Below are 228,499 nucleotides of genomic sequence, written 5' to 3'. Positions count from 1 at the left end.
CGCGCGACCGGCGCCCGCGTGGCGCAACGTGTTGGTGAGCGCCTCCTGAACGATCCGGTAGGCGGAGAGGTCGACCCCTGACGGCAGCGCGCCATCGGCACCGATGTCCTCCATGCGCACCGCGACCTCCAGACCGGCGGCGCGGAACGGCTCCACGAGCTCCACGAGCCGATCGAGTCCCGGCTGGGGAGGCTGTGGCACGTCCTCCGCGCCCGGCCGTACCACGGCCAGCAACCGGCGCAGCTCCCCGAGCGCGTCACGCCCCGCCGCCTCGATCGAACGCAGCGCGGCGCGTGCCTGGTCTGGGCGTTCTTCGAAGACGTCGTCGGCGGCGGCCGCCTGCACGACGATGACCGAGACACTGTGCGCGATCACGTCGTGCAGCTCGCGGGCGATCCGCGCCTGCTCCTCGCTGACCGCCCTGCGCGACTCCTGGTCGATCGCCACACGCCGGTTGCGTACGACCTCGCCGAGCGCCCAGGCGAGGATGGGGAACGCCATCGCGAACTGCGCGTCCTGGCTGGGAGCGGTGAGAAAGTTCAGCGCGGTGAGAACGAGCAGCGCCGCGAGCGCGGGCAGCGACACGCGGGGCGGGCGGAGCGCGGCCAGCGAGCCGATCGCGAAGAGGCCCGCGAACGGGAAGAGCCCCTGCGGCGCGAGGTAGTGGACGAGAAGCCCTCCGGCGAGCGCGATCACCATCACCGTCACCGGATGGGATCGCCGCCACCACAGCGCCACGCCCTGCGCCGCGCCCGCGATCATCCCGAGGACCACCAGCGGTCCCGGACGCGCCACCGCCTCGTCCATCACCAGGGCGACGAGATACAGCCCGACGGCGAGCGAGACGGCGATATCGGCGATCAACCGGAGAGTGCTGCGGGACGAACGTCGCACTTCCGGAGTATCCCAGATCGGCTACCGCGTTTCTGTTGTCTCCGATCCGCCCACCGGTCTCCTGAACAGGAGCGAACACGTCCGACAGGAGATCCGTGATCCGGCCCGACCGGCGCGCCTCCGACAAACCTCCGATGCACCGACAGCGTCCGATCCCCACTCCTCCGTACGAAGGACCTCATCCACATGAGTGAGACTGTTCCGCGCGGTACCGCAACAGGTCGTCAGGTACGCCGCGCCGTACTCGCGGGCGCCCTCGTCGCCGTCCTGGGCGCCTCCGTGGTGAACGCCCTCCCCACGAGCGCGGGCGCGGCCGAGACCCCTGTGTCGCAGGGCCGGGCCGCCGTCGCCTCCTCGGTCGAGCGCGGCGACCTGTCCGCCGCCGCCGCGGTCGACGGCAGGAGCGACACCCGCTGGTCCAGCGCGTTCAGCGACCCCCAGTGGCTGCGGGTGGACCTGGGCAGGTCCACCGCGATCAACAAGATCGTGCTGAACTGGGAACACGCCTACGCCACCGCGTTCCGGATCCAGACCTCCAACGGCGACGGCCGGTGGAAGACGATCCACCGCACGACCGCGGGCAGGGGCGGCGTGCAGACCATCAACGTGTCGGCCACCGGCAGGTACGTACGGCTTTACACCACCCAACGATCCAGCAGGTACGGCGTCTCGCTCTGGGAGTTCCAGGTCTTCGGCAAGGGCTCGGCCACCCCCCTACCCGGTGTCACCCCGACCGCGCCGACGCCGAGTTCGAGCCCGAGCCGCACCCCGACCGCCGGCCCCAGCGCCTCCCCGACTCCCACCCCCAGCAGGACCCCGACCACACCGGCCCCGGAGGTCCCCGTGGAAACCTCCGCCGAGAAGGGCGTGGGCGTGTGGCAGGCGCCCGGTGTCAGCGCGGCCCTCGCGGCCTCCGGTGCGAGCTGGTATTACACCTGGTCCACGAACCACAACGGCGTCACGACTCCGAAGTCGGCCGAGTTCGTCCCGATGATCTGGGGAGCCGACAGCGTCACCGACCAGAATCTCGCCCAGGCGAAGAACGCCGGTCCCTACCTGCTCGGGTTCAACGAGCCGGACATGGCCGAACAGTCCAACATGACCGTGGAGAAGGCGCTGTCGCTGTGGCCGAGGCTCACCGCGACGGGCCAGAAGATCGGCAGTCCCGCCGTCGCCTACGGCGGTGACAGGGCGGGCGGCTGGCTGGACCGCTTCATGTCCGGGGCGGCCCAGAGGAACTACCGCGTCGACTTCGTCACGCTGCACTGGTACGGCGGGGACTTCCGCACCGAGGCGGCGGTCGGCCAGCTCAGGTCGTACATCCAGGCCGTGTACGAGCGCTATCGCAAGCCGATCTGGCTCACCGAGTACGCCCTGATCGACTTCTCGAACGGTGTCCGCTTCCCCACCGACGCCCAGCAGGCCGCCTTCGTCACCGCGTCCACCACGATGCTGGCCTCCCTGCCGTACGTGCAGCGCTACGCCTGGTTCGGCCTGCCCTCCTCGGACACCGAGCCGAACAGCGGCCTGTTCCTGAGCAACGGCGTCGCCACCCCCGCGGGCCGCGCCTTCCAGGCGGCCAAGTGAGCTGAGCAGCCCGTTTGGCTATGATGCGCAGGATCAGGCGACTCGATGACCGCACGTGTCACCGCCTGCCTAGAAGATCACCCCCGCCTTCCCCTTCACGCCGGAAGGCGAGGGTCTCCTGCGCAGAAAGGACTCCTCGGATGAACACCCCCTCCCGGACCACGCGGCCGGTCTTCCGCGCGGCCACCGTCGCGGACGTGCCCGCCCTGGTGCGCCTGGTCCACTCCGCGTACCGGGGGGAGTCGAGCCGGGCCGGGTGGACGACCGAGGCGGACCTGCTGGACGGGCGGCGGACGGACGTCGAGAGCGTGACCGCCGAGTTGGAGAAGCCGGAAAACCACATGATCCTCATGGAGGTGGACGGCGAACTCGTCGCCTGCTGCCAGGTGGAGCACCGCGGCGAATACGCCTATTTCGGGATGTTCGCCGTACGTCCCACCCTGCAGAACGGCGGCTTCGGCAAGGCGCTCCTCGCCGAGGCCGAGCGCTTCGCCCGTGAGACCTGGGACGTGCGCGAGATGCACATGACGGTGATCTCGGTCCGCGAGGAGCTCCTGGCCTGGTACGTACGCCGCGGCTACTCCCGCACCGGCGAGACGGCCCCGTTCCCCTACGGCGACGAGAGCTTCGGCCTGCCGACCAGGGACGACCTGGAATTCGAGATCTTGGTCAAGAAACTCGGCTGAGCGGGAAGCGGCACCGACGGCCGGAACACCCTGCCCGTTCGGCGGCAGGCCGTCGAACGGACGACCGCCGCGCGTCGGCGGGTCCCGGCCACGCCCGGCCGCCGGCGAAGGTAGCGTGACACGAATGAGCGAGTCCTATCTCGACCCCGCCGAGTGGTACGCGACCCTGCCCACCGTGTTCGTCTCGGCCTGCATGCTGATCACCGACGCGGAGGACCGTGTCCTGCTGGTCAAGCCCAACTACCGGCCCGGCTGGAACTTCCCCGGCGGGGTCGTCGAGGAGGGGGAGGCGCCCCACGACGGCGCGACGCGCGAGGTGGCCGAGGAGCTCGGGGTGTCCGTCAAGGCGGGCGACCTGCTCGTGGTCCAGTGGACACCGCCGGCGAAGGACCGTCCCCGCCCGGTGATCCACTTCATGTTCGACGGCGGCGTCCTGGACGACACCGCCCACATCCGGTTGCAGGCCGAGGAGCTCGACGAGGCGGCGTTCCTCCCCTGGGACATCGCGATGTCCCTCCTGCCGGGGGACATCGCCCCACGCCTCGCCGCGGGGCGCCTGGCCCGCGAGAGCCAGCGTCCCGTCTACCTGCCGAGCGGCCTCTCGGACACCGGCGGCTGAGCCACCCGGTCACGGGCCCCGCTGAGGTACGGGGACGAACACCTGGCCTGGGATTCAAGGCGATAAAACGGGTAGGGCCGCGGTATGAGTGAAATGCCCCCAGACCGCGAGGGTCTGAGTGACGAGCAGGCGGTCGAGGTCGAGGAGTGGACCGACGACCTCGGCCTCAACCACGAGATCGTCGAACACGACGACGAGCACCGTGACACCCTCGACGAGCGTCTCCGGCGCGAGGCACCGGACCGCGAGCGGGCCCCGCGCGACGATACCCGCCTGGTGGCGCCGGACGAGGGGCTGAGCCCCGACGAGACGTCCGAGGAGTACGCCTCGGATGTGGGCCCCGACGACGGCGACCTGTCGGCCGAGGAGCGCGCCGTCCACATCGAGCCCGACATCGAGTACCGCGACACCTGAGCACCGGGAGCACGCCACCCGCTCGGGCACCGCGACACATGAGGACCCTGGGGCCCCGCGAACCCGCGACTCGGCGATGCGGTCAGGCCCCGGGGTCGGCTTGGTCTCGTCCCCGGGGCGGTCAGCGGGCGAGGGCGGCGGCCAGGGCGTGCAGGTCGTCGACCACGTGGTCCGCCTCGGCGGCGCGGGGGCGCTCGGCGTGGAGATGCCCCCAGGGCCCCCGGCGGATCAGCGCGGTCCGCATGCCCGCCGCTCGGGCGGGCAGGACGTCGTTGTCCAGCCGGTCGCCCACGTAAAGGATCTCGCCGGGCTCGCGGCCCGACACCGCGACGACCCTGGCGAAGAACTCCGGGGCGGGCTTGGAGACACCCCAGCCGTCTGAGGTGTGGATCGCGTCGACGGGCAGGTCCATCGCGGCGAGCGCGTCGCGCGCCTGCGGAGGCTGGTTGCCCGCGATGATCAGCTCGTATCCGAGGTCGCGCAGCGCCGCGAGAGCGGGCCGTACGTCCGGATAGAGGTCGTCGGCGTCGAAGTTCACCCGAAGCCCGGTGGGGTCGTCGCGCTTCCACGCCTCCTGCTCGGCCTCGACCTCGAACCCGGGCCGCAGCAGCCGGAAGGCGTCCTCGAACGAGCGGTCGAGCGCGGCCATGCCACCGAGCACGCCGAGCATGGTGAACCGGGTGACCCCCAGCCGGTCGGCCCAGCGCGACCAGATGCGCGTCTCGTCGATCAGCGTCTCACCTACGTCGAACACCAGCGCCCGGACCACGGTGCCCCCCTTTCCTTTTCAGGCCCACGATCGTAGTCCGGCCGCTCGGGACGACACCGAGCGGGACCGCGTCAACCCGCCTCCTCCCACCAAACGGGTGTGTCCTGCTTTTCTCACATGACCCGCCCATGCTCCCGGCCTCGCCTCTACGCCCGCGCCATGTCGCCGCCAGGCCGAACCGCGACCACGGACCATACGCGTCGCGCCCCACCGCACAGCCATACGAGACTTAGAGTCATCGCTCGGACACGGAGGGAGAGACTTATGGTGACAACGGCACGTGGCCGTCCCGCCCGCCATATTCCCCGAAAGGATCCGGCACTGGCTCGCACGGCGCGGGATCTTCTCGAAACCCTGCCCCCCACCCCCGGCTTTCGCGCCGAAGTCATCGACGGGAACCTGATCGTGAGCCCCGTGGGCACCCCCGAACACAGCTGGAGCGCGACACTCCTCTCCTACGCGCTGCAGCCGGTCGTCATAGAGCGGAAGTGGCACGCCCACCTGGGCGGAGTGAACGTCTGCGTCGACGGCCCCCGAGACAGCCTCGTCCCCGACTTCGTGCTCGCCCCCGCCGACTGCCCACGCTGGGGCACACTGGAGCTGCGCTCCTCCGGGTTGATCATGGTTACCGAGATCGTCTCCTCGGGGAGCACGCGGGTCGACAGTGACGACAAGCCCCGCGTCTACGCCACGGGCGGGGTGCCCGTCATGCTGCTCGTCGACCCGATCGCCGCCCCTCCCACGGTCACGGTCCTGAGCGACCCCGAGGACGGGACCTACCAGACCGTCACACGCGTCCAGATGGGCAAGCCGCTCCGCATCCCCTCCCCCGTCGACTTCGACCTCGACACCTCGATCTTCCTGTGACTCCCGCCCCCCTGACGGAGCCTCGGCCTGCGGCGACGGTTCCGCGGGAATCACTCCGGAGCCGAACGGCTCCCCTTGGGGCAGCCCTCAGAGCTTCTCCATCGCCTTGCGGATGCGCTTGTCGGAGATCGAGTACGGAGTCCCGAGGGTCTGCGCGAAGTAGCTCACCCTGAGCTCCTCGATCATCCAGCGGATCTGGCGGACGTCGTCGTCCGAGCGACGGGCCGGTGGAAGCTTCTCGACCAGCTCGTGATACTCGTCCTCGATGTCGTGCACCCTGTCCATCCGCTCCCCGTCACGGAACGCGTCCTCGTGCACCTTCTCCAGCCGCCGTTCGGCCCCCTTGAGATAGCGGAGCAGGTCGGGCAGTCGCCGGTAACCGGTATCGGTGACGAAACCCGGATAGACGAGGTTGGCCACCTGGTCGCGGATGTCCTCGATCGCGCGGGTGGAGCGAGACTCGGGCAGCAGGGTCGAGACGGTGTGCCAGACCTTGAGGATGCTCTCGACCCGGGCGACCACCTCGGCGGTGGTGTCGAACAGCTCGGCCCTGACCCTGTCGTGCAGTGCGGTGAAGGCCGTCTCGTCCCAGACCGGGCCGCCGTGCTCGGCCATGAGGTGGTCGGCGGCGCAGGCGATGCAGTCGTCGAACAGCGCGGTGGCGCCGGCGTGCGGGCTGCGGCTCAGGGCGAGCTTGGACTGGTTGCCGAGGCGGCCGAGCACCCATTTGGCCGGTGACGGGGTGTTGAGCAGCAGCAACCTGCGGGTGCCCTCCCACATCGCCCGGCGCTGCTCGGTCTCGGTCTCGTACATCCGTACGGCCACGGTGGCGCCCTCGTCGGCGAGCGCAGGGTAGGCCTTCATCCTGCGCTGCTCGAACGTCCTGGGCAGCGCGCCCACGGTCCATCCCGTCAGGCCGGTCTTCTCCAGGCCGGCGGCCTTGGAGAGGGTCTGGCGGAGCTTGGGGGCGAGCCGCCGTTTCAGCTCGGCCAGGTCCTTGCTCTCCGCCAGCTTCTGCCTGCGCCCGTCGATCACCCGGAAGGTGATCTTGAGGTGGTCGGGGACGAGGTCGGGCTGCCATGCCTCGCGCGGCACCTGGACGCCGGTCAGGTTCAGCAGCTCGCGCTCCAGCACGGCGAGCAGCGGCTCCTGGGTGGGCTCGGCCCGTTCCAGCGCCTTCTTGGCGTAGTTGGGGGCGGGGACGAAGTTGCGTCGGATGTGCTTGGGCAGGCTCCGGATGAGCGCGGTGAGCAGTTCCTCACGCAGCCCGGGGATCTGCCAGTCAAAACCCTCGACGTTGACCTGGTTGAGCAGCGCGAGCGGGATGTGCGCGGTGACGCCGTCGGCGTCGGTGCCGGGCTCGAACTGGTAGGTGAGCGGGAAGCGCAGGCCGCCCTGGCGCCACACGTCGGGGTAGTCGCGTCTGCTGACGTCGCCCGCCGTCTCGCTGATCAGCATCGACTTCTCGAAGTTGAGCAGGTCGGGCTGGTCGGTCCTCGTCTTCTTCCACCAGGAGTCGAAGTGGCGTCCGGAGACAACGTCGGCGGGGACGCGCTGGTCGTAGAAGTCGAACAGCGTCTCGTCGTCGACGAGGATGTCGCGGCGCCGTGCCCGCTCCTCCAGCTCCTCGACCTCTTCGAGAAGCTTGCGGTTCTCTGCGAAGAAGGCGTGGTGGGTCTCCCAGTCGCCCTCGACCAGGGCGTGCCGGATGAACAGCTCCCGGCTCAGCTCGGGGTCGATGCGGCCGTAGTTGACCTTGCGCTGGACCACGATCGGGACGCCGTACAGCGTCACCTTCTCGTAGGCCATCACCGAGCCCTGCTTCTTCTCCCAGTGCGGCTCGGAATAGGTGCGCTTGATCAGGTGCTGGGCGAGCGGCTCGACCCACTCGGGCTCGATCTTGGCGTTCACCCGGGCCCAGAGCCTGGAGGTCTCCACCAGCTCGGCCGACATCACCCAGAGCGGCTGCTTCTTGGCGAGCGCGGAGCCGGGGAAGATCGCGAACCGGGCGTTGCGCGCGCCGACGTACTCGGTCATGGGCCTGCGCGGCTCGTTCGGGGGGCGGCGACCGCCGCCGGCGTCGGCGGTCTTCTTGTCGATGTCCTTGACGCCGACGTGCGACAGCAGGCCCGACAGCAGGGAGATGTGGATCTTCTGCTCGTCGCCGGGGGTGCTGTTGAGGGTGACGCCCAGGGTCTTCGACATCTGGCGGAGCTGGCCGTAGACGTCCTGCCACTCGCGGACGCGCAGGTAGTTGAGGAACTCGGCCTTGCACAGTCGCCGGAACGCGCTGGAGGAGAGCTCCTTCTGCTGCTCCTGCAGGTATTCCCACAGGTTCAGGTACGAGACGAAGTCGGACTCCTTGTCCGCGAAGCGGCGGTGTTTCTCGTCGGCGGCCTGCTGCTTGTCGGCCGGTCGCTCGCGCGGGTCCTGGATCGACAGCGCGGAGGCGATGACCATCACCTCGCGGACACAGCCGTTGTGGTCGGCCTCCAGCACCATGCGGGCCAGTCGCGGGTCGACCGGCAGGCCCGCCAGCTTGCGGCCGAGCGGGGTCATCCGACGCCCCTGGTCGAAGGCGCCCAGCTCGAGCAGCAGGTCGTAGCCGTCCTTGACCTGGCGCTGGTCGGGCGGCTCGACGAACGGGAAGGCGCCGATGTCGCCCAGGCCGATCGAGGTCATCTGCAGGATGACCGAGGCGAGGTTGGTGCGCAGGATCTCCGGGTCGGTGAACTCCGGCCGGGTGACGAAGTCGTCCTCCTCGTACAGCCGGATGCAGACGCCCTCGGAGACGCGGCCGCAGCGGCCCTTGCGCTGGTTGGCCGAGGCCTGGGAGATCGCCTCGATGGGCAGGCGCTGGACCTTGGTGCGGTGGCTGTATCGGGAGATCCTGGCGAAGCCGGGGTCGACCACGTACTTGATGCCCGGCACGGTAAGCGAGGTCTCGGCCACGTTGGTGGCGAGCACGACCCGGCGGTTGGTGTGCGACTGGAAGACCCGGTGCTGCTCGGCGGCGGACAGCCTGGCGTACAGCGGCAGGATCTCCGCGTCCTTGCGCTTCGACAGCGCCTCGGCGGTGTCGCGGATCTCGCGCTCGCCGCTGAGGAAGACAAGGATGTCGCCGGGTCCCTCCGCGCACAGCTCGTCGACCGCCTTGCCGATCGCCTGGATCTGGTCGTCGTCCTCGGCGATCGGCCGGTAGCGCACCTCGACGGGGTAGGTCCGGCCGGAGACCTCCACGATCGGCGCGTCGCCGAAGTGCCGGGAGAATCGCTCGGGGTCGATCGTCGCCGAGGTGATGATCACCTTCAGGTCGGGGCGGCGCGGGAGCAGCTGCTTGAGGTAGCCCAGGATGAAGTCGATGTTGAGGCTGCGCTCGTGCGCCTCGTCGACGATGAGCGTGTCGTACTGGTCGAGGTCGCGGTCGTTCTGCAGCTCGGCGAGCAGGATGCCGTCCGTCATGACCTTGACGAGGGTGCCGTCGCCCACCTGGTCGGTGAAGCGCACCTTGTAGCCCACGGCGTCGCCGAGCGGGGTGTCGAGCTCCTCGGCGACGCGCTCGGCCACGGTGCGGGCCGCGATGCGGCGGGGCTGGGTGTGCCCGATCAGGCCCCTCACGCCCCTGCCCAGCTCAAGGCAGATCTTCGGCAGCTGGGTGGTCTTGCCGGAACCGGTCTCTCCGGCGACGATCACGACCTGGTTGTCGCGGATCGCCTCCAGGATGTCGTCCCTGCGCCGGCTGACCGGCAGCGCCTCGGGATAGGTGATCACGGGGACACCGGCGCGGCGCTGGGCGACGCGCCGTTCGGCCCGCTCGATGTCGGAGGTGATCTCCGCGGCGATCTTCTGCTGCGCGGCGCGGTTTCTGACCCTGCGTGCCCCGTCGAGCCTGCGGCGAAGCCGCCGCTGGTCACGCAGCGTGAGCTCGGGCAGGCGCGCGTGCAGGTCGGAGAGAGACGATGTCAAAGGAGGCGTTCCCATACTGAAGCCAGGATACTTTCGGCCCACGTGTGAAGGCTCACCCGCGGTCGTGAGGCGCGTGTGGGGCTCCACACCTGAAGGCCCCTGTGCGAAGGCCCAACCGCCCATGCTGCCCGAGACACCGCGCCACCGCATCCCAATATCGGACCCGTACGCCGTCCCCTTCTCCGGAAGGGGACGGCCCCGCCTCCCCCTGTAGGGGGTGACGGGGCCGTCGCGTCGGGCCTCACCCGGATTCCGCCGGGGCGGGAGCCGGGGTCAGCGGGTTACGGGAGGGGAGGGTAGGCGTTCTGGAGCAGCTGGCGGAACTGGGCGGAGAACCACTGGCCGGCGATCGGCGCGTCGGCCAGGGCACCGCTGGGGTTGTTGCCGTTGCGCTCGTTACCGCCGTAGGTCGGGTCGCACATCCGGTCGAAGCCCTTGCCCTCGTTGTTCGGGATCTCCTTGCTGGCGCCGTCGGACTCGCCCGGAGGCTTGACCCAGACGTAGGCGTCCAGGCCGGTCGCGGGGCTGGCCTGCGGGCGCTCGCCCAGTCCGGCACCGCTCTGGTTGCACCAGTTGCCGGCGTGGATCCTGCGGTCGATGCGCGACTGGTTGACGAAGGTGTCCACGTTCGTCGAGGTGCTGGGAGCGGCCGGGCGGGCCGAGCCTCCCCAGCCGTTGCGGGAGGTGTCGATCAGCATGCCGATGTTGGACTTGAAGCCCTTCTGGATCAGCGTGTTCCTGAACCCCTGGGCGAAGGAGAGCTCGTCGACGTAGTAGTTCCAGTCGACCCACTTGGACTGGCGGACGCTCTGGCCGTTGACGTTGGTGTTGATGGTGAAGTGCGGCTCACGCAGCGCCGAGTAGTTGGAGGTGTTGGTGATGAAGCCGTCCACGCTGTCGAAGCCCGCGACGGTGCCGGCGACGGTGCTCGCGAACAGGTCGGCGGACGGCCCCGAGTTGGAGTCCCAGCCAAGCCAGCCGTGGTGCCCGGCGTCGACGTAGGTGTAGACGTTCTTGATCGCGTGCAGCTTGTCCAGGGCGTAGCGGACGCCGTTGACGTAGGCGCCGCTGTCCTTGGCCTCCTGGCACGCCGCCAGGTTGAGGTTGGTCACCAGGTTCGGCAGCGAGTCGATCTCGACGATCGTCGAGATCCGCAGGCCCGCGTACTTCGGCTCGGCCATGATCGCGGCGATCGGGTCGATGTACTCGGTCTTGTAGCGGTTCATACCGTTCTCGGAGACGCGCAGCTCACCGTTGGAGGCGAGCGCCGAGCAGTCACGGTTGGGCAGGTTGTAGATGACGAACTGGATCGTCAGCGGCTTGCTGCCGTTGGCCGCGTCCTGCAGCAGGGCCTCGTCCAGGTGGGCGCGCACGCCCCTGTTCGAGGAGGTGCCCTCGATGGCGGCGATCCGGTCCAGCCACACGGCGGTGGAGATGTTGGCGATCGCGCTGCCGCCCGGCTCGGCGGCGGCCTTGGCCGACCAGTCGGGGTTCACGTAGCCGTCAGCGCCGGCGTAGGGGTTGTCGACGTGCACCGGCGTCGGGTCGGTGCCGTCGTCGTCGGCCTCGGTCACGGCGACGGTGGCGGCGGTGTGTCCGGCGGCGGTGGCCGTGATGGTGGCGGTGCCGTTGGTCTGGTCGGCGTCCTGGGCCGCCGAGACCGTCACGTTCTGCGCCGTGTTCCAGTTGGCGGTGGTGAAGGTCAGCGTGCTGGGCGCGATGGTGATGTCGCTGTCACCCGTCTTGGCCAGGCTGACCGTGACGTTGCCACTCGGCGCCTGGCTGAGCCGGAAGGCGGCCGTCCTCGACGAGCCCTCGGGGACGCTGAGGGAGGTCGGGGAGGCGACGATCGACGGCGTCGTGTTGCCGCCGCCCACGGTGAAGGGCACCGCGGCGGTCTGGGTGGAGAGCGCCGGGGAGGCGTTGTCGTACGCCTTGGCACTCGCGGTGTGCGAGCCGCTCGCCAGACCGGTGGCGGAGTAGGAGTAGGGAGCGCTGGTGTCGGTGTTGACCAGCGCGCCGTCGACGTAGAACTCCACCTTGCTGATGGAGCCGTCGTCGCTCGCGGTCGCGGCGAGCGGCACGGCGGCACCGGCCTGGTGGGTGGAGCCGGAGGCGGGGCTGGTCAGGCTGACCGTGGGGGGCTGGTTGACCGGGCCCTGCCCGCCGCAGGTGACGCCGTTGACCGTGAAGGAGGTGGGCTTGGGGTTGCTCCCGTTCCACGATCCGTTGAAGCCGATGTTGGTGGAGGCGCCGGTGGCGAGGGAGCCGTTGTAGGAGAGGCTCTTCGCGGTGACCTGGGCGCCCGACTGTGCCCAGGTGGCCGACCAGCCCTGCTGGACCGTCTGCCCGGCGCCGAAGGTGAAGCCCAGGGTCCAGCTCGTGAGCGGGTCACCGAGGTTCTTCAGGATAATGTTGGCGGTGAATCCGCCCTGCCAGTCATTGGTGGTGTAGGCGACGTCGCAGGCGACCGCGGCGTGTGCCGTGGCGGCCTGCCCGGTGGCAAGACCGGCGGCGGCCACGAACATGGCCGCCATGGTCGCCACCCGGTTGCGCCAGGTATGGCGGCGCGGATTGACTGTCATTCGTAATCATCTCCAGGACGATGGTGGGAGCGCTCCCATAGTCCGGATGTTTCGAGGATGTGTACAGCTTGTTGCACGTCGGAGGCCCTCGAATGAACCCCTCCCACCCTCTGACCTCACCGAACAGTTTTCTGGAGAAATGAAAGTTTCAGACTCCTCTCGGAAACCGCTCCCGGACCGTGCGTGATAGCCGCCGGTGAGCACCGCCGGGAGCCTTTCCTGAGGCACCGAACGCCTTCGGGGTCTCGTGAGAAACGCATGGTTCGACGTGAGCGGTCTCGCGAGCCGCCCGCGCGAAGTGTGTACCTCGGGCGGGCGACTTGAGGGAAGGTCGCCGCTACGCCAGGGCCGCCATGGCGGCGCCCACGATGCCCGCCTCGTTCTGGAGGCCCGCCGGGACGATCGGGGTGCGCAACTTGATCAGGGGCAGGAACCTGTCCGCCTTCTTGCTGACCCCTCCCCCGATGATGAACAGCGAAGGGGAGAACAGCGCCTCGACGTGCTCCAGATACTCCTGCACCCTCTCGGCCCACTCGGCCCAGTCGAGGTCGTGCGCCTCGCGCGCGTGGTCGGAGGCGCGCTTCTCGGCCTCCTTGCCCCTGATCTCCAGATGCCCGAGCTCGGTGTTGGGCACCAGGCGGCCGTCGATGAGCAGGGCGCTGCCGATCCCCGTACCGAAGGTCAGCATCATCACCACCCCCGGCCTGCCCCTCGCGGCCCCCGCCGCCACCTCGGCCAGACCGGCCGCGTCCGCGTCGTTGAGCACGGTGACGGGCAGCCCCGTCACCTGGGAGAACAGCCTCCGCGCGTCCGTGCCGATCCAGTCCTTGTCCACGTTGGCGGCCGACCTGGCGACCCCGTCGAGCACGATCCCGGGGAAGGTGACCCCCACCGGCCCCTCCCAGGCGAAGTGCCTGACGATCTCCGCCACCACCTCGGCCACGGCCTCGGGCTTGGCAGGGCTCGGTGTGGGGATGCGCCGCCTCTCCCGCGTCAGCCGCCCTCTCGCGACGTCCACCGGCGCACCCTTGATCCCCGACCCACCGATGTCTATTCCCAGCGCTTCCATGCACTTACCTCCTGTTGACTCCACATTCCCCCTTATAAGTGGCTGATACTCGTTTGCAGTGAGCGGTCAACCCGGCTGAAAGCGGCCCATCACACACTGTGGTCACAACAGCCGGAAAGGAATCCCTCCCATGACGATCAGCCGCCTTCTCACCGGACTCGCCCTCGCCACCGCACTCGTCTCCATCGCCCCGGCGACCGCCCAGGCGGCGACCGCGCCGGCACGGAGCGGCCCGGCGACCGCCGACACGACGGCGGAGCAGGGCGCCGGCCCGTGGGGCACCTACTACGCCCCCGGCAGGAGGGCCAAGACGCACGGCTCGCTCACGGTCTACGGTGAGGACCACGCCGTCATCCCCGCCGCCGAGAGAGGCAGGATCTCCGGCAAGGTCTACGACCTGACCAGGGGCTCCTCCTGCGGCTGGGCGGTCTTCCGTCTCACCTACCGCACCCCCGACGGCAAGAACCTGCCGTTCAAGCACCGCAGCATCGTCGACTGCTCCTACGGCACCCCGAAGTCGTTCTCGTTCACCCAGCACGACCTCTACCAGGTCGAGCTCAAGGTCTGCTCCGAGCCCAAGGCTTCCAAGCCCTCCCTGAACTGCCTGTACGCGGGCACCTGGAAGATCCTCTACGTCTCGAAGTGAGCGACGGGCGGGGTCTCCCCGCCCGTCCGCCCGCCCGGCACGGCCACCGGGCCGCCACCTCGACGGGAGCGTCAGCTCACCGAGGCGACGGCCCGGCGCCTGCGGCGCACCACGATGCCGAGGGCGGTGGCGGGAAGGAGCAGCCCGGCCACCAGCCCCACCAGGGGCAGGTAGTTCTCGTCAGGTTCGACGGAGAGGCCCGCGCCCGCCTCCGGGAAGGTGAGGGTGGCGGTGCCCATCCGTTTCACCATGCCGCTCATCAGGGTCAGCCTGGCCTTCCATGGACCGTCGGGCACGTGCCGGTCCATGGTCACCGTCACCGGGGCGGCGGTGTCCGGAAGCAGCGTGACCCCCAGGTCGGCGGGGAAAGGCCCGGCCTGCAGACCTCCGGGGCCATCCGTGAGCGACAACGACCCGTTCATGTCCAGGGTCCGCTTCCCGGTGTTACGGACCAGTGCCACCAGTTGCGGGCTGCCGTCCGGGGCGCGTGCGGGTGTCAGCGTCTCGATCCGGAAGTCCGACGGCGGTTCGCCGCCCGGCCCGACATCGAGGTAGACGCGGATCCCGACCCGGTTGACGACGCGCACGGGGTGGGAGTCGTCGGGTTCGGCGACGACCTCCGCCCAGACGACACCGAACCGCTCGCCGCGCGAGGCCACGGGCGGCACCTTGATCGCTACCTGGGCGGTCGACGTGCCGCCCGGCGGCACATCGACAGAGTCTCGGTCGAGCGACATCCAGCTCACCAGCTCGTTCCTGGGGCGGCCCGCCGGCGCGTTGAAGCTGTTGCGCGCGACGTCGGCGGCGGCCGGATACAGGCTGACGCGCTGCGGTCTCCTGGATGTGTTGGAGATCTCCACCTTCCGCTGGATGGTGGTGCCCGGATTGAGATGGTCGACGATGTAGGAGAGCGCGCGAGGATCGCCGCGGTAGCTGACCGGCGCTTCGAGAAGGCGGATGCCGATCGTGCCCCGGGGGTCCGCGGCGACCCGACTCCCGTCGGCTGACGCGCCGACCACACCGGAACACAGCGCGGCCAGCAGCGTCAGCGTGAACGGTCCAGCTATCCGGCTATGCCACCTGATGTGTCACCGTCCCGCTGTAGTCGCCGATCTGAGCCGTGATGGGAATGTTGACGATCAGCGTGGGGTTCCACGTCGCCGTGCTGCCACCCGTGCCTCCTGTGTGGGCCATGGCCGGGATGGCGTCCGCCGTCGTGCCCGTCAGCGGGACCGCGTCGGCCGCCGTGGGCTGTCCGGGGATGAAGGTGCCGCCACCGGTGCTGGCGGTCCTCGGCCCGGACCAGTACTCCACGGAAGCGAAGGGGATCGTCAGGGCGGCGGCGGTGAAATCCGTCGCGAACACCGTCGCGGTCCAGACCGAGGTGGCCCCGCCTCGGGTGTCCGAGACCGACACCGGGCCGATCTGCCCGGTGAGCGTGCCACCGGGGGGAGCGGAGCCGAGATCGATTGGGCCGGCCGGCGCGGTGATGTCCAGGCTTCCTGCTTCCACGGAGAATGTGACGATTGTGTCGGCGCTGGGAGCGGCGACCGCCGGTGCCGCCAGGATGACCATGAAAGCGCCTACGCCCGCCGAGGCGAGCACGGCAAATCTCTTACGCAAGATCTTTTCCTTCCGAATGACGAAGCATGTCTTCGGGGGGCGGCAAGCGATGGATCCTCCACACTCGCCACGACAACTGTAAGAGATCGATAACTACACAGAGTGACGAAAACGGCAAACGGTAGGCCCAGAGGTGTCCCGGTGGCGACCAAAACCCCCGAAGGGGATGGAGGCGGGCATGCTGCGCTATTCCGGCGGGTTCACGGAAGGTCCGGACCCGTCACACGAACTCGCCCGGAACCGCCGCCACGAACACAGGTCCGTCCCCGTCCGTCACACGAACCGGCGAAGGACACCTGTTGCGCGAACCGGCCCGGATCCTCTCGGCACCCGAGTCGGCCCGGGTACGCGGAGCCGCCGTCGGACATGTTTCCTAGGAAGCCAGAGACATTTCAACTTATTTTTTACGACATAGACTCGTAACAAAGAAAGGAAAGCTCGGAATATAGCGACGGCACACTGCCAGTTCGTCCGTGGCGTGACCGGAGCGGGTCCCTCGGCGCGGCGACCGTCACTCGGACGCCCGGAACACCCGGAGCTCCAGCGAGGCGACCGGCGAGAGCCCCGGGGATCGGGCGCCGGGGCGCGGGGCGGCATCCCGCGCCTCGCGACCGGCGCCCCTCAGCGCTTGACCGGGCCTGTCGAGGCCCTGACCACCAGTTCGGGCTCGAAGAGCAACTCGTCGGCCGGGACGAGGGCCTTGTCGATCTGGGCCGCGAGCAGGTCGACGACCGCGCGGCCCATCGCGTCGATCGGCTGACGCAGCGTCGTCAGCGGCGGGTCGGTGCAGTTCATCAGCGCGGAGTCGTCGTAGCCGATCACCGAGACGTCATCGGGCACGGAGAGCCCGGCCCTGCGGGCCGCCCTGATCGCGCCCAGGGCCATCACGTCGCTCGCGCAGATGACGCCGGTCACGCCCTTTCGCATCAGCCGCGCGGCCGCCGCGTGCCCCCCTTCCAGGGAGAACATGGTGTGCTCCACGAACTCGGGGTCGAGGTCCGCCGCGTCCAGCTTGCGCCGCGAGGGCACGTGGTCGGGAGGGCCGAGCACCATGCCGATCCGCTCGTGGCCCAGCGACCGCAGGTGGCCGAGCGCCATCTCGGCGGCGGCCGCGTCGTCGCAGGAGACCTGCGGGAAGGCGAGGTGCGCGACCGCGGCGTTCACCAGCACGGTCGGCAGGCGTCGCTCCCGCAGCAGCTCGTAATGGTCGTGGGGGGCGTCGGCCTGGGCGAACAGCCCCCCGGCGAAGACGACCCCGGACACCTGCTGCTGGAGCAGCAGATCGACGTACTCCGCCTCGGAGACGCCGCCCAGGGTCCGGGTGCACAGCACGGAGGTGAAGCCCTGCTGGGCCAGCGCGCCCCCGACCACCTCGGCGAAGGCGGGGAAGATGGGGTTCTGCAGCTCGGGGAGGACCAGCCCGACCAGCCGCGCCCTGTCACCTCGCAGCTGGGTCGGCCGCTCGTAGCCGAGCACGTCGAGCGCCGTGAGGACGGCCTCACGGGTCGCCTCGGACACGCCGGGCTTCCCGTTGAGCACGCGACTGACCGTCGCCTCGCTCATCCCGACCTTCTTGGCCACTTCTGCAAGCCGTCGCGTCATGATGAAACTATAAGGCAAAAAAAGCAATTACTTGCAGAGACTTGCGAAAATTACGTCATCAGTCAGGTCCCGCAGGCGTCTCGGTCACCTTTCGGTGATCCGGCCTTCGTCGACGTGGACCCGCCGGGTGGTGTGCACCGCCTCCAGCATCCGGCGGTCGTGGGTGACCAGCAGCAGCGTACCGGGATAGGAGGCGAGCGCGGACTCCAGCTGCTCGATCGCGGCCAGGTCCAGATGGTTGGTCGGCTCGTCCAGGACGAGCAGGTTCACCCCGCGCGCCTGGAGCAGCGCGAGCGCGGCCCGGGTCCGCTCCCCCGGCGAGAGGGTGGCGGCCGGGCGCGGCACGTGCGCGGCGCGCAGGCCGAACTTGGCGAGCAGCGTGCGGACGTCGCCGGGGACCATGTCGGGCACGGCCGCGCCGAAGGCGTCCACCAGGGGTTCGTCGCCGAGGAAGAGCCCGCGCGCCTGGTCCACCTCCCCGACGACCACGCCGGGACCGAGCGAGGCGTTGCCCTCCTCCAGCGGGAGCCGGCCCAGAAGCGCCGCGAGCAGGGTGGACTTTCCCGAGCCGTTCGCGCCGGTGATCGCCACCCGCTCCGCCCAGCCGACCTGCAGGTTCACCGGGCCGAGGGTGAACGTGCCGCGGCGGACCACGGCGTCGCGCAGCGTCGCGACGACGGCGCCCGACCTCGGCGCCACCGCGATCTCCATGCGCAGCTCCCACTCCTTGCGGGGCTCCTCGACCTCTTCCAGCCGCTCGATCATCCGCTCGGTCTGGCGGGCCTTCGCCGCCTGCTTCTCCGTCGTCTCGGTACGGAGGTTGCGGCCGATCTTGTCGTTGTCGGGCGCCTTTCGCCGCGCGTTCTTGACGCCCTTCTCCATCCAGGCGCGCTGCATCCCCGCGCGCTGCTTGAGGGAGGCGACGGTGCCCGCGTACTCCTCGTACTCCTCGCGGGCATGCCTGCGGGCGACCTCGCGCTCGGCGAGGTAGGCCTCGTAGCCGCCGCCGTGCACCCTGACCAGCTGCTGGGCGAGATCGAGCTCGACGACCCTGTTCACGGTCCTGGCCAGGAACTCGCGGTCGTGGCTGACCAGGACGGTCCCGGCGCGCAGGCCGGTGACGAAGCGTTCGAGCCGCTCCAGCCCCTCCAGGTCGAGGTCGTTGGTGGGTTCGTCCAGCAGGAAGACGTCGTATCGGCTGAGCAGCAGGGAGGCCATGCCCGCCCGCGCGGCCTGGCCGCCGGAGAGCGCCGTCATCGGCCGGTCGAGCTCCACGGCGAGGCCGAGTTCGTCGACGACCTCGGCGGCCCGGTCCTCCAGGTCGGCGCCGCCCAGGGCGAGCCAGCGCTCCAGCCCGGTGGCGTAGTCGTCGTCGGCGCCCGGGGTGCCCTCCACCAGCCCCTGGGTGGCGGTGTCCAGCGCGCGCTGCGCGGCGGCCACCCCGGTGCGGCGGGCCAGGAACTCCGCGATCGTCTCGCCCGCGCGGCGCTCACGCTCCTGGGGCAGGTAGCCGACCGACGCCGAGGGTGGGCTGAGGCGCACGGAGCCGTGCTCGGCGGGCAGCAGCCCCGCGAGGATCCGCAGCAGGGTGGACTTGCCCGCGCCGTTCACCCCGACCAGGCCGACGATGTCACCGGGGGCGACCACCAGGTCGAGCCCGGTGAAAAGCGCGCGGTCGCCGTGTCCGGCGGCCAGATCCTTGGTGACGATGGTGGCACTCATACGCAAACGCTATCCGTCCGGCGACACCGCGACACCACACCCCAATTGTCCGTTATGTCCGATTGGCGATGCTAAACCCACTCGCAGCCCCTTCGTTCCACAGAGAGAATTTCCGACAAATCGGACATAAGAGACTTACTTCAAATAAATTTTCGGTACCCGGCGACCGATGCCTGACCTGGCCATTCCTACCCAGAAACGTTACCTTACGGAGACTTAAACTCCCTTTTTTGGAGATTTTTGGCAACATCACCCGCTTCTGTGTCGTCTTATGGATGCGGGAGCGGTCAACCCTGACCGTCTCCTGAAACGGGGAGAAGAGGAAAGCGTCTTGATGAAACGAATCGCCATCGGCCTGCTGTCGACCGCGGTGGGCAGCTCTCTGCTCCTGTCCGCGGGAACGGCCTCCGCGGAGCGAGTCGCTCTCAGTGTGCGCATCGACAACATCGACCCGAACCCGGTCGTCGTGAAGGGAGACGACGACACAAGGGTCACCATCGAGGTCCGTACCACCGAGGCCACCCGCGTCGAGCTTCGCCTCAGGCCGGTCTCCGACCGGGCCCGTACCCTGGCCGCCCAGGAGCCCAGGCTCCTGCACAAGGGCGACCTGTGGCGCTTCACGACCAGCTTCGACGAGAGCGACTTCGAGGGTCGCTGGGTCGCGATCGCCGACGCGTACGACAAGGACGGCAAGAAGGTGACCGACGAGGTCAACTTCTCCGTCGCGCACGAGAAGGCCGAGAAGGCCGAGACCCGCGTCTACCGGTTCTCCGCGAACCCCGAGCGCGTCCGCAAGGGCCGCTCGGTCTACTTCACCGGCCGTCTCCAGGTCGACGACAGGCGCTGGAAGGGCGTACGCGGCGAGGAGGTGGAGATCTACTTCCGCAAGCGCGGCTCCAGCGCCTGGAAGTACGTGACCTCCGCCGACACGAACTGGCAGGGTACGTTCCGCGCCAAGGCCCGCGCGAGCAAGAGCGGTGACTACCGCGCGATCTTCGACGGCACCGACAAGCTCGAGGAGAGCCGCAGCCGGACCGACGGGGTGCGTGTTTACACCCGCCGCTGGTAGTCCCGCCTGAGACCGCATCGCGGCCGGGCGACACCTGACGGCGACCAACATGAAGGCCCGGGGACATCCCGGGCCTTCATCGTCTCCGGCGTGTTCCGCTTGATGCCCCGGCTTTCGGGCATTCGGCCAAGACAGGGACACGACTACCGGAGGGAAGCCGCGCCGATGACGACCGGTGATTTCTATGACTACTTCGACCTGCTGGAGGAGCACGAGAAGGAGATCGTGCTCCGGGTGCGGGAGTTCATGGCGCGCGAGGTCGCGCCCATCGCGAACGAGGCGTGGACCAACTCCCGCTTTCCCCACGAGCTGGTTCCCGGGTTCGCCAAGCTTGACATCGCGGGCCTGTCCTATCGGGGCGCGCGGAGCCTGCTGACCGGGTTCGTGGTCCTGGAGATGAACCGGGTGGATCCGTCGATGGGCACGTTCTTCGGCGTCCACAACGGTCTCGCGATGGGCAGCGTCGACCGGCTGGGCTCAGAGGAGCAGCGGGAGCGGTGGCTGGCACCGATGGCGGCGATGGAGAAGATCGGCGCGTTCGCGCTGACGGAACCCGAGGGGGGTTCCGACGTCGCGGCCGGACTGCGCACGACGGCCCGCCGCGAGGGCGACATGTGGGTGCTCAACGGGGCCAAGCGCTGGATCGGCAACGCGACCTTCGCCGACCTGATCGTGGTGTGGGCGAAGGACGAGACCGACGGCGCCGACGGCGCAGTCAAGGGATTCGTGGTCGAGAAGGGTACGCCCGGCTTCGCCGCGACGAAGATCGAGAACAAGATAGCCCTGCGGACGGTCCAGAACGCCGACATCACCCTCACCAACTGCCTGGTGCCGGAGATCAACCGGCTGCAGAAGGCCAACGGCTTCCGCGACACCGGCGCCATCCTGCGGCAGACCCGGGGAGGCGTGGCGTGGCAGGCGGTGGGGTGCATGATGGGCGCCTACGAGCTGGCGCTGGAGTACGCCGGGACGCGCGAGCAGTTCGGGCGGCCGATCGCGGGGTTCCAGCTCGTGCAGGACCTGCTCGTGCGGATGCTGGGCAACATCACCTGCTCGCTGGGCATGGTGGTGCGGCTGGCGCAACTTCAGGACGCGGGCGTCTACCGGGACGAGCACTCGGCGATGGCCAAGGCCTTCTGCACGGCGCGGATGCGCGAGGCCGTGGGGTGGGCGAGGGAGATCCTGGGCGGTAACGGCATCGACCTCGACTACGACGTCGGCCGCTTCGTCGCCGACTCCGAGGCGATCTACTCCTACGAGGGGACGCGGGAGATCAACACCCTGATCGTGGGACGGGCGATCACCGGTATCGGCGCCTTCGTCTGAGGGCTCCACCGAGGAGGCGAACGCGGAGGTGCCCGCCCACCTCCGCACCGTCTAGTGGTCGCGGCGGGTGACGAGACGGGCGAGGGTGGTCAGCTCCGCGGCGGGCCGGGGCAGCGCCCCCACCGCCTCCAGGTGGCGCAGTGCCCGCGCGAGCAGCTCGTCGGCCTCCACTCGCGTCCAGTCGCGCCCGCCCGCGGCCTCGACGAGCGTGGCCGCGTGGACCAGCTCGTCGTCGGAGAGCGACTGCTCCCGGTGGTAGAGCTCCGACAGCTCCCGTCCGGCCGGGGTGCCCGAGGTGAGGGCCGCGACGACCGGGACGGACTTCTTGCGGCTGCGCAGATCCGAGTGGACGGGCTTGCCGGTCGTCGCGGGATCTCCCCAGATGCCGAGCAGGTCGTCGACGAGCTGGAACGCGAGTCCCAGGTCCCTGCCGAAGGCGACGAGGTGCTCGACCTGCTCGGGAGTGCCACCGCCGAACAGGGCGCCGAGCCCGCACGCGCACCCCAGCAGGGCCCCGGTCTTACCGGTCGCCATGCTCAGGCAGTCGGCCGGCCCGACATCCCGGCGATCCTCGAAGGCGACGTCCGCGCTCTGGCCGTCCAGGAGCTCCTGCACGGCGGTGCTGAAGATCCGGGTCGCCTCGGCGGTGGCCGGGTGCCCTCCGGTCGCGAGCACGTCGAAGGCGAGCGTCAGCAGCGCGTCACCGGCCAGGATGGCCGGGCTGACGCCGAAGACCGCCCAGGCCGTGGGGCGGTGGCGGCGGGTCCGGTCACCGTCCATCACGTCGTCGTGCAGCAGGGAGAAGTCGTGCACCAGCTCGACGGCCGCCGCCGGCCGAAGAGCCGAGACGGCGGCCCCCCCGACGGCTTCGGCCGAGAGCAGGGCGAGCGCGGGACGGAGCGCCTTGCCCCCGCCGATCGTGGACGGCCTGCCCTGCTCGTCCCACCAGCCGAACTGGTATCCGGCGATTCGCCGCATCGAGGCGGGCAGCGTGTCGGCCGCCGGGCGCAGGGTCGCCTCGACCATGTCCCGGCTCCAGGCGAGCACCTCACCCGCGGACCGCCCGTTCGTCGACATCTCGATGGTCGTCATCCTTGCTCTCCCTCGCTCAGCGGCCGGTCCGAAGGTGGTGGGTCGCCCGGCCCGTCCTCAGTGGCCGATCTCGACGTCTTCCAGGATGCCGAGCGCGTCGGGCACCAGGACGGCGGCGGAGTAGTAGGCGCTGACCAGGTAGGAGATGATCGCCTTCTCGCTGATGCCCATGAAGCGGACCGAGAGGCTCGGCTGGTATTCGTCGGGGATGCCGGTCTGGTGCAGGCCGATGACCCCCTGGTTGTCCTCGCCGACGCGCATCGCCAGGATCGAGGTGGTGCGGGTGGAGGTGATGGGGATCTTGCTGCAGGAGAAGATGGGGACGCCGCGCCAGGCGGGCACCCCGCTGCCGCCGACGTCGACGCCCTGCGGGTAGAGTCCGCGCGCGTTGCACTCGCGGCCGAAGGCGGCGATGGCGTGCGGGTGGGCGAGGAAGAAGCTCGTGCTCCTGCGACGGCTGAGCAGCTCGTCGAGGTCGTCGGGGGTGGGCGGGCCGCTGCGGGTGTGGATCCGCTGCTTGAGGTCGGCGTTGTGCAGCAGCCCGAACTCGCGGTTGTTGATCAGCTCGTGCTCCTGGCGCTCGCGCAGCACCTCGATCGTGAGCCGGAGCTGCTGCTCGATCTGGTCCATCGGGTCGTTGTAGAGGTCGGCCACCCGGGTGTGCACCCGCAGGACCGTCTGCGCGACGCTCAGCTGGTACTCGCGCGGGGTGAGCTCGTAGTCGACGAACGTGCCCGGCAGGTCGGCCTCTCCCGCGTGCCCGGCGGCCACCTCGACGGCGGCCTCGCCGTACTTGTTCTGTGGCCCGCGCTCGGCCGTCTCCCGCTGCCGTAGGTGGGCCTGGAGCGGCTCCGCCTGCCCGGCCAGCTCAAGGAACGCGTGCCGGGGCAGGACCATCGCCGTGCCGCTGGTGACCGCCTTGGCGGTGAACGGCCACTCGCCCTCGTCACCGACGAGCGCGTCGTCACCGAAGTGGTCGCCCGCCGCGAGCACGGTCAGCACGATCTCGTCGCCGTACGGACCCGTGCCGAGCTTGTTGACCTTGCCGTGCGCGATGAGCACGACCTCGTCGGCCGGCTGTCCCGCCTCCACGAGCACGTCGCCGGCCTGGAACTCGCGCTGGACGAACCTGCCCGCCAGCGCGTCGAGGACGTCGGAGTCGTCGAACCCGCGCAGCAGGGGCAGCTCGCACAGCTCGGCCGGGATGACCGCCACCTGCGACCCCGAGCTGGTGAAGCTCACCCGCCCGTCGCCGATCGTGTAGCTCAGCCGCCGGTTGACGCGGTAGGTGCCGCCCGAGACCTGCGTCCAGGGGAGCATCCGCAGCAGCCACCGTGAGGTGATCTCCTGCATCTGGGGAGTCGACTTGGTCGTCGTCGCCAGGTTACGCGCGGCGTCCGTACTCAAACTCAGCTGCGACCGGCCAGCCTCGAACTCCGTCACAACACACCACCGATCCGTACTCGTACTGACAGGGGAGAAAAAAGACATGAAACAGCCAGGGGGAACGCCAATTACCCGCGACAGAAACGGCAGAATCGTTGACCCCCCGATGCGCGGAGCCGGATACGGACCGCCATCGTGGACGCCTCAATATTGGGAGGTCCTTAAATAACCTGTCAAGCATTGAATAGGATCCGGCCAACAATTAACAAAGTCGCCATCGCCAAATGCCCGAAAAACATTGAATGTCTTATTCATCTCGGCGCCACACATACGACGGGCTCCGCGGGCCGGGATGTCCGTCACGGCAGACATGGCATCACGCATCCCCGGCGACCGGCGCCGCGACGCGGAAACCCCCTCGCGTGAAACGGGCCCCGGTCACGTCCTCGCCCCCGGGCGCACCTCGGACAGGCCGACGGCCGATCCCGGACGCCCCTCGGTCGTCCCGGGCACACCGGCGGCCATATCCCGGGCGCCCGAACATGCCGTCGACCTCACACGAAAACGCGACGGCACAGCAAAAAAGGCGGAATATGACTCAGAACGACATTTCCCTTAAAAGCGGAAAGTCGGGCGAAGCCGGTCAGCGTTACCGTTCCGGCGCGCGGTCCAGAAGCTCGGCGAACAGGTTCTCCCAAAGCGGCATGACCACCTCGGGCGTGTAGTCGCGCGCGGTGACGATCGCGGCTGCCCCTATCCGCTCCCGCAGCTCCCGGTCCTCGACGAGCCGGACCATCGCCGCCGCCAGCGCGTCGACGTCCTTGGGAGGGACGAGCAGCCCGTCGACGCCGGGAGTGAGCACGTCGGCCGGGCCGGTCGGGCAGTCGAAGGCGACAACGGGCAGCGCCTGGGCCATCGCCTCGATCATCACCATCGGCAGCCCCTCGAACCGCGAGCTGAGCACGTAGAAGGACGCCTTGGCCAGCTCCTCGTCGAGGCGCTCGGTCCGTCCCATCAAAGTGACGTTGTCACCCAGCGCGTGCTCCTTCAGGAGCTCGCGCAGCTTGTCCTTCTTCGGGCCGGTGCCGTAGATGCGCAACCGCCAGTCGGGGTGGCGGTCGACGACCTGCCGGAACGCGGGGATCAGCAGGTCGAACCCCTTCTGCCCGACGAGCCGCCCGGCCGCGACCACGAGCCTTCCCTCCCGGCCGGCGGGCGGCTGCCGCACCGGGCCGACCGCGTTGGGTATCCGCACGACGGGGGTGTCCGGCAGAAGCTCCTGGTATTCCTTTCTGTCGGTCCCGGTGAGCACGGCCACCGCGTTCAGGCCGCCGTAGTGGCGGGCGATCGCCGACCGGACCGCCTCGGGGTGGGTGGCCAGGTTCATGTGTTCCTGGGCGATCCTGACGACACTCGTGGGAGTGCGCCGGGCGGAGATGAGGTTCAGCGCGGGACGGGTGGTGACCAGGATGCCGTCCTGGAGCGCGGAGACGTACTCGATGACGGCCCGTTCCACGCGCTCGGTGAAGTAGGAGGCCGCGAACTCCCCTGCGGGCACGATCTTGCCGCGGATCCGCCGCCAGGCCTTGCGCCCCACCGAGTCGACGGGCCTGGCCTCCCGCTGGTCCGACAGCGCCAGGAGGCGGACACGCTCGTCGATCGGGAACTGCGGGCTCTCCCTACGGCGCACCACGCTGACGATCTCGACCTCGTGTCCGGCAGCGGCCATCGCGTTCGCCTGGTTGATCACCGTGCGGATCGTTCCACCCATGCCGTACGCGTGCAGAAGCATGTAGCGGATCTTCATCGCACCGGGAGATCCGGGCGCCCCCGGGGCCGTCACGCGGGCTCCGCGGCGCGCGGCAGGTATCCCCAGCTCTCACACATCGGTCTGAGCGGCTCGGGGATCTCCTCCGTCGTCGGCAGCTCGCGCGCGGGCTGCACGCTCCCGGAGCGGATCTTGTCCTTCCAGTCGCCGAGCCCCTTCTCCAGCACGGACTGCTCTCCGTACGTCAGCATCTCCGGTTCCCAGGGAACACCGAGGAAGTCGCAGAGACGGCGCCCCTCGGTCTCGGGGTCGGCGGTCAGGTCCTCGTAGCGCACGGTGCACCCGTTGAGCGCCCCTCGGGCCCGCTGCACGGCCTTCATGTAACGAAGGGCGTCGAGCGCCGCCTCCTCGGGCGTCCTCTTGCCCGCGCCGGCCTCGTACCACGAACTCGCGATGGACGCCGGGTGGCGCAGCAGGAAGACGAACCGGGCGTCCGGCCAGCACGCGGCGATGCGCCGGTACGCGAAGGCGTTGGCCGGAGTCTTGTCCACGACGAACGTCTTGCCGCTTCTGACCAGCTCGCGGTGGAGCACGCGATCCCACAGCAGGTGTTCCAGGTCGGCCCGGTCGTGCCCGAGTGCCCCCATCGCCTTCTCCGCCAGCGAGGTGCCGAACTCCACCCGCAGCCTTCGGACGTGCAGCTCGTGCGGGGCGTGCAGCATGGAGTGGGCGTTGAGCAGGACCCTCAGGAGCGTGGAGCCGGACCGCACCGGCGAGAGGATGAAGATCGGAGCGATCAGCAGCCGGTCGACCTTCGGGTCCGAGGGCGGCCTGAACGACTCCTCCGCCACCGCGGGTGTCCTCACCGCCGCCGGTGGACCAACTTTTCCTACTCGGTTAAGCTGGAATCCGGTTAGCTTGACAAGTGCGTTGTTTGCCTTGCGCTGCCAGTCCATGCCCACGGAGGGTAGCCACCTTTCCTGGCATTTAACTGTGTGTTCACCGAACCTCCCCAGAAGGCCCGGCCTTCAGGCCGGGGAGGAATCGGGAGCAGGAGGGCCACCAAGGCCCGAGCGTGCCCTGACCAGTCAGTCATGAACGAGGCACCAGCATGCATTGAGTGATGTCACTCAATGCATGCTGGTGACGGAGATGCTGAAACTCGCCCCGAGCGCTGAGCAGCGCGAGGCGCTGCTGGCGACGATGTGGGCCTGCAACGCCGCCGCCAACCGCGCCGCCGAGGTGGCGTTCACCCACCACACCGCCAACAAGATCGCCTTACAAAAGCTGGTGTACACCGACCTGTGGCACGAGTTCGGCCTGTCGGCGCAGATGGCCATCCGGTCGATCGCCAAGGCGCGCGAGGCGTACAAGCGCGACAAGAAGATCAAGCCGACCTTCCGGGATCTGGGTGCGGTCGCCTACGACCAGCGCATCCTGTCGTGGAAAGGCCGCGGCGCGGTCAGCATCCTCACCCTCGCAGGCCGCATCGTCGTCCCCGTCGTTTACCAGGGCCGGTGGCTGAAAACCAGCGGGGCCACCGCGCGGGGACAGGCCGATCTCGTCTACCGCGACGGCATGTCCTACCTCGCGGTCGTGATCGACGTGCCCGAACCAGCGCGGGGTGGCGAGCCCAACGAGTGGCTGGGCGTGGATCTCGGTATCGTCAACCTGGCCACCGACTCCACCGGTCAGGCACACACCGGCAAGGGGGTGCGGGCTGTGCGGCGGCGCAACGCCCGCCTGCGCGCCCGCCTCCAGGCCAAGGGCACCAAGTCCGCCAAGCGCCTCCTCAAGGCGCGCCGCCGTAAAGAGTCCCGGTTCGCCCGGAACACCAACCATGTGATCAGCAAGCATCTGGTCGGCAAAGCCAAAGGCACCCGCTCGGGCATCGCCCTCGAAGACCTCGAAGGCATCCGGGATCGGGTAACGGTTCGTAAGGCTCAGCGTGCCGACCTGCACTCGTGGGCGTTTCACCAGCTCCGTACCTTCGTGACCTACAAGGCCGCCCTCGCCGGCGTGCCCGTGCGTCTGGTCGATCCCTGCAACACCTCCCGCACCTGCCACCGGTGCGGGCACTGCGACAAACGCAACCGTCCCAACCGGGACGACTTCAAGTGCCTCGGCTGCGGGTTCGCCGGCCCCGCCGACCACAACGCTGCGATCAACATCGGTCGCAGGGCAGTGAGTCACGCTGCCGACGACGCGGCCTGACCCGTGCACCCCATGCACGGCGAGGAGCTGCAAGCTCGAACCCTTCAGGGCCGAGAAGTTGACTCAAGACCACCTCTTTGCCCACGGCGCGAAGCCGGTGATTCACGCTCTCCACGCGGGGTAGGGACACGTTCCCACGGCTCATAGGGCATGCAGCCGACAGCGACCGAGCTCCGGCGCACCGCCCCGAGCCCGCCGCCGCCCCGCGAGGAGGAGATCGGGTGACCCACGACGTACGGCCGAAGACGGCCTCCTCCCGAACCTCGCCCGACGCCTCGCCCCGCGTCGAGGCCGACACCGACACCGGGACCGACACCGAGGTCGACGACGCGACCGCCGAGGCCCTGGGCAAGCTCTCCGAGGCCCTGGAGACGACCGAGAGGGCTCGCGGGCACCTCTACTCCTTCCACCAGCTGACCGGCCACGCCGACCTGCAGCTCGACGAGGCCGTGGAACTGCTGCGCGCCGCGGGCCACCCCGAGATGGCCGACATGGTGACCCGCGAGCTGATCGGCCTCGACGTCATCCCCGACAGGTGGACCTTCCAGATCGTGGAGGAGTACGAGGACGGCTACCACGCCGCCTTCACCGGCGTGGAGAGACGGATCAGGGAGCGGCTCGCCGGCGGGCGCCGCCACCTCCACGAGGCGCGGATGAAGAAACGGCGCCAGGGCTGAGGCTCTCCGCCTCCGCCACGCCCGGAAGCCCACTCCTCGCCGCCGGACCCTTACCTGTGCCCGCAGTCGCCGCAGGACCTGCCGCTCAGGCTCCCGCCCGCACTCGCGCTCTCGCCCGCTCCTCGCCGCCGGATCCCGCTCTCGCGAAGCCCCGGGATTTCCGGCGTACGGATCCGATGGCGGCTCCCCGTACAGTGTGAGGCATGGGGATGGTCAAGACCGTGGGACTGGTTCTGCACCCACAGCGCGATTCGAAGGTGGCCATCGACACGATCGTGGAGTGGGCCCGCGCCCGCGACGTCACGGTGCTCGGGCTGCCCGACGAGGTCGGGCGCATCGACTGCAGCGCCGTCGCGGTCGACGCCCCCACCCTGGTCGACCGCGCCGACCTGCTGGTCAGCCTCGGCGGCGACGGCACGATGCTGCGCACCATGCGGCTCGTCTCGGAGCGCAAGATCCCCGTCCTGGGCGTCAACCTCGGCAGGCTGGGGTTCCTCGCGGAGATCGACGTCGACGAGCTGCCTCCCGCGCTGTCGGCCATCGACAATCACGACTACCGGGTCGAGCCGCGCATGGCGGTGCGGGCGACCCTGCCCGACGGCACGACGATGACCGCGTTCAACGACATCGCCCTGGTGCGGATACCGGGTGACGGGCTCTCCGCGGTGTCGATCACCGTGGAGGGCCACCCCTTCGTGCGCTACGCGGCCGACGCGGTGATCGTGGCCACCCCCACCGGGTCGACCGCCTACAGCTTCTCCGCGGGCGGTCCCATCGTGTCGCCGACGGTCGAGGGGTTCCTGGTGGTTCCCGCCGCCGCGCACTCGTCGTTCAACCGGGCCATCGTGCTGTCGGCCGACGAGCGGGTCGTGCTCGACCTGCTGCCGACGAGCGGGCGGCTCGCCGTGGAGGTGGACGGCGCGGTGGCCGCGCACCTGACACCCGGGGACGCGCTCGGCATCACCGCGATCCGCGCCGCCGCCTGGGTGGTCAGGCTCGGCCCCAAGAGCTTCTACGACCGCGCCCGCCGCAAGCTCCGCGTCAACGGCAGTGCCGAGGTCGACCAGTAGCCGAATCCTGTCGTGGCGGATCCGACGCCTCGGATGGCGATCGTCCCGTCACATGGATCTCACCCGTGCCGGATTGAGGGCCGGATCACCCGTCCGCCGTCTTTCCCGGCGTGATCCCCTCAAGGCATGCGGCCCGCGATGTCTTGTCGCGGCGCTAACGGCGGCTGCGCTCGATGTGCTGGAGCATCACCTCGTGGTGGTGACGGATCGCGGCGCGGGTGGCGTCGTCGTCACCGGCGGTCATCCCGTCCAGGATGGGCTTGTGAATGGCCATCTGAGCGTCGGCGCTGTCCGGTAACAGCCAGTCGGGGATCAGGTCCCTGTTGACCCAGTCGTCGTACTCGTAAGAGATGATCGCGGTGTGGACCGCCTCGTAGATCGAGGTCAGGAACGGGTTGCCGGAGGTCCGGACGACCGCCGCGTGGAAGACCGTGTCGGCGGCGATCCACGCCGACGTGCCGTGGGCCATGCTCTCCTCGAGGCGTTGCAGCGCCGACCTCACCTCGGCGAGGTCGGTTTCGGGGTTTCGCAACCCTTCGGTCGCCCCCAGCGTCTCCAGCCAGAGCCTCAGGTCGACCAGGCGTGACAGGGACTGCCTGTCGAGGTCGAGCATCAGGTTGACGGAGGCGGCCAGGCCCGACTCCGGGCGACGCATCACGTACGCCCCCGAGCCCTGTTTGATCTCGACAAGCCCCATGAGCGACAACGTGCGCAGGGCCTGGCTGACGATCGGCCGACTGGCGCCGAACATCTCCGCGAGGTGGCGTTCCGACGGCAGGCGCGCACCTTCGGCGATGTCCTGGGTGATGATGAGCTGTCGAATCTGCTCGGCGACGTCGTCTGCGAGCCGGCTGGTCGACACGGTTCGGACAGCCCCGAACTCCACAACCTTGCGTGGGCGTGAACCGTTTTCGTGGTCCGCCAGCGCCATGGATTCCTCCAGTTTGACCAAGACGAGGGAGAGCGTACGCCCGCCACGGAACCGCCAGGAAGAGGGCTTGACACGGCATAAGCTCTGTGGTTGTACTAAAGCGGCATAGCCACTTTACCACTAGAGAGCAGACATGGACCAAAAAACCGAGTCACTCGCCGCGTTGGCCGACCGCATCCGGCTTCACGCCGTGCGGATGGTGGCGACGCATGGGCTTGGCTATCTGGGACAGGCGCTGTCGTCGGCCGAGATCCTGGCGACCGTCTACGGCAGGGTGTACCGACCCGAGATGGACCGCATCGTGATCTCACCGGGCCACTATGTGATCGGAGCGTTCGCGGCGGCGGCCGAGTGCGGCCTGCTCGATCCGGCCGCGCTCGCGACCTACGGTCACGACGGCTCGCGTTTGGAAGCGATCGGCACGGAACGCTCCCCCTCGATCGACCTCACCTGCGGATCGCTGGGGCAGGGCCTGTCCGCCGCGGTCGGCTTCGCGCTCTCCGACCGGCTGCTGGGCCGCACCGACGCCAGGACCGTGGTGCTCGTCAGTGACGGCGAGTTGGAGGAGGGCCAGGTCTGGGAGGCGGCGATGTTCGCCGCCCACCACGGGCTCGGCGGCGTCATCGCGCTCGTCGACGCGAACAACTCCCAGGTGGACGGCCCGGTCGCGGAGATCACCACGATCGAGCCCGTCGCCGACAAGTGGCGCGCGTTCGGGTGGCACGCCCAGGACGTGGACGGCCACGACATCGAGGCGCTGGAGTCCGCGCTCGAGAAGGCCGTCCGGTCCGACCGCCCCGCGGTCGTCATCGCCAGGACCGCCACGACCACCGGCCTGGACTGTCTGCCCAGCACCATCGACGGACACTTCGTCAAGCTCCCCCCGAAGTTGGCCGAGCAGGCCGTCGCCGAACTGGAGGCCCGCCTTGCGTAGACCGCCGTACCCCACAGTCCTGAAACCGTACGGCAGGGCACTGCTGGATCTGGCCCGCATCGACGAGCGGATCGTCTGCCTGTCCGGAGACCTGACCCGTCAGTGCGAGATCGACCTGTTCCGCGACGAGCTGCCGGAACGTTTCATCAACGTCGGCATGGCCGAGGCCAACATGATCGGCATCGCCGGGGCGCTGGCCCGGTCCGGCCACATACCGTTCGTGCACACCTTCGGTGTCTTCGCCACCCGGCGCCCGCTCGACCAGATCGTCAACGCCGTCGCATACCCGAACCTGCCGGTGCGCATCGTCGGCTTCATGCCGGGCATCTCCAGCCCCGGTGGTCCGAGCCACCAGGCCATCGAGGACGTGGCGCTGATGCGTGCGCTGCCCAACCTGACGGTGATCGACGCCGCCGACGCCACGGAGATCCAACAAGTCGTGCCCACGATCCTCGACCATCCGGGCCCGGTCTACCTGCGCCTCAAGCGCGGCGAGATCCCGGTGATCTTCGAGGAGGGGTACGAGTTCTCGATGCACCGCGCCCAGCGGCTGCGGACGGGCTGCGATGCGGTGATCGTCACCAACGGCATGATGCTTCCCGCCGCCATCGTCGCCACCGACATACTCGGCGCCGCCGGGATCGACTGCGGCCTCGTGCACGCCCCCGTGATCAAGCCGCTGGACACCGCCACGGTGGTGGACGCCGCGGCCGGGGTACGCGTGGTCGTGACCGCGGAGAACCACACGATCGTCGGCGGCCTGGGGTCGGCCGTCGCCGAGGCCCTGGCCGAGGCCGGGTCCGGCGCCAGGCTACGCCGGGTCGGCCTGCGGGACACCTTCGCCGAGGGTGCTCTGACCGCCCATCACCTTTTCCAGACCTACGACCTCACCACCCAGTCGATCGTCGACGCGGTGTGGGGTGTGCTCAAACCGGGCGGCCCCGCGCCGGTCGCCCCGACAAGTCCCGCCGCCGTCGGCGAGTACTCACCAGTCTGATACAGGAGGCCCTGTGACCAATTTCTATGCTCCACCGGCGGAGACCGGCTCGATCGCCTCGCTCGGCGCGACCATGGGCGTCGACTGGGAGGAGCGAGTCAATTTCGACCGGCTCCGCAGGGAGCGCTTCGCCAAGGTGCAGAACGCGTTCGCCCGGTCCGACCTGGGCGCGCTTGTTCTGTTCGACATGAACAACATCCGCTACACGACCGGCACGCACATCGGGAACTGGGCGCGCGACAAGCTTTTCCGGTGCGCGCTGGTGATGCGGGACCAGGAGCCGATCCTGTGGGACATCGGTTCGGCCGCGCGCACACACCAGCGGTTCGCGACCTGGTTCGGCAAGGAGAGCTGGCAGGCGGGCCTGTCCAGCTGGCGTGGCTCGATTCCCGAGGAGGTGGGTGTCGAGCGGGGCAACGCGGCCAGGATCGCCCAACTGCTCCGCGACCACGGCCTGGCCGGCGAGCCGATCGGTGTCGACGTGGTCGAGTTGCCGGTGCTGCGCGCCCTGGAGGGCGCCGGTCTCACCATCGTTGACGGGCACTCGTTCATGCAGGACGTCCGCGCGGTCAAGACCCCCGACGAGATCGCCCTGCTGGACCATTCGGCCGGCCTGGTGGACGGGGCCTACGAGGAACTGTTCCGCACCCTGCGGCCGGGCATCCGCGAGAACGACTGCGTGGCGCTGGTCAACCGTTACCTCTACGAACACGGCTCAGAGGAGGTCGAGGCGGTCAACTCCATCTCGGGCGGCCGCTGCAGCCCACACCCGCACGTGTTCTCCGACCGCCTGATCCGGCCCGGCGACACCGCGTACTTCGACATCATCCACTCTTTCAACGGCTACCGGACCTGCTACTACCGGACGTTCAACGTCGGAGGGGCCAGCCTGGCCCAGGTGGAGGCGTACCGGCGGGCCCGGGAGTTCATGGACAACGCGATCGCCGAGATCCGTCCCGGCGCGACCTCGGCCGACGTGGTCCGGCACTTCCCGGCCGCTCAGGAGTTCGGGTACGCCAACGAGGAGGAGGCGTTCGGGCTCCAGTACTGCCACGGGCTCGGCCTGTCCAACTGGGAGCGGCCGCTGATGAGCCGATACCACTCCTTCGAGCATCCGGTGACGTTGCAGGAAGGCATGGTCTTCGCGATCGAGACCTACTGGCCGACGCCGGACGGCAGCGCCGCCGCGCGCATCGAGGAGGAGGTCGTGGTGACCGCGGACGGCTGCCAGTTGCTCACCCGATTCCCGGCCGACCAACTGTACGTGACGGGCATCCGGTATACGCGAGGCGCCGACCTACTGTGAGCGGAGAAGAAAAGATGACAGAGATCGGCTGGATCGGCGCTGGACGGATGGGCACGGCGATGGCCGGCCGCCTGCTGGACGCCCACCTCCCGGTGCGGGTCTGGAACCGTACGCGGGCCAAGGCGGAGGCGCTGGTGCCACGCGGCGCGACGGTCGCCGACGAGGTGTCCGACCTGGGCGGTTGTGATGTCGTGTTCATCATGGTCTCGACCTCGGACGACCTGCACGAGGTATTGCGCCGCCTCTACGCGGGAACAGCCCTGCCGGGCACGGTGGTCGACTGCTCGACCGTCTCCGCGGAGGCGTCGGCCGAAGCGCGCGCCGAGTCGGTCGCGCGCGGCGTGCGTTTCGTGGCCTCCCCGGTGAGCGGGAACCCGCATGTGGTCGCCGCCGGGGACGCGCGCCTGGTGGCGTCGGGCGACCGGGAGAGCTTCGACCTGGTCCGGCCATTGCTGGAGACGATCGGCCAGAGCGCGGTCTACGCCGGTCCGGGAGAGGTGAGCCGGCTGGTCAAGGTCTGCCACAACCTCTACCTGGGGATGATGGTCGAGTCCCTGGTGGAGGTGGTGACGCTGGCCGAGAAGGGCGGCGTGGACAGGGCCGCGTTCCTGGAGTTCCTCGGCGGCACCGTGCTCGGCTCCGAGTGGGTCCGTCACCGCACACCCGACCTGCTGGAACGGGACTGGCGTCCGACCTTCACGACCGCGCTGCTGCGCAAGGACTTCGATCTCGGCCTCGGCGCCGCCCGGGCCCACGAGGTGCCGATGCCGGTGGCGAGCCTGGTGCACCAGATCATCCAGGCCGCGATCGGGCAGGGCCACCGCGACGACGACTTCCTGTCCATGTACGACGTGCAGGCGGCCAACGCCGGTCTGCGGCCCGACTCCACGTGAGCGCTGCGATTCCGGTGGACGTGTCGACCGGAACATTCGTCGCGGGCTAGCGGGTCGAGGCGGCCGATCACGTCCCGGTGACCACCCCGGCGACGGCCGAGGCCATCGCCGGGGTCGCCGGCGGCACGGTCGGGGACATGCTCGCGGCAGTCGTCGCGGCGCACGCGACGGGTGGCCCCGGGCCGGCGTCGAGGCGTTCCTCGAACCCGGATACGTGGCCGTCGACGGTAGCTACGGCTTGGTAACGAGCCGTTGGCGACCTTGACACCAGGGGCGGACCATCCGCTTAAATTGGCTAAGCCACATGGCCACTAGGGCACTTTGAAGCGACATAATTACCCAAACCGGTATTTACCCGAAGATAAATAGGCACCAAAGTCAGGCATCGTTACGGGCGTGGCCACCGGCTCCGACCGTAGGAGGGAACCGGCCGTGCCACAGCACAGGGAGCTAACGACATGACAGGCAGAGGGGCCGCATCGGGGATCGCCGCGCTCGCGCTCGCGCTCGCCCTGACCGGTTGCGGCGGCAGCACCGTCGCGGGCGGCGAGAGTGCCGAATCAACCGGCACGAGCGACTCGATCAAGATCGGGTTCATGGTGCCGAAGTCCGGCATCTACGCCTCGATCGGCACCGACCTCGATCGAGCGATGCAGATCTACCTCGACAAGAACAACGGCGAACTGGGTGGCCGCAAGGTCGACCTGGTCACGGTCGACGAGGGCAGCACCCCGCAGACCGGCACGGCCGCCGCCCGGCGGCTCGTGCAGCAGGAGCAGGTGAGCGTCGTCACCGGCATCGTCAACAGCGCCACGGCCGTCGGCGTGGCCACGGTCTTCTCCGACGCGAAGATCCCGGTCGTCTCCACCGGCCAGGTCGCCGACAACCCGTTCTGGTGGCGGGTCGGCTGGACCAATCCGATGATGAACAAATCCATCGTGGACTACCTCGTGGCCCAGGCGAAGGACAAGCCCGCCTACCTGATCGGCGCGGACTACAAGCAGGGCCGCGACATCATCGACGACGTCAAGGCCGGCCTGGAGGCCGGCGGAGTCGAGGTCGTCGGCACCACGTTCACCCCGTTCGGCAACACCCAGGACTACCAGCCATATCTGTCGGAGATCAAGAAGAGCAAGGCCGGCACGGTGTACGCGTTCTACGCCGGCGCCGAGGCCGCCAAGTTCGTGACCCAGTACGGCCAGTTCGGTCTCAAGGACCAGGCGACGCTCTACGGTAACCAGGCGCTGACCGAGGGCAACCTCGCCGCGCAGGGCTCGGCCGCCGCCGGCGTGCTGACGAACTCGATCTACAGCCCGGGCATCGACACCCCGGTCAACAAGGAGTTCGTCGACGCGTACGTGGCCAAGTTCAACGCGCGGCCGTCCGTCTACTCCGAGGCCCAGTACGCCTCGGCCGCGGTGCTGGACAAGGCGATCGCGTCGATCGGCGACGGCGCGATCACCGGAGACGCCGTCAACGCGGCGCTGGGCAAGGTGGGTGATGTCGAAACGCCGCGCGGGACCTGGCGCTTCGACACCTTCCAGGCACCCAGCCAGACCATCTACCTGCGGCGGGCCACCGACACCGACGGTGTCATGAGCGACGAGGTGCTCGAGGTCCTGGGCGTCTACTCCAGCGACGGCAAGAAGTCCTGAAAAGCCCGCGGGCGGCGCGTCCCGACAGGACGCGCCGCCCGCCACAGGCATCAATGAGGCATCCATTGAAGGGAGGAACGTGTCCGTAGTAACGCAATGGTTCGACGCCAACCTCATCACGGTGATCAACGGACTGGCGTACGGGCTACTGCTCTACACGCTGGCCGTCGGTCTGTCGCTCGTGTTCGGCATGCTCAACCTGTTGAACCTGGCGCACGGCACGCTTTTCCTCGCCGGCGCCTATGTCGCCGCCGTGGTGGTGGCACCGAGCGGCGCGTGGCTGTCGTGGGTGCTGGCGCTCAGCATCGCGCTGGTCGTCGGCGCACTGGCCGGGGTCGGGCTCACCACGATGACCCGGCTGCTGACCCGCCGCGGCCACATGGCGGAGGCACTGCTCACACTCGGCATCTCGCTGGCCGGGTCCAGCCTGCTGTTGTGGATCTTCGGCGCGGATGTGCGCTCGGTTCCGGCACCGGCAGGCCTGGACGGCAGCGTCACGATCCTCGGCAACCCCTACCCGGTCTACCGGCTGGTGCTGATCGGCTTCGGGCTGCTCATCGCCCTGCTGGCCGAGGTGATCCTGGAGCGCACGATGATGGGCGCCGTCGTGCGGGCCATCGTCGCCGACGCCGACATCGTCAGCACGCTCGGCATCGACACCCGGAAGATCCTTTACGGCGTGCTGGCCGCCGGCTCCGCACTCGCCGTGGTGGCCGGTGTCCTCGGCGGCCCGATGCTCGGCGCCGCTCCCGGACTCGACGGCCATGTCCTGTTGATCGCCTTGGTCGTGGTGGTCATCGGCGGGATGGGCTCGGCTCGCGGCGCGCTGATCGGCGGCCTGCTGATCGGTCAGGTGCAGACCCTCGGCACGGCCCTCGCGCCGGAGGTCGCCCCGTTTCTCATATTCGGCGCGATGGCGCTGGTCCTGGTCGTGCGGCCGCACGGCCTCCTTGGCCGAGCGGAGGCGACCACATGAACATCCTCGAACGTCCGGCCACGGGCGCGCTCGTCCCACCGATGCTCGTCCCGCCACTGCTCGTGCTGGCCGCCGCCGCGCCACCGTTCCTGCTCGGCCCGTACGCGGTGTCCACCCTCACCCAGATCCTGGCCTTCTCCCTCATGGTGATGAGCATCGTCCTGCTCATGGGCATCGCCGGAGTGCCGACCATCGGGCAGGCCGGCTTCTTCGGCGTCGGCGGCTACGTGACCGCCCTGCTGGCCGGCCACCTGACCACCAGCGCACCCACGCTGCTGGTGATCTCGGCGGTGGCCGGGGCGCTGGTCGCCGCCGCCACCGGCTGGCTGCTCGTCCGGGTGAGGGGCACGTACGTGCTGATGCTGACGCTGGCCATCGGCGAGTTGCTCGCGCTGGTGGCCATCGCGCGGGTCAGCCTCACCGGCGGCTCCGACGGCCTCGCGAACATCCCGGCACTGACACTGCTGCCCGGCGTCGTGCTGCGGCACATCGCCGTCGTCTACTGGTACATCGCCGGAGCCGTGCTCATCATGGCGGCCCTCATCGCGCTGCTGATCCGCTCGCCGTTCGGCCGGGCGCTACGCGGCGTGCGCGACAACGAACCGCGGATGCGCGCGCTCGGCTACAGCACCGCCCTCTACAAGTACGCCGCGTTCACCGTGAGCGGCGCGTTCGCCGGCGTGGCCGGGTCGTTGTGGGTGACCCAGATGTTGTTCATCTCCCCGTCCGACATGAGCTTCCACACCTCGGCGCTGGCACTGCTCGCGCTGATCGTCGGCGGGTCGCAAAGCCTCTGGGGCGCGGTGGCCGGCTCCGCATTGATCATCGTCGCGCAGAACATGCTGCCGATCTCCATGCAGGGCCTCGGCCCCGTCGTCCTCGGCGTGGTGCTCGTGGTGGTGGTCTACACGCTGCCGGACGGCTTCGCCGGGATCCGCAACCCGCTGCGCCGTCGCCCGCCCGCGACCGCGACCGCCGAGCCGCCACGGAAGGAGCGGGTATGACCGCCGCACTACGGCTGGATGGCCTGACCCGGGCGTACGGCGCGCTGCGCGCGGTCGACGACGTGACGCTGACGGTCCGCGCCGGGGCCCGGCACGCGCTGATCGGACCCAACGGCGCCGGGAAGTCCACGATGTTCAAGCTGCTCTCCGGCGAGGTCCGCCCGACCGACGGCCGGATCCGCTACTTCGACGACGACGTCACCCGCTACTCCCAGCCGCGCCGGGTCCGGATGGGGATCGCCCAGACCTACCAGCACTCCAGCGTCTTCATGTCGCTCACGGTCGCCGAGAACGTCGCGCTCGCCGCCCAGCGGGTGCAGGGCATCGGCACCGTGTGGTGGCGCGGCGCCGTCCGGTACGCGGACCGGACCGCCGCCACCGGGGAATGTCTCACCGCGGTGGGCCTGGCCGAGCGGAGCGATGACCTCGTGTCATCGTTGTCCCACGGCGAGCGCCGTCAGCTGGAGCTGGCCCTGGCGCTCGCCTCCAAGCCCCGCCTGCTGCTGCTCGACGAGCCCACGGCCGGTATGTCGGCGACCGAGTCGGACGCCTTCGTCCAGCTGGTCAAGACGCTTCCCGGCGACCTGACGGTGATCGTGGTCGAGCACGACCTCGACGTCGTGTTCAGCCTGGCGACCGACATCTCCGTACTGCACCACGGCAAGCTCCTGGCCACCGGCACACCGGCCGAGGTGTCGGCGGACCCGGCCGTCCAGGAGGCGTATCTGTCCTGGTCGGCGACCGACGACGACCTGAAGGAGACCCCGTGAGCCCGCTACTGGAGGTACGCGATCTGCGCGCCGGATACGACGGGAGCGTGGTGCTGCAGGGCGTCGACGTGACCATCGAAGAAGGCACCGTGCTGGCGGTGCTCGGCAGAAACGGGGTCGGCAAGTCGACGCTGGTCATGTCGGTGATCGGGCTCGTACGGGCGTACTCGGGCAGTGTCGTGTTCGCCGGGCGGGAGCTGACCCGCGAGCGGACCGACAGGATCGCCTCGACCGGCATCGCGCTGGTGCCCCAGGGGCGGCGGGTGTTCAGCCCGCTGACGGTCGAGGAGAACCTGCGCATCGCCATACGCCGCAACCGGCCGGGGCCCTGGACGCTGGAGCGGCTCTACGAACTGCTGCCACGGCTGCGGGAACGGCGGGGCAACCGCGGCGACCAGCTCTCCGGCGGCGAGCAGCAGATGCTCGCGATCGGCCGGGCACTGCTGACCAACCCGCGCCTGCTGTTGCTCGACGAGCCGTCCGACGGGCTCTCCCCGATGGTGGTGCGGCAGGTCGCCGACGTCGTCCGCGCGTTGCGCGAGGACGGCATCACCGTCCTGCTCGTCGAACAGAACGTGCGATTGGCACTCGAACTCGCCGACAACGTCGCGGTGATGGTCAAGGGCGAGATCGCCTGGCACACCGACCCCGCCGGCTTCCACGGCGACCGCGAACGCGTCCGCGCGCTGATGAGCGTGGCCGGTCCACAGTAGAGGGGATGAACGTTGACCACGAAGGACTATGGGTGGGACGAACAGCGCCGGCTCTTCGTCCATCCGCAGAGCACACCGTACGTGAGCGGACCGCGGCCCCTGCCGCAGAGCCTGGATCACCTGGAGGACCGCGAGTACACCTCCAACATGACCGTCGAGGCCCGCTGGCCCACGGTCGTCAGGCTTACCCACACCTGGCAGAACGTCGTCGACATGGGCGGCCGACGCTACATGTTCCACTACTACCGACAGGCTCTCAACGTCTACGACATCACCGACCCGACGGCCCGCGACCTGGTGCTCGAAAAGCGGTACGGCCCCGGGGACGGCGAGTTCGGGGCGGCGGCCATCGCCTACAACAAGGAGCGGGACGCCTGGATCCTGGTGCAGTGCTTCGAGGTGCCGCGCACCTACGGGCCCGACTCCGACAAGTACGCCGACCCCGCCGTGCTGCCCCGGCTGATGGCGGCGCCCGGATTCCGCGGCTTCCGGGTCTACGAGCTGACCAGCCCCACCGACTGGAAGCTGCTCGCCGAGGTGCCGACCGGCCCGGTCGACCCGGCCACCGGGATCCATCAGGGTTCCGGCGGAGTGGACACGCCCGCCTACGACGGCGGCCGTTACATGTTCATCGCCGCCGCCCCCGACGACACGTTCATCAACCAGGAGTTCGCCACCTACCCGTACACACCCGCACAGCTCGTGTACGACATGGAGGATCCGGCGCACCCGAAGCTCCTGTCCACCTGGTGGGTGCCCGGCCAGCGGGCGGGTGAGACCGGCGCCTACGAGTCGTGGAGCAGGCACGGCAACCGGACCTCGTGGATCGGCGCGCGGGTGCCCATGTCGGTGCCGGTGCCCCTGGAGCAGGGCGGCCGGTACGGCTACGCGGTCATGGGCGGCCTCGGGCTGTACGTGCTCGACCTCGCGGACCCGCGCCGCCCACTGGTCAGCGGCCATCTCGACCTGCCGCACAGCTGGGCCGGCATCGAAGGCGACGTGGTGGACACGAGCCGGGTGACCAGCCACGGCGTCGTGTTCGTCAACGGCGGCCCGATGAACGAGGACGGGTACGAGCCGTACAAGGACATCTACGTGATCGACGTCAAAGACCCGGCGAATCCGCACATCGTGGCGACGTTCCCCCGGCCGGTTCCGCCGGCCGGAGCGCCCTACCAGGACTTCGTGTTCCGGCGGGGCAAGTTCGGTCCCAAACGCTTCGGCTCCAACGCCCACCCCGGGACGGCCGACCCCAACCTCACGCTGTACTCCTTCGGCAACGCGGGTGTTCAGATGTTCGACCTCACAGACGTCCGCCGACCGGCCCTGGCAGGGTACTTCGTGCCGAAGATGACCGACGAGCTGGGCGACCCGCGCTCCTATCTCGTGCCGACCGAGAGCATCTTCGTGGAGTGGGACCGCCGCCTGGTCTGGGCCTTCACGAACTCCGGCATGTACCTGCTGACCAGCCCGCTGCTGGGCGAGCCGAGGATCGCCCGATGACGGCCGATCTCATCCTGGTCGACGGCGACATCACCACCAGCGCGGGCGGGCGGCGGGTGAGTGGCCTCGCCGTACGCGCCGGGCGGGTGCTCGCGGCCGGGAGCACCGACGAGATCCGCCGGTACGCCGACTCCGACACCCGGGTCGTGGACCTGGGAGGCCGCTGCGTGATCCCCGGCCTGGTCGACAACCACATCCACTTCGTGCGGGCCGGGCTCACCTGGAACTCGGAGCTGCGCTGGGAACGCTGCCCCAGCCTCGCCGCCGGTCTGCGGACCATCGCCGAGGCGGCTGGCACCCGGACGCCGGGCGAGTGGGTGCTGGTGATCGGCGGCTGGCACGAACGCCAGTTCCCGGAAGGACGCGGACCGAATCTCGCCGAACTGGACGAGGTCTCGCCGGATCGCCCCGTCTTCGTGCAGATGATGTACGACTGGGCCCAGGTCAACACCGCGGGAATGCGCGCCGCCGGTCTCACCGCCGAGACCGCCCGCGCGGCCGGAGCGCACCTGTTCGAGTGGGACGGCCAAGGCCGGCCGACCGGCCGGGTGCTGGGCATGGAGGGCTGCAAATGGCTCTACGCCCGGCTGCCCAAGGAGACACTGGAAGCCCAGATCGCCTCGACCGCCCGGCTCTCCCGCGACCTCAACCGCTTCGCGGTGACCGCGCTGATCGACGGCGGCGGCGTGAACACCGGCCCGGACGTCTACGAGGCCGTGTACGAGGTGGACCGGCGCGGTGACCTGACCGTGCGGACGTTCCTGACCGTGCACGCGTCGGCGCGTGGGCGCGAGGCCGAGGAGATCGCCGGATACCTGCGCTACGGTCGCCCCCGGCACGGCAGCGGAACGCTCCGGCTGCTCGGCTTCGGCGAGGTCGTGCTGTACGGCCTGCACGACCGGGTGCACACCCGGGTCGACGTGACCGACGCCGACCGGGCCGAACTGATCCGCGTCTTCACCGACCTGGCGGCCGGTGGCTGGCCGGTACAGATGCACGCGCACCGGCCGGAGGTGATCGAGACCGTCATCGCGGCCTGCGAGGAGGTGAACGCCCGCCATCCGCTGGCACCGCTGCGGTGGGGCATCGTGCACGGCGAGATGATCAATTCGGCGCAGGTGGGACGCATCCGCGCACTCGGACTCGGCGTCCTCACCCAGAGCCTGCTGCGTTTCCTCGGCGACCAGGTGGTGGGCGCGTTCGGCGCCGACCGGGTCCGCGACGCGCCCCCGCTGCGCGCCCTGCTCGACGCCGGGGTTCCGGTCAGCGCAGGCACCGACGCGATGCGCGGCGCCTCCTACGACCCGTTCACCTCGCTGCACTTCTACCTGACCGGCCGCACCATCGGTGGCGACCGGATCGTCGCCGACGAGAACCTGCTCGACCGCGACGAGGCACTGCGCCTCTATACGCGCGGCAGCGCCTGGAACTGCTTCGCCGAGCACGAGATCGGCGCGCTGGAACCGGGCTTCCGCGCCGACCTCGCGGTGCTCTCCGACGACTACTTCACCGTCGACCTGAACAAGATCCTTACACTGGAGTCGGAGCTGACCCTGCTCGGCGGCCGGCCCGTGCACGCGAGCGGCGAACTGGCCGCAGTCCTGGAGGAGGGCCGATGAGCCGACTGCTGATCCGCGGTGGCCACGTGGTGACCATGGACCCGGCGCTGGGCGACGTCGACGGCGATGTCCTCGTGGTCGACGGGCGGATCGCCGAGATCGGTCCCGACCTGTCCGCCGCGGACGCGGAGATCCTCGACGCGACCGGCACCGTCGTGCTTCCCGGCTTCGTCGACACCCACCGTCACACCTACCAGTCGCTGGTCCGCGGCCTGCTGCCGAGCTGCACGCTCGGGGAGTTCATGGGGACCATCTTCAACAGCGTGGCCCCGGCCTACACCCCCGAGCTGATGCGGCTGGGCAACTACGTCGGCGCCCTCGACGCGCTCGACGCCGGCATCACGACCATGGTCGACTGGTCGCCGAGCGAGACCCCGGACCACGCCGACGGAGCGATCGAGGGCCTGCGGCAGGCCGGCATCCGGGCGATGTACGCACACGGCATGCCGGCCGGCGGCCAGTGGTGGTACCGCAGCGAGCTCAACCACCCGGCCGACGCCCGCCGGATCAGAGCCGAGCACTTCCCCTCCGACGACGGCCTGCTCACGATGGCGCTCGCGCTCCGCCAGCCCGGCAACGTCGTCGACGAGGTCGCCGTAAACGACTGGAACCTCTCGCGTGACCTCGGCGTCCGCGTCTCGGTGCACACCGCGATGCGCTCAGGCGGCGCGACCGGCCACCCGATCCGCTCCCTGCACCGGCTCGGCCTGCTCGGCGAGAACACCACGTTCATCCACTGCACGACCAGCACCGACGACGAAATCGCGATGATCGCCGACTCCGGAGGCACGGTCTCGATCGCGCCGTACGTCGAACTGGTGATGGGCCACGGCCTGCCGCGGATCACCGCGATGCTCGCGCACGGCGTGGCCCCCACGCTCAGCATCGACACGGTCACCACCTCGCCCGGCGACATGTTCACCCAGCTGCGGATGGCACTCGCCCTTGGCCGCGCCGAGGCGTTGCCCGAGAACCCGGAGGATCCTTTCACCCCGACGCTCACCCACCGCGATGTCCTGCGGCTGGCCACCCTCGACGGTGCCCGAGCCTGCGGCCTCGGCGACCGAACCGGCACCCTCACCCCGGGCAAGGCGGCTGACGTCCTCCTCGTCCGAGCCGACTCGATCCGTACCCTCCCCCTGCGGGACCCGGCGGCCACGGTGGTCTCCTCGGCCGACCGGGCCGACGTCGACACGGTGCTCGTCGCCGGCGTGATCCGCAAGCGCGGCGGCGTCCTGGTCGGCGTCGACCTGCCCCGCCTCCGCGCCGAGGCGATCGCCGCCCACGAGGACATCCTGACCCGAGCCGGACTCGAGACAGGAGATCGAGCCGCAGGGGCGTAGCCGCGGTGAGGCACCGGCCGCGGCCCTGACGTGCGATGACATCTCACGGCGGCACGCCGGAAAGGTCTCGGACGTGCCGCCGTGAGGGTCACTGGTGGGCGAACTGGGTGAGCGCGGGCAGCGCCCTGTCGGCGAAGTCGAACAGTGCCTGGTTCTCCCAGCCGTTACCCGACGACGGGTCGGCCGGGTCCCAGCCGTTCCCGGTCACCGCGGTCCAGGTGGGTTCCCAGTACACCGCGCCGAGCCCGCGCCCGCCCGGCACGGCCTGCACGATGCTCATCACGTCGCGCAGCATCGCCGACTGGCCCGCCGGTGAGGCCGGGTATCCGGGGTACGGGGTCGCCGCGGTGATGATGTTGGCGAGGCCGTCGTCGTTGCCCGTGGTGAAGGGGTAGGCGGTCTCGGCGAGCAGGACGGGCCTGCCGTAGCGGGACGCGATGTCGTTGATGTTGGACTGGAAGGCGCCGAGCGTGCCGTGCCAGTAGGGGTAGTAGGAGACGCCGATCACGTCGTAGTTCACGCCGTGCGCCGCGGCGCTGTCGAACCACCAGCGAAACAGCCCGTTGTCGCCGCCCTCGGCCAGATGCAGCACCACCTTGGTCGAGGACGAGACGGCCTTGACCGCGCTGTAGCCCGAGTTGAGCAGCTGGGCGAGGTTGCCGAAGTTGGAGCTGCGGCCGTCCTCCCAGAGGATGCCGTCGTTGATCTCGTTTCCGACCTGGACCATGTCCGCGGTGGTGCCCTGCGCCTTCAGCGCGTTCAGCACGTCGTAGGTGTGGTTGTAGACGGCCGTCTTGAGCTGCGCGAACGTGTATCCGTTCCATGCGGCCGGCTTGTACTGCTTGCCGGGGTCGGCCCAGGTGTCGGAGTAGTGGAAGTCGACGAGCAGGCGCATCCCCCTGGCCTTGACCCGCTGCGCCATGGCCAGCACCCGCGCCTTGTTGTTGTAGCCGTCGGCCGGGTTCACCCACACCTTCAGCCGGACGTAGTTGGCTCCGGCCGCCGCCAGGATCGCGAGGGCGTCGCCCCGCGCGCCCCCGGCGTCGTGGTACCTGCCCCCGTACGCCTCCGACTTGGGCAGGCTTGAGGTGTCGGCGCCCTTCACCGCCAGCGTCGCCGACCCCGCCGCGAAGGTGACGTCGTCGAAGTTGGCCCAGCCGCCCGCCGCCGCCGCGGAGCCGAGGGAGATCGTGCACTGCCCGCCCGTCACGTTCTGGGTGACGGCGATCTGGATCCACTCCGAGGAGCTGACCGGCGTGTGGGTCCGCCTCTCGGCGGAGCCGCAGTTGCGCAACGCGATCCAGCTCTGGCTCATCGCCCCCGACCTCACCCAGACGCGGAGGGTGTAGGTGCCCGAGGCCAGGCCGGTCAGCGTCTGGTTGGTCTCGACGGTGTACGCGGCGGTGGACCAGTGCGACAGGCGGTAGGAGCCCGTGCGACCGCCGGCCTCGGTGAAGTCGGCGGAGGCGTTGCCCGCGGTGCTCCACGAGACCGGCGCGGCGACGCCGCCCCCGGTCTCGAAGCCGCCGTTGGCGACCGTGGGCGCGGCTCGGGCCGGTAACGGCACCAGGACGGCGGCGGCACATGCCAGCAGTGCCACCAGGATCTTCTTCATGGGTCCTCACTTGGTCAGGAGTGATGTGGACGATCCCCGAAGACCCCGGGTGCCGCGCTCAGGTGGCGGGCGCGACCCCGGGGACGATCACGCGTCTGCGGTCGGCTCGACGACCGTGACGCCGCCGGCGGGCACGGTCGCCGACCCGGTGTACGCGGCGCCGTCGAGCATCCCGGTCCCGCTCACCTCCGGGACGGTGACCGGCTCCTCGCCGTGGTTGATGAGGAAGAGGTAGCGCCCCCGGCGTACGAGTTCCAGGGTGTCGGGCAGGCCGCGCGGGCGGGACACGCCCGCCAGGTCGAGGACCGTGCGGAGGAGCGCGCGCAGATCCCGCCCGGCACCCGTTCCCGTGCCGCCCGCCGGGTCGCCGGGGTCGCCGGGGTCGCCGGGGTCGCGGCGGCCTTCGGGACCGCCGGGGCCGGAGGTGTGGTCGGGGGACGGGTCGAGCGCGGTGGCGACGTACCAGGCGGTGCCCGCGCCCAGCTCGTGGCGGGTCACCGCGGGGTGGCCCGCGTCCGGCCCGCCGGTGAAGGCGTGGACGGCGCGCGCCCCGGCGAGGCGGATCCGCTCGGACCAGATCCGGCCGGTCAGGCCGTCGTCGCCGACGGGCACCGTGCCGTTCTCCGGCAGCGGGTGGAACTCCTCCACCGACAGGCCGAGCACGTCGCGCAGCGCGCCGGGAGGGGCGCCGGGATGGACGGCGTCGTTCTCGTCGACGATTCCCGAGAAGTAGGAGACGACCAGGTGCCCGCCCGCCTCCACGTAGCGGCGCAGGTTCTTGCCCGCCGCCTCCGTGAGCAGGTAGGAGCTGGGGACGACGACCATCCGGTACGCCGAGAGGTCGGCGCCGGGGTGGGCGAAGTCGACGGTGACGTGCTCGCGCCAGAGCGCCTCGTAGTAGGACTCCATCCGCTCGCGAAAGCGCAGGTCGACCGAGGGGCGCCACTCCAGCTCCAGCGCCCAGAACGACTCCCAGTCCCACACGAGCGCGACCTCGGCCTCGACGCGGGAGCCGCGCAGGTCGGCCAGCCCGCGCAGGTCGGCGCCGAGGGCGACCACGTCGCGCCAGAGGCCGGAGTCCGTCCCGGCGTGCGGCAGCATCGCCGAGTGGAACTTCTCCGCGCCGTGCCGGGAGGCGCGCCACTGGAAGAACAGCACCGAGTCCGATCCCCGGGCGACGTGGGCGAGGCTGTTGCGCCGCATCTCCCCCGGCCGCTTGGCGAGGTTGCGCGGCTGCCAGTTGACGGCGCCGGTCGAGTGCTCCATGAGCATCCACGCCTGTCCGCCCGCCACCGAGCGGGTGAGGTCGGCGGCCATGGCCAGCTCGATGTGGTTCTCGGCCCGCCCGGCGTCGAGGTAGTGGTCGTTGGAGACGACGTCCACCTCGCCCGCCCACCGCCAGTAGTCCATCGGCTCACAGTTGGCGATCATGAAGTTGGTGGTGACCGGCTGGTCCCCGAAGCGGCGGATGGCGTCGCGCTCGCGGCGGAAGTTGGCGATGTGCGCGTCGACGGAGAAGCGCGCGTAGTCGAGCTGCAGGGCCGTCAGCTGGCCGGGCGGTGCGAGCCTCGGTGGCTCCACCTCCTCGAACGAGCCGTAGGTCAGCCCCCAGAACGTGGTCCCCCAGGCGGCGTTGAGCGCCGCCACGTCCCCGTGCCGCTCGCGCAGCCAGTCGCGGAACGCCTCGGCCGAGGTCTCGCAGTAGCAGCGGGCGTTGGCCCAGCCGTACTCGTTGTGGACGTGCCACATCGCGACCGCCGGATGCCCGGCGTAGCGCTCGGCGAGCCGCTCGGCGATTCGCTCGGAGGCGGCGGCGTACTCGGGGGAACTCGGGCAGAAGCTGTGCCGGGAGCCTCCGGCGACGACGCGGCCCTCGCGGTCGACCAGGCGGGCGCCGGGGTGGGCCGTCCTGAACCAGGTGGGCGGGGACGAGGTCGGCGTCGCGAGGTCGATCATGATGCCCCAGGAGTGCAGCAGGTCGACGATCCTGTCCAGCCTGCCGAAGTCGTGGACCCCCTCGGCGGGCTCCAGCATGCTCCAGTTGAACACCCCGAGGCTGACCAGGTTCACCCCGGCCTCGCGCATCAGCCGGACGTCCTCGCGCCAGACCTCCTCCGGCCACTGCTCGGGGTTGTAGTCCCCGCCGTACGCGATGCCCTCTGGCAGGGCGGGATATCCGGGCAACGACTCCCCCTCGAACGATTTCTGTGAACGTGCACAGTAATGTACGACCGATGCCCCCGGAAGGCCAGTGCCGAGATTCCCGGTACATCAGCGGGTTAACAAGAACGTAACGGGCATTGACAGCGCCTCCCGGCTGATTTCAGTCTGTGAACGTTCCCAGAGAGGTGCCAGCGGCCTCGGCCTCTCTCGCCGACTTCACCGGCGGCCCCGCCCTGCGGCCTCCCAGCGGCCGACGCCCCTGTCATAAACCCGTCATGAACCTGTCATGAACTCCCACACGGACCCCCCACGGAGGAACACATGCAGATGAACCGGCTCATAGCGGTGGCGACCGCGCTCCTCGCCGCCGCCCTGGCCGCCGGGTGCTCGGGCACCCCCCAGGAGGCGGCCGCCCCGGACGCGCGGAGTTCGGCCCCCGCCGGGCCGGTGAAGCTCACCTACTGGACCTGGGTCCCCAACATGGACAAGATCGTGACGGTCTGGAACCAGACCAACCCCGACATCCAGGTCACCGTCAGCAAGCAGGCCGGCGGCGACGACGCGGCCGCCAAGTTCCTCACCGCCGCCAAGGCGAGAAACCCTCCCGACCTCGTCCAGGCCGAGTACCAGATGCTGCCCTCCTTCGTCGCCGCCGACGCGGTGGCCGACCTCTCGGGCGAGGCCGGCGCGGCGAAGGGCGAGTTCGGCGAGGGCGTCTGGGGACTGGTCACGCTCGGCACCGACGCCGTCTACGCGCTCCCCCAGGACAGCGGCCCGATGATGCTCTACTACCGCCAGGACCTGTTCGACAGGTACGGCATCGAGGTGCCGAAGACCTGGGACGAGTACGCCGAGGCCGCCCGCACCGTGCGGAAGAAGGACCCCAAGGTCTTCCTGGGGACCTTCTCCAGCAAGGACCCCGGCTCCTTCGTCGGCCTCGCCCAGCAGGCGGGCGCCCAGTGGTGGTCGATCAGCGGCGAGTCCTGGAAGGTCGCCGTCGACGACGAGGCCACCAGGAAGGTCGCCGACTACTGGGGCGGTCTCGTCTCCGAGGGCGCCATCGACGACCAGCCCTATTTCACCCCCGAGTGGAACAAGGCGCTGAACGACGGCAGGCTGCTCACCTGGCCCTCGGCGGTCTGGGCGCCTGGCGTGCTGTCCAGCAACGCCCCCAAGGCGAAGGGGAAGTGGGCGATCGCCCCGCTGCCGCAGTGGAACGCCGGTGAGAACGCGAGCGGCTTCTGGGGCGGTTCCTCCACCGCGGTCTCCGCCAAGTCCCCCCACCTGGCCGCCGCCGCGAAGTTCGCGACCTGGCTCAACACCGCCCCCGAGGCGCTCGGCCTGCTCGTCTCCGAGGGCGCGCTCTATCCCGCGGCCACCAAGGGCGGCACCATGCTCGGTGGGGCCCCCGAATACTTCTCCAACCAGCCCGACTTCTGGCAGCAGACCGCCACGATCGCGGGCGGCGCCCGCGGCTTCACCTTCGGCCCGAACGTCAACGTGACCTACAACGCCTTCAAGGACGCCTTCGACAAGGCCCTGCAGGACAGGTCGGCGTTCTCCGACGCCCTCGTGAAGATGCAGGACGCGACGGTCGCCGACATGCAGAAGTCCGGATTCCAGCTCACCCGATGACACGACGCCCCGGCGGCGGCGTTCGCACCGCGAGCGCCGTCCCCTACCTCCTCCTCGCACCGGCCATGGCGCTGTTCACGCTCTTCATGGCCCTCCCCATCGCCTACACGGCCTACCTCAGCCTGCGGCGCACGAAGGTCTCGGGGCTGGGCCTGGGCAAGGGGTCCCGCCGCGAGGTCTTCGCAGGCCTCGACAACTACGCGGCGACGCTCGCCGACGGCGAGCTGTGGGCCGGCTGGCTGCGCGTCCTGGCCTACGGCCTGCTGGTGCTCGTCGTCATGCTCGGGCTCGCCCTGCTGTTCGCGCTGCTGCTGGACTCGGCGCACGTGCGGCTCGCCCGCTTCTCCAGGATCTCCCTCTTCCTGCCGTACGCGGTGCCGGGCGTGGCCGCGACCCTGCTGTGGGGCTTCCTCTACCTGCCCAGCCTCAGCCCGATCCGCCAGGTGCTCGACATCGACCTGCTCGGCGCGGGCACGGTGGTGCTGTCCATGGCGAACGTGGCCGTCTGGGGCGGCGTCGGCTTCAACACCCTGGTCCTCTACACCGCGCTGCGGGCCGTACCCAGGACCTACTACGAGGCCGCCAGGATCGACGGGGCGAGCGAGATCCAGACAGCGCTGCGGGTCAAGGTCCCGATCCTGCTGCCCGCGATCATCCTGACCACGGTCTTCTCCATCATCGCCACGATCCAGGTGTTCACCGAGCCGACCACCCTGCGGCCGCTCACCAACACGATCAGCTCGACCTGGAGCCCGCTCATGAAGGTCTACCGCGACGCCTTCGTCACCGGCGACCTCTACTCGGCCGCCGCCACCTCGATCGTCATCGCGGCGATCTCCCTCGTCCTGTCGTTCGGTTTCCTGCGCGTCGTCCGCGACCGCGCCTTCGGGGAGGGCTGATGGCCACCACACCCCTCACCGGGACCCGCCGCCGACGCCGACGCCCGGCCGGGATCGCGCCGACCGCGATCCTGCTGCTGGGCGCGCTCTACTGCCTGCTGCCGGTCAGCTGGGTGCTGGTGGCGTCCAGCAAGTCGAAGGCCGAGCTGTTCTCCACCTCGACCTTTGCCCCCGGCACCGGGCTGCTGTCCAACCTCGCCGACCTCGCCGCCTACCGTGACGGCGTGTTCTGGCTGTGGATGCTCAACACGCTGCTGTACGCGGGCGGCGGCGCCCTGCTGTCCACGGCCGTCTCCGCCGTCTCCGGCTACACCCTGGCCAAGTACCGCTTCCCGGGGCGCAACCTGATCTTCAACCTGCTGCTCGGCGGCGTCCTGGTGCCCGCCGTGGTGCTCGCCATCCCGCAGTATCTGCTGTTCTCCCGGATCGGGCTCGCCGACACCTACTGGTCGGTCCTGCTCCCGCAGATCCTGAGTCCGTACGGCATCTATCTCGCCCGCGTCTACGCCACCGCCGCCGTCCCCGACGCGCTGCTGGAGGCCGGGCGCATCGACGGTGCCGGGCACCGGCTGCTGCTGGGCCGGATAGCCCTGCCCCTCATGTTGCCCGGCATGGTGACCATCTTCCTGTTCCAGTTCGTCGCGATCTGGAACAACTTCCTGCTGCCGTTCATCATGCTGGGCGACGACCAGAGGTTTCCGCTCACCGTCGGGCTCTACACCCTGCTCGCCGCGGGGGCCAACCAGCCCTCGCTCTACAACCTGATCCTCACCGGCACACTGCTCTCGATCATCCCGTTGATCGCGCTCTTCCTCACGATGCAGCGCCACTGGAGGACCGACCTGGCCGGCGGGGCCGTGAAAAGCTGACGGCCCGGCCGATCGGCGGCCGGTCGAGGGGAAAATGGGGAGCATGGCGAAGCGTCCGACCATTCACGACGTCGCGGCGGTGGCGGGGGTGTCCCGGGGAACGGTGTCCCGGGTCCTCAACGACGACCGGTACGTCAGCCCCGCCGCGCACGCCGCCGTCAAGCGGGCCATCGCCGAGACGGGCTACGTGCTCAACCGGGCCGCCCGCAGCCTGGTCACCCAGCGGACCGGCTCGGTGGTGATGGTCCTGTCGGAGCCGCAGGAGCGGCTGTTCGAGGATCCCACCTTCAGTGTGCTGCTGCGCACCGCCACCCGGCGGCTCGCCGAGCGGGACGTGTCGCTCGTGATGATGATCGCCGGGAACGACGGCGACCGCGACCGGGTGATCCGCTACCTGCGCGGCGGCCACGCCGACGGGGTCTTCCTGGTCTCCACCCACGCCGGTGACAAACTGGTGGACGCGCTGCTGGACATTCCGGTGGCCGCCGTCGCCCAGGGGGCGGTCATCGGCAGGGAGAACGTGATCCCGTACGCCGCCGCCGACGACCGCGAGGGCGCCCGGCAGATGACGCGCTACCTGGTGGAGCGCGGCCACCGGCGGATCGCCACCATCACCGGCCCGCTCGACACCCCCGGCGGCGCGCTACGGCTGGAGGGCTTCGCCGACATCCTCGGCAGGAAGGCCGGCAGGAGGCTCATCGAGCACGGCGACTACACCCAACTGGGCGGGGAGAGCGCGATGGCCAGACTGTTGGAGCGCTCCCCCGACATCGACGCGGTGTTCGTCGCCTCCGACCTGATGGCCGCGGGCGCGCTCTCGGCCCTGCGCGCCGCGGGGCGGCGGGTGCCGGAGGACGTCGCGGTGGGCGGCTTCGACGACTCGGCGGTGGCGCTCACCACCCACCCGCCGCTCACCACCGTCCGCCAGCCCCTGGAACGGGTCGCGGAGGAGACCGTCCGCCTGCTGCTCGCCCTGATCGACGGCGCGGAGCGCCTGGAGCCGGTCATACTGCCCACGACCCTCATCGTGCGCGAGTCGGCCTGACCTGCCGGTTACCTAAAGCGGGCCCACCTGACCGGTCGGCCACCGTACGCGGGGCCGCCTCACCGCTCGCCCGGTCGGCCTGATCTCAGGCCGGCCGGGCGAGCGGCGGAATCGAACGGGATCAAACGGGCTCGACGGCGGGGTCAACGACCGGGCGAGGACCCGTTCACGGTGAGGACCTGCTCGGTCTCGATCGCCGGGAAGGTGCCGGTGTCGATGATCCCGTGCTCGTGGAAGGCGGCCTCCAGTAGCGCGTGAGCCTTGGGCTCCAGCTTCCACAGGGCGCGGTACTCACGGGCGGTGGCCAGGGAGACCCCGGTCTCGTGGGCGATGTCGGACGCGCGGGGCACGAACTTCCGCTCGATCTGCTTGTCCCAGTATTCCCGCGCGGCGCGCATCAGGGCCGCGCGCTGCGCCGTGTCGACGACCGGCGGCGGGGCGTCCAGCACCTGGAGCTCGTCGTCGTCATCGTCGTCCCCGAGCCGCGAGGACGAGCCCGCGGCCACCGCGGGACGCGCGGGCGGCTCCTCGGGCGCGGGGGCCCACGGCACGGGCGGGGTCAGGTCGATCAGGGCGGAGGTGTTGTAGAGGGCGCCGATCTGGGAGAGCAGGGCCTCCTGCCTGGCGGAGTCGACCGCCAGGCCGCTGTGCTCCACCGCCCGGTCCATGGCACGGTCCAGCTTGGTGAGGGCCACGCGCATCTTCCTGTCGGACGCGCCCGAGGCGCGGAGCGCGCGGGCACGCTTGGCCGCCAGCGCGACCCGGGTCAGCCTGCGGTGGGCGTCCACCTCGCTCGCCGTGCGGTCGCTCACCTCGGCCAGCCCGACGCGGACCAGCGCCCGCTCCGGGGTGATCCGCCAGTTGATGCGGGAACGCCCCGTGATGCGGTGGCGTTCGATCGCCATGCCGCGCTCCCACAGCCACGCCGCCACCAGGGGTGCGGCGAGCCGGAAGACGGCCTCGGCGACGCTGCGGGCGTCCATGCTCGACAGCACGGCCGTCAGACCGGTGAGCGCCCACACGGCGACGCCGTCGATGCCCGCGGAGAAGTTCTCCCGCATGTTGCGGCGCGCCCGGACGGCGCTGGTGATGACGGCGACCTCGATGAAGGCGAAGAGCAGCAGCCGCAGGGGGCCGTCGAAGCCGAGCACGTCACCGGAGAAACGCCACATGCCCTGCGCGGAGACACCCGTCGCGATGCTCGCGGCGACGATGGTGAGGATGTCCTCGGCCGGACGGGGTGCGATGTGACGATGGTAGAAGCGGACCGCCACGCGCTGGGTGGCACGGAGCGCGAAATACGCCGCGACCAGCAGGACGAGGGCGAACACGCCGATGATGACCGTCAGGATCGGCTGGTCCGATGCGAAGGCGGTGATTTGATCGATGGGGGGCATCAGTCACTGTCCGTCAGTCTCGAATGTCCGACAGGATATTCAGCGATCATTCCAGAATGTTCGGTGGCTTGTTCGCGAAACGGGCGCTCACGCGCGTGACAGAAGTGCACACAGTTGCGCCGGAGGCCAGTAAAGATCGCGCCCCTCGCCCGGCCGACATCCACCTGATCGGACAGGGTGAGTACGTGTGATCACCGAAAGCCCGCCCCACGCCCACCAGGGGGCCGTTGTCGAGACTGCCGACCGGCGTCGTAGCGTCGAGGGATGGATGCCAGAGACGAAGTGGTCACACCTCACGCTCCCGGACCGTCGCCCACCGGCGGCCCCCCGCCCCACGCCCCGCGGGCGACCGGGACCGGCCGCGAACGCGGGTCGCTCGGCATCGACCGTGACCACCTCCCCGAGCTGCTTGAGGCCACCCGTGCCTACGCCGCACGCCTCCTCGCCGGGCTCGGCGACCGGGCGGCGGCGCGGACGCCGACCAGGCCGGCGCCCGCGTCACTGCCCGAGGCGGGGATCGGCCTGCGAGGGGCGTTGGAGGAGTTCGCACGCAGGTGGGAGCCCGGCTTCGCGGCCGGTGCGGGCCCCCGCTACCTGGGTTTCGTCACGGGCGGCGTGACGCCCGCCGCGCTCGCGGGCGACTGGCTGACCGGCACCCTCGACCAGAATCCCACCTCGGGCCTGGACTCGCTCGCCCCCGACCTGGAACGGGAGGCAGTCACGTGGCTGCGCGACCTCTTCGGCCTGCCCTCCGAGCACGAGGGGGCGTTCGTCAGCGGCGCGACCCTGTCCAACTTCACCGGCCTCGCGATCGCCAGGGAGTGGCTGGGCGAGCGGCGCGGCGTCTCGGTGGCCGAGGAGGGCACGGCGGCGCTCGGGCCGGTGACCGTGCTGTCGGGAAGCCCGCACTCCAGCACCGTCAAGTCGCTGTCCATGCTCGGCCTGGGACGGTCGGCGATCCGGCGGGTCGGCCTGCTGCCCGGCCGGGAGGCGGTGGACGTGGCCAGGCTCGCCGAGGAACTCGACCGGCTGGACGGGGCTCCGGCGATCGTCGTCGCCAACTCCGGCACGGTGAACACCGTCGACTTCGACGACCTGCGCGCCATCGCGGCCCTGCGCGAGCACCACCCGTTCTGGCTGCACGTGGACGCCGCGTTCGGGGCCTTCGCCGCGCTGTCGGCCGAGCACGCCCACCTCGTCGCGGGCCTCGGCGAGGCCGACTCGGTCTGCGTGGACCTGCACAAGTGGCTGAACGTGCCCTACGACAGCGCGGTCCAGTTCACCCGCCGCCGTGACCTGCAGATCCGCGTCTTCCAGAACTCCGCCGCCTATCTCACCCCGGTGGGCGACGTCCCCGACCTCGTGCACCTCACACCGGAGAACTCCCGACGCCTGCGTGCGCTGGCCGCCTGGTTCACCCTCGCCGCGTACGGGCGCGAGGGGCACGCGGAGATCGTCGCACGCGACATCGCCCTCGCCGCCGAACTCGGCGAGCGGATCGCCGCGATGCCCGCCTACCGGCTGCTCGCCCCCGTACGGCTCAACGTGGTCTGCTTCACCCTCGCCTCCTCCCCCACCCCTGCCGGGATCGCCGAGGTGGCCGACGCGATCACCGAGTCCGGTGAGGCGTTCCTCACGCCGACCGTCCACGAGGGGGTGCCCGCGCTGCGCGCCGCGTTCAGCAACTGGCGCACCACCGAATCCGACGTCGACCGAATCGCGAAGCTCCTCGCCACGGTCGCCCCCCAGCCGTGAGTTCTCGGCACACCCGCCAAGGACCACGACCGAGTTCCGTAAAACGTACGGACACCCGGAGCGCCTGGAGATATACCGAAGGAGCCCAACGGTTGCCGCTCTCGCGGAGGGAGAGCACCGTTTTCAGTGGTGTGCGGTGGAGCGCGTGACGAGGGGGCGGCGGCGCGTTTCGCGACGTTGCGCCGGGGTGCGTGACTCGGTACGGTCCGATCGGTCTGGCAGGACGACGTGAAGGGAATCCGTTGAGCGGCAACCACCAGAAGTACGCGGACTTCATCTGGTCGGTCGCCGACCTGCTGCGCGGCGACTACCGGCAGTCGGAGTACGGCAAGGTCATCCTGCCCTTCACCGTGCTGCGGCGGCTCGACTGCGTGCTTGAGCCCACGAAGCAGGACGTCCTCGCCGAGGCCGCGCGGTTGAAAGGCGAGTTGCTGCCGCCCCGGCTGATCGAGATCAAGCTGAGGAACGCCTCCGGCGCGAGCTTCTACAACACCAGCCCGCTCGACTTCGGCAAGCTGGGCGCCGACTCCGACAACGTCGCCCGCAACCTGCAGTCCTACATCGGCGCCTTCTCCCCCGGCGCGGTCGAGGTGCTGGAGAAGTACCGCTTCAACGAGCAGATCATCCGGTTGCAGGAGTCGGGCCTGCTCTACCTGGTGACCTCGAAGTTCGCCGAGATCGACCTGCATCCCAACGTGGTCGACAACCACCAGATGGGCTACGTCTTCGAAGAGCTGATCCGGAAGTTCTCCGAGATCTCCAACGAGACGGCCGGTGAGCACTTCACCCCGCGCGAGGTCATCCGGCTGATGGTCAACCTGCTGATGGCCCCGGACGACAAGGACGTGATGACGCCCGGCATCGTCCGCACGATCTACGACCCGGCCTGCGGCACCGGCGGCATCCTCTCGGCGGCCGAGGAGCACATCACCCGCTACAACTCCAAGGCGACGGTGAAGGTCTTCGGGCAGGAGCTCAACCCCGAGTCGTGGGCGATCTGCCGCTCCGACATGATGCTCAAGGGCCAGGACCCCACGAAGATCGCCTTCGGCAACTCCTTCACCCAGGACGGCCACCCTGACGGCAGGTTCGACTACATCCTGGCCAACCCGCCGTTCGGCGTGGAGTGGAAGAAGGTGCAGAAGCAGGTCCAGGACGAGGCCGACAACCTCGGCTGGGCCGGGCGCTTCGGCGCGGGCACTCCCCGGATCAACGATGGGTCGTTCCTTTTCCTGCAGCACATGATCTCCAAGATGAAGCCGGTCGACCAGGGCGGCTCCCGCGTCGCGATCGTCTTCAACGGCTCCCCGCTCTTCACCGGCGCGGCCGGCTCCGGCGAGTCGGAGATCCGCCGCTGGATCCTGCAGAACGACTGGCTGGAGGCGATCGTCGCCCTGCCCGACCAGCTCTTCTACAACACCGGCATCTCCACGTATTTCTGGATCCTGTCCAACCGCAAGGCGCCTGCACTGAAGGACAAGGTGATCCTGCTCGACGCCCGCGACCGCTGGGCCAAGATGCGCAAGTCCCTCGGCGACAAGCGCAAGCTCATCCCCGACGAGCAGATCACCGAGATCACCGCCCTCTACCGGGAGGCCGTCTCCGCCGCCGCCGACCCTGACCGCGAACCGCCCGCGAACGTCAAGATCTTCCCCCGCCACGCGTTCGGCTACCAGCGCGTCACGGTGGAGCGCCCGCTCAGGCAGCGCTTCGAGGTGACCGCGGAGACCGCGGAGGCGGTGGCCGAGGCCAAAGCCGTGGCGAAGTTCGAGCGACGCGACGCGCTGCTGACGGCCCTGCGCTCCCTGGCCGGTACGGGATGCGGCACCAAACTGGAGTTCGCCGGAAAGCTGGACGCGGCCCTGGCGGAGAACGGGCTGAGCAAGCTGCCCGCCCCGGTGGAGAAGGCCATCTGGTCCGAGGTGTCGGTCGGTGACCCCGAGGGCGAGCTGCAGACCGACCGGAAGAACAAGGCGCTGCCCGATCCGGACCTGCGCGACAACGAGAACGTGCCGCTGACCTCGATGCACTCCACCCCTGCGGAGCTGGACGCCGAGATCGAGGAGTACGTGAGGCGTGAGGTGCTTCCCCATGTGCCGGATGCCTGGGTGGACCACTCCAAGACGAAGATCGGCTTCGAGATCCCGTTCACGAGGCACTTCTACGTGTACACGCCACCACGTCCGCTGGAGGAGATCGACGCGGAACTCAAGGCACTGGAAGCTGAGATTCAGAAGCTTCTGGGTGAGGTGACCAAGTGACGACCACCGATACGGATATCGCGATCAAGCGTGTGGCGCGTGTTCGATATGGGCTGGGTCAACCACCGAAGTTGAGTTCCGACGGGATTCCAATCCTTCGCGCAACCAATGTATTCCGAGGCTCCATCGTTCCCGAAGGATTGATCTTCGCCGCATTAGAAGATCTTCCTTTGGATCGAGCCCCCCTCCTGAGAGAAGGGGAAATTCTGGTTGTGCGAAGTGGCGCATACACAGGGGATTCGGCTCTGGTAACCCAGGAATGGATAGGTTCAGCTCCGGGCTACGATCTGCGACTTACCCCAGAGCGAATAGAACCGCGCTTCCTTGCTTACTGTCTACTGAGTTCTCCAGTTGCCCATCAGATAGACGTCGCACGAAGCCGAGCAGCTCAGCCACATTTGAACGCCGAAGAGCTCGGCGAAGTAACCGTTCCCTGGATAGATCTGGACAAGCAGCGGCATATCGCCGACTTTCTTGATAGCGAAGCATCTCGCATCGCGAAATTGGAGTCACTACGAATCACTCAACGAAAAAATCTTGAAGAGCGAGCATCGGCTGTTGTCACCGAGACTCTTACCCCCGGGGCTTTGACGAGATCACAGGGTGAATGGCCTTGGAGCTGGCTTCCGGAGGCCGCGAGCGATAAACCATTGGTTCGACTGGGCTATATCTGTCAATTGCAGAGCGGTATAACCATCGATGGAAATCGTGAGCTCATCGGCGACACGGTAACCCGTCCATACCTACGCGTTGCCAACGTGCAAGCAACCCATCTGGCGCTGGAGACCGTTGCCGAAATTACCGTTCCCCGCTCCATCGCCCTTCGCAGCACTCTCCGTTCCGGAGACGTTCTGATGACAGAGGGCGGCGACCTTGACAAACTCGGACGCGGAACGGTCTGGCGAGGAGAACTTCCTGGCTGCCTACACCAGAACCATGTTTTCGCCTTGCGGCCAGACCCAGCCAAGCTAGACGCAGACTATCTGGCACTACTTACCCGCTCCCTGCATGGCCGCTGCTATTTTGAAAGCACTGGGGTCAAAACAACGAACCTGGCATCGACAAACAGTAGAAAAATCCTAGACTTTCCCATCCCTCTGCCATCTGTCGAGCAGCAACGCCTCCTGGTCAACCAGGTCGAGCAGCAGCTTGAAGCTATCAATCAAGCTATCTCGATCGTCAACAGGCAGACCGAACTCCTTGCGGAACGAAAGCAATCCCTGATCACGGCAGCTGTAACCGGACAGATCGATGTGACGACGACGTCGCAGCCCAAGGCGTGAGCGCCCAATCAACCACCTGTCACCGTTAAGGGCCATAGTCCCAAGAACGGAAGACCACCCTCGCATCTATAGCCAGATCATCAACTGTAACCAGCCCCACTTGCCGTAAGAGTTAAGGGGTCAGCCCCAGTTGCGGGAAAAGTCTCCGACGATGGCCAGGCCCTGGCCCGAGGCATCCAGGACGTCGGGCCGCTTCATCCGTGAGATCTCGATGCAGGAGCCATAGACGCCCAGGGCCAGCAGATCCTTCTTCCAGTTAACCGTGCTGCGAATAGGTGTGGCGTCAAAGACGCCCGCGCTGTACGCGATGGTGTTGGTGACGAGTTCCGGAGCCGTGAGTTCGGCGATTTCCGGGACGTCTTCAGTCGCGTTCCAGTCGACAGTCACGTCGCGTACGAATCGTCGAGCCGAGGCAACGTTCCTCGGGTCACACGATATCCATTTTCCCTCAATGGGGAAAATGCCGGATTCATCGCATAACGGAATTTGGCCAGCCCCCCACTCGCCCCGATGGCCTCTTCCATGATTTTTCTTCCTGTCTCGGAATTTGTATGTTCAGATTGCCGAGACATCACTACGCTTGGTAGTGAAGAGATTACGAAGAGCAAACATTGGAGTTCGCGAGGATTTTGTTGAACTCCGGTTAGGAGGGCACCGTGGCCGACCTCTACTCGCCTCAGGCAATATGGGGCAGGGAGCTGCGTCACTACCGGAAGGCAGCAGGTCTCACCCAGGCAGAGCTCGCCGAGAAGATCCATTTCAGCGAGTCCCTGATCAGCGGGGTGGAGACGGGATACATCCCGTCCAGCCCGGATTTCGCCGAGGGGTGCGACCTCACCCTCAACACGGGCGGTGCCCTGCTCCGGCTCCTCGACTGGAGGAAGGGGCAGGTCTTCCCCACCTGGTTCGGACAGTGGCGGGAAAAGGAAAACGTCGCCGTCACAATCCGGACCTACGAGCCACTGATGGTGCCCGGCCTGCTCCAGACCGGGGCGTACGCGCACGCCCTGCTGGGCGACGACGAAGCCGTCGCGGCCCGCCTGGAGCGCCAGAGCATTCTGAAGCGAGAGAATCCGCCGACCCTTCGCTGCGTGATCAGCGAGACGGTCCTCAACCTGCTGGTGGGAAGCCCGGATATCATGCGCGAACAACTGGAACACATCGCGTCGATCGCGAGCCCGCAAATCAGCGTGCAGGTCGTCCCCTCCGGTTGTGTCCGCTCCGGCTTGCTCGCCGGATTCGCGATCGCCACCCTGGAAGACGGTGGAGAGGTAGCGTATTTTGAAACGGCCATTCGCGGATTGACCACCGGCGATCGAGACGACGTCACGATGGCCGTCCAGCGCTTCGAGGCCATCCGCATCGAGGCCCTGCCGTTGAACATGTCGACGGAACTCATCAAGCGAACAGCGGAGGAACGATGGACCTGAGCAAGGCGAGATGGCGCAAGTCAAGTCTCAGCGGAAACAACGGCGGAAACTGTGTCGAGGTCGCGGAGCTTGAAAACGTCACCGAAGGCCCCGCCCACAAGGCCGACCACCCCGACCTGATCGCCGTACGCGACTCCAAAGACCCCGAAGGCCCCAAGCTCTTCTTCACTCCCGCCGAATGGACCGCCTTCATCAACGGCGTCAAAGCCGACGAGTTCGACCTACCCCAGCGCCTCTGAGTTCTCGCATCACCTGCTCCCCCTGCCACGATGCCGGTTCACCGCGCCACCGCAGCAGGGGGAGTAGATTCGCTTCGCCTCCGCGTCGCGCGTCACCACGTACGCAGGTAGCCCATATCTCTCATGATCGCTTCTGCCTCGGCCCTGTCAGCGGGATCGTTCGCCAGCCTCTCGGCATCGGCGCGGGCCTGCTCCATCCACTGGGCACGGTCCCGCTCCGTATCACGGAGCCGTGCCATGACTTGGAGTGCCTCGCGGATCACGTCGGCGGCGGACCTGCCGTCAGCGGTCAGCTCGGCGAGGATCCTCTCGGTCTCCACATCGATCTCAACGGTCAGCATGCCCACATCCTGACCGCATGAGGAGCCATCCCGCACGGTGAAGCCCAATCCGGCCCCGGAGACCACGGCGCACCCTAGCCATCAGCCACAACCAAAGGTGAGTCCCGGTATAGCCGAGCACCGGCCAGGTCCTATCGTGCAGGAAGCAGGGAATCGCGATCACGACTGGAGTTGACGATGTACATCGCCGAGCTGAAGGTCTCCGGCGTTCGCGGGTTCTCCGGTCGCCGCAACGTCGACCTTCGGCTGACCCGTCCCGATGGCAGTCACGCTGGCTGGACGGTCCTGGCCGGCCGTAACGGCTCCGGCAAGACGACCCTGCTCCGCGCGCTCGCCCTGGCGATGGCCGGACCTTCCGTCGCCCGTGGTCTGATTCCCTTCTTCGACGGGTGGATCTCCGAAGGATTCTTGGAAGCCGCCGTCGAGGCGAAAATCATTGATGGGAACAGGAAACGCTGGAGCGGCGAGCGGCCCGAGGATAGGTCGTTCCCCGCTCGTCTGACCTGGCTACGAGAACCGATCGACGATCCCGAGGATGAGGACTACGAGCTGCAGCCGATCCTGCGGGGCCATGGCGACGCTGCCTTTCATGGACCATGGGCCGACAACCCGCGAGGCTGGTTCCTCGCCGGATACGGTCCGTTCCGCCGACTGGTAGGAGGTTCCGCCGACGCTCAGCGACTGATGCTGAGCACCGGCCCGGTCTCCCGGCTGGCCAGCCTGTTCCACGAGGACGCCTCTCTCGCCGAGAGCGTGAGCTGGCTGATCGACCTGCATCTCCGGCGGCTGGAAGGACGATCGAGCAGCGCAAGCCTCCTCTCCTTCGTCACGGACCTTCTCAACGACGGGCTGCTCCCCGACGGTTTTCAGGTCGAACGGGTCGACAGCGAGGGGCTGTGGGCGAAGCGGGACGGGCAGACTGTCCCGCTTCGGGAGCTGAGCGACGGCTACCGAACCGTCACCGCGCTCGTTCTCGACCTGGTCCGCCAGATGAGCCAAATGTTCTCGAAGCAACTGCTTTCATTGACCTTCGCACATGACCGTCTTCGATCCTCGGAAGACCCGAAGCCCAAGCCCATGATCGACGTGCCCGGCGTCGTCCTCATCGACGAGATCGACGTCCACCTCCACGTCAGCTGGCAGAAGAAGATCGGCGGGTGGCTCAAGAGCCACTTCCCCGGCATCCAGTTCATCGTGACCTCACACAGCCCGTACATCTGTCAGAGCGCCGACCCGGGTGGCCTGATCCGGCTCGCCGGGCTCGACGAGAACGTCCCGCCCCGCGTCGTCGACGAGGACCTGTACGAGCGCGTCGTCTACGGCAGCGGTGACGACGCCCTCCTGACCGACCTCTTCGGAATCGATTCCCCCTACTCCGACCAGGCCGAGGAGATGCGGCGCAGGCTCACCGGGTTGGAGCGCGCGGTTTTGCACGGAAGGGCGACCCCCGACGAGTTGCGGGAGTACGAGCGCCTGCGGGAGACCCTCACCAGTTCTCTCACCGCCCGCGTGGACGAGGTGGCCGCGAGGATCGCCGAGAACCCGTGATCCGTATCCATCGAGTGACACTCCCCCCGGACCTGATCGACCGCCTCCGCGACCGCACCGACAGGCTGTGCGCGGACCAGGCCGACTGCCCGGCGGCACGCGCCGCCTGGAAGTCGGCCAGGAGCACCCGTACGCGGCTGGAACAGCACCTCACGACCATGAGCACGGGCATCAAACGCTGCATGTACTGCGGTGACGGCCTCGGAACGGACATCGACCACTTCGAGCCGCTGGCCCAGGCGCCGCTGCGCGCCTTCGACTGGCCCAACCACCTCCTGGCCTGCTCTCACTGCAACAGCCACCAGAAGCGGGAACTCTTTCCCCGGGACGAGACCGGCGGTCCGCTGCTCGTCGACCCGTGCGCCGAGGACCCGTACGAGCACCTGGAACTCGTGCTGAGCACGGGCGTCTACGCGGCGCTGACGCCCCGGGGCGAGGTCACGATCGACGTGTTCGGCCTCAACCGCGCGGACCTGACGCGCGGCCGGGCCTCCGCGTTCGTCCGGACGGTGTGCATGCTGCGTGATCGTGTCCGCCTGCTGCGGTCGGGCCACGCCGAGGAGGCCGACGAGATCGCCAGGTCGCTGCTCGACCAGCCTTTCGCCGACGTCCTGCACGCCATGCTCCGCTACCGTCACCTCCCCGGCGCCGCGCAGGTCCTGCGAGGTCCGGAGGTCGTCGCCGCCCTCGCCGACCCGGCACTCGACATCTCGCCTTGACGCCACCTTCGGTCTGGCTCGGGCGGGAGCGGGAAGCGTGAGACGATCCCCTGCGGGACACGGGGCGACGGCCATACGATCTTCACCGGATGACCCGGCACCCGAGGCGGAGGGCGATGACGTGTCCGAGACCGTTCAGCACCGCACGTACACGATCCGAGAGGGCCTCCTGGAGGAGTGGGCGGAGAAGTGGCGATCGCAGATCGTGCCACTCCGTCTGGAGTTCGGATTCGTCATCCACGGTGCCTGGCTGGATCACGAGCGCAGCCAGTTCGTCTGGGTGCTCTCGTACAACGGGCCGGAGAGCTTCGAGGAGCGGAACCAGCAGTACTGGACTTCCCGGAAACGCGCCGAGATGGGGTTGGATCCGGCGCTCTATCTGGTGGGCCGGACGGTTCGAGAGGTGACCGCCGTCTATTGACGACCCGTGAGGGACAGCGTGTGATCGTGCCTTCCTTTTGACAGCCTCACCGATTTAGGGCCGACGGTCGAGCGTCGTCTCGTCGGCTCTCGGCGCGCGGCAGCAGAATCGATTTTCACCATCGGGCAAATCCGGCATCATCCCAGCTGTACCGTGAATTCGTTCCGGACGACGCAGGGCCTTCCCTGCCGAAGGGAGTGTCGTGTCCCCCGTGCATCACGAGAAGGTCTTTGAGGACGCGATCGAGTCGGCGTTGCTTTCCAAGGGCTGGCTGCGGGGCGCGAAGAACCTCTACGACCGAACACTTGGGTTGAATTCCACCGAGCTGCTGCATTTCGTACAGGCCAGTCAGCCCAAGGAGTGGGAGCGGCTCGTCACCATGCAGGCCGGGGATGGCGCGGGGGCGGCGCGGCGGTTGGCGGAGGTGGTGGCGAAGGCGATCGACAACGAGGGTGCCCTGGAGGTGCTCCGGCACGGGGTGAAAGACCGGGGCATCACCTTCAAGCTCGCCTACTTCAGGCCCGCGCACACCATCGCGGCCGACGCGCTGGAGCCGTACAGCAAGAACATCCTCAGCGTGGTCCGCCAGCTCCGCTACTCGGCGACCACCGGGGACGAGCTGGACCTGACGCTGTTCGTCAACGGCGTGCCGGTGGCCACGGCCGAGCTGAAGAACACCCTCACCGGCACGACCGTCGAGGACGCCAAGGAGCAGTACCGCACCGACCGCGACCCCAAGGAGTTGCTGTTCGCCCGCAGGACGCTCGCGCACTTCGCCGTGGACCAGGACCTGGTGTTCGTCACCACCCGGCTGGCCGGGAAGAAGACCCGGTTCCTGCCGTTCAACGTGGGCGACGGCGGGCCGGGTAACAAGGGCGGCGCGGGCAACCCGCTGGTCCCGGTGGTCGGCGCCTACCGGACCGCCTACCTGTGGGAGGAGATCTGGGCGCCCGATACCTGGATGGACCTGCTCAAGCGGTTCCTGCACGTGGACGACGAGGACGTGCGCAAGGGCCGGGGACGCAAGGCGTATCCGGGGAAGGCCCACAGGCTTCCGATGATCTTCCCTCGATACCACCAGTGGCACGCGGTGCGGGAGATGACCGCCCACGCCAGGCGGCACGGTTCGGGCCACAACTACCTGGTCGAGCACTCGGCCGGTTCCGGCAAGTCGAACACGATCGCCTGGCTCGCGCACGCGCTGTCGACCCTGCACACCTCGGCCAACCTCGGGGACATCGCCCAGGAGGCGCTGGATCGGGGGTACGGGCCGAACCAGCCGGTGTTCGACAAGGTCATCGTGATCACCGACCGGGTGGTGCTCGACCGGCAGCTGCAGGAGACGATCTACCAGTTCGAGCACACGCCGGGGGTGGTCAAGCGAATCGACCAGGACTCCTCCCAGCTCGCCGAGGCCCTCCAGGGGGAGGCCGCCCGGGTCGTCATCACCACGCTGCAGAAGTTCCCGCACATCCTCCAGCAGGTGGAGGGGCTGCGCGGCAAGCGGTTCGCGGTCATCGTGGACGAGGCGCACTCCTCGCAGTCAGGTGAGGGCGCCGCCGCGCTCAAGCGGGTGCTGCGCCGGCTCGGCAGCGACGACGTGGACGAGGACGGCAACCTGCTGACGGCCTCCGCGCTGGCCAGGGGCAGACACGAGACCCTGTCGTACTTCGCGTTCACCGCGACGCCGAAGAGCAAGACGCTCACCCTGTTCGGCATCCCCGGCAAGGACGGCAGGCAGCGGGCGTTCCACATCTACTCGATGCGCCAGGCGGTCGAGGAGGGCTTCATCCTCGACGTGCTGAAGAACTACGTCACCTACAAGACGCTGTGGCGCCTGATGAGTCAGGAGCCGGACGACCGCCAAGTGGAGCGGCGCAAGGGGCAGGCGCTGCTGGCCAGGTTCGCCGAGCTGCACCCCACGAGCGTCGAGCAGCGCGCGCAGATCATCGTCGAGCACTTCCGGCGGCACACCGCGCCGGGGATGGGCGGCCGGTCCAAGGCGATGGTGGTGACCCGCTCGCGCGAGCACGCCCTGCGACTCGGCCAGGCGATCCGCGACTACGTGGAGGTGAACGGATACACCGGCTGCGGCACGCTCATCGCCTTCTCCCAGACGTTGAAGCTCAAGGACGAGCAAGGGGTGGAGACGGAGTACACCGAGGCCAGGCTGAACGGCTTCGGGGAGAAGGAGCTGCCGGACCGGTTCGCGTACTGCCGGGCCGACGACACCTCTCCGAACGCCGCGGAGAAGGCGGAGTACCGGATCCTGGTCGTGGCCGACAAGTATCAGACCGGGTTCGACCAGCCGCTGCTGACCACGATGTACGTTGACAAGCCGCTGGCGGGCGTGGCCGCCGTGCAGACGCTGTCGCGGCTGAACCGCACGCATCGGCTCAAGTCGCAGGGTGACGTGTTCGTGCTCGACTTCACCAACGAGGCCGAGGCGATTCAGGCGGAGTTCCAGCCGTACTTCGAGGGCACGGCCGCCGAGGAGATCGACCCGAACCTGCTGTATGTCAGGGCGGGCGCCGTGCAGCAGCACGCGCTGCTGGTGGAGTCGGAGACGCAGGCCCTCGCCGAGGCGTACCTGCGGGCCGAGCGGGCCTCGGCGACGCAGCGCGACTGGGAGCGGGCGCACGCGGCGCTCTACCGGTTCACCGAGCCCGCCGTGGCGCGCTTCATTGAGCGGCAGCGCCAGGACGCGGAGAGCGACGACGACGCCGCCGAACGGTTCCGCGGCGACCTGCAGTCGTTCGTCCGGCTGTACGGCTTCCTGTCGCAGGTCGTGCCCTACACCGACGACGACCTGGAGCGGCTGTACCTGTTCGGCAGGTTCCTGCTGAACCGGCTCCCGCGCAGGGAGGACCCGGCCGTGGACGTCGGCGAGATCGACCTCACCCACCTGAAGATCGACAAGACGGGTGAGCACGACATCAGCCTGTCCGCCGTGCCCGGCGGAGAGGTGACGCTCCCTCCCCCGTCCGGCGCGGGCGGCGCGGCGGCCGAGCCGGAGATGACGTCGCTACACGCGCTGATCGCGGCGGTGAACGACAAGTACGGCCTGGGCCTGTCGGAGGCCGACCAGGTGTGGGTGGAGCAGCAGTTCGAGGAGGCGGTGGTCAACGACTCGCTGAAGGCCGCCGCGTTGGTCAACGACGAGGCCAACTTCGGTGAGGTCTTCGCCGATCACCTGGAGAAGGTCGTCGTGGACCGGCACACCGGCAACACCGGCCTGGTCCAGCGTTTCTTCGACGACTCGCTCTTCCGTTCCCGGATCACCGACCTGGGCCGGAAACAGGTGTACAAAATGATCCGGGAAAGTAACGACATCCAGTGATATAAGCATGATCGTGGATGCGGGTACGGTCGTCGGTGGCCGCTACGAACTGGTGATGCGCCTGGGCGAGGGCGGCTACGGCGAGGTCTGGAAGGGCTTCGACCAGTCTCTGGACCGGCACGTGGCCGTGAAGTTCATCCGCGACGAGCGCTTCCCCACCCCGGAGGAGCGTGAGGAGGCCGAGCGGCGCTTCCGCAGGGAGGCCCGGGTCACGGCCAGGATCCGGCACCCGGGCGTGCCGATCGTCCACGACGTGAGCGACCCCGGCGAACCGCTCTATCTGGTGATGGAGCTGATCGAGGGGTACCGCGTCGACCATCTGATCGATGCGCACCACCCGCTCCCGGTGGCCTGGGCGGCGGCGATCGCCGCCCAGATCTGCGCGGTGCTGACCGTCGCCCACGCCCAGTCCCTGATCCACCGGGACCTGAAGCCGGTGAACCTCATGCTCTGCGCCGACGGCACGGTCAAGGTGCTCGACTTCGGCATCGTCGCCGTGCTCGACTCCCCGGACATCACGAAGATCACGCAGGCGGGACAGGGAATCGGCTCCTACTTCTACGTCGCCCCCGAGCAGGCCCTCACCGGGAAGGCCGACGCGCGCAGTGACCTGTACTCGCTCGGTTGCGTGCTGCACGAACTCCTCGCCGGAACCCGGGTCTTCGAGTCCGCGCTCACCGCGGCCGAGCTGGCCCGCCACTACTCCGACGAGACACCGCCTCCCCTGCGATCCCTGCGGCCGGACGTGCCCGCGGAGATCGAACGGCTCGTCCTCGAACTGCTCGCCAAGAACCCCGCCGACCGGCCTGGTGACGCCGTGCGGGTGTACGAACGGCTTCTACCGCACGTCGTCTCCCTGCCGCCGTTGCCGGGCACGACGGCGGTCGCGCCCACGCCGGATCCGGACCGGATGTACGCGGCGGTCGCCGGCCGGATCGCCAGGACCGCCCTCGCCGGCCCGCGAATCCCGGCCCCGGACAGGAAGCCCGCTCCTCACCTCTCAGAGGACGACCTGGTCGCGGCGAGGCGACGGGCGGAGGAACTCGCGGTCGCCGGACGGCTCAGCCAGGCGGTGGAGATTCTCGAAGACGCCGTCGCGTCCTGCTCGCCGTCCGGTTCACGGTCCGTAGGAGACAGTCGGCTTCTGATCGCTCTGAGGATGGACCTGGCGAACACCCGATTCGCGGCCAGGGACTACCTGGCGGCCCTCGACGACTTCGAGGAGTTGGTCCCCGCTCTTTCCGCGATGCTCGGGGCAGGACACCGGGTCGTCCTGGAATGCCGCTACAACCAGGCGCTCAGCTCGGCGGCCCTCGGGTGGGACGAGGTCGCGAGGGACCAGCTGACCGTGCTGCTCGCCGACCTCAGGGCTTCGCCGGACGATCACGACGCCCTCACCCTGGAGCTGCGCCGGGAACTGTGTGAGCTGCTGGTCAAGACGGGTGACCGCGAGAGGGCACGGGCCGACCTGCGCACCCTGCTTCCCGATCTGACGGCCGCCCTCGGCTCCGACCACCCGGAGACACGGCACGTCCGGGTCCTGCTGGAGAACCTGGACCGCCTCGGCCACTGAACCCGTACAGGAGCGGAGCGGTGGATGAGGACGTGGCGTGCGATCGACACGAACATGATCCGGCTCCGCCTGCCGAGCGGTGAGAGGGTCCGGCCGGCAGGTTCCCGGTCATGTCATCTCACCGCGTCCTCGCAGGATCGCGACGCCGTCGCCGTCGAGTTCGTCGCAGTACGTCATGCGCCCGGTCATGGCCATCGTGAGTGCCAGGGTGGTGCCGGAAACGAGCGGGCCGGAGCCAGTCGCGAAGGGGCCGTCGTCGGCGACGAGCCGCAGGCCGGCGATCCGTCCCTTGGCGACGACGACGAAGTCGCTGCCCTGGTAGTACTCGGCCAGCCGGGTGATGGTCCCGATCGGGTAGTCACGGCGAATGCCCAGTGGCCGCCGGATGTCCTCCGCGTGCAGGATCGTCTCACCCAGCATCGCCACGACCGGGATGGGCGGCTTGGTGGTGCTCTCGACGACACGACGGAACCTGTCGTGCGTCTCGGTCGCGGTCGCACCCAACTGTTCGGCGAGCCGCATGGCGTTCTGCCTGTTGAAGTCGAACCGGCAGCGGATCACGCCCGCCATCCACCGCACCGGGGTGAGGGTCGCCGCCGAGGTGAGGTGCGCCAGCACCTCACGCACGGTCAGTCCGGAGCACAGTGACGGTGTCGCCCACTGCTCGTCGGTCAGATCCGCCAGGTCGGCGGCGAGGGCCGCTCGCTCGGCGTGGACCAGTGGCCAGATGCCGGAGGCGCGGCGAAGACGGCGAAGACGGCGAAGACGCAGCCTCGGTTCCGGAGCGGTCATGTCGGACGATGTTCTGTCGTGGGTCATGGCAGTCCTCGCGACGGTCGGTAAGAACGGTTACGCGTAGGACTTTCACCATGGGGCGGAATCGTCGCCGGCGAGCGGTTTTTCCACGGGTGATCTCGCAGGGGAACGGCCGGACGGGCAATGGTACGCGGCCTCCGGTCCCGTGCGGCAGGGCTCTCGGCAGCGTGTTCGCCCTCTGGCGCCACGCCGGCTTGGGCGGGAGCGGGAGGCCGGAGACCTCGGCTTCACGGGATGGGGTCTCCGGCCGTCGAGGGTCTGTTTCGCGCTACTCGGCGACAGGGTTGGATCTTGTGTGTGCCTGTGTCGAGATCACGCGCGTGCCGATCGTCAGGCTCCGGGGCATGGATTGTTTCGGGTGTTCTCGCCGAGGTTGTCCAGACGTTCGCCCCACTTCTCGCGGCCTTCCGGCGTCTTCAGGCTGTTGATCTCGTCCCGGACCTTCTTGCCCGCGTAGGCGCCCCCGAGCGCTCCGGCCACCGGTTGCCCGACGGCGGTGCCGAGGAGCGTGACTTTCACCGCGGCCGTTGAACCGGCGACCGTGGCCACCGCGTCGATGACGTCGTGAGCCAAGGAGTTCTTCTTTTTCTTTCCCATATCGCCCCTTCTTCCGGCCCCCTACGGTCCGGTTGAACATAACCAAAAGATAAGACATGGAATGATTTACGACGACTACAGGTAATATGGTTGTAGCTTCCCGGCCAGAGTGCTGGATATTGACATGTATCGTGTAATCTTCTGACAGGGCGTGACCTCGATGAATTACCGGCGGTAGTCGCGCTCGAAATGGGTGAGGACGGAGGTCACAGATCCGATCATCGGCATTTTCCGGCCCATCTCGTTTCTCCCCTTCGTGCTCGACCACCCAACCGCCGACGCGATAACAAATCCAGACAATTCGCCGAAACCATCGAACTCCTCTCGCGTATGAGGACGGAAATGCCGAGGTGAGTCAATCGTTCACGTGCCGTTGAAAGCGGGTGTGTCGCGCCAGGGTCGCGTCGATGATCTGGGTGCCGCTGGGCGGAGCGTCGGCGGTGTCCCACCAGCGGATGGCGCTGATCTCCCCGTTGGGGGTGAAGGCGTCGTGAAGGGCGGGGATGTGGGCGGTGTAGATCGCGGCGTACTCGTCACGTGGTGGGCCGACGAGCCGGAAGCGTGCGTACCCGGCGAGGGTGAGGGCGGGCAGGTGCAGGCCGCTCTCCTCATGGAGTTCCCGCGCGGCGGCCTGGAGAGGTGTCTCGCCGGGATCGATCTTGCCGCCGGGTAGTTCCCATTCCCCGCGGAAGCGATCGAAGACCAGTAGCAGGTGCCGGCCGCACCAGACCGCGACCAAAGCCGCGGGCATCGGCGCGTCGTCCGGCACGTCGGCGACACGTGCGGCCGGCAGGAACGCCATCAGCGCGTTCCCTTTCGTGTCCTGGGCCAAGGCTTGATCCATGCACCCATGATGAACACCCACGGCCAAGAACTCCCCGCCCGACACCTCGACCGTCCGCCAGGCGTGCCCGGCCGTGGCATCCACGTCGGCAGCCTGACTCTGGAATGTGCGGCTTTCACCCCGACAGGACACGGCCGAATCCCGCGCCGCCGGAACAGACCGAACACCGCCCGCCCAAGCCCGGTCGGCGGAATCGGCCGACGGACGCTCCCCGACGCGACCGGCTTTCCGGCACGGGTGAAGTCCGCCTGTCCCTACTTGGAGTCGAGACTGCCCAGGGCGCTCTCCACCGGTGCCGGCCAGGTGGAGTCCTTGAGGCCGAGGGCGTCGCGAAGGTAGGCCCAGGTGAGCCGCTGGATCAGGGCGACCCGCTCGGGGCTCTCGTCCGTCGTCTCCTTGGCTTCGTAACCGGAGACACCGCCGAGCGAGTGCTCCGCCCCGGCCAGGGTGAGCAGGCTCTTGCCGCCCGGACTCAGGTGGTAGGCGTCGGTGAACCAGTCCGGCCCCCGGACCGACAGCGGGGAGTCGTCCCGGTCGCCCGCGACGACGAGGGCCGGGGTGGTCATGTCCGCGAAACTCGGGCTCATGAAGGGAAAGTGCTCGGCCGCGAACGGGGAAAGGTCGGCTCCGCCCGTACCCGTCACAGCCAGCAGTACGCCCGCCTTGATCCGCGGGTCGGACATGTCCTCTCCGGGGACGCCGTCGGCGTCGAGGACTCGCGCTCCCAGCAGCGTGCTCGCCGTCTGGGCGCCCCAGGAGTGCCCGACCACGGCGACGCGCGTGCCGTCGAGGCGTCCGGTGAGACCGGGGACGGACGATTCCAGGAGGTCGAGCCGGTCGAGGGCGAGCTTCAGGTCGTCGACCCGGAGCCTCCAGATCAGCGGTGTGCGCGGGTCGTCGGGCGGGAGGTTCAGCGTCCGCGAGTCGAGGTGGGTGGGCTGAACGACGACGAAACCGTGGGAGGCCCAGAAGCCGACCAGGGGGTCATAGCCGGTCGCCGACTGGCCGAAACCGTGGGAGAAGACGATGACGGGCAGTTCGTGACCGGTCGTGGGGGCGGAGATCCGTACCCGCAGATCCTCTCCGCGATCCGGGGCCGGCAGCGTGACGGGGTGCACCGAGACGACCGGCGTGGGCTCTGGCAGTGCGTGCATGTTTGTTCCTTCGCGACGTGGCGATTCGGCGGTGACGTGACTTGTCGATGGCCGTGATTCGGCGATGACCGTGACTTGGCATCGGCCTGCCGGGCTGACATCCTGACGATGTGGAACTTGGTTCCGCTTCGAATATACGGAACCTGGTTCCGCTTTGCAAGAGGAGCAACGATGACCGGCACGAGTGGCGAATCGGCGGTCCCGCGCAAACGGGCCGATGCCCGACGCAACGAGAAGACCCTGCTGGAAGCCGCCGCCGCGATGTTCGTCTCCTCCGGCGTCGACGTGCCCGTGCGGGACATCGCCGCCAAGGCCGGTGTCGGCGTCGGCACGATCTACCGCCACTTCCCGACGCGGGCCGACCTCATCGTCGCGGTCTACCGTCACCAGGTGGAGGCGTGCGCCGAGGCCGGTCCCGCACTGCTGGCGAAGAGCACCACACCACACGCCGCACTCGCGAGCTGGATCAACCTTTTCGTCGACTTCCTGGTCACCAAGCACGGCCTGGCCGAGGCACTACGGTCCAACGACGCCGCCTTCCAGACCCTGCACGCCTACTTCCTCGACCGCCTCGTCCCCGTCTGCGCCGACCTGCTCAACGCCGCCGCCACGGCGGGCGAGATCGTCCCCGACATGGACGCCCTCGTCCTGATGCACGGCATCGGCAATCTCTGCATCGGCGCCGACAACCCCCGCTACGACGCGCGCCTCATGGTCGGGCTCGTCATCGCGGGACTACGGATTCGTTGAGCCCGTTTCCCGCAGGAATCCGCCATGGACGATCTTCCATCTCTCGATGAGAACGTCGCCACCGCCCCTTTCGAACCACCACACTCGCAGGGCCCCGGCTTGGCAGATCTGGCCGTCACGCTCCTGCCGGTGTGCTTCTACCGTGCTGTCATGGACGCTCCGGACCTGCTCATCCACAACGCCACCCTGCGCGGCCGTCCCGGCAGGTGGTCGCTGGCCGCCACGGGCGGGCTCATCAGCCACGTCGCCGAGGACGATCCCGACCTGGCCCCGGCGACCGGCGTGACCCTCGACGCGGACGGCGCCCTGGTCACCGAGCCGTTCGTGGACGCGCACCTGCACCTGTGCAAGGTCCACACCCTCGACCGGGCCGGGTCCGCCGCGCTCTCGGAGTACACCGAGGGCGCGATGGGGGCCGCGATGGGCGCCATCGAGACGGCCGCCGCCGTCAAGACCGGTCAGACCGCGCGATCCGTCCTCGAACGCGCGAGGCCGGTGCTCCTGGAGTCCGTACGACACGGCGTCCGGGCGGTCCAGGCCTTCGCCGACATCGACCCCAAAGCGGGACTCACCGGCCTGGAGGCGCTGCTGGCGCTGCGCGAGGAGTTTCGCGGCGTGGTCGACGTGCGGGTGGTGGCGTTCCCGCAGGACGGCCTGCTCCGCGAACCCGGAACCGAGGAACTCGTCGTCGAGGCGGTACGGCTCGGCGCCGACGTGGTGGGCGGCATCCCCTGGATCGAGTGGACCGACGCCGACGCCGCCGAGCACGTGCGGCGCATGGTCGACCTCGCCCAGCGGCACGGCCTGCGCGTCGCCATGCTCGTCGACGACGCGGGAGACCCGGGACTGCGCACGGCCGAGATGCTGGCGCGGGAACTGCTGGCGCGCGACATGATCGGACGCGGCAGCGCCCAGCACGCCAGGGCGATGGCGCTCTACCCCGAGCCGTACCTGCGCCGCCTGGCCGGGCTGTGCCGCGCCGCGGGGCTCGGATTCGTGAGCGATCCGCACACCGGGCCGCTCCACCTGCCGGTCTTCCAGCTCGCCGACGCCGGCGTCCCGGTCGCCCTCGGCCAGGACGACATCGAGGACGCCTACTACCCGTTCGGGCGGCACAACCTCCTGGAGGTGGCCTTCCTCGCCGCCCACCTGCTCGACGCGCGCACCGACGACGCCCTGGAGCGGTTGTACGACATGGTGACCGTCGACGCCGCGCGGGTCGTCGGCCTGCCCGTCCACCGCCTGGAGGCCGGCGTCCCCGCCGATCTCGTCGTCCTCGAAGGACGAACCCTCCGCGAAGCCCTCACCAGGCACGCGCCACCCCGCCACGTTGTCGTCGCGGGCCGGATCGTCGCCTCCTCCACCCTGCGCACCTCCTTCGGATCCGGCGTTCCCCGCTGATCGCGTTCCTTCGTACCCGGCGTTTCCTCGGCGCCGGCGTTCCCCGTGAGGGACGCTCTTTCGAACCCGGCCTTCCCCGGACGCTCTTTCGGACTCGGCATTTCCGCTGGCGGATGCCCTTTCGAAGGCGGTGGTCTCCGACAACGGATACGGGAAACCGGTGCCCGAGCGCCATGGCGGCCCTGGCCGACGGAGGGCTCTCCCACGAAAAACAGGCGCTCGGACCAGGAAGATCTACTGAACCCTGGCGGTTCCGCCGCGGATGACATCCTGCCGGGGCGCGAGCCTTCCACCCGAACCGGTAGCCGAGCGTCACCGATCCCCCCTCCTCAGCTCCTTTCCGCTACCGCCAGGTAATCCGACCGCCCCAAGCCTTTGGGATTCGCCAGCAGACTCTCGCAACCTCAACCACTTACCGTGAAGGCAGGTTACGCATCGTGCCGGCGTCGCCCTCGACGTGGCACGGCGCTCCGCCGGCCCGGGCACCGCCCTGGGCTCGACCGATTCGACATCGATTCGATGTGGAGTGATCTGCCATGACCATGATCAGAAATGCCCTGGCGGCCGGAGCCGTGATGGCCTCCGCCCTCGTCGTCCCCGTGGCGATGCCGACCTCGTCCGCCGTCGCGGACACCGTGGCCGTGACCACCCCGGCCACCGCCACCTCCGCCCTGAAGCCCTGCCGTGAGCACAAGAACCCCGCAAGGTGCCGCGCCCGGCGCGAACACCGGCACGAGTACGGACGGAACTACCGGCACAAGCACCGACATGAGAACAGACGCGGGCACAAGCAGGACTACGGGCGTGAGCACGAAAGAAGCGAACGCGGACGCGAGCGTGTCGGCATCGGCGAGGGCGTCGGTATCGGCGGCGGTATCAGCGACAGCATCGGCGGTAGCGGCACCGGCCGCGGAATCAACAACTGACGGACGACCGACGGACGCCTGACGACGACCGGCCGACCGGCCGACCGGGCAGCGAACGAACGACGGAGACGGCCACCGGCGGCCGGGAGACCAAAGAAGCGTCACCGTGACCACGAGCCGCACGCTCACCTTCCCCTGAGACAACCTCCTGTCGGCCCCGCGTTCCGCATGTGCCACCGCCCGAACCGGATCGGATATGGCTTCTGACCGGCAACGATGCGGCACACGCGGAACGCGGGGCCGACCGGGGCTAGTGTGCGGCCTCGTGGGCGTCGACGAGCTTCTTGGGAGCCGTCAGGCACCACGCCTCGGTGACCAGCTCGAACAGCTCATCTGCGTCGATCTTCGCGAGGTGGACCACGACCCAGCCGAACTGGCCCGCGGTGAACTGGATCTCGAACACCTCCGGCCGCTCCGCCACCAGCGCGAGCTGCTCGGCGATCGTCGACTTGAGCCCCACGGTCTCCGTCTTCTCCCACAGGTAGCCGAAGCCCTTGCCCCGCACCTTCAGCGAGACCCACTCACCGCCGTCGCCCTGCTCGGTCTCCGGCAGCCGCTTCACCATCTCCAGGAATTCATCCACGCTCACACCCATGGCCCACGGTTTACCAGAGCACACCGACATTTCCCCCTGCCGCCCCCGGCGGCCGTCAGCCCGTGACACTCGGTTCGCCGTTCTCGATGTGTCCCATCAGGCGGCGGGCGAAGCCGGTGTCCCCGGCGACGGTGATCCACAGGTCGTACCACCCGGTCGCGGCCCGCCACGGCATCCGCGCGGCGCCCTGGGACGCGACCCGCAGCGTCCGCGCCGTCCCCCCGTAGGCGAGGGGCAGGATCGTCACGTCGGCGGGTCTGTTACCGGTGTTGACGATGGTGATCTCGATCGTCCGGGTGGCCGCGTCGATCACGCTGGACATCTCCACCCTGTCGTCGGTCCCACCCCGAAACTCCCTGCGGAAACCGTTCGGGCCGGTGAGAACGAGGGCGTAGGTGGGACAGGGGAAGTAGACCACCTCGCGAACCTGGCCGAGCACGTCGAAGTGCATGGGCCGGACGAGCTCCCCCATGTAGCCGTACAGCGCCAGGTGCGCGCTCTCCGTACCGGTGTTGCTCATCGTGATCTCGACGGCGCGACCGCCGGTGCGTGCCGAGGCGTCGGGCCGGTACGGCAGCGCGCGGGCGGGCCTGACGCCCGGTTCCGCGCACGGCATGCGCTGCTCGGCGGGGGCGTCGGGATACCAGCGGCCGGCCGCGACACCCTGGACGACCGGAGCGTCCCGGTCGGCCGAAATATCCCGAACAGTCGAGATGTCCTGATCGGTCAGAGCACCCCGGGCGAACGCGGTACCCTCCGGGACACTGATTTCCGGCGTCACCGGCGTGGACCACGCCTCCGGACGGGCGAAGTCGAAGGCGGAGGTGAGGTCTCCGGCGACGGTCCGCCGCCAGGCGCTGATGTCGGGGGCCTCGATACCGAGCCAGGTCTCCAGGAACCGGACCGTCGAGCTGTGGTCGAACGTCTGCGAACAGACATGGCCTCCCACGCTCCACGGTGATACGACGATCATCGGGACGCGCATGCCCAGCCCGATGGGCCGTCCTCCGACGAACTCCCCCGGGGTTCCATCCGGCGGGACGGGCGGGGGAACGTGGTCGAAGAAGCCGTCGTTCTCGTCGTAGGTGACGAAGACCGCGGTGCTCGCCCACACCTCCGGACTCGATGCCAGCGCGTCGAGAATCCGGTAGACGACCTTCCCGCTCTCCACCGCCGAGGAGCCCTCGGGGTGTTCGGAGTCGGCGAGCGAGGTCACGACGTACGAGACCGCCGGGAGGCGTCCCGCCGCCACGTCGGCGGCGAACCAGTCCCCCAGCCCGCCCGTCCGGGTGCGCCGCAACGCCCGGTCGTAGAGCGCCCGGTCGGCCGGATCCAGGCGTGCCACCTTCTCCTCAAGCTCGGCGAGCATCGGCGCGGGATCCTCGGACGCGCGCACCTTCTCGTAGAAGGAGTGCATGCTGCTCTGCCCGAGTTTCGCCATGACCGCCTTGAACGTGGCGAAGAACTCAAAGTTGTTGCACTGGTAGTTGTCCCACTCCTGGTAGACCTGCCAGGAGTGCCCGGCCTGGGTCAGCAGTTCGGGCACCGTGGTCCACGTGTAGCCCGGGTGCCTGTCCTCCTCACAGGCGCCGTTGTCGACGGCCCGCTGCTCGGTGCCCGGCTCGTAACCCGTGTGGCCGGAGACGTGGTAGTTGCGGTTCGGCGTCGTGGAACTCAGCACCGAGCAGTGGTAGGCGTCGCAGATCGTGAACGCGTCCGCCAGCTCGTAGTGGAACGGAAGATCCCCGCGGTCGTAGTAGGCCATGGTGGACGGCCCCTTGTTGGGCACCCAGGCGTCGTTCCAGCCCATCGCCCACGCGTTCTGCGTACCGAGCCAGGTGTGGTCGTGGGTGTCGAGCAGCATCGGGTCGGCTCCCGCGCGCTCGGCCGCCTCCCGTAGGGAGAAGGGCAGGATCCCGTCCTGCTCGAAGATCGGACGAAGAGCCCGGGCGGACACCGCGTTACGGTCCCCGTAGCCGCGCACCCCGCGCATCCGGCCGAAGTAGTGGTCGAACGACCGGTTCTCCTGCATGACGAAGACGACGTGCTTGAGGTCGGAGAGCCCTCCGGGAGGGGCGGGCCGCGCCAGCAGGCGCACGAGGGAGGGGGGAAGTGCGGACGGTGCCGACATTGACGCATTCCTTTAACGGCATTTCAGGCAAGCCTCAACCTAACCCACCCTCGGGGTGCGACCGGTGCGGCGGCGGGAACGCGGTGTGAACGGAGAGCGCGGCCGTCGGAACAGCAGCATGAGATCAACGGTCCGGCCGCTGTAGCCGCTGGATCTGGAGACGCAGCTCTCGTTCGCGGTTCAGGTGCCGTTGCTCACGGCGTATCTCCGACTCCTCGGCGGCCTGCTCGTCCCAGCGCGTCCGAATCGCCTGGATGTGGCGCAGGGTGACGTGAGACAACCACATGACGCCGATCGCGATCGCCATGAGCATGGTCACGTGACCGGCGAGGAACAGCACGAAACCGGCGAAGAAACACATCCAGTACGCGGCCTTGACCGTGATTTCTATCGCGTCAATGTGCTTTTCGAACAGCGTCATCCGTTACTCCGGTGGTGTTTGGTGGAGTAGTCGTTGCAGCGTGAGAGAAATGACCGAAATACCAGTTCCGTCCGCTCACGCGACCTTGGATCCATCGGCGAAAGCGCGATGCCGACCGGGGTACGGGACTTGCCGACTTAGACGATCAATACCTACTCTGGTATGCGAATTTTTCTTCATCACGGGGTCGCGAAAAGGACGGGGGTGGCGTGGCCGAGCGGATGGTGCCCAGTCCACGGTACGAACGGCTGAGACAATTGCTCATCGAGGCCGAAGACAGGGCTCACGAGGTGCGGCAGGCATACCAGCGCGCCTCCTCGGCGATGCGGTCGGGACAGGTGTGGACGGGGCCGACGGCCACCACCTGGACCAACGAGCTGGAAGAGCGGCGCCGATCCCTCGGGCGGCTCGCCCAGCGCGTGGTGGACGCGGTCGAGGAGGAGCTGCGCCGCTCTCCCCCGCTGGTGACCGAGACCGAGGCGGACGCCATGCGCAGGGAGATGGCCGGACGCATGTGACCGTCACGACCATGAGCCGGACGTACGTGACCGTCACGACCACGAGGGGGAACGTTCCATGACACCGACCGCCGAGTTCTGCGGCATCGACCCCGACCAGATGGGGCAGCTCGCCACCTCCCTGCGCGGCGAGGCCGACCGGCTGACCACGTTCACCAGGGAGTTCGAGCAAAAACTCGGCCGGTACGGGATCAGCACCCCCGCGCTGCGGGAGATCGCCGACATCGCCGAATGGGCCGGGAAGCAGGTCTCCATGCTCCACGGCCGGATCGACCTGATCAAAACCCTGGGCAACGGCGCCCCCGAGCTGGGCGGCGCGGGTGGCACGGGTGGCGCAGCCTCGATGACGGCGGGCGGCCAAGGGCTCATCCGACTCCCCGACGAGCTGAAGGACTTCGAGCTCGCCCAAGGGCTGGCCAGGATGTACGGCGAGGACATCCTCGTGAACTTCCACGGCGAGTCGCAGGCCAAGCTCATCCACGAGCACATCGACGACGTCGCCAAACTCGCAGAAAGCCCCCAAGCCGCCGCCGCCTTCTTCGCCCTGCTCTCCCCCAAGGTCCGCGACAGCCTGCCCAATCTCATCGCGGTCACCGGCAGCAAGACCGCCAAGCAAGACCTCGCCGCCTTCAGCAAGGCCCTCGGCGCGGCCCTGCGGGCCCCCGCCCTTGTCCCTGCCTTCTCCAAGGTCAGAGAAGACCTGGTGAAACCGACCGACAGCAAGGCCGCCGCCTGGAACCGGCTCGCACTGCTCAGCGGCGCCAACGCCCCCTCCTCCGTCCGCAGCGCGGCGGCCCGCGCGCTCGTCCTGGACGAGTTCGCGAAGAAGCCCCGGCAGGACTGGCGTGCCGGCGGGCCCGCCGAGACGAAGGCGTACGGCCTTCCCGACGACCTGGTCGCCATGGGCTTGGAGGTGCTCGACGGAGACGGTGTCGCCGTACGGGACGCCTTCGCCAAGATGGGCGGGGCCGACGTCAAGCTCAGCCAGGTCGACAAGATGAAACTGTTCCTCGACCGCGCCAAGACCACGGGCACCGGAGACGAGGTGGCCGACGCCTTCGGCCGGGCGATGGAAGCGGGCACCGAGGCCAAGACAGAGAAAGCCGGTCAGCACAGCCCGGAGGCCGCCGCCTTCGCCTTGGACGCGATAACGGTCGCCGGTTCCTTCGGCAGCGACCTGCCCAGGGGCGCCTGGGACTCCATGAGCGTGATCGCGAAGTCCTACATCCACGAACTCGCCTCGGGCGCCCGCTTCGACAAGGCCGTCTACCGCGACTCCGGAATGGGAGTCCCGGAGAACTGGGCTCACCTTCCTCCCGTAACCCCAGGGTTCTACCTCAGTCCGGGCGACACCTTTCGCTTCCTGAAGACCTTCGTCGGAGACAAACGGCTCACCGACGACTTCGACGCGACGGCGGCCCAGTTCCGTCACGATGCGCTGACGGCAGCAGCTCGTCTGGATGCGAAAGCAGACCAGAAATATTTCGAACAAACCGCAAGAATGTTCGGCGACCTGGCCGGGTTGGAGTTCAAGGCGACTCTGGATGTGCGCGGAGAGCAGGACGCCCTCAACGATGTGATCGTTGACATCGTCAAAAACACCGCTTCTTTCGCGGTCGGCGGCATTTCCCCTGCAAGCAGAGGGGCAATAGCGTTGTGGGAGTTCTCCAAAACATACGTTATCAGCTACGGCCTTGATGAAGTGGTTGACAGGATCGAGACACAGGTAGAGCAAGCCACCGGAGCCCGAGAGGACTTTATTCTTCGCCTGAAATACGATACGGCTCGACTCCTTTACGATGCCGGCTATCCAGCCAGTGATCCCCCTGCTGAAATCATCAGCAAAAGCACTGGAAGCCTTAAGACATATGACGAATTTGTGGCCGAAGCGAAGCGAGAAGCCGGAGACGGCGAAAAATGGGATCAGGTTTTACAGGAAAAGCTGACGCCCTACGAACGCTGGATGGACAGCAACAAAAATTTCGACTATAAGGCCGAAAGTGCTGCGACCAACCAAGCCAACGAGCGCCCCAAGGGAGAGATAGGGGTATGGGAGTAAGCTAAAGTTAATTAGCGTGACAAGCAGGCGGTCACCGCACGCAACCGCCAAGTGGGAGCATCAGGGGTCACGAATACGCTTACCTTGATTTCCGAATCTTTCTTCGTTCCATAAATGAATCGCCCCTCCTCGACATCCGCCTGACTGAGGTCATACTCCAGCTCGTATCCAAGAACCCTTGAAAGCGTGCTCTCCATCAACCCTTGAGCCAAGTCAAGATGACTATCCACATCAGGGGTTGCGCGCTCGTAGTCGGCTGTAGCTCGCAACACTCGCTTGAACTTGCCCTTGGCGCAAGGAATGTCCTTGTCTGGGCGCTGCAAAATGCGCAGTTTACTAAGTGGGTTCTTGAAGATGCCGTCAGCCTCCAGGAGTCGCGCGTCCTTCTGTAGCTCTGCTGCCGCATCCTTCAGAGAAGGATCGGAGGCACACCCTGAGGCCGCCATCGTCAGCGTCAAACCGATGGCGAGTAACCGGGTGAAGCGCATTCAGGACCTCCGGGGAGAGTGGGCGCCGGGACGTACTAATCTTTACCCACTCAGCCCACCTTCGCCACACCCTTCCCATACTCGTTCGTCAACCATGGGGAGTTTCCAGGTCACACCGACCGCTGTCATCAACCAGGACAGAGGAATACCCTCACGGTCCAGAGCAGTGAGCCACGCGGTCGACTGCTCGCTCGTCGCCATGCCTTCACCTTTCGAATGCTTTCCGACGCTCGCGGCAGGAGACCAAAAGAGGACTATCTCATTCATCTCCGACCCGATTCACCTCCGACCGAGAAAGCATTTTACCAGTTTCTTGTCAACGCTTTCACGAAGAGGATTACTGTGCCTAGAATGCCTTATCGGTAGTCGACCGACTACCGGATCGGCAATCCAGGCTAGAGCGGATGATGACAGCCGTTGGTCTACCTGGATTGGAGTCAATCCGCCAGCTGACCATTAAGTCCATTTTTTTTCTAATTCGGGAGGAAATGCAATGGATGTGGCGCCATCTCTCGATCCTGGATCTCCCCGCGTGCAGTTCGGTGCCGAGATGCGCCGACTGCGGGAGGAAGCTCAGCTCTCGCAGTCCTCCGTGGCCTCCCGACTGGGGTGTACGCAGACCCAGGTCAGTAGACTGGAGAGTGCCAACCGCACACCTTCGAAGTCCGACGCCGAAAGGCTGGATCGACTCTTCAAAACGGCCGATGGCAACGCCTTCACCCGGCTCCGTCAGCGCATCCTGGCCCAACCTGGCGGCCCGGTCTGGTTCCAGAGCTGGGTCGAGGAGATCGAGCCCACTGCGCTCGTTCTGCGATCCTGGGACCCCCTCCTCATCCCAGGTCTTCTCCAGACGGAGTCTTATGCCCGGCATATCTTCAGCCAGGAGCCTCAGACAACCTCACAGGAGATTGAGGAACGAGTCAAAAATCGTATAGAGCGACAGAAAATTCTCGATCGAGACATTCCTTTCTCGCTCCTCATCCTTATCGACGTAGGTGTGCTACACCGCAAGGTCGGCGGAGCCAAGGTGATGCACGAACAGCTCGGCCATCTGCTGGAGCTCACCCAGAGGCCGACCATCTCTATCCAGATCGTCAGCCCGGAATGCCTTACCGGACTTATGGGCGCATTCATGATCGCCGAGCTTCCCCACGAGAAGCCAGATGCCGTCCACCTGGACTCGTCAGACGCAGGACATGTCACGACTGATCGTGATTCCGTGACGGCAATTTGGAAGCGCTATGAGAAGATCCGCCTCTGGGCCTATCCTGAGAGCGTGTCTCTCAAAATGATCGAGGAAGTGAGGCAGGAATGGACCTAAGTGACGCAGTGTGGCGGAAGTCATCGCGCTCTGGCGGAAATGGCGGCCAGTGTGTTGAGGTGGCCGCCAACCTGCCCGGAGTGATCGCGCTCCGCGACAGCAAGAACCCCGACGGCCCCAAACTGCTCTTCACCCCCACCGCGTGGGACACCTTCGTCCGCCGTATCAAGACCGGTGACTTCGACCACTAGCTCCGCCACAGTCAAGGACCATCGGCACGCACCCCTCAAGAAGATCGAGGAAGTGAAGCGGGAATGGACCTAAGTAACGCAGTATGGCGAAAATCATCGCGCTCCTCAGACAACGGCGGCCAGTGTGTTGAGGTGGCTAACAACTTGTCCGGAGTGGTCGCCGTTCGCGACAGCAAGAACCCCGACAGCCCCAAGCTGCTCTTCACCCCCACCCAGTGGAAAAGGTTCGTCGGCGGCGTCAAGACCGGCGAGTTCGACTCTCTGACCTGAGCTTTCACCCCTTCGACGCGATGCTCATCCGCCCTGGTCAGAGCCCGGCAGCGCGCCCGCGTTGCCGGGCCTTACGTCGTGCTTGCCGAACCCTCAGCACCGGACTTCGAAAACCCAGCCTCACCCGGAAAAGAGTTGAGCCGAAGAGACGGAAGCGAGCACGATGAACCTCATGGACCTCGTCGCCTCCCTGCCCGCCTTCGTCGTCGCCGTCGTGCTGATCTCGGCGTCGCCTGGTCCCGCGATGGCGTTGATCCTGCGGCGGGCCGCGCTGCACGGTTTCCGGGGAGCGGTGCCGACGGTGCTGGGCCTGGAGGCCGGTCTGTACGCCTGGGCGCTGTTCGCCGCGGCCGGTCTCGCCGCCCTGGTGGCCGCTTCCGAGGTGGCCTTCCTCGTTCTCCGGGTGATCGGTGCGGGTTTCCTGCTCTATCTCGGGCTGAAGGCGTGGCGCACCGCGTGGCGGATCAGGAAGGCCGAGCCGGCGCGGGAGGCGACAGAGGACACCTCGCCCAGCCTGAGGCAGAGCTGGTGGAGGGCCTTCGGTGAGGGTGCCCTCGTGATGCTCGCCAATCCGAAGGCCGCGGCCTTCATGATCGCTTTTTATCCCCAGTTCGTACCGGCCGACCAGCCGCTGTTCTCCACCACCGCGCTCCTCGCGCTCCTGCAGGTGGCCGTCGAGATCGTGCTGTACCTCGCCTTGGCTGCGGTGGTGGGACGCGCGGGCGCGTGGTTCCGCAGGCCCGTGATCCGTCGCCGCCTGGAGGCCGTCAGCGGCACCGTTCTCATCGTCCTTGGCCTGCGCATGGCCGCCGCGACCCGCTGACGCCGCGCGGGCGAACGGGCTCACACCTCCCGCTCACACCTCCTTGGAGCCGCTTGCATCTCCCCCGGGGGGAGGCGCGAGGGTGGAGGCATGAACGGCGACACGCTCTACTCGATCGGTGATCTGGCCCGGCGGACCGGGCTCACGGTCAAGACCGTTCGGTTCTACTCCGACCGCGGGATCGTGCCGCCGACCGGTCGCAGCCCGGCCGGTCACCGCCTCTACGGCATCGACGCCGTCGCACGCCTGGACCTCGTACGGACGCTGCGCGACCTGGGAGTGGACCTTTCCACGATCCGCAGGCTCGTGGAAGGGGAGATCTCGCTTTCCGAGGTGGCCGCGGCGCACGCCGAGGCACTCACGGTTCAGATCCGGACGCTACGCCTGCGGCGCGCGGTGCTGACGGCGGTGACCAGGCGCGGGTCCACCCATGAGGAGATGGATCTCATGCACAAGCTGGCCAAGCTCTCCGAGGACGAACGCCGACGCCTGATCGGCGACTTCCTCGACACCGCCTTCGGCGGCCTGGACGCCAACCCCGAATTCGCGGGGATCAGGCGCTCGATGACCCCCGAACTGCCCGACGATCCCGCACCCGAGCAGGTCGAGGCCTGGGTGGAGCTGGCCGAGCTGTCCCAGGACCCGGAGTTTCGCGGCGCCATGCGACGCCTGGCCGAACAGCACGCGGCCGAGCGCGCCCGGGGCGACGCCACCGGCCCACCGCGCCGCGATCCCGTCGCGATGGTCCGTGACCAGGCGAGCCCCAGCCTGGCGGCCGGCATCGCTCCGGACTCGTCCCGGAGTGACCCGGTCGTCGCGGCTGTCACGGCCCGATACGCGAACATCGTCGGCCGCCCCGACGACGCCGACCTCCGGCGCCGGTTGCTGGTCCGACTGGAGAGCGCGAACGACCCCCGCAGGGACACGTACCTCCGACTGCTCGCGGTGATCAACGGCTGGCCGGCCCCGGAGAGCCTGACGCCGGCGCTCGACTGGTTCGTCCAGGCCCTGCGCACCCGGACATCGGCGTAGCGAGCCGTTCGAGGTGCGATCCTCACCGCCCCCGAAGGCCCGGACAGAGGAGGCGAGGACGGTTTCGCTCTGCGCGAAGGCGGCGGGACTCGAACGCACCGCCTACCTATGGTGAGGTATGGCCTCCTCTGTCCCGCCGCTGCGTCCGGCGATCGATCGGACCGCCCCCAAGCCGTCTCCGGTTCGCGAGCCCCTGTGGCGGCACGTGCTCGGTGACTGTCTCAGAGATCTTCGTCACGAGCGGGGCGAGAAGCTGAGCGAGACGGCGCGTCGCGCCGGCGTCTCGCCGCAGTATCTCTCGGAGATGGAACGAGGCCGCAAGGAGCCGTCGAGCGAGATGATCGCCGCGGTCGCGGGCGCGCTGGATGTCACCCTGGTCGATCTGACCCTCGCCGTCGCCGAGAGCCTGCGGTCCGCTCAGAACAGCACGTCGAGAGGCGCTACCTGCTCGGCGGCGTACGCCCTGGCCGCTTGACGCGCTCCCCGGCCTGAAGGGCCGGGGATTCAGTCCGTGCCGCGTCATGCGGCACCTCTGTGGCTACCTGCTTCATCGGCGTCGGCCACCGCGAGCGGTGGTCTTACGTCACCTCCACAGGCGTTTAACGTCTCCGCCTCCCGCCGCCTGTCGGCGGCGGGTTTCCGTCCAGCGGCGACGGACCGTCGGCCCTCGGCCAGGATGTTGCGTGCGGCGTTGACGTCACGGTCATGGACCGCCCCGCACGGGCACGCCCACTCCCGGACGCCCAGAGGCAGGGCGCTGACCACGGTCGCACACTGCGAGCACCGCTTGGAGGAGGGGAACCACCGGCCGACCTTGGCGAAGGTCCGCCCGTACCGCTTCGCCTTGTACTCCAGCATGGCCACGAACTGCGACCAGCCCGCATCATGGACGCTCTTGGCCAGCCGGGTGCGCGCCAGTCCCTTGACCGACAGGTCCTCCACGTAGATCGCTTGGTTGTCACCGATCAACTGGGTGGAGAGCTTGTGGGCGAAGTCCCGGCGCGCATCAGCCACCCGGGCATGCGCGCGGGCGACCTTGACAACGGCCTTGGCGCGGTTGGCCGACCCCTTCACCGTACGACTCAGGGCCTTTTGCGCCTTACGGAGCCTCTTGGCCGCCCGGCGCAGGAGACGCGGGTTGTCGATCTTCCGGCCGTCCGACAACACCGCGAAATGCGTGAGACCCAAATCCACGCCGACCTCGGACGTCGTCTCGGGCAGCGGCTCATCACCGGTCTCGACCGCGAACGAGGCGAAGTACCGCCCGGCCGCATCCTTGATCACCGTCACCGTCACCGACGACGGCTCGGCGGGCAGCGGGCGCGACCAGCGCACCACCACCTCACCGATCTTCGGCAGGCGCAACCTCCCGCCCGCCGTGACGGCGAACCGGGCGTTGCCGGTGAACCGGATCGCCTGACGGGCATCCTTACGCGACCGGAACCGAGGCGGGCCGACCTTCGGCCCCTGGCGCTTACCGGTGATCGAGGCGAAGAAGTTGCGGTAGGCAGCGTTCAGGTCGGCCAAAGCCTGCTGCAACACCACCGCCGACACCTCACCCAGCCACACCCGCTCCGCCGTCGCCTTCGCGACACTCAGACGCCGGGACAACTCCGTATCCGAGACGTACGGCAAACCGTTCTCACGGGCTTCCTGCCGCAGGCGCAGCCCGTCGTTGAACACCACCCGCGCACACCCGAACGCCCGCGCCAGCGCCTGACACTGAACGGCGTCCGGATAGAGCCGATACCGGTAACGAAGCTGCACGATGGCGATGGTCGCATGACGAAACGCCTGAGCGCTCGACAACTCCGCGAGAACCTGGGGCACCGGATCGATGTCACCCCCTTCGCCGACGAACCCACGCACGGGGAGCCCCGCGCCGCCCGGGTGTCCTGCACTTGGTGGGCCGAGCGGCAGGACCAGGAAGGTCAGGGCACGCTCGCGCCCTAAAGGGCACTCCCGCGCGGGCCTTCCCCTCCCGGCCTGAAGGCCGGAGCACTGGCCCTCATTTCGGTAGCGTGGCCTGCCGGGATCATCCACGAGCCTACGAACGCTCCTCGATGATCTCGTCGAGGAGTCCGTACTCCAGGGCCGCTCTCGCGGTGAACACGCGATCGTGATCGGTGTCGGCGCGCAGGGTCTCGACAGTCTGACCCGTGTGCCGTGACAGTATGCGCTCGATGTCCGCCCGGACACGTACGACCTCGTCGGCCTGCAGGATGAGGTCGGGGATCGTTCCGCGCCCCTGAGCAGCCGGTTGGTGCAGGACCACTCGTGCGTGCGGGAGAGCGGCGCGTTTCCCCTCGGCGCCCGCGGCGAGAAGGACGGCCCCCACCGCGATGGCCTGTCCGACGCAGGTTGTCTCAACCCGCGGACGGATATAGCGCATGGTGTCGTATATCGCGAGCATCGCGCTCGGATCCCCGCCCTCACAGTTGATATAGAACTGTATGACGCCATCGGGATTGTCCGACTCCAGGAAAATAAGCTGTGCGACGAGCGCGTTCGCGACGCCCGCGTCGATCGCGGTTCCCAGATAGACGATTCGCTCGGTGAGAAGATGCGAGTAGACATCCATGATCCGCTCGCCACGAGGATTCCGGGCGATGACATTGGGGATCGTGTAAGTGGTCACTGGCCTGCTCCTTCGGTGACGCCGAATCCGAGCCGCGGGCGGTCGGGGGGCGCGATCTCGTTGAAGCTCTGGACGATCGCGTCGATGAAGCCGTAGTCCAGTGCCTCCTGTGCCGTGTACCAGCGATCGTGCAGGGAATCCTCGAATATGCGCTCCACGGGCTGCCCTGTGTCCTCGGCGATGAGAGCGAGCACCGTGTCGCGAGTATGCCGGAGGTCGTCGGCCTGCAACTCGATGTCGACCGCGGTGCCGCCGATCCCGGCCGAGCCCTGGTGCATCAGGACACGCGCGTGCGGCAGGGCGCGGCGCTTGCCCCGGGCCCCCGATGACAACAGGAACTGCCCGGCGCTGTAGGCGATGCCCAGCACGAGGGTCGACACGTCACAGGGAATGAGCCGAATGACGTCGCGGATCGCGAGCATCGACGGAACCGAGCCGCCCGGAGAATGAATCCACAATGCGATATCGGTCGACGCGTCCTGCGTGGCAAGTGCTATCAATTGCGTGGCGAGCAACGTCCCGTTGTCATCGTTGAGAGGACCGTCGAGAACGAGAACACGCCGTTCGTAAAGCTGATTTCTCACCCGCGCGTTGAACAGTGGAAGTTTCGATTCTTCAGCCATGCGTCCATGATGTGGGGCAGTCCGGATCGGCGTCGACGCGATCTGCCTGGGGCAGATCTGCTCTGAGCAGAGGAAACCCGATTTCCGGCCCGGTTCACAGCACCTTCGCGGTGCCTTCCCGGTGGCGCGTCACGCAACCTTGGTGGGATAACTGGTCCATGGGCGGATCGGGGAGCCGGCCGCGAAGCTGACCTTGGGCTGAGCGGGCAACGGCCACGGTGCCGGCGCGGAAGACGCCACGTGGCTGTGTCCATCGGAGTCCGGGAGCGGCGACGCCGCTCGGTCCAGTAGTCGGTCAGGACCGGGTCGTCGGGGGACGCCCGCCCTGCGACCATCCGGTGCCCGGACTACCGGGGGAAGCTCACGGTGCTTCTGGCCACCCGCCGACCTGTTCCCTTCTCAGGTGCTCCTCGGTCGCGGCGCGGATGGCGCGGACGCACGCGGCGACCGCGGGGTGCTCGGCGGCTCCTCGGCGGTAGGCGATCCGGGTCCTGCGCCGTGCCCGTAGCGGCAAGAGGCGCACGCCGTCCGGAAGGCGACCGGCGCCGAGTTGTGGCACCAGAGCGACACCCTGACCTGCGGCGACCAGGGTGAGCACGGCGGTGAAATCATCCACCTGGTGGCGTACCCTCGGCGCGAATCCCGCCGCCTGGCAGGCGCGTACCGCCACGGTATGGCAGAGGGTGCCGGGCGAACCCACGATCCAGTCCGCCTCACGGAAGCCGTCGACCGGATCTGCGGCTGCCACGGCGCCCTCCGTATCGGCTGAATACACGCCCGCCACCGCCCCGACCGAACATGCGGATGTCCCGGCGCCGGCCGGATCCGTGAGTGCCGTGCTGTCCGCTGCGCCGGGAAGCTCGGGCAAGACCGTCTCGTCCGGCCGCGACGTCGTATCGAGCGCCGCGCCACAGGGAACCGCGAGGAAGACCGTCTCGTCCAGCAGGGGTGTCGAGTCGAGCGTCGGGTCGGGCTCGACGGGGGCCAGGTCGTAGTCGTGCAGCAGTGCCACGTCGAGGTGCCGTTCCCGCAGCGCGTCGGGGGCGGCGGCCGGGTCCAGTTCGGTGACCATCAGGGCGAGCCCCGGATGGTCGCGGCCCAGCGCGACGAGGGCCGCTGGCAGCAGGGTGTGCACGGCGGTGGGGAAGGCCCCGATGTGCACGGTCCCGCTCAGGCCGGACCGGGCGGCGGCGAGGGTCGCCGAGGCCGCCTCCAGTTCGGCGAGCACGGTCTCGGTGTGCTCGACCAGCGCGACGCCCGCCGGTGTGAGGGTGACCCCGCGACCGGTCCGTTCCAGCAGTGCCACCCCCGCCTCCCGTTGCAGCGCCGCGAGCTGCTGGGAGACGGCCGACGGCGTGTAGGTGTGGACCTGGGCCACCGCGGCGATGGTGCCGAGTCTGGCCAGGTCGCGGAGCAGCCGCAGTCTGCGAACATCAAGCATAAGATCAGCTTACGTATGTCTTTATGAATCGGAACTGGTTCTTCATATTTGATCGCGCGACGATGGCCCCATGACGCTCAACGGTCTCTACGTCCCATTGATCACTCCGTTCGAGACCTCCGGCGAGGTGGCCCTCGGCGCACTGGAACTGCTCGCGCGGCGGCTGCTCGACGACGGCGCGACGGGCTTGGTCGCGCTCGGCACCACGGGGGAATCCGGCGCGCTCACGGAAGCGGAGAAGCGCGCCGTGGTCGAGGTGTCGGCCCGGGTCTGCCGGGAGCGGTCGGCGCCGCTCGTGGTGGGCGCCGCCACGGCCGAGGCGTTGCGGCGGCTGGGCGACCACCCGGAGGTCGTCGCCGCGCTCACGGTGGTGCCCCCGTTCGTACGCCCCGGTGAGGAGGGCGTTCTCGCGCATTTCGCGCACCTCGCCAAGCTGAGCCCGGTGCCGCTCATCGTCTACGACGTTCCACGTCGCACGGGCCAGCACCTGTCGGCCGGGACCTTGCGGAGGCTCGCCGCGATCCCCGGCGTCGCCGGGTTGAAGTCCTCCCCCGGTGCGATCACCGACGACAGCATCGAACTGCTGGCTGACCCGCCTCCCGGGTTCGCGATCCTCGGCGGCGACGATCCGCACATCTCGCCGCTGCTGGCACTCGGCGCGCACGGCGGCATTCTGGCCTCGGCACTGGTCGCCACCGCCGACTTCGCGCGGCTCGTCACCGCGTGGCGGGCCGGTGACGTGTCCGAGGCGCGCGCCCTCGGACACCGTCTGGCGCCGCTCTCGCTCCGGCTGTTCGCGGAGCCGAACCCCACGGTGATCAAAGCCGTGCTGCACGCGCGGGGCGACATCCCCACCCCCGCCGTACGGCTGCCGCTGCTGACCGCTTCCCCGGACACGGTGGCGGCGGCGCTGGAGTCCTGGCAGCCGCTCCGTCCGTGAATCGGAACCGGCGCCGTCAGGAAAGCCGTCGTTCGCGCGTTTCTCGCGGTGGTTACGCCTTGGGCGCCTGCGAGATGCGCACCATGTTGCCCGAGGGGTCCCGGAAGGCGCAGTCGCGCGGGCCCCAGGGCTGGTCGATGGGCTCCTGCAGCACCTCGGCGCCGAAGTCGCGCACCATCTCGAAGGTCGCGTCGACATCGTCGGTGCGGAACACGGTCATGGGCAGGACCCCCTTGGTCAGCAGCTCCTGCAGGGCGTCGCCGTCGGCCTGGGACCGGCCGGCGTGCGGCTCGGAGAGCACGATCTCAAGGTCCGGCTGGGAGGCGCTGCCGAGGGTGACCCAGCGGAACCCGCCCGAGGCGACGTCGTTGCGCACCTCAAGACCGAGCGCGTCGCGGTAGAAGGCGAGCGATCCGTCCAGGTCGTTGACGGTGACGTGGCAGTACTGGAGAGAAATGGTCATGTGGCCAACGCTAGATGACCGTGGCGCGGACCACTTCTCCGATCCTGACCTGTTGGTTCCTCGTCGGCCGGGTCTGCACCTTGGCCACGCAGGCGGGCATCGCCCGCACCGCACGGTGCTCCTGGGCCCGGTACGCGCTCGGCGTCATCTTCACGAGCTCGGTGAACCGCGAGCTGAACGAGCCAAGGGAGGTACAGCCGACCGCCATGCACGCGTCGGTCACACTCATGCCCCCGCGCAGCAGCGCCATCGCCCGCTCGACCCGCCGGGTCATGAGGTAGCTGTACGGCGTCTCACCGTAGGCCGCCCGAAACGCCCGAGAGAAGTGCCCCGGCGACATCAGCGCGTGGCGGGCCATTGTCGGGACGTCAAGCGGACGTGCGTACTCCCGGTCGATCAGATCCCGCGCCCGGCGCAGGTGCGCGAGGTTGGCAAGGTGCGACTGGTCCATGGAACGAGAGTATCCGAGGTAGAAAATTACTAGACCAGTCTGTAGAGTTCACTCATGCGGATTCATCATCTGAACTGCGGGACCATGCGTCCCATCGGCGGACGCCTGGTCAGCGGGACCGGCAGCCTGCTCACCTACGCGCGGAACGTGTGCCACTGCCTGCTGATCGAGACCGACGACGGGCTCGTCCTGGTCGATACCGGGCTGGGCATGGGCGACGTACGGGACCCCGGGAGACTGAACACGGTGTTTCGGCGGCTGGTACGGCCCGTGCTGTCCGCCGAGGAGACAGCCGTGCACCAGGTCGTCCGGCTCGGCTACGAGCCCGGCGACGTCCGGCACATCGTGCTCACCCACCTGGATTTCGATCACGCGGGAGGGCTTGGCGACTTCCCCAACGCCAAGGTCCACCTGTACGCGACGGAGTTGGAGGCCGCGCGGCGTCCGCTCACCACCCTGGAACGGTCTCGCTACCACACCTCGCACTGGGCACACGGCCCCGACTGGGTGACGCACGCCGCCGGCGGCGACGACTGGTTCGGCTTCTCAGCGGTACGTGACCTGCCGGGGCTGCCACCCTCGATCCTGCTCGTGCCGCTGGCCGGGCACACGCGCGGGCACGCCGGTGTCGCCGTCGACACCGGCCACAGTGACCACGGCACGGCGCGGTGGCTGCTGCACGCCGGCGACGCCTACTTCAATCACGCCCAGATGGCTTCCACCCCCTCCTGCCCGCCGGCCACCGACTTGTTCCAGACCTTGATGCAGGACGATCGCGCCACACGCCTCGACAACCTTCACCGGCTCAACGAACTCGCGCGTACCGGTGCGGTGGACATCTTCTGCGCACACGACAAGACCGAACTCGACCGTGCCCGGTCCGCGGTGTTCCCCGAGCCGTCGAGCAGCCCCGCAGGCGGCGCCTCGCCCGCTCCATCGGATCGCGGCGACCTCACTCCCGCACCGGCCACGGAGTAGACCATGGCACCGCGAGGCCAGACCAGGCGGCAAATTCTCGACACCGCCCAAACCCTGTTCCAGCGACAGGGCTACCACGCCACCGGCGTCAACCAGATCCTCGCTGAGGCAGAGGCCCCTAAGGGAACGCTGTACTTCCACTTCCCCGGAGGAAAGGAGCAACTCGCCGCCGAAACGGTCACCCGGGCCGCACAGGAGTGGGGCCGGGCCATCGACGACGCCCTCCGCCAGGCCGATGATCCCGCCACGGCCATCTCCGAGATCACCAACCTGCTCAGCGGCTTCCTGCAACGGTCGGACTTCCGCGACGGCTGCCCGCTCGCCACCGTTGCCCTGGAGGTCGCGGCCGACAGCGACCAGGTCCAGGCCGCCTGCGCCCACGGCTACCAACACTGGATCACCCTCATTGCGACTCACCTCCGCGAACGAGAGATCCCCGACGACACGGCGGAAGAACTGGCGGCGTTCATCCTCTCCTCCATCGAAGGGGCCCTCCTGCTCTCCCGAGTACGACGTGACACCACCCCCCTCCGGCAAGCCGCTGTCCGGCTCACCGCCATCGTCGCCCAGGAGATTCCCCGGCAGGACGCCTGATCTCGCCACATCGAGAGATCAGGTGTCCGACGATCAGGCGGCCGTCTCGACAGGCGGACTCGTCAGGCCCAGGGGTCGAAGGGGATGCCACTCGGCTTGGCGCGCGAGAGGAGGTCCCCGAACCTGCCATCATTGATCTTGATCGTCGCGGCCCCGAAGTCCGCGCTCATCAGCCTGTCGCGCAGCGAGGTGCTGGGCCAGCCGTTCCAGTCCACGAGCGGGGGGTAGCGCCAGTTGTGGTAGTGGTTCTCCGGCGGCTCGTCATTGCCGTTGGCGAGCCGGAAGAAGTGCGTGGACAACCCGTCCTTGTGGTAGACGACCTTGGGATGCGACCCGTCGAAGCGCACCTGCGAGCGCGGGTAGGTCACGACGCTGCTGTGTTGCGTGGTCGAGAGATACTCCACCTGGTTGGACGCCTGGTTGACCCAGGAGATGACGTGTTCCCAGTCGTGTCGGTGGCCGCCGAGGCTGATGCCGGGCAGCGCCTGGTCCTTCTCGAAGTAGCTGGCGTACACGATGGCGCACCATCCGCTGTTGCACTTGGAACGGGCGTAGGTCTGCGAGTTGTCCAGGTCCGACTGGTCACGGCAGTTGCCGTTCACCGCGCCGGTCGGGTTCAGCCCCGCAGCGAGGGTTCCGTCCGGTCCGATGGCGGGGGTGGCGTAGCAGCCGTCGCCGTCGTAGTCGTAGGCCGGCGAGAACGAGGACTCGTACCCTCCAGCCGACTGAGGCAGATTGCCGGGCGGAGCGGCATGGGCCGCCGACGCGGGGATCACGACCCCCAGCACGGCGACGCCGAACACGATCCCGAGCCGCGAACGCCTGCGCGTGAAGAACGTGGGGGAGGATGTGCTCCTCTCTGAGGTGGTCGCTGACTTCGATGCCCTCGCGGTGGACGTGAATGACGACAGCTTTCGCATGCTTCCGCCTTCTCGAAGAACTGACTTCATGACCTGACGGCGCTTCGGCGTGCCGGGGCGTCGGCGGTGTGCTCCGCGCCGATATGAGCACGCCTCGCACTTTCACGGCACCACGGAACCGACGCTTGATCAAGGTCTACGGACCAAATGGCGCCAATACGTATCGGCGAGGTCCGAAAGGTGAACCACAGGCGGCGACCGGTAGGCAGACCTGTCACGGAGAGGGGAAAAGGATCAGCAAAGTCATCTCCAAGGCGTCTACAAGTTCGTCTTGGGAGCATCCCTGCATCAGGTTCGCTATCCGAAAGGGGTCATCGAGAGATGAACGACTTCGCAATCACCGCTCGTGAGCTCGACGAGAACGAGCTCGCCGGCGTCACCGGCGGTCACCGTCCGGACTACGACTGGATGAACTACGACTGGCGCGACGCGGTCATCTGCGCCCTGCCGTAACCATGGGACGGGGGCCGCTCTCACGGGTCGGCCCCCACCTCAGGTCGTACGACAGGCTGTACACATCACCGAAGGCATGGGTGTCGTCACCCGGTCGACCACCCCAGAGCTCGGCTCCCCCGCCCGCACACAGATCCGTCCCGATCTCGCCGCGCCTTACCGGAGAAACACATCCGGCTGTGAACAGTGCCCGTGTCACGACCCGCCGCGGCGGGTCGCTTTCGCCATAGAGAAAGGCGTAGAGAAAAGACTGCAACCTTTCGCCCGATGAGTCGCGTTGGGAACGGGCGAGAGGAGATCACAGTGGATCGTTATGACGGCTTCCGCGAGTTCGTGCTCGCCCGCCAGCAGACGCTGATGCGAACCGCGTACCTGCTGACGGGAGACGCCCATCTCGCCGAAGACCTGCTGCAGAGCGTCCTGATCAAGATCGTGGGGCACTGGCCCAAGCTGTCCAGGAGCGGCAATCCCGAGGCGTATACGCGCAAGGCGCTGGTCAACCAGTACATCTCCTGGCGGCGTCGGCCACATCTTGAGTTACCGAGCGCCGATCCACCCGAACGCGGTGCCTTTTACGACGGGGCCGCGCTCGACCGGATCGTGCTCCGGCAGGCGCTGGCCAAGTTGACGCCCAAGCAGCGTGCCGTGATCGTGCTGCGCTTCTGGGAGGACCTCACCGAGGCGCAGACGGCCGAGGTGCTCGGCTGCTCGATCGGCACCGTCAAGAGCCAGGCCCATCACGCGCTGACCCGCCTGCGCACGGTCGCGCCCGAACTCGCGCACCTGCTGTCCGATTCCGAGCTCACGGAGGTGGCCCGATGACAAGCTTGCGTAAGACGCTGGGCGACATCGCCGACGAGGCTCCACCGGTGAGTCTGGCCGACCTGGCCGACCGGGCCGTCACGGGTCACCGGCGCAGGCGGCGCACCATCCTGACGCTGGCCGCTGTCGCAACGGTCATGGCGCTGGGCGTGGGAACCGCGGGCATGACGCTGGTGGGGTCGCGTGGCGACTACGGCGACTACGGCGACTACACGGTCACGCCGCAGCGCGCGGACACACTGCCCGAGCTGCCCGACGGCAAGGTGGAACCACTCGGCTACGCGTACCAAACCCCCTGCAAGGTCGACAAGAAGACGCGGCACGTCGACTGCGGCGTCATCGAGTGGCGGGTGGTCACCCGCACCGGCACGACCTACCGAGTGCCGCAGGCACTCACCGAAACCGTCAAGGCGTTTCGCGTCCCCATCTCGATCAGCCGGGACGGACGCATGCTCGCCTACTACAGCCGTCAGGCCCAGGCGCATGTGGTCCGCGACCTGGTGAGCGGCTCCACGGTGACCTCCTCTGTCACGGTGAAGGAGGAGCAGCTCGGCGTGGGCACCATGCTCGTGGTCTCCGACGACGGCCGCTACGTGGTCTTCGACCCGCGTGAGGGGAGCAAGCAACCCGGGCTGCTGATCGACATGCACACCGGCAAAACGGTGTCGATACCCGGCGAGTACGAGACGATCGGCATCAAAGACGGCGTTGCCCAACTGGTCCGTTACCGCAAGACCGACCTGTGGCTGATGCCCGTCACCGGTGGAGGCGCACCGGTGCGCTTCGACGGCGTGTTCATCATGTTCAGCGAGCTCTCCCCGGACGGCCGGACGGTGGCCGCCTTCGAGTTCGGGAAGCAACGCATGGAGAGCCACTCGCTCACCCTGCTCGATGCCAAGACCGGGCGGACCATACGGAAGGTGGTCATCCGCGGCCTGCCGAAGGCCGGCGGCATCCTCGACACCTCCCTCTGGCGGAACAGGGCCGAGGTCACGCTTTTTTACCTGCACAACGGAGGGTCGCGCAGCAGCTATGCGATCGACATCAATACCGGCCGGGCCCGACAAACAGCTCGTTACCCGAATGTGTCTCCGTACATGCTCTTTCCTGGAGTCGTGAGCAGCAAATAGAGCTCGTGCGAAAAATCCCTGGATGAGGATATCGATGGTGGGGTGGCTTGTCGTGGAGCACGGGGCCGTCGATGACAAGGAAGCGCGCCACCTATCCGATAGCGCGCGAGAATTCCTTGCCCCGCCGCTCCCGGCGGGGCAAGGAGGGCAGTCGAATACTTCCGACGAGAGATCGTTAATTCACCGGCCTATCGGCTGCCAGCCCTGAGCGAGGTTCCGGTTCGTCGAACTCATCGCACGCAAGACGACTCAGCGATGCGAGCCAGGTCCAGGACGGTGTAGCGCTCACGATTGCCTACCCAGAACAAGGTCGACCCCTCGGGCGAGGTCGCCCCCACTTTGATCTCATGCCATGGCATCCCACGTTTTTGCAGAGCAGATGAACCAATCACAGCGGTCCGCTTCGTGCAGCGATCATAGAGCTGGATAAGAGGTCCGAGTTGGGCCGCACCCCAAGTGATCTCACGGGAATCATCACCGCGAATTGTCGGGAGGCCGAGAAGAAAGATCGTCTCACGGAACGGCGCCATCCTGAGGTTAGCGTCTCCCGGCAGCTCCGTCCGCTCGGCGCCGTCCAATCGCATGATGACAACCTTACGCATTTCATAGGGCACGCTCTCGGCTTGACCGACGCACCAGACGGGCCCGCAAGTCAATTCACGAAGATCCCTCCCACCGGTGACATGTCTTTCCTCGCCGGTGGCGAGATTGATCACAGTACGTTCGCTCACATCCCAAGCCCACGGCCAGTTGGTGACCCTGAGTTTTCTGTCAGGCCGAACCGGCTCCGGACGGCCTCCGGACATCGAGGCCTTCCAGACGTCACCCTCGTAGCCCCACCACGCCGCGGTGTCTTCCGTTATCTGGAAACCGAAGATTTGTTGATCTTTGTTTATTGGCAGGCGTGTCACCATGCGCATGGAACCACCGACTAAGGGCATGGCCCACAGCTCGACATGACGCTGGCCGCCATAGGTCGCCCCCGGCGCATAGCCGCTGACAAGCCACGCTACCTGTGTAGCACTCAAAGCCGTGTGCTCGATTTCAAAGCACCCTCCACACTCCGCCCACCTTGGCGCTGTGGACAGCTGGCGATGACGGCCGCTCCGAGTGTTGACGTTGAAGAACGTAGGGCGCTTCGCCCAATCCCTCATGAGCATTTCATGCTTGCCGAGCATCGCCACCGGCAGCAGGGTGCCCCCGCCCTTCAGCTTTCTTGGAGCGGAACCCACAGCATCCGGCCAGATATCCTTGACAGGATCCAGAACCGGCAACGCCGGGAGATGTTCAGGCCGCGCGGGCGACTCTGGAGCCGAACAAGCCGTCACCGCGACCTGAAGGGCAAGTGCCAGGGCCGCACTCAACCATGTAAGTCTATATAGGATTCGCACACGTCATCAGACGTGTGTGAGAAAAGATCGGTTCCGAAAACATATTGCGCCTTTCCCCTCCGGCTCGGTGCTCCACATCTCAGGCGTTCGGCGACACCAGCGGAGCCCGGTATGTGCAGAAAACGATGCAGCTTGGTCTCGTCGGCCTGATCGGGCACAGCGGCCTCAGTCGACAAGTGCGCCGGCGGACAGATTGACGATCGCTCCGGTCATGGCTCCACTTCGCTCTGAGGCGAGGAATGCGGCCGTCTCCGCCACATCGGAGAGCGTGGGCAGCTTTTTCAGAAGCGTTCCCTGCGCCATTCCCCCACCTTCGAGCATTTCCTGGACCGACTGTCCGGCCGCCGCCGCGGTTTGCTCGAAGAGGTCCTTGGTATAGGAACCCGCCGCCGGCGCGTCGGCGACAGCGTGGGGACGGATGCCGATCACCCGGATGTTGCCGGGTGCCAGCTCCGCGGCCAGGACCCGCGAGAACGCCTCCTTGCCGGCCGCGCTCACGCTGTGCCCCAAGATGCCGCCTACCGCCATTTTGGAACCCGGCTCGGACAAGGTCAGGATGACGCCGGGACGCTCGCGGCCCATGTGCCGTGCCACAGCCTTGCTCGTGATGAACAGCGTCCGCAGGAAACCGTCGATCGGCCGCATGAACTCCTCCAGCGAGAGGTCCGCCAGCGAAGTCCCCTGGTCGTGCATGACACTCACGGCGTTGAGGGCGATGTCGATGCCGCCGGCCGTCTCCGCGATCGCGTCGGTGTGCTTTTCGACCGCCTGTTGATCGAGAACGTCGACTTGCGCGGTCTCGACTTTTCCGCCCGTGACGGCGATGTCACGCGCCACGGCGTCGAGCTTCGCCCGCGTCCGCCCGGCGATGAAGACCCTCGCACCTTCCCTGGCGAATACCCGGGCGACCGCGCCGCCGATCGCGCCCCCGCCTCCATAGATCACAGCATTCTTATCTCTGAGCAGCGATCCACTCATACGCGTCCTCCAAAGGTGATCGGTTCTTCCGAATGGTCACGCGGCCTCGATGGTCACACCGTCACCGCCGCGAGTTCTGCCGCGTCCGCGATTACCAGGAGCTTCGGGAAGCAAATGCCCCAGACGACCGGGTTGGTCAGTCGCGTTTCTGACGCTGGATCTGTTCCGCGATGCGCTTGATGCGGTTCAGTCGCGTATCCCACGTCTTGCCGACCTCGTTCAACTGCCGGACGGCGCGGGCGAGCTGCGCCTCGTCGACTTCGTAGCGCCGCTCGCGGCCCATCGGTGTCGCGTGCACGAGTCCCGCGCGATCGAGGACGGCCAGGTGCTTGGTGACCGCCTGGCGTGAGATCGGGAGACGATCGCTCAGGCTGGTCGGCGTACCGACTCCTTCCGCGAGCAACAGGTCGATCAGGCGGCGCCTGGTCGGGTCGCCGATCGCCGACCAGAGTTCGTCGTCGACGGCGACGGTCATCGCGCCACCACGGAAGGGGCGTAGCCCTGCAGCCTGGGCAGGAACAAGTCCCAGCCGCGCTCGTGGTCGTGGAAGGCCTCCTCAAGCACGGCGGCCTCCCAGCCCTTCTCCCGCCAACCGCTCTCGGTCACGCGCAGAATCGTGCCGTCGCCGGAGGGTTCGAGCTCGAAGGTGACCAGGAGAGAGTTGCCCGCATCCGGCAGCTCACCACCGGGAGCGACCCAGTGGAACGCGAACGTGCGGGGCGGATCCACGGTGACCACCGTGATCGGTTCGACCACGGCACGCTCGTTCCACACCAGTTCGCCGACCGCGCCCGGCTCAGGCTCGAACGACGCGTCTTCGGACCACCACATCTTGATGTGCTCGGGACGGCTCACCACATCGAAGACGATCTCCGGTACCGCGTCGATATGGATCTCACGCGCCAGCTTTCCGAACTCCACTACGAACCTCCAATAGGCAACCATCGGTTGCGCATAACTCTAGCGACCACACCGTCAACCCGCAACCTTATGTTGCGCGATGCCTCCGAGGTCGACGTCGAGAACCACCTGACCAGGCGACGAAGCTGCCACCGATCGCCCATCAAGGCACTCGGGACCAGATTCCGATCTATGCCGTTATCCAACGGGGCACTAACATGGCGGACCATGGAGTGCTTTGCCGCTTGGCGTACCCGCCCCTGAGGGCCGGTTCGCTGCCGACACCAGGCCGCGAGCGGGCCGACCGATGCCCTTTTTCGTTCAGGCATCAAGCCCTCAGCCCGAAAGGCGCACTTCCATGCTCATCCGCCCGTTCGTTCAACAGGACCTCACGCGGCTCACCGAATTGACCATCGAGACGTTCCGGCCGTTCTACGAAGACCACTTCCGCCCCCTGGTGGGTGAAGTCGTCTTCGCCAACCGGCACGGCAACTGGCGTGACGACTATCGCGAGCAGGTCGCCGAGCTCCACGACCCGGCCCGGCACAGGTACGTCGCGGTCGCCGAGACCGAGAACGCCATCGTCGGCTACGTCGCCTGGGGCGTCGACCCGGCCGACAGGAACGGCACCATCACGCACCTCGCCATCTCGGCCGAACACCGCCGGCAGCACACGGGCACCGCCCTGTGCGAGCACGCCTTCGATGAGATGCGTGCCCTCGACGTCGAGGTGGTCGAGATCGGTACCGGGGGCGACCCCTTCCACGCACCCGCCAGAGCCCTCTACGAAAAGCTCGGGTGCACCCTGCTTCCAGTCGCCGTCTACTACCGCGAACTCTGACCGACCCCCTCCGGGACAGTGCTCTCACAGGCTGTCCCGGCGGGGGCGAGCAGCCGGCCGACCCGGTTTTCGCGCCTATACGCGCTACGCCGGTCACGCGAAGCCTCACCGAAGGCCGGCGGCTCTCGAATCACGATCCGTTCGAGATCCTCACCTCAGCCCTGGCGAGGGTGGAGTGGCGGTGCCGGTCCACGGAACCCCGGTCGCCATGCGCGCCTTCGGCGGACAGCGGTCCGCACCCGACCGGCTCCATGATCGCGATGAAAGTTTCAGGCGCTTTCATTCGTCGGCGTCCTATGCCGACACACCATAAGACGCGTGTACCCCCAGAGCGGGTCATCGAGAGCTTTACACGGATCTTGACACGTTTCACAGATGTTTCCACACTGAGTCCTCGGAGCGATCTCCGCTGCCGGTTGCCGATGAAGAGACCGCCGATCACGACGCCCTTGTCGTACGCGCTCCGGTACCGGGACGAGGAGGCGACCGATACGGTGCGGAGCCCCCGCACCGAAGGCCACTCGGCGATGGCCGTCACGTACTGATCCCGATGAGGGGCTCACCCGAAGAGAAGGAACACCACAGTGCGACGACGTGTCAGTGAGACTCCGGAGCCTCGTGCCGCCCAGAGTGTCCGATCGGAGCCCGGGCCACAGGGCGGGTGGGGGAAGCGTGCGACAGCCGCGGCGGTCGTCGTCCTCGGGCTGCTCGCGATGATCGTCGTGACTCGGCCGGCATCGGCCGCCGACAACCCCTATCAGCGAGGCCCCGACCCCACCCTGGCCAGTGTGGCCGCCACCAGGGGCACCTTCGCCACCGCGCAGGTCAGCGTACCGTCCGGGAACGGCTTCGGCGGTGGGGTGATCTACTATCCGACGGACACCGGCCAGGGGACTTTCGGCGCGGTCGCGATCGTGCCCGGCTACTCCGCCCGGTTCGCCGACGAGGAGGCCTGGATGGGCCCCTGGCTCGCGTCCTTCGGCTTCGTCGTCATCGGAATCGAGACCAACAGCCGCACCGACGGCGCCGACCCCCGAGCGACCCAGCTGCTCGCCGCGCTGGACTACCTCACCCAGCGGAGTTCGGTACGCGACCGCGTCGACCCCAGCCGGTTGTCGGTGGTCGGCCACTCCGCGGGTGGCGCCGGCGCCCTCACCGCGGCGCTCCGGCGGCCCTCGCTGAAGGCCGTGGTCGGGCTCGCTCCCGGCTCTCCCACGGGAAACCTGAGCCTGGCCGATAACCGGGTGCCCATGATGTTCATCTCCGGGCAGAGGGACACGGTGGTCACGCAGTCCTACCTCAACGGGTTGTACAGCACTCTCCCGGCCTCTGCACAGAGCGCCTGGGTGGAGATAACCGGCGTGGACCACCTGTTCGCGACGAGGGCGAACACGACCGAGATGCGGACGCTGATCCCGTGGTTGAAGATCTTCGTTGACAACGACACCCGGTACACCCAGTTCCTGTGTCCGTTGATGGACTCCACCGGCATCTCGATGTACCGCAGCAAGTGCCCATACGTGCCGCCGGGCGGCTCGTCGCCCTCGCCCTCGGTCACTCCTTCGCCTTCGGTCACCCCGTCCCCCTCACCTTCAGTCACCCCGTCGCCCTCCCCCTCCCCGGGCGCCTGCACCGCGAGCTACCGCACCACGAACTCGTGGCCGGGCGGCTACCAGGGCGAGGTCACGGTGAAGGCGGGCGGCTCGGCGGTCAGCGGATGGACCGTCAGATGGACGCCGGGCAACGGCCAGACGGTCAGTCAAGTGTGGAACGGCACGCTGGCCACCGACGGCTCCGCGGTAACGGTGACGAACGCTGCCTACAACGGCTCCATCCCGGCCTCCGGCACGACCACCTTCGGCTTCCTGGCCGGCGGTACGCCGTCGTCCCCCTCCCTCACCTGCAGCAGCCGCCCCTGACACCCATTCGGCGCGCTGTGACCATCGGTCGGCCAGATGCCACCGTCCCTTCCCCCGGCGTCGCCGATCCATCTCGCCACGACAGGAGTCTCGCCTGCGTCACGACGGTCGCGGAGAAAGAACCTCGCTGTCGCATACCGCGACATACCGCGACTAGAGTCTGGTGCAAAAGTGGATCAAGGTGATAGATGATCACGCCCCCGGGGGCGTGATCATCTGACGAACGGCCAGTTGGAGCGACCGGCAACGTCGCTACCGGCGGGCAATACTCTGCGATCCACACAAACTGCCACCAAATCGTCGCACAAGGGACGCCCGACGCATGAGTACGCCACCATCGCCACCCGGAACGGAGCGGACTGAAGGATCAGCCGTCCAGATCGGTGCCCTCGTTCCGCTCACCCGGCCTGGCTGGGTGGAGGCGGGCCAACACTTGCTCGCCGGGCTCGAGTTGGCCGTTCGCGAGGTCAATGACGCCGGAGGGATCGCCGGAAGACCACTCGAACTGGTGGTTCGAGACACCGCGGCTGATCCGCAGAAGGCCGCGGCGGCCGTGGACGAACTGGCTCGCCTGGGCGTGGCCGCCTTGGCGGGGGAATATCACAGCGTCGTCGCTCGCGCCGCCGCAGCCAGGGCCGACGCCCTCGGCCTGCCGTTCCTCTGCTCGTCGGCGGTTCTCGACGCGCTCACCGAACAACCAACGGAATGGGTCGCGCGCCTCGCTCCGGCGCAGTCCCACGGCTGGCAGATCTACGCGGACTTCCTCCTCGGCGCGGGTCACAGTCGGATCGCCGTAGCGGCCGAGTCGAGTGTCTACTGGGCATCCGGCACCCGTATTCTGCGGAACCACCTCGCCTCCCGCGGCGGAACCGTCATCGAACTCGACATGCGCACGCTCACCCCTGCGGCCGTGTGCGACGAACTCCTCGACAATCGCGCGACAGCTCTCCTTCTCCTGGTCGGCTACCCGGAACCGGCGGTGTCGATCGTCAAGTCCGTCCGCCACGACCGGCGTCTCGCCGAGATCATGATCGGTGCTCCGGCCGGGCAACCGGAGTTCACCGAATGGGCGGCGTCGCTGGGCGACGACAGCGCCGCGATCCCCTTCCTGCGCTACCTGCCCGAGCGTCTCAGCCCACTGGGCGCGCGAGTCGAGACGGCCCTCCGCGAGCGACTAGGCGAAGCGCCGTCTTTCGTCGCTTTCGAGGGCTACGACACGGTCGCCGTCCTCTCCCAGGTGCTGCGTTCTCAAGGCGCGGACCGGGCGCGCACCGCCGGATCCTGGCCGCGCGTTGCGGTCGAAGGCACCCGCGGGCAGATCCGGTTCTCCCGCACGCCAGGCATCAGCGTTTGGCAATGGGCCTGGCCGCCGATCCAAGTCGTTGATCGAGATCCGGCGGAACCTGATCGCTTTCGGATCCTCCACACCGGCTGAGAGAGCACGGAGGTCCGACTGCCCAGATCTGTCCGCATTTGGGGCCGTCTACCTATCTGCTCGTTAGCACCGGGAACTGGTGTGACCGCGCTGGTCATAGCCAGTCGCTCCGCCCTTTGAGCGACAACACGTTAGCGAGCCGACACGGGTGGGGTTGCCGTCATCCACCGTTCCGATGTCGCTCAGGGCCGGGGCCCAGCCCGATCCGGCCTTCTCCTCAATGTGTTGGAGTGATCTACAAGCCGTTTCCCAGTACCGGTCCCTAGCCTCGTCACCGGCCCTCGCGTCTGGCGCGACAGGGCCGAGCTCGAAGACATCGGCAACGACGAGGAGTAAGACATGGTCAGGGCCGAAGACGGCCGGTCGGTCGCCGCCGAGCGGATCAGCAACTGCCTACGGTACAGATGGCCCAGGCTCGACCTGAGCAATCTCCAGCTGGAGACGGTTCCCGAGCCGCTCGGCGACCTCACTCACCTGATCAAGCTCGACCTGAGCGGCAACGGGCTGACCGCGCTACCCCAGTGGTTGGGCGGCCTCACTCATCTGACCGAGCTCGATCTGAACTGCAACGGGCTGACCGTCCTACCCGAGTGGCTGGGCGACCTCACCAACCTCACCACACTCCAGCTGGGCGGTATCGAGCTGACCGTCCTGCCCGAGTGGCTGAGCAACCTCACTGCCCTCACCTGGCTCGACCTCGGTTGCAACGAGCTGACCACTCTGCCCGAGTGGCTGGGCGGCCTCACCAACCTCACCTACCTAGAGCTGCGCTGCAACGAACTGACCGCTCTGCCCGAGACACTGGGTGATCTCACCAACCTCATCTACCTCGACCTGAGCGATCTCCGCCTGGGGACGCTTCCCGAGTGGCTGGGCAACCTCACTCGCCTGAACGAGCTCTATCTGAGCAGCAACGGGCTGACCGTCCTACCCGAGTGGCTGGGCGACCTCACCGCCCTCGCCTGGCTCAACCTGAGCTACAACCAGCTGACCGCTCTGCCTGAGTCGCTCCGCAACCTCACCGTCCTCCGAGAACTCCTACTGGACAGCAACCGGCTGACCGCGCTCCCTGAGTGGATGGGCGGCCTCACTCACCTGAACGCGCTCTACCTGAGCAACAACGAGCTGACCGCCATACCCGAGTGGCTGGGCCACCTCACCACCCTCACCGTCCTCGACCTGAGCGGTAATCAGCTGGTCTCGCCCGAATCGGTGGAGAACCTCGCCGCCCTCCACGAGTTCCACCGGGACGGCTACCGGCTCACCCGCGCATAACGGCGGATTTGAGCCACTGAAGCGACCCAGCTCCCACCGGCCAAGTCGGCGACCCCTCACCGCCGGGTACAAACCGGCGATGCTGCAGGACGACCAAGCCGATGTCTTCCGACTCATCCGGGCGGTTCTGTCCGGCGGCAAGAGTGTCCGGATTCGGGCGTACCGATCGAGGACATCTCATGGCTCGTCGGGCGTCAGAACACAGCGGATCGAGACCGTCTACCGGAAGCAGATCCGGCCGGTGCTCATACAGGGCGCGGAGGCCATGGACGACATCTTCGGAAGTCAGTCACTCAAGCCCCGTCCTGAAGATCAGGAACGGGGCGTTCTGGCTGGTGGGCACTACTGGGTTCGAACCAGTGACATCTCGCTTGTAAGGCGATCCGAACGGGGGCACGACCAGGGCCAATAGTGGCCATGACCTGGGCGTACGGTCCACGCTCGTCCACTGTTGTCCGGCCCCGTCCGGGGTCGTTGTCACCCAGTTGGTCACTCAGCTACGAAACACGGCCAGATGGCACGGCAGCAACGCGAAAGCCCGCAAGGAGAGAAGAACACGGGAAGCACGGCATCCATCATGAACACGATTACCCAGTACGGCGACCGCGAGGCGTATCAAGCACCATGGCCGAGTCGCCGAAGTCGGCCACGATCTTGAGCTGACCTCCGAGCGCCGTTACGTAAGCAGCCAGGGTGGCCACTTCGCTGATCACTCCGTTCTCGATCTGTGAGATGCGGGCCTGTGACACGCCCATCGCCTGAGCGACATCCTCCTGCCGTAGGCCGAGCTTGCGTCTGGCTTCAGCGAGTTGGTAGGCGCGCTGGCGAGCTACGAGCCCATCGCGGAGTCGGGCAACCTCCTGCTCATCGCCGGGCTGGACAAGCTCAGCACGCAGTTCCTCCCATGTCACCGCCTGATCGCTCATTGCTCCCTCTCCTCGAGGTATCGGGCAAAACGTACCTCTGCCGTTTTGATCGCCACGCCATACCAACCGCTCCAGTCGCTGGACTTGTCTCCGGCGACCAGGAACACAGCTTGACGCCAAGGGTCGAAGACGAAGAGCATTCGCACCTCGCTCCGCCCGCTGGATCCAGGCCTCAACTCCTTGAGGTTACGGATAGTCGACCCTTGAAGCGTGTCCACCAAGGGCCGCCCCAGACCGGGACCTTCCTCAGCGACCCGATCCAAGGCCGCAGCGATCAGCAAGAGCGTCTGCCGATCCACCTTCCGTAGCTCGTGAAGCCAGTCACGGACCTCTGGAACGATCACTATCTGCCAGTTCACTCAAGCATAATAAATTTCTTATGTTGATCCAAGAGGAGTTTTGGCAACTCAGCGTATCGACGACGTCACAAAACCTCCCTCGCCTCTTGATGCGGAGACCTTGAGGCAGGGATCACGAGTGGCCCAGAGAAGGAACCCCGCCGGAGTCGCCCAAGCAGCCGGTTGCCCCCGGGTGGGGGCGCGATCGGAGGACCCCTCCATGCCGATCGATCACGATGCGTGCGGGTATGCCTTCGCTCAACCCCGACCTGACCGAACGCTCCCGTCGAGGACACCGCGCCTCGTCGATCATCGCAACGCGATCGTCACGGAGACTGCATCTCGCGAGTAGATCCGTCCGGCGCACCCACAGACGCGGAGGTGTTAGACGAAGCCTTCAGGAGTTAGTCACCCAGTAGCCACCCTCGCCCTGCGCCCAAAGCAAGAGGAGGGACGTTTTGCCTGGTGAACACTACTGACTTGGTGGGCACTACTGGGTTCGAACCAGTGACATCTCGCTTGTAAGGCGATCCGACCGGGGACGCAACCAGGGCCGATACCGCCCCTGACCTGGGCGCACGATCCACGACCGTCTACCGTTGTCCGCCCCCGTCCGGGGTCGTTGTCACCCAGTTAGTCACTCATCGATTCAGAAGTTCTCGCTCCACAGATACCAGGAACCCTGGTAGTGCTCGACGTCGGCTTCGTATTCTTCCTCCTCAGGTAGCTGGGGCTCCCCCTGCGGGCTCCATATGACGCCACGCTCATAGATGCCGTCCCACCCACCGGCCAGTGCGAAGCGCACAGTGTTTCCATACCGTTCGGCCCAAGAGACGTCGAACAGCCCTAGCGTTTCAGGCCCCATCTTCCAGTCTGCGCCTCCCGCCAACACCGACCGTGCGACCTTCTCGAAACTCCCCTCGGACAACGCGAACCTGGATCTCTCCGGCTCTCCCTGGCTACCCAGCGCCAACAGCGGGATCACGATGATCAGTGGCGCCACCCAGCGCAGCAGGTTTCGCCTGACTCCCGGTCGCCGCTCCGGAGCGAAAAGTTCCACAGCGAGGCGCACGAACCAGACCACGCCAAGCACGAAAAACGCAAGAAGAACGGGCAGTATCCACAGAGGGCCGATACCAGGAAAACTCCCCGCGTACAGGAGCAGGAGGCCCAGGACCGTCAGCGAACCGATCAGAGGCAGACCCGGTGCGCCGATCGAACTTTTCGGGGACCGCTCTTTCAGAGTCACTGCAACTCCAACCAGGATCGATCAAGGCATCTCATGATCCACTCGAATCCTATCCATGGACCCCGATAAGCGCAGGGCGCCGGAAACCTGGAGTTCTACTCAGGATGACTGCCGTCTAATTCGTCACCTAAAACTCGCGCTCTCTCGCGGGTCGTCTGCCCAGACGTCCCGGCCGTTGCTCCACAGCTCCGAGGCGTGGTAGCCGAACCGGTCGAACAGCCCGTCGTCCTGGTAGCGGCGCAGGTGCATCATCGGCGAGTCGTGGCCGACGAGCTTGGCCAGGTGCGGCGTCACGAGCATCTCGGAGTCGAAGCGGAAGACGCTCATCGCGATGTGCTCGTCTCCGAACCTCGCCTCGATGCCGGGTACGTTCCGAACCTGCTCGATCTCCGAGAGGGTGATCCGGATGCGGGTGGAGACCGTCAACGGGACGTTCTCCACCTCCTCCCGGCGGCGAGTGACCTCGCTGTCCGGGTCACCGATCAGGAACCGGATCTTGCACCCCTGCTCGGCCTTGCGCTTGAGGATCTTGGCGAGGTTGGGGTGCTCCAGCCACAGGAAGTAGTTGGTGTACCCGGCGAAGACGATCTCGTTGCGGGCCGAGGTGATCAGGTTGCGCCAGATCGACTTGGGGCAAGCCGACCGATAGGGGTAAACGGTCAGAACCTCTCGATCCGGTCCGGTCTTCACGGTGTTACGAATAGCATCTGGCCACAACACGGACGTATCAACTCCTAATGCCTCGGTGGCGGCCAACTGGTGCCGGAGGTGCGGGACTCGTGCCTCATCCTGTAACCAGCGTTCCACCGTCTTAACGTCCACCTCGCAGCGGTCTGCCAGGTTCTGGTTGCTCAGCTTCGCATCGAGCATGGCGCGGCGTAAGGGGACGTTGGCCACGGTGCACCTCGGGGAGTGAGGACGTCAAGGACGTTTTCGACTCTAACTTTGAAACGTCCTGGACGTCTCCGGAACGCGGTGGGTTCGTCACTCAAATGGAATGACGCTTACTCCATGTCAACACCCGTGATTCTGGAAGACCTCCAGGCAGCATTCCCCGGATGGTGCATTTGGCGTAGTTCTGCGGGCCGCTTGTGGGCAACCCGGAATGGCCGACACCTCACCGACGAAGAGATAAATAAGGGCCTCTACCGGACAATCGACGCCGACAACGTCACCGAACTCGCCCAGCAGCTCCGCGACCAGGAGGAGCTGGAGGCATGAGCACCCTCGACGGAAAAAGGCCGGCTCAACGATGCCCGGCGGCCCTGGCTGCTGAGCGCCTGCGGATCGGCCTCGAACACTGCGGCGTCTTGGCCGACGTCCACGAGGGCCACGGCGTCGCTTTGGTCTCCGTCTGGACCGACCTCCTGGTCTGGACGGACGGACGTGCCTACCGCTGGTGGACGGGGAAGACCTCGGCGAAGACGGGCCGCCGCCTGTACCGGGTCTACGGCGTGGACAACCCGGTCACCGTCGCCCGCTATGTCGCCCAGCGATACGAAGAGCTCCTCAAAGCGGCCTACCGATGTGGAGGCGTCGCGGAGCGCACGTCGTGATTCTGCTCGATGAGTGTCTGAGTCCGCATGTGGTGATGCCACAGCGAGATCACATCCGTCTGGATTGGCGAGAGCCGTACCCGACGCTTGAACGGGCACGCTCAGTGGCCTGGACCTGCTGGTGCCGTGCCACGGTCTACGAACTATGCGAGGGCGGCGGCCGAGCGTTCGTCCGGCGAACCCTCCAACTCGATGACGGCCATCAGGTCTATGAGACCTCTACCTGGCCAATCAGCGAAGCTCGGGCAATATGGACGGCACTGCTGTCCGGAAGAGCCCGGTAAGACGGGCGTGGGGGGGGGGGGGGGGGGGGGGGGGGGCCCCCCCCCCCCCCCCCCCCCCCCCCCCCGGCTCCGACGACACGTCGCGCGTCAGCCCGCCGGTCGCGCCGGTCGAGTTGGGTGGGCCGGTCACGCCGGTCATGCCGGCCGCGCCGGTCGTCGAGCCGAAAAACCGGCCAAGCATGCCCGGATGGTTCTCAAGGAAGCACGTGACGCAGGAGTGAACGATGAGCCTGGTGATACAGAAGTACGGCGGAACATCACTGGGTGACGTGAGCAAGATCAGTCACGCAGCGCAGCGCATAGCCGCCGCCGATGGATCCGTGGCCGTCGTGGTGTCCGCGATGGGCGGCACCACCGACGCCATGCTTGAACTCGCACGCGACCTCACCGACAATCCACACGCCCGGGAACTGGACATACTGCTCAGCACCGGTGAACAGGCCTCCGCCGCCGCACTCGCCATGGCGCTGCACGAACTGGGCGTACCCGCCCGTTCGTTCAACGCCCGCGACGGCGGCATCATCACCGACGGAGTGCACGGCTGTGCGCGCATCGTCAACGTTCACCCCGAGCTGATCCGCGACTGCATCCAGGCCGGTTATGTCCCTGTGGTGACCGGTTTCCAGGGTATCGCCGCGGAAAGCGGCGAGCTGACCACCCTGAGCCGAGGCGGCTCCGACACCACCGCCGTCGCCCTCGCCGCCGCGCTACGGGCCGAGGTGTGCGAGATATTCACCGACGTCGAGGGCGTGTTCACCGCCGACCCCCGATACGTCGCCGAAGCCCGCAAACTGAGCCACCTCTCCTACGAGGACATGGCCGAGCTGGCCGCGGGCGGCGCCACGGTGCTCGCCCATTCCAGCGTCCAGTACGCCGGCACCCACCGCGTTCCCCTCCACGTCCGGTCCAGCACCACCGAGACCACCGGCACCTGGGTAACCGGCTCCCGCTCGACCACCCCACCGGACGGCGAGCGGTTCACCGCCGTCGGCGTCGCCCACCGGACAGGTCAACTCCGCTGCCGACTCGACGGGGTCGCCCCCACCGCCCTCACCACGATCGCCGCCATGCTGGCCGACCCCGCACTGTCCGTGGACATGCTCGACCACCTGGCCGCCGACGGCTCCGGTCACTCCCTGCGGTTCGTCGTGAAGGCCGCCGACCAGGACCAGGTCGACGGGGTGCTCGCCGGCCTGCGCGCGGCGGGCGCCTTCAGCGGGTGCCGCTGGTCAGGGCCCGTGGGGAAGGTGTCGCTGGTCGGCCACGGGTTCTGTACCCGCCATCCTCAGGTGCGGCTTCTGCCGGGCGCGCTCGAGACCCACGGCGTCACGGTGCGGGACATGACAGTCCGTACCCGGCGGATCTCCATCACCTGCGCCGAGTACGACGTACTCAACGCCGTAAGGCAGCTTCACCGGATGTTTCTCTCCGCCGACACCCGCGCGGATCCCCACCCGTACGCGAATCACCCGTCACACGGAGCACCCCACCCGCGCACCGAAGCCACGGTGGGTACGGGTGAGATCCGGGACGCGACCGCGCGGGGACTGGAATCACCGGCCCGATGGTCGGCAGAGGCGAAGGGCAGGTGAACCGGTTCGCTGGTCGAGAGAAGCGAAAGGCGGGTCAACCGATCCGCTGGTCGAGAGAAGCGAAAGGCGGGTGAACCGGTCCGATGGTCGGTAAAAGCGAAGGGCGGGTGACAATGAAGGCGACGTCGTCGCACACCACGGGAAACGCCGAGAGCGGATTCAGGTCCCGGCAGTTCTGGCAGCTCACCGTCATCTGCGGCACCCAGTTCCTGGTCGCCGTCGACTATTCGATCATCAACGTCGCCGCCCCGAGCATCCGCGAAGGCCTGAACTTCGGCTCCGGAGGCGACATCGCCTGGGTGCTTTCCGCCTACCCGCTCACTTTCTGTGGCTTCCTCCTCCTCGGGGGAAGGGTCGCCGATCTTTTCGGAAGAAAGCGGGTGTTCATCTGGAGCCTCGTCGGCTTCGGCATAGCCTCGCTCCTCGCGGGCCTCGCCTGGTCACCGACCGCGCTCATCGCGGGCCGCGCTCTGCAGGGCGTCGCCGCCGCGTTCATCGCCCCGGCGGGTCTGGGGCTGCTCCAGGCGGCCACTCCGGAAGGACCTCAACGCGAACGCGCTCTCGGCGTCTACGGTGCGGCACTGTCGGCGGGGTTCGTCTCCGGCATGGTGCTCGGGGGCGTTCTCACCGAGTACGCCGGATGGAGGTCCGTCTTCCTGATCAACGTACCCGTCGTCGTGGTCGCCGGTCTCCTCGCGAGGGTCCATCTCGACGAGAGCCGGGACACGCGCGCCTCCCGCCACCTCGACGTCATCGGCGTCGTCCTCGCGACCACGGGCCTGGTCGCCCTCGTGTTCGCCCTCACCGAAGGTGAGAAGTACGGCTGGTCGTCGGCTCCGATCCTGCTCTCAGCGGGGATCGCGGTGCCGGCGATCGCCCTCTTCGTCTGGACGCAGTCCAGAAAGGACGACGCGCTCGTGCCGATCTCCATCTTCCGCACGGCCGCCATCGGCGCGGCCAACCTCGTCACCGTCCTGCTGGTCTGCTCCTACGGTGGAATGCTGTTCATCCTCACCCTCTACCTGCAGACACATCTCGGTCTGGGCGCGCTCGCGACCGGTCTGGCGTTCGCCCTCTCGGGCGTGATCGCGGTCGTCACCGGCATCTACGCGGGAAAGCTCGTCGAACGCTTCGGGCTGTACCGTGTCCTCCTCTACGGAATCGTCGTCGAGACGATCGGCATCGTGGTCATGGTCGGCCTGCCACAAGACCACGGACTCACCCTCATCCTGATCGGCACCTCCGTGAACGCCGCCGGTCACATCCTCGCGCTGATCACGACGAGCATCGCCGGCACGAACGGCGCCGAGGAGGGGCGACGGGCGACGGCCGGCGCGCTGATCAACGCCTCGCAGCAGCTGGGACTCGCCGTGGGTGTGGGGGTCGTGACCTCGGTGGCCGCCCACTTCGCCGCCGGCTCCGCCGAACCCGAGGCCATCCTCGTGGGCTGGCGCTGGTCCCTCTGGTGCTCGGTCGGGTTCGCCGCCGTGGCGATCGTGACAACCGTCCTTCTCAGGAGGCGTTTCAAGGGAGAGGTCCCGCAGGCCGCGTAGGTCACGTAGGTCACGTAGGTCACGTAGGCCGCGTAGGCCGCGTAGGCCGCGTGACCGCGGTTCCCACACGATCACCGCACGCCACCTCGACGATCCCCCCGGTCCGAGTCACACATCAGACCAACCCCAACCCCAACCACCGGCATCACCACTGACCATCGGCTTCGGCCACCAACCACCAGCGACCAGCGACCAGCCACCAGCCACCAGCCACCAGCCACCAGCCACCAGCAGGAAACCGTATACACTCGGTACAATGGTTACTTTGACCCCCCAGGCCCTACCGCCCTGGCAGGACGCCCATTTCGTCGGCGGCCATCCGGTCCTGGACCTCACGAACACCGTCTTCGACCGCACACTCCCGGCCGAGGACGTCGAACTGCTGAACACCCCCTCGGATGTCCTCACCTGGTGCGCGTCCGCCGGCCTGTTCGACGAGGTGCCGTCCTTGACGGAGGACTCCGCGAGCGGTCTCGTACGGGAGGTTCGAGCCGTTCGCGAGCAGGCGTGGGCCGTGTTCAGCGCGATCACCGACGGCGAGACCGTGCCGACCGAACCCTTCGGCGCACTCCTGCAACGGGCGGGCAAGGGAACGCGCGCCGGCCAGGTCCAGCGGATCGACGCCGCGCTCGACGGCTACACCGCCGACTGGACGACCCCCGGAGCCATCCCCACGACACTGTCACTGCTGGCGATCCACGCGGTCTTCACCCTCCCGCCCGGCCGGATCAGGACGTGCGGACGATGCGGCTGGTTGTTCCTGGACTCCTCGCGAGGCGGACGTCGCCGCTGGTGCAGCATGAGCGTCTGCGGAAACCGTGAGAAGGCGCGCCGCCACCGCCAGACGTACCGCTGAGGCTCCTCACCTACAGGGTGGGACCATGCGGCGGAATCCAGGACGGCACATGCGCGCATGAGGCGCACGTCGCGGGAACCCCCGGGTTCGCGATGATCAAAATGTTGTCTCACCAGCCCCTGGCGCATCTTGTGCAAATCTACTCGGTACCGTAACAATTGCACCGTTCCAATATGTTGCCGGGAAGGCGCTCAGTACTGTCCCCATCTATCGGGTAAGGGACTTTTCCTCCCGCAACCGCACAAGCATCTTGGGGCAAACACGCCCAGAAGGATCAGTGGAATCCGCCTTGAATTGGTTTGATGCTGCCTACGAATGGATTGTTAGATCCAGTGCCAACGGAACCTGGCGGGACCTGATTCCGCTGGGCTTGGCGGGCCTGCTCGTATGGGGCCTGTGGGTTTATCGTGTGGTGTTGTCCCGGCTCGCCAAACCGGTCGTGAACGGCTACCGGACCACGGTCTCCGTGGTCGTCCCGTCCTACCGGGAGGATGCCGAGATCCTGGTGCGCTGCCTGGCCAGCTGGCTGGCCCAGGACCCCCAGGAAGTGATCATCGTTGTGGACGTCGGGGACACCGACTGCCATGCCAAGCTCCGCGAGGTGACAGACCCTCGGCTGCGTGTCCTGGTGTACGAGCACTCGGGCAAGCGCTCCGCGCTCGGGGTCGGCATCCGGGCGGCCCGGGGCGAGGTCGTGGTCTTCGCCGACTCCGACACCTGGTGGCAGCCCGGCCTGCTGGCCGCCGTACAGATGCCCTTCGAAGACCCGGCGGTCGGTGGGGTCGGCACCCAGCAGAACGTGTACCAGCGGACCAGCAGCGTCTGGCGGCGCATCGCCGACTGGCTGGTCAACCTGCGCTACTACGACTACGTACCCGCGATGGGCAGCAGGGGCGGGGTGGCCTGCCTGTCCGGCCGCACCGCCGCCTACCGGCGTAAGGCCATCCTCCCGGTGCTCACCCACCTGGAGAACGAGTTCTTCCTCGGCCGCCGGTGCATCGCAGGCGACGACGGCCGGCTCACCTGGCTGGTCCTCGCCTCCGGGTACAAGACCGTGCACCAGTCCTCGGCCCGCGCCATCTCGATGTTCCCCGACTCCTTCCGCGCCTTCGTCAAGCAGCGCGTCCGCTGGAGCCGCAACTCCTACCGCTGCTACCTGACCGCGCTGTGGAAGGGATGGCTGTGGAAGACTCCGCTGGTCACCAAGGTGACCGTGCTGCAGATCCTGCTCACCCCGGTGACCATGGGCGTCACGCTCGCCTACCTGTTCTTCAGCAGGCTTGAACTCACCCCGCTGGGCATCGGGCTCGCCGTCGGCTGGCTGCTCCTCGGCCGGGGTGTCCGCGGTTGGTCACACCTGCGCCGTCACCCCGGCGAGATCCTGTTGCTGCCGCTGCTCTGCCTGGTGGTCATCATGATCGCACTGCCGATCAAGCTGTACGCGTTCCTCACGATGAACAAGCAGGGCTGGCTCACCCGTACCTCCGACCAGGTGGGCGGGGCGGGCCAGAGCGCGGCCACCCTGCAGGGAATGGCCTGAGATGGAACGTTCCATTACCGTGCTGCTCGGCACGGTGGCACTGGCGGTCGGCCTGGGAGGCGGACCTGCCGTCGCCCTCTCCTCTCCCACCCCAGGGGGGAATTCCGAGGCGGTCTCGGGGCCCAGCGCGTCTCCGACGGGCAGCGCGCGCCCGGACGACAACCCGTTCCTCGACGACCCGTCGCCCGAGCCCAAGCCCTCCGCGGAGGACGACTCCCCTCCGAAGGCCACCCGGACTCCCACTGCCAAACCGAGGCCGACGGCGACCAGAACCCAGACCACCGACCCTGCCACGGGAGACGGCTCGGAGCCGACGTCCGCTCCCACCTCGACGGCCGGCCCCGCTCCGACCTCCGGTCCGGCCCCGACCTCCGCGACGGACGACCCCGACCTGGAGGAGACCCCGGCCCTGGTCGAAGACGCGATCATGGCGGACGACGCGACCCTGGAGGCCGGCACCCTCACGGCGCAAGGCGCCGAGGCGCAGGCGACCCTGGTGGACGTCGAGGACCAGCGGATCATCCAGACTCGCGCCGCGCTCACGGCCATGCTGCAGAGCGGTGGCATCGTGGCCGCCCAGCGCAAGCAGCCCCAGATCTTCGTGTCGGCGCACGGCAGGACGCTGGTGCTGCCCGCGCGCAACACCGAGGCCCCGTACACCCTCAAGGATCTGGCGGCCGTCGAGAAGGGCCGGTACCTACGACGACTGAAGGACGGTTCCTACCTGCTCGGCGTCCACGTCTTCGTGGCCGACGGGGCGCGCCTGCAGTTGCGCGGCCCGCTGACACTGCGGATGGGCAGCCTGCCGGGTTCGTTCAGCTCGATCATCACGTTCGGCGGCGGCATCGAGATCAAGGGCACCGCCAAGAGGCCGGTGCGGATCACCAGCTGGGACGTGCGGACCCAGAAGTCGGACATGACCACGACCGACGGCCGCGCCTACATCCGGGCGGTCGGCGGTGAGTTCGAGATGACCCACACCCAGGTCTCCCACCTGGGATTCTGGAGCGGCCGTACCGGGGGCATCGCGCTCACCGGCACCGAGCGGCCGGCCAGTGTCTACCGGCACCGGACAAAGGAACAGCGTCACCAGGACAAGCGGGAACGGCTGGCGAACACCAAGCAGGGCGAGCGGGGTGGGAGCAACTTCGGCGACGTGGAGACCATTCCGATCGGTCCGGGCACCGCCTCGCACGTGCTCGCCGACGAGCTGGTCTCCGGATCGATCAAGAACAGCGTCATCACCGGCGACGCCTACGGCGTCTTCGTCTCCGGCTCGAACCAGACACAGATCATCGACAACAGGATCGTCGACAGCCTGGTGCACGGCGTGTTCATGCACCGGTTCGCCAAGAACGCGACGATCGAGAAGACCGAGGTGATCGGCAGCGGCGGCGACGGTTTCGTGCTGTCACGGGCGACCGAGAAGGTGAAGGTCGTCGACTGCCTGGCCGAGCGGAACAGGCGCAACGGCTTCACGCTCAACGGACGGCCGCTCGCGAGCGGTCCGTCCGCGAGCGGCGAGTCGCTCGCCGTCTACGGTGACAGTTCGGTCAGCAACAGCACCGCCCGCGACAACGGAAGGTACGGCGTCGAGGTGCTCGGCGGCAGCCGGCTGGCCGTGCAGACCAGCGAGATCATCGGCGGTGACATGGGAATCGTGGTGCGCGAGGGCGCCAGCGGTGTGCAGATCTCCGGCAACAGGCTGACCGGCCAGCGCCGCCAGGCGATCGCGCTGCGCGACAGGGCGACCGGCGCACATGTGGCCGGCAACACGATCGCCGGGACCGTCACCGGGATCTATCTCCGCGACTCCGCCGGAATGATCATCGGAAACAAGATCACAACCCTGTCGCACCCCAAGGCCCACGGGATCACCGTGGTCGGCGACGCGGCAGGTTCCGAGATCACCCGCAACACCGTCATCGGTTCGGGGACGAGCGCGATCAGCGTCGCACGGGCCGCCGACACGGTGAACAAGCACAACAACGACGAGGACCAGTGGAACGACACGTCGTCGTTCTGGGTCAAGGCCAAACGCTTCGTCAAGCCCATGAACGTGATCTGGGCCGCGGTCATCCTCCTGGTGATCGTGTCGGCGATCCGATCCCGCGGTGTCGTGGAACGGAGGCAACGCCGCAGGGAGATCCGCAACCCCTACGAGCAGCAGCGACTGCTCGCCGAAGGGCGGTTCCAGGTGCTGCGCCATGCCGCCATGCCCGCGCCGGACCACCCGGTGCCCGCCGACGGACGTCCTTCACGGCGCCGGCGGCCGTCCTCGCCGCACCCCGACTCGATCCCCGTGGCGGGCCTCTCCATGGGCGGCCCCTCCATCGGCGGCCCCTCCATCGGCGGTCCCTCCATCGGCGGTCCCTCCATCGGCGGTCCCTCCGTGGGCGGCGCTCCCGTGGGAGGCAGGGGATGAGCCGGCCGCCCCGGAGGAGGAGCCGTACCCTCCCCATCGTCCTGGCACTGTGCCTGTCCGCGGCCGGTACCTGGACATACCTCTCCTACCTCGATCGCCCCGCGCCACCTCCCGGCGTGAACGAGGTGCCCCAAGTGGAGGCACAACAGCAGTCGGCCCTGGTCGACCAGGAGGATCTGCGGATCATGCAGACCCGCGCGACGCTGACCTCGGCGATGGCACGCGGCGGCCCCGCCGCCGCGAGATCCCGCGTGCCGCACATCTCCAGTTCGGCCAACGGCCAGACGCTCGTGCTACCGCAGCGCCGCGAACCGTACCGGGTCGCGGACCTGGAACGCCTGGGCCAGGAGCACTTCCAGAAGCAGTCGGACGGCTCCTACGTGCTCGGCATCAACCTGTTCGCCGGTCCGGGGGCCAAAGTCGTGCTCCAGAACGCGACCGGCCCCCTGGTGATCCGGATGCGCAGCGACCCGGGTGCCTTCGTGTCGATCGTGAGCTTCGGCGCGAACATCAAAATCAACGGTTCGGCACGAAACCCGGTGCGAATCACCAGCTGGAACGCGCACGACAGGACGGCCGACACCAAGGTCTCCGACGGACGCGCCTACCTGCGCGTGATCGGCGGGGAACTCAAGATGAGCCACGCGACGGTGGAGCATCTCGGATTCTGGAGCGGCCCGACCGGCGGGCTCGCGTTGACCGGCAGTGACCGGCCGACCACGAACGCCGATCTGGTGACCGTTCCCGCCTTCCTCCCCCGGTCGTCGCCCACCTCCTCGCCGAACCCCACCTCCCAGCCGAAGCCGGCCTCCTCCCAGCAGCGGGCGCTCCTGCCCAACGGCCTCCTCGTGCCGAGCAGGGGCAGCGGTAACGAGGTCGAGATCACCAACGGAGCCGGCCGGGGCAGGGTCGCCTACCGGCTGCCCGAGGCCAACCTGGTCACCGGCGACATCACCGACACCAAGGTCACCGGCAACGCGTACGGAATCTTCATCACGGCCTCCAACGAGACCCGGATCATCAACGTCTCGGTCACCGGGAGCCTGGTCCACGGGATCCTGCTGCACCGGTTCGCGCGCAACGCCACCATCGAGAACACCACCGTGACCGGCAGCAGGGGTGACGGATTCGTCCTGTCCAGGGGCACGCAGAACGTCACGATCACCGGTTCGGGAGCCGAGCGCAACAACGGCAACGGCTTCACCATCAGCGGCCTGCCGCTGGCCCGGGGGCCGTCGGCGTCCGGGGAGTCGCTGCGCAGCTTCGGTGGCAGCTCGGTGACCAGCAGCACGGCACGGGACAACGGCCGCTACGGCGTGGAGATCCAGGGCGGCGTCAAGCTCGTCGTACAGACCACCGAGGTGATCGGCGGGGAGATGGGCATCGTGGTGAGCGAGGACGCCACCGGGGTCCGGGTCTCCGGCAACCGTCTCACCGGCCAGCGCAGCCAGGGAATCGCGCTGCGCGGCGGGGTACGGGGGGCCCGGATCAGCGGCAACATCGTGCGGGACACCCAGACCGCGATCTACCTCCGGGACTCCGAGGCCACCATCTCCGCCAACACGGTCGAGTCCGCCTCGCTGCACGCGATCTCGCTGCTCGGCGCGGCCGAGGGTACCAAGATCACCGGGAACACCCTGGGCGGTGCCGGCCGCAGCGCGCTCGACACCGGCCGGGCGAAGGGAGCCACGACCATCGCGCAGAACAACACCACCGGCTGGCAGGACACGGCCGGCTTCTGGACGATGGTCAAGCGGATCGCCAAGCCGATGAACCTGATCTGGCTGGGGGTCATCTCCCTGATCGTGCTCTCGGCGCTCCGGGCACTACGCGGCGACGGCCCGCGGGCCGGCCGGCGGTTCGTCCACCCATACGAGAAGCAGACACTGCTGGAAGAGCGACCGGCCAGGCTCCTGCGGACCGCCGCCCCCCAGACTCCAGCCGAGAGAAGTTGAGCGATGCGCCTGGACATTGACAGGAAGACCCTGGTGGGGATGCTCGCCGGGGCGGTCATCACGGTGATCGTCGTAGTGCTGCTGCGCGGGCTGTTCGGCGGTACGGAGGAGCCGGGCACCGCGATCGAGGACATCCGGCCGAAAAGCGCGGACGCGCCGGCCTCACAGCAGGAGGACGACACCACGCGGGCGGAGGACGACGTGAACGAGGACAGGGGAGAGGACGCCGAGGAGTTCGTCGCGTCGCAGGAGCCGCCCGACATCGCGGTCCCCCTCGGGAAAGGGCTGGTCGAGTGCCCCGAGGCCACGGTGACCGTCGCGGACGCCACCGAACTCGCCGAGGCCCTGGAGGCGGTCGAGCCGGGCGCGGTGATCAGGCTGGAGCCCGGTGTCTACAGCGGCCGGTTCGTGGCGGCGGTCTCCGGGACGGAGGCCGAACCGATCTTCGTCTGCGGCCCGCCCGAGGCGATCATCGACGGCGGCGGGATCAAGAAGGGCTACGCCTTCCACCTCAACGAGGTCGATCACTGGCGGCTGGTCGGCTTCACCGTCCGCAACAGCCAGAAGGGAGTGATGGCCGACCGTACCGGCAACACGATCATCCAGCAGCTGACCGTCCACCACATCGGGGACGAGGCGATTCACCTGCGCAACTTCAGCAGCGACAACACCGTCCAGTACTGCATGATCTACGCGACCGGCCTGCGCCGGGAGAAGTTCGGCGAGGGCGTCTACCTCGGCACCGCGGAGAGCAACTGGGCGGCCTTCTCCGGCGGGCAGATGGACCGCAGCGATCGCAACACCGTACGCGGCAACGTCATCCGGGCCACCGCCGAGGCGATCGACATCAAGGAGGGCACCTCCGACGGCCACATCGTCGACAACATCTTCGACGGTTCCAAGCTCGGCGGTCACAAGCACAACGATTCCTGGGTCGACGTCAAGGGCAACGGCTATCTCATCCGCGGTAACACCGGTAGCCAGAGCAACGGGGACGGATTCCAGACCCACAAGATCGTAAATGGCTGGGGCACCGGAAACGTGTTCCAGGCCAACACCATCGATCTTGGTGGTTCAGGCGGCTTCGGCATCAACGACACGGTCGGCGGAAACACGATCACCTGCGACAACAAGGTCACCGGCGGAGCCCTCTCCAAGGCCGACGACTGTTCCTGAACAAGAGCCGAAGACAAGTAGTAGATAGGACGACGGATATGGGCGAAGCCGAGCTCCCCCGATTGACCGTGATCGGAACTGGCTATCTCGGCGCGACGCACGCGGTTTGCATGGCGTCGCTGGGGTACGACGTGGTCGGCCTCGACGTGGACAGCAAGAAAATCGAAAAACTACAGGCCGGGGAAGTACCTTTCTTCGAACCCGGCCTGCCCGAGTTACTGGGCAAGGTCCTGGAGTCGGGCCGGCTCCGGTTCACCACCTCCTACGCGGAGGCCGCCGAGCACGGCGACGTCCACTTCGTCTGCGTCGGCACCCCCCAGCAGCCCGGCTCGGACGCCTGCGACCTGACCTACGTCGACGCCGCCGTACGCGACCTGGCCGCCCACCTGACCCGGCGCTGCCTGGTGGTCGGCAAGTCGACCGTCCCGGTGAACACCGCCGCCCGCCTGGCCGGCCTGCTGCGCGAGCTGGCCCCCGCGGGAGAGGAGGTGGAGCTGGCCTGGAACCCTGAGTTCCTGCGGGAGGGCTTCGCCGTCGACGACACCCTCAAGCCCGACCGGCTCGTGTTCGGCGTCACCTCCGACTGGGCGCGCGAACGCCTCACCGCGGCGTTCCAGCCGATCCTCGACCTCGGTACCCCGGTGGTCGTCACCGACCTGGCCACCGCTGAGCTGGTCAAGGTGGCCGCCAACTCGTTCCTGGCCACCAAGATCTCCTACATCAACGCGATGGCCGAGGTCTGCGAGGCCACCGGGGCCGACGTCCGCGACCTGGCCAAGGCCCTCGCCCATGACGACCGGATCGGCGGCCGGTTCCTCCAGCCCGGCCTCGGCTTCGGCGGCGGCTGCCTGCCCAAGGACATCCGCGCCTTCGCGCACCGGGCCGAGGAGATCGGCGTCGGCCAGGCCGTGTCCTTCCTCCGTGAGGTCGACGCGATCAACCGGCGCCGCCGTTCCCGGACCATCGACCTGGTCAGGGAACTGCTCGACGGCCGGCTCGACGGCAAGAGGATCGCCTGCCTGGGCGCGGCCTTCAAACCCAACTCCGACGACATCAGGGACGCCCCCGCACTGGACGTGGCCAGGACCATGCACGGCCTGGGCGCCAACGTCCGGGTGTACGACCCGGCCGCGATGGACAACGCGCGCCGTACCTATCCGGAACTCAGGTACGGCACGAGCGCGCTGGACGTGGCCCGTGACGCGGACGTGGTCGTCCTGCTCACCGAGTGGGCCGAGTTCCGCGAGATCGAGCCCTCGGCACTGGCGAGCGTGGTCAAGCACCCCCGGATCGTGGACGGCAGGCACGCGCTCGACGCGGACACCTGGCGTGCGGCGGGCTGGGAATACCGGGCACTGGGCTGCCCCTGACCACTCGCCCACCTCGCCCGCCCGCTCAGCGGTACATCCCCTCCGCGTAGGAGGGGCCGTAGTAGCGCTCCAGTTCCTCGATCGGCTCCCCCTGCCGTTCCAGCGCCTGGGCGATGCGCGCCCGCGAGGGCAGGACCTGCGGGTTCCAGCTCTCCGGGCGCCACAGTTCCGAGCGGAGGAAAGCCTTGGCGCAGTGGTGGAAGATCTGCTCGATCTCGACCACGATCGCGAGCGACGGCCGGTGCCCCTTGACCACCATCCGGTCGAAGAAGGGGGCCTCGCGCACCAGGCGTGCCCTGCCGTTGACACGCAGGGTGTCGCCGCGGCCGGGGACGAAGTAGATCAGGCCGACGTGCGGATTTCGCAGGATGTTGTGGAATCCGTCCGCCCTGCGATTGCCCGGCCGCTCGGGAACCGCGATCGTGGAGTCGTCCAGGACCAGCGTGAATCCTGGCGGGTCACCCTTGGGTGATACGTCACAGCTACCGTCGGTGTCCGAGGTCGCGATGAGGCAGAACGGCGAGGCTGCCAGCCAGGCACGGTCCAGTTCGTGCAGGCTCTTCCGCTCCTTCGTCAGCACGGCCGGTTTGGGGGGGCCAAGCACCTCCCGCAACTCGTCCGCCGACTCGATCGATTCCCAGCCCTCGGCCCCCATGATTCCCCTTCGATGATCCGTTTCTTCGCGGAGGGCGTGTGGTCACCGACCTGGCAGGTAAAGCCGTTCACACCGCAGACCATGAACCTACGCCCTCATGGAGCATAGGCCCATGGAAACGCATTGGGAAAGATCAGTCATAGAGCATCGTTAACGGCCGGACATACGAGAAGAGCCTCCTCACCGTGTTTCCGCCGGCGAGGGAGCTCTTTCTACTGGCGTGGCAGGTGCGGAACTTGAATCTACGCAGGCCGAGCCGACGATTTTACAGGCCGTTCCCGACGACAGGCGAAGAATGACCTCTGGGTGACGTCCGGGTTTTAGTGCTCAAGGGTTGACGAGATCCCGTCCGATCACCTCGATCGGGCGGGATCTCCCTGTTCCTCCGGAACCCTGGGCAACGGGCGGCAAACTCCGGCGGTCTCCTCGTGATGGTGGATACGCTCATCAGGTTCACCCGCCACACAGCGGGCGGGGCGCGGCGAGATTCAGCAGCACCTCATGAAGCTAGCTGTCGCACACCTTGGAAATGCGCTTCCCGGTCTTGGCGTCCGTACACGTCTTGCACGTGCGGTTCGGGCTGGTCGTGGTCGGGTCCTTGGTGGTCACGCATTCGACCTCGGTCGACTTCTCGGACTCGCCGCGCTTCCGCTCACAGTACTGCTTCTTGTATCCACTGCCTTTCTTGCCGCGGCAGTAGTAGCACCTCCTCTCTCCCTCATCGAGCCATTTACATTTCGGGGCCTGCGAGACGGAGTGATTGGTGGACGAGACGACGGTGCCGACGCTTCCAGACTGCGCCTGCGAGGGAATCGAAGGGGCGAGGGCGGCAGCCACGAGAGCGCTGACAACACAGGCTTCCTTGAGCACGGTTCCTCCCAAGGTTCGCGTTCCTCTGACCCTCCCATCATGAACCCCCCTCTCTGAGAGGCGTCAAGGCAGGCGCTGAACTTATTTCTCGATCGCCGCGTACGCATTTTCACGACTAAACGTACGCGGTCAATTTACTTTCGATCCTGCGACCATTCCCGGAAGACTCCTTTACGTTCTCATGATTTTCTTTCCATATGGCCCTTACATTTTTCGGTCTCGATGATGCTTCTCTCCGGCGCCGGTGTGACGCCGATCCAGCGCCTGCCGCACATCCTCGAACAGGTCCGGCGAGTCGGCGGGAAACCACGGCCGACGAGATCGCGGTGATCGCCACGCCGCGCCACAGCCGCGGATGCGCCGCTCGCCCTGCCGCGCGAGTCTTCGCACAGCCGGTCCTTCTGTGATCCGCGCAGGCCGATCACGGGGTTGGTGATCACCGCGAGCCAGGACCCGTCGTCCAGGTCACGCAGCCGGCACGGGCGCGGCCCGGCCCGCACCCGCCACAGCAGCTGGGCGCCGCTACGGCGGGCCTGACCTCAGGCGTAGAAGCTGCAGAAACCGCGATCGACGAGCAGGGGCATGTCCTCCTCCAGCCGCTCGGACAGGGAATAGGCCAGGGTCTGTTCACCGTCCCAGCAGCCCGACACATCCGCCGCGACGATCGCGTGGCCGGCGCACTCGCCGATGACCACGACTCGGGCCTGCGGGAACGCGCTCTCATACCCACCCACGCTGTCCTTGGGAAACTCTTCAAGGTTCGCCGGAGTGCCGGGTAGGTCGAGCACGAACCCGTCGATCGCCGTCAACCGCCGTCGGCCGAGCCGCGTTTCGCCATGGGTGGCATGGTGCCAATAGAACTCAGCCCGTGAGCGCGGCCGGGAGTTCGTCGAGGGAGTGGATGACTCGAACGCCGCTACCGATGGCCGTGCGAGCGCTGATGTTCGCCCGGTCGAGCCAGTAGGCGTGCAGCCCTGCTTCGTGGGCTCCCACCGCGTCCAGCGCGTACTTGTCTCCGACGTAGGCCACTTCATGCGGCTGGAGGCCGAGGGAGATGCAGCCGGCGACGAAGATGCTCGACGCGGGCTTGGCCGCACCGTGCTGCTCAGAGCAAACAAGCGTGTCGCCGAAGTAGGGCAGGAGGCCAAGGACGTCGAGCTTGTGACGCTGGTGATCGGCGGATGAATTGGAGACGACGCCGAGGCGGTAGTCGGGTGCGAGTTTCCTGAGGACTGGCTCGGCGTCGGGAAATGCCGCCCAGGCGGCCCTGCGGTGAACCTGGTATCCGGCGAACCATGCGGAGGCCTCCTGGTCCGACAGGCCGGCGTGCGCGACCTGCCCGATGTGGGAGAGGAATTCCCTGGTGCGTTCGAGCTGCTGTTCGGTGAAGGTGAGCTCGCCGTTCAGAAAGCGGGCATACTGCCTCTCCATGACATCCCGCCAGAGCGCGAGCGCCGTGATGGAGTCGGGGAACCTCTCAAGCAGTCCTTCGGCCCGCAGGTGGGTGAGCACGCCGACTTCTTCCGAGGCCGAGTAGTCGAACAGGGTGTCGTCCACGTCGAAAAGCACACCCTGGATCGGCATGAGGCTGTCCCTAAGATCGATTTGTCTGGAGTAAGTCGCTCTGGATGCCCAGGACGACGGGGTGCGGCTGATGAGGTGTTGCCGGGGTCCGGCGTGGCCGAGCATTCCACAGCTACGCCGACCGCGCCGCCGTACCCGTTCCTCCGCACGCCGACGGGCGTGCGACGCGGGCGCCGGTCCCGACCGGCGGCGCCCCAGGCCGTAACCGCCCCACACACCCGTCGTACCCACCCCACCCGCCGACCATCGGCGCCCCGCCGCCCATACTCGGTTTGGACGCCGGATCATTACAGCAGCCTGAGGTTGTGGCTCGTAGAAGCGCTCCACCGGGGCTACGTTCTGAGTGACGACAGGACCTTTGGCCAAAAGACAGATGCCTTTCCTTGGATGGCGCTGATGGATCATGACGACGGTACGGTGTTCGTGCTCTTGAGAGGGCGCCGTCCGATCGCGGAGCTCCAGGTGCTGAGGGATGACTTTCCCCGCACGTGGTGCCGGATACATCCCCTGCCGGAGTTCGAGGAGATACGGCCCCTCCTGGCGGAGGGGTGGGAGGCGATTCACGGTCGTGGCGGCCTGTGGCCGATCGTGCGGGTGAAGCTGCTGCGCCTGCGTTTGCGCCCCGATTACGGCGGTCCGCTGATCAGGAAGGTGCTGCTGATCCCCGATGGCGATCAGGTAGTCCTGCGGTACCGCTACGGGCGGCTAGCCACGTGGCGTCTGCTACGTCAGCGGCGCCGCGCTATGTAGTGATCAGATGGGTTACCTACCATGGGGATGGGCCCGTCCGGTCCAGTGTCTTGGGACGTCTGGGTTCGAACCCGGCACTCGCCTCTGATGATCACCCCGGAGCCGGAGTGCCCCTTCGGAAGCGTGGCCTTCCGTTGGATGGCAGTGCTACTTCAGCGGTGACCTGGGATTCCCCTCATAGCGTGGAGACCGAACCGGGAAAGGTTTGGTCGTGGCAGGTATCACGAGGCGTCGTTTTGATCCAGAGTTCCGAGCCGGGGCGGTGCGGATCGTCAAGGAGACCGGCAAGCCCGTCGCGCACGTCGCGCACGTCGCGCACGTCGCGCACGTCGCGCACGTCGCGCACGTCGCGCGAGACCTTGGTATCAACGAGTACACGTTGCACAACTGGGTGCAGATGGACCGGCTCGCGGCAGAGCAAGCCGGCGGGGACGGTGGAGGCGGGAAGCTGAAGGAGTCGGCGGAGGAGGAGTTGGCGCGGCTGCGGCGCGAGAAGGCCGAGCTGGTCAAACAGCACGCCAAGGAGAAGGCGGGCTGGGAGAAGGAGCGCGCGGAGTTGGAGGACGAGCGTGATGTCCTCAAGCGCTCGGTGGTCTTGGGGGTCAAAGAGGCGATGGGCCGGTGAGCGTGGCGGCCTTCATCAGCTCCCAGAAGACCGATCACGGCATCGACCACGTCACCTCCTGCCGGGCATTGGGGTGTCGCAGTCCTGGTTCTACAAGTGGAAGAACCGTATCGGCCAGGACGGCACGACTGCCCGGGAACGCCGACGGGCCGACCTGAACGCGGAGATCACCCGCCTGTTCGAGGCGTCGGGCGGCACCTACGGCTCGCCGCGTATCACCCGTGACCTGCACGAGGCGGGCTGGCGGGTGTCGGAGAACACCGTCGCGGCGCGGATGGCCGAGCTCGGCCTGGCCCGGCCGGAAACGCCGCAAGCCTCGGTCGCTGACTCTCCAGGGCAAGCGGCCTGCCGCGCCGGTTTTGGTCCGGCGGAAGTTCACCGCGGTCGCGCCGGACGTACCGTGGTGCGGCGATGTGACGCAGATCGATACCGGCGAGGGCAAGCTGTACCTGGCCACGGTCGAGGACCTGTTCTCCCGCCGGCTGCTCGGCTACGCCATGTCCGCCCACCATGATGCCGCGCTGACCAGCGCTTCGCTGCAGATGGCAGCGGCCACGCGCGGCGGCGACGTGGACGGGGTGATCTTCCACTCGGACCGCGGGTCGGAGTACACCGCAGCCCGCTACCAGGACCTATGTCGGCGCCTGGGCGTGGTGCAGTCGATGGGCCGGGTCGGCTGCGCGCTCGACAATGCCGCCGCCGAGGCGTTCAACAGCACCCTCAAGGCGGCAGCGCCCCGCGCCGCCGCCCGCTGCTCGCACATCAGAAACTAGCCACCGGCCCCAACGCACTCATCAACTGGCACGTGTTCCCGAAGGTGTGAGATGACAAGGCGAAGCGCCCATCCCACACGCCGACCGCCGAGATCGTCACCGGATCATACTGAAAGCTGCAGTTCGTCCTCGGGGAAGGCTGGAACTTGCCCATGTCGCCGGATATGGGGGCCATAGCCGCACACGCTTCCCGTGTTTTGGGGTGCGTCCCCCCGGCGAGTGGCGCACACTGCAACACCACCGATCGAGCAGCTGGCAAGATAACCGGCCCCTGAGCGATCGTCAGCACCAACGCCCGAGCCGATGGGCCAACCGCAGGCGTACCCGCTGCACCTGATGGCGGTTCGCTCAGCGAATCAGCACTTGCGGGCAGTACCCCAGCCCCTACCAGCAGACCAAACAGAACCGCGCCGGAGAACACACACTTCGTAGGCCGCTTATCCACATCATCCCCTACCTCGTATCCAACTTTCCAAGCGTGACCAGGCGCGACGCAGAAACCAAGCATCGGTCTCAGTAGCACAAGTCAAAATTTTTCGTGGTCAAGTAAAATGAGGGCGGCAGCTCTCCGCGCCGCAGCCCCGGGGCGTGCCCGCCCCCGCCGGGCAGACATCGGGGCCGGACATGCGGCGTGGACGCCGGTCCCGCCCCGCGCCCGCCCAGCAGGAACGAGCAGACCCCGCCGCCCACCGCACCAGCCGCCCGCCGCACCGAACGAATCGCCGGCCGTCAACGCGCAGCCGCCCCAGGCCCAGGACTCGCGATGACGTATCGATCCCCTGATGGTTAACGCTCGACGCTGGGCCGCACCGCCACCCAGGGGCGAGAGCTTCGACTGACCGGCCCAACCTCTTCGAGGCCCTTCGGGTGCTTCGCATTGCGCCGGCTGCTCGCTCTCTGGTCTGGGATCTCGTCCGACTTCAACCAGATGCCTCCGGCGGGGGTACTCGGCTCCGGGATGATCGACGTTGCACCACGAAGGCCGCAAGTGGTTGAGGTGGAAGCCGGATCTCACGGGAAATGGCGGGGACTCACGGGGACTCACGGGGAGTCGTAGATCAGAAATGAAGAAGCCCCCGCACCGCGTTTCCGCTGGTGAAGGGGCCTTTTCTGCTGGTGTGGCAGGTGCAGGACTTGAACCTGCGTAGGCTGAGCCGACGGTTTTACAGACCGCTCCCTTTGACCACTCGGGCAACCTGCCATGTCTTCCGCTTGCGGCGGCGACAGGAAGAAGAATAGCGGACTTCCGGGGGTGACGTGACATCGGCGGAGGGCACCTCCGGCTACCCGCCCTTACCAGGACTTTTGCGTCTATACCGCTGCTCGGATCGGTGCCTTCTGGGGAAGGAGTGGCGCAAGAGGCGTCGCGGTGCCGGGGTGTGAGGTGGCCCGATGGGGTGGAGGCCGGGGACGGCCAGGTGGCGCGAAGGGTTGAGGAGAGAAGACACGCAGGGTGGGCGAAGGGCGGAAGGGGAGATCAGACGCGCCAGGGTGGGAAGGACCCGTTGAGGACGGGTGAGGACACGCTGCCGCCTCGGCATCGGCAGGAGATGCTGGCTAGGCTGATCCGTTACGTACGCGTCTACCGAACCGGCTCGCGGACGTCGCCGTGATTCGCGGTCCGTGGTCTGCGGGAGCCGGGGAGTGATTCATAGTTCTGGCAGGTCAGAGGGGATTGTGCTTTGGCGGATTCATCGTTCGACATCGTTAGCAAGATCGATCATCAGGAGGCCGACAACGCGCTGAACCAGACGATCAAGGAGATCGGGCACCGATTCGACTTCAAGGGCACCGGCGCGGCCATCGCCTGGTCGGGCGGTCAGAAGGCCGTTGAGATCAAGGCCAACAGCGAGGAGCGCGCCAACGCGGTGCTCGACGTCTTCAAGGACAAGCTGATCAAGCGAGGGCTCTCCCTCAAGATCCTGGACGCGGACGAGCCCAAGCTGTCCGGCAAGGAGTACCGCCTGGTGGTGACCCTCAAGGAAGGCATCGACCAGGAGCACGCCAAGAAGATCTCGAAGATCATTCGCGATGAGGGGCCCAAGGGCGTCAAGGCCCAGATCCAGGGCGAGGAGCTTCGGGTGAGCTCGAAGAAGAGGGACGATCTGCAGGAGGTCATCGCCCTTCTCAAGGGTAAGGACCTGGAGATCGCCCTTCAGTTCTCGAACTATCGCTAGCGGATGAGCGGTCGCGACCCCGGCCTCCGACTCCGGGATCCAGCCCGCCGCAGAAGGCGTATCCGGGCACACGGCCGGGGGCACACGCGCACGCGCATGCCTTCGCGTGTGCCCCGGCCGCTTCCTCTCCCCGGTCCGTGAGTGGAAATACGGCCTCTCGGCGAGGGAGAGGACGGGCAAGACGGGGACGGGTAGGCGGAAATGGGAGGACGGGAGCGGAGGGCCTGAGCGGGAAGGGGCGTCCGCTTCGCGGCGAGGTCGGATGACACTTGCGGCGGCACCGCCGACCGGCCTTCCCCGAGGCGTACAGTGAGCCCGTACGTGACGAACGTCCCCCACGTGTCCGGGAAGACTCAGGGGGGCGTCAGTGGGGTTGTTCCGCCGCTTGAGTGTTTGCGTCGGCGCGGTCGCCGTGGTCATGGGAGCGGGCGGCCCGGCGGCGGCCGCGGGCGCGAGACCGCCGGTCCGGTACGCGGGGCTCGACGGGTGCGTCTGCGCTCCGTGGAAACTCTGGGTACGCGGCGGCAAGGTGGTCGCTCTCCGCGACGCACGGGTGTTCTCCGTGGGCGGGCAACGAGCACCGCTCGCCCTGTCGCCGAACGGGAGGTATGTCGCGTACTTCCAGTTGGGGGACGGGGCTCTGGTGGTGCGGGAGATGGCCACCGGCGAGGTACGCGCGGTGCCGGGCGTGATGTGGTCGAACGACATGCGCACGGCACGGGTCGAGCTCTCCCCCGGTGGGCGGTACGCGGTGCTGGGCATCGGTGGGGCGTATCAGATCCTGGACACCTACAGCGGAGAGGGTGTCCTGCTGCCGCCCGGACTGCGGCCGTGGAGTTTCAGTCCTGACGCGAGGTTCGTACTCGTGGTGGATGACATGTTCCAGGCGGGGATCTACTCGCTGTCGCCCTTCACCGAGCGGGGTCGCGTTCCGGTGGGAGGGGCGCTCGGCCCGGGCGGCGAGGTCGTCGCTCACTTCACGGCGCGTGACGCGGGGATCCGTCTGTGGGACGTGCCCACCGGCGGTGTCCCCAGGCGCGACCCCATCACCGTGCCTGTCGGTAGGACCCCGACCCGGATGCGCTGGAACGGCGCGGGCCGCCTCGACCTGCAGACGGTGATCCCGCGCAGGCTCAGGAAGGGGGGAGGTGCCCGCTACACCTGGTATCGGGTCGATCAGGAGTCGGGCGGTACGGAGCGAATGGGTGGCTTCGTCGTGCCCGGATCCGTGCACAACCCGATCGTCACCGGGCTGACTCCCTGAGCCGTGAAGACTTCACGGGGGCAGGCAAGGGATTCAAGCGCGAGCGCGCGGTCAGCGACGGTAGCCGGCCATGCGCTCCAGGCGGGCGACGCGCTCGGCGGTGGGCGGGTGGGTGGAGAACAGCCTGCCGATCCCGGCGCAACGGAAGGGGTTGGCGATCATCAGGTGGGAGGCGGAGGCGATCCGGCCGTTCTCCGGGAGGGGCAGCTGACGGGTGCCCATCTCGATCTTTCTCAGTGCCGAGGCGAGGGCGAGCGGATCACCCGTCAACCGGGCACCGGACTCGTCCGCCTGGTATTCGCGGGAGCGGGAGATGGCCATCTGGATCATTCCGGCCGCGACCGGGCCAAGCACGATCATGAGGAGCGCGCCGATGAACCCGGGCCCCTCGTCGTCGTCACCGCCGCCGAAGAACAGCCCGACGTAGCCGAGGTAGGTGATCATGGTGGCGAGTGCGCCGGCCACCGACGAGATCAGGATGTCGCGGTTGTAGACGTGGGAGAGCTCGTGTCCGATGACCCCGCGCAGCTCGCGCTCGTCGAGCAGCTGGGTGATCCCGTAGGTGACGCAGACCGCGGCGTTGCGTGGGTTGCGCCCCGTCGCGAAGGCGTTGGGCTGCATGGTCGGCGAGACGTAGAGCCGGGGCATGGGCTGGCGGGCCTCGGTGGAGAGCTCGCGCACGATCCGGTAGAGGACCGGTTGCTCGACCTCGCCCACAGGCCGGGCGCGCATCGCGGACAGCGCGATGCGGTCGGAGAAGAAATAGGCGACGCCGTTGGTCGCCAGCGCGATCAGGACCGCGATCTGCACGCCGAGGCTGCCTCCGAGCCACGCCCCCGCCGCGATGATCACCGCGGACAATGCTCCGAGAAGGATCGCGGTACGCAGACCGTTGTGATGCACTACACCCCCCTCTCGGTTGATGCTGGTTCACCCGTGACAACGTCCCCGGCCAGGTCGAACGTTCCCGGACGGTTCAGCCCACGGCGATGAGGCCCGAGGGGACGAGGTCGAGGACGAGCTGCGGGGCGACCGAGAAGGCGATCGCGACGATCACCGCCACCGCGATCGCCGCAGCCGCGGGTATCCATCCGGCACCGCGACCATCCGTTCTCACGCCCCCCACCACGACATCCCCGGCCACAGCACTTCCTGTCACGACATCCCCGGTCGCGGCGCCTCCCGCCACGGCGCTCCCCGTCGCGACACTTCCGGTCGCGGCGCCTCCCGTCATGGCGCTCCCGGTCGCCGAAGCCGGAGTGAGAATCGGAACCGGAGTGAAGATCCGTACGACCCAGGCGACGTAATAGTAGAGGCCCACGACCGTGTTCACCGCCATGACGGCGGCCAGCCAGCCACCGCCTCCGCCGAGGAGCTCCCGGAACACCACGATCTTGGCGAAGAGCCCGGCCAGCCCGGGGGGCAGGCCCGCCAGGCAGATGAGGAAGAAGGCGAGCGCCAGCCCGGCGGCCGGCCTCTGGAGCGCCAGGCCCCGGTAGTCGTCCAGCTCTCCCCCGCCCGACCGCCTCGACACCAGCGTGACCACGGCGAACGCCCCGAGGTTCATCGCCGCGTAGAAGACCAGATAGGCGACCGAGGCGTTCATCGCCTCGTCGTTCCTGATGCCGAGGGGAGCGAGGATGTAGCCCGACTGGGCGACGGACGACCAGGCGAGCAGTCGTACGGCGTGACGTTGGCGCATGGCCAGGAGGTTGCCCACGGTCATGGTCAGCGCGGCGAGGATCGCGATCAGCGGGACCCAGGTGGCCCCCTGGCCACCCAGGGCGACGACCAGGACGAGGATCAGCCCGGCGAACCCCGCCGCCTTGGAGACGACGGACAGCAGGGCCGCGACGGGGATGGGGGCACCCTGGTAGACGTCGCCCGCCCACGCGTGGAACGGCACCGCCGCGATCTTGAAGGCGAACCCGGCGATGACCAGGACCACGGCCACGGTGACCACGGCGGGCAGGTCGTAACCGATCCGCAGCGAGGACTCGTAGGCGGTGCCGGCGCCTCCCGAGCCGGGCCCGAGACCGGTGGCGGCGGAGACGCCCTGCCGCAGGACGTGGGCGATGCGGTCGAGGTAGACGGTGCCGGTCGTCCCGTACAGCAGGGAGACCCCGAAGAGCATCACCGCCGTGGAGACCACGGAGACGAGGAAGAGCTTGACCGCCGCCTCGGAGCTTCGGCCGTCGTACCGCTTGAGCGCGGTGAGCGCGAACACCGGCAGCGAGACGAGCTCCAGAGCGACCACCAGCATGATCAGGTCGCGGGAGGCGGGCAGGGCGACGGCACCCGCCAGTGTGCAGAGCAGCAGGAAGTACCACTCTCCGACGGGGATGTCTCCCGAGGAGAGTTCGGCCGCCGACAGCAGCACCACGACGATCCCGGCGAACAGCGCGAGCCCGGCGAAGACCAGCGTGAAGTCGTCGACCACGAACGAGCAGGGTGCCACGGCGGCCGTGGGCGCCGTCGGCTCGGCGACCGGGGGGACGATGGCCCCGATCGCCGCCTGGGGGGATCCGAGCAGACCCTCGGGCACGCAGAAGGTCCTCAGCGGGTCTCCGGCGCGTACGGCCTGCGAGATCACCACCGCGAGGGCGCCGATCACCCCGGCCAGCGTGACCGCGCCGAGTGCCGTCCGGACGTACGGCCTGCGGGGCAGGAAGGCGTCCAGGAGCAGCACGAGCCCGGCGGTGAGGGCGAGGATGAGGGGCGGTGCGACCGCGTAGTAGTCGATCGACTGGATCACGGCGCGCCCACCAGGGTCCGGACCACCGGATCGGTGAGCAGCAGGAGCGCCTTGGGCCAGAGGCCGAACAGCAGGATCAGCGCGATCAGCGGCACCCAGGCGGCCAGTTCGTAGCCCGTGACGTCGGGCATGCGTGATCTGGCCGTGCTCGTCGTTCCTGAGATCACTCGCGAAGCCGTTCCCGAGGCCGCCGTCGAAGCTGTGCTCGAAGTCGTTCCCGAAGTCGTTCCCGAAGTCGTTCCCGAGGTCGCCGGCGGCGTCGCCTCGTGGTCCTCCTCACCGGTCGGGCCCGTGGAGGGGAGACCGCCCGCGGTGACCGCGGCCAGGGCCGGGACGTGGACGGTCTCGGTGCTCCGGCCGTGGGTGACGCGGGAGAGCATGAGCAGGAAGTAGGCGGCGGTCAGCACGGTACCGAGACCTCCGAGGGCCATGAAGACCAGGTAGAGGGGGCGGGACAGGCCCGCGGCCGGTTCGAAGGCACCGAGGAGGGCGAGCATCTCGCCCCAGAAGCCCGCGAGTCCCGGCAACCCGAGCGAGGCGACGCAGGCGAAGGTGAGCAGGGAGGCGAGCCGGGGCAGGCGTGTCATCATGCCGCCGCCCAGAGCCGGCATGTCGGAGGTGCCGTAGCGCTCCTTGATCGCTCCTGCGACGAAGAACAGCAGGGCGGTGATCAGGCCGTGGGCGATGTTGCCGAACAGGGCGCCGTTGACTCCGGCCGGGGTGAGCGTGGCGAAGCCCAGGAGCACGAAACCCATGTGGCCGACCGAGGAGTAGGCGATCATCCTCTTGAGGTCGCGTTGGGCGAGACAGGCCAGCGAGCCGTAGACGATGCCGACCACCGCGAAGGCCCCGAGCCAGGGCGCCACCGCGACGGCGCCGTCGGGCAGGATCGGGATCGCGACGCGGACGAAGCCGTACGTGCCCATCTTGAGCAGCACACCCGCCAGGAGCACCGAACCGACGGTCGGTGCCTCGGTGTGGGCGTCGGGCAGCCAGGTGTGCAGCGGCCACATCGGGGCCTTGACCGCGAAACCGATGCCGACTGCGAGGAAGGCGAGGGTCTGCACCGCGGGGGACATGCCCGTCCCCCGTGCCTGCGCGAGGGCGGTCATGTCCAGGGTGCCGGTCTGCGACCAGATGAGCAGCAGGCCGAGCAGGAGGACCACCGAGCCGAGCAGGGTGTAGAGGATGAACTTGATCGCCGCCGCGCGGCGGGCACGCCCGCCCCAGATGGCGATCACGAAGTACATCGGGATGAGGACGACCTCGAAGAAGACGAAGAACAGCAGCAGGTCGAGCGCGAGGAACGTGCCGATCATGCCCACTTCGAGGACGAGCAGCGTGAACACCAGCGCCCGTGGCCGGTTGCCTCCCGGCCGGGACGCCAGCAGCTGCCCGGGTCCTTCGGCGCTGCCCCGGCACAGGTAGACGAAGCACAGGAAGGTCAGCAGCGTGGTCAGCGCGACCAGTGGCAGCGAGATCCCGTCCACGCCGAGGTGGAATCTGAGGTCGAGGCCGGGGATCCAGGCCAGGTCGGTCACGAACTGCAGCCGGGCGGCGTTTCCGTAGTCGAACGTGGCGGCGAGCAGCACCGACAGCGCGAACGTGAGCCCGGAGACGACCAGGCCGTGCACCCTCAGCAGCCGCCTCCTGGCCGCGACGTCCGCTCCGGGGAGTGCGAGCAGCGCGGCGGCCCCGGCGAGCGGCACGCCGAGGAGCGCGATCAGCAGCCAACTCATGGCGTGACCACCTCACAGGAGCCGGGCACCGGGTCCGTCGCCGTGCCGGGGTTTGGGTCCGGTGTCGAAATCGGCGCTGCCCCCGGTCTCGGGATGGACGTTGAGGTCGGTGCCGCATTCGATGTCGAGGTCGGTGTCGGGTTCAGTGCGGCGTCCTGTGTCGGGGCCGGTGGCGGGCTCGGCGTCGGGCTCGGTGTCGGGTGTGGTGCCACGTCCGGTATCGGGGCCGACGCTGGGACCGGTGTCGGGGTCGGTCGTGGAGAGGAGGTCAACGGCGCATCACCGCCAGACGGATGAGGAGCAGCACCACGAGGGCGACGATGCCCCAGAACAGCAGAGAGATCATCTAAAAATCACCGCCCAGGCCGCGATCAGGAGGACTCCGGCCAGCAGGCCGGTGATGTAGAGCTGGGCGTTGCCGTTCTGCACCAGGCGGACCAGCCTCGCCAGGCCCAGGGTCGCCTGGCCCGAGCCGCGCACGGCACCGTCCACCACACGGCTGTCGGTGCGGACGACGAGGCTCGCGAGAAGCAGCGTGGGCCGGACGAAAAGCCTGGCGTACAGGGAGTCGACGTAGAAGGCGCGCTCGCACGGGGCTCTGAAGGGGCCGAGCAGGCGGGCCGGGTCGCGCATGGAGTCGGAGCGCCACGCCGCGTAGACCACCCCCGCACCCAGCAGCGCCACCGCGAGACTGAGGGCGGCGGCGCCCCAGTGGACGTCGCCGACCCGGACCAGACCGAGGAGCAGCGCCGGGACGGCCAGGACGAGGATGGGCACGCGCATGGTGGCCGGAGCCTCGTGAACGGCAGTGTGGGCGGCGGTGGGGACAACGGCGTAGGCGGCAGGCGTGCCCGGCGCGGGCTGGAGCTCGGGGAGGGGATGGGGCTGGGGGGCGCGATGTCCGAAGAAGGTGCGCAGCCACGCCCGGGTGGCGTAGGCACCGGTCACCGCGACCGTGGTGAGCGCGCAGCCGTAGAGCAGCAGGGCCGCGGTGCCGGTCAGCGTCCCCGAGGACAGGGAACGCTCGATCGCCACCAGCACCTCGTCCTTGCTGAAGAAACCGCTCGCCGGGGGAAGGCCCACCAGGGCGGCGAAGCCGATCGTCATCGCGGCGAAGGTGACGGGAAGATCCTTTCTCAGGCCTCCCATCGTGCTCATCAGGTTGGAGCCGACCGCGTGGATCACAGCACCGGCGCAGAGGAAGAGAAGTGCCTTGAAGGCGCCGTGGGTGATCAGGTGGAAGACCGCGGCGCTCCGGGACCCGGCGGCCAGGGCGCCGGCCATGTAGGCGAGCTGGCTGATCGTGGAGTAGGCGAGGACGCGTTTGAGGTCGTCTTGGGCGAGGGCCGCGAGGGCCGCGCCGAGCATTCCGATGGCGGCCAGGACGGCGAGGATGTCCAGGGTGGGTTGGGCGCCGAGGAAGGCCGGGTAGAGGCGGGCGACGACGAAGATGCCCGCGGCGACCATGGTGGCCGCGTGGATGAGGGCACTGATCGGTGTCGGTCCGGCCATCGCGTCGGGGAGCCAGACGTGCAGCGGCACCTGGGCGCTCTTTCCCGCGACCCCGGCCAGCAGCAGCATGGTGGCGGCGATGAGCGTGCCCGACGACATCTCGGGGACCTTCGCGATGACGTCGGCGATCCTGAAGCTGCCCGCCGCCGTCCCGAGAACGAAGATGCCGAACAGGAATCCGACGTCGCCGATCCGGGTGACGAGGAACGCCTTGATCGCCGCTCGCGAGTTGGCCCGGTCTTCCCACCAGTGCCCGACCAGCAGGTAGGAGCACAGACCCATGATCTCCCAGCCCACGTAGAGGACCAGGAGGTCGGCCGCGTAGACGACGAGCAGCATGGCGCTGGTGAACAGGCTGATGAAGGAGCTGTAGGACGGGTAGCGCCGGTCGCCGCGCATGTAGCCGACGGAGTAGACCTGCACGGCCAGCGCGACCACGCCGACGAGCACGGCGATCGACGCGGCGAGGCCGTCGACCAGCAGGCCGACCGAGATCGGCACCGAGCCCGTCTCGATGACGGCGAACGTCGCGGTGACACCGTCGATCGCCCCCTGAGCCCCTGGCCCGGCCGGCGCGGGCGACTCGATCCCGCCGCCGCCCCTGCCTGCCGCCCAGGTGGCGTAGGCGAGCCAGATCGCCAGGGCCGCGGAGATCGCGGTGGGCACCACGGCGATCCAGGCCGCCCTGCGGTTGGCGTCGGTGTCGGGGGTGGGGTTGACCTCGGAGGTGGCGGGCTTGGAGGTGCCGGGCTTGGGGGCGGCGCTGTCGCCGGTCTCCAGGGGCGTCACGCTTCGAGGACGCCGGGGGAAGCGGGAGCCGAGAAGCCCGACGGCCGCCGCGAGGAAGGGCAGGAGGATCACGAGCGAGGCGATGGTGATCATGGCGTACCACCCTGCCTGGGGTCCGTCTCTCCGGCCGGGGCCGAGTCGGTCTTTCCAGCCGGGACAGGGTCGGTCTTTCCGGCCGGGACCGGGTCGGTGGAGTCGGACAGCACGGGGTCGGTCGAGTCGGACAGGGAGCGGAGGCGATCGAGGTCGACGGTCCGGCGGTTGCGGTAGAGCGCGAGGATGATCGCGAGGCCGAGGCCGACCTCGGCGGCGGCGATCACGATGACGAAGAGGGTGAGGACCTGCCCGCTGTGCAGCCGGTCGCGCAGCCACACGTCGAAGGCGACCAGGTTGAGGTTGACGGCGTTGAGCATGAGCTCGACGGACATCAGCACGAGGATCGTGTTGCGGCGGGCGAGCACCCCGTACACGCCGATGGAGAACAGCAGCGCCGAGACGACCGCGGGATAGACGACGTGCACGTCAGTCCCTCCCTCGGATGTCGGTACGCGACAGGACGATGGCGCCGATCAGGGCCGCGAGCAGCAGGACGGAGAGCGCCTCGAAGGGAAGCACCCAGTTGCGGAAGATGCTGGAACCGAGCTCGGCGGCCGAGCCGCCACCGGGCTCAAGCTGGATGTAGGCCATGCGGAAGCCGTCGACGACGACGGTGACCAGCACGGCCGCGGTGGCGATCGCCACGACCGCCGCGGCCGGACGGTTCGGGCTGTCGAGGTCGGCGCTCCTGCCGATCGGGGCGCGGGTGAGCATGATGCCGAACAGGAGCAGGACCACGATCGCGCCGACGTAGATCAGCACCTGGACCCAGGCGACGAACTCGGCGGTGAGAACCAGATAACACCCGGCCAGCGCGCCGAAGCAGACGACCAGCCACAGGGCCGCGTGGACGAGCTGCCTGGTGGTCACGACGAGCAGCGCCGACCCGACGGCCATCGCGCCCAGCAGCAGGAAGACGATCTCCTGCCCGGTCGGCGACAGATAGGACGGCACCTCGGTCACCTCTCCTCCTCGGGCTCTCCACTCGGATCCGTGGGAGGAGTCTGCCCCGGCGCGGCCGTCGCCGGAGGCGTGTCGTCCCCACCTGTGGATAACTTTTCGACGGACGACCCGCCTGTGGACGGATCGTTCTTCTTCGGCAAGGCCCCCGGCGGCCGGATCGCCCGGATGCTCGAAGCGGGTCTGGGAGAAGTGGCTCCGGAGGAGGGAGGCCCGGAGGAGGTGGGACGGGGGCGAACCGGGCGGGAGGCGGCCGCGAGCTCCTTCGGCGGATCGGCGTTGGGCTCGTGGGCCGGCGGCGGCGGGACGGTCTGTGCCCAGGCCGCGAGTTTGTCCTTCTCATGGAGAAGGTTACGGATGTCGCCCTCGGCGTACTCGAACTCCGGCGACCAGAACAGCGCGTCGAAGGGGCAGACCTCGATGCAGATCCCGCAGTACATGCACAGGGAGAAGTCGATCGCGAAGCGGTCGAGCATGTTGCGGGCCCGGGGGCGGCCGCCCTCCGGGGCCGGGAGGGTCTCCTTGTGGGAGTCGATGTAGATGCACCAGTCGGGGCACTCGCGGGCACAGAGCATGCACACCGTGCAGTTCTCCTCGACCAGCGCGATCACCCCCCTGCTCCTCGGGGGCAACTCCGGCCGGACTTCGGGGTACTGCTGGGTCACCGACCTGCTCAGCATGTGGCGAAGGGTGACGGAAAGCCCCTTCGCCAATCCCACTCCTGGTATCCGTGCCACAACTCAACATCATGACGCACAGTGGGGCGCTCGGGAATGCGTGGGACCACGAGACCGTAATGACGGGGGAATCGACGAGGGAACCGGGTTATCCACAGAAGTTATCCACAGACTGTGTGTTCGAGAACCGCCCTCCAATCGCCGACTCGCCGCCGAAGCGTCTGCAGAGATCCGGAAAAAATCGTATTGTTCGCCCCATGTCCCACCAGTACGGGCCGGCATGGCAGTCGCAACCACCGGCACGATCCAACACGGCGTGGAGCGTCGTGTGGACGCTGGTACCCCTGCTGACCTGCGGCATCGGGACGCCTTTCATCATCGGCCACGCCTCGCGCAAGCTGCGGAGCCCGTTGCTGGCCTTCGCCGCCGTCCTCTACGGTCTCGGTGTCGGCGTCTTCATGACCGCCGCGGCCATCTACGGGAGTTCCGACGACATCCCGATCGTGCTGGACACCGTCGCGACGATCGGCCTGTTCGCCGGCTGGCTCGGCGGGCTGGGCCACGCGCTGATCCTCAGGGGGTCGGTCTTCTCACAGGGGACCTCCCCCGCGTTCCATCCGGGGCCGTCGTCTCCCGGGTACGGCCACGTCCAGCGACCGTCCCGGCCGCCGTCGTACCAGACGGGTCCCACCGAGGTCTCGATGCTGCACCCGCCCGCGCAACGGCCGCAGCCGCGACTTCCCGAGCCGCCACAGCACCACGGCGGGTACCAACCGCAGCCACAACCCCGTCATGACGACCGGCCACCGCGGTACGCACCGCCCCAGCCCTCCCAGGGGCACTTCGTCCACGGCCAGCCCACCCACACCTCACATGACCGCTTCGCGCAAGGCCGGCCCGCGCACACCCCCCAGGACCGCTTCACGCAGGGCCAACCCACCCACGCCTCCCAGAGCCCGCACATCCCCTTCGCGCAGGGCGGGTCCACCTACCCCTCGCAGAGCAGGAACACCCCCACCCCCCAGGGCTGGCTGGGGCCGTACCGGCTGATCGGCAACCTGGGGAAGGGCGGCCAGGGAACGGTTCACCTCGCGCTGACCCCGCAGGGGCAGAAAGTCGCGATCAAGGTGCTGCACGAGCATTTCAACGGCAATCAGGTGGTGAGGGAGCGGTTCCTGCGGGAGGTGGAGGCGACGCGCAGGGTGGCGACGTTCTCCACGGCACGGGTGCTCGACGTGAACATCAACGAGGACCAGGCGTACGTCGTCAGTGAGTACGTGGAGGGCGACTCCCTGGAGCAACTGGTCCGCGACAAGGGGCCGCGCGACGAGGACGGTCTGACCCGGCTCGCCCTCGCCACCGCGGGCGCGCTGGCCGCGATCCACCGGGCCGGCGTGGTGCACCGGGACTTCAAACCGGCCAACGTGCTGATCGGCGCCGACGGCCCCCGAGTCATCGACTTCGGTATCGCCCGAGCCCTCGACCAGGTCACCTCGACGTCGGGCAACATCATGGGCACCCCCGCCTACATGTCGCCCGAGCAGCTCGCGGGCAGGACGATCGGCCCGGAGACCGACGTGTTCAGCTGGGCCGCGACCATGATCTTCGCCGCCTCGGGAAGGGTCGCCTTCGGGGAGGACACCATCCCCGCCATCCTGAACCGGGTGATCAACCACCATCCGGACCTGACGGCCCTGCCCCAGTCGCTGCGTCCGCTCGCCGCCGCCTGCCTGGACAAGGAGCCGGGCAACCGGCCCACGGCCTCCGACATCATGCTGCGGATCGTGCAGTAGGGGCCGCGACCACCGGAGCCCACGCCAAGCCGGGCGCGGAGAACCGTGCCCGGAAGATCGTGCCGGGAAGGTGGCGCCAAGGAGGACCATCCCCGGAAGACCACGCCGGGACACCGGGAAGACCGTCTCTCGGGGACCATGCCGGAGAGGTGGCCACCAAGGTCGTCCCCGAGAGGCCGTGCCGGGGAAACCCGGCCGAGCTCGGCTTTAGGGAACCGCGTCCTTCGCCCGCGCCGTCAGGTCCAGATACTCCCCGCGCGTCAGCCTGCGGATCGTGAGCTCAAGGTCGTTTCCCGTGGCGAAGCGCTCGACCTGCGCCTCGTCCCAGCGTCCCGGCAGGTGGAACAGGTCCCCGCCCACCAGCAGGCCGCTCTCCCCTGTCTCCACCGAGTACAGCAGGAGCTCGGACGCCTCCAGCTCGCGGGTCCTGCGCGCGGTCTCCAGCAGCAGGCGGCCGTGAACGACCACCAGGCGGCAGTGCGGCTGGCCCTCGCGCCTGAGCACGCGTCCCTGGGCGGTCTGGTTGCGGGACCTGCGACGGCCGACCCCGACCACGACGACGGCCCCGACGACCGTCAGCGCGGCCAGCACGAGGGCGGCGACCCCGAGCGGCCCCATCCCCCGGGTGACGTCGGCGCGGGTCTCGGTCAGATTGAGGAGCACGAGCGTCACGAAGACCGCACCGTAGGCGAGCACCGCCCACATGAGCACGTACAGCAGCTGCTCGCGCCACCACACCTTCGGTGAGCTCAGCGGCGGCCTGAGGCTTCTCGCCCCGGGCATGCGCAGACGCGGCAGGGGCGCGGGCGCCCTGCGCCAGGTAACCGCGCGCCACCTCGGCGACCGGCGGGCGAGCGCGACCCTGGCCTGCTGCGGGGTGTCGAACGCCCTGAGTTCGAACTCCAGCCCGTTGTCCGCGGCGAACGCCTCCACCGCCCTCCTCGACCGGGAGCCCGGGGCCTCCAGCATGACCAGGCCGGACTCGTCGAGTATCGCCAGGCCGTATCTCGTCCGGCCCCTGCCGGGATAGCCGAAGATCAACAGTGTGCTCGCCCGGCCCTCCCCGGTGAGCGGCAGCCGCACCGGCGGATGTTCCGGCACATCGACGACCAGTTCATCCTTTTCCACGGCGAGCGCGAGGGTCATGCATTCCGTCCTTGGCAGGTGGTGTCACAGAGTGTAACTCCCTGCCCTGTGAGGAGACTTCGAACGTCAGATCATCCAGTAAAACGCCCCGGACGGTATGGAAAAATCTAGACGGAATTGGACAAAAAGGGTCATCCGATGGCGATAGCGACGATTCCCGTCAGCGCGAGCTGGACGAGTGCCAGCGGCACCAGGACGACCCAGGCGAGCTTCTGCAGCTGGTCCTCACGGAGGCGGGGGTAGCTCACCCGGAGCCAGATGATCACGAAGACCAGCAGGAAGACCTTGAGGAGCATCCACACCGGCCCCGGCAGGAAGGGTCCGTGCCAGCCGCCGAGGAAGAGCACGCTGGTGAGCGCGGACACCACGATGATCCCGGCGTACTCGGCCAGCATGAACAGGGCGAACCTCATGCCGGTGTACTCGGTCATCGGGCCCATGATGAGCTCGGAGTCGGCGATCGGCATGTCGAACGGCGGACGGCGCAGCTCGGCGAGGCCCGCGACGAAGAAGACCACACCGCCGATCGCCTGCCAGGGCAGCCACCACCACTGCCAGGCCTCCACGATGCCCGGCAGGGAGAGCGTGCCCGCCGCCATCGCGACACTGGAGGCCGCGAGGACCAGCGGCAGCTCGTACGCCATGAGCTGCGCCGCCGAGCGCATCCCGCCCAGGGCGGAGTACTTGTTGCCCGAGGACCACCCCGCCATGATCGAACCGAGCACGCCGACCCCCATGACGGCGAGGACGAAGAACAGCCCGACGTCCAGGTCGACCCCGACCAGCCCGGGTCCGATCGGGATGACGACCATCGCGAGGAGATAGGGGACCAGTGCCACGCCGGGGGCGAGGGTGAAGACCCGGCGGTCGGCCGCGACCGGGATCACCTGCTCCTTCTGCATGAACTTGACCCCGTCGGCGATCAGCTGGGCCCAGCCGTGAAAGCCCCCGGCGTACATGGGACCGAGGCGCGCCTGCATGTGCGCCATCACCTTGTGCTCCATCTGCCCGGCGACCAGCGGCAGCACCAGGAAGACCGCGACGATCACGACGAGCCGTACCACGACGTCGAGCACCTCGGCGATCACGGGCACCTCCGGTCCCTCGGGGAGACTCCCCTGCCACCACGGATCAGGCGGGTCGCACGGACCTCGCGGGCGCGAGACGGCCGGGCGAGGTCGTCGCGCGACAACGGCCGGGCCGGGGCGTCACACGGCATGCGGAGGTCCCCGCGAGCCGTGTGAGCGCGAGACGGCCGGGCGAGGTCGTCGCACGACCGCGGCCAGACCGACCCGTCGCGCGGCATGCATGAGGCCTCGCGGGCACGAGACGGCCTTCGGAGGGTCTCAGTCGTCACGCTCGCGCCCCCAGTCGGCGGGCACCCCCGGCGGGAGCGTCTTGCGACGGCTCGGCGAGCCGTGGCCGGACTCTCCCGGCTCCTTGGCACCCGGCCACGCCTTGGCGACCCGGGCGGCCAGTACGAAGTCCTTGCGCAGCGGGAAGCCCTCGAAGCCCTCGGGGAGCAGCAGCGGCACCAGGTTCGGGTGGCCCTCGAAGACGACACCGAACATCTCGAAGGTCTCGCGCTCGTGCCAGTCGGCTCCGCGGAAGACGCCGACCGCGCTGGGCAGCCGGGGGTCGGCGCGTGACACCCGGGTGCGCAGCAGCAGGTGGGCGTGCGAGACGGGGGCGAAGAGGTGGGCGACGACCGCGAAGGCCTCCGGCGGCTCGTCCACCGCGGTGAGCCAGTCGAAGAACTCGTAGCCCCCGGCCCTCGCGGACTCCAGCAGGCCGAGCCAGCCGTCGGGATCCACGTCGACGGTGATCTGGCCGAAGGACTCCGACACCCGGGTGCCCTCGCCGTACGCGAAACCGGGCGCGGAACCGGGCAAGGGACCGGACGCGGAACCGGGCGCGGGACCGGGACCGGGTTTGGAGCCGGGCCCGGAGACGGGTGAGGAGCCGGACACGGAAGCGGGCTCGGAGCCGGGGGTGGAGGGGTTCGGGGACTCGGGGAGGTCAGGCATAGCGATCACTCAGGTTCTCCGCGGCGATCTTCTCCTGGAGCATCATGATGCCGTGGAGCAGCGCCTCGGGCCGGGGAGGGCAGCCGGGGACGTAGACGTCGACCGGGATGATCTGGTCGACGCCCTTGGTCACGCAGTAGGAGTCCCAGTACGGGCCGCCGGAGTTGGAACAGGCTCCGAAGGAGATCACGTACTTCGGGTCGGGCATCTGCTCGTAGAGCCGCTTGACCGCGGGGGCCATCTTGTCGGTCACCGTGCCCGAGACGATCATCAAATCCGCCTGCCGGGGGCCGTTCGCGAACGGAATGACCCCGAACCTGATGAAGTCGTGCCTGCTCATCGAGGTCGCGATGAACTCGATCGCGCAGCAGGCGAGACCGAAGTTGAACGCCCACAGTGAGTAACGGCGCCCCCAGTTGAGGATGAAGCGCATGGGCTTGGGGGCCAGACGCGAGACTGGCCCCACGGTGGGCATCGGGAGATCCGCCATGGCACGCATTCTCCTTCAGAGTCGGCGCTCGCGCTCGCCCGGTCTCACGGGTCCTCAGGTCCAGGTGAGCACGCGCTTGCGCCAGGCGTAAAGGATGCCGAGCGCGATGAAGCCGAGGAAGACGAACATCTCGGCCAGGGTCGTCATCCCGAAGCCCGGCTCGGCGAAGATCGTCGCCCACGGAAACAGGAAGACCGCGTCCACCGCGAAGACCACGTACAGGTAGGTGAACACGTAGTAGCGGATCTGGGACTGCGCCCAGCCGTCGCCGACCGGGTCGACGCCGCACTCGTAGGTGAGCAGTTTCTCCGGGGTGGGGCGGTTGGGCCGGAGTCCCCGGTTGACGAGCAGTGCCCCGGCGACGATCAGCAGGCCGATCGCGAACAGGGCGAAGACAACCACATATGAGCCGAAATATCCGCTCATGGCCTCTCCTCCCGGGACCACCGTCCTCGCCCTACCTATAGCAGTATTCGCCCTCCCCGTCACGCGGCGAAACCACCGGCCGCGCAACGGCTAAAGCCTCTGTCCACTTCACATCAAGTAACAGCAAACACCCCATTACGCCCTATACCGTCACTCCATGCCTAAAGTGCGATTCATAGGAGGAATCGCTTGGATGGCCGCGATGCTGGCCGGTTGCGGCGTGGCCACCGCTTCTCCCCCTGCGAAATCCCCCGTCCCCTCAGAACCGACACTGATCAATTACGTGGACCCCTCCATGGTCCAGGGCATGAGCACGAGAAGCCTGAACACGGAGGGGAGCAAGGGCCGGCGCGTGCACGCCACCTACCCCGCCATCTCCCATGCCCCTCTCCTCACCGAGAAGCTCCGCGAGACGGTGGCCGAGAGCCTCGACCGGTTCACCCGGCGCAAGGTCTCCCGGGGCGCCCTGCCCAGGCCCGAGTTCAACGTGGACTGGCAGCTCGCCGCCGCGTCCCCCGAGGTCCTGGGGGTACGGTTGCGCATCGGCCAGTCCGTGGGCTCCGGCTGGAGGGAGTCCAGGACCACCGTCTGGTACGACCGGATGAGCAGGCGCGCCCTGGACTCCCCCGACCTGCTCAGGGACGGCGCGGCGCTGGCCACGCTGGCCGGACTCGTCAGGAAGGAGCTGGCGCTGCGGGGTCCGCTGGTGAATCCCAACGCGCTCAAGCCGACCCCCGCGATGTTCGACTCCATCGGTTTCAACCCGCGCGGCGATCTCGTCGTGGAGTTCGACGACGAGCAGGTGAGCCTCGGCCTCACCGGCCGGGTGGCGGTCGCCGTACCGTCCGCGACCGCGGCGCCGCTGCTGTCGGCGACCGGGCTGCGGGCGCGGGACGCGGCCGTGGGAACCGCGACCCTCACCTCACAGGAGGACCTGCTCGCGGCACGCGGGGACAGGCCCGCCGCGCACAGTTCCAAGGCGGGCGAGGTGGACTGCGCGCGGGTCAGGTGCGTGGCGCTGACCTACGAGGACGGGCCGGGTCCCGAGACCGGGCGGCTGCTCAACATCCTCGGCGCCCACGGGGCGCGGGCGACCTTCTTCGCCCTCGGTTCCAACGCCTCCGCGCGTCCCGAGCTGCTCAGGCGGATGCGCGACGAGGGTCATCTGGTGGCCAACCACAGCTGGTCCCACCGCGACCTCAGCGTGCTTCCCCCCGCCCTGCTCTCCGACCAGCTCACCCGCGCGCAGTACGTGATCACCCAGGCGATCGGCCAGGTCCCCACGCTGATGCGCTCGCCGTACGACACGACCGACGCGCGGGTGACCTCCACCGCGCGCCGGTTGGGCATGTCCGTGGTGCGCTGGAGCGTGGACGCCGAGGACCTGCGCGACCCCGACCCCCGGGCGATCGCCCGTCGGACCGTCGCCCGGATCAAGCCGGGATCGATCGTCCTCATGCACGATGTTCACGACGCGACCGTGGACGCCACCCCAGAGATCCTGCGTGAGATCGCCGCCAAGGGTTATACCTTTGTCACCGTCCCGGAACTGTATGGCCCACACGCGATGGAACCGGGCCGCACCTACGACTCCGGGACCGTGTCGGACGTGCTGAAAAAGCAATCCATGCCATAACCTGTGGCTATGGGGCCATAGCCGGAGGCGATGAGAGCGTCTACGCGACGGGACATATAGTTGGGCATCGTGATCCCAACTGTCCTCTTCGGCCGCCTGCACGTTGACCTGTGTCGGCTCGCGGCCGGGCTGTGTCAGGCCCGCCGTCCGTGATCGCGATTTCTCCGTAGACCGTACGACGCAGACCGTACGACGGCCGCGACACCGACGTCCGTGCCCAGGCTTCGACTCAGATTCGACTCAGCGGCACTAAGGATATGGGACAAAGGTCACTTTCCTCCGCCGAGTGGAACGCGAAAAGACTACGCGTGACCCCGAGGATCTAGCATGGAAAAAAGAATGTGCCACGAGCAACGGCGCCCCGTCGCGTCGAGGAGGACTGAGCTGTGACCAAGCAGGTTCAGCAACTCGACCGCGTGATCATCCGGTTCGCGGGCGACTCCGGCGACGGCATGCAGCTGACCGGTGACCGCTTCACCGCCGGGACCGCGGAGTTCGGCAACGACCTGTCGACGCTGCCCAACTTCCCCGCCGAGATCCGCGCCCCCGCGGGCACCCTGCCGGGTGTGTCGAGCTTCCAGCTCCACTTCGCCGACCACGACATCCTCACGCCGGGCGACGCCCCCAACGTCCTGGTCGCGATGAACCCCGCCGCGCTGAAGGCCAACCTCTCCGACCTGCCGCGCGGCGCCGACATCATCGCCAACACCGACGAGTTCACCAAGCGCAACCTGCAGAAGGTGGGCTACGCGGCCAGTCCCCTCGAGGACGACTCGCTCTCCGAGTGGCGGGTCCACTCGGTGCCGCTGACCTCGCTCACGGTCAAGGCGCTCGAAGGCTTCGCGCTGTCCAAGAAGGACGCCGAGCGGTCGAAGAACATGTTCGCCCTCGGGCTCCTGAGCTGGCTCTACCACCGGCCCACCGAGGCGACGATCCGGTTCCTCGAGACCAAGTTCGCCAAGAAGCCCGACATCGCCAAGGCGAACATCGCCGCCTTCCAGGCGGGCTGGAACTACGGTGAGACCACCGAGTCCTTCTCGGTCTCGTACGAGGTGAAGCCGGCCAAGCTCGCCCCCGGCGTATACCGCAACATCTCCGGCAACCAGGCGCTCGCCTACGGCCTGATCGCCGGCTCGGTGCAGTCGAGGCTGCCGCTGTTCCTCGGCTCGTACCCGATCACCCCGGCCAGCGACATCCTGCACGAGCTGTCCAAGCACAAGCGGTTCGGCATCCGCACCTTCCAGGCCGAGGACGAGATCGCGGGCGTCGGCGCGGCGCTCGGCGCCGCCTTCGGCGGGGCGCTCGGCGTCACGACGACCTCGGGGCCGGGTGTGGCGCTGAAGGCCGAGACCGTCGGCCTCGCGGTGACCACCGAGCTGCCGCTCATCGTGGTCGACGTGCAGCGCGCGGGTCCCAGCACCGGCATGCCCACCAAGACCGAGCAGACCGACCTGCTGATGGCGATGTACGGCCGCAACGGCGAGTCGCCGCTGCCGATCGTGGCACCCTCGACCCCCTCCGACTGCTTCGACGCGGCGGTGGAGGCGGTGCGGATCGCGGTGAAGTACCGCACCCCGGTCATGCTGCTCTCCGACGGCTATCTCGCCAACGGCTCCGAGCCGTGGAAGCTGCCCGACGCCGCCGACCTTCCCGACATCTCCACCGAGTTCGCCACGGGGCCGAACGCCGAGGACGGCGTCACCTTCCTGCCGTTCAAGCGCGACGCCGAGACCCTCGCCCGCCCCTGGGCGATCCCCGGCACCGCGGGCCTTGAGCACCGGATCGGCGGCATCGAGAAGGCCGAGAACACCGGCAACATCTCCTACGACCCCGACAACCACGACCGGATGGTCCGGGTCCGCCAGGCGAAGATCGACGGGATCGCGAACGACATCCCGCCGCTCACCGTGGACGACCCCGAAGGCGACGCACGCGTGCTGGTGCTCGGCTGGGGGTCGACGTACGGGCCGATCGCCGCGGCCGTGCGGCGCATCAGGAGGGGCGGGGGCAAGGTCGCCCAGGCCCACCTGCGGCACCTCAACCCGCTGCCCGCCAACACCGGCGAGGTCCTGCGCGCGTACGACAAGGTCCTCCTGCCGGAGATCAACCTCGGCCAGCTCGCGCTGCTGCTCCGCGCCCGCTTCCTGGTCGACATCATCAGCTACAACCGAGTGCGCGGGCTTCCGTTCAAGGCAGAGGAACTCGCCGGCGTGATCCAGGACGTGATCGACAGTGAGTAGTGCTGAGTTGCCCGAGATCTCCACCCCTTCGAGGGGCGGTGCGCTCTCGCTCGTCCCGAAGTCCGAGGTGAAACTCGGCATGAAGGACTTCAAGACCGACCAGGAGGTCCGCTGGTGCCCCGGATGCGGTGACTACGCCATCCTCGCCGCGGTCCAGTCGTTCGTGCCCGAGCTCGGCCTCAAGCGCGAGAACATGGTGTTCGTCTCGGGCATCGGGTGCTCCTCCCGGTTCCCCTACTACATGGACACCTACGGGTTCCACTCGATCCACGGCCGCGCCCCGGCGATCGCGACCGGTCTGGCCGCCTCGCGTCCCGACCTGTCGGTGTGGGTGATCACCGGTGACGGCGACGCGCTGTCCATCGGCGGCAACCACCTCATCCACGCGCTGCGCCGCAACGTCAACCTGAACATCCTGCTGTTCAACAACAGGATCTACGGTCTGACCAAGGGTCAGTACTCCCCGACCTCCGAGATCGGCAAGATCACGAAGTCGACCCCGATGGGTTCGCTGGACAAGCCGTTCAACCCGATCTCGCTCGCCATCGGCGCCGAGGCCTCCTTCGTGGCCAGGACGATCGACTCCGACCGCAAGCACCTCCAGTCGGTGCTGCGCGAGGCCGCCGAGCACCGGGGCACCTCGCTCGTCGAGATCTACCAGAACTGCAACATCTTCAACGACAACGCCTTCGAGCAGCTGAAGGACCCGGAGCAGCGCGACGACATCACGCTGCGCCTGGAGCACGGGCAGCCCATCGCCTCGGCCTCCAAGGCGGTGCGCAGGGCGGCCGACGGCGGCATCGAGGTCGTCCCGAGGTCGTCGGTGAGCGAGGAGGAGATCCTCGTGCACGACGTCCACCGCGCCGACCCCTCGCTCGCCTTCGCGCTCTCCCGGCTGGACGAGCCCGCCTTCGAGCACGTCCCGATCGGCGTCTTCCGCAGCGTCGACCGCCCCTCCTACGACGAGCTCATGGCCGAGCAGCTCCAGGAGGCCGTCGGCGAGCGGGGTCCCGGTGACCTCAACGACCTGCTGCTCGGCGGGGACACCTGGCGCATCAGCTGATCCGAAGCGAACACACGGCATCACCCGGTAAGGCCCGCTCTTCGGAGCGGGCCTTACCGCTTACCTGCTACAAATCCCCCGAACCAGGAGAAAGCGTATGGCCGACCCGGTAGCGGAAGAGTACTGGCGGGCGAGGCCCGTACTGGTGACGGGTGCCGGTGGCTTCATCGGGGCACATCTGGTGCGACGCCTGTGCGCGCTCGGCGCGCGGGTGCACGCGGTCGGCCGCCGCCTCAGAGAGAGCGCGTACGGCGAGACGTGGCACGTCGCGGACGTCGCCGACGCGGGCGCGGTCGAGTGGCTCGTCGAATCGACCCGCCCCGCCGTCGTGTTCCACCTCGCCAGCGAGGTCGCCGGGGCGAGGGATCCGAAGCTCGTGCTGCCGATGCTGCACAGCAACCTCACCGGCGTGGTCAACCTGCTGACGGCGGTCGCCGACGTCCCCGAGACCAGGGTGGTGCTCGCGGGCTCTCTGGAGGAGCTCCGGCCGGAGGAGGGCGACAAGGCGCCGTCCTCGCCGTACGCGGTGTCCAAGTGGGCCGCCGACGGCTACGCGCGGATGTTCCACCACCTGTGGGGCGTACAGGTGAGCAACCTGCGGATCGGCATGGTCTACGGTCCCGGCCGCCAGGACACCCACAAGCTGGTCCCCTACGTGGCGCTCGCGCTGCTGCGCGGGCGAGAACCCGAGCTCGGCAGCGGCACGCGCCACCTCGACTGGGTGTACGTCGACGACGTGATCGACGCCTTCCTCGCCGCGGGCGAGACCCCGGAGGCGGCGGGCCGCGCCTTCGACATCGGCACCGGGACGGGCACCTCCATCCGCGACACCGTGGAACTCCTCTCCGAGATCGTCGGCGGCCGGACCCGGCCCCGCTACGGCGTGCTCACCGACAGGGCGCTGGACAGCGCCAGGATCGCCGACCCGGCCCCCGCCGCCGAGATCCTCGGCTGGCACCCCGCCGTCGGCCTGGAGGAGGGGCTGCGCAGGACCGTCGACTGGTTCGCCCGCGAAGGCCGCTGAGCGCACCCCTCATCCAGACCGCCCCGCACCTTCCCGTCGACGGCCCCACGTTGACACCGGCCGAGCTCAGAGGGTCGTGAGGTCGAGAAATGCCCCGGGAGCGAGGTGAACCCGGCCTGCGTTCGTCCTGGGGTGGTAACCGAAGAACGAACGCCGGGCCGTCCCGTCGAGGTTCGTGGTGTAGAACGCGCTGCGCGACGCGGTCGGCTCCTCGTAGGCGGCGACCTCATGAAGATGACGTTCGCCGACGACCCCCCAGAGCCTGCCGGCGAGCTCAGGCGTGGTCCACACCGTCCCGGTGCGCGGGTCCGCCACGAAACGGCGGTTCACGTCGTCGTATTCGTGCCGGTAAAGGAGTGTGTGGTCATTCGCCCAGGTGGCGTAGGTGGCGGAGGCGATCGTGGCGATCGGGTAGGACGCCAGGACCTGTCCGGTGGCGGGGTCGAGGACCACGGTCGACAGTGCGTCGTCGTCGCGTTCGTCGTCCCAGATCATGTAGGTCACGGCGAGCAGCCGCCCGTCCGGTGACCAGCACAGCCCGCACTCCCAGCTCGCCGCCCCGACCGCCGACCAGAGGCGGCGGCGCGCTCCGGAGGCGGGGTCGAGCAGGCTCACCACCGCTGTGCCCGGCTCGTCTCCGTCGTCGCCGCTGAGAACCGCGATGGTCGTGCCGTCGGGTGATGACGTCGCGTGCCGGTCGTGCTCGTACTCGGGGTCGGGGCCGTCGAACCATCGCGGTTCGCCGCCGCCGAGAGCCCGCACCCCCACGCCGCTGCCGGAGCGCGCCACCAGTATCAGATGAGTGCCGTCGTGCGACAGGGAACCGATGACCGTTCCGTCCGCCGACTCCGGCAGGCGGGCGAACTCGTTCCGGTCCGCGTCGAGCACGACGGACCGGTCGCCCTCCGTCTCGATGAGCAGTGCCGCCCTGCGAACAAGCCGCTCGGGCAGCGAATCGAGAGCGAATTCCCCAGGATAACGCGCCAAATCACTCTCCGTTGTAGCCGGAAAACTCTTTGCACGCAAACTTCGTGCGCCAATTTGAAATGCATCCAATGTGATATGGATCACACTTTTTGTTTCTTTACGACATTTTTAGCTTAACATCACATCGCGCCTGATCATCTTGCGCACATCTCGCATACGGGGAGCTCATGCGACACAAGGGTTTACAAGTCATTGTCGTTGCGTTATCGCTGGTCGCCGGGCTGCTTGTGCCCGTGGGGCCTTTCAGGGAAGCACAGTCCGCAAACGCCGCGGGGGCGGCGTGCACGAACGACACGAATTGGAGTGTACCGAATACCCAGGGTGAAAGACGCTGCGTGAACGGAGTGGTCGCGAACACCAGGGCCCGAATTTCAAAGGGTCCAGGCTGTCTACTCGGCAGGCTCAACGGCCCGGTGGAGATGTACTCGAAGAACCAGTGCGGCCAGAACGGCCCGGAAACGAATTCCGGCATCGAGTACATCGGTCAGGCGCGAGCCATCTCCTACCTCAACACCAAGATCACCGGTGGTTCGGGGGAGGGGATCCACCCCGACCTTCAGTGGGAGACGACGTTCGGGCAGTCCAGGCCGGACATCATCTACTACAAGCACACCCTCACCCCCCAGCAGCAGCCTTTCGTCCAGGTCATCGAGGCGAAGGTGGCGACCAACTACAAGCCCAACGACTGGAACACCCAGGTCAAGAAGCAGATCAGGGAGATGACCAGCCGCGGCATGACCAACGTCGGCCTCGGCAACGTCCTCCGCGACTACGTCGACCAGTTCTGGGTGAACTTCGGATGTAGCCGGACCGAGTACGGCTACCGGATCCAGGCGTACACGGTCACCTCTCCACGCGATGGCCTCCTGCTCATCACGCTGGCGAAAGAAGTGAAGAACTGCAAGAAGAGGGTGCCCGGCCAGCCGGTCGACCCACTGCCCGACCCTCTACCCATCCCGGTTCCCGACCCGCTTCCCGTCCCGGTCCCGCAGCCCTGGCCGGTGCCCGTCCCGAACCCGATCCCGCTGCCCGACAACGACGTCAGCATCATCACCATCGTCACCCAGACCGCGTTCGCACTGGCCATTCTCCAGGCGCAAATGATCTGGGGAACCTACACCGACTTCATGGAGTGGCTCCGCGGCCTGAGATTCTCCAAGGTCTGGGGCGAGCCGCACCTGATCACCATGGACCGGCTGGCGTACGACATGCAGTCCGTCGGTGAGTTCGTCCTGGCAGAGTCCGACAGCCACGATCTCAGGATCCACGCCCGATTCACCGAGCGGCGTGAGAACGTGTCGGTCATCGACCGGGTGGCCGTGGCGGTCGACGACCACGTCGTCGAGATCGGCGACAACCTTGTCATCGACGGCGAGCCGCGCACGCTCGCGAGCGGCCACGCGGTGCAGTTCGGCGAGACCACGGGCGTCCTGCGCGACGGGAACAGCTACATGGTCTTCTGGGGCGGCATGGACGGGGGCGTGTTCAAGTGGGACGGCAGTTGCTGTCACGCCGGGCTGGCCTTCGGACACGAGCCTCCCACCGACCTCGTCGGACTGCTGGGCAACGCCGACGGCGACCCCAAAAACGACCTGAAACTCCGCGACGGCACCCAGCTACCGGCGACCGCCTCCGCGACGGTCATCCACGGTCAGTACGCCGACTCCTGGCGGATCACCAACGAGGAATCCCTGTTCACCTACGCGCAGGGAAAGAGCACCGCGACCTACACCGACCTGACCTTCCCCTCCGAGATCGTCACCATCCATGATCTGACACCGGAACAGATCTCCGCGGCGAGCACCTACTGCCAGGGGAAGGATGTTCCTCCCGGCCCGGTGTTCGACGCCTGCGTCCTCGACATCGCGCTGACCTCGGACGCCAGCTTCGCCGACATGGCCGCCGAACAGGTGACCACCGTCGTTGACCCGCTCACCGCGACCCTCGACGCCCAGGGTGGCCTGTCCGTCGACTTCCAGTCGAGCACCATGGCCAAGAACCTTCGGCCTGCCAGGGTGTCGCAGGACCCGGCGACAAGCGTCTTCGCCGGCCCGTTCGGCGGCACCGAGTCCTACCGCTTCTACGTCCAGCAACTTCCCTCACATATCAACGGAACCCTGGAACTCGACCTTCTCACCGTCGGCGACTGGGCTTCCGACAGCGACATCGAGACGGTGAGCGTCAGCACAGACCGGAAGAATCCGGTCACGTTCACTCCCGGTCAGCTCACTCCGACGGCCACCGGAACACTCGCCGGCGGCCTACCCTTCGCCAAGTACCGGCTGAACGTCCCCTTCGACCACAAGGAAAGCCAGGCCGAGTTCACCGTCGACGCCACCGGCGTCGCGGGGCTCTCGAACCAGGGGTTCGGCATCGACAACGTGCGGTTGACCATGCCGGTGGTGCCCCCTCAGGAGTTCCAGACCTCCGTGCCGTTCTCCGTCTCCAACGGTGTGCCCGCGGCGGGCGCGGGCAACCTGGAGACGGTCGTGTCGGCGGATCAGTACCGGTTCACCCTCGACCAACCCGGCGCGATCTACATCGACGTCAGGGAATGCCGCGATTTCAAATGGACACTGCTCGACCAGAGCGGCACAGCGGTCACGTACGGCTACTGTTCCGACAAGGAGGTCCGCAACCTGCCCGCCGGCACCTACCGGTTGAACATCCAGGCACAAGGTGACGAGAGCGGCACCTACGCCGTGGGCGTCACCGCCATCCCGGCCGACCCGTCCGTTCCGATCACCATCGGAGGCCCGCCGGTCGACCTCAACCTGACGGCACCGGGACAGAACGGCGCCTGGACCTTCACCGGAACGGCCGGACAGCGCGTCTTCCTCTCCTTCACCGACGGAACCTTCGGCAGCTTCAACGCGGACACCACTCTCAAGAAGCCGGACGGATCCACGCTGAAGAGCTCGATGTTCTGCGGTACCGAGTGCTTCATCGACACGATCACCCTGCCGGTGAGCGGGACGTACACGGTCGCCCTGAACCCCACCGGGTCCTACGTCGGAAAGCTCACCGCGAAGATCACCACGGTCGCGGCCGACGTGTCGCTGCAGGTGCCGACCAACGGCACCGCGGTTCCGCTCACCACCGTCGACGCCGGGCAGAACGGCCACTGGACCTTCGCCGGAACCGCCGGACAGCGCATGTCTTTCAAGTTCACGGCAGGCACCCTCGACGGCATCCTCGAAGCCCAGGTCTCGGTGAGGAAACCGGACGGGAAGAACCTCGTCAATTCGACCTACTGCGACGATTCCTGCTTCATCGACGTGACGGAACTCCCGGCCAGCGGTACGTACACGATCGTCTTCGACCCTGCCGGTGGCCTGACCGGCTCACTGTCGGCCGGCGTCCTGGAGATTCCCTCCGACGCCTCCGCCGCAGTGACGGTCGGTGGTCCCGCCGTCCCGCTGGCGATAACGGTTCCGGGCCAGAACGGGGTATGGACCTTCGCGGGTCTGGCCGGTCAGAGCGTCTCGTTCGGATTCACCGGCGGCACCTTCGGCAGCCTGTACGACGCCAGGGTCTCGGTCATGAAGCCCGACGGGGCGACCCTCGTCAACACGGCGTACTGCGGCACCTCGTGCTCGCTGACTCCGGCGATCCTTCCGGCTGACGGCACCTACACGATCGTGCTGAATCCGGAGGGGAGCAAGATCGGCTCCCTGTCGGCGAAACTGGATGTCGGCGACGTGACGAAGAACGTGACGGTGGGCGATCCGGAGTCCACGATCACTCTCACCTCACCCGGCCAGAACGGCGCCTGGAAATTCACCGGCACCCAAGGCCAACACGTCTCCTTCGGATTCACCAACGGCACCTTCGGCAGCCTCTACAACGCCAGAGTCTCCGTCAAAAAACCCGACGGAACAACAATCATCAACCCCACCTTCTGCGGCACCTCCTGCTCACTACCCCCCGCCACCCTCCCCACCGACGGCACCTACACCGTCGCCCTCGTCCCCGAAAGCGCCTACACCGGAAAACTCACCGCAACAATCGACACCGGATACATCACCAACAACATCACCATCGGAGACCCCGCCACCACCATCACCATCAACTCACCCGGCCAAAACGGCGCATGGAAATTCACCGGCACCCAAGGCCAACACGTCTCCTTCGGATTCACCAACGGCACCTTCGGCAGCCTCTACAACGCCAGAATCTCCGTCAAAAACCCCGACGGAACAACACTCATCCCACCAAAAGCCTGCGGCACCTCCTGCTCACTAACCCCCGCCACCCTCCCCACCAACGGCACCTACACCGTCGCCCTCGTCCCCGAAGACGCCTACACCGGAAAACTCACCGCAACAATCGACACCGGATACATCACCAACAACATCACCATCGGAGACCCCGCCACCACCATCACCATCAACTCACCCGGCCAAAACGGCGCATGGAAATTCACCGGCACCCAAGGCCAACACGTCTCCTTCGGATTCACAGGCGGCACCTTCGGCGACCTCTACAACGCCAGAATCTCCGTCAAAAACCCCGACGGAACAACACTCATCCCACCAAAAGCCTGCGGCACCTCCTGCTCACTAACCCCCGCCACCCTCCCCACCAACGGCACCTACACCGTCGCCCTCGTCCCCGAAGACGCCTACACCGGAAAACTCACCGCAACAATCGACACCGGATACATCACCAACAACATCACCATCGGAGGTTCCCCTTCCACCATCACCCTCGTCTCGCCCGGCCAGGACGGTATGTGGAAGTTCACGGGCACCGCGAACAAGAAGGTTTACCTGCGTTTCACCGGCGGAACCTTCGGCGACCTCTACGACGCCAAAGTCTCGCTCAAAAAACCCGACGGCTCGACGCTGAAGAGTGATCAGGGCTGCGGGACGTCCTGTCAGTGGGACACCACGGTTCTCCCCGTGGACGGCACGTACACGATCCTCCTGGACGGACAGGCGGCCGCCGTCGGCGCGTTGACGGTGACGCTCACCGAGGTCCCGGCGGATGTCACCACCGCCCTGACGGTCAACGGTGGCAGCCGCCCCGTCACCACCACGAGTCCGGGCCAGAACGCGAACTTCGCGTTCTCCGGCACGGCAGGCCAGACCGTCACGGTCACGTTGACGGGGAACACCTACGGGAGCACGTCCTTCATCGTCCGCAAACCCGACGGCACCACGCTGACCAGCAAGTCCACCTCCTCTGCCAGTGTCAGTTTCCCAAGTCTCGCCCTACCGACGACGGGTACTTACACGATCTTCGTGGATCCGTCCGGCCCGGCGATCGGCACCATCTCCGGAGCCGTCACCGGCTGAGTTCAGATTGACGGCGCGGGGAGCGAGGCGCTCGCTCCCCGCGCCTCGGGGCGTCACTCAACGGTGTGACTCGATCTTCATCGGCCGGCTCACCACGGCATGTTCTGGACGACGAGCAGTCTTCACCCAGGCATGGTCATTCGCCGCGCCTCAGGTAACCAAACCCGTGCGGTAGGCGTAGACCACCGCCTGCACGCGGTCACGCAGGTCGAGTTTGGTGAGGATGCGCGACACGTACGTCTTCACGGTCTCCTGGCTGATCACCAACGTCGCGGCGATCTCGCTGTTGGACAGGCCCTCGGCGATGTGGCGCAGTACCTCCAGCTCGCGCGGGGTCAGCGCGATCTCGCCCGGCGCGCCTTCCGCGGGACGAATCCGCGCCGCGTACCTGCCGACGAGCTGCCGCGTCACCTCGGGCGCCAGCAGCGCGGCACCCGCCGCGACGGTACGGATGCCGTGCAGCAACTGCGCCGGCGGGGCGTCCTTGAGCAGGAACCCGCTCGCCCCCGCGCGCAGCGCCTCGTACACGTACTCGTCCAGGTTGAACGTCGTCACCACGAGGACCTTGACGGGGTGCGCCACTCCGGCACCGGCCAGCAGGCGGGTCGCCTCGATGCCGTCGAGCACCGGCATGCGTACGTCCATCACCACGACGTCCGGGTCCAGCCGTCGGGCGAGGTCGACCGCGGCGCGGCCGTCCCCGCACTCGCCCACCACCTCAAGGTCGGCCTGCGCGTCGAGGATCGTCGCGAACCCGGTGCGGATCAGCGCCTGGTCGTCGCAGACCAGGACCCGAATCGGCGCGTTCACGACGGGCTCCCCACCGGGATGCGTGCCCGCACGACGAAACCGCCGTCCGCCCGCCGTTCGGCGCCGAACTCGCCGCCCAGGGCGTCGACCCGCTCGCGGAGCCCGGCGAGGCCCCGCCCGCTCCCGCCGGGCGAGCCGGCCCACGACCCGGACCCGTCGGTGCCGACCTGCACGGTGATCTCCTTCTCGCCGAAGCGCACATGGACCACGGTGCGGCTGCCGTGGGCGTATTTGAGGGCGTTCGTCAGGGACTCCTGCACGACCCTGTAGGCGACGAACTCGGCACTGCCCGCCGATCGCGCCGGGCTTCCCTCCTCGGTGAACTCCACCGGCTGCCCGGCCAGGCGCGTCTGCTCCACGAGCGGGTGAAGCTCGCCGATGGACGGCATCCTCCTGACGACCTCGTCGTGGTCGGGGTTGAGCAGATCGAGCAGGTGCCGCAGATCGGCGATGGCCCGCCGGCCGGTGTCGGTGACGGCGCTCAGGGCCGCGTCAAGGCGATCGGGGGCGGCGGTCAGGTAGCGTGCCGCCTCGGCCTGCACGACCATCGCCGTCACGTGGTGGGTCACGACGTCGTGGAGTTCGCGGGCGATGCGGGTGCGTTCGGCCGTACGGGTGGTCTCGGCGACGTGGCGGCGGCGTTCGGCCTCGGCGGCCCAGGTGGAGCGCAGCCAGGCCCCGATGCCCCACGCGAGAACCAGCGCCAGGTAGAACGTCACGTACCCTTCCGGCCCCTCGGTCGAGCCGAGCCGGTCGAGCGCGAGCGCGAGTGACAGGTACGCCGCGGAGAGGAGGAGCGCGGTGACGCGCCGGTGGCGTTCCAGATAGGCGCCCGCGCTCACGAGCGCGATGGGCAGGGCGACGCCCGCCACCAGGTGGTACGCGCGGAGCTGGTCGAGGGCGAAGCCGAGCGACACCAGGACGAGACAGACGACCGGCCACCGCCGGCGTACGGTGAGCGGGAGGCACTCCAGGGCGATCACCGCGACGGCCGCCGCGTCGAAGGGGCGGCCCGGCAGGTCGCCGAGTTGCGTCCCGTTGTCGTGAAGCGCCGGCAGGAGTGACGCGACGATCAACAACAGCGCGAACGGAAGGTCCCGGACCGTGACGTCGAGTCGCCGCCACAGATCCGGGAGCCGCCACAGATCGATCACTGGGTGAGCGTAGCGGTCTCGCCGGACCGCACACCGCGGCGACGGGGGACCAGGTTGCCGCGTCGGCGGGCCAGCCACATGAAGGCGATCGTCAGCAGCACCCCGAACAGGACCGCGTACGGGCTCGCCTCCGGCCCGAACTCACCGCCGGTGAGCAGGGCCGAGCCCGACGTCACGCCGTTCAGCAGCCCTTGCGACGCGCCGTTGCCCGAGACCTCGGTGCCGAAGATGCCGGCCGCCGCGAAATTCCAGCCGAAGTGCAGGCCGATCGGCACCCACAGGGTGCGGGTGGCGACGTAGGCGGCGGCGAGCATGCCCCCGGCCTCGATCGCGATGGCGATCGCACCCCACAGGTCGGCGTGCTCGTTGGGCAGGTGCACCAGGCCGAACAGCACGCTGGTCAGCGCCAGCGCGATCCAGGTGCCGACGCGTTCCTCGATGATCCGGAACAGGACGCCACGAAAGATCAGCTCCTCCGTCACGGCGACGGCCGCCATGAAGCCGAACAGCGCGACCGCGCCCGTCACCGAGCCCTCGCCGTCGATTCGGTAGCCGCCCAGTAGGGCGATGTTCGCGATGACCGCCGCGAACATCCCGACACCGATCAGCAGCCCCCGGCCGACGGCGGCGGTGGCGCCTGCCGTGGCCACCTCGACCGGCGCCCTGCGCTCGGACCACCGCACCACCCAGGCGTACGCGACCACCGCGAGAACGGCTGTCGCGACCCCGAGAACCAGGGTGAGAAACACGTTCCCCTGTACCGCGTCCACACCCGCCTTGCCGACGAAGGCAACCACCGCGACGGCCAGAAACTGCTTCAACAGGCGCATGACGACTCCCTCACGAGACACCGCGGCCGGAGCGCCGCGGTCACGTCGAGAACGCTATGGATTCAGCGCCCGGGAATCGTCACCGCGCGGTGGACACTCGCGGGTAGCTCGCACGGGGGACAACCGCACCACCGCAGGCTCGCCGGATGAGCCACCGTCTCAGCGTGGCTGTCGGCGCACCATCTCGGTGATCCAGACGGGTGCGAACGGAGACGTGCAGCCCGGGGAGGTCGGATAGTCCTTGAGCACCTCCAGGCGCTCACCGATGTCGATCGCGCGGGCACGGTGCTCGGCGTGCTCGATCCCGATCTGGGCCAGGCAGTGGTTCATCGACCACTGCAGGCGATCCGGGGCGCCTTTCATCTCCGCCTCGATGACGTCGAGCAGCCCTACGAGGTCGAGGACCTCGGGCTTCTTCGCCACGCGTTCGACGGTGAGCGCCCACCCCGCACTCGCGACCGCCGGGTCCGGATCGGCCGACCAGGCAAGCCGCAGTTCCTCGGAGTGCGGGCTCTTCTTCACCACGTAGTTCACCAGCCAGTCGTGCACCTTCGGTGCGCGCGCCTCGCGCACCATCGCGTCCAGCTCGTCACGTCCGAACGCCTTCGGGCGGCAGATCAGGAGTGCGAGCAGTCTCGCCGCGGTGTCATCGGTCTCCCAGAGCCGGCACGCGAGCTCCTGCTGCGTCTTCAGCCGCTTCGCGATCGCGCGCAGCCTGCCGAGGTTCACGCCGTGATCGTCACCGTGTTTCTCGTTCACCTCGCGCATCCTCGGGTCCTCAAGCTCGGCCAGCTCGGCCATCACGTCGGCCACCGTCGTCTCGGCCACTTCGGGCTCCCTTCGTCACGGGCGAAAATCAGCCTATGGCGGCAGCCTGCCCCTGTCGTACATTCCGGTCCGGCAGCGGCCACCGGCGAGGAGGGCGGTTTCCCCGTCCGGGGCCGCCGACCCAGTACTCGGTCGGCACTCAGTCGGCGCGAGTCCCGGAGGCGAGAAAGAAGGGGATGGCGACGAACAGCCGGTCGTCGCGTGCCCTCGCGGCCTGGTCGTCGAGCCAGGCGCCTTCGCCCAGGGGGGCGAGTACCGGCAGTCCCTCGGTGCCGGTCCACACGATCGTGTGGACCTCGACGGTGACGTCTACGAACCCATTCTCCAGCAGGAGGTTCCTGTATCGGCGGGCGACCCGAGGGCTCGGCACGATGTCCGCGCGAGCGTGGACGAGCGTGCGGATGAGGTCGGGATCGTCGGAGTCGATCACGAGTGTGTCCCAGTCCTGGCCGACGAGCACCGCGCGGCCGTTTCTCGCCAGGACCCTGCGAGCCTCGGCGACGGCTCGTTCGGGCTCGGCGAGGGTGTGCAGGACCTTGTCGGCGCGGTAGCCGGTGACCGAGCCGTCGTCGAGAGGGAGTGTGGTGGCGTCGGCGAGATGGAACTCTCCTGCGGGCCAGCGCTCGGTGGCGACCTCGATCATGGCGGGGTCCAGGTCGACGCCGATCGCCCTCACCCCACGGGCGGCCAGCTCGCCGACGGCGCGCCCGCCCCCGCAGCCGACGTCGAGGACGGTGTCGCCCAGCGCCTGGTAGGTGCGTTCCCGCAGGTCGCGGGCCTTAGGTAGGGCGTCATAGGCGTCAAGAACACTAAGTAACATGGACATGGGCGTCATTGTGCGACTTAATGTCGACATGAAGTCAATTGGCGAGGTGGCGGCTCAGTTCGGGTTACCGGCACACGTGCTGCGCCACTGGGAGGCGGAAGGGCTGATGACCCCGGCCCGCGCGGGCGACCGCCGCCGCTACACCGACGCGGACCTGCACCGGGTGGCGGCGATCCTGATCTCGAAGGAGGCGGGCTTCGGACTCGCGGACATCCGGACGATGCTGACCGCCCGGTCCGCACCGGCTCGCCACGAGGTGATGGCCCACCACCGCGAGAGGTTGCTGACACGGATCGCCCGAGCGCAGGTCGCGCTCGTCATGCTGGAGGGCGGTCTGGAATGCCCGCACGACGATCTCATGACATGTTCGCATTTTCAGGGTCTTCTGACCGACCGGCTGCGGCCGTCTTCCGTGACGGACGCGGATCGCCACAACGCGGATCGGACGCGGCCGGACACGCCTGCCCCCTGAAGGCCCGCCCGGTTTCCCGACCGCGGCGGACGCCTCACAAGTCGAGGGCGAAGTCCGGGTGCATCGTCTCCCTGTAGTGGTCGGCGAAGATCTTCGCGGTGAGTTCACCCCGGGTCGACACTTTCACCTTCTCGAATATCTGCTTGAGGTAGCCGCGAACGGTGTGGGTGGACAGGCAGAGCCTCACCGCGATCTCCGAAGTGGTCAGGCCCGCGGCGATCAGGTGGATGACCTGCTGTTCCCTTCGTCCCAGCTGGTACGCCCTCACGATCAGGGGCGCCATCTCGGCGGCGTTGGCCGACTCGATCACCAGAGCCGTCCGGCCGCCCTCGTTACCGGCCTCCCGCAACACGAAACCGTGGATCACCACCCACCGCCCACCGACCTGTAGCCGGGCCCGAGCGGTACCCGTGTCGCGCCCGGCGGCGATGGCGCGGGCCTTGTTCACCACCGAACGCAGCTCGGCGGGTATGGGGGTGACCTCGGGGTCGTCATGGCTCAACCGGGTGAACGGCAGCTGCTGCAGCCATACCCCCGCAGGCTCGTTGAGCGATTCGAGGGCCCCGGTCCGGTCGAACATGAGCAGCCCGGGGCCGTCGGGCACACCGATCACCGGGTTCGGCCGCAACAGCGCCGAGCGCCGGAAGGCCTCACCGATCGGAGCGGAGAGGCTCGCGATCAGGTGTTCCTCCCCGAGGTCGAACGGCTGCGCGTCTGCGGCTCGCCACAGGCACATGTAGCCCCAGACATCGCCTCCGGTCCGGAACACGCACCGCAGCTCGTCACCGAGTCCCTGCACGAGGTTCACAGCGCGATAGCGGGAGCTCCGCGCCGGACGCCCGCCCGTGACGCGATACAGGGACGCGGCCGGCGTCGGCAGACCGGCCAGCGTGTGAAAGTGGTTGACGTCCTCGACGAAGAACTCGTTCTCCCAGTAGAGGTCGCAGTATTCACCGGACCCCAGGTTCTCCAGTCGCGAGGGCGAGGTGGCGAGCATCGTCACCGGATCGGCCCCCGTCCAGAACGAGGCGTCGAAAGGAACGATCTCGCGCAGCAGGCGCGAGAGGTCGGCCAGGAACTCGCCGTCGGCGATGCCCGTCCGCGTCAACCGCAGGATCCGCTCGAACGTGTGCCGGGCCGGTGCACGACGCAGGGCTGACTCCATTGCTTGACAATGAATGACCATATGTCGTCACGCAAGACCCCAAATGGGGGTATTCACAATCCGTTCAGCACACATTTGCGGGGTCCCTCGACCGACGGGCCAGAACGCAGTCTGGAAGCTGACAGCAGGCCCGGGACGGGTGTCTCGGGGCCGAAGACCACCGCGGATCCAGCCGTGGAGTCGCCCCCCAGGAAGCACCACAGCCCTTCCGCGAAAAGGCGCTCCCCACGGCCACGTCGCACCGCGCCGACGACGTCACACCGGATCCGTGCCCACCGACCGGACGACCCATGGGAGAGGCCATGCCGAGACGGAACGCCCTGCTTCTTGGTCCACTGTCCGCAATCTCCGCACTGCTGCTGACCGTGGCGATGCCACAGCCGGCGCAGGCGTACACCCAACAGCACCAGGTCACGGTGGAGCGGGGAGCCTCCTTCTGCGTCCAGGCCACCGCGGGCATCGACCACCGCATCCCCGGCGTGTTCTCCGGCAACCAGGCGTGGGCCCGCGCCTACGCGCTCGCGGGAGACTGCACCACCGTGCAGGGCGCGCGGGCCAGGGTGCGGCTGGAGGTGCAGAAGTGGAACGAGTCCCGCGGTGCGTGGGAGGTGTGCGCGACCGCGAACTGGGTGGAGGGCACGACGGGCAGAAACGAGTTCGGCCTCACCGGACCCAGCATCAGCCTGACCTACACCCCCTGCGGTCCCGGCTGGCACCAGACGAAGGCCGAAGCGCAGAGCTACCGCTACGTCGACAGCGCCGGCCGCTTCCTCTGGTTCGGCGGCACCCTCTACTCGGGCTACGAGTGGGTGGACTGAGCGTTCTCACGCGTGAGACGCCCGACTCGGTTGCCACATACGCGATCGGGCGTGTCCGGCCGCGTTCGACGAGGCGCCAACGCCCCTCCGGGGACAGATGAGCATCGCGGTGAGTCACCTTGCGCTCCTTGAGCGCCTCGGGTCCAGGGCGTGCTTGCCGCGGGTCAGGCCTGCCTCAAGCTCTTGAAGGACCATCGGACCCTCGTCGAGGGGATGCACCTGAGGGGTGCCGGGCACGTAGACGCCCTGCGCGATCAACCGCTCGATCTCGTCGAGCAACCCCTGGTAGATGGAGGGTACTGCCTCTGCCAACGCACCGATGTGGAGTCCTTTGACCTGCACCCGGTGCCTGAAGACCAGGTCGTGGGTCGTCAGGCGGGCGTCTCCGGAGGCGGCGCCGAAGACGACGACTCGGCCGGTGAAAGGTTTGGTCACCGACAAACCGGCCTCGAAGGTGGTCTTGCCGACCGATTCGAGTACCACGTCGACACCGGCGGTCCGGCGCAGGATCTCCTCGGCCAGATCGCCGCGAGAAGGATCCAGAACCACGTCGGCTCCGAGCGCCCTGACGTCGTCGTGTTTCGCCGCCGACGCGGTGGCGATGACGTGAGCCCCGTAGTGACGGGCGAGGCGGACGGCGGCCTGTCCCACGCCTCCCGCGGCGGCATGAATGAGCACCACCTCACCGGCCTTGAGCTCGCCCAGCGGCCGCAGCGCCGCCAGGGCCGTCGCCCAGTTCAGCACCATGCCCAGGGCTTCGGCGTCGCTCCACCCTGAAGGAACCGGGAGGACACCCGTGGCCGGCATCAGCATGTACTGCGCGAAGGCACCGGGGCCGACTCCTATGACATGGGTGCCGACCGGGAGCGGATCATCGATCTCGGCACCGGCGGCGACGATCTCACCGGCTGCTTCGAACCCGGCCACATAGGGAGGACGCGGCCCGCCACCGTAAGTCCCGTGGGTCTGCATCACGTCCGCGAAGTTGATCCCCGCCGCACCCACCCGGATCACGTAGTCACCCGGCCCCGGACCGATGGGACGCGGATGGTCAACCACCAGGACCAGGTCCTTCGGGCCGCTGCGTGAGTGTTGCACCAGGGCACGCATCGTTTCGGCGGATGTCACGTTCTCGATGTCCATCCCCGGAACGTAGGAGCCTCACGCTGGTGTCAAGGTCAAGTCGTTCGCTTCGGCCGGCGTGAGCTCTCGTCCAGGAACGCGTCGAGCGCCGACAGTTGGGTGGTGAGCGCGGCAACGCGGGTCTTGAGGCGATCGCGATAGCGCCGGACCTCGACCAAGAACTCTTCGCACAGTTGATCGCGCCCCATGGATTCGCCCGTGACGTGGGGCAGCACGTCCCTGATCAGTCGCACGGACAGTCCCGAATCCAGCAGCAAGCGAATGACGATCACTCGGTCGATGGTGGAGTCGCAGTAGTCGCGGTATCCATTGCCACGCCGACCAGGGACGATGAGACCTTCGTCCTCGTAGAACCGCAGCGACCTGACGCTGGCGCCACTGATACTGGCCGCCTCACCGATCCTCATACTCGATCCCAACCCACGAAGTCGCCACGATCTTCCCAGACCATCCCGCGACACACCCGAGAGCGACCACGGGCGTCACGAACCTGCTGCCCCACGACAGCTGGAAGTCGAACTCGCCCTTCTTCGTGCCTTCCACGAACGCCTCCCGCACGCTCGCACTAACCACGAACGGCGCCCGCTCCGGAGCCTCCGTATCCCGCAGACCCACCCGACTGTCGGCGTCGTTCGAACTGTGCCCCCTTTATCGGCACCTGGGTTCCAGGGTGGATTCAACCGGCCGTCGCAACACCTTGATCGTGGAGGTGTTGGCAATGGGCCTGGGCGAGAAGCAGCGGGCCATCCGGCTCAGGTGCACTGCATGCCGCTGACCAGCTCCGGTCCGTGGGCGAGGAGTTGCTGACAGAAGTGCTCGCCCGCGTAGTAGCCGGAGGTGATGGTGATCATGACCGGACTCTCGGTCCCGCTGCCGGTGCACTGGTTCGCCAGCACGTGGTAGCCGAGCATCTCCGAGAGCTGGAAGCGGGTGCCGTCCGCGCAGACGTAGTGGCTGTCGGCGTGCGCGGTGGCCGGGGTGACGAACGGTGCGGCGAGAACTGCCAGAAGTAGGGCGGCGCGGCTGATGGTCGTGCGGAAGAAGGTCATAGGAAATGCCTTTTCGCGGGGGTTTGGAAACGTGCCACGACATACCCTTGGTGATTCACCGGCAACCAAACGTGTCCGACAGTGGCCATCCATCGAACCCGAAAACCGGCACCATCTCCGGCCCGGGGAGGTGGAAGCACCTCACCCGCCGTCGACAATGACGGCCTTGCCGCGCGTCCGGCCCTCCCCCGGGCTTTCGCGGCGGCGCATGCTGAAGCCCCGTCTCCTCTGGAAAACCACGAGGGGCGGGGCTTCGTCAGGGGTGACCGGGACGCCTTCTCAGTTTCCGAAAACGGCCGAACGCTCGCTCCGTCACTTCGGGGCCGTCCCGATGGGGACTAGAAAGGACCGTCGGAGCACATCATCGGCTTGCCGTCGATGACGCACGAGTACCAGGTGAGCTCGCGCGGCTTGGCCTGGGCGGCACCCGCGGTCGCGAAACCGACGATCATCAGCGCCGCGGTGGTGGTGGCGGCGAGGGCGACCGTACGCCTGACAAGAGTCCTCATTGAATTCCCCTTCCATCGGTGTGTGCTCCAGGATCAAACCAAGGGCTTCTGCAAACCCACTTGTAAGTCACTGGGAGGAGCCGAAGGTCTCCGTCCTGCTCGCCTCCGACCGGCCCGAGCCGTACGCGACCGGAATTCCTCGTCGGCACTCCCACGGACGCGCCACGGCCGGCGCCGTTAGGGTTCGTGGATGCTGCTGACAATCCTTGGCGGATGCGGTGCGTGGCCGGGAGCAGGTCAGGCCTGCAGCGGTTATCTCGTGGAGCACGACGGGTTCAGGCTGCTCGTCGACCCCGGGTACGCGACGGTGCCGCGGCTGTTGGAACGGATCACCGCTGATCAGGTCGACGCGGTGTTCGTCAGTCACGGACATCCCGATCACTGCGCCGATCTGAACCCGCTGTTGCGGGCACGCGCGTTCCGTGACGATCCGCCGCCTCCCTTGCCGGTGTACTCACTGCCCGGCGCCCTGGACGCGGTGCTCGCGCTGGACCGCCCGGGAATGCTGACCAACGCCCATGCCCTGCGTGAGTTCACCGCCGGCGACCGGATCGACATCGGCCCGTTCCATGCTCAGACCCGTCTGCTGCCGCACTCGGTGCCCAATGCCGGCGTACGACTGACGGCGGGAGGGCGGGTGCTCGCTTACACCGGCGATACCGGCCCGAGCCCCGAGGTGGTGGAGTTGGCACGCGACGCCGACCTGTTTCTGGCCGAGGCCACCTATGCGGACCGGGTCCCTGAGGTTTCGCGGCGCAACCTGTCGAGCGCCCGCCAGGCAGGCCGTCAGGCCAGGGAAGCCGACGTCCGGCACCTGCTGCTGACTCACCTGCAGCCGGGGACGGACGTCACAGCCGCGCGAGCCGCCGCCGGAGCCGAATACGACGGCGAGACCGGCATCGCCACTTCCGGCCTCGCCATCGATCTTTCCTGAGGAAGGTCTCCCCGGGCTTCGAACGCCTCGCGCGGTTCTCCGGCCTCCAGAATGCGGTGCACTTCGATGGCACCGATCATCATCTTCGGGACAGTTAGCGGAGCCAACTGACAGGGAGTATGAATGAGCACGGTCAACTGGGACGAGGTGAAGCAGCGGGCGCGGGAGCGGCATCAGGCTGCGGGACTGCCCGTGCAATCGGATGGTGAGAAGTCCGCCGCGATGGAGCGGCTCGCCGCTGAGGTCAGGGCGCACAAGCTCGCGGAGATCAGCATGAGCAGGATCTGACTCAACGCGACCACCACCATGGGGGCTCCGGGAACGGAGTCAGAAGTCGAACTCGCCCTTCTTCGCGCCGTCCACGAATGCGTCCCAGACACTCGCACTCACCACGAACGGCGCCCGCTCCGGAGCCTCCGTGTCACGCAGGCCCACCCTGCCCCCCGACAACGGAGCCACCTCCAGGCAGTTCCCTTGGTTTGACGCACTCTTGGTGGCCTTACGCCAGGCCGCGCTCTTCAGCTCATCACTCACGCCCATAGCCTCTCCGCCTCTCTGATCAATTCGATCGAGACATACTGAGGGCTTGCCTCAGCTCGGATGGTGTCGTATCGGGCACGGACAGCCTCGACATCTTCTGGCCGATTCGCCACATGTCCGCGCGTTACAGACTCGGCATATACCATATCCGGATTTCCTGGAATCTGGGCGATCACGAATCCTCCCGAAGTCCCCGTGGTCGATCCCCGCACCAAAGGAAGAATCTGGATACCGATCCGCGGCCGCTCGGCCATTTCCAGAAGATACTGGAGTTGGTGTTGCATGACCTCTTCTCCACCGATCGGGCGGTGAAGAACTCCTTCGTCGAGGATAACCCAGAGCATGGGCGGCGTAGATCGCAACAAGATCTTCTGCCGCTCCATGCGAGCCGCGACAGCCTTTCCTACCTGCTTGTCGGTTATGCCAGGCTCCCCACGGATAACCGCCCGCGCGTACTCCTCGGTCTGGAGAAGACCGGGCACGACGAGTGGCTCCCAAGCATGCAAAGCATGCGCTTCCGGTTCGATGTCGAGCCAGTCACGGAACCATCGAGGGCTCGCCGCGTGCGTGATGTGCGTCCAGCAATGGAGGAGCTCTCCGTTCGCCCCCAGAGCGTCATCGCAGCGTTGCGCCAGGTTGTGGCCGGGTTTGCGCTCACCTCTCTCGGTGAAGCTCAGCAGGCTCCTGCTGAACTGGGTCACCTCGGCCAGCTCATTCTGGGTCATTTTTGCCTTTTTTCGATACTTGCGGAGCTCCGCGCCAAAGAGAGCCCACTTTTCGTTTTTGGGGTTGATTTTTGGGTTCTTCGGCATTTCAGCTCCGTCCAGCCGGGGGATTCCACATCGTGGCACAAAAAACACAGCTTTCCACAAACTGTCACACTGATGTGCCTCGACTTTCGATACCAAAAGTAGTCACTCGGAGGCACCCTGTGAAGAGGTCAGGGGGAGCGGAAAATCTGCCGGATCAGCCCTGCCTTACGCGCGGAGAGCGGCTTCCTACTGCCGTCGAAAAAATCACCAGGTATGTCCGGATAAGGGGAGTGAAAATGTCCGTCGATTCACTGGAAAACGCACCCTAGGCACGGCTCACGCCTCTTCCGGACACACACCTGTCACCGCCGAGTAAGTCTCACCCCGTGAACAGCAGTCACTTCGCGCAAGACGGAAATACCTCGCCCTGTTGCCCCTAATACCCCAAAACGAAGCGGGGCCTGCCACGGCACGACACGCCATGACAAGCCCCTCGACCGGACGTAGGAGGTCCGATCTGATGCATCACCCTAGAGGAAACCCCAGGCCGATCAGGGTGCGTTGGCACGCGGGCCGGCCACCGATGCCGCTCGGCTGCCGCTGGTGCGGTCATCCCCCGTACGCGCACGAGGCCGCGAGCCTGCCGCACCGTGCCCGCCACCACTGGGAGCAGCCCACCCCCGCCCAGGTCCACGCCCGGATGACCGTCCGCCGCCGCCTCAACCTCTCCAGCCGCCCACCCGTCTCAACGCCCATCCGCACGATCCCCGGCCCCACACCCTCCGCCGCTCTCCCCGCGCGGTCCGTGGCGGTCTCCCCCGGTCGGCACCGGCGACCGGAGCAGCCCGGCGTCACGGCTCCCGTGCCGTACCGGCGAGGACGACCGCCGAGCACTCGTACCCCCTCCGGCAAGCACACCCCGTACCGGCAGGGAGCGACGACATGAACGAACGCGTCCCCCAGCCCCGGCAGAGCGGGAGACACCGGCGCGGGGCCGTCACCGAGCGGGTCGACTCCCGCCCCTGGGACCTGGCCGAGCGCGCCGCCGCCGAGCAGCTCGACCAGATCGAGCCCGCCTGGACCGTCTGGTACGGCACCGGCACCCGGCACTTCCACGCCGTCGCCGTCTGGCCCGCCGCCGAACCCCTGATCGTGCGGGCCCGCACCGCCGACGAACTACGCGCCCTGATGCGCGAGGCCGAGGACACCACACCGCCGCCCCGAGGAGGATCCATGCCCGAGACCCCTGACACCCCACCGGAGCCGGATGACTCGCGGACTCCGGCCGACCCCCGCACCGTCTGCTGGGACCTGCCGCACGACCTGCCGATCGTCGGCAAGGCCCGCGCCATGGCGAGCGAGACCCTCGCCGCCTGGGCGCTGCACCACCTCGCCGACGATGTCGCCCTGGTGGTCGGCGAGCTGCTCGCCAACGCGATCGTCCACGGCGAGCCCGTGGTCAGGCTCTCCCTGTGGGCCGACGCCGACGAGTTCCAGGTCCAGGTCACCGACCGGGGCACCGGGCAGCCGCGTCATCTAACCTTGGATCCCGAGTCGCTGCACGGCCGCGGGCTGGCCATCGTCAGGGCCATCGCCCACGATCACGGCGTCAATCCTCTTCCCGACCGCCCCGGCAAAACCGTCTGGGCCCGCTGGCACCTACCCCCACGAGTTGTCCGGCCCGCTTTCTGAACCAGTGGTGACCGCTCATGACTTGCCAGGCTCATCAGCGCCGATGCGAACAGACCGCCTTCGCGGACCACTTGGCCGCGCCCCAGCGTCCATGACAAGGGTCAGGGCGTGATCCGGTAGATGTGGTGGGAGTGTTCGGCGGCGAAGGAGTCGGTGAACCTGCCCTGCGCGTCGACGGGGACCGTCCGATTCTCGAAGAGGGCCTCGGCGCGGGCGGCCCGCAGCCCGCGCGGCAGCGTGAAGGTGCGCCTGCCGGGGGAGGTGTTCGCGTCGAGCATCGCGAAGACGTAGTACGAGCCCTGGTGGTGTTTCAGCATGGTGTCGAGGCCGGGGCCGAAGCGGTGCGCGTACGACTGGGTGTTCAGCACCGGGGCGAGCTGCCCGATCCGCCGGTTGATCTCGGCCACCGCGGGCCTGACCTCCTTTCCGCACCCCTCGCGCAGCACGTGCTGGGAGTGGCACGGCCCGCCGAAGTTGTGGTTGAAGTAGATGATGCCCCTGGCCTCGTGGATCAGCGAGCTCATCACCGCGCCCGTCACCTGCTCCGGCCGGATCGCCCGGGTGTCGTTCTCGGCGGGCCAGCCGACCTCGACGAAGCCGTAGATCGGCTGGCGACGGCCGTCCAGCGCGTCCAGTTCGCGCTGGCGGTCGAGGACGGCGCCGTAGTTGGCCGCCCTGCGGCACCTGGAGGCAGGCAGGGACAGGAAGTTCTGCCCGTCCAGGCAGACGCTCGCGCTGGTGTACCAGTACACGTCGGAGGAGACGACGTCGGTGAAGCGGTTGACGAACGTGGCGGCGTCCGCGTCCCTCTCCCACATCATCACGCCCTTGCCGTAGTTGGCGTAGTGCATCCTGCCGTCGCCCTTCGGGACCTCCTCCTTGCGGGTACGCAGCACGGTGAAACCGCACCCCCTGTCCTCGGGCACGCACAGGGAGCCCTCACCGGGGTGCTTGCCGGTCCACTGCGCGTCTCCCGCCTTCGCCCACATGTCGACCTCGTCGTTGAGCAGCCAGCCCACCGTCTCGTTGCCGTAGCCGGGCAGGGGGGCGCGCGTCAGCGCCGACATGCCGTTCCTGCGCACCAGCGCCATGTCGCTGGTCTCGGTCAGCTCCACGTAGGTGTTGATCCCGGCGGCCCGGTCCTTGTCCACGTCACCCTGGGTGATCACGGACTCGAACCAGACGCCCACCGGGAAGAACGACGAGTTCGTCCAGCCCGCCGCCGTCGGCGCGGCGAACCGCCCGTAGTAGGCGGGCCCGCCCTCCCACGGCACCCGCGCGGCGCCTCCGGGAGGCCCCGCGGCCCACGCACTGTCGGCGTCGGCCGACGCCCCGGCGAGCGGACCCCGGTCCTCGCCCCCGGGCGCGCCGATCAGGGTGAGTCCGAGCACCGCCACCGACACCGAGACGGCTCCCGCCCCGACCAGCAGCGGCAACGACCGTCTGGTCCGGCGTCCCGGCGTCCCGGCGTGGTTCTCAGATCTCATGCCCCTGTCCTTCTCATCGCGGACCCGGTGACAGCTCGGCGAGCGCCATCAGCTGAGCGGCACGCGACGCCCAGGAGGCACCGAGCACGGATCCCCGCACGGTCTCGGCCGGTTGCAACCCGCCGTCGCGCAGCGTCGCACGAACAGCATCGACGAAAAGGCCGCCGTCGGCCGCGATTCTCACGCGGTCGGCATAGTTCGCGAGCTCCTGGAAGTCGGTGCTGACGACCGGCAGGCCTAGGGCGAGGTACTCCTTGAGTTTGATCGGGTTCGAGTGCCTGATCCACGGGTTGTCCAGCCACGGCATGATCGCGACGTCGAACCCCGATCCGTACGCGGGAATCCGCTCGTACGGCCTGAAGCCGAGCCAGTGGACGTTCGGGTGGCGAGTGAGCCGTTCCATCGGGACGGTCGCGTCGCCGATGAGGACCAGCGAGACGTCCGGCAGCTCGACGGCGAGCCGTTCGAGCAGGTCGAAGTCGACGAGATAGTCGTCCAGCGCACCGAAGAAACCCACCCTCGGTCCGGGGATCGCACGGAGGTCGGCGGGCTGCTCGCTCTCCGGGCGCCGCCGGAAGTGGTCGGTGTCCACACCGTGGTCGAGGAAGTGCGCGCGCTCTCCGGTCACGCCTTTCTCCTCGCCCATCAGCGCGCTGCTGACGTAGATCACGTGGTCGGAGCGCTCCAGCAGGCCGCGTTCCAGCGCCTCGATGGTCGGCCGGTCGGACTCGGGGAACGACGAGTGCCGGTCGGAGCGGTTGAACACCAGCGCGCGCCTGCGCATCGGCCGCACCACGTCCCACGCCGTGGGGATGGTCACCATGATCACGGGTCGGCGCAGGCCGAGTGCCCACGAGACGGCGAGCACCTGGGCACGGACCAGCAGGGCGTTCACCCGCCTCGCCAGCGGCGACCCGTAGAAGGGCAGCGGCAGCGGGGACATCACGTAGAAGCCGGGCAGCTCCCGCAGCGGCCTCCTGACGAGCATCGCGACGCTGCGCAGCTTGCGCCCGACGCGTCGCAGCACCTGCGTGGACCTGCCCGGCATCGGCATGCGCATCCCGATGCTGTTGACGACGAGGACCTTCCGGTGAGCGGCGATCGAACGCATGAGCTGGAAGTCCGAGTGCGCTCGGTTGTGGTACCACCAGTCCTGCGCCGAGAAGCAGACGTAGCCGGGGGAGGGGGCCGCCGCCTCACCGGCCGAAGAGCCCGCCGTACGGACGGCGGGCGTAGGGGAGACCGCCTCACCGGTCGGGGAGGACGTCGTACGGGGGGCTTCTTCCGGAGGAGCCGTCTCATCGGCCGCGGAGGACGTCGTACCGGCGAGGGATGCCGGTCGGGGAGCCTGGGCGGGCAGGAGAGGCCATTCGCGCAGGGGGAACAGCTGGCGCAGGGCGGCCCGGTGTCGCCTCCCGCCCGCCCGGCCCTTCGCGACCGCGCGGACCAGCTCGTTGAGCCCGACGGCCAGCCGCATCAGCTGCCCGCGTGGGCGGCCGTACCGCTCCCGGTGCATCCGGACCCGGTTGGCCGACGACAGCGCCCACAGCATGCTCGACGTGGACTGCTCGCCACCGAGATGCACCGCCACGGCACGGGGCTCGTACCGGACGGCGAAGCCCGCCTCCCCCGCCCTGAGCATGTACTCGGTCTCCTCCGAGTACAGGAAGTAGCGCTCCTCCAGGGGGTCCAGGGCGTCCAGGCACGTGCGGGAGATCATCCAGGCCGCACCGGACACCCAGTCGGCCGTCTGCGGCCTGTCGTAGGCGGCCGGGTCCACGACCAACTCGCCGAGCGCCGGGATCCGCCCGGCCCTGTGCCCACCGAGCAGCGCCTCCCCGAGCGCCCTCGGCACGGTGGGGCGCCTGCGCAGGGAGAGGTGGAGCTCCCCCGTCTCACCGGTGAGGCGGGGGGCGGCGATCCCGGTTCCCGGCAGGGCGAGCGCCTGCCTGAGCAGGAGCACGGAACCGGGCGCGAGCCGGATGTCGGGGTTCAGCACCAGTACGTCGCAGCCGTCCGCGGCGGCGATGCCCGCGTTCACTCCGGCTGCGAAGCCCGCGTTGCGCCCGGTCTGGATCACCTCGGCCTCCGGAGCGACCTCGCGCACCCGCGCGACGGTGTCGTCGGCCGAGGCGTTGTCCACCACCACGACCCGTGCGGGACCCGCGTCTGCGAGTGCCGCGTCGAGCGAGCGCAGGCAGCCTTCGATGACCTTGCCACTCGAATACGTGACGATCACTATGGCGAGCGGGGGCCAGTCTGGAACAGCCATGTCGGAGCCGTTTCTCGTGGAAGAGGACCGTACGGGGAGAGCGGTCGGGGAGTCGGCGGTCATGGGCGTCGCCCCGGTGTGAGACGGGTGCGCAGGGCGCCCGCGAGGAGGGCGATCGCGAACGGCGCGTCGTCGCGCAGGTAGCGGCGGGCCAGGCGGCGCGGCTCCAGGGCGAGCCGGTACAGCCACTCCGCGCCCACCCGCTGCACCGCCCCGGGGGCTCGGCTGAACCGCCCGGCCGCCATGGGGATCCCGGCCCCGCAGCCGAGATACCAGGCGTCGGGCAGCTCCGCCCTGAGCGCCTCGATCACCCTTTCCTGCTTGGGGAAGCCCAGCCCGACGAGGACGAGGTCGGGTACGGCGGCGACCACCTCCTCGACCACCGCACGCACCCCGTCCGGCGTGCCGTCGAACCCGAAGGGAGGCGAGCAGGTGCCCGCCACGCGCAGTCCCTGGCAGCGTTCGGCGAGAGCGCGCGCCGCGGCCTCCGGCACGCCGGGCTCCCCTCCGAGCAGGTAGACCGAACGGTTCTCGCGCGCGGCCCGCCCGGTGAGGGAGTGTACGAGCGAGGCGCCGGTGACCCTTCCGGGAACCGCCAGACCGGCGAGCCTCGACGCCCAGACCACCGGCATGCCGTCGGCGACCACGATCTCGGAGCGGGTGACGAGGTCCGCGAGGGCGGGGTCGCGTGTGGCGGCGCGGACGATGTCGACGTTCGCGGTGACGATCGCACCGCCGCGCCCTCGCCGCCACCCTTCCGCCACGTGGTCGAGAAGCTCCTCCTCGCTGACCGCCATGACCTCGACGGCCCCGACCCTGATCCGCGCGAACCCGGCCTCGGGCATCTCCGGCGAGCGGGTACCGTTTTTCGTTTCTCCGTGACCGGGAGGTTCGGGAACCGGAAAGATGGGCGCATGAGAGTCGAACGCGCCGAGATCGACGGTGTCCTGCTGTTCGTCCCCACCCAGCACAGGGACGATCGCGGGCTGTTCACCCGCACCTTCGACGCGACGCTCGCCGCCGCCCACGGGCTGCGGCCCGAGGCGTTCGTCCAGGACAGTCAGTCGCGGTCCCGGCTGGGGACGATCAGGGCCCTGCACGGCCGGGGCGGCCGGGGGGAGGCCAAGCTCGTCCGGTGCGCCCGAGGGGCCGTACACGACGTGCTCGTCGACGCCAGGCCGGACTCCCCCACCTTCGGCCGCCAGATGTCGGTGGTTCTCGACGATGAGACGTTCGTTCACCTCTACGTTCCTCCTGGCTTGTTGCACGGCTATCAGGCACTGACCGAGCAGGCCGACGTCTGCTACCGGATCGACCGGGAGCACGACCCCGCCGAGGACGTCTCCGTCCGCTACGACGACCCCGACCTCGCCATCGGCTGGCCGCTGCCGGTCACCGCGATCAGCGAGCGCGACCTGGCCGCGGGATCCTGGGCCGACCTGCGCGACCGGCTGGTGGGGTGATCCTCCCGGCGACCTCATCGGTCTCGGTGACCTCACCGGCCCCTTCACCGCACTCCCCGCCCGGCTTCTCCGCCCGGTTTCTCCGGCGGGCGGACGGCCCGAGTCCTCGGCTGCCGGGTGGCGCGCAGCAGTGAGCCGGCGGACCCGATGATCAGGAACGACAGGCCCGTCACGATCGCGAACGAGCGCAGGTCGAAGGTGGCCGCCCCGACCAGGGGGACGACCAGGCACGCGGCCAGGGTGAGCCCCAGGTCCCGTACGGCGGGGTCGGAGCTGAGGCGACGGACGCGTAACGCCGCCCAGATACCGGTGAGGAAGATCCCTGCGAAGGTGGCCATGCCGATGACTCCGGTCTCCACCAGCGACAGGATGTACTGGTTGTCGAAGATCAGATGCTTGGGCGCGTACCAGGTGCCCAGGCCTCTGCCGACCCAGAAGTGGTTTCCGATCTCGGTGGCCGCCACCGCGTAGTCGTGCGTCCGGTACTGGATGCTCGAATCGCTGGACAGGCTGGTGAACAGCCCGAGGAAGACGCTCATCAGGCCGGGCACGGCGACCTTCATCACGACCAGGAAGCCCGCGCCGCCGATCGCCGCCCACAGCCGCCTGCGCGCGGGCCACCCGGTGACCAGCACCGCGCCGACGACGGCGATCCCGAGGACCGCGGAGCGCGACACGGAGAACATCAGCCCCGTACCGATCAGCCCGCAGCAGACCCACCACCGCAGGGAGGGCTCACCCCGGTCGCGGGCGCCGAACGCGTAGTGCAGCGCGAGAGGAATGATCATCGCGCAGACCACACCGAGCTCGATGGGGTGTCCGGCGGTCGCCGCGACCCGGCGCAGGGTGTTTCTTTCGAGGATCGCCGGCAGATCCGAGGTGAACCGGAAACCGGGGAAGGTCAGGTACTTCGTCAGGTCGAATTCGAGCACGAACTGGAGTGCCGCGATGACCCCGACGGCCGCACCGGAGATCACGAGACACCTCAGGACGAAGTCCAGCCGATCCCGCCCCCGGATGCCGTCGCACGCCTGAAGACCGATGCCCACCGTCGCCACCACGAGGACGATGCTGTGGTCGGCCATGTCGAGCTCGTCGGGCGGCAGGTAGGCGGCGCTGGAGTATCCGTAGGTGGCCAGCATCGCCACGCTGTACAAAAACAGCGCGGTACGTACGGGATTGGAGCCCTTCGCCGCGCCGAGTGTGGTGGTGAGGTGCGCGCAGAACCACCACAGCGCGGCGAAGAGACCGACCGCGTCGGCGGGCGTGAGCGAGAAGGGCAGGCCGCGGAAGACCAGCCGCGCCGGAGACAGCATGAGGACCACCGCGAACGCGGCGGCGAGGGTGGCACCGTCGGCACGGCGGAGGCCGGGACGGTCGAGGGAGGCGACGGACACGGGGGCCGGTGCCGAGGCCGTGCGAAGTGTGGAGGCCATGCCGAGCCCTCACCGCCTCAGGAGGGAGGGCTCGGCGGGCAACCCGGACGCCGCCACGGGCACCCCGCGCCTTCGCCGTCTGGCGTCCAGGAAACTCTCCAGGGAGAACACCGAGGCGAGACTGGCGAGCACCCCGAGCAGCAGTGCGGCGGCGGCCCCGCGCATCTTCCCCCCTCGCTGGGGTTGCGGCTCCGTCGGCGGCACCATCTCGTCCATCGTGATGTAGGTCGCCGGTGGTGCGTCGAGCTGCCTCTGGCGACCGGCGAGCTCGATCCTCGCCCGGTCCCTCACCCGCGTCACGATGTCCCGCGCCCCGGCCGGCGATGTGCTCGTACCCTCGATGTACACGAACGGCCCGCCGTCCAGTGCCTCCGGGTTGGTGCTGCCGTTGGTGGCCGTGAAGGTGGTGTCACCTTCGGGGTGGACGCCGAGCGACTCCACCGTCTCCGGCGCGCTGATCACCTGGATGAGGATCGAGGCGGACATGCTCAGGCCCCAGTCGAAGTTCAGCAGGGGGTTGGTCAGCCCGTTGGGGCGCTCGGGATCGTTCGGCAGGCTTCCACCGGTGGGCGGGATGGTCAGCACGAGCACCGCGTTCGAGACGTAGACCGTCGGGATCGACGAGTAGACGCCCAACGCGCCGCCGATGGACAGCAGGAACGCCGGCAGGGCGACGTACCAACGCCGTAACACGATGAGTACGGTCCCCCAGAAGTCCACGCGTTTCCCTCCGTATGCCTGTCGCGGTCGCCTGCTCGTCGCCGTTCTGCGTGTCGTCGCCTGCGGGTAGCCGTTCACATGTCGTCGCTACGTGTCGTGGTCTATGTGTCGTCGTCCGCGTGTCGCTGTCGTCCGGGTGTCGCCGAGGGCGCCGGGGACATCACCTCCGCCGGGTACACGGTGACCTGATGCTCGGGGGCACCCCTGCCGTCGCGGCTTCCAGGTCCCCTGCCGCTCTTGCCGTCACGGCTCCCACGGCCGTTGCCCTCCCTGTCGGCCGCGGGCTCCCCGTCTTCCTCGCCGCCCTCGCGCGCCCGGCCCTTTTCCTGATGGTCACCGGGACTCGTCTCGTCGGTCCGGCCTGCCCCGGCCGTCTCCATGGGCAGGGCGGGGGCCGTGTCCGGGCGGGGCTCGTCGGGCCTTCCGGCCTCGGCCCTTCGCCGGAACACCCTGCGGCGCTCCACCGCGTACGTGGCGCCCAGCCCGAGAAAGACGACGGCGAACGCCGCTCCACCCGCGGCCTGCCACGTACCGCTCCGGTTCATCACGGGGAGGCCGGCGGGCACCACCTCCACGAACCCGATGAAGGTGGAGCGGGGGGCGCCGAGCACCTCCTGCCTGCGGACCAGCTCGGTCCTGAGGCGGAACTGGGTTCTGGCCATGATCGTACGGGTGACCTCGGCCGAGTCGCTCTCCACCTCCACGTACACGAACGGGCCGTTCATGAGGATGCCCAGCATGTTGGGGTTGGTGCGTCCGTCGTTGATCGTGACCTCGACGGGACCGTCCTTCACGATCCCCAGTTCCGTCGCGACCGCCTCGGTGTTCATGGACAGGATGAGGATGCCCGCCGTGGTTCTGAGGCCGTCGCTGAACTGCAGCAGCGGGTTGCTCCGCCCCAGCGGCTTGGCCGGGTCCGTCGTTCCTCCCGCGGGGGGCGTGGTCAGCACCATGGAGGCGCTCGACACGTAGCGCGGGGGCACCAGGAAGAAGACGACCACGGCGGCGAGGAGCGCCATGCCGACCAGCGGAAACCCGACCCGCTTCCTTTTGGCGAGGTCGAGGATGGTCTTCCAGAACTCCACTACGTCGTCCCCGCTCCCCCGAGCGCGCCAGACGCCCAGGACACGATGCGTATTGGTCGCGGCACACGAACTCCTTGTCACTACGGGCGTCACCGGGCGTCACCCGGCATCACGGCGTCGGTGTCACGGTCACGGCGTCACGGTCACGGCGTCACGATGTCGGCGACGTCACGGCGTCGGCGTCACGGCCGTGTGGCCGTGTGGCCGTGGATCCGCCGCTCACCCGACCCTGCTCAGGGCCTCCGCCTCGTACTCCAGCGCCAGTTCCTCCGGCATCGGGTCGAGGTCGGAGCAGCGTACGAAGTCGCGCAGGGTGGTGCCGGTGCACTTCGCGTCCACGTTGCGTGCGCCCCGGTGGGTGCGCACGTCGTCGATGTTCACCGTGCGGAAGTCGATGCTGAAGCGGGTCCTGCCCGAGGTGTTGGGCACCGTGGAGTGCAGCTGGGCGCCGGAGAACAGCATGACGCCACCCGGCTCGGGCACCACCCGCACCTGCGGGTCGAGCACGACGGCCTCCTCGGGACGCGGCTGGTCCCTGGTGTCGCCGCGCACGTGCTGTGCGGCGGTGAGACGGCTGGTCCTGTTCCACTCCGCGTAGTCGTAGCGCGCGCTGCCGTTGCGCACCGGGCTGGCGAAGTACTGGGGGTGGAAGGCCATCACGTTCTCCGGGACCACCTCGAAGACGGGGATCCACCAGTTGAGCTGGTTGAACGGGGCCGAGTACCAGCAGTCACGATGAGGATGGAAGGCGTAGGAGATGCCGGAGGTGAGGTAGTCGTGGGAGGTGGAGGTGCGCAACCGGGGCACGTCGAAGTAGGTGCGGTCCAGGTCGCAGCCCAGCTCCTCCAGCACCGCGGGCAGCAGTTCCTTGCACCGGGGATGATGGATGAAGCGGGGCTTGAGCCGGGCGAGCAGGGCGGCGAACTCCTCCACCGGCATGTCGAACTGCGCGGTCTCCGGGTCACGTTCGCCGAACGCCTCGGCGATCAGCTCCCTGGCGAAGAGGGCGAGCAGGGTGGAGGCGGGCGTCGCCGAGTAGACGAAGACCTGCCCTTGGTAGAGCAGTTCCCTGCGCGTGTCGTCATCCACCAGGCTGTTGGAGAAGACGGTGGTCACGGGGTTCTCCTTTCTGGAATCACTGGTCTGGGATCACCGGGAGGGACGGGGAAGGTCCTGGATCTCGGAATTCGAGGTCCCCGGTTTCGAGGCTCGGGGGTCCGCGGCTCGGCGACGGCCTCACGAGTGAACATCGCTCACCGTCCACCGGGGACGAACCCCGAGGCGAGCAGCGCGAGCCTGCGGCCCCGGCGGGCCACGGTGAGCCGCTGGCGCCGCGCGTACATGCCGAGTACGGCGGCGCGGGCGCGGTGGCGCTGGTCGGCGGTGAGATCGGCCTGCCGCAGCCAGCGGAACAGTTCCGCGCACTGCAGGACGGTGGAGCAGCGGGCCCGCCAGGGCGGCACGTCGAGTCGTCGGGCGATCGCGGAGAGGCTGTCGTGCTTCCAGTTGCGGTGGGCGAGGACCTCGGGGACGTGTCCCCACGGTCCGGCGAGAGCAAGCTTCGCCGCGAACACCTCGTCCTCGCGGAGCATGTTCCGCCGGGGGATCCCCGCGAGGGGGTCGCGCCGCAGCGTGCCGTACAGCGGGTCGATGAGCAGGTGACTCTCGTTGAGCAGCCCCAGCATCTCGGCGAACCGCTCGACCGGGTCGTCCGAGGTGAGTCCGGAGCGATCGAGGGGAGTGGTGGTCACGGTCCCGTCGGGGCCGGTGTAGGCGACCTGCGTGGTGACCAGGACGAGCCGGTCGTCCTCCGCGAACGCCTGGAGAGACCGGGACACGCATGTGGGCTCCAACCGGTCGTCGTCGCCCACCCAGCGGAAGAACGTGCCCGCCACCAGCTCGGTCGTACGAACGAAGTTGTCGAACAGGCCCACGTTCTCCGGGTGCCTGCGATAGACGATCCGGTCGTCGGTCGCGGCCAGGTCGCGGCAGATCTCCTCGGTGCCGTCCGTGGACGCGTTGTCGGAGATCACCAGCTGGAGGCGCTCGTGGTCCTGGCCGAGCACCGAACGGATCGCGCCCTCGATCCGTCCGGCCCCGTTGCGTACGGGAAGCACGATGGACACCAGCGTGTCGGAGTTCTCCATCCGACCTCTCCTCTCGCAGATCTCGTCGGTCTCGTGGGTTCGGGTGTTCCGTCAGCGGGCGCGGGCGGGGACCACCCGTGCGCCCAGCTGTTTGAGCCGTGTCATGGGTACGGCGATCAGGACGTACGCGAGCAGTCCCCCGCCTCCGGCCACGCAGAGCTGGACGAACGCGGAAACCGCGGTCACCCCGCCGCCCGTCAGCCCGTCCGTCAGCCCGTCCGTCAGGCCGGTGAGCGTCGTCGTGACGGCCGCCGCGACCACGGCGCCCAGCAGCGGGCGCAGGAGGGCGGGCAGGATCGGGGCGAGACGCACCCCCGCGCGGCTCAGCATCAACGCCGACACCGGCAGGGCGACCAGGACGCCGGCGAGCGCGTGCCCGACCGCCGCGCCGCGGATGCCGTACCAGTGCGTGCCCACCCACAGGGCGGGCACCAGCGCCACGGCCCAGGCGAGGTTCATCCACACGGTCGCCTTGGTGGCGCCCGCCGAGGTGAGGATGTCGAAGGCGAGGGAGGTGAGCATCCGCACGACCATCAGGACCGCCAGCAGCGCCAGGACCCCGGCGGCCGGAGCCCACTTCTCGCCGTAGAGGAACGCCACGATCGCCGGGGCCAGCGTGGCCGTCACCACGGCGACCGGCAGCACGAACGCGACCAGCAACGGCACCGACCGCTGCACTCCCAGCGACAACGACTCCGACCGCTGCTCGGCCAGCCGCGAGAAACTGGGCACGGTGACGTAGCGCAGGGCGGTCCCGATCACGCTGGGCACCCAGCTGGAGACGTTGAACGCGAGCAGGTAGAAGCCGAGGGCGACGGGGCCGAGCACGGCGCCGACGATGACGTAGTCGGCGTTCATCAGCACCGCCTCGATACCGAGCCCCAGGGCCAGCGGTGCCCCGAACCGCAGGAGCCTGACCGCCACCTCCCGGTCGAAGCCGACGCGGAACGGCAGCCCGGCCCAGGCGAGCACCAGCGCGCCGGTGACCGTGTTGGCCGCCACCTGCCCGCAGGCGAAGCTGTAGGCACCGGCACCGTTCGCGGCGAGCGCGATGGCCACCCCGGCGTTGACCAGCGAGCCCGCGATGTTGGCCTTGGTCAGCCTGTCGTGCCCGAACCCGCGCATCAGCGAGCCCGCCCGCACGGCGGTGACGCCGTCGATGAGGATGATCACGGTGAGCAGCCGGACCACCGGGGTGGCTTCCGCGCTGCCCGCCAGCTCCGCGAAGTACGGGGCCACCACCCAGAAGATCCCGTACATCCCCGCGCTGAACGCCACGGCCATCACCGTCGCCGTCGGCGCCATCTCCTCGACCCTGCCCCGCCACTGCACGGTGGCGGCGATGATGCCGACGTCGTTGACGTGCATGACGAAGGTGGTCGCGGCGAGCGCGATGGCGTAGAGGCCGAAGTCCTCGGGCACGAGGAGCCGGGCGAGCACCAGTCCCATGACGAAGGTGGTCGCCTTCGTGCCCAGGTTGCCCAGGAGACTCCAGCGCAGCCCTCGACCGGCCTTCCTGCCGATCGTCCCGACCTGCTCACCGGCGTCCCCGTCCTGTTCACGGTTCGGCTCGGTCCGCTGCTCCATCCGTGTCTTCCGCCCGTCTCTCCGTCTGATCCGTCTGTTTCGCCGTCTGTTTCATGGGACGGCCCGCTCAGCCGGGCTCCTCGACGCGTTCGAGCCAGATCTCCCGCCAGAAGGGGACGAACTCGCGTGGGCAGCTGACGTTGTACGCGCCCGCGCAGATGACGCCGTCGAGGATGATGCAGGGGTTCTTCATCCGCAGCATGCGGCCGGTCTTCTCGTCCAGACACTTCTCGACGCGGGCGCTCACCCGCGCGACGTGGCCGCAGTAGCGCGACATCTCCTCCTCGAACCCCATGCCGCGGTTGAGCAGGTCGTCGTTGAGCGTCTTGAGGATCTCCTCCTTGGACTTCACCCGGACGAGCTCTCCCGGGCGCAGGTCCAGGCTCAGCGTCGGCGTGGTGGGCCCCGCCTCGCCCCTGACGAACCCCCAGCGCATCCCGCCCTTGATCCACATCCACCTGGGCAGGATGCGCTTCGCCACCTGCTGGAAGCGGTTGAACAGTCCCACGAGGAACGAGCGCAGCATCCAGGGCACGCCCACGTTCCCGCTGCGCACGTCGGTGACGTACTGCCTGACGTCCTTGAAGGGCAGGCAGGTGGGCGCGGCGCGCAGCAGCTCGGTCGCCTGGCAGGAGAAGCGCTCCTCCCCGTCGGGGCCCGGCTCCTTCCTGGTGGCGGCCCGCAGGATCGGCAGCAGGGGCCTGCCTTCGGCGAGACCGTTCTCGCCGGTGGAGACAGGGGCGGGGGAGGCCGGCGAGTCGGGGTCCACCCGCTTGAGCCAGGCCTCCTTCCAGTAGAACTGGCAGGCCGTCTGGCAGCCGCCGTGCGCCTGCCCGTCGCAGCGGGCACCGGTCAGGTGGACGGCGCGCTCCATCCGCCGCATGCCGCTGCCGCCGATCGTGTCGCAGAGCTTGTGCGCCACCTTGTGCACGGTGAGCCGCCGCCCGCAGAAGGCGAGCATCTCCGGCATGAAGGGCAGCTGGTCCAGCTCCCCCTTCTCGTCCAGCGTGGCCATGATCTCGGCCTCGCCGAGCACCTCCACCGTCTCGCCGACCCGGAGGTTGAGCGCCACGCTCGCCCGGGAGCCCGTCACTACCTGGAACCGCGTCACAGCGAACACTCCTTGAGAAGTCCCGAACCACGAAGGGCCCCCGCCGCCTCCGCCACGGCACGGAAGGGAAGATCCGAACGTTCCGCGATGTCCAGGAGGCTGTGCCTCCCGTCGGAGAGGTTCAGCACCCACAACATCGCCATCTGGGTCTCCTTGGTGTCGCTGCGCCCGCCCAGCGACCCGTACAGGCCCCGCCTGCCCAGCTGCGGTTCCCCGTACGGGCTGAGGTTGAGGTAGGCGCGGTTGTCCTCAAGCACCCGGGTGACCTCCCAGCAGGTCTCCAGGGTGTCGGCCATCGCCTCGGGAGAGACGAAGTCCGGGTTGTCGGCGGAGGTGTGATACTCCGGGTAGCCCGCGTACGGGGTCCTGGTGAGCGAGCCGACGGGCAGGTCGAAGCCGGGCGAGCAGAACTGCCGTTCGTCGTAGCCGTACGGGGAGAAGTCGACGACCGTGTGGGCGCGCCCCGAGCTTCGCAGGACGTGCCGGACGGCCCTGTCGATCTCGGCGTCGCCCTGCCTGCTGCGCTTGTACGTCAGCGGGCCGCGGTCCCCCGCGCAGGCCAGTACCAGGCCGTGCCTGATCCGGCTCGCGCGCTCCCTGTTGCGCGCCAGCCAGCTGATCGCGCCGATGGTGCCCGGCGCGAACAGGAAGCGGTAGGTGTACCACGGGTCGGCGCCGGCGAGCCGCCGCGCGAGCCTGACCGCCACCGCGATGCCCGCCAGGTTGTCGTTGGCGAGCGAGGGGTGGCACACGTGGCAGGAGACGAGCACCTCCTCGGCGACCCTGCCGGGCACCACGTGCTCGCCGTAGGTGAGGTGCCCGTCGGCGAGCGTGGAGTCGATCATGACCTCGTACGGCCCGTCCTCCAGGCTCTCCAGGGTGTCGTGGGCGAGGCAGAAGCCCCACGTCTCCGCGTAGTAGCTCGTGCGGTACGGGATCAGGGAGGGCTGCTCGGGGAGCGTGTGCAGGTGTGGCCGGAGCTCGTCCAGGGTCATGGTCGCCGCCACGGGGACGCTGTAGCCGACCACGTGCAGGTTGGAGGCGGCGAAGTCGACGACCCTGGTCCCCGAGGCGTCCTTGACGTAGGCGTCGCGGATGTTCCACTCCCTGGGCACCGTCCAGTCGAGGACCTGGGTGCCCGTCGGCACCTCGCGGACCTGCAGGCGGAGGAACTCCTCGACGATATCCAGGGTGCGGCGCACGCCGTCACCGGTGATGCTCCTGCAGAGCGGGTAGAGCCGCTCCACGAGGTCGTGCATCTCCCGCGCCTCGCCGTTCTCCACCTCCGACGTCTCGCCGTCGCCTCTCACCCCCGGCGCCGCGCCGCCGTACTCCGCTCCCGGTGTCCGTCGTTCGCCGCCCTCGCCCGTCATCGTTCACCGTCCCGCCGTGGTCGCAGCGCGCCGTCGACGGTTCCGGTCTCGCGACGGGCCGACAGCCACGCCAGCCGGGTGAAACGGCGCCGGAAGGCGTCCTCGGTCAGGCCGAACCGCCCGTACGCCTCGACCAGCTCGACCGCGCCCGCCTTCACCGTCCACAGCGCCCGGTAGCCGGGGAGCGCGTCGCGGATGCGGGAGAAGTCGACCCGGTAGGAGCGCGGGTCGGCCCCGGCCTCCCCGGTGATCACGACCTCGGAGCCGGGCACCGCCTCCGCGACCTCGGCGGCGATCTCCGCCACCGTCACGTTGTTCTCCTCGGTGCCGACGTTGAACGCCTTCGCGTGGACGGCGTCGCGCGGTGCGTCCAGTGCCATCGCGAAGGCGTTCGCGATGTCGGCGGCGTGCACCAGCGGGCGCCACGGGGTGCCGTCGGACAGCACCCTGACCTCCCCGGACAGCAGCGCGTGCCCGACGAGGTTGTTCAGCACGATGTCCGCGCGCAGCCTGGGCGAGAACCCGAACGCGGTGGCGTTGCGCAGGAACACCGGGCTGAAGTCGTCGTCGGCCAGCGTGAGCAGGTCGTTCTCCACCCGGACCTTGGAGTCGGCGTACGGGGTGACCGGGCGCAGCGGCGCGTCCTCGTCGACCAGGTCCGAGCCTGAGGCTCCGTAGACCGAGCAGGTGGACGCGTACAGGAACCGGCGCACGCCCGCGTCGCGGGCCAGCCTCGCCAGGCGCACCGCCGCGCGGTGGTTGATGTCGTAGGTCAGCTCGGGCGCGAGCGCGCCCAGCGGGTCGTTGGAGAGCGCGGCGAGGTGCACCACCGCGTCGACCCCCGCCAGGACCTCGGGGGTGACGTCCCGCAGGTCGACCGCGTGTCCCCGCGGGTCGTCGGGCGCGGGCCCCAGCAGGCATCCGGCGAAAAGCCCGGAGTCGAGCCCGGTCACCTCGTGGCCCGCGGCGGCGAGCACCGGGGCCATCACACTCCCCAGGTAGCCCTGGTGCCCGGTCAGCAGCACGCGCATATCCGGTTCAGCCTCCAGCCAGATCGAAGGTCAGCTTGTTGACGTGGAACGCCTCGGCGTAGCGGGCGTGGCACTCGATCCCGCGGATGCGGGCCAGTCCCAGGAACGCCTCGCGGTCGTACCAGGAGCGGTGGCGCTGCGACGGGTAGTGGCGGTGGAGCAGGCCCACCTTCGCCTCGGCGATCTCCGGGGTGAGCGGCTGGTAGGTCGTGGGCCGCCCCAGGTCCCCGTCCCATTTGGCGATCTCGTAGCCGAGCACCTGGTGATCGCGGAAGGCCGTGGGCACCAGCTTGGCCAGGCCCCGGTGGTCCTGGTGGGCGTCGGCCGGGTTCGGCGCGAACAGCAGGTCGGGGTCGGTACGCGCCCGCAGCTCCTCCACCGCCTCCTTCGCCTCCTCCCAGCGCGCGGGCAACCGCCCGTCGGGCAGCTTGAGCACGGTGAGCCGCAGGTCGGCGCCGGGGCAGAACGCGTCGAGCGCGGCGCGTTCCTCGTCCTCCCGCTCGGTTCCGCCGCCGGAGAGCACCAGGGCGTCCACCTGGACGCCGGGGCGCGCGGAGCAGAGGGTGAGCAGGCTGCCGCCCGCCCCGATCGCCAGGTCGTCGCAGTGCGCGGCGAGCAGCGCGATCCGGGCCGTCCTGGCCGCTCTGAACCGGATCACGTGACCGTCACCGCCGCGGGCCCGCCTTCGAGCACCGCCGCCGACTCGTACCCCGGCGCCTGCCCGAGCACCGGCGCGGGCTCACGCTCCGGGGCCGTCACGGATCCGGGTACGGGGTCGCGTTCCGGGGCCGTCACGAGTCCGGGTACGGGCCCGCGCTCCCACAGTGCCCAGGGGCGGTCGCCGCGCGAGTACGCCTCGTCGAGGGCCACCCGCTCCTTGACCGTGTCCGTGGGCCGCCAGTAGCCGCGGTGCGGGTAGGCGAGCAGCCTGCCGCGCTTGGCCAGCTCCGCGCAGCCGTCCGCGACCAGGTCGCCGCCCTCCGGGATGTGGTCGAAGATCTCCTGGCGGAGCACGAAGTATCCGCCGTTCACCCAGAGCGGCATCTCGCTGACCGGCGTGATCCCGCCGACCGTGCCGCGCTCCCCCAGCTCGATGCAGTGGAAGGTGTCGGCGGGCGGCACCACCATCATCGACGCGCCCGCGCCCGACCGGGCGAAGCGGTCGACGATCTCCGGCAGCGGCGCGTCGGTGAGCACGTCGGCGTAGTTGGCGAGGAACATCTCCTCGCCGTCCAGGTGGTCGCGGACCCGGCGCAGCCGCTCGCCGATCGGGGAGGCGATCCCGGTCTGCACGAACGAGATCGACCAGTCGGAGATGTCGGTGGACAGCAGCTCGACCCTGCCCGCGCGCAGGACGAAGTCGTTGGACGTCGTCTCCTGGTAGTTCAGGAAGAAGTCCTTGATGTGGTGCGCGCCGTACCCCAGGCAGAGGATGAACTCCGTGTGCCCGAAGTGCGCGTAGTAGCGCATCACATGCCAGATGAGCGGCCGGGGCCCCACGAGCTGCATGGGCTTGGGCACGTCACCGGGGGTGCCGGCCCGCATCCTGGTGCCGTATCCGCCGCAGAAGAGGACGACCTTCACGGGTTCACCTCGACGATCTCCAGATTGGGGATGGGGAAGACCAGCCGGCCTCCCCAGGCGTGCACGAAGGACAGCTGGTCGACGAGCTCCTCGCGGAGGTTCCACGGCAGGACCAGCACGTAGTCGGGCCGCTCCTCGGCGAGCCTCTCCGGCGGCAGGATCGGTATGCGCGTGCCGGGGGTGAACCTGCCGTGCTTGTACGGGTTGCGGTCGACGGTGAAAGGAAGCAGGTCGGGCCGGATGCCGCAGTGGTTGAGCAGGGTGTTGCCCTTGCCCGGCGCTCCGTAGCCCGCGACGGTCCTGCCCTCGCGGGCGGCGTCGAGGAGGAAGCCCAGCAGGTCCCGCCGCACCCGCGCCACCCGCTCGCCGAACTCGGCGTACCCGGACAGCTCGTGCAGACCGGCGGCCTTCTCCGCCGCGAGCAGCGCGGCCATTCGCTCGCTCGGTCCGTCCGGCGACCCGTTCCGCTCGCCCGACCCGTTCTGCTTGTCCGAGCCGTTCCGCTCGCCCGAGCCGTTTCGCTCACCCGAGCCGTTCTGCTCGCTCGGCCCGTCCTGTCCGCCCGGCTCTCCCCGGACGCCCGGCTCCCCCAGGACGCCCCACTCTCCCCGGATGCCCTGCTCCCCCTGCGCGTCCACGGCCTCCAACGGTCTCGCCCACAGGCGGATCGAGCCCCCGTGCGTGGGCAGCGACTCGACGTCCACAAGAGCGAGCCCGCCGGCGGCGAGGGCGCGCTGGGCGGAGGCGACCGTGTAGTACTGGAAGTGTTCGTGGTAGATCGTGTCGTACTGGTTACGCTCCATCAGGGTGAGCAGGTGCTGGACCTCGATGGAGACCCAGCCGTCGTCGGCCACGAGGGCGCGCAACCCCCGGGTGAAGCCGACGATGTCCGGGATGTGGGCGTAGACGTTGTTGGCGACCACCAGGTCGGCGGGCCCGTGCTCCGCGCGCACCGAGGCGCCGGTCTCCGGGCCGAGGAACGCCGTGACGGTCGGCACCCCGGCGTCCCTGGCGGCCTGGCCGACGTTCTCCGACGGCTCGACGCCCAGGCAGCGGATGCCCCGCTCGACGACGTGCCGCAGCAGGTATCCGTCGTTGCTCGCCACCTCGACCACGAACGACCCGGCCCCCAGCCCGAGCCGCTCGGCCGCCCCGCGCACGAACTCCCGCGCGTGCTCCACCCACGAGGTGGAGTACGAGGAGAAGTAGGCGTACTCGGTGAAGGTCTCCTCCGGGGTGATCATCGGCGGGATCTGCGCGAGCCAGCAGTCGGTGCAGACCCGCAGGTGCAGCGGGTAGGTGACCTCTGGCTCCTCCAGCTGCGGCTCGGTGAGGAACCGCTCGCAGGGCGGTGTCGCCCCGAGGTCGACGACGCTGGCGAGGCTCGTCGAGCCGCACAGCCTGCAGGTTGTCATGAATGCGCTCCCTCGCCGCGTGACGCGGTCCGACGGTTCTTCGACTGGGTCGTTCTCGTGCCCGGCGACCGGGCCCCGCCCGGCCCCTCCCGTGCCCGGCCCTCGACACGGACGCCCCCGCTAGCCCGCCGCGAGCACACGGGACTCCCTCAGCGCCTCTTTCCAGTGCCGCATCGGCGGCAGGCCCGCCCTGGGCCAGCCGTCGTGCCCCAGCACGCTGTACGCGGGCCGGGGCGCGGGACGCGTGAGGTCCTTGGAGGGGATCTCCTTCACCCGGCCGGGATCGGCGCCGAGCAGCGTGAAGACCTCCCTCGCCAGGTCGTACCAGCTCGTGTGGCCCGAGTTGGTGGCGTGGTAGACGCCGGGCGGCGCCTCACTCACCGCCAGGTCGACGATCCTCGCCGCGAGGTCACCGGCCCAGGTGGGCTGGCCGAACTGGTCGCCGACGACCTCGGGGGCCATCCCCTCACCCTCCAGGCGGATCATCGTGCGGACGAAGTTGTGGCCGGTCGCGGCGTAGAGCCAGGCCGTGCGCACCACGTAGCCGCCGCGCGGCAGCATCTCGAGCACGGCGCGCTCACCCGCGAGCTTGGTCCTGCCGTACGCGTTGACCGGGCAGGGCCGCGCGTCCTCGGGGTAGGGGTCCAGCGCGGTGCCGTCGAAGACGTAGTCACTGGAGGGCTGGATCATCCGCGCGCCGACGCGCCCGCACGCCTCGGCGAGCGCGCGCACCGCGGTGCCGTTGACCGCGAGCGCCTCGTCCTCCCGCGTCTCCGCCTCGTCGACGGCGTTCCACGCGGCGCAGTTGACCACGACGTCGGGCCTGCAGGCCGCGATCAGGTGGTGTACGGCGGGCGTGTCACAGAGGTCCAGCTCGTGCCTGCCGAACGCGAGGAAGGGGTGTTTCTCGGCACGCAGGCGGGCCGCCAACTCGGTCCCGAGCATGCCGGAGGCACCGATGATCATCCAGCGGGTCATCCGGCCGCCCCTCCTCGCCGTCCGTCCACCGCACCGGCCATCCCCGCCGGACCCGCCGGACCCGCCGGACCGGCCGAACCGGCTGGACCGGCTGGACTCACCGAGGCCGCCGAACCGGCCGCGCCCACCGGCCCCGCCGGGCCGGCGCCCGCCTCCTCCGCGGCGGCCTCCCACCAGCCGGGGTTCTCCTCGTACCAGCGGACCGTCTCCGCCAGGCCGCGCTCGAACGGCACGGACGGCCGGTAGCCGAGCGCGCGGAGCCTGGAGTCGTCCAGGGAGTAGCGGCGGTCGTGCCCCTTGCGGTCGGGGACGCGCTCGACCATGTCCCATCCGGCGCCGCAGGCCTCAAGGAGCCGGGCGGTGAGCTCGATGTTGCTCAGCTCCGCCGTACCGGCGATGTGGTAGACCTCGCCGGGTTCGCCGCGCTCGGCGACGATGCGGATGCCTGCGCAGTGGTCTTCGACGTGGACCCAGTCGCGGACGTTGCCGCCGTCACCGTAGAGCGGGACCCTGTGCCCCCGCAGGAGGCGGGTGACGAAGAGCGGGATCAGCTTCTCCGGATACTGGCGGGGGCCGTAGTTGTTGCCGCAGCGCGTGATGGAGACCGGCAGGCCGTGGGTGATCGCGTACGCCTGGGCGACCATGTCTCCGCTCGCCTTCGCCGCGGCGTAGGGCGAGCGCGGGCCGAGCCGCGCGCCCTCGTCCCAGGAGCCCTCGTCGATCGACCCGTACACCTCGTCGGTCGAGACCTGCACCACCCTCGGGGTGCCCGCCTCCAGGCAGGCCTGCATCAGCGCCTGCGTACCGAGGACGTTGGTCCTCACGAAGTCGGCGGCGCCGTCGATCGACCGGTCGACGTGGGACTCGGCGGCGAAGTTGACGACGAGGTCGTGGCCGGGGACGAGCCCCGCCAGGAGTTCGGTGTCGCAGACGTCGCCGTGCACGAAGTCGTGGGGCGTCCCTTTCAGGTTGGCCCGGTTTCCCGCGTAGGTGAGCTTGTCGAGGACCGTCACGGCGGTCCCGCTCGCGGCGAGCAGGCGGGCGAAGTGGGAGCCGATGAATCCGGCTCCCCCGGTGACCAAAACCTTCGACGGAGTTTTCGACGGAGTGGAGGTCGTCCCGCTGTCGGCTGTTGTCATGAACTGATCTGGACCTTGCTGTGATCGCCCAGCACGAGGCGGTGGGCTCTGGGGGTGGTGGGGGCGGGGGTGACCTCGACGTCGTGGCCGATGAGGGACGCCTCGATGCGCGAGACCCCGGCGATCGAGGACCTGGGCAGGACGATCGAGTACTCGATCTCGCTCGCGCTGATCGCGCAGTCCGCCGCGATCGAGGTGAAGGGGCCGATGTAGCTGTCGCGGATCCGGGCTCCCGGGCCGATGATCGCGGGTCCGACGACGCGGGACCGCTCGATCGTGGCGCCCTCCTCGACGACCACCCGGCCGATCAGCTGGCTCGCCTCGTCGACCAGGCCGTCCAGACGTGGCCGCAGGGACTCCAGCACCAGCCGGTTCACCTCCAGCATGTCGGTGACGTTCCCGGTGTCCTTCCAGTAGCCGGAGATGAGGGAGGACTCGACCCTCCGCCCGTCGGCGATCAGCCAGTGAAGGGCGTCGGTGATCTCCAGCTCTCCCCGCCACGACGGCTTGAGCTCGGCCACCGCCTCGTGGATCGCGGCGGTGAACAGGTAGACGCCGACCAGCGCGAGGTCGCTCTTGGGTACGGGCGGTTTCTCCTCCAGGCCGATCACCCGGCCGGTGGCGTCGAGTTCGGCGACCCCGAACTGCCGGGGATCTCCGACCTTGGTGAGCATGATGTGGGCCGCGGGCCGCTCGCGGGCGAAGCGCTCGACGACGTCGTTGATGCCGCCGACGATGAAGTTGTCGCCGAGATACATGACGAAGTCGTCGTCGCCGAGGTAGTCGCGGGCGACGAGCACCGCGTGGGCCAGGCCCAGCGGCGCCCGCTGCCGGACGTAGGTGACCTCCAGCCCGAACGCGCGGCCGTCGCCGACGGCCGCCTCGATCTCGGCGTACGTGTCGCCCACGACGATCCCGATCTCACGGATGCCCGCGGCGGCGATCGCCTCCAGCCCGTAGAAGAGCACGGGCTTGTTGGCGACGGGGACGAGCTGCTTGGCGGAGGTGTGGGTGATCGGCCGTAGCCGGGTGCCCGACCCTCCGGCGAGCACGAGTGCTTTCACTAGTAGGCCCCTTCTCCGCCGGTCACGGCGCCCCAGGTCTTCCAGAGGATCTGCAGGTCCAGAAAGAGCGACCAGTTCTCGACGTAGCGGAGGTCCAGGCGAACCGACTCCTCCCAGGTCAGGTCCGAGCGCCCGCTGACCTGCCACAGGCCGGTCATGCCCGGGCTCACGACGAGGCGGCGGCGTACGTCGGCGCCGTACTGCCTGACCTCGTCGGGCAGGGGAGGGCGCGGACCGACGAGGGACATCTCGCCGCGCAGCACGTTGAGCAGCTGGGGTAGCTCGTCGAGGGAGTATCGGCGCAGGAAGGCACCCACGCGGGTGATTCTTGGATCGTTCCTAATCTTGAAGAGGACACCGTCGAACTCGTTCTCGCGCTCCAGGTCGATCTTGAGCTGCTCCGCATCGACCACCATCGTGCGAAATTTCACGACCTGGAACTCTGTGCCTCCCTTACCTACCCTGACCTGGCGAAAGAGGGCGGGTCCCGGGCTCGTCGCGCGAATCAGCCCGGCGATCACCAGCATGGGCGCCCCCAGCACCAGGAGGGCGAGACCCGCCCCCGCCCGGTCGAACAGGCTCTTCGCCAGTCGCCGGGCGCCGCGGAAGTCGGGGTGCTCGACATGCAGGAGCGGCATGCCCGCGACCGGGCTGATGCTGATGCGCGGGCCCGCCACGTCCATGAGCGCGGGGGCCACGAACAGGTCGGTGCGGGCGTCCTCCAGCCCCCAGGCGAGCCTGCGCAGCGCGGCGCCGTCCAATTCCGGACAGGCCAAAACCGCGACGGCGTCGGCGTTGACCTCGGCCACCACCGTGGGCACGTCGGAGAAGTTGCCGAGGACCGGAACCCCGTCGATCTCCACCAGGTCGGGGCCGGCGGGCAGGCACGCGGCGACGACGGTCATGCCGTGGTGCGGCTGCCTGCGCAGCTGCATCACCAGGTCGAGCACCGACTCCCGATGGCCGACGGCGACCACATGGCGCATGTAGTCGCCGCGTGAGCGCCTGCGGTGAAGCCGCTTGCGCATCCGGTAGCGGAAGAAAAGCGTGAGGGTGAAAGCGAGTGGGAACATCGCCATGACAAAACTCCGGGCGATCGGAGTTTGCGTGACATACGCACCGATCGCAACCGCCGCCGTCAGGCCGGCGGCACCATTGAAAACCGCCCGGAATTCGTCCGTACCCTCACCGTGCGTACGCTGGCGATAGGCGCCTCCGGACGCCAGGGCGAGCGGCCAGATCAGAGCGAGACCCAGCCCGAGCAGGGCCTCCTCCACCGGAATGAAGGCGCCGAACCACAGCCGAACGCCCAGAACGGCCTCACAGGCGATGACAGAGCACGCGATATCCCCGGCAAGAAGGATACGGACATAGGATCGCGTCCAGATGCTTGGATCGGTGCGTGCGGGACCTTTGAGAAGCCCGACGGCGAGCTCCTCGGTTTCCACTCTCATATCATCCCGTCCCACCCGAGATGCCCCGCGGCAGCCAAATAAGGCGCCGCGCATCTCATTCAATGGTTGACAGCATCCCCTAATGCATCAGGAGCGTGGATACCCTAGGAAATCCTAGTGATCACCATTGAGTAGGGGAATACCGACCACTGTCCACTATTGGCCGAAGTACGGCAGAGATGGCATCTTGACGGAACGATCCAAACGTGTAAGTTTGGCCGCTGCATTTGGGAGCAATGAGGGAATCAGTCGTATTCAAAATCCGGGAGAGCAGAAGGTGGTTCTGGACTGCGCCATACGACGACATAATCGTCGGGCGCGGACTCCACCGCCGCGCCGAGCCGGTCGAGGTCGAAATCCGGGAGATATCGAAGACGGGCGAGGAAGGTCGCATCGGTCGCCGAGTGGGGCACCACACACCCCTGACCTTGTCGATCGAGAAGGATGTACAGAATGTCCGAGTCGTCTGAGCCGTCCGGGTCCGTATCGCCCACTATCCGCACCTCGACGACGTCCTCCCACGCGAGGGCGTCAACGCTGCCGTCCTCGTAGTGACGGGCCACGCCTTCTTCGGTGACATATACGTAGGAGTCCGGCACTGAGTTGCCGTGCATGGGCGCGATTGTGACGACTTCAGGGCTCCGCGTGCAATAGAGCCATGCAAGTCGGTCCCCGATGATCACCCCGACTGTGATCGAGACGCCCCGCGGCCACCTCCCCCGCCAGCCGCTCGGCCAAGCGACGAGCGGCTCGCCGGGCAGACGTGCACGCCAAGCGACGAGCGGCTCGCCGGGCAGATGCTCAACCAGGCCGTGAGCAGCGAAGACACGCCCGTCACCCCGTTTTCGCGGGTTCGCGCGCGGGTAGTTCGGCGGGGTGAGATCTCCCAGAGACAGTGCCGACCACGCAGCTCAGGGGGCATGGCCGATGGTGACCAAAGGCGCCGCCCACGAGACCGGCGACCGCACGGACGTGCCCGCCGTCACCCGCGGGGGGCGACGATGACCACGGTGTCCAGGGGAACGTTTCGCCATGGGCCGGCCACGGAGGTCCGGTCCATGCTCGGCGGCGCCACGCCGCACCCGCTGGACGGCGTGAAGATCACCACTTCGGCCGAGGCGATGGACACGATCGCCGAGGCCCTCGACCTGCCGGGCACCTTCGGGCACAACCTCGACGCGCTCTACGACGTGCTGACCGACCTGTCGTGGCTGCCACCGGGCGAGCACGTGCTGATCTGGTCGGAGCCGTCGACGCTCCGGGCGGAGGACCGCCCGGCCTACGACGCGATTCTCACCGTTCTCTCCGAGGCCGTCGCCGACGGCGCGACGGGAGATTCCTTCTTGTCCGTCCTGATCCTGACCGACTGAGCCGTCGCCACGCAGTGGGCGCAGAAGACACCCTGCCTGCCCTCGGGACAGCTGCAGTGCCAGCGGAGGGTCTCGTCGACGAGCCGGAAGTCGACGCACGCGGCGCCGTCGTCCACCTCGGCGGTCACCCGCGGCGGTCCGAACCTGACCAGCTGCACCGCTCCCGCCCTCGCCAGCTCGCCGCCGCGGGCCAGCGCCGCCCGGTCGGCGCGCTCGGCCTCGGTTTCGATCAGGTCCGCGATCTTCCGCATCGTCGGCCCCCTCCTGTTCGACCATCTCAGAGACACTCATGAGGGACTCGTGATTCCGGGCCGACCATGAGGTGCTCGTGGTTCCGGACCAACGTAACGTGATAAATCATCTCAACGTGACTCACGTGCACGCCTGGTCCCAAGTGACCCACATTGCTATGTTTGGCCATTGTTAACCACGCATCTCAAGGTGTGCGAGGTATTATGGCCAGCCGAAAATACTCAATCAGGGTAAAGATTTTCGCCTTACTCTTGGTACCTATTATATCCCTTGTAGTGATTTGGGTATTTGCGGCCAGCCTCACGGTGCAGGACGGGCATGAGTTACTCAAGATCCGTAGCGGTTACGAGCACGTGGTCGTACCCACCAGGAAGGTGACCACCGCGCTCCAGCACGAGCGGATGCTGTCGCTCTCCGTCCTGGGAGACGTCGGCGTCCCGCGCTCGCAACTGGACGCCCAGCGCCTGCGGACGAACGGCGCCCGAGCCGAGCTGGAACAACTCACCGCCGAAGCCCGTCCCGACGTCACCCCCGCCACCTGGGACCGCCTGAGCGGGCTCCTCGCCTCGCTGAACCGGCTCCCCGAGATCCGCAGAGGAGTCGACACCCGTACCGAGCCCCGGTTGCGGGTCCTCGACGCCTACAGCGGGATCATCGCGGCCGCCTTCGACACCTACGAGAAGATCCGGATATCCGCCGACATGGAGCTGACCGACCAGACGCGGGCCGTCGTCATGGTCGGGCGGAGCCGCGAGATGCTCAGCCAGCAGGCCGCGCTGATATCGGGAGCCGCCGTCGAGGGGACCATGAGCCCCGGGGAACGCGCGAGGTTCGGTCAGCTGGTCACCGGCCGCAGGCTCCTCTACTCCATGGGCTTCGACCAGCTCGACCCGGAGTTCCAGTCGCTCTACACCCCGCTGCGCGACTCCTCCGACCACTCCTCGTTCGAGAGGATCGAGGAAGCCGTCGTCGCGTCGGCCGTGCCCGAACCCGCCTGGGCCGGCGTCGCCGGACGGCTCTCCGACGACTTCGACAGGCGGGCCGGGGACGTCGGCATGCGCATCAGCGAGCGGACGGCGCCCCTCGCCGGGGACATCATGGTCCGGATCGGTCTCGCCGGAGGGCTCGGCCTGGTCGCGGTCGGGCTGTCCGTCTTCGTCTCGGTACGGTTCGGCCGGAGGCTCGCCGGTGAACTCGTCGGCCTCCAGCAGGCGGCGCTCGATCTCGCGGGCAAGCGGCTGCCGGACGTGGTCCAGCGGCTCCGGCGGGGCGAGGACGTCTCCTCGGAGGCTCCCGAGATCAAGACGGGTGGCACCACCGAGGTCGCCGAGGTCGCCAGGGCGTTCTCCTCCGTACAGCGCACCGCGGTCGAGGCCGCCGTCGGCCAGGCCCGGATGCGCAAGGGCGTCAACAAGGTCTTCGTGAACCTCGCCAGGCGCAGCCAGTCCCTGCTGTACCGGCAGTTGACCATGCTGGAGGGCATGCAGCGGCGGACCGACGACCCGGCGGCCCTTGAGGACCTTTTCCGCCTGGACCACCTCACCACCCGGATGCGCCGCCACTCCGAGGGCCTGCTCATCCTGTCCGGTGCCGCTCCAGGACGGGGATGGCGGGACCCGGTCACGATCTACGACGTGGTCCGCGCCGCGGTCGAGGAGGTCGAGGACTACCCGCGCGTGACGATCGGCGTCCCGCACGGCCCGTCCGTGGTCGGCGCGGTCGCCACCGACGTGATCCACCTCCTCGCCGAACTGGTCGAGAACGCCGCCATGTTCTCCCCCCCGCACACCTCCGTACGCGTCCACGGCGACACGGTCGCGAAGGGCTACGCCATCGAGGTCGAGGACAGAGGGCTTGGCATCTCCGCCGAGGAGACCGCCCGGCTCAACGCGCTGCTGGCCGACCCGCCCGAGTTCGACCTGGCGGACAGCGACCGGCTCGGCCTGTTCGTCGTCGCGCAGCTCGCCGTCCGGCACGACATCCGCGTCTTCCTGCGCCCCTCCCCCTTCGGCGGCACCACGGCGATCGTGCTGCTCCCCGGCGAGCTGGTGGTCGAGCCGGCCGATCCCCGGTTCATCCACTCGGTCGAGGTCGAACGGTTACCCCCGGGCGACGAACTGCCCAGACGGGTGCGCCAGACCGTACCCGCGGAACGCCCCTCCCGGGGGAACTCGATCGCGGGAACCCGGGAGACCCGCGAGGGCGGAGGCGCCGTCCCGAGCGGCGTGTCCGGAGCGCTCCCCGACGGACGGCGACGCGCCGGGCAGACCGGGCAGGAGGATGGACCGTGACACAGGAGCGCCCGATCGACCGGGAGCACGGCCCGATCATCCGCCCCTACACGATGACCCGCGGCCGGACCAGGGTCACGGGAGCCCATTTCGACCTCATGTCCGTGGTGGTGGCGGTCGACCACCACCGGGGGCCGCGGCCCCCGGCCGGACGCGGTGACCGGGCGGCGAACGGCGTGGTGACGGTCGGCGACCCCCACCAGGGGCTGCAGCCCGAGCACCTGGCGATCCTGAACGCCTGCCGCGCGCCGACCCCCGTCGTCGAACTGGCCGCACGGACCGCCCTCGCCGTCGGGGTGCTCCGGGTGCTCCTCGGCGACCTGCGCGACAGCGGCCTGATCGCCGTACGGCCCCCGGCACCCCCGTCCGCGATCCCCCGCGAGAACCTGCTCCGTGATCTCCTCGCCGGTCTCAGAAGCCTCTGAACCACCGTCTCGTCAACGATCGAGGGGCCGCCGACGTACCCGAGGACCGCCGCTCGATCGGTCAGTCGGTGGCCAGGCGGGCGTGCCGCTCCACGTCGTAGCGGACGCCCTCGTAGCTGATCTTGGCCCGCTCGACGCCCTCGGGCAGAAATCCGGCCCTGGTCGCCACCGCGCAGGAGGCGGTGTTACCGACCCGGTGTGCCAGCTCCAGGCGGAACAGGCCCCGCTCCCCGAACGCCCACTCGGTCATCTTCCTGGTGGCGGCCACGGCGACCCCCCGCCCCCTGGCGCGCGGGAGCGTCCAGTAGGAGACCCAGCCGGTGCCGTGCGCGTCGATGTTGCTCACCGCGACGTTTCCCACGACCTCGCCGTTGGAGACCACGGCGAACGCCCGCGCGTCGTCACGAAACCCCCACAGCCCCATCCACTCCAGCGCCGCCTGCGCGGTGTCGATGGGCCGGGCCGCCTGATCCGCCATGTCCGGAGAGGCGAACGCGTCGAGCACGACCGGCATGTCGTCGGGTCGCCATCCGCGCAACTCCACTTCCGTCATTCGTGCAGGGTAGTACCCGTCGACCGGCCCGTGAAGTGCGCGGACACCGAATCCGGCGGGAGAGGAGCGGCACCGTGCGGCCGGGGTGGGCCATGAAGGAGAAACAGATCTGGTGAGAGCGGTTTCAGGGACGACGAGACGGTCCTCACCGCGGCCGGCCATACCGCCGCCATGAAGGGCCTCGTCTCAGCACGGGCCGGAGGAGGGCTCCGCGTCCGGTGCGGATGGGGCGGCGGATGGCGGGGGCTCCGTGCCCGGGGCGGATGAGTCCACGGACCGTGGGACCTCCGCATCCGAGGCCGCAGGGGTCATGGGTGGTGGGACCTCCACGTCCGGGGCCGCAGGGGGCACAGATGGCAGGGCCTCCGCATCCGAGGCCGCCGGGGTCACGGCCCGCAGTGACGCGGGGACGTCGGGGTCGAGGGAGAACGCGCTCGCGAGGCCGGTGACCGTCAGGATCCGTTCCAGAACCCCGTGAACACCGACCAGCCGTAGGCAGCCCCCCGCCGCACTCGCGCGCCGCTGGAGCTCCAACATGGTCCACAGACCGGTGGAGTCGCAGAATCTCAGAGCGGTGACATCGAGGATCAGGTGCCCCACCCCGTCGTCCAGCTGCGTGACCAGGACATCACGGAGCCGCGGGCTGGACAGCTTGTCCAGCTCACCGGCGAGCACGATCACCGAGGCGCCTTCGTGCCTGCGAACCGAGAGATCAAGCCGCGTCGTCATCCCCACGATCCTTATGCCGGTTGAGCCGAGGCTATTTTAAAGATCTTGGTGAGAAGACCCTCTCCGGCCAACTGCAACCCGCCCGTAAGCGAATCGCGTCCTGGGCTTGGGACCCTCCGGACCCGGCGCGCGGCTCCCACGTACGGAAATCGTTCACATCGGATGGGAGGTCGCAGATAGATCTAGGGCGTGTGGGGCACTCAGCAGCTATGAGCGACGATTCGGAGAGCCGCGACTTCACCGGGAAGGGGCTCGGCGACGAATTTTCTGACCGACCGAAGACAATGGGAGAGATAGCCGTGAATCTGGCTGTTAGCGAATCACTCGCCAATCACGGTCACCACGCGCTGGTCAACGCCCACGAGGCGGCGGCGAGCAGCCACCAGCTCATGGCCGAGGCGGGGGTGGGCGATGTGGAGGAGCATCTCGATCTAGCGCGATGGCATCGCTGGTGCGCCATCGTGGAAGATCAGCTGGCCGACGAGGCGGATCAACGGACTCCCGCCACGCGGAAAAAGGACCACTGAACACGACGGGCGACACCGAGGGGGGACCACCGGCGCGGGGACCCGGCAGGAGATCGGCTCACACGGATCTTCTCGGCCGGCACGACACCGCGGTGTTCAAGGCACCACGGATCTTCTCGGCCGGCACAACACCGCGGTGTTCAAGGCACCACGGCCCAGGGCGCCGGTGGATCTTCTTCACCCGCTCGGCATGCGCCTGGGCCTTGTCGAGTAATGCCTCGGCCGAGTGCCTGACCCGCCCTCCGTCGCCCACGGATCGAGCGCCCCGAGCGCACGCCGCCAAACCGGAACACGACCGTCTCGTCCTACCGGAACCCCCGAGCAGCCGCGATACCAGTGGTAATACAGTCATCTCCAAGTGCCGGATGCGAGAAATGAGGGGCCGTCCGATCGGCACCGGGCCCCCCACCCGCACCACGAAGCACTGGAGAACGCTCATGACCACCGTCTTTCCCCCGGCGGAAGACCTCGGCGGAGGGCTGGCAACCCTGCGCCACCAGATCGCCGGCCCTGTCCTGACCCCCGGGCAGGACGGTTACGACGAGGAGATCGCCGGATTCAACACCGCGATCCTGCACCGGCCCGTCCTCGTCGTGGGCGCCACCGGCGCGGAGGACGTCGCGGCGGCGATCCGCTTCGCGGCGGCTCACTCCCTTCCCGTCGCCGTACAGGCCACTGGCCACGGCGCGGTCCAGGCGGCCGACGGGGCGCTGCTGATCAACACCTCCAGGATGCGCGAGGTCACCGTCGACCCGTCCGGCCGCAGCGCGCGGATCGGCGCCGGCTCCCGCTGGGCCGACGTGATCGAGCAGGCGACCCCGCACGGCCTGGCCCCCCTGAGCGGCTCGTCGTCGGGTGTCGGAGCGGTGGGCTACACGCTGGGCGGCGGCATCGGCCCCATGTCACGAACCTTCGGTTTCGCCGCCGACCATGTACGGGAGATCACCGTCGTGACCTCGGACGGCACGATCCGGGTGACGGACCGGAACACGGAGCCCGACCTGTTCTGGGGGCTGCGCGGCGGCAAGGGCAGCCTCGGCGTGGTCACCTCCATGGTCGTCGACCTGTTCCCCGTGTCGACCCTGCACGGAGGCTGCCTCTACTTCAGCGCCGAGGACACCTCGGCTGTCCTGCACGCCTACCGGACCTGGACCGACACGCTGCCGGAGACCACGACCACCTCGGTGGCGATGCTGCGCCTGCCCCCGCTGCCCCAGCTCCCGCCGCCGCTGCGCGGGCGTTTCGTGACCCACCTGCGCTTCGTCCACCTCGGCGACGCCCAGGAGGCGGAGGCCCTTCTCGCCCCGATGCGGGCCGTCGCCGAGCCGGTCTTCGGCGAGATCGGGCAGATGCCGTTCGGCGCGATCGACTCCGTGCACAGGGACCCGGTCGACCCCCTGCCGGCCTGGGATCGCGGCGCCCTCCTCCGCGAGCTCGGCGAGGAGACCCTGGAGGCACTCCTCGCGGTGGCGGGCCCGGCGGCCGACGTGCCCCTCACCGTCGTGGAACTGCGCCACCTGGGCGGGGCGCTGGCCCGCGAGCCGCACCTGCCGAACGCCGTGGGCGGGCGGGACGCGGCCTTCTCCCTGCTGGTGATCGGCGCTCCCGTGCCGGAACTGCTGGACACCGTCATCCCCGCCGTGGGCGGTGCCGTGATCGACGCCCTCGCTCCCTGGCAGACCGGCGGGACGCAGCTCAACTTCCACGGGTCGGCGCTCGCGCCCGCCGACCTGTCCCGCGCGTGGCCGCAGCCGACGCTGCGCAGGCTCGCCGCCCTCAAGGACCACTACGACCCGACCCGGATGTTCCGTTTCGGCCACGTCGTGCCCCGCGTCTGAACGTCACGTTCACGAGTGGCCGCGGGCTCAGGCGGTGTTGCGGTTGATGTCCCGCTGCCACCCGCCGTGTTGGGAGCAGACTCCGTTGAGCCCGCCCGACATGCTCACCGTGCCGTCGTTGCACATGACCAGGTAGCCCGTCCCGTTGCGGAAGTTCTCGATGCACCGGAAAACCAGGCAGGCTTCGTCCGCCGGCGGATACACCCGGTTTCCCGTGGGGCAGAACGTGAACCCGTAGATGTTGGGGGGCGCGGCGCAGAACGGACCGGTCGGCTCCACGCTGGGTGGCAGCGTGGGGGTGGGTGTCGGCCAGGGAGTGGGCGTCGGCCAAGGAGTGAACGTCGGTGTGGCGGTCACCGTGGCGGTGGCGGTGACGGTCGCGGTCACCGTGGTGGTTACGGTCTCGGTCACCGTGATCGTGGTGGTCACGGCCGGGGGCGTGGGTCCCACGGTGACGGTCACCCGGGGTGCGGGGGTGGACTTCGCCGGCTTCGGCTTCGGCTTCGGCTTCGTCGCGGAGACGGAGAAGGTGCCGCTCTTCTTGTAGCTGCCGACACCGAGATACGTTTCCTGCCAGGCCGTCCGCCCGGCGTTCACCGACAGGGCGGTCGTCACCGTCCGGCACTTCTTCTTCAGGCAGACCCGTTGTTTCACGGAGAACCGCCTCGCGGCGCCGTACCCGTTCGTCACCTGCACCCTGAGGTAGGACTTGCCGCCGACCTTCGTCACGGAGGTCTTGACCACCCGCTTGTCCGTCGCGGTGGGAGCGGTGCTCAGCCCGCTGTCCACCGGCGTGGAGGCGCCGCTCACGCCCTGGCCCGCCTCCGCGAAGCTCCTGATCTCCCGCTTGTCACTCGCGGCGGGGCTCACGGCCGAGGCGGAGAAGGTGTCTCGGATGTCGATGGCACCCATCCAGCCGATGACGGTGATCAGCGTGCCAACGGCCACCACGGACAATAAGAAAGCTCTCATACCACCACAAATATCCCGTATACCAGAATCGCTATTGATAAGTGATTTTTTAATACTTATATCACTTATCCCTCTCGACTTCAGCCGATTGGAACCTTCCAGGCGCACACAGCTCATTTCTTTTCGCCGCAGACAGGAACCAGGTCACCGTGGAGCGGCGTACAGCCCTCTCCACAGGTGCGGCCGGATGCGGGCGCACAGCAGGCATGGCCGCGCCACGACACCCTCCCCCCAAAGCCTCCGGCACGCCTTCCACGCACGTCCGACTTCTCGCCACACACATTCGACTTCTCGCCATGCCCGCCGACGAGAACTGACGGCGCGGCCGGGCAGCACGCCTTCTCCCACACCGGCACGGGGACGCGGAGGGCGAGCGGGCGCCACCGGACGGGGACGCGGACGCCGACCGGACGGGCATCGGGTGGACAGGCCGCGCCCGGCCGGCCCTCGACACACCAAGGCGATCACAAGTGGTGAGATTTTCCGGAGACCCCGCCGGTCCGCCCGCCGCTCCGGCAGGGACGACTCGCCTTCCGGTCCTCTCAAAAGTCCCAGAATCTACGATCAACCCAATATCCATATATTAATTACAGCCCACCACGCCTTTCACACACAGAAAGACAGTGAAAACCGGAAATTAAAACACCCTTATCGTTTTCGGTGCCAAGTTTTATTGGACCGTCGTCGTGCACGCGTTGTAATTTCGCCACAACGCCCATATCCGAGCCTCACGTCCCGGAGTGAACAATGCACACGACCGAGCGTTCGTCACCCGCGCGCCCCAGGAGCGGGCTCGCCGTTGTCGCCATCTGCTTCTTCACCATCGTCTTCGACGGCTACGACCTGATCGTCTACGGGTCGGTCGTTCCCAGCCTGCTCGGCAACCAGGAATGGGCGCTCACTCCGGCGCAGGCCGGGGCAATCGGCAGCTACGCGCTGATCGGAATGTTGATCGGCGCGGTCGTCGCGGGAATGATCACCGACGTCGTCGGGCGGCGCAAGATAATCCTCGTCAGCATCGCGTGGTTCTCCGTCGCGATGGCACTCTGTTCCACGGCGTCGTCCCCCGAACTCCTCGGCCTGTTCCGTTTCGTCGCGGGCCTCGGTCTCGGAGGCGTCGTGCCGACGACGATCGCTCTGACCGTCGAATACGCCCCGAGGAACCGGCGCAATCTCTACAACGCGCTCATGTTCTGTGGTTATCCGGTGGGCGGTTGCCTGACCGCGCTGGTGGCGATGGCGCTTCTCGCCGAACACGGCTGGCGCGTGATGTTCCTGGTCGGAGCCGCGCCCATCGTGCTGATCCTGCCGCTCGCGATCTGGCTGCTTCCCGAGTCGGCGAGCTACCTGCTCGCGCGGGGACGCCGGGCGGAGGCCGAGGCGGTGGCCGCCCGCTACGGGCTTGACCTCGGCAACGGTCACGGTGAGGCCGGTGAGCCCGGCGAGCCGCGCGACAGGAAGGGTTTCACCCTGCCGTTCCGGCGGGGCTACCTCGCCGCCACCCTGCTCTTCGGAGCGGCCAGTTTCTGCGGCCTGCTGCTGGTCTACGGTCTCAACACCTGGCTGCCGCAGATCATGCGCCAGGCCGGCTATCCCCTCGGCCCCTCACTGCGATTCCTGCTCGTCCTGAACATCGGAGCGATCGTCGGCACCATCGTGATGTCCGTCCTCGCCGACAGGATCGGGGCCAAGGCCATCACGGTCTGCGCCTTCCTCGCCGCCACCGTGTCCATCTACCTGATGAGCTTCGACCTCGGCACCGGCCTGCTGATGCTCTGCGTCGCCGTCGCGGGACTCGGCAGCGTGGGGACCCAGATCCTGGTCAACGGCTACGTCGCGATCTTCTACCCGGCCGCGGGCAGGGGCTCGGCCCTCGGCTGGACGCTCGGCGTGGGCAGGGCCGGTGCGATCGCCGGGCCGCTCCTGGGCGGCTGGCTGCTGGGTTCCGGGCTCGGATTCGAGTGGAACTTCTACGGGTTCGTCCTGCCCGCCCTGCTGGGCGCGCTGTTCATCGCCGCGATCCCGCGCGCCAACCGCCGTCGGCGGGCGTCGGTGGTCGAGGCACTCCCCGTGGAAAGCGGTGCGCTCGGCACCATCCCGTCCCAGAGGCGGGCGCAGACCTCCCACGAGGTCATGCGGTGACGACCCCGTCGGGGGAGTCGGGGAAACACCTTAGGAGGGGTGGCGGCCGGACCGCCACCCCTCCGAATCGCTGAACCCCCAAAGCACCGAACCGCCATCCCTCCGTACCGCTGAACCGCTGAACCGCTGAACCGCTGAACCGCTGAACCGCGAAAGCGTCGGACCACCAAACCGCCGAACCGCCAGAACGCCGAACTTTCGGTGAACGCCTCTCTCCTACTTTGGGCCGATCCAGATCGGTACGACCTCTCGTACCATGATGGGGTGCTCCCCCTTGTGCGATCCGTGTGGGATGAGCCCCGTCCCCCCGACCCGCCGGTGCGGGTGTGGCGGGACTGGGCGCTGGTGGGACTGCTCGTGCCGATCGCACTGCTCGAAGGAGCGCTGCGACCGGATCTTCCGTCGCGGGTCCTCTCGGTGGCGGTCACCATCGGGCTGGTCCCAACGCTGTTGTGGCGCCGGACCAGACCGCTGCTGGTGGTCGCGATCGTCTTCGGCACCACGAGCCTGGCCCCCCTGCTGACGGGCGGCGTCTCCGCGGAGACGAACACGATGGTGTACCTCCTGATCGTGGTGTACGCGTTGGTCCGCTGGGGGTCCGGGCGCGAGGTCGTGATCGGGTTGGCGATCATCCTCGTCGCGGTCGGGCTCTCGATCGTCTTCGGCCGCCTCGCCCCCGCCAACGCGATCGCCGGGTTCGCCGTCGTGTTCTCCGCCGTCGCGCTGGGCGGGACGCTCCGGTATCGGGCGAGGGCGAGGGCACGCGAGCTCGACCAGGTCAAGCTGCTCGAACGCGAGCAGCTCGCCCGCGACCTGCACGACACCGTCGCCCATCACGTCTCGGCGATGGCGATCCGCGCCCAGGCGGGCATCGCCACCTCGGCGGCGCGGCCGAACGCCGCGACAGAGGCGCTCCAGGTGATCGAGGCCGAGGCGTCGCGCGCCCTCGCCGAGATGCGCGCCATGGTCCGTGTCCTGCGCAGGGACGAGCCGGCGGACATGGCACCCGGCCGGCGTGTCACCGATCTCCGGCAACTCGCGAGCCAGGACTCGTCCGACCTGTCCGTCGAGGTGGAGATCCCCGACGACCTCGGCGACCTCCCCCCGTCGGTCGAGGCCGCGATCTACCGCCTCGCCCAGGAGGCGGTCACCAACGCCCGGCGGCACGCCCGTCACGCCACCTACGTCGCGGTCCGCGTCAGCGCCGACGACACGTCGGTGCACCTGCGGGTGAGCGACGACGGCGACACCGGTTCCATCCGCCCGCCAGGACCGCCGGGGTACGGGCTCATCGGCATGATCGAACGCGCCGACCTGCTCGGCGGCACCTGCGAGGCCGGCCCGAACCCCAACCGAGGCTGGACCGTCACCGCCGTGCTGCCCCGCACCGGGTCGGTCACATGAGCATCCGGGTGCTCGTCGCCGACGACCAGGAGATCGTCCGTACCGGACTCTCGATGATTCTCGACGCCCAGCCGGACATCGACGTCGTCGGCGAGGCCGCCGACGGGCGGCGAGCCGTCGAACTCGCGCGGCGCCTGCGCCCCGACGTGTGCCTGTTCGACATTCGCATGCCCGGTCTCGACGGCATCCAGGCCACCCGCCTCCTCGCCGGGCCGACCGTCGAGGATCCTCTCGCCGTCGTCGTCATCACCACGTTCGACCTGGACGAATACGTCTACGCCGCGCTGAGGGCCGGCGCGCGGGGTTTCCTGCTCAAGGACGCGGGCACCGTCCTGCTCACCCAGGCCATCCACGCCGCCGCGAACGGCGACGCGCTCATCGCCCCGAGCATCACCGCTCGGCTGCTCGGCGCCTTCGCCGAGACCGGGCCCACCTCAGCGGTGTCGCAACCCATCGAGGCGCTCACGGACCGGGAGGAGCAGATCCTCGTCACCGTGGCGCGGGGGCGGACCAACAACGAGATCGCCGACGAGTTCCACATCTCGCTCAGCACCGTCAAGACGCACATCGCCAGCCTGATGGCCAAGCTCGGCGCCCGCAACCGCGTCGAGATCGCGATGTGGGCCTACGAGACCAGGCGCGTCAAGAGCTGATCCCGCCGCGGTGACGGGTCCCTCGGCGCGGCTGCGCGTGAGGGGCCGGAATCGCCTGGCCGATCATCCATCGATCGGGCGTACTTTCGCCCGATGAGCTCTTCGCGGGGCCCTCCTACATTGATTTTCGTGGCACGGGACACGCTCGATGCCACCCGGCAGGCGCCTTCGCCTCACCCGATGCCGGCCACGACATCGGTCCACGAGTACGGCGCTCCCGGCGGATCCGCACCCACCCGCGATGGATGAGGAGAATGCGTTGAAGGCATTTGTTCTGCGCTCGTACGGCTCACCCGATGTCCTCGACCTGACGGACGTCGACACGCCCGTTCCCGGCGACGACGAGGTGCTCGTCCGGGTGCGTGCCACCTCCGTCCAGCCCTACGACTGGCACATCATGAGAGGCGAGCCCTACGCCGCGCGCCTGATGGGCGGCGGCCTCCTCGGGCTGCGCAAACCGAAGATCGACATCCTGGGCGCCGACATGGCCGGGCAGGTCGAGGCCGTCGGCAGGAACGTGACGGGGTTCCGCCCCGGCGACGAGGTGTTCGCGCTGCTCAAGCAGGGCGGCCTCGCCGAGTACGTGTGCGTCGGGCAGGACAGGCTCGCGCCGAAACCTCAGAACCTGTCGTACGAGCAGGCGGCGGCGGTGCCGATGGCGGGCATCAGCGCCCTGCTGGGCCTGCGTGACGAGGGACGGCTGCAGCCGGGGCAGAAGGTCCTCATCAACGGGGCCTCGGGAGGTGTGGGGACGTTCGCCGTGCAGATCGCCCGGGCGCTCGGCGCGGAGGTCACCGGCGTCTGCAGCACGAGGAAGATGGACCTGGTCCGGTCGCTCGGCGCGGACGAGGTCATCGACTACTCCAAGGAGGACTTCACCCGCAGTGGAAAGCGCTACGACCTCCTGCTGGACATCGCGGGGGGCCACTCGGTCTCGGCGTGCCGGCGGGCGCTGACTCCCAAGGGGGCCTACGTCCTCATCGGCGGGCGGGCCGGCCGGTGGCTGCGGCCCATGAGTCACATGTTCACGGCACTCGCGGTCTCGCCGTTCGTGTCCCAGAGGGCGGTCATCGTGGACGCGACCCGAGGCGTGGGGAACAGGCAGAACCTGATCACGCTGACCGAGCTCATCGAGGCGGGGAAGGTCACCCCGGTCATCGACCGGGGCTACCCGTTCAAGGACACCCAGACGGCCGTCCGATACCAGGAGGAGGGGCACGCTCCGGGAAAGGTCATCATCACGCTCTGAGATGCCCGAACACTCTGAGACGCCCGACCCGCCACGCGCACGACGATCATCTCCCGCGAGCGACCGGAACATTCGAAACCCTCCTGCTCCTGAGCGACGCGGGAGGCCGGCCGTCGGCTGGAGCCGCCCGGGTTCCGGTTCGCGTACCGTCGGCGGTGGTTCACCTCATGCGATCACGTCGGCGGGTGGAGCGAGCGGGGCCGCCTGCCGGCTGAGTGTGAGGACGGCCTTCGCCGTTCGCGGGTCGGCGGCGGGGGCGAAGGGGGTGACGGGACGTGCCCTTGGCCCGATGACGAGGCCGGTCCGCCCGTCGAGCGAGGCGTCGGCCGCGGCGAGGATCGACGGCCGTGCCGCCACCGACGCGGGACCGGACGTGGCGCGTTCGAAGACTCGCCGGACCAGCGGCCAGAGCAGCCGCAGCCCCGGCGAGACGATTTTGGGCGACCTCATGGTGCCGTCGGTCATGTCGGTGGCCGCGCCACCCGGATCGGCCGCGAAGACCGAGATGCCGGTGCCGCGCAGCCGTTCCGCCAGGTCCAGGGTGTAGGCGAGGTTGGCGAGCTTCGCCCGGCCGTACCAGTGGAAGCCGTAGTAGCCGCCCGGTGGCTCGATGGCGTCGAAGGAGCGTTTGGCCGTCCGGATCGACCCCGAGGTGATGTTCACGATCCGGCTCGGCCCTCCGGCACGGAGCGTTTCCAGCAGCAGCTCGGTCAGCAGGTACGGGGAGAGGTGGTTCACCGCGAACGACGCCTCGATTCCGTCCACCGTCTGCTGCCGGTCGGCGAACATCGCCCCGACGTTGTTGACCAGAACCTTCAGTGGCCCTTCCTCGGCGAAGCCGGCCGCGAGCGCTCGTACGGCGTCGAGTGAGGCGAGATCCGCGGCGACGAACCTCGCCGCCGGACCGGTCGCCACCGCGTCGATCCGCTCGACCGCGCGGGCGCCCCGCTCGGCGTTCCGCCCCACCACGGTCACCGCGTAACCGATCGCCGCGAGCCCCATCGCGGTCTCCAGGCCGATCCCCCCGGTCCCCGCTGTCACCACAGCCCGTTTTTCCATGGCTCCGCCCTCCGCCTACCGGTCCTAATCGGATAGCCATCCGTTTCCTGGCTCGTACCGTAGCATAAACGGATGGCTATCCGATTAGACGGAACGGGCATGCGGCGGCGTATCTCCGAACCTGGATTTCCCGACCGCCGCCACCACCGGAGGCGAGCTTTCAACGGCTTCGGACCGCCGTCAGCGCGGGGAACGGCTCTCAAAGGTCCCGGACACCGTCAGCAAGGGTGGCCGCCCCTCAAAGTCAGCGCGGTGTGCGGCCTTTCGGTCCCTCGGCGCGGTAGGCGGTCTTTCGGCCTCTCAGCGCGGCGGGGGACGCAGCCCTTCAAGGAGAACGTCGAGATAGATCCGCGCGTGCCTGGCGTCATCGTCGCCGGAGCGGACCGCGTGCTCGACGCCGCAGAGCAGGCGGCGGATGTCGTCCGCCTCGACGTCATGCCGGACGACCCCCGCGTCGCGGGCACGGTCGAGCAGTTCCGCGACGGCCCGGTCGAGCTCGGCCTTCATCGCCGAGGTCCGCGCGTCGACGTCGCTGGCGGATCCGAGCACCGCCGCGAACCCGGCGTCGTTCAACGCGTGTTCGAGAGCGAAACGCAGGAGGCGGTGCAGACCGGCACGCGCGTCCTCGTCGGCCGCCGCGACCTGCGCCTCATGGACGAACTGCTGAAAGCGTTCCGCGAGCAGTGCTTCCAGCAGCGCGTGCCGGTTGGGAAAATGCCGGTACACGGTCCCGACGCCCACCCCCGCGAGCCGGGCGATGGTGTTCAGCATGAGCGAGTCGTCACCCGCGGCCAACTGCTCCCTCGCGACCTGTAACACCCGAGCGCGGTTGCGCGCCGCGTCCGCGCGCAACGTCGTCTCACGCTCAGCACCGGGTGTCATCACGTCAGCCTAACGGTTCGCCGGTCAGGCGCCGTGCGGCACCAAACGTGGGTGCGCACTCCTCAGGCGCTGCGGTCGTCTGCCGGAGGAGTGCGCGAACATCCACGGGTCGAGGGTCGAGGTCAGCGGACGGTGCCCTGGGTGTCCTTGCCGTCGTTGTTCCAGTCGCCGATCACGGGCAGGTCGGCGGTGTTGCCGTAACTCACCGAATGAGTGACCTCCCTCTTCGTATCGGTAACCGGGTTGGTACGCATATAGAACACGTTGCCCATGCGCACCCCCACCTCGTCCGAGCCGTCACCGTTCCAGTCGCCCACCAACGGAACGGAGTTGACGTTGCCGTACTTGAAGGTGAACTCGGCCTTCCCACCGGCCGGATTGTTACTGATGAGGAACTGCCCCGTACGCGGATCGTAGGCACTGACGGTGTCGTAACCATTACCGTCCCAGTCACCCGCCAACGGAATCATCGGAGTGTCGCCGTAGGACACCTTCACCGTCGTCTCGACATCCGGCTCGGTGACCGGGCTGGTACGCATATGGAACACGTTGCCCATGCGCACCCCCACCTCGTCCGAGCCGTCACCATTCCAGTCCCCCACGAACGGAACCGCCCCGACATTCGCGTTGCCGTACTGAAAGGTGTACTCGGCCTTTCCACCGGCCGGATTGTTACTGATGTAGAACCGGCCCGTGGTCGGATCATAGGTACTCACCGTGTCGTAACCATTACCGTCCCAGTCACCCACGATCGGCACCATCGGACTGTTGCCGTACTTGACGACCGCCCGAGTCGCCTCCTCGGAAGCCCAGTCATCGGTCAGATAGAACTCCAACACCCCCAGACCCGGGTTGGGAGGGTCGTCGCAGTTGCGGCTGGTGACGTTCCTGGAGGTCTGGTTGTTGCCGCCGCCGTAGGTGACGCCGTTGAACGTCGGCTTGACCCGCTCGGAGCCCGCGAATCCCCAGGACGCCTCTCCGTCACCGTTCGAGTCGTGACCGAGCTCGAAGTGGAGGTGTGGGTGGTCGTTGGCCGTGGGCCCCGTCCGGCCGACCTTCCCGATGGTGGCCCCCCGTGCCACCTTCGTGCCCACGTTCACGGCCCGGGACTGCAGGTGCAGGTAGGTGGTGAAGTAGCCGCCGCCGTGATTGATCTGGATCACGTTGCCGGCGTTGCTGTGGTAGAACGACTGATTCACCGTTCCAGCGGCGGGTGCTACCAGCGTGGCTCCCTCGGTGCCGTGCTGGTCCGGCTCCTTGACCATGTCGAGTGCCGGGGCATGCCCCCAGGTGTCCAGCCGCCACTTCTGATCGCAGGGGAAGGGTAGTTGGAGGTTGGGGGCCGCCGCGGTCGCGTGTGCCGGAAGAGCCGGCAGGCCGCCGACGAGAAGAGCGGCCACCACCGTGGTCACCGCCGCCACCCCCGTGGGACGTCTTTTTCCTCGCTGCGGGGAGAGGAAAGAGAACGAACTCATGAACATGTATCTCCTGACGGTCCAGTGGTCGGTATGACCGATGGGTCCTGGTCAGACCTGTGGATCATCTCCGTCTGACGAGCATCACCGTGGCCGAGGGCCCGTCCCATCGCAAGAGGGACGAGGCAGGCAAGGATTCATGGGACGAAAAACCACTCTGACCAGCGCAATCCCACGCACTGTGGGATAAGGCGGGATATATCCATAGATACTGACGTCCTTATGACTACCCTTTGGGGTATCAAACTCGGGTACGAACTCGGGTCCGAAGCTCGGGAGCCTGGATTGTCAGAGCCCTCTGCCGTCGAGGATCTGGCCGCATATCTGCGCCACTTGAAGGACAAAACCGGCCGTAGTTACGACGCCCTTGCCAAGAGGCTCAACATCGGCAAATCCACCCTGCACCGTTACTGCTCCGGAGCCGGAGTGCCACCGCGTTTCACCCTCTTGGAGCAGTTCGCCAAGGAATGTCGGGCGAGTCAGGCAGAAATCATCGAGCTGCACCGGCGGTGGGTACGGACGCAGACCTCATATGTGCCCGAAGCGGAACTCGACACGGAACAGCCCGCCAAGCTTCCCGGCCACCGCGCGACGTCACCGAATGTATCCCTTTCTCCGTTTCCGGATGACCGGAAAGCGTCACCGCGTACGCTTTCTCGTCCGTCACCGGCCTCCCCGCCCCCCTCGAAGGGCCCGCCCGAGCAGCGCCCGTTCCCGCGCAGGAGGCTCATGTGGTGGACGCTGGCGGGGATGGGGCTCCTGGTCATGGGCGGAGTCCTCTTCTGGCGCCTCGGCCTGGACTTCAGGGCGGACGCGCAAAGCGTCCATGCCTGCGTCGACCGCAAAGGGATCGAGCATGTGGACAAACGGCAGGGCGGCTATGTCTGGACCAGAGACTTCGTGTGCGCCAGCCGAACCGAGGCACCGCTCTACCTCGACGCGGAGAGCACGGAGAAAATAGCGACCCTGGACACCGCGAAGAGCTGGTTCGTCTGCTGGCGACTGGGCCGCGTCCAGGATGACGGGGAGAGGGTCTGGTACTACACCCTGGGAGACCGCGCGGAGCCGGGCAAGAGCCACTTGGGGGGCTGGGGCTACGTCGGAGCCGAAAACGTCATCGCCCCCACTCATCCCATCCAGAACATGCCGCCATGCGGAGACATGCGATGAATATCAGTCAGTCGTCCTCCCTCTCGGCCGATGATCCGGACGCCGCGTTTCCGGCGCACACCGAACCCTCTGTCGTAACCTCTGCCGCCCCGAAGTCACCCGCCCGAACGTAGGTGCCGCCGCACACGGTGACGAAGGGTCCCCGCGACTTCCAGGTGAGGGGTGATTTTGAGTCGTTTGTAACATCTGAGGATCCCGGCCCACTTCCCGGTGTCGAAGCAATCATCCGGGACGAAGGGGGGCCAGGCGGTGACGGACGAGTCACAGCGGTTCACCACGATGTATGACGAATGCCGACAACGGGTCTGGGCCTACGTGGTCAGCCAGGCGGGCAGGCAGATCGCCGACGAGGTGGTGAGCGAGACGTTCGCGATCGCCTGGCGGCGGTTCGACGACATACCGGAGCCCGCCCTGCCATGGCTGCTTGGCGTGGCCCGCAACGTGCTTCGCGACAACGTCCGCGCCGAGATCCGGCGCGAGTCGCTCGCCCGCGAGCTGCGCGCGTGGACCGCGGAGGACCACGCCGACCAGGTCGCCGAACGCCTCGCCGTCATGACCGCGCTCGCCTCGTTGAACCAGGACGAGCGCGAGCTGCTGATCCTGGTGGCCTGGCAGGGACTCACGCCGCGCGAAGCGGCACGCGTCATCGGATGTTCCGCCGCGACCTTCCGCGTACGGCTCCATCGGGCCCGCAAGCGGCTGGTCCACGCGATGAAGTCGGCACCGGCGATCCGCCCCAAGCCCCGGGTGCGCAATCTCAGTGAGGAGTGGTCATGAACCCGATGGACCAGCTGCGGGCGGCCCGCCCGGCCCATCTCGACACCCCGGCCGACGAGCACACCCGTGCCGCCGAACTCTCCTACGCCATGTCACAGCCCAGGAAGGGGCGCACCCGCAAGGCCGGTATCCCCAGGCCGGGGTGGGCGCTCGGGCTGGCGGGCGTGGCCGCCGCCACCGCCGCCGTGGCCGTGACGATCACCACGACCGGCGGCACGACACCGCCCCCGGGCTCCCCGATCGCCACGGACCGGCAGCCGACGACGCACTCGTCGGAGCCGGTGGCGCGGCTGTCGGCCAGGCAGCTCCTCCTCGTCGCGGCCGAGTCGTCGCTCAAGGCCCAACAGGGCAGCGGGGCCTACTGGTACGTCGAGAAAGTGAGCGGCAGCACCCAGCAGGTGGGCACCAAGGCGCGGTACACGGTGGACAGCCTGGACCGCAGCCAGACGTGGATCGCCCGCTCGCCTGAACGGGAAAGCTGGTGGGTGTCCCAGAACCTCGGCACCAAGCCCGCGTCCGGCTCGGAGGAGGCCTGGAAGCGGGACGGCTCGCCGTCCACGTGGACGGTGACCATAGACAAGATGGACAAGAACGCCGACGCCAAGGCACAGCTGATCATCGAGGCCAAGGGCGGCAAGCCCTTCGGGAACGCTGTCAACGTGGGCGACAAGATCGCCGACCTGGCCGGCAAGAACGTCTCGATGGCCGAGCTCCAAGATCTGCCCACGACCGCGGCCGAGCTGAAGGCGTACCTGCTCAAGGGGTACCGGGGGCACAGCGCCGAATCCGAGGGCGACCCGCAGGACGCCGACTCCTGGCTCTTCCAGGTGACCGCGGGCCTGTTGAGCGACATGCCCGTCAAGCCCGCCGTCCGGGCTGCGGCCTACCAGGTGCTCGCCGGGCTGGACGGCGTGCGGTCGCTGGGTGAGGTGACCGACGCGCTGGACCGCAGGGGCGAGGGCATCGCCCGTACCGAGAGGTGGCCCACCGGCGAGTTCGAGCGCCAGCTCGTCGTCGACCCGCGGACCGGCATCCTGCTCACGGACCGGTTCGTCGCCGTCGCCCCGACCGGGACCTACGGCTGGGCGAAGCCGGGCACCGCCGTCCACTGGAACGCGATCGTCAAGGCCGAGTGGACCGACCGGGAGCCGGTCAAGCCGTAACCGCGAGGTGTCTCAGCCTCCGTTCAGGACGCGTTTCACCCATTCCAGCGACCCCGTGCGAAGCGCCTCGTCCGCGAGGCGCTTCGCGGACGTCGTCTTCAGTGCGGCGAGTGAGCTGTCGATCCACGGCTGGACGTTCTGGTGGCCCTGCTCGCGGTACTCGATCGCCTGAATCAGGCATTCGAGCTTGTCGGCGTCCCGGGCGCAGACCGCTTCGAGACTGGCCTTCTCCTCGTACTCGCCGACCGCGCCGCTCACCATCTCCGCCACCGGTCCGGGAACCCCGCGCACCTGGTCGGCGGTGACCTCCTCGTTCGGTGTCGCCTTCAGGTACAGCTTGCCGAGATAGGGGATGTCGGTGATGCGGGTCTCCTGCGTGTCGTGGAAGAGGCTCATGAACGCCGCACGCTCGGGATTTCCGCCCTCCAACGCCGTGATCACACTCGCGATGACCGCCGTCCTGAAGGAGTGGTCGGCGATGCTCTCGGGGTCACGTACCCCCGCGACCAGCCAGCCCGTGCGCCGGTAACGCTTGAGCAGCCCGATCTCGTACAGCAGGCCCGTCAGATTCGACAGTTCCTCCGCCATGGAAATCCCCTCTCCCCCTCGGTGGATCATGCGCGGCGCGTAGCCGACCGCCCCGTTTCCGACGCGGACCGCGGTGGCCTCCTCCAGCGTACGGATGACCGCTTCCTTGAGTGTCGCCCGTGGTCAGCGTGTCCGGCGTCGGGCACGCGGCACGCGGCACGGGCGAGGCTCACACGAGAGGTTCCCTCTCGTGCTCGTGCCGTCAGGTCGTCTCCGGGCGATCAGGAGACCGGTCAGCCTCCCGCGCGGAGGCGGCCGAGCCCGGTACGGCCTCCGCACCGGGCTCGGCCGCCTCCGGTGCGGAGGCCGTACCGAGTGAGCCCGGTGCGGTGGGCGCGAGGGTCTCGACCGCCTCCGGTAGGGCGGGCGCGGCGTCCCGGCGCGACTTCTCCAGCGCGCGGATGAGGGACTGCGCGTCGTAGGGGCCGACGTGCCGACGGCCGTTGACGAAGAGCGTCGGCACCGCCGTGATGCCCATCGCCTCGGCGTCCAGCATGTCGTCGCGGACCCTGCCGGTGACCTCCGGTGCCGTGAGGTCCCGCTCGAACTTCTCCACGTCGAGTCCGAGGTCGCGCGCGAGGCGGATGATGTCGGACGGCCGCTGGTTCTCCTGGTCCGCGAACAGGCCGCGCTCGAACTCGAAGAACCTGCCCTGAAGCGCCGCGGCCTCGGCTGCCTCGGCGCCCGCGAGGGCGTTCGGGTGATACTGCGTGAGTGGCGCGTGCCGCCAGACGTATCGGAGTTCGTCGCCGAGGACCTCGTGCACCTCCAGGATGGAACCGGAGGCCTTGAGGCAGAAGCCACACTGGAAGTCGCCGTACTCGACGATGGTGTAGGGCGCGTCCACCGGTCCGAAGACGTGGTCCCGCTTCGGATCGACCGGGCGGGCGAGCGCCGCCTCGGAGTCGGGTCCCGGGCGCAGGGCGTCGGAGACACGGAAGATCACCGTCGCGATGAGGAGGGCGATGACGGATGCCGCGAGCACCCCGACTCGCGCCTCGTTCTGTGCCGCCGGGTCGTCGATCGCGAGGTCGACGATGAACAGCGAGATCGTGAAGCCGATACCGCACAGCGCGGCCCCGCCCGCGACGCGGTCGAGCGTCAGCCCGGGTCCGAGCTCTCCAAGTCGCAGGACGCGAAGGATCGCGGTGGAGCCGAAGACGCCGACGAACTTGCCCGCCACGAGACCGGCCACAATGCCCCAGGTCAGGGGTGATCGAAGCGCCGCGGCGAGGTTTTCCTGGCTGATCTCGACGCCGGCGTTCGCCAACGCGAACAGGGGCAGGATGACGTAGGCGACGTACGGGGCGTACGCCGACTGGAGCCGTTCGTTGATCGAGATCGACTCCCGCAGGCTGTTCGCCGCCGCGCGGGCGTACGCGGTGTTCGGTGACTGGCGGAACACACGCGCGAGGTCGAGAGCGTGCTCGACGTCCCGTCGATCGGGTCGGTAGACCGGTACGAGAAGGGCGATGGCGACGCCCGCCAGGGTGGGGTGCACGCCTGAGGCGAGGAACGCCAGCCAGACGATGATCGCCAGCGTGCCGTACACGGGACCGCGCCCGCCGCGCAGGTACCGGGTGAAGTAGACGCCCGCGAGCCCGGCCGCCGCGACGATCAGCGGGAGGGGGTCGAGGTTCTCGGTGTACATGATCGCGATGATGCTGAGCGCGCCGATGTCGTCGACCACCGCGAGGGCGAGGAGGAAGACCCTCAGCCTGCCCGGTATCCGCGGGCCGATCAGAGCGAGGGCGCCCACCAGGAACGCGGTATCGGTCGAGATCACGACGCCCCACGCGTACTCGTGCCCCGACCCCCCGGCGATCAGCACGAACAGCAACGCGGGGATCGCGAGCCCCGCGACGGCCGCGGCCACCGGCACGACCGCCCGGGACCAGCTGGTGAGCTCACCGATCGCGAACTCGCGGCGCACTTCGAGCCCGACGGTGAAGAAGAAGATCGCCATGAACGCGTCGTTCACGAGCGCGTGCAGGGTGAAGTCGAGATGAAGATCGCCGACACCGATGGTGAGGTGCGTGTCCCAGAAGGCGTCGTGTGAGCCGGGAGAGGCGTTCGCCCAGATGATCGCGGCGAAGGTCGCGAGCAGCAGGAGCAACGCCCCGATCCGGTTCTGGCCCAACGCACGAACGCGCTCGGCGATCGAACGCGAGGTGACCGAGTGCGCGTCGACCTGCTCAGGATTCGGTGATTGCCGAGTGGTCGTCGAGTTCGCCATACGTCAGGTCCTCGGAACCTCGTGGGGGCACAGCAGGGGACACAGCATCCGCTGAAAAGCCGTCAGTATATGGCGAAGGCCCGCAACCTCGTAGAGGGACGCGATGTCCACCGAAAACCGTCAGCACGTGACGACGGCACGCGACCACGTGGCGACGCGGTAACCGGCCAGAGGGCGAGCGGGAGCACTCCAGACCAATCATTGAACCACATGGTTCAATGAGCTATAGTGAACCATATGGTTCAGCAAGAGGTCCTTGACCGCACGTTCGCGGCCCTCGCAGATGCCACGCGACGACAGATCCTCATCCGGCTCGGCCAGGGGCCCGCCACGATCGGCGAACTGGCCGCACCGTTCGACATGTCGCTCACCGGCATGAAGAAGCACGTGCACGTCCTGGAGAAGGCCGGGCTGGTCACCACGGAGAAGGTCGGACGATCGCGGCAGTGTCGCCTCGGCACCGAACGACTGGAGGACGCCATGTCCTGGATCAGGTTCTACCAGCGGCTCTGGGAACGTCGGCTCGACGGCCTCGACGCCTACTTCACCCTCACGAAGGAAGACGACCAATGACCCAGAACATCGAGACCGATCGGCTCCACCTGAGCCGTGTCCTGCCCGCGAAGCCGGAAGAGGTCTTCGACGCCTACACCGACGCCGAGAAGCAGAAGATCTGGTTCAACATCCTCAACGAGAAACCCGGCATCGTCGAGATCGACGTCGACCTGCGCGTCGGAGGCCGGCAGACCGCGGTGTGGGGGCCTGACCCCGAAACCCTGTTTCGAGAGACGCAGACCTTCCTGGTCATCGACCGCCCGCATCGTCTGGTCACCGAATCCGTCGGCTCCAGCCCGGACGGCATGACCATGACCACCACGATCGAGATCACGTTCGAGGAGCACGAGGACGGAACGCTTTTCACCGTGACGCAGACCGGATTCCCGACGCCCGAGATGCGCGACTTCTTCGTGGGAGAGGTCCTGCCGGGAGCACTCGACCGGATCGAGACGTACCTGCGCGGCGTGCAGACGCGGCCCTGAAGGAGAGCGCGAAGATCCAGGATCCGGCTCAACCCGCGGGTCCACGCCTCGCCAGAGGTCGGGCCGACCGTAGACCTCGATGTCCGGTCGGCCTGGGCCTCGATCGGTGTCATCGCGCTGACGACGACCCGAAAGTCGTTGTCCCGGGCTTCCCGCGCGATCGCGGTCACTCTCCGATCGGCCTCGCACCACCTGACGAGACCCACGCAGTGGGCCGCCTGGCTTGACGTTGGGGCCGCCGGCAGCGCGGCGGCACCTTCGGCGCCTCACTCAGAGCCGCACGGCCGAAAGGATGTACAGGTTCACGGTCACCGGTCACGCAGGTACCGCCAGCCCAGCGCCCCGTACCAGGTCATGATCGGCAGGTGGAGAGCGTACCCGAGTTGTTCCAGCGCCGCCGTCGGCCCGTCGGTCCCGGTCGTCCACGGAAGCGCGACCGCGGCCAAACCTGAGATCGCGGCGATCACACCGGCGATACGGAGCCAGGTCGGCATCGGGACACCGGCCGCCGCGGCGGCGGTGGCGGCGACCCACAGCAGCCCGCAGAGGTTCACTGCCGATCCACCGCAGAAGGAGGAGCGTGCCTGGCCCGGTGCCGCCGCACCGCGTCGCGGTTGGCGCAGCGCGGCGAGCAGTAGCGTTGCCGGCCGCTCCGCGAGACGTCCGCGTAGACCAGCCCGCAGCCGTCGCGTGCGCAGCGCGCCAGCCGTGACATGCCGCGCCCCGTCAGATGCAGGGCGGTGCCCACCGCGACCAGTGCGCGCAGTACGCCGCCGAGCGACAGGCCCGTGTCGCGATAGTGCAGGTGCCAGCCGGTTCCGGCGTGGTCGGTGACGCGGGGATACGCCGCCGAGGTGGCCAGCAGGTCGTTGAGCAGCGCGACCCGTGCGCGCTCGTCGCGGGTGTCGACGATCTCGCACCACCGCTCGGACAGGTTGAGCGCGGCGGCCAGGTCGGCCTCCTCCGGGGAGCGGTCGATGACGAGGCCGGCGTCCGCGCACCGTTTCACCAGGTCGTCGAGGGAGGCGGGCGGGAAGTTGACCAGGTCCGCCATCAGCAGGACCGCGTCCGCTCCGTAAGGGTTGAGATGCACAATGCCATTACAGCACGCTGGATCCATGAACGACCACGACGGACATGACTGGCACACCCGCTCCCACCACCGCACCAGCGAAGGGCTGGTGCGCTACCAGGCCTGCCACTGCGGTACCTGGCGGGTGCTGTGCGAGGCCCTCGACCCGCCCGCCACGACGGTGGTGGCGTGGAGCGCCTAGCGGCGCGCCCCATCCGACCGGGCGCGCCGCCGACATGGATCATGGAGGCCGGACGCCGCTGTCGCCTTCACCGGTCGGCGAGGCCGCCCACGGAGGTACGGCCCGCAGAGACGCGACTCCGACCGACCGGCCGCCTGCGAATGAACCATTCGGCCACGGCGAGGTTGATCACCCAGCCTGCGGCCACGAGTAGTGCTCTGGGGAACTCGTCGGGCGTCCCGAAAATCAGGAACCACGGCAGGTGGGTCAGCGCCTGCGTGCCCGCACCCAGGCCGATCGCATAACCGCGCATCATCCAGGCGCGGTGCCGGGCGATGTCCCTCCGCCGGATCGCGGTGAAGCCGAGAACGATGGCCACGACCATCGCGGAGCCGAACACGAGCCGGATGCCGGCGAGAAGATCACCGTCACCGACGGGGCGGGGATAGAACAGGTTCATCCACAGACCGGAAAGCGCCGCGACGAGGCCGCAGAGAACCAGGACCCGCCCGGCGATGCGGTGCCAGCCCGGTCTACGGCCACGGAAACGGGGGGCGAACTGGAAAGCTCCCAGGATGCTGTACACGCTGACGCTGAAAATGTGCAGCACCACCGGCAGAGGTGCCGCGAAGAACCGCGCGTTTCCCGGCGTGATCTCCGCGCCGACCGTCAACTCGGTCAGGCGGACGGCTCCGGCGATCATCGGAACGGCACTGAGCGCGATCAGCGCGGTGGGCAGGAGCCAGCCCGGCCGCCGGGAGGCTGTGGCGACGTTGTGGCCACGAACAGCGAAGGTCTCCGCCGTGTTCCGGTCATTCGTCGACCGGCTGCTTCGCGGTGACTGCGCGGACGGGGGTCGTCCCGTCGAGCTCTCATCGGTCATGATCCGATCGTGACGGCCGGCACCCCGGACGCTCATCGGCAGGACGGTCCGATCCGAACCGGCCGATCATCCATCGGCGAGCCGTACTTTCGGCTCACATCGAGCTCCCCGCGGCCCGGAAACCGCTCACTCCCATGACCTTTGCCCGGCACTCGCCGAACGAAGATGACGGCGACCGGACGTGGCCGCCTCGGGCGCTCCGAGTCTGCCGGCCACCGCGATCACAGAGGTGTCGGCGACACCCGGCGAAAGGTCTGCGTACACCTCCGCCCATTTTCCCCACATTATCATGACGAGATCCGCAAATAGCGCACATAGCTAACTCAACACGCAAGAGCTCGCATATTCCGACATTTGTCATATGGCGAGACAACGCTTTCCCGTCGCATTTTTTGCCCTTCCCTTATGGCTTCGACAATGCAATCCGCGCGACATCGGGAATGTAGGAATCGATCACTGATCCAACGTGTACGACCACACCTGTACCGACGTGCCCGAATTTGGATGACCCTCTCGCTTTTGGAGCCGAGGCATCTGGTTCTTCTGCGCGCATCGCAGGTCGGCGTGTCATCGAATCGCCTGTGGTCGGTCAATTCTCGTCCGTCTGCCTTTAACACCAGCAGGGAAGTCATGCCACATTACCGACGGAGCGTCGTACTGGCCACCGCGATATGCGCGATGGTCTGCGCCATGAGCGATACGGCCGCGCGTGCCGACAGCCCCGCCCAGCGGAAAACCCCACTGATCACCTTGGCGGATCTCCAACCCGCACCGCCGTCTGCCGAGAGAGCGGCTCATGACCAGAGCCCGCAGAACGGGGCGCAGGTCTGCGGACCGCCGTACGTGACCGGAGACCCGGACCTCGGACCGACACTCCTGCCACGGACCGGCTATCTCGGCGCACTCCTGCGCGGCTACGTGCCACTGGGCGGTCTCACCCCCCAGCACTTCCTCTCGCGCTACTGGAACTACACCGTGAACGACTATCGCTACCCGCCCAACTCCGGATTCGCCAACTCCGGCGACTACCCCAACGGCAGGCCGCTGGTCAAGACGACGTTTTTGCAGATCGGCATGAAACTCGACCGTTTCGGCGGCTACGGAGGCTCGTTCTTTGCGCCGATGGGAGACCTGTTCACCAGGCGCGCGCTGCCACCGCGAAATCTGAACACCAACCCGCTGGATCCCACGCACCTGTGCAACTATCACGTGTTCAAGGTGCTCAAGTCGTTCCGCGTCGACGTGGGCCCGGTCTCCCTCGCGTTCCAGATGCCGGGCTGGGGCACGCAGTATCACGTGCTCAGCAAGTACATTCCCGACGCCCCGCAGACGAGCGATGAGGTTCCGGTGAGCTGGCTGCTGCAGAACGGATACCTGGAGGAGCTTCCACCGCCCATCCTGCCTCCCCCTCCCCCGCCTCACCGAATCACCGTAGGAATGACGGTGCCCGAGGACGCCGACCAGGACGAGCCGACAGAAAGAGCCGACGCCGGAAAACCTCTCTGTTCACCGTCGGTGAGGGCGAAGCGGTCTGCCGCCGGGCGGTGCTTCGCCTCGGCGGGACGCGAAGGCCTCGGCCCCGACACACGTCACGCCTCTCCCTCTCGCGGTCGGGCCGTCAACCGGCCGCCGACAGCCGCCGACCAGCGGATATCCGCGGCGGGAAGGCCGGCTGATCGCCCGCGGCCGCACCGGTCGTCGCGTCTCTGAGGAGCGGAGTCCTGCTCCTGCCCGCGATGGCCTGGTCGCCGACGCGACCGCGGGCAGGAGAGGACCGTCATGAGCCCGCAGGCGCCAAGAAACGTCGCCGCGGGCCCCGGAAACCGCGGCGATGCTCCATGATCAGCCGGTGTAGGCCGGCCTGACGACGACGGCCTCTCTCGGGACCGGCCTCGGCTCCTCGACCGCGGGCCGGCGCTCGGCCGGGGCCGGGGAGGGTGAGGCGGACGGCTCCCTGGGATCGGCCGCGGCCGTACCGGAAAAGCCCGCGAGACCCGCGGCCAGGGCCAGCGCCGCGCTGAAGCCGATGAGCGTGGCTTTGATCTTCATATGGATTCCCCTGTTCATTCGAGTCGGGCCTCAGCCCTTGATGACGACCGGAGTACCGATCGCCAGGTTCTTCGCCATCCACCTGATGTCGTCGTCGCCGACCCGGACGCAGCCATGGCTGGCTCGTGTGCCGATGGCGGACTGCTTGTTCGTCCCGTGAACCGCCAGCTGGCCCGGGCCTCCGGCGAAGCTCTTCAGCACGGGCGAGAAGCCGCTCAGCCCGAAGGCGTAGGCGCCGTAGGCCCCGCCGTCGTCGACGGGTTTCACCAGCTCGGTGAAGAAGTAGCGGCCCGGAGGCGTCGGCGTTCCCGCCTCGCCCGTCGCGACCTTGCCCGTCCTGACGGCCCGGTCGCCGTCGTAGACCGTGAACCTGAACGCCCCGCGATCGATCTCCACCCGGTGGGAGGTCTCCGCGAGCGTCACGTCGGTGGCCCTGATCCAGCCCTTGCTGCCGTTCGGCCGAATCGGCAGCAGCACCTGGAGCCACTCACCCTCGTCACGGTCCACCAGGAAGACCCGCGTCGCGCCGTAGTCGTTGGGGCTCGTGATCGTCCGCTGGACCACCCCCTCCTTGTTCCGGTAGACCGTGATCCGAGCCCCCTTGACGCTCGCGATCTTCGATCCGACGCCGCTCGCCGACTCCGGCCGCGCGCCACCGCTCGGAGCCTCCGACCGCGCGCCACCGCTCGGAGGCTCATGCCCTACGGCGCCGCGCGCGTCGGCCGCACAGCCGGTCAGCAGGAGGACGAGTGTCACCGCGGCGGCCGTACCGAGCAGGTTGGTTCTCACCCGCCACAGCCTCGCGACAGAATGTGTGAAACCTGTTTGGTTGTCATGCAGATCCCATATGCACCCCTGGCATGCGCATAACCTCAGGTCATGTGCGCGTACGTACTGGTCGCCGAGGACGATCCCAAGCAGGCCGAACTGCTCAGGCGGTATCTGGAGCGGGAGGGCCACGAGGTCCTCGTCGTGCACGACGGGCGTTCCGCGATCGACGAGGCCCGGCGGGCGGATCCCGGCCTCGTGGTGCTCGACGTGATGATGCCGAAGGTCGACGGGCTGGACGTCTGCCGGGTGCTACGTGCCGAGTCCGACCTGCCGATCCTGATGCTGACCGCCAGGTCCACCGAGGACGACCTGTTGCTGGGGCTCGACCTCGGCGCCGACGACTACGTGGCCAAGCCGTACAGCCCCCGTGAACTGATGGCCCGCGTGCGGACGCTGCTGCGCCGTACCGGCAAGTCCCAGGACGCCGACCGGCGGCTGTTCCAGGCGGGCGATCTCGTCGTGGACCCGATCAGGCACACCGTCACCGCGGCGGGCACGCCGGTGGAGTGTACGCTCGCGGAGTTCCGGATCATCGAGACGCTGGCCGCCGAGCCGGAACGGGTGTTCACCAGGAAGCAACTGCTGGAGCGTGTCCACGGCTTCGACAGGTTCATCACCGAACGCACGGTCGACGTGCACGTGATGAACCTGCGCAGGAAGATCGAGCCTGATCCGCGCCGCCCGGTCCGGTTGCTGACCGTGTACGGCGTCGGCTACAAGCTGACCCACACATGAGGTCGCTGTTCGTCAGGCTGCTCACGAGTTCGGCCGTCGTGGCGGTCTGCTCGATCAGCGCGACGGCGTGGCTGGCCGCGAGCAGCACCTCCGGCGCCATCCAGCGCGAGCAGGGGCAGACACTGGCCAGCGACGCCCAGATCAACAACAACCTCCTCGGCTACGCCTCCAGCCATCCGGACTGGTCGGGCGTCGCCGTCACCGTACGTGATCTCGCCGCCCGTCACAGCCGTCGCATCGCGTTGACCACCGAGAAGGGCGTCCTCATCGCGGACTCGGCGACCCCCGGGACCCCACTGCCCTCCAGGGTGTCGGCCGTCGTCGACCCGCTGGCCGTGGACGTGACCCTGGTGCCTGGGGCGGCCAGGGACCGGATCGATCCACGCGCGGTGGGTCCTTTCCTGCTGCCCGCCTCCGAGCGCGCCCGGCTGGTCAAGGCCGTCGACACCTACGCCATCTGTGCGGGCCGTGTCAGACAGACCGTACAGATGACCGTCTCGAACACCGGCCGGCCCGTCGTGACGACGACCGCCATGGAAGCCGACCAGGAGCCGCGCCCGATGCCGCGCGAGGCCGCCATGCTGAGGGACGTCTGCGACGCCACCATCTTCAGCACGCCGACGCGCACCGAGAAGGCCGCGTTGAAACAGCTCAACCACCTGGTCGGCAGGTGCCTCAAAGGAAAGAGCAAGGAACGGGGCTCGGTCGGCCTCGACTTCGCCTGGGTTTCCAAGGAGAGGCGACCTCCTGGCGCGGAACCCGATCAGACGATCTCGTCCTGCATCGTCACCGCCCGCAAGGAGCAACTCGATCCCTACGTCGCCCCCGCGGCCTACCTGTACATCGGCTCCCCCGCCGAGGCCGCCGGCCAGCGCTTCCCGCTCCCCTCGATCGCCGGCGCCGCCCTCCTCGTGCTCGTGCTGACCGTGGGCGTGAGCGTCATGGCGGCCCGGCGCCTGGTCATGCCCGTCAACGCGCTCACCCACGCCGCGCGACGGATGCGTGACGGGGACAGCTCCGCCCGCGTCACCGTCAGGACGACCGGCGAGATCAACGAGCTCGCCACGGCGTTCAACGAGATGTCGGAACACCTTCAGCGCATGGAGGAGCAGCGCAAGGCCATGGTCAGCGACGTCTCCCACGAGCTGCGGACCCCGCTGAGCAACCTCAGGGGGTGGCTGGAGGCGGCCCAGGACGGCGTCGCCGAGCTCGACCCGGCGCTGATCGCCTCGCTGGTCGAGGAGATCCTGCTGTTGCAGCACATCGTCGACGACCTTCAGGAGCTCGCCCTCGCCGACGCGGGCAAACTCCGTCTGCACGTCGAACCCGTTCACCTCGGCGACCTTCTCGACCAGGTGGCCACCGCTCACCGAAGCCGGGCAGAGGCCGCGGGGCTCCCCCTGACCACCGCCGTCATCGGCGACCCCTCGCTGACCGCGGATCCGGTACGACTCCGTCAGGCCGTCGGCAACCTGGTCACCAACTCCCTGCGCTACACGCCACGCGGCGGGCACATCACGCTGTGCGCCCGCCAGGACGGCGACCGGGTCGTCATCGAGGTGACCGACACGGGGGTCGGGATCCGCGCCGAGTATCTCCCCCACGTCTTCGACAGGTTCTGGCGGGCCGAGAAGTCCCGCAACCGGCGGACCGGGGGCAGCGGACTCGGGCTCGCCATCGTGCGCAACCTGGCCGAGGCGCACGGCGGCACGGCCACGGCCACCAGCGTGCCAGGCGTTCGCACGACGTTCACCCTGCGCCTTCCTTCATAGCGAGACCCGAAGCGAGCGGGCGACCACTCCTGGCGCGACTCGGCCTCATCGAGGTGGACGAGACGCAGGGTATGTGTACGCACCTCTTTCAGCCATCGGTGTCTTTCGAGGAGCAATGGCGAGGCCGCGCGGACGGACCCGGCTCACGACCAGGAACGCGGAGGCGCCCCCCACCGGGGCACGGCTCCCCCGGAAGCCGGGCGCGAGCCGTACCGGTGAAGTCGGCGCCACTCCTCGGTCGGGACCAGGCCCGTATGGCAGGCGGGCCACTCGGACGGGCGGGCCACTCGGACGGGCGGGCCACTCGGACGGGTCACCTGGCTTGACGTTGGTGCCGTCGATGCCGCAGCGGCCGTTCTGGGTCTTGAACAGGTGCTGCCGGCCGCACCCGGATGGAGTACGGCCGGTGAAATCCGGGGCAGGCCGCGCCGGAGGTCAGGCCGACGGGGTAGCTCACGCCGGTGCCGCCGATGCCGCAGTGATCACCGAGGCTCGGGAGGCTAACCGCGGTCCCGACAAGAGATCACCTGGTTGGGTCCCGCCTCCGGTTTCAGCCGTCGGTGTCTTTTGGGTGACGAGGTGAGGCGTAGACGACCCAGACAGTGCGAGTGGTGTCATCGATGGCATAGCGGACACGCCCGCCACTGGTGACCTCAAACTCCCATTGCTCCAGGTCCTGGCCGTTATGACGGTGAGTCGCGAGGTCACCGCGTAGGCGATGTTGACGCTCATGATCTGCCCGTGAGCGTGGATCGGCTCACAGTGCCTCGAAACATCGGCGTGTGTTGCCCAGGGCGTGACGGCACAACTCCTCCCACCCCTTGACCGCATCACCGGTACCGAACCGGATATCCCATTCGTCCTCCGAAGGCGGGACCGTGACCCGGTCGCCACGCTTCGGACTCATGCTGAAACCTCTACCGGCCCGAAGTCGCCACTTGTGGCTTTGCGAGCCTGGGCGTAGTGCACGGGGTCGGCCTTGATCCGAGCGGTCGCCCGCCAGCCCGCGATGACCTCCTGTGTGGTGACATCGACATCGAGTTCCGCGGCGTCGGAGAGCGCCTCCACCAGTTCGAGCGTGAAGGCACGCAGTTCGGCGGAGGTGAGGTGGCGGACCCAGGGGAAGACCTCGGGCATGGCGATGACCAGCGTGCGGGCGGTCGGATCGTGCTTGATGAGCGCGAGGAACAGACGGGATGCCGTAGCCAGCGTCTGCCCGCGCTGATCCTCACGGTCGGCGGCGATCAGGTAGAAGTCCGGGGCATCGCGGTGGGTGACGCGTACCCGACCGAGGCGTGCGGCGCGTTCGGCGACGGCTCGGGGGTTTCTCGACAGGTCCGAGAAGGTGACGGCGTCGGCGTTGATGGTGCTCACCCTGCCATCGTAAGTCAGAACACATTCTGAAGTTGGTGAACCAGGGAAGGGGCCTCGCACGGTCGCCTGGCAGTAAGCAGGCCAGATCGAGCGGCCAAATGACTCTCAGCGCGAAAAACAGGCATGAATCGCGCAGCAGCCCTTAGAAGGTCGCCCTGAATCAGTTCCCAGCTCGATGAAGGAGCAACGGCGAAGCCGCGCAGACGGACACGGCTCACGACCAGGAAGGCAGAGGCGAGCCCCGCAGGCGGGTACGGTCTGCCCCCAGAAGCCCGGCGCGAGCCGTACCGGTGAAGTCGGTGCTACTCCTCGGTCGGAACCAGGCCCGTCTGGCAGGCGCCCCACTCAGATGGGTCACCTAGCTTGACGTTGGTGCCGCCGATGCCGCAGTAGCCGTTCGGGTT

General features: G+C 68.4%; 215 protein-coding genes, 1 tRNA gene and 2 pseudogenes (1 of these 218 cut by a window edge). 108 read left to right on the top strand and 110 right to left on the bottom strand.

Going from position 1 to position 228,499, the window contains the following annotated elements; all coding sequences use genetic code 11:
• Positions 1-894, bottom strand: the 5' portion of a protein-coding gene (locus tag ACIBH4_RS24605; RefSeq protein WP_362516323.1) for a histidine kinase. The gene continues 309 nt to the left of window position 1, outside the view; 894 of the gene's 1,203 nt are visible here — the first part of the coding sequence; its start codon is at positions 892-894; the stop codon falls past the left edge of the window.
• A 186-nt stretch (positions 895-1,080) separates the two neighbouring features.
• On the opposite strand from ACIBH4_RS24605, the gene ACIBH4_RS24600 reads away from it, so the two are divergent.
• The 4 genes from ACIBH4_RS24600 (at position 1,081) to ACIBH4_RS24585 (ending at position 4,200) form a co-directional block, all read left to right on the top strand.
• Positions 1,081-2,481, top strand: a complete 1,401-nt coding sequence (locus ACIBH4_RS24600; RefSeq protein WP_362767948.1) for a glycosyl hydrolase — start codon at positions 1,081-1,083, stop codon at positions 2,479-2,481.
• A gap of 140 nt (positions 2,482-2,621) precedes the next feature.
• Positions 2,622-3,167 carry a GNAT family N-acetyltransferase gene (locus ACIBH4_RS24595; protein ID WP_362516328.1) on the top strand — a complete coding sequence of 182 codons (546 nt, stop codon included), beginning with the start codon at positions 2,622-2,624 and terminating at the stop codon, positions 3,165-3,167.
• 124 nt (positions 3,168-3,291) lie between these two features.
• Entirely contained in the window at positions 3,292-3,786 is a 495-nt protein-coding gene (locus ACIBH4_RS24590; RefSeq protein WP_362516330.1) for an NUDIX hydrolase, read from the top strand.
• A gap of 84 nt (positions 3,787-3,870) precedes the next feature.
• Positions 3,871-4,200 (top strand): DUF5709 domain-containing protein, encoded by a 330-nt coding sequence (locus ACIBH4_RS24585; protein ID WP_350946069.1) that lies wholly within the window; start codon positions 3,871-3,873, stop codon positions 4,198-4,200.
• A 121-nt stretch (positions 4,201-4,321) separates the two neighbouring features.
• On the opposite strand, the gene ACIBH4_RS24580 is transcribed toward ACIBH4_RS24585, so the two are convergent.
• Complete coding sequence (locus ACIBH4_RS24580) at positions 4,322-4,969, bottom strand: HAD family hydrolase (protein ID WP_362516334.1); 648 nt, start codon at positions 4,967-4,969, stop codon at positions 4,322-4,324.
• Between the two features lie 264 nt (positions 4,970-5,233).
• Here ACIBH4_RS24580 and ACIBH4_RS24575 point away from each other — a divergent pair, with 264 nt between their 5' ends.
• Positions 5,234-5,836: a Uma2 family endonuclease gene (locus tag ACIBH4_RS24575; RefSeq protein WP_362767946.1), complete on the top strand. Its 603-nt coding sequence runs from the start codon at positions 5,234-5,236 to the stop codon at positions 5,834-5,836.
• Between the two features lie 87 nt (positions 5,837-5,923).
• Here ACIBH4_RS24575 and hrpA read toward each other — a convergent pair whose 3' ends face one another.
• From hrpA to ppgK, 3 genes are all read right to left on the bottom strand, one after another.
• Positions 5,924-9,817, bottom strand: coding sequence for an ATP-dependent RNA helicase HrpA (gene hrpA, locus ACIBH4_RS24570; RefSeq protein WP_362767943.1), 3,894 nt, complete (start codon positions 9,815-9,817; stop codon positions 5,924-5,926).
• A gap of 266 nt (positions 9,818-10,083) precedes the next feature.
• Positions 10,084-12,387, bottom strand: coding sequence for a glycoside hydrolase family 6 protein (locus ACIBH4_RS24565; RefSeq protein ID WP_399172878.1), 2,304 nt, complete (start codon positions 12,385-12,387; stop codon positions 10,084-10,086).
• 337 nt (positions 12,388-12,724) lie between these two features.
• Complete coding sequence (gene ppgK, locus ACIBH4_RS24560) at positions 12,725-13,456, bottom strand: polyphosphate--glucose phosphotransferase (RefSeq protein ID WP_362767940.1); 732 nt, start codon at positions 13,454-13,456, stop codon at positions 12,725-12,727.
• Positions 13,457-13,586: 130 nt separating this feature from the next.
• Here ppgK and ACIBH4_RS24555 point away from each other — a divergent pair, with 130 nt between their 5' ends.
• Entirely contained in the window at positions 13,587-14,102 is a 516-nt protein-coding gene (locus ACIBH4_RS24555; RefSeq protein ID WP_362767937.1) for a hypothetical protein, read from the top strand.
• Positions 14,103-14,173: 71 nt separating this feature from the next.
• On the opposite strand, the gene ACIBH4_RS24550 is transcribed toward ACIBH4_RS24555, so the two are convergent.
• The 4 genes from ACIBH4_RS24550 to ACIBH4_RS24535 form a co-directional block, all read right to left on the bottom strand.
• Positions 14,174-15,121 (bottom strand): hypothetical protein, encoded by a 948-nt coding sequence (locus ACIBH4_RS24550; protein WP_362767934.1) that lies wholly within the window; start codon positions 15,119-15,121, stop codon positions 14,174-14,176.
• 52 nt (positions 15,122-15,173) lie between these two features.
• On the bottom strand, positions 15,174-15,725 hold the full coding sequence (locus tag ACIBH4_RS24545; protein ID WP_362767931.1) for a hypothetical protein: 552 nt from the start codon (positions 15,723-15,725) through the stop codon (positions 15,174-15,176).
• 621 nt (positions 15,726-16,346) lie between these two features.
• Entirely contained in the window at positions 16,347-17,327 is a 981-nt protein-coding gene (locus ACIBH4_RS24540) for a LacI family DNA-binding transcriptional regulator (RefSeq protein WP_362516350.1), read from the bottom strand.
• A gap of 84 nt (positions 17,328-17,411) precedes the next feature.
• A complete protein-coding gene (locus tag ACIBH4_RS24535; protein WP_362767928.1) occupies positions 17,412-19,049 on the bottom strand; it encodes an ABC-F family ATP-binding cassette domain-containing protein in 1,638 nt (545 codons plus the stop codon).
• A 334-nt stretch (positions 19,050-19,383) separates the two neighbouring features.
• Between ACIBH4_RS24535 and ACIBH4_RS24530 the strand changes: the two genes are divergently transcribed.
• A complete protein-coding gene (locus ACIBH4_RS24530) occupies positions 19,384-20,118 on the top strand; it encodes a hypothetical protein (protein ID WP_362767925.1) in 735 nt (244 codons plus the stop codon).
• 165 nt (positions 20,119-20,283) lie between these two features.
• A complete protein-coding gene (locus ACIBH4_RS24525; protein ID WP_362516358.1) occupies positions 20,284-21,444 on the top strand; it encodes an acyl-CoA dehydrogenase family protein in 1,161 nt (386 codons plus the stop codon).
• Between the two features lie 51 nt (positions 21,445-21,495).
• Here the strand turns inward: ACIBH4_RS24525 and ACIBH4_RS24520 are convergent, their stop codons facing one another.
• The 4 genes from ACIBH4_RS24520 to ACIBH4_RS24505 all read right to left on the bottom strand — a co-directional run bounded on the left by ACIBH4_RS24520 (position 21,496) and on the right by ACIBH4_RS24505 (position 26,556).
• Positions 21,496-22,536, bottom strand: a complete 1,041-nt coding sequence (locus tag ACIBH4_RS24520) for a family 2 encapsulin nanocompartment cargo protein polyprenyl transferase (RefSeq protein ID WP_362516360.1) — start codon at positions 22,534-22,536, stop codon at positions 21,496-21,498.
• Positions 22,537-22,593: 57 nt separating this feature from the next.
• Positions 22,594-23,979 (bottom strand): family 2B encapsulin nanocompartment shell protein, encoded by a 1,386-nt coding sequence (locus ACIBH4_RS24515; RefSeq protein WP_362767922.1) that lies wholly within the window; start codon positions 23,977-23,979, stop codon positions 22,594-22,596.
• 592 nt (positions 23,980-24,571) lie between these two features.
• Positions 24,572-25,765: a glycosyltransferase family 4 protein gene (locus ACIBH4_RS24510; RefSeq protein ID WP_362767919.1), complete on the bottom strand. Its 1,194-nt coding sequence runs from the start codon at positions 25,763-25,765 to the stop codon at positions 24,572-24,574.
• The gene (locus ACIBH4_RS24505) at positions 25,762-26,556 is read right to left on the bottom strand and encodes a sulfotransferase (RefSeq protein ID WP_362516367.1); all 795 of its coding nucleotides are present in this window, start codon (positions 26,554-26,556) and stop codon (positions 25,762-25,764) included. Before ACIBH4_RS24505 ends, ACIBH4_RS24510 begins: the two co-directional genes overlap by 4 nt.
• A gap of 271 nt (positions 26,557-26,827) precedes the next feature.
• On the opposite strand from ACIBH4_RS24505, the gene ACIBH4_RS24500 reads away from it, so the two are divergent.
• The 3 genes from ACIBH4_RS24500 to ACIBH4_RS24490 all read left to right on the top strand — a co-directional run bounded on the left by ACIBH4_RS24500 (position 26,828) and on the right by ACIBH4_RS24490 (position 29,651).
• Positions 26,828-27,904, top strand: coding sequence for a transposase (locus tag ACIBH4_RS24500; RefSeq protein WP_362767916.1), 1,077 nt, complete (start codon positions 26,828-26,830; stop codon positions 27,902-27,904).
• Positions 27,905-28,125: 221 nt separating this feature from the next.
• Positions 28,126-28,581, top strand: coding sequence for a hypothetical protein (locus tag ACIBH4_RS24495; protein ID WP_362767913.1), 456 nt, complete (start codon positions 28,126-28,128; stop codon positions 28,579-28,581).
• 203 nt (positions 28,582-28,784) lie between these two features.
• Positions 28,785-29,651, top strand: a complete 867-nt coding sequence (locus tag ACIBH4_RS24490) for an NAD(+)/NADH kinase (RefSeq protein WP_362516375.1) — start codon at positions 28,785-28,787, stop codon at positions 29,649-29,651.
• Positions 29,652-29,805: 154 nt separating this feature from the next.
• On the opposite strand, the gene ACIBH4_RS24485 is transcribed toward ACIBH4_RS24490, so the two are convergent.
• Complete coding sequence (locus ACIBH4_RS24485; protein WP_362516377.1) at positions 29,806-30,513, bottom strand: GntR family transcriptional regulator; 708 nt, start codon at positions 30,511-30,513, stop codon at positions 29,806-29,808.
• 202 nt (positions 30,514-30,715) lie between these two features.
• Between ACIBH4_RS24485 and ACIBH4_RS24480 the strand changes: the two genes are divergently transcribed.
• The 12 genes from ACIBH4_RS24480 to ACIBH4_RS24425 all read left to right on the top strand — a co-directional run bounded on the left by ACIBH4_RS24480 (position 30,716) and on the right by ACIBH4_RS24425 (position 44,295).
• The gene (locus tag ACIBH4_RS24480; protein ID WP_362767911.1) at positions 30,716-31,516 is read left to right on the top strand and encodes a thiamine pyrophosphate-dependent enzyme; all 801 of its coding nucleotides are present in this window, start codon (positions 30,716-30,718) and stop codon (positions 31,514-31,516) included.
• On the top strand, positions 31,509-32,513 hold the full coding sequence (locus ACIBH4_RS24475; RefSeq protein ID WP_362516382.1) for a transketolase C-terminal domain-containing protein: 1,005 nt from the start codon (positions 31,509-31,511) through the stop codon (positions 32,511-32,513). Before ACIBH4_RS24480 ends, ACIBH4_RS24475 begins: the two co-directional genes overlap by 8 nt.
• 13 nt (positions 32,514-32,526) lie before the next feature.
• Complete coding sequence (locus tag ACIBH4_RS24470; protein ID WP_362516384.1) at positions 32,527-33,819, top strand: Xaa-Pro peptidase family protein; 1,293 nt, start codon at positions 32,527-32,529, stop codon at positions 33,817-33,819.
• A gap of 14 nt (positions 33,820-33,833) precedes the next feature.
• Positions 33,834-34,712 carry an NAD(P)-dependent oxidoreductase gene (locus ACIBH4_RS24465; RefSeq protein WP_362516386.1) on the top strand — a complete coding sequence of 293 codons (879 nt, stop codon included), beginning with the start codon at positions 33,834-33,836 and terminating at the stop codon, positions 34,710-34,712.
• A gap of 458 nt (positions 34,713-35,170) precedes the next feature.
• A complete protein-coding gene (locus ACIBH4_RS24460) occupies positions 35,171-36,367 on the top strand; it encodes an ABC transporter substrate-binding protein (RefSeq protein WP_362767909.1) in 1,197 nt (398 codons plus the stop codon).
• A 79-nt stretch (positions 36,368-36,446) separates the two neighbouring features.
• Positions 36,447-37,343, top strand: coding sequence for a branched-chain amino acid ABC transporter permease (locus tag ACIBH4_RS24455; RefSeq protein WP_362516390.1), 897 nt, complete (start codon positions 36,447-36,449; stop codon positions 37,341-37,343).
• Positions 37,340-38,347 carry a branched-chain amino acid ABC transporter permease gene (locus ACIBH4_RS24450; protein ID WP_362767906.1) on the top strand — a complete coding sequence of 336 codons (1,008 nt, stop codon included), beginning with the start codon at positions 37,340-37,342 and terminating at the stop codon, positions 38,345-38,347. The genes ACIBH4_RS24455 and ACIBH4_RS24450 overlap by 4 nt, the downstream gene beginning before the upstream one ends.
• Positions 38,344-39,117: an ABC transporter ATP-binding protein gene (locus tag ACIBH4_RS24445; RefSeq protein WP_362516395.1), complete on the top strand. Its 774-nt coding sequence runs from the start codon at positions 38,344-38,346 to the stop codon at positions 39,115-39,117. The genes ACIBH4_RS24450 and ACIBH4_RS24445 overlap by 4 nt, the downstream gene beginning before the upstream one ends.
• Positions 39,114-39,830 (top strand): ABC transporter ATP-binding protein, encoded by a 717-nt coding sequence (locus ACIBH4_RS24440; protein WP_362516398.1) that lies wholly within the window; start codon positions 39,114-39,116, stop codon positions 39,828-39,830. The genes ACIBH4_RS24445 and ACIBH4_RS24440 overlap by 4 nt, the downstream gene beginning before the upstream one ends.
• A 12-nt stretch (positions 39,831-39,842) precedes the next feature.
• Positions 39,843-41,333, top strand: a complete 1,491-nt coding sequence (locus ACIBH4_RS24435; protein ID WP_362767904.1) for a hypothetical protein — start codon at positions 39,843-39,845, stop codon at positions 41,331-41,333.
• On the top strand, positions 41,330-42,952 hold the full coding sequence (locus tag ACIBH4_RS24430; protein ID WP_362516402.1) for an amidohydrolase: 1,623 nt from the start codon (positions 41,330-41,332) through the stop codon (positions 42,950-42,952). Before ACIBH4_RS24435 ends, ACIBH4_RS24430 begins: the two co-directional genes overlap by 4 nt.
• Positions 42,949-44,295, top strand: coding sequence for an amidohydrolase family protein (locus tag ACIBH4_RS24425; protein ID WP_362767901.1), 1,347 nt, complete (start codon positions 42,949-42,951; stop codon positions 44,293-44,295). Before ACIBH4_RS24430 ends, ACIBH4_RS24425 begins: the two co-directional genes overlap by 4 nt.
• Positions 44,296-44,383: 88 nt before the next feature.
• Here ACIBH4_RS24425 and ACIBH4_RS24420 read toward each other — a convergent pair whose 3' ends face one another.
• Positions 44,384-45,910, bottom strand: a complete 1,527-nt coding sequence (locus ACIBH4_RS24420) for an arabinogalactan endo-1,4-beta-galactosidase (RefSeq protein ID WP_362767898.1) — start codon at positions 45,908-45,910, stop codon at positions 44,384-44,386.
• 87 nt (positions 45,911-45,997) lie between these two features.
• Positions 45,998-48,094 (bottom strand): beta-galactosidase, encoded by a 2,097-nt coding sequence (locus ACIBH4_RS24415; RefSeq protein ID WP_362767895.1) that lies wholly within the window; start codon positions 48,092-48,094, stop codon positions 45,998-46,000.
• A gap of 306 nt (positions 48,095-48,400) precedes the next feature.
• On the opposite strand from ACIBH4_RS24415, the gene ACIBH4_RS24410 reads away from it, so the two are divergent.
• The 4 genes from ACIBH4_RS24410 to ACIBH4_RS24395 are packed head-to-tail and all read left to right on the top strand — an operon-like array spanning position 48,401 to position 52,521.
• A complete protein-coding gene (locus tag ACIBH4_RS24410) occupies positions 48,401-49,708 on the top strand; it encodes an extracellular solute-binding protein (RefSeq protein WP_362767892.1) in 1,308 nt (435 codons plus the stop codon).
• Positions 49,705-50,607: a sugar ABC transporter permease gene (locus ACIBH4_RS24405; protein ID WP_362516413.1), complete on the top strand. Its 903-nt coding sequence runs from the start codon at positions 49,705-49,707 to the stop codon at positions 50,605-50,607. Before ACIBH4_RS24410 ends, ACIBH4_RS24405 begins: the two co-directional genes overlap by 4 nt.
• On the top strand, positions 50,607-51,476 hold the full coding sequence (locus ACIBH4_RS24400; RefSeq protein ID WP_362516415.1) for a carbohydrate ABC transporter permease: 870 nt from the start codon (positions 50,607-50,609) through the stop codon (positions 51,474-51,476). Before ACIBH4_RS24405 ends, ACIBH4_RS24400 begins: the two co-directional genes overlap by 1 nt.
• Before the next feature lie 43 nt (positions 51,477-51,519).
• Entirely contained in the window at positions 51,520-52,521 is a 1,002-nt protein-coding gene (locus tag ACIBH4_RS24395) for a LacI family DNA-binding transcriptional regulator (RefSeq protein WP_362516418.1), read from the top strand.
• A gap of 143 nt (positions 52,522-52,664) precedes the next feature.
• Here ACIBH4_RS24395 and ACIBH4_RS24390 read toward each other — a convergent pair whose 3' ends face one another.
• A complete protein-coding gene (locus tag ACIBH4_RS24390; protein WP_362767889.1) occupies positions 52,665-53,918 on the bottom strand; it encodes a hypothetical protein in 1,254 nt (417 codons plus the stop codon).
• Positions 53,919-54,182: 264 nt separating this feature from the next.
• Between ACIBH4_RS24390 and ACIBH4_RS24385 the strand changes: the two genes are divergently transcribed.
• From ACIBH4_RS24385 to ACIBH4_RS24375, 3 genes are all read left to right on the top strand, one after another.
• Positions 54,183-55,673 (top strand): pyridoxal-dependent decarboxylase, encoded by a 1,491-nt coding sequence (locus ACIBH4_RS24385; protein ID WP_362767885.1) that lies wholly within the window; start codon positions 54,183-54,185, stop codon positions 55,671-55,673.
• A gap of 242 nt (positions 55,674-55,915) precedes the next feature.
• Entirely contained in the window at positions 55,916-57,934 is a 2,019-nt protein-coding gene (locus ACIBH4_RS24380) for a class I SAM-dependent DNA methyltransferase (RefSeq protein WP_362767882.1), read from the top strand.
• Positions 57,931-59,217 (top strand): restriction endonuclease subunit S, encoded by a 1,287-nt coding sequence (locus ACIBH4_RS24375; RefSeq protein ID WP_362767879.1) that lies wholly within the window; start codon positions 57,931-57,933, stop codon positions 59,215-59,217. Before ACIBH4_RS24380 ends, ACIBH4_RS24375 begins: the two co-directional genes overlap by 4 nt.
• A gap of 120 nt (positions 59,218-59,337) precedes the next feature.
• On the opposite strand, the gene ACIBH4_RS24370 is transcribed toward ACIBH4_RS24375, so the two are convergent.
• Entirely contained in the window at positions 59,338-59,604 is a 267-nt protein-coding gene (locus ACIBH4_RS24370; RefSeq protein WP_362767877.1) for a hypothetical protein, read from the bottom strand.
• A gap of 269 nt (positions 59,605-59,873) precedes the next feature.
• Here ACIBH4_RS24370 and ACIBH4_RS24365 point away from each other — a divergent pair, with 269 nt between their 5' ends.
• Positions 59,874-60,647, top strand: a complete 774-nt coding sequence (locus tag ACIBH4_RS24365; RefSeq protein ID WP_362767874.1) for a helix-turn-helix transcriptional regulator — start codon at positions 59,874-59,876, stop codon at positions 60,645-60,647.
• Complete coding sequence (locus ACIBH4_RS24360) at positions 60,638-60,886, top strand: DUF397 domain-containing protein (protein WP_362767871.1); 249 nt, start codon at positions 60,638-60,640, stop codon at positions 60,884-60,886. Before ACIBH4_RS24365 ends, ACIBH4_RS24360 begins: the two co-directional genes overlap by 10 nt.
• 92 nt (positions 60,887-60,978) lie before the next feature.
• Here the strand turns inward: ACIBH4_RS24360 and ACIBH4_RS24355 are convergent, their stop codons facing one another.
• Positions 60,979-61,227, bottom strand: a complete 249-nt coding sequence (locus ACIBH4_RS24355) for a hypothetical protein (RefSeq protein ID WP_362767868.1) — start codon at positions 61,225-61,227, stop codon at positions 60,979-60,981.
• Positions 61,228-61,404: 177 nt separating this feature from the next.
• On the opposite strand from ACIBH4_RS24355, the gene ACIBH4_RS24350 reads away from it, so the two are divergent.
• The 5 genes from ACIBH4_RS24350 (at position 61,405) to ACIBH4_RS24330 (ending at position 68,828) form a co-directional block, all read left to right on the top strand.
• The gene (locus tag ACIBH4_RS24350; protein ID WP_362767865.1) at positions 61,405-62,775 is read left to right on the top strand and encodes an AAA family ATPase; all 1,371 of its coding nucleotides are present in this window, start codon (positions 61,405-61,407) and stop codon (positions 62,773-62,775) included.
• Positions 62,776-62,789: 14 nt separating this feature from the next.
• Positions 62,790-63,494 (top strand): HNH endonuclease, encoded by a 705-nt coding sequence (locus ACIBH4_RS24345; protein ID WP_362767862.1) that lies wholly within the window; start codon positions 62,790-62,792, stop codon positions 63,492-63,494.
• Between the two features lie 121 nt (positions 63,495-63,615).
• Positions 63,616-63,915 carry an NIPSNAP family protein gene (locus ACIBH4_RS24340; RefSeq protein WP_362767859.1) on the top strand — a complete coding sequence of 100 codons (300 nt, stop codon included), beginning with the start codon at positions 63,616-63,618 and terminating at the stop codon, positions 63,913-63,915.
• 202 nt (positions 63,916-64,117) lie between these two features.
• Positions 64,118-67,255 (top strand): type I restriction endonuclease, encoded by a 3,138-nt coding sequence (locus ACIBH4_RS24335; protein ID WP_362767856.1) that lies wholly within the window; start codon positions 64,118-64,120, stop codon positions 67,253-67,255.
• A gap of 13 nt (positions 67,256-67,268) precedes the next feature.
• Positions 67,269-68,828, top strand: coding sequence for a protein kinase (locus ACIBH4_RS24330; protein WP_362767853.1), 1,560 nt, complete (start codon positions 67,269-67,271; stop codon positions 68,826-68,828).
• Between the two features lie 108 nt (positions 68,829-68,936).
• Here the strand turns inward: ACIBH4_RS24330 and ACIBH4_RS24325 are convergent, their stop codons facing one another.
• From ACIBH4_RS24325 to ACIBH4_RS24310, 4 genes are all read right to left on the bottom strand, one after another.
• On the bottom strand, positions 68,937-69,620 hold the full coding sequence (locus ACIBH4_RS24325) for a maleylpyruvate isomerase family mycothiol-dependent enzyme (protein WP_362767850.1): 684 nt from the start codon (positions 69,618-69,620) through the stop codon (positions 68,937-68,939).
• A 354-nt stretch (positions 69,621-69,974) separates the two neighbouring features.
• Complete coding sequence (locus ACIBH4_RS24320) at positions 69,975-70,241, bottom strand: hypothetical protein (protein WP_362516432.1); 267 nt, start codon at positions 70,239-70,241, stop codon at positions 69,975-69,977.
• A gap of 355 nt (positions 70,242-70,596) precedes the next feature.
• Complete coding sequence (locus tag ACIBH4_RS24315; protein WP_362767847.1) at positions 70,597-71,085, bottom strand: NUDIX hydrolase; 489 nt, start codon at positions 71,083-71,085, stop codon at positions 70,597-70,599.
• A gap of 254 nt (positions 71,086-71,339) precedes the next feature.
• Positions 71,340-72,239, bottom strand: coding sequence for an alpha/beta fold hydrolase (locus ACIBH4_RS24310; protein WP_362767844.1), 900 nt, complete (start codon positions 72,237-72,239; stop codon positions 71,340-71,342).
• 171 nt (positions 72,240-72,410) lie between these two features.
• Between ACIBH4_RS24310 and ACIBH4_RS24305 the strand changes: the two genes are divergently transcribed.
• The 3 genes from ACIBH4_RS24305 (at position 72,411) to ACIBH4_RS24295 (ending at position 75,316) form a co-directional block, all read left to right on the top strand.
• A complete protein-coding gene (locus tag ACIBH4_RS24305; protein ID WP_362516439.1) occupies positions 72,411-72,989 on the top strand; it encodes a TetR/AcrR family transcriptional regulator in 579 nt (192 codons plus the stop codon).
• 150 nt (positions 72,990-73,139) lie between these two features.
• Positions 73,140-74,390, top strand: a complete 1,251-nt coding sequence (locus ACIBH4_RS24300) for an amidohydrolase family protein (protein WP_362516442.1) — start codon at positions 73,140-73,142, stop codon at positions 74,388-74,390.
• Between the two features lie 536 nt (positions 74,391-74,926).
• Positions 74,927-75,316, top strand: coding sequence for a hypothetical protein (locus ACIBH4_RS24295; RefSeq protein WP_362516444.1), 390 nt, complete (start codon positions 74,927-74,929; stop codon positions 75,314-75,316).
• Between the two features lie 250 nt (positions 75,317-75,566).
• Here the strand turns inward: ACIBH4_RS24295 and ACIBH4_RS24290 are convergent, their stop codons facing one another.
• The 3 genes from ACIBH4_RS24290 to ACIBH4_RS24280 all read right to left on the bottom strand — a co-directional run bounded on the left by ACIBH4_RS24290 (position 75,567) and on the right by ACIBH4_RS24280 (position 78,463).
• Complete coding sequence (locus ACIBH4_RS24290) at positions 75,567-75,911, bottom strand: MmcQ/YjbR family DNA-binding protein (protein WP_350946020.1); 345 nt, start codon at positions 75,909-75,911, stop codon at positions 75,567-75,569.
• Positions 75,912-75,966: 55 nt separating this feature from the next.
• Positions 75,967-78,042: a phosphocholine-specific phospholipase C gene (locus ACIBH4_RS24285; protein WP_362767841.1), complete on the bottom strand. Its 2,076-nt coding sequence runs from the start codon at positions 78,040-78,042 to the stop codon at positions 75,967-75,969.
• A gap of 124 nt (positions 78,043-78,166) precedes the next feature.
• Entirely contained in the window at positions 78,167-78,463 is a 297-nt protein-coding gene (locus ACIBH4_RS24280) for a hypothetical protein (RefSeq protein ID WP_362516450.1), read from the bottom strand.
• 209 nt (positions 78,464-78,672) lie between these two features.
• On the opposite strand from ACIBH4_RS24280, the gene ACIBH4_RS24275 reads away from it, so the two are divergent.
• Both ACIBH4_RS24275 and ACIBH4_RS24270 read left to right on the top strand, forming a co-directional pair.
• The gene (locus ACIBH4_RS24275; protein WP_362767838.1) at positions 78,673-78,981 is read left to right on the top strand and encodes a hypothetical protein; all 309 of its coding nucleotides are present in this window, start codon (positions 78,673-78,675) and stop codon (positions 78,979-78,981) included.
• A 58-nt stretch (positions 78,982-79,039) separates the two neighbouring features.
• Positions 79,040-81,040, top strand: a complete 2,001-nt coding sequence (locus ACIBH4_RS24270; RefSeq protein WP_362516454.1) for a hypothetical protein — start codon at positions 79,040-79,042, stop codon at positions 81,038-81,040.
• Positions 81,041-81,051: 11 nt separating this feature from the next.
• Here ACIBH4_RS24270 and ACIBH4_RS24265 read toward each other — a convergent pair whose 3' ends face one another.
• Positions 81,052-81,528, bottom strand: a complete 477-nt coding sequence (locus ACIBH4_RS24265) for a hypothetical protein (protein WP_362516456.1) — start codon at positions 81,526-81,528, stop codon at positions 81,052-81,054.
• A gap of 493 nt (positions 81,529-82,021) precedes the next feature.
• Between ACIBH4_RS24265 and ACIBH4_RS24260 the strand changes: the two genes are divergently transcribed.
• From ACIBH4_RS24260 to ACIBH4_RS24235, 6 genes are all read left to right on the top strand, one after another.
• Entirely contained in the window at positions 82,022-82,849 is an 828-nt protein-coding gene (locus ACIBH4_RS24260; RefSeq protein WP_362516458.1) for a helix-turn-helix transcriptional regulator, read from the top strand.
• Positions 82,840-83,040: a DUF397 domain-containing protein gene (locus ACIBH4_RS24255; protein ID WP_362516460.1), complete on the top strand. Its 201-nt coding sequence runs from the start codon at positions 82,840-82,842 to the stop codon at positions 83,038-83,040. Before ACIBH4_RS24260 ends, ACIBH4_RS24255 begins: the two co-directional genes overlap by 10 nt.
• Before the next feature lie 63 nt (positions 83,041-83,103).
• Positions 83,104-83,310: a DUF397 domain-containing protein gene (locus ACIBH4_RS24250; protein ID WP_362516462.1), complete on the top strand. Its 207-nt coding sequence runs from the start codon at positions 83,104-83,106 to the stop codon at positions 83,308-83,310.
• Positions 83,311-83,473: 163 nt separating this feature from the next.
• Positions 83,474-84,133 carry a LysE family translocator gene (locus ACIBH4_RS24245; RefSeq protein ID WP_362767835.1) on the top strand — a complete coding sequence of 220 codons (660 nt, stop codon included), beginning with the start codon at positions 83,474-83,476 and terminating at the stop codon, positions 84,131-84,133.
• A gap of 90 nt (positions 84,134-84,223) precedes the next feature.
• Positions 84,224-85,165: a MerR family transcriptional regulator gene (locus ACIBH4_RS24240; RefSeq protein ID WP_362767832.1), complete on the top strand. Its 942-nt coding sequence runs from the start codon at positions 84,224-84,226 to the stop codon at positions 85,163-85,165.
• A gap of 118 nt (positions 85,166-85,283) precedes the next feature.
• Positions 85,284-85,640 (top strand): helix-turn-helix transcriptional regulator, encoded by a 357-nt coding sequence (locus ACIBH4_RS24235; protein ID WP_344747863.1) that lies wholly within the window; start codon positions 85,284-85,286, stop codon positions 85,638-85,640.
• Between the two features lie 44 nt (positions 85,641-85,684).
• On the opposite strand, the gene ACIBH4_RS24230 is transcribed toward ACIBH4_RS24235, so the two are convergent.
• A complete protein-coding gene (locus tag ACIBH4_RS24230; protein WP_399172851.1) occupies positions 85,685-86,932 on the bottom strand; it encodes an RNA-guided endonuclease InsQ/TnpB family protein in 1,248 nt (415 codons plus the stop codon).
• Between the two features lie 15 nt (positions 86,933-86,947).
• Here ACIBH4_RS24230 and ACIBH4_RS24225 point away from each other — a divergent pair, with 15 nt between their 5' ends.
• Entirely contained in the window at positions 86,948-87,118 is a 171-nt protein-coding gene (locus tag ACIBH4_RS24225) for a hypothetical protein (RefSeq protein ID WP_362769195.1), read from the top strand.
• Between the two features lie 94 nt (positions 87,119-87,212).
• Here ACIBH4_RS24225 and ACIBH4_RS24220 read toward each other — a convergent pair whose 3' ends face one another.
• The 3 genes from ACIBH4_RS24220 to ACIBH4_RS24210 all read right to left on the bottom strand — a co-directional run bounded on the left by ACIBH4_RS24220 (position 87,213) and on the right by ACIBH4_RS24210 (position 89,867).
• Positions 87,213-87,803: an ATP-dependent Clp protease proteolytic subunit gene (locus ACIBH4_RS24220; RefSeq protein ID WP_344747864.1), complete on the bottom strand. Its 591-nt coding sequence runs from the start codon at positions 87,801-87,803 to the stop codon at positions 87,213-87,215.
• Entirely contained in the window at positions 87,800-88,426 is a 627-nt protein-coding gene (locus ACIBH4_RS24215; protein WP_362516474.1) for an ATP-dependent Clp protease proteolytic subunit, read from the bottom strand. The genes ACIBH4_RS24220 and ACIBH4_RS24215 overlap by 4 nt, the downstream gene beginning before the upstream one ends.
• 361 nt (positions 88,427-88,787) lie before the next feature.
• Positions 88,788-89,867: a LysR family transcriptional regulator gene (locus ACIBH4_RS24210; protein ID WP_362769197.1), complete on the bottom strand. Its 1,080-nt coding sequence runs from the start codon at positions 89,865-89,867 to the stop codon at positions 88,788-88,790.
• Between the two features lie 70 nt (positions 89,868-89,937).
• Here ACIBH4_RS24210 and ACIBH4_RS24205 point away from each other — a divergent pair, with 70 nt between their 5' ends.
• Positions 89,938-90,807: a dihydrodipicolinate synthase family protein gene (locus ACIBH4_RS24205; protein WP_362516478.1), complete on the top strand. Its 870-nt coding sequence runs from the start codon at positions 89,938-89,940 to the stop codon at positions 90,805-90,807.
• A gap of 52 nt (positions 90,808-90,859) precedes the next feature.
• Here the strand turns inward: ACIBH4_RS24205 and ACIBH4_RS24200 are convergent, their stop codons facing one another.
• Both ACIBH4_RS24200 and ACIBH4_RS24195 read right to left on the bottom strand, forming a co-directional pair.
• Positions 90,860-91,270, bottom strand: a complete 411-nt coding sequence (locus ACIBH4_RS24200) for a VOC family protein (protein ID WP_362769200.1) — start codon at positions 91,268-91,270, stop codon at positions 90,860-90,862.
• Positions 91,271-91,280: 10 nt separating this feature from the next.
• On the bottom strand, positions 91,281-91,721 hold the full coding sequence (locus ACIBH4_RS24195; RefSeq protein ID WP_362516482.1) for a helix-turn-helix transcriptional regulator: 441 nt from the start codon (positions 91,719-91,721) through the stop codon (positions 91,281-91,283).
• Between the two features lie 54 nt (positions 91,722-91,775).
• On the opposite strand from ACIBH4_RS24195, the gene ACIBH4_RS24190 reads away from it, so the two are divergent.
• Positions 91,776-92,699, top strand: a complete 924-nt coding sequence (locus ACIBH4_RS24190) for an MBL fold metallo-hydrolase (protein WP_362516484.1) — start codon at positions 91,776-91,778, stop codon at positions 92,697-92,699.
• A gap of 3 nt (positions 92,700-92,702) precedes the next feature.
• Positions 92,703-93,293, top strand: a complete 591-nt coding sequence (locus tag ACIBH4_RS24185; RefSeq protein WP_362516486.1) for a TetR/AcrR family transcriptional regulator — start codon at positions 92,703-92,705, stop codon at positions 93,291-93,293.
• Positions 93,294-93,355: 62 nt separating this feature from the next.
• Here the strand turns inward: ACIBH4_RS24185 and ACIBH4_RS24180 are convergent, their stop codons facing one another.
• Positions 93,356-94,096, bottom strand: a complete 741-nt coding sequence (locus ACIBH4_RS24180; RefSeq protein ID WP_362516488.1) for an NPP1 family protein — start codon at positions 94,094-94,096, stop codon at positions 93,356-93,358.
• A 438-nt stretch (positions 94,097-94,534) separates the two neighbouring features.
• Between ACIBH4_RS24180 and ACIBH4_RS24175 the strand changes: the two genes are divergently transcribed.
• The 3 genes from ACIBH4_RS24175 (at position 94,535) to ACIBH4_RS24165 (ending at position 96,618) form a co-directional block, all read left to right on the top strand.
• Positions 94,535-94,666 (top strand): hypothetical protein, encoded by a 132-nt coding sequence (locus ACIBH4_RS24175; protein WP_362516490.1) that lies wholly within the window; start codon positions 94,535-94,537, stop codon positions 94,664-94,666.
• A 303-nt stretch (positions 94,667-94,969) separates the two neighbouring features.
• Positions 94,970-95,488, top strand: a complete 519-nt coding sequence (locus tag ACIBH4_RS24170) for a SigE family RNA polymerase sigma factor (RefSeq protein ID WP_362516492.1) — start codon at positions 94,970-94,972, stop codon at positions 95,486-95,488.
• The gene (locus ACIBH4_RS24165) at positions 95,485-96,618 is read left to right on the top strand and encodes a hypothetical protein (protein WP_362516494.1); all 1,134 of its coding nucleotides are present in this window, start codon (positions 95,485-95,487) and stop codon (positions 96,616-96,618) included. Before ACIBH4_RS24170 ends, ACIBH4_RS24165 begins: the two co-directional genes overlap by 4 nt.
• Positions 96,619-96,848: 230 nt before the next feature.
• Here the strand turns inward: ACIBH4_RS24165 and ACIBH4_RS24160 are convergent, their stop codons facing one another.
• The 4 genes from ACIBH4_RS24160 to ACIBH4_RS24145 all read right to left on the bottom strand — a co-directional run bounded on the left by ACIBH4_RS24160 (position 96,849) and on the right by ACIBH4_RS24145 (position 99,908).
• The gene (locus ACIBH4_RS24160) at positions 96,849-97,982 is read right to left on the bottom strand and encodes a hypothetical protein (protein ID WP_362769203.1); all 1,134 of its coding nucleotides are present in this window, start codon (positions 97,980-97,982) and stop codon (positions 96,849-96,851) included.
• A 192-nt stretch (positions 97,983-98,174) separates the two neighbouring features.
• Positions 98,175-98,987: an SDR family oxidoreductase gene (locus ACIBH4_RS24155; RefSeq protein ID WP_362769206.1), complete on the bottom strand. Its 813-nt coding sequence runs from the start codon at positions 98,985-98,987 to the stop codon at positions 98,175-98,177.
• 136 nt (positions 98,988-99,123) lie between these two features.
• A complete protein-coding gene (locus tag ACIBH4_RS24150; RefSeq protein ID WP_362516500.1) occupies positions 99,124-99,462 on the bottom strand; it encodes a metalloregulator ArsR/SmtB family transcription factor in 339 nt (112 codons plus the stop codon).
• Positions 99,459-99,908, bottom strand: a complete 450-nt coding sequence (locus ACIBH4_RS24145; RefSeq protein WP_362516502.1) for an SRPBCC domain-containing protein — start codon at positions 99,906-99,908, stop codon at positions 99,459-99,461. The genes ACIBH4_RS24150 and ACIBH4_RS24145 overlap by 4 nt, the downstream gene beginning before the upstream one ends.
• A 337-nt stretch (positions 99,909-100,245) precedes the next feature.
• On the opposite strand from ACIBH4_RS24145, the gene ACIBH4_RS24140 reads away from it, so the two are divergent.
• From ACIBH4_RS24140 to ACIBH4_RS24120, 5 genes are all read left to right on the top strand, one after another.
• On the top strand, positions 100,246-100,728 hold the full coding sequence (locus ACIBH4_RS24140; RefSeq protein ID WP_362516505.1) for a GNAT family N-acetyltransferase: 483 nt from the start codon (positions 100,246-100,248) through the stop codon (positions 100,726-100,728).
• Between the two features lie 713 nt (positions 100,729-101,441).
• Complete coding sequence (locus ACIBH4_RS24135) at positions 101,442-102,647, top strand: cellulose binding domain-containing protein (RefSeq protein ID WP_362516507.1); 1,206 nt, start codon at positions 101,442-101,444, stop codon at positions 102,645-102,647.
• Positions 102,648-102,969: 322 nt separating this feature from the next.
• The gene (locus tag ACIBH4_RS24130) at positions 102,970-104,082 is read left to right on the top strand and encodes an ABC transporter substrate-binding protein (RefSeq protein ID WP_362769208.1); all 1,113 of its coding nucleotides are present in this window, start codon (positions 102,970-102,972) and stop codon (positions 104,080-104,082) included.
• A 339-nt stretch (positions 104,083-104,421) separates the two neighbouring features.
• Positions 104,422-105,357, top strand: a complete 936-nt coding sequence (locus tag ACIBH4_RS24125; RefSeq protein ID WP_362769211.1) for a leucine-rich repeat domain-containing protein — start codon at positions 104,422-104,424, stop codon at positions 105,355-105,357.
• Positions 105,358-105,436: 79 nt separating this feature from the next.
• A complete protein-coding gene (locus ACIBH4_RS24120) occupies positions 105,437-105,769 on the top strand; it encodes a hypothetical protein (RefSeq protein WP_362769214.1) in 333 nt (110 codons plus the stop codon).
• Between the two features lie 175 nt (positions 105,770-105,944).
• Here the strand turns inward: ACIBH4_RS24120 and ACIBH4_RS24115 are convergent, their stop codons facing one another.
• The 4 genes from ACIBH4_RS24115 to ACIBH4_RS24100 all read right to left on the bottom strand — a co-directional run bounded on the left by ACIBH4_RS24115 (position 105,945) and on the right by ACIBH4_RS24100 (position 108,560).
• On the bottom strand, positions 105,945-106,283 hold the full coding sequence (locus ACIBH4_RS24115; RefSeq protein WP_362516513.1) for a helix-turn-helix transcriptional regulator: 339 nt from the start codon (positions 106,281-106,283) through the stop codon (positions 105,945-105,947).
• The gene (locus tag ACIBH4_RS24110; protein WP_362516516.1) at positions 106,280-106,642 is read right to left on the bottom strand and encodes a type II toxin-antitoxin system RelE/ParE family toxin; all 363 of its coding nucleotides are present in this window, start codon (positions 106,640-106,642) and stop codon (positions 106,280-106,282) included. The genes ACIBH4_RS24115 and ACIBH4_RS24110 overlap by 4 nt, the downstream gene beginning before the upstream one ends.
• Positions 106,643-107,270: 628 nt before the next feature.
• Positions 107,271-107,870, bottom strand: coding sequence for a hypothetical protein (locus ACIBH4_RS24105; RefSeq protein WP_362769217.1), 600 nt, complete (start codon positions 107,868-107,870; stop codon positions 107,271-107,273).
• Positions 107,871-107,993: 123 nt separating this feature from the next.
• Complete coding sequence (locus ACIBH4_RS24100; RefSeq protein WP_362769220.1) at positions 107,994-108,560, bottom strand: hypothetical protein; 567 nt, start codon at positions 108,558-108,560, stop codon at positions 107,994-107,996.
• Positions 108,561-108,959: 399 nt separating this feature from the next.
• Here ACIBH4_RS24100 and ACIBH4_RS24095 point away from each other — a divergent pair, with 399 nt between their 5' ends.
• From ACIBH4_RS24095 to ACIBH4_RS24050, 10 genes are all read left to right on the top strand, one after another.
• On the top strand, positions 108,960-109,091 hold the full coding sequence (locus tag ACIBH4_RS24095) for a hypothetical protein (protein WP_362769223.1): 132 nt from the start codon (positions 108,960-108,962) through the stop codon (positions 109,089-109,091).
• Positions 109,088-109,426 carry a hypothetical protein gene (locus ACIBH4_RS24090; protein WP_362769226.1) on the top strand — a complete coding sequence of 113 codons (339 nt, stop codon included), beginning with the start codon at positions 109,088-109,090 and terminating at the stop codon, positions 109,424-109,426. The genes ACIBH4_RS24095 and ACIBH4_RS24090 overlap by 4 nt, the downstream gene beginning before the upstream one ends.
• Positions 109,427-109,934: 508 nt before the next feature.
• Positions 109,935-111,302: an aspartate kinase gene (locus ACIBH4_RS24085; protein WP_362503848.1), complete on the top strand. Its 1,368-nt coding sequence runs from the start codon at positions 109,935-109,937 to the stop codon at positions 111,300-111,302.
• Between the two features lie 113 nt (positions 111,303-111,415).
• Positions 111,416-112,855, top strand: a complete 1,440-nt coding sequence (locus ACIBH4_RS24080; RefSeq protein ID WP_362503851.1) for an MFS transporter — start codon at positions 111,416-111,418, stop codon at positions 112,853-112,855.
• Positions 112,856-113,111: 256 nt separating this feature from the next.
• Positions 113,112-113,711, top strand: a complete 600-nt coding sequence (locus tag ACIBH4_RS24075) for an ABATE domain-containing protein (protein ID WP_362503854.1) — start codon at positions 113,112-113,114, stop codon at positions 113,709-113,711.
• 415 nt (positions 113,712-114,126) lie between these two features.
• Complete coding sequence (locus ACIBH4_RS24070; protein WP_362503857.1) at positions 114,127-115,251, top strand: glycosyltransferase family 2 protein; 1,125 nt, start codon at positions 114,127-114,129, stop codon at positions 115,249-115,251.
• Between the two features lies 1 nt (position 115,252).
• Positions 115,253-117,676 (top strand): right-handed parallel beta-helix repeat-containing protein, encoded by a 2,424-nt coding sequence (locus ACIBH4_RS24065; protein WP_362764904.1) that lies wholly within the window; start codon positions 115,253-115,255, stop codon positions 117,674-117,676.
• The gene (locus ACIBH4_RS24060; RefSeq protein WP_362764901.1) at positions 117,673-119,631 is read left to right on the top strand and encodes a right-handed parallel beta-helix repeat-containing protein; all 1,959 of its coding nucleotides are present in this window, start codon (positions 117,673-117,675) and stop codon (positions 119,629-119,631) included. Before ACIBH4_RS24065 ends, ACIBH4_RS24060 begins: the two co-directional genes overlap by 4 nt.
• Positions 119,632-119,634: 3 nt before the next feature.
• Positions 119,635-120,807: a right-handed parallel beta-helix repeat-containing protein gene (locus ACIBH4_RS24055; protein ID WP_362764899.1), complete on the top strand. Its 1,173-nt coding sequence runs from the start codon at positions 119,635-119,637 to the stop codon at positions 120,805-120,807.
• Between the two features lie 38 nt (positions 120,808-120,845).
• Complete coding sequence (locus tag ACIBH4_RS24050) at positions 120,846-122,177, top strand: UDP-glucose/GDP-mannose dehydrogenase family protein (protein ID WP_362503869.1); 1,332 nt, start codon at positions 120,846-120,848, stop codon at positions 122,175-122,177.
• Positions 122,178-122,202: 25 nt separating this feature from the next.
• On the opposite strand, the gene ACIBH4_RS24045 is transcribed toward ACIBH4_RS24050, so the two are convergent.
• The 4 genes from ACIBH4_RS24045 to ACIBH4_RS24030 form a co-directional block, all read right to left on the bottom strand.
• Entirely contained in the window at positions 122,203-122,832 is a 630-nt protein-coding gene (locus ACIBH4_RS24045; protein ID WP_362503872.1) for a pyridoxamine 5'-phosphate oxidase family protein, read from the bottom strand.
• Positions 122,833-123,339: 507 nt separating this feature from the next.
• Entirely contained in the window at positions 123,340-123,702 is a 363-nt protein-coding gene (locus ACIBH4_RS24040) for a hypothetical protein (RefSeq protein ID WP_362503875.1), read from the bottom strand.
• 539 nt (positions 123,703-124,241) lie between these two features.
• Positions 124,242-124,490 carry a hypothetical protein gene (locus tag ACIBH4_RS24035; RefSeq protein ID WP_362503878.1) on the bottom strand — a complete coding sequence of 83 codons (249 nt, stop codon included), beginning with the start codon at positions 124,488-124,490 and terminating at the stop codon, positions 124,242-124,244.
• 73 nt (positions 124,491-124,563) lie between these two features.
• Positions 124,564-125,286: an HAD family hydrolase gene (locus ACIBH4_RS24030; protein ID WP_362764893.1), complete on the bottom strand. Its 723-nt coding sequence runs from the start codon at positions 125,284-125,286 to the stop codon at positions 124,564-124,566.
• Between the two features lie 387 nt (positions 125,287-125,673).
• Between ACIBH4_RS24030 and ACIBH4_RS24025 the strand changes: the two genes are divergently transcribed.
• From ACIBH4_RS24025 to ACIBH4_RS24010, 4 genes and pseudogenes are all read left to right on the top strand, one after another.
• Positions 125,674-126,036, top strand: a complete 363-nt coding sequence (locus ACIBH4_RS24025) for a hypothetical protein (protein WP_362503885.1) — start codon at positions 125,674-125,676, stop codon at positions 126,034-126,036.
• Between the two features lie 211 nt (positions 126,037-126,247).
• On the top strand, positions 126,248-126,661 hold the full coding sequence (locus tag ACIBH4_RS24020; RefSeq protein WP_362764890.1) for a transposase: 414 nt from the start codon (positions 126,248-126,250) through the stop codon (positions 126,659-126,661).
• Positions 126,609-126,944, top strand: a pseudogene (locus tag ACIBH4_RS24015) (IS3 family transposase); the annotation flags it as partial. The gene ACIBH4_RS24020 and the pseudogene ACIBH4_RS24015, both read left to right, overlap by 53 nt.
• The gene (locus ACIBH4_RS24010; protein WP_362503891.1) at positions 126,883-127,434 is read left to right on the top strand and encodes a DDE-type integrase/transposase/recombinase; all 552 of its coding nucleotides are present in this window, start codon (positions 126,883-126,885) and stop codon (positions 127,432-127,434) included. The pseudogene ACIBH4_RS24015 and the gene ACIBH4_RS24010, both read left to right, overlap by 62 nt.
• Here the strand turns inward: ACIBH4_RS24010 and ACIBH4_RS24005 are convergent.
• Complete coding sequence (locus tag ACIBH4_RS24005; RefSeq protein ID WP_362503894.1) at positions 127,424-127,942, bottom strand: SSI family serine proteinase inhibitor; 519 nt, start codon at positions 127,940-127,942, stop codon at positions 127,424-127,426. The two genes, ACIBH4_RS24010 and ACIBH4_RS24005, sit on opposite strands and share 11 nt — an antisense overlap.
• A gap of 611 nt (positions 127,943-128,553) precedes the next feature.
• Positions 128,554-128,635: transfer RNA gene (locus ACIBH4_RS24000), tRNA-Tyr, on the bottom strand.
• A gap of 481 nt (positions 128,636-129,116) precedes the next feature.
• Here ACIBH4_RS24000 and ACIBH4_RS23995 point away from each other — a divergent pair.
• Together ACIBH4_RS23995 and ACIBH4_RS23990 are read left to right on the top strand one after the other, a co-directional pair.
• On the top strand, positions 129,117-129,611 hold the full coding sequence (locus ACIBH4_RS23995; RefSeq protein ID WP_350942824.1) for a YajQ family cyclic di-GMP-binding protein: 495 nt from the start codon (positions 129,117-129,119) through the stop codon (positions 129,609-129,611).
• Positions 129,612-129,996: 385 nt separating this feature from the next.
• Positions 129,997-130,875, top strand: a complete 879-nt coding sequence (locus ACIBH4_RS23990; RefSeq protein ID WP_362515052.1) for a hypothetical protein — start codon at positions 129,997-129,999, stop codon at positions 130,873-130,875.
• A gap of 51 nt (positions 130,876-130,926) precedes the next feature.
• Here the strand turns inward: ACIBH4_RS23990 and htpX are convergent, their stop codons facing one another.
• The 7 genes and pseudogenes from htpX to ACIBH4_RS23955 form a co-directional block, all read right to left on the bottom strand.
• Positions 130,927-131,778: a zinc metalloprotease HtpX gene (htpX, locus tag ACIBH4_RS23985; RefSeq protein WP_362515054.1), complete on the bottom strand. Its 852-nt coding sequence runs from the start codon at positions 131,776-131,778 to the stop codon at positions 130,927-130,929.
• A 73-nt stretch (positions 131,779-131,851) separates the two neighbouring features.
• Entirely contained in the window at positions 131,852-133,630 is a 1,779-nt protein-coding gene (locus ACIBH4_RS23980; protein WP_362515056.1) for an NADH-quinone oxidoreductase subunit N, read from the bottom strand.
• A complete protein-coding gene (locus tag ACIBH4_RS23975) occupies positions 133,627-135,369 on the bottom strand; it encodes an NADH-quinone oxidoreductase subunit M (protein ID WP_362764888.1) in 1,743 nt (580 codons plus the stop codon). The genes ACIBH4_RS23980 and ACIBH4_RS23975 overlap by 4 nt, the downstream gene beginning before the upstream one ends.
• A gap of 342 nt (positions 135,370-135,711) precedes the next feature.
• A complete protein-coding gene (locus tag ACIBH4_RS23970; protein ID WP_362515060.1) occupies positions 135,712-137,763 on the bottom strand; it encodes an NADH-quinone oxidoreductase subunit L in 2,052 nt (683 codons plus the stop codon).
• A 131-nt stretch (positions 137,764-137,894) separates the two neighbouring features.
• A pseudogene (nuoK, locus tag ACIBH4_RS23965) lies at positions 137,895-138,191 on the bottom strand (NADH-quinone oxidoreductase subunit NuoK); the annotation flags it as partial.
• 1 nt (position 138,192) lies between these two features.
• Positions 138,193-138,729 carry an NADH-quinone oxidoreductase subunit J gene (locus tag ACIBH4_RS23960; RefSeq protein ID WP_362515062.1) on the bottom strand — a complete coding sequence of 179 codons (537 nt, stop codon included), beginning with the start codon at positions 138,727-138,729 and terminating at the stop codon, positions 138,193-138,195.
• Positions 138,726-139,406: a 4Fe-4S binding protein gene (locus ACIBH4_RS23955; protein ID WP_362515064.1), complete on the bottom strand. Its 681-nt coding sequence runs from the start codon at positions 139,404-139,406 to the stop codon at positions 138,726-138,728. The genes ACIBH4_RS23960 and ACIBH4_RS23955 overlap by 4 nt, the downstream gene beginning before the upstream one ends.
• Positions 139,407-139,660: 254 nt before the next feature.
• On the opposite strand from ACIBH4_RS23955, the gene ACIBH4_RS23950 reads away from it, so the two are divergent.
• Positions 139,661-141,196, top strand: coding sequence for a protein kinase (locus ACIBH4_RS23950; protein WP_362515066.1), 1,536 nt, complete (start codon positions 139,661-139,663; stop codon positions 141,194-141,196).
• A gap of 207 nt (positions 141,197-141,403) precedes the next feature.
• Here ACIBH4_RS23950 and ACIBH4_RS23945 read toward each other — a convergent pair whose 3' ends face one another.
• The 5 genes from ACIBH4_RS23945 to ACIBH4_RS23925 form a co-directional block, all read right to left on the bottom strand.
• Positions 141,404-142,342 (bottom strand): hypothetical protein, encoded by a 939-nt coding sequence (locus ACIBH4_RS23945; protein ID WP_362515068.1) that lies wholly within the window; start codon positions 142,340-142,342, stop codon positions 141,404-141,406.
• Between the two features lie 131 nt (positions 142,343-142,473).
• On the bottom strand, positions 142,474-143,427 hold the full coding sequence (gene nuoH, locus ACIBH4_RS23940; RefSeq protein ID WP_362515484.1) for an NADH-quinone oxidoreductase subunit NuoH: 954 nt from the start codon (positions 143,425-143,427) through the stop codon (positions 142,474-142,476).
• Positions 143,428-143,688: 261 nt separating this feature from the next.
• A complete protein-coding gene (locus ACIBH4_RS23935; protein ID WP_362764961.1) occupies positions 143,689-144,369 on the bottom strand; it encodes an NADH-quinone oxidoreductase subunit C in 681 nt (226 codons plus the stop codon).
• Positions 144,362-144,844, bottom strand: coding sequence for an NADH-quinone oxidoreductase subunit B (locus ACIBH4_RS23930; RefSeq protein ID WP_386200574.1), 483 nt, complete (start codon positions 144,842-144,844; stop codon positions 144,362-144,364). Before ACIBH4_RS23930 ends, ACIBH4_RS23935 begins: the two co-directional genes overlap by 8 nt.
• Positions 144,845-144,913: 69 nt before the next feature.
• A complete protein-coding gene (locus ACIBH4_RS23925; protein ID WP_362764885.1) occupies positions 144,914-145,285 on the bottom strand; it encodes an NADH-quinone oxidoreductase subunit A in 372 nt (123 codons plus the stop codon).
• A 307-nt stretch (positions 145,286-145,592) separates the two neighbouring features.
• Here ACIBH4_RS23925 and ACIBH4_RS23920 point away from each other — a divergent pair, with 307 nt between their 5' ends.
• The 5 genes from ACIBH4_RS23920 (at position 145,593) to ACIBH4_RS23900 (ending at position 151,248) form a co-directional block, all read left to right on the top strand.
• Positions 145,593-146,921: a polysaccharide deacetylase family protein gene (locus tag ACIBH4_RS23920; RefSeq protein ID WP_362764882.1), complete on the top strand. Its 1,329-nt coding sequence runs from the start codon at positions 145,593-145,595 to the stop codon at positions 146,919-146,921.
• Positions 146,922-146,990: 69 nt separating this feature from the next.
• Entirely contained in the window at positions 146,991-147,074 is an 84-nt protein-coding gene (locus ACIBH4_RS23915; protein WP_362515489.1) for a putative leader peptide, read from the top strand.
• Between the two features lie 233 nt (positions 147,075-147,307).
• Positions 147,308-149,161 carry a 2-oxoacid:acceptor oxidoreductase subunit alpha gene (locus tag ACIBH4_RS23910; RefSeq protein WP_362764879.1) on the top strand — a complete coding sequence of 618 codons (1,854 nt, stop codon included), beginning with the start codon at positions 147,308-147,310 and terminating at the stop codon, positions 149,159-149,161.
• Entirely contained in the window at positions 149,154-150,224 is a 1,071-nt protein-coding gene (locus tag ACIBH4_RS23905; RefSeq protein ID WP_362515076.1) for a 2-oxoacid:ferredoxin oxidoreductase subunit beta, read from the top strand. Before ACIBH4_RS23910 ends, ACIBH4_RS23905 begins: the two co-directional genes overlap by 8 nt.
• Before the next feature lie 97 nt (positions 150,225-150,321).
• Complete coding sequence (locus ACIBH4_RS23900; protein ID WP_362764876.1) at positions 150,322-151,248, top strand: NAD-dependent epimerase/dehydratase family protein; 927 nt, start codon at positions 150,322-150,324, stop codon at positions 151,246-151,248.
• Between the two features lie 66 nt (positions 151,249-151,314).
• Here ACIBH4_RS23900 and ACIBH4_RS23895 read toward each other — a convergent pair whose 3' ends face one another.
• Positions 151,315-152,235, bottom strand: coding sequence for a hypothetical protein (locus ACIBH4_RS23895; protein ID WP_362764873.1), 921 nt, complete (start codon positions 152,233-152,235; stop codon positions 151,315-151,317).
• Between the two features lie 335 nt (positions 152,236-152,570).
• On the opposite strand from ACIBH4_RS23895, the gene ACIBH4_RS23890 reads away from it, so the two are divergent.
• Positions 152,571-157,535, top strand: coding sequence for a VWD domain-containing protein (locus ACIBH4_RS23890; RefSeq protein ID WP_399172834.1), 4,965 nt, complete (start codon positions 152,571-152,573; stop codon positions 157,533-157,535).
• 150 nt (positions 157,536-157,685) lie between these two features.
• Here ACIBH4_RS23890 and ACIBH4_RS23885 read toward each other — a convergent pair whose 3' ends face one another.
• The 5 genes from ACIBH4_RS23885 to ACIBH4_RS23865 form a co-directional block, all read right to left on the bottom strand.
• Entirely contained in the window at positions 157,686-158,345 is a 660-nt protein-coding gene (locus ACIBH4_RS23885; RefSeq protein WP_362515088.1) for a response regulator transcription factor, read from the bottom strand.
• Entirely contained in the window at positions 158,342-159,499 is a 1,158-nt protein-coding gene (locus ACIBH4_RS23880) for a histidine kinase (protein ID WP_362764864.1), read from the bottom strand. The genes ACIBH4_RS23885 and ACIBH4_RS23880 overlap by 4 nt, the downstream gene beginning before the upstream one ends.
• On the bottom strand, positions 159,496-160,329 hold the full coding sequence (locus ACIBH4_RS23875) for a CPBP family intramembrane glutamic endopeptidase (protein ID WP_362515094.1): 834 nt from the start codon (positions 160,327-160,329) through the stop codon (positions 159,496-159,498). The genes ACIBH4_RS23880 and ACIBH4_RS23875 overlap by 4 nt, the downstream gene beginning before the upstream one ends.
• Positions 160,330-160,488: 159 nt before the next feature.
• Entirely contained in the window at positions 160,489-161,130 is a 642-nt protein-coding gene (locus ACIBH4_RS23870) for a DNA alkylation repair protein (protein WP_399172891.1), read from the bottom strand.
• Between the two features lie 166 nt (positions 161,131-161,296).
• Entirely contained in the window at positions 161,297-161,983 is a 687-nt protein-coding gene (locus tag ACIBH4_RS23865) for a methyltransferase domain-containing protein (RefSeq protein WP_362764861.1), read from the bottom strand.
• Between ACIBH4_RS23865 and ACIBH4_RS23860 the strand changes: the two genes are divergently transcribed.
• Positions 161,976-162,455 (top strand): MerR family transcriptional regulator, encoded by a 480-nt coding sequence (locus ACIBH4_RS23860; RefSeq protein ID WP_362764858.1) that lies wholly within the window; start codon positions 161,976-161,978, stop codon positions 162,453-162,455. The genes ACIBH4_RS23865 and ACIBH4_RS23860 overlap by 8 nt on opposite strands.
• A gap of 34 nt (positions 162,456-162,489) precedes the next feature.
• Here ACIBH4_RS23860 and ACIBH4_RS23855 read toward each other — a convergent pair whose 3' ends face one another.
• Positions 162,490-163,620 (bottom strand): LuxR C-terminal-related transcriptional regulator, encoded by a 1,131-nt coding sequence (locus tag ACIBH4_RS23855; protein WP_362515107.1) that lies wholly within the window; start codon positions 163,618-163,620, stop codon positions 162,490-162,492.
• A gap of 302 nt (positions 163,621-163,922) precedes the next feature.
• On the opposite strand from ACIBH4_RS23855, the gene ACIBH4_RS23850 reads away from it, so the two are divergent.
• Positions 163,923-164,438, top strand: coding sequence for a hypothetical protein (locus tag ACIBH4_RS23850; RefSeq protein ID WP_362515110.1), 516 nt, complete (start codon positions 163,923-163,925; stop codon positions 164,436-164,438).
• Positions 164,439-164,552: 114 nt separating this feature from the next.
• Here ACIBH4_RS23850 and ACIBH4_RS23845 read toward each other — a convergent pair whose 3' ends face one another.
• From ACIBH4_RS23845 to ACIBH4_RS23825, 5 genes are all read right to left on the bottom strand, one after another.
• On the bottom strand, positions 164,553-165,581 hold the full coding sequence (locus ACIBH4_RS23845; RefSeq protein ID WP_362515112.1) for a zinc-binding dehydrogenase: 1,029 nt from the start codon (positions 165,579-165,581) through the stop codon (positions 164,553-164,555).
• A 35-nt stretch (positions 165,582-165,616) separates the two neighbouring features.
• Positions 165,617-165,988: a MerR family transcriptional regulator gene (locus tag ACIBH4_RS23840; RefSeq protein ID WP_362515115.1), complete on the bottom strand. Its 372-nt coding sequence runs from the start codon at positions 165,986-165,988 to the stop codon at positions 165,617-165,619.
• Entirely contained in the window at positions 165,975-166,124 is a 150-nt protein-coding gene (locus ACIBH4_RS23835) for a hypothetical protein (RefSeq protein ID WP_362515119.1), read from the bottom strand. Before ACIBH4_RS23835 ends, ACIBH4_RS23840 begins: the two co-directional genes overlap by 14 nt.
• A 209-nt stretch (positions 166,125-166,333) precedes the next feature.
• Positions 166,334-166,630 (bottom strand): hypothetical protein, encoded by a 297-nt coding sequence (locus ACIBH4_RS23830; protein WP_362515122.1) that lies wholly within the window; start codon positions 166,628-166,630, stop codon positions 166,334-166,336.
• Between the two features lie 338 nt (positions 166,631-166,968).
• Entirely contained in the window at positions 166,969-167,139 is a 171-nt protein-coding gene (locus ACIBH4_RS23825) for a hypothetical protein (RefSeq protein ID WP_362515126.1), read from the bottom strand.
• Between the two features lie 190 nt (positions 167,140-167,329).
• Between ACIBH4_RS23825 and ACIBH4_RS23820 the strand changes: the two genes are divergently transcribed.
• Both ACIBH4_RS23820 and ACIBH4_RS23815 read left to right on the top strand, forming a co-directional pair.
• Positions 167,330-168,073: an MBL fold metallo-hydrolase gene (locus ACIBH4_RS23820; protein WP_362515129.1), complete on the top strand. Its 744-nt coding sequence runs from the start codon at positions 167,330-167,332 to the stop codon at positions 168,071-168,073.
• A gap of 123 nt (positions 168,074-168,196) precedes the next feature.
• Positions 168,197-168,361 (top strand): hypothetical protein, encoded by a 165-nt coding sequence (locus tag ACIBH4_RS23815; RefSeq protein WP_362515133.1) that lies wholly within the window; start codon positions 168,197-168,199, stop codon positions 168,359-168,361.
• Positions 168,362-168,400: 39 nt separating this feature from the next.
• Here ACIBH4_RS23815 and ACIBH4_RS23810 read toward each other — a convergent pair whose 3' ends face one another.
• Together ACIBH4_RS23810 and ACIBH4_RS23805 are read right to left on the bottom strand one after the other, a co-directional pair.
• Positions 168,401-168,613 carry a DUF397 domain-containing protein gene (locus ACIBH4_RS23810; protein WP_362515135.1) on the bottom strand — a complete coding sequence of 71 codons (213 nt, stop codon included), beginning with the start codon at positions 168,611-168,613 and terminating at the stop codon, positions 168,401-168,403.
• Positions 168,604-169,425 carry a helix-turn-helix transcriptional regulator gene (locus ACIBH4_RS23805; RefSeq protein ID WP_362515137.1) on the bottom strand — a complete coding sequence of 274 codons (822 nt, stop codon included), beginning with the start codon at positions 169,423-169,425 and terminating at the stop codon, positions 168,604-168,606. Before ACIBH4_RS23805 ends, ACIBH4_RS23810 begins: the two co-directional genes overlap by 10 nt.
• Before the next feature lie 460 nt (positions 169,426-169,885).
• On the opposite strand from ACIBH4_RS23805, the gene ACIBH4_RS23800 reads away from it, so the two are divergent.
• Positions 169,886-170,311, top strand: a complete 426-nt coding sequence (locus ACIBH4_RS23800; protein WP_362515139.1) for a hypothetical protein — start codon at positions 169,886-169,888, stop codon at positions 170,309-170,311.
• On the top strand, positions 170,308-171,057 hold the full coding sequence (locus ACIBH4_RS23795) for an ATP-binding protein (protein ID WP_362764855.1): 750 nt from the start codon (positions 170,308-170,310) through the stop codon (positions 171,055-171,057). Before ACIBH4_RS23800 ends, ACIBH4_RS23795 begins: the two co-directional genes overlap by 4 nt.
• 101 nt (positions 171,058-171,158) lie before the next feature.
• Here the strand turns inward: ACIBH4_RS23795 and ACIBH4_RS23790 are convergent, their stop codons facing one another.
• From ACIBH4_RS23790 to ACIBH4_RS23780, 3 genes are read right to left on the bottom strand one after another with little or no spacing between them, the layout of a single operon-like run.
• Entirely contained in the window at positions 171,159-172,544 is a 1,386-nt protein-coding gene (locus ACIBH4_RS23790) for a hypothetical protein (protein WP_362515143.1), read from the bottom strand.
• A 13-nt stretch (positions 172,545-172,557) separates the two neighbouring features.
• Positions 172,558-174,816 carry a glycosyltransferase gene (locus tag ACIBH4_RS23785; protein ID WP_362764852.1) on the bottom strand — a complete coding sequence of 753 codons (2,259 nt, stop codon included), beginning with the start codon at positions 174,814-174,816 and terminating at the stop codon, positions 172,558-172,560.
• A gap of 59 nt (positions 174,817-174,875) precedes the next feature.
• Complete coding sequence (locus ACIBH4_RS23780) at positions 174,876-175,661, bottom strand: WecB/TagA/CpsF family glycosyltransferase (protein ID WP_362764849.1); 786 nt, start codon at positions 175,659-175,661, stop codon at positions 174,876-174,878.
• A gap of 69 nt (positions 175,662-175,730) precedes the next feature.
• On the opposite strand from ACIBH4_RS23780, the gene ACIBH4_RS23775 reads away from it, so the two are divergent.
• Positions 175,731-176,279 (top strand): dTDP-4-dehydrorhamnose 3,5-epimerase family protein, encoded by a 549-nt coding sequence (locus ACIBH4_RS23775; protein WP_362515149.1) that lies wholly within the window; start codon positions 175,731-175,733, stop codon positions 176,277-176,279.
• 44 nt (positions 176,280-176,323) lie between these two features.
• Here ACIBH4_RS23775 and ACIBH4_RS23770 read toward each other — a convergent pair whose 3' ends face one another.
• The 17 genes from ACIBH4_RS23770 to ACIBH4_RS23690 all read right to left on the bottom strand — a co-directional run bounded on the left by ACIBH4_RS23770 (position 176,324) and on the right by ACIBH4_RS23690 (position 195,017).
• The gene (locus ACIBH4_RS23770) at positions 176,324-177,715 is read right to left on the bottom strand and encodes an O-antigen ligase family protein (RefSeq protein WP_362515151.1); all 1,392 of its coding nucleotides are present in this window, start codon (positions 177,713-177,715) and stop codon (positions 176,324-176,326) included.
• Positions 177,716-177,724: 9 nt separating this feature from the next.
• The gene (locus ACIBH4_RS23765; protein ID WP_362515153.1) at positions 177,725-178,435 is read right to left on the bottom strand and encodes a hypothetical protein; all 711 of its coding nucleotides are present in this window, start codon (positions 178,433-178,435) and stop codon (positions 177,725-177,727) included.
• A gap of 101 nt (positions 178,436-178,536) precedes the next feature.
• Positions 178,537-179,520, bottom strand: a complete 984-nt coding sequence (locus ACIBH4_RS23760) for a hypothetical protein (protein ID WP_362764847.1) — start codon at positions 179,518-179,520, stop codon at positions 178,537-178,539.
• Positions 179,521-179,739: 219 nt separating this feature from the next.
• Positions 179,740-180,636: a hypothetical protein gene (locus ACIBH4_RS23755; protein ID WP_362515157.1), complete on the bottom strand. Its 897-nt coding sequence runs from the start codon at positions 180,634-180,636 to the stop codon at positions 179,740-179,742.
• A 137-nt stretch (positions 180,637-180,773) separates the two neighbouring features.
• Positions 180,774-181,667: a glycosyltransferase family 2 protein gene (locus ACIBH4_RS23750; RefSeq protein WP_362764844.1), complete on the bottom strand. Its 894-nt coding sequence runs from the start codon at positions 181,665-181,667 to the stop codon at positions 180,774-180,776.
• A 51-nt stretch (positions 181,668-181,718) separates the two neighbouring features.
• Entirely contained in the window at positions 181,719-183,254 is a 1,536-nt protein-coding gene (locus ACIBH4_RS23745; protein WP_362764841.1) for a lipopolysaccharide biosynthesis protein, read from the bottom strand.
• A gap of 67 nt (positions 183,255-183,321) precedes the next feature.
• Positions 183,322-184,365 (bottom strand): hypothetical protein, encoded by a 1,044-nt coding sequence (locus ACIBH4_RS23740; protein ID WP_362764839.1) that lies wholly within the window; start codon positions 184,363-184,365, stop codon positions 183,322-183,324.
• The gene (locus ACIBH4_RS23735; protein ID WP_362515165.1) at positions 184,362-185,738 is read right to left on the bottom strand and encodes a DUF4910 domain-containing protein; all 1,377 of its coding nucleotides are present in this window, start codon (positions 185,736-185,738) and stop codon (positions 184,362-184,364) included. The genes ACIBH4_RS23740 and ACIBH4_RS23735 overlap by 4 nt, the downstream gene beginning before the upstream one ends.
• Entirely contained in the window at positions 185,735-186,769 is a 1,035-nt protein-coding gene (locus tag ACIBH4_RS23730; protein WP_362515167.1) for an SDR family oxidoreductase, read from the bottom strand. Before ACIBH4_RS23730 ends, ACIBH4_RS23735 begins: the two co-directional genes overlap by 4 nt.
• A 7-nt stretch (positions 186,770-186,776) precedes the next feature.
• On the bottom strand, positions 186,777-187,427 hold the full coding sequence (locus ACIBH4_RS23725; RefSeq protein WP_362515169.1) for a PIG-L deacetylase family protein: 651 nt from the start codon (positions 187,425-187,427) through the stop codon (positions 186,777-186,779).
• Positions 187,424-188,353: a sugar phosphate nucleotidyltransferase gene (locus ACIBH4_RS23720; RefSeq protein ID WP_362515173.1), complete on the bottom strand. Its 930-nt coding sequence runs from the start codon at positions 188,351-188,353 to the stop codon at positions 187,424-187,426. Before ACIBH4_RS23720 ends, ACIBH4_RS23725 begins: the two co-directional genes overlap by 4 nt.
• Complete coding sequence (locus tag ACIBH4_RS23715; protein ID WP_362764836.1) at positions 188,350-189,768, bottom strand: class I SAM-dependent methyltransferase; 1,419 nt, start codon at positions 189,766-189,768, stop codon at positions 188,350-188,352. The genes ACIBH4_RS23720 and ACIBH4_RS23715 overlap by 4 nt, the downstream gene beginning before the upstream one ends.
• Before the next feature lie 120 nt (positions 189,769-189,888).
• Positions 189,889-190,746 carry a dTDP-4-dehydrorhamnose reductase gene (rfbD, locus tag ACIBH4_RS23710; RefSeq protein WP_362515179.1) on the bottom strand — a complete coding sequence of 286 codons (858 nt, stop codon included), beginning with the start codon at positions 190,744-190,746 and terminating at the stop codon, positions 189,889-189,891.
• Positions 190,743-191,885, bottom strand: coding sequence for a dTDP-glucose 4,6-dehydratase (gene rfbB / locus ACIBH4_RS23705; protein ID WP_362764833.1), 1,143 nt, complete (start codon positions 191,883-191,885; stop codon positions 190,743-190,745). The genes rfbD and rfbB overlap by 4 nt, the downstream gene beginning before the upstream one ends.
• Complete coding sequence (locus tag ACIBH4_RS23700) at positions 191,882-192,949, bottom strand: glucose-1-phosphate thymidylyltransferase (RefSeq protein WP_362515184.1); 1,068 nt, start codon at positions 192,947-192,949, stop codon at positions 191,882-191,884. Before ACIBH4_RS23700 ends, rfbB begins: the two co-directional genes overlap by 4 nt.
• Positions 192,949-194,403 (bottom strand): sugar transferase, encoded by a 1,455-nt coding sequence (locus ACIBH4_RS23695; RefSeq protein WP_362764830.1) that lies wholly within the window; start codon positions 194,401-194,403, stop codon positions 192,949-192,951. Before ACIBH4_RS23695 ends, ACIBH4_RS23700 begins: the two co-directional genes overlap by 1 nt.
• Before the next feature lie 245 nt (positions 194,404-194,648).
• The gene (locus tag ACIBH4_RS23690) at positions 194,649-195,017 is read right to left on the bottom strand and encodes a hypothetical protein (RefSeq protein ID WP_362515187.1); all 369 of its coding nucleotides are present in this window, start codon (positions 195,015-195,017) and stop codon (positions 194,649-194,651) included.
• A gap of 396 nt (positions 195,018-195,413) precedes the next feature.
• Between ACIBH4_RS23690 and ACIBH4_RS23685 the strand changes: the two genes are divergently transcribed.
• Positions 195,414-195,773, top strand: coding sequence for a barstar family protein (locus tag ACIBH4_RS23685; RefSeq protein WP_362764827.1), 360 nt, complete (start codon positions 195,414-195,416; stop codon positions 195,771-195,773).
• Here the strand turns inward: ACIBH4_RS23685 and ACIBH4_RS23680 are convergent.
• The gene (locus ACIBH4_RS23680) at positions 195,683-196,024 is read right to left on the bottom strand and encodes a hypothetical protein (protein ID WP_362515195.1); all 342 of its coding nucleotides are present in this window, start codon (positions 196,022-196,024) and stop codon (positions 195,683-195,685) included. The two genes, ACIBH4_RS23685 and ACIBH4_RS23680, sit on opposite strands and share 91 nt — an antisense overlap.
• Before the next feature lie 276 nt (positions 196,025-196,300).
• Here ACIBH4_RS23680 and ACIBH4_RS23675 point away from each other — a divergent pair, with 276 nt between their 5' ends.
• Positions 196,301-198,316 (top strand): nitrate- and nitrite sensing domain-containing protein, encoded by a 2,016-nt coding sequence (locus ACIBH4_RS23675; protein ID WP_362515198.1) that lies wholly within the window; start codon positions 196,301-196,303, stop codon positions 198,314-198,316.
• Positions 198,313-198,741 carry a DUF742 domain-containing protein gene (locus tag ACIBH4_RS23670; protein ID WP_362515201.1) on the top strand — a complete coding sequence of 143 codons (429 nt, stop codon included), beginning with the start codon at positions 198,313-198,315 and terminating at the stop codon, positions 198,739-198,741. The genes ACIBH4_RS23675 and ACIBH4_RS23670 overlap by 4 nt, the downstream gene beginning before the upstream one ends.
• A 61-nt stretch (positions 198,742-198,802) precedes the next feature.
• On the opposite strand, the gene ACIBH4_RS23665 is transcribed toward ACIBH4_RS23670, so the two are convergent.
• A complete protein-coding gene (locus ACIBH4_RS23665; protein ID WP_362515205.1) occupies positions 198,803-199,294 on the bottom strand; it encodes a GNAT family protein in 492 nt (163 codons plus the stop codon).
• A gap of 186 nt (positions 199,295-199,480) precedes the next feature.
• Positions 199,481-200,023, bottom strand: a complete 543-nt coding sequence (locus ACIBH4_RS23660) for an anti-sigma factor antagonist (RefSeq protein ID WP_362515208.1) — start codon at positions 200,021-200,023, stop codon at positions 199,481-199,483.
• Positions 200,024-200,232: 209 nt separating this feature from the next.
• On the opposite strand from ACIBH4_RS23660, the gene ACIBH4_RS23655 reads away from it, so the two are divergent.
• Both ACIBH4_RS23655 and ACIBH4_RS23650 read left to right on the top strand, forming a co-directional pair.
• A complete protein-coding gene (locus tag ACIBH4_RS23655) occupies positions 200,233-200,550 on the top strand; it encodes a hypothetical protein (RefSeq protein WP_362515212.1) in 318 nt (105 codons plus the stop codon).
• A 437-nt stretch (positions 200,551-200,987) separates the two neighbouring features.
• The gene (locus ACIBH4_RS23650) at positions 200,988-202,388 is read left to right on the top strand and encodes an FAD-binding oxidoreductase (RefSeq protein ID WP_362764824.1); all 1,401 of its coding nucleotides are present in this window, start codon (positions 200,988-200,990) and stop codon (positions 202,386-202,388) included.
• Positions 202,389-202,415: 27 nt separating this feature from the next.
• On the opposite strand, the gene ACIBH4_RS23645 is transcribed toward ACIBH4_RS23650, so the two are convergent.
• Complete coding sequence (locus tag ACIBH4_RS23645; RefSeq protein ID WP_362764821.1) at positions 202,416-203,339, bottom strand: hypothetical protein; 924 nt, start codon at positions 203,337-203,339, stop codon at positions 202,416-202,418.
• A gap of 768 nt (positions 203,340-204,107) precedes the next feature.
• Between ACIBH4_RS23645 and ACIBH4_RS23640 the strand changes: the two genes are divergently transcribed.
• The 4 genes from ACIBH4_RS23640 (at position 204,108) to ACIBH4_RS23625 (ending at position 208,808) form a co-directional block, all read left to right on the top strand.
• Complete coding sequence (locus ACIBH4_RS23640) at positions 204,108-205,502, top strand: aromatic acid/H+ symport family MFS transporter (RefSeq protein ID WP_362764818.1); 1,395 nt, start codon at positions 204,108-204,110, stop codon at positions 205,500-205,502.
• A gap of 264 nt (positions 205,503-205,766) precedes the next feature.
• Entirely contained in the window at positions 205,767-206,906 is a 1,140-nt protein-coding gene (locus tag ACIBH4_RS23635) for a sensor histidine kinase (protein WP_362515221.1), read from the top strand.
• Positions 206,903-207,559, top strand: coding sequence for a response regulator transcription factor (locus ACIBH4_RS23630; protein WP_362515223.1), 657 nt, complete (start codon positions 206,903-206,905; stop codon positions 207,557-207,559). The genes ACIBH4_RS23635 and ACIBH4_RS23630 overlap by 4 nt, the downstream gene beginning before the upstream one ends.
• Before the next feature lie 259 nt (positions 207,560-207,818).
• Positions 207,819-208,808, top strand: a complete 990-nt coding sequence (locus ACIBH4_RS23625) for an NAD(P)-dependent alcohol dehydrogenase (protein ID WP_362515225.1) — start codon at positions 207,819-207,821, stop codon at positions 208,806-208,808.
• A 165-nt stretch (positions 208,809-208,973) separates the two neighbouring features.
• On the opposite strand, the gene ACIBH4_RS23620 is transcribed toward ACIBH4_RS23625, so the two are convergent.
• The 3 genes from ACIBH4_RS23620 to ACIBH4_RS23610 form a co-directional block, all read right to left on the bottom strand.
• Positions 208,974-209,867, bottom strand: coding sequence for an SDR family NAD(P)-dependent oxidoreductase (locus ACIBH4_RS23620; RefSeq protein ID WP_362515227.1), 894 nt, complete (start codon positions 209,865-209,867; stop codon positions 208,974-208,976).
• Between the two features lie 300 nt (positions 209,868-210,167).
• The gene (locus tag ACIBH4_RS23615) at positions 210,168-210,749 is read right to left on the bottom strand and encodes a TetR family transcriptional regulator (RefSeq protein WP_362515230.1); all 582 of its coding nucleotides are present in this window, start codon (positions 210,747-210,749) and stop codon (positions 210,168-210,170) included.
• A gap of 122 nt (positions 210,750-210,871) precedes the next feature.
• Entirely contained in the window at positions 210,872-212,224 is a 1,353-nt protein-coding gene (locus ACIBH4_RS23610; protein WP_362515232.1) for a M23 family metallopeptidase, read from the bottom strand.
• 285 nt (positions 212,225-212,509) lie between these two features.
• Between ACIBH4_RS23610 and ACIBH4_RS23605 the strand changes: the two genes are divergently transcribed.
• The 3 genes from ACIBH4_RS23605 (at position 212,510) to ACIBH4_RS23595 (ending at position 215,334) form a co-directional block, all read left to right on the top strand.
• On the top strand, positions 212,510-213,394 hold the full coding sequence (locus tag ACIBH4_RS23605) for a helix-turn-helix transcriptional regulator (RefSeq protein ID WP_362764815.1): 885 nt from the start codon (positions 212,510-212,512) through the stop codon (positions 213,392-213,394).
• A 249-nt stretch (positions 213,395-213,643) separates the two neighbouring features.
• The gene (locus ACIBH4_RS23600) at positions 213,644-214,171 is read left to right on the top strand and encodes a sigma-70 family RNA polymerase sigma factor (protein ID WP_362515234.1); all 528 of its coding nucleotides are present in this window, start codon (positions 213,644-213,646) and stop codon (positions 214,169-214,171) included.
• On the top strand, positions 214,168-215,334 hold the full coding sequence (locus ACIBH4_RS23595) for a CU044_5270 family protein (RefSeq protein WP_362764812.1): 1,167 nt from the start codon (positions 214,168-214,170) through the stop codon (positions 215,332-215,334). Before ACIBH4_RS23600 ends, ACIBH4_RS23595 begins: the two co-directional genes overlap by 4 nt.
• Before the next feature lie 12 nt (positions 215,335-215,346).
• On the opposite strand, the gene ACIBH4_RS23590 is transcribed toward ACIBH4_RS23595, so the two are convergent.
• Entirely contained in the window at positions 215,347-215,922 is a 576-nt protein-coding gene (locus tag ACIBH4_RS23590; protein WP_362515239.1) for an HD domain-containing protein, read from the bottom strand.
• Positions 215,923-216,124: 202 nt separating this feature from the next.
• The gene (gene nhaA, locus ACIBH4_RS23585; RefSeq protein WP_362764809.1) at positions 216,125-218,158 is read right to left on the bottom strand and encodes a Na+/H+ antiporter NhaA; all 2,034 of its coding nucleotides are present in this window, start codon (positions 218,156-218,158) and stop codon (positions 216,125-216,127) included.
• Positions 218,159-218,395: 237 nt separating this feature from the next.
• Between nhaA and ACIBH4_RS23580 the strand changes: the two genes are divergently transcribed.
• Positions 218,396-218,731 (top strand): metalloregulator ArsR/SmtB family transcription factor, encoded by a 336-nt coding sequence (locus tag ACIBH4_RS23580; RefSeq protein ID WP_362764807.1) that lies wholly within the window; start codon positions 218,396-218,398, stop codon positions 218,729-218,731.
• On the top strand, positions 218,728-219,198 hold the full coding sequence (locus tag ACIBH4_RS23575) for an SRPBCC domain-containing protein (protein WP_362515244.1): 471 nt from the start codon (positions 218,728-218,730) through the stop codon (positions 219,196-219,198). The genes ACIBH4_RS23580 and ACIBH4_RS23575 overlap by 4 nt, the downstream gene beginning before the upstream one ends.
• 308 nt (positions 219,199-219,506) lie before the next feature.
• Here the strand turns inward: ACIBH4_RS23575 and ACIBH4_RS23570 are convergent, their stop codons facing one another.
• Both ACIBH4_RS23570 and ACIBH4_RS23565 read right to left on the bottom strand, forming a co-directional pair.
• Positions 219,507-219,752, bottom strand: a complete 246-nt coding sequence (locus tag ACIBH4_RS23570) for a hypothetical protein (protein WP_362515249.1) — start codon at positions 219,750-219,752, stop codon at positions 219,507-219,509.
• Positions 219,749-220,291: a CGNR zinc finger domain-containing protein gene (locus ACIBH4_RS23565; protein ID WP_362515251.1), complete on the bottom strand. Its 543-nt coding sequence runs from the start codon at positions 220,289-220,291 to the stop codon at positions 219,749-219,751. The genes ACIBH4_RS23570 and ACIBH4_RS23565 overlap by 4 nt, the downstream gene beginning before the upstream one ends.
• A gap of 25 nt (positions 220,292-220,316) precedes the next feature.
• On the opposite strand from ACIBH4_RS23565, the gene ACIBH4_RS23560 reads away from it, so the two are divergent.
• On the top strand, positions 220,317-220,472 hold the full coding sequence (locus tag ACIBH4_RS23560) for a hypothetical protein (protein ID WP_362515252.1): 156 nt from the start codon (positions 220,317-220,319) through the stop codon (positions 220,470-220,472).
• Between the two features lie 67 nt (positions 220,473-220,539).
• Here the strand turns inward: ACIBH4_RS23560 and ACIBH4_RS23555 are convergent, their stop codons facing one another.
• Positions 220,540-221,334 (bottom strand): DUF2306 domain-containing protein, encoded by a 795-nt coding sequence (locus tag ACIBH4_RS23555; protein WP_362515253.1) that lies wholly within the window; start codon positions 221,332-221,334, stop codon positions 220,540-220,542.
• A 690-nt stretch (positions 221,335-222,024) separates the two neighbouring features.
• Here ACIBH4_RS23555 and ACIBH4_RS23550 point away from each other — a divergent pair.
• Positions 222,025-223,044 carry a TNT domain-containing protein gene (locus ACIBH4_RS23550; RefSeq protein ID WP_362515256.1) on the top strand — a complete coding sequence of 340 codons (1,020 nt, stop codon included), beginning with the start codon at positions 222,025-222,027 and terminating at the stop codon, positions 223,042-223,044.
• Between the two features lie 132 nt (positions 223,045-223,176).
• Here the strand turns inward: ACIBH4_RS23550 and ACIBH4_RS23545 are convergent, their stop codons facing one another.
• Positions 223,177-223,383, bottom strand: coding sequence for a hypothetical protein (locus ACIBH4_RS23545; protein ID WP_362515259.1), 207 nt, complete (start codon positions 223,381-223,383; stop codon positions 223,177-223,179).
• Between the two features lie 30 nt (positions 223,384-223,413).
• Positions 223,414-224,172 carry a L,D-transpeptidase family protein gene (locus tag ACIBH4_RS23540; RefSeq protein ID WP_362764804.1) on the bottom strand — a complete coding sequence of 253 codons (759 nt, stop codon included), beginning with the start codon at positions 224,170-224,172 and terminating at the stop codon, positions 223,414-223,416.
• A gap of 90 nt (positions 224,173-224,262) precedes the next feature.
• Between ACIBH4_RS23540 and ACIBH4_RS23535 the strand changes: the two genes are divergently transcribed.
• Together ACIBH4_RS23535 and ACIBH4_RS23530 are read left to right on the top strand one after the other, a co-directional pair.
• On the top strand, positions 224,263-224,949 hold the full coding sequence (locus tag ACIBH4_RS23535; RefSeq protein WP_362515264.1) for a response regulator transcription factor: 687 nt from the start codon (positions 224,263-224,265) through the stop codon (positions 224,947-224,949).
• Positions 224,946-226,721 carry an ATP-binding protein gene (locus ACIBH4_RS23530; protein WP_362764801.1) on the top strand — a complete coding sequence of 592 codons (1,776 nt, stop codon included), beginning with the start codon at positions 224,946-224,948 and terminating at the stop codon, positions 226,719-226,721. The genes ACIBH4_RS23535 and ACIBH4_RS23530 overlap by 4 nt, the downstream gene beginning before the upstream one ends.
• 757 nt (positions 226,722-227,478) lie before the next feature.
• Here ACIBH4_RS23530 and ACIBH4_RS23525 read toward each other — a convergent pair.
• Together ACIBH4_RS23525 and ACIBH4_RS23520 are read right to left on the bottom strand one after the other, a co-directional pair.
• Entirely contained in the window at positions 227,479-227,628 is a 150-nt protein-coding gene (locus ACIBH4_RS23525) for a hypothetical protein (RefSeq protein ID WP_362764797.1), read from the bottom strand.
• On the bottom strand, positions 227,625-228,095 hold the full coding sequence (locus tag ACIBH4_RS23520) for a hypothetical protein (protein ID WP_362515271.1): 471 nt from the start codon (positions 228,093-228,095) through the stop codon (positions 227,625-227,627). The genes ACIBH4_RS23525 and ACIBH4_RS23520 overlap by 4 nt, the downstream gene beginning before the upstream one ends.
• Between the last annotated feature and the right edge of the window lie 404 nt (positions 228,096-228,499).

Source organism: Streptosporangium sp. NPDC050284 (genome assembly GCF_044459525.1).
Lineage (GTDB): Bacteria > Actinomycetota > Actinomycetes > Streptosporangiales > Streptosporangiaceae > Streptosporangium.
This window is presented reverse-complemented; position numbering and strand designations above follow the sequence as displayed.

Bases quoted from the DNA above. Each gene is read 5' to 3' on its own strand.
- ACIBH4_RS23780 (WP_362764849.1), bottom strand. From the start codon at position 175,661: ATGCCCGAGGCCGGGTTCGCGCGGATCAGGGTCGGGGCCGTCGAGGTC.
- ppgK (WP_362767940.1), bottom strand. From the start codon at position 13,456: ATGGAAGCGCTGGGAATAGACATCGGTGGGTCGGGGATCAAGGGTGCG.
- ACIBH4_RS24265 (WP_362516456.1), bottom strand. From the start codon at position 81,528: ATGCGCTTCACCCGGTTACTCGCCATCGGTTTGACGCTGACGATGGCG.
- ACIBH4_RS23955 (WP_362515064.1), bottom strand. From the start codon at position 139,406: ATGCTGAGCAGGTCGGTGACCCAGCAGTACCCCGAAGTCCGGCCGGAG.
- ACIBH4_RS23745 (WP_362764841.1), bottom strand. From the start codon at position 183,254: ATGGAGCAGCGGACCGAGCCGAACCGTGAACAGGACGGGGACGCCGGT.
- ACIBH4_RS23770 (WP_362515151.1), bottom strand. From the start codon at position 177,715: ATGGCCTCCACACTTCGCACGGCCTCGGCACCGGCCCCCGTGTCCGTC.
- ACIBH4_RS24575 (WP_362767946.1), top strand. From the start codon at position 5,234: ATGGTGACAACGGCACGTGGCCGTCCCGCCCGCCATATTCCCCGAAAG.
- rfbD (WP_362515179.1), bottom strand. From the start codon at position 190,746: ATGACCCGCTGGATGATCATCGGTGCCTCCGGCATGCTCGGGACCGAG.
- ACIBH4_RS24155 (WP_362769206.1), bottom strand. From the start codon at position 98,987: ATGAGTGGATCGCTGCTCAGAGATAAGAATGCTGTGATCTATGGAGGC.
- ACIBH4_RS24355 (WP_362767868.1), bottom strand. From the start codon at position 61,227: ATGCTGACCGTTGAGATCGATGTGGAGACCGAGAGGATCCTCGCCGAG.
- ACIBH4_RS24045 (WP_362503872.1), bottom strand. From the start codon at position 122,832: ATGGGGGCCGAGGGCTGGGAATCGATCGAGTCGGCGGACGAGTTGCGG.
- ACIBH4_RS23750 (WP_362764844.1), bottom strand. From the start codon at position 181,667: ATGGAGAACTCCGACACGCTGGTGTCCATCGTGCTTCCCGTACGCAAC.
- ACIBH4_RS23590 (WP_362515239.1), bottom strand. From the start codon at position 215,922: ATGGCGGAGGAACTGTCGAATCTGACGGGCCTGCTGTACGAGATCGGG.
- ACIBH4_RS24535 (WP_362767928.1), bottom strand. From the start codon at position 19,049: ATGAGTGCCACCATCGTCACCAAGGATCTGGCCGCCGGACACGGCGAC.
- ACIBH4_RS24240 (WP_362767832.1), top strand. From the start codon at position 84,224: ATGAACGGCGACACGCTCTACTCGATCGGTGATCTGGCCCGGCGGACC.
- ACIBH4_RS23575 (WP_362515244.1), top strand. From the start codon at position 218,728: ATGACCCAGAACATCGAGACCGATCGGCTCCACCTGAGCCGTGTCCTG.
- ACIBH4_RS23775 (WP_362515149.1), top strand. From the start codon at position 175,731: ATGAGAGTCGAACGCGCCGAGATCGACGGTGTCCTGCTGTTCGTCCCC.
- ACIBH4_RS23630 (WP_362515223.1), top strand. From the start codon at position 206,903: ATGAGCATCCGGGTGCTCGTCGCCGACGACCAGGAGATCGTCCGTACC.
- ACIBH4_RS23900 (WP_362764876.1), top strand. From the start codon at position 150,322: ATGGCCGACCCGGTAGCGGAAGAGTACTGGCGGGCGAGGCCCGTACTG.
- ACIBH4_RS23845 (WP_362515112.1), bottom strand. From the start codon at position 165,581: ATGGACATCGAGAACGTGACATCCGCCGAAACGATGCGTGCCCTGGTG.
- ACIBH4_RS24135 (WP_362516507.1), top strand. From the start codon at position 101,442: ATGATCGTCGTGACTCGGCCGGCATCGGCCGCCGACAACCCCTATCAG.
- ACIBH4_RS24305 (WP_362516439.1), top strand. From the start codon at position 72,411: ATGACCGGCACGAGTGGCGAATCGGCGGTCCCGCGCAAACGGGCCGAT.
- ACIBH4_RS23850 (WP_362515110.1), top strand. From the start codon at position 163,923: ATGCCGAGACGGAACGCCCTGCTTCTTGGTCCACTGTCCGCAATCTCC.
- ACIBH4_RS24255 (WP_362516460.1), top strand. From the start codon at position 82,840: ATGGACCTAAGTGACGCAGTGTGGCGGAAGTCATCGCGCTCTGGCGGA.
- ACIBH4_RS23680 (WP_362515195.1), bottom strand. From the start codon at position 196,024: ATGCGGAAGATCGCGGACCTGATCGAAACCGAGGCCGAGCGCGCCGAC.
- ACIBH4_RS23615 (WP_362515230.1), bottom strand. From the start codon at position 210,749: ATGACACCCGGTGCTGAGCGTGAGACGACGTTGCGCGCGGACGCGGCG.
- ACIBH4_RS24115 (WP_362516513.1), bottom strand. From the start codon at position 106,283: ATGAGCGATCAGGCGGTGACATGGGAGGAACTGCGTGCTGAGCTTGTC.
- ACIBH4_RS23795 (WP_362764855.1), top strand. From the start codon at position 170,308: ATGAACGAACGCGTCCCCCAGCCCCGGCAGAGCGGGAGACACCGGCGC.
- ACIBH4_RS24460 (WP_362767909.1), top strand. From the start codon at position 35,171: ATGACAGGCAGAGGGGCCGCATCGGGGATCGCCGCGCTCGCGCTCGCG.
- ACIBH4_RS24245 (WP_362767835.1), top strand. From the start codon at position 83,474: ATGAACCTCATGGACCTCGTCGCCTCCCTGCCCGCCTTCGTCGTCGCC.
- ACIBH4_RS24555 (WP_362767937.1), top strand. From the start codon at position 13,587: ATGACGATCAGCCGCCTTCTCACCGGACTCGCCCTCGCCACCGCACTC.
- ACIBH4_RS24190 (WP_362516484.1), top strand. From the start codon at position 91,776: ATGCGGATTCATCATCTGAACTGCGGGACCATGCGTCCCATCGGCGGA.
- ACIBH4_RS23535 (WP_362515264.1), top strand. From the start codon at position 224,263: ATGTGCGCGTACGTACTGGTCGCCGAGGACGATCCCAAGCAGGCCGAA.
- ACIBH4_RS23530 (WP_362764801.1), top strand. From the start codon at position 224,946: ATGAGGTCGCTGTTCGTCAGGCTGCTCACGAGTTCGGCCGTCGTGGCG.
- ACIBH4_RS24430 (WP_362516402.1), top strand. From the start codon at position 41,330: ATGACGGCCGATCTCATCCTGGTCGACGGCGACATCACCACCAGCGCG.
- ACIBH4_RS23580 (WP_362764807.1), top strand. From the start codon at position 218,396: ATGGTTCAGCAAGAGGTCCTTGACCGCACGTTCGCGGCCCTCGCAGAT.
- ACIBH4_RS24465 (WP_362516386.1), top strand. From the start codon at position 33,834: ATGACAGAGATCGGCTGGATCGGCGCTGGACGGATGGGCACGGCGATG.
- ACIBH4_RS23815 (WP_362515133.1), top strand. From the start codon at position 168,197: ATGAGCACGGTCAACTGGGACGAGGTGAAGCAGCGGGCGCGGGAGCGG.
- ACIBH4_RS23820 (WP_362515129.1), top strand. From the start codon at position 167,330: ATGCTGCTGACAATCCTTGGCGGATGCGGTGCGTGGCCGGGAGCAGGT.
- ACIBH4_RS23620 (WP_362515227.1), bottom strand. From the start codon at position 209,867: ATGGAAAAACGGGCTGTGGTGACAGCGGGGACCGGGGGGATCGGCCTG.
- ACIBH4_RS24490 (WP_362516375.1), top strand. From the start codon at position 28,785: ATGGGGATGGTCAAGACCGTGGGACTGGTTCTGCACCCACAGCGCGAT.
- ACIBH4_RS24540 (WP_362516350.1), bottom strand. From the start codon at position 17,327: ATGACGCGACGGCTTGCAGAAGTGGCCAAGAAGGTCGGGATGAGCGAG.
- ACIBH4_RS23555 (WP_362515253.1), bottom strand. From the start codon at position 221,334: ATGACCGATGAGAGCTCGACGGGACGACCCCCGTCCGCGCAGTCACCG.
- ACIBH4_RS24175 (WP_362516490.1), top strand. From the start codon at position 94,535: ATGAACGACTTCGCAATCACCGCTCGTGAGCTCGACGAGAACGAGCTC.
- ACIBH4_RS24405 (WP_362516413.1), top strand. From the start codon at position 49,705: ATGACACGACGCCCCGGCGGCGGCGTTCGCACCGCGAGCGCCGTCCCC.
- ACIBH4_RS24025 (WP_362503885.1), top strand. From the start codon at position 125,674: ATGGCGCTGATGGATCATGACGACGGTACGGTGTTCGTGCTCTTGAGA.
- ACIBH4_RS24185 (WP_362516486.1), top strand. From the start codon at position 92,703: ATGGCACCGCGAGGCCAGACCAGGCGGCAAATTCTCGACACCGCCCAA.
- ACIBH4_RS24210 (WP_362769197.1), bottom strand. From the start codon at position 89,867: ATGCTTGATGTTCGCAGACTGCGGCTGCTCCGCGACCTGGCCAGACTC.
- ACIBH4_RS24400 (WP_362516415.1), top strand. From the start codon at position 50,607: ATGGCCACCACACCCCTCACCGGGACCCGCCGCCGACGCCGACGCCCG.
- ACIBH4_RS24565 (WP_399172878.1), bottom strand. From the start codon at position 12,387: ATGACAGTCAATCCGCGCCGCCATACCTGGCGCAACCGGGTGGCGACC.
- ACIBH4_RS24420 (WP_362767898.1), bottom strand. From the start codon at position 45,910: ATGAAGAAGATCCTGGTGGCACTGCTGGCATGTGCCGCCGCCGTCCTG.
- ACIBH4_RS24295 (WP_362516444.1), top strand. From the start codon at position 74,927: ATGACCATGATCAGAAATGCCCTGGCGGCCGGAGCCGTGATGGCCTCC.
- ACIBH4_RS24590 (WP_362516330.1), top strand. From the start codon at position 3,292: ATGAGCGAGTCCTATCTCGACCCCGCCGAGTGGTACGCGACCCTGCCC.
- ACIBH4_RS24600 (WP_362767948.1), top strand. From the start codon at position 1,081: ATGAGTGAGACTGTTCCGCGCGGTACCGCAACAGGTCGTCAGGTACGC.
- ACIBH4_RS24055 (WP_362764899.1), top strand. From the start codon at position 119,635: ATGCGCCTGGACATTGACAGGAAGACCCTGGTGGGGATGCTCGCCGGG.
- ACIBH4_RS23860 (WP_362764858.1), top strand. From the start codon at position 161,976: ATGGACATGGGCGTCATTGTGCGACTTAATGTCGACATGAAGTCAATT.
- ACIBH4_RS24385 (WP_362767885.1), top strand. From the start codon at position 54,183: ATGGATGCCAGAGACGAAGTGGTCACACCTCACGCTCCCGGACCGTCG.
- ACIBH4_RS24395 (WP_362516418.1), top strand. From the start codon at position 51,520: ATGGCGAAGCGTCCGACCATTCACGACGTCGCGGCGGTGGCGGGGGTG.
- ACIBH4_RS24360 (WP_362767871.1), top strand. From the start codon at position 60,638: ATGGACCTGAGCAAGGCGAGATGGCGCAAGTCAAGTCTCAGCGGAAAC.
- ACIBH4_RS24075 (WP_362503854.1), top strand. From the start codon at position 113,112: ATGGTTACTTTGACCCCCCAGGCCCTACCGCCCTGGCAGGACGCCCAT.
- ACIBH4_RS23925 (WP_362764885.1), bottom strand. From the start codon at position 145,285: ATGAGCGGATATTTCGGCTCATATGTGGTTGTCTTCGCCCTGTTCGCG.
- ACIBH4_RS23935 (WP_362764961.1), bottom strand. From the start codon at position 144,369: ATGCCTGACCTCCCCGAGTCCCCGAACCCCTCCACCCCCGGCTCCGAG.
- ACIBH4_RS24325 (WP_362767850.1), bottom strand. From the start codon at position 69,620: ATGACCGCTCCGGAACCGAGGCTGCGTCTTCGCCGTCTTCGCCGTCTT.
- ACIBH4_RS24140 (WP_362516505.1), top strand. From the start codon at position 100,246: ATGCTCATCCGCCCGTTCGTTCAACAGGACCTCACGCGGCTCACCGAA.
- ACIBH4_RS23970 (WP_362515060.1), bottom strand. From the start codon at position 137,763: ATGATCACCATCGCCTCGCTCGTGATCCTCCTGCCCTTCCTCGCGGCG.
- ACIBH4_RS24165 (WP_362516494.1), top strand. From the start codon at position 95,485: ATGACAAGCTTGCGTAAGACGCTGGGCGACATCGCCGACGAGGCTCCA.
- ACIBH4_RS24215 (WP_362516474.1), bottom strand. From the start codon at position 88,426: ATGGCTGAAGAATCGAAACTTCCACTGTTCAACGCGCGGGTGAGAAAT.
- ACIBH4_RS24060 (WP_362764901.1), top strand. From the start codon at position 117,673: ATGAGCCGGCCGCCCCGGAGGAGGAGCCGTACCCTCCCCATCGTCCTG.
- ACIBH4_RS24290 (WP_350946020.1), bottom strand. From the start codon at position 75,911: ATGGGTGTGAGCGTGGATGAATTCCTGGAGATGGTGAAGCGGCTGCCG.
- ACIBH4_RS23665 (WP_362515205.1), bottom strand. From the start codon at position 199,294: ATGACGGAAGTGGAGTTGCGCGGATGGCGACCCGACGACATGCCGGTC.
- ACIBH4_RS24085 (WP_362503848.1), top strand. From the start codon at position 109,935: ATGAGCCTGGTGATACAGAAGTACGGCGGAACATCACTGGGTGACGTG.
- ACIBH4_RS24350 (WP_362767865.1), top strand. From the start codon at position 61,405: ATGTACATCGCCGAGCTGAAGGTCTCCGGCGTTCGCGGGTTCTCCGGT.
- ACIBH4_RS24125 (WP_362769211.1), top strand. From the start codon at position 104,422: ATGGTCAGGGCCGAAGACGGCCGGTCGGTCGCCGCCGAGCGGATCAGC.
- ACIBH4_RS23865 (WP_362764861.1), bottom strand. From the start codon at position 161,983: ATGTCCATGTTACTTAGTGTTCTTGACGCCTATGACGCCCTACCTAAG.
- ACIBH4_RS24500 (WP_362767916.1), top strand. From the start codon at position 26,828: ATGCTGGTGACGGAGATGCTGAAACTCGCCCCGAGCGCTGAGCAGCGC.
- ACIBH4_RS24005 (WP_362503894.1), bottom strand. From the start codon at position 127,942: ATGCTTGGTTTCTGCGTCGCGCCTGGTCACGCTTGGAAAGTTGGATAC.
- ACIBH4_RS24480 (WP_362767911.1), top strand. From the start codon at position 30,716: ATGGACCAAAAAACCGAGTCACTCGCCGCGTTGGCCGACCGCATCCGG.
- ACIBH4_RS23690 (WP_362515187.1), bottom strand. From the start codon at position 195,017: ATGCACGGCAACTCAGTGCCGGACTCCTACGTATATGTCACCGAAGAA.
- ACIBH4_RS23945 (WP_362515068.1), bottom strand. From the start codon at position 142,342: ATGACCCTCGCGCTCGCCGTGGAAAAGGATGAACTGGTCGTCGATGTG.
- ACIBH4_RS24310 (WP_362767844.1), bottom strand. From the start codon at position 72,239: ATGCACGCACTGCCAGAGCCCACGCCGGTCGTCTCGGTGCACCCCGTC.
- ACIBH4_RS24250 (WP_362516462.1), top strand. From the start codon at position 83,104: ATGGACCTAAGTAACGCAGTATGGCGAAAATCATCGCGCTCCTCAGAC.
- ACIBH4_RS24270 (WP_362516454.1), top strand. From the start codon at position 79,040: ATGACACCGACCGCCGAGTTCTGCGGCATCGACCCCGACCAGATGGGG.
- ACIBH4_RS23715 (WP_362764836.1), bottom strand. From the start codon at position 189,768: ATGACAACCTGCAGGCTGTGCGGCTCGACGAGCCTCGCCAGCGTCGTC.
- ACIBH4_RS24080 (WP_362503851.1), top strand. From the start codon at position 111,416: ATGAAGGCGACGTCGTCGCACACCACGGGAAACGCCGAGAGCGGATTC.
- ACIBH4_RS23595 (WP_362764812.1), top strand. From the start codon at position 214,168: ATGAACCCGATGGACCAGCTGCGGGCGGCCCGCCCGGCCCATCTCGAC.
- ACIBH4_RS24050 (WP_362503869.1), top strand. From the start codon at position 120,846: ATGGGCGAAGCCGAGCTCCCCCGATTGACCGTGATCGGAACTGGCTAT.
- ACIBH4_RS23930 (WP_386200574.1), bottom strand. From the start codon at position 144,844: ATGCCCACCGTGGGGCCAGTCTCGCGTCTGGCCCCCAAGCCCATGCGC.
- ACIBH4_RS23855 (WP_362515107.1), bottom strand. From the start codon at position 163,620: ATGGAGTCAGCCCTGCGTCGTGCACCGGCCCGGCACACGTTCGAGCGG.
- ACIBH4_RS23800 (WP_362515139.1), top strand. From the start codon at position 169,886: ATGCATCACCCTAGAGGAAACCCCAGGCCGATCAGGGTGCGTTGGCAC.
- ACIBH4_RS23560 (WP_362515252.1), top strand. From the start codon at position 220,317: ATGAACGACCACGACGGACATGACTGGCACACCCGCTCCCACCACCGC.
- ACIBH4_RS24445 (WP_362516395.1), top strand. From the start codon at position 38,344: ATGACCGCCGCACTACGGCTGGATGGCCTGACCCGGGCGTACGGCGCG.
- ACIBH4_RS23545 (WP_362515259.1), bottom strand. From the start codon at position 223,383: ATGAAGATCAAAGCCACGCTCATCGGCTTCAGCGCGGCGCTGGCCCTG.
- ACIBH4_RS24030 (WP_362764893.1), bottom strand. From the start codon at position 125,286: ATGCCGATCCAGGGTGTGCTTTTCGACGTGGACGACACCCTGTTCGAC.
- nhaA (WP_362764809.1), bottom strand. From the start codon at position 218,158: ATGGCGAACTCGACGACCACTCGGCAATCACCGAATCCTGAGCAGGTC.
- ACIBH4_RS24120 (WP_362769214.1), top strand. From the start codon at position 105,437: ATGCTGCAGGACGACCAAGCCGATGTCTTCCGACTCATCCGGGCGGTT.
- ACIBH4_RS23550 (WP_362515256.1), top strand. From the start codon at position 222,025: ATGAGCGATACGGCCGCGCGTGCCGACAGCCCCGCCCAGCGGAAAACC.
- ACIBH4_RS23610 (WP_362515232.1), bottom strand. From the start codon at position 212,224: ATGAGTTCGTTCTCTTTCCTCTCCCCGCAGCGAGGAAAAAGACGTCCC.
- ACIBH4_RS24235 (WP_344747863.1), top strand. From the start codon at position 85,284: ATGGCCTCCTCTGTCCCGCCGCTGCGTCCGGCGATCGATCGGACCGCC.
- ACIBH4_RS24195 (WP_362516482.1), bottom strand. From the start codon at position 91,721: ATGGACCAGTCGCACCTTGCCAACCTCGCGCACCTGCGCCGGGCGCGG.
- ACIBH4_RS24595 (WP_362516328.1), top strand. From the start codon at position 2,622: ATGAACACCCCCTCCCGGACCACGCGGCCGGTCTTCCGCGCGGCCACC.
- ACIBH4_RS23810 (WP_362515135.1), bottom strand. From the start codon at position 168,613: ATGGGCGTGAGTGATGAGCTGAAGAGCGCGGCCTGGCGTAAGGCCACC.
- ACIBH4_RS23660 (WP_362515208.1), bottom strand. From the start codon at position 200,023: ATGACGACGCGGCTTGATCTCTCGGTTCGCAGGCACGAAGGCGCCTCG.
- ACIBH4_RS24300 (WP_362516442.1), top strand. From the start codon at position 73,140: ATGGACGCTCCGGACCTGCTCATCCACAACGCCACCCTGCGCGGCCGT.
- ACIBH4_RS23695 (WP_362764830.1), bottom strand. From the start codon at position 194,403: ATGAGAGTGGAAACCGAGGAGCTCGCCGTCGGGCTTCTCAAAGGTCCC.
- ACIBH4_RS23525 (WP_362764797.1), bottom strand. From the start codon at position 227,628: ATGAGTCCGAAGCGTGGCGACCGGGTCACGGTCCCGCCTTCGGAGGAC.
- ACIBH4_RS23975 (WP_362764888.1), bottom strand. From the start codon at position 135,369: ATGAGTTGGCTGCTGATCGCGCTCCTCGGCGTGCCGCTCGCCGGGGCC.
- ACIBH4_RS24585 (WP_350946069.1), top strand. From the start codon at position 3,871: ATGAGTGAAATGCCCCCAGACCGCGAGGGTCTGAGTGACGAGCAGGCG.
- ACIBH4_RS24200 (WP_362769200.1), bottom strand. From the start codon at position 91,270: ATGACCATTTCTCTCCAGTACTGCCACGTCACCGTCAACGACCTGGAC.
- ACIBH4_RS24285 (WP_362767841.1), bottom strand. From the start codon at position 78,042: ATGTCGGCACCGTCCGCACTTCCCCCCTCCCTCGTGCGCCTGCTGGCG.
- ACIBH4_RS23730 (WP_362515167.1), bottom strand. From the start codon at position 186,769: ATGCGCGTGCTGCTGACCGGGCACCAGGGCTACCTGGGGAGTGTGATG.
- ACIBH4_RS23875 (WP_362515094.1), bottom strand. From the start codon at position 160,329: ATGCGCCTGTTGAAGCAGTTTCTGGCCGTCGCGGTGGTTGCCTTCGTC.
- ACIBH4_RS24425 (WP_362767901.1), top strand. From the start codon at position 42,949: ATGAGCCGACTGCTGATCCGCGGTGGCCACGTGGTGACCATGGACCCG.
- ACIBH4_RS24320 (WP_362516432.1), bottom strand. From the start codon at position 70,241: ATGGGAAAGAAAAAGAAGAACTCCTTGGCTCACGACGTCATCGACGCG.
- ACIBH4_RS23920 (WP_362764882.1), top strand. From the start codon at position 145,593: ATGAGCACGAGAAGCCTGAACACGGAGGGGAGCAAGGGCCGGCGCGTG.
- ACIBH4_RS23825 (WP_362515126.1), bottom strand. From the start codon at position 167,139: ATGAGGACTCTTGTCAGGCGTACGGTCGCCCTCGCCGCCACCACCACC.
- ACIBH4_RS24205 (WP_362516478.1), top strand. From the start codon at position 89,938: ATGACGCTCAACGGTCTCTACGTCCCATTGATCACTCCGTTCGAGACC.
- ACIBH4_RS23950 (WP_362515066.1), top strand. From the start codon at position 139,661: ATGTCCCACCAGTACGGGCCGGCATGGCAGTCGCAACCACCGGCACGA.
- ACIBH4_RS23805 (WP_362515137.1), bottom strand. From the start codon at position 169,425: ATGCCGAAGAACCCAAAAATCAACCCCAAAAACGAAAAGTGGGCTCTC.
- ACIBH4_RS24450 (WP_362767906.1), top strand. From the start codon at position 37,340: ATGAACATCCTCGAACGTCCGGCCACGGGCGCGCTCGTCCCACCGATG.
- ACIBH4_RS24520 (WP_362516360.1), bottom strand. From the start codon at position 22,536: ATGACGACCATCGAGATGTCGACGAACGGGCGGTCCGCGGGTGAGGTG.
- ACIBH4_RS24315 (WP_362767847.1), bottom strand. From the start codon at position 71,085: ATGGATCAAGCCTTGGCCCAGGACACGAAAGGGAACGCGCTGATGGCG.
- ACIBH4_RS23655 (WP_362515212.1), top strand. From the start codon at position 200,233: ATGAGCGACGATTCGGAGAGCCGCGACTTCACCGGGAAGGGGCTCGGC.
- ACIBH4_RS23640 (WP_362764818.1), top strand. From the start codon at position 204,108: ATGCACACGACCGAGCGTTCGTCACCCGCGCGCCCCAGGAGCGGGCTC.
- ACIBH4_RS24260 (WP_362516458.1), top strand. From the start codon at position 82,022: ATGGATGTGGCGCCATCTCTCGATCCTGGATCTCCCCGCGTGCAGTTC.
- ACIBH4_RS24065 (WP_362764904.1), top strand. From the start codon at position 115,253: ATGGAACGTTCCATTACCGTGCTGCTCGGCACGGTGGCACTGGCGGTC.
- ACIBH4_RS24150 (WP_362516500.1), bottom strand. From the start codon at position 99,462: ATGACCGTCGCCGTCGACGACGAACTCTGGTCGGCGATCGGCGACCCG.
- ACIBH4_RS24090 (WP_362769226.1), top strand. From the start codon at position 109,088: ATGAGCACCCTCGACGGAAAAAGGCCGGCTCAACGATGCCCGGCGGCC.
- hrpA (WP_362767943.1), bottom strand. From the start codon at position 9,817: ATGGGAACGCCTCCTTTGACATCGTCTCTCTCCGACCTGCACGCGCGC.
- ACIBH4_RS24390 (WP_362767889.1), bottom strand. From the start codon at position 53,918: ATGCCCCCCATCGATCAAATCACCGCCTTCGCATCGGACCAGCCGATC.
- ACIBH4_RS23735 (WP_362515165.1), bottom strand. From the start codon at position 185,738: ATGACGGGCGAGGGCGGCGAACGACGGACACCGGGAGCGGAGTACGGC.
- ACIBH4_RS24530 (WP_362767925.1), top strand. From the start codon at position 19,384: ATGAAACGAATCGCCATCGGCCTGCTGTCGACCGCGGTGGGCAGCTCT.
- ACIBH4_RS23790 (WP_362515143.1), bottom strand. From the start codon at position 172,544: ATGAGATCTGAGAACCACGCCGGGACGCCGGGACGCCGGACCAGACGG.
- ACIBH4_RS24130 (WP_362769208.1), top strand. From the start codon at position 102,970: ATGAGTACGCCACCATCGCCACCCGGAACGGAGCGGACTGAAGGATCA.
- ACIBH4_RS23830 (WP_362515122.1), bottom strand. From the start codon at position 166,630: ATGACCTTCTTCCGCACGACCATCAGCCGCGCCGCCCTACTTCTGGCA.
- ACIBH4_RS23650 (WP_362764824.1), top strand. From the start codon at position 200,988: ATGACCACCGTCTTTCCCCCGGCGGAAGACCTCGGCGGAGGGCTGGCA.
- ACIBH4_RS23840 (WP_362515115.1), bottom strand. From the start codon at position 165,988: ATGAGGATCGGTGAGGCGGCCAGTATCAGTGGCGCCAGCGTCAGGTCG.
- ACIBH4_RS24280 (WP_362516450.1), bottom strand. From the start codon at position 78,463: ATGACGCTGTTCGAAAAGCACATTGACGCGATAGAAATCACGGTCAAG.
- ACIBH4_RS24525 (WP_362516358.1), top strand. From the start codon at position 20,284: ATGACGACCGGTGATTTCTATGACTACTTCGACCTGCTGGAGGAGCAC.
- ACIBH4_RS24225 (WP_362769195.1), top strand. From the start codon at position 86,948: ATGACGAAACGCCTGAGCGCTCGACAACTCCGCGAGAACCTGGGGCAC.
- ACIBH4_RS23870 (WP_399172891.1), bottom strand. From the start codon at position 161,130: ATGGCCGAGCTGGCCGAGCTTGAGGACCCGAGGATGCGCGAGGTGAAC.
- ACIBH4_RS23785 (WP_362764852.1), bottom strand. From the start codon at position 174,816: ATGGCTGTTCCAGACTGGCCCCCGCTCGCCATAGTGATCGTCACGTAT.
- rfbB (WP_362764833.1), bottom strand. From the start codon at position 191,885: ATGACAACAGCCGACAGCGGGACGACCTCCACTCCGTCGAAAACTCCG.
- ACIBH4_RS24410 (WP_362767892.1), top strand. From the start codon at position 48,401: ATGAACCGGCTCATAGCGGTGGCGACCGCGCTCCTCGCCGCCGCCCTG.